Origin of the sequence: Aurantiacibacter sediminis (assembly GCF_016019885.1) — a bacterium.
GTDB classification, from domain to species: domain Bacteria; phylum Pseudomonadota; class Alphaproteobacteria; order Sphingomonadales; family Sphingomonadaceae; genus Alteraurantiacibacter; species Alteraurantiacibacter sediminis.
Genome location: NZ_JAEANY010000002.1, coordinates 505522 through 731453 on the forward strand (window position 1 = coordinate 505522; position 225932 = coordinate 731453).

Sequence of the window (225932 nt, forward strand, 5' to 3'; positions counted from 1 at the left end):
AGGTCGATTTGATCTTGGCCTCGTTTTCCGCCCTTTCGCGCGCAGCCTGCAATTCGTCTTCGAGATCTTTCGACCGCTGGATATCGATATTGATCCCAACATAACCGACGAGCGTGCCGGCATCGTCATATTCGGGTGCGCCAAGACCTTTGACCCAGATCGGCGTTCCATCGGGCCGCAACCAGCGCCATTCATCCTCGAAATGCTCATGCTCCGCGACGCTTTTCATGAGATTGGCGAATACACGGTCCCGGTCGTCAGGATGGAGCGCTTCCGACCAGCCAGTCCCTTCCCAATTCTCTTTTCCGAAAATGCCCGTCGCCTGTTCCCAATTGTGATTGACGAACAGGCAATTACCGGCAGGATCTGTGCGCCAGATGCCGGCAGGTGCGACTTGGGTAAGGGTGTTGAAGCTCAGCGCGTCCTGCTCATCCTCGCTCTGCTCAGTCCGCAGGCGGCGGTGTGACCAGGCGAGGATTGCAACAGCTGCAATTGCCAAACAGGCCAGAATATATCCGAACATCGGTCCATCCATCAGATCAGTCATGGACGCGACGTATAGGCAGGCTTCATCAGTATTGGCCGAGCAGGTCCCTCCGCCTTCGCGCCTAGTCGCGCGCTAGGAAAGCTTTAACGCAATTATCTCCCCGGCCCGTGCGATGCGGCATTGGCCGCGCTCAACAAAGCGCGGACGCTGGCGGTCGCCACGTCATCGTCCATGCCGACACCCCAGCCGCTGGTGCCGTCGGGCAGGGCCCACTCGATATAGGCCGCAGCGCGGGAATCGACGCCGGTCTGCAAGGCATGCTCCGAATAGTCGGTGACTTCGAAATCGAGATCGAAGCTTTCGCGCAATGTGGCGAGGATGGAGGAGATCAAGCCCTTGCCGCGACCCGAAACTCGCTGTGCCTCGCCATCGACTTCGACTGTGCCTGTGAAAATACGCGTGCCATCGCTGGCGCGGCTTTCATCATAATCGACGAGGGCGAAGCGGCGCTTATCGACTTGCAGGTAATAGGTCCGGCGGAAGCAATCCCATATATCGGCAACATTGAGCTCGCGGCCCATTTCGTCCGCCATATCTTGTACGTGACGGCTGAAATCAGCCTGCATACGCTTTGGCAACTTGAGGCCCTGATCCTGTTGCAGCACCCATGCAAAGCCGCCTTTGCCGCTTTGCGAATTGACGCGGATCACCGCTTCGTAATTGCGGCCGAGATCGGCAGGATCGATAGGCAAATACGGCACCCGCCAATGCGTGTCGTTCTGCGTTTCGTGCGCTTCGAAGCCCTTCTTGATCGCATCCTGATGGCTGCCGGAGAATGCCGTGAACACGAGATCGCCGCCATAGGGATGGCGTTCATGCACCGGCAGCTCGTTGCAATATTCGACCGTCTCGATGACCTTGTCGATATCGGAGAAATCGAGGCCGGGATCGACGCCCTGCGTGTACATGTTAAGCGCGACCGTCACCAGGCAACAATTGCCCGTCCGCTCTCCATTACCGAACAGACAGCCTTCGACCCGGTCCGCGCCAGCCATTATGCCCAGCTCTGCCGCGGCAACGCCGGTTCCGCGATCGTTGTGGGTGTGCAGGCTGATCACCGCAGCCTCGCGACGCGGCAGATTGCGGCAAAAATATTCGATCTGGTCGGCGTAGGTATTGGGGGTCGCCGCTTCTACAGTAGCGGGCAGGTTGAGGATGATCGGCCGGTCCTTGCTCGGCCCCACGACATCCATCACCGCCTCGCATACCTCCAGACTGAAATCCAATTCGGCCGTGGAGAAAGTTTCCGGCGAATATTCGAATTGCCATTCCGTGCCGGGGCGCTTGGCGGCTTCATCGACCAACATCTGCGCGCCTTTGACGGCGATGGCTTTCACTTCGTCCCGGCTCATCTTGAACACAATTTCGCGCCACGCGGGGCTGACGGCATTGTAGAGATGCACGATGGCCGAATGCGCACCTTCCAAGCTTTCAAAGCTGCGCTTGATTAGGTCTTCACGCGATTGGGTGAGAACCTGCACCACGACATCGTCCGGCACTTTGCCCGACTGCACGAGCCAGCTGATGAAATCGAATTCGGTTTGCCCCGCTGCTGGAAAGCCGACCTCGATCTCCTTAACGCCCACTTCCACCAGCAGGTCGAAGAAGCGCGTCTTCTTCGCCCGGTCCATCGGATCGATAATCGACTGATTCCCATCGCGAAGATCGGTGCTGAGCCAGCGCGGCGGGGCAGAGATGGTACGGCTCGGCCATTGCCGGTCGGGCAAATCGACCTGCGGGAACGGGCGGTATTTCGTGCTGGGATCACGCAGCATGGACATAGAACTGGCTTTCTTCGACTTGGGGAGGGTGTTTGCAGCCCTTAGGCGGGGGCCCGGCGACAGCGCGCAGGGCAGGGGACACGCCTAAGGGCGTGTAAGTCGAAGCAGGGATAGAAGCAGGTTCTTCCGCATAGCCGTATTGCTATCGCCAATCGCGAAAGGGGTAAACCACGAATTTAGTTGCATTTGGAACCATGATCGGGGCTGCGACCCATGGGCGGCAGCCCCCGATCGGGTCCGGGTCAGTCCTTCTCGAAGGCGACAGTAATATCGAGCTCAACTTCATCGCCGATAGCAGGAAGCGCATATTCCATGCCGAAGTCGGAGCGATTGATGCTCGTCGTACCGTGGAAGCCGACAGTTTCCGCCTCGCTCATGGGGTTGGAACCCATGCCGGAAAGTTCAGCTTCGATCATGACCTGATTGGTCTGGCCGTTCAGCGTCAGATCGCCGACGATATGCGCAGTGGTCGCACCGGTCTGGTGGACTGCGGTGGAGACGAAGCGCGCGTCATGGGCATCGGGGCCGAAGAAATCGGGCTCAGCGCCATCTTCGCCCGGGCGCAGCATATGTTCGCGCAGGCCATCGCTCACCACGGCAAGCGAGTTGATCGGGATGCGCACATCGACAGAAGAATTGGCGAGGTTTTCGGTGTCCAATTCCAGCGTCCCCTCTGCATCGCCGAACAGGCCGAAATAGTCGTTGAAGCCGAAATGGCTGACGCGCCATTCAACCAGCGTGTGCGCCGGATCGGTAGAATAGCTTCCCGAGGTGATGGAGCTCGTATCCATCGCTTCTTCTTGCGCATTGTGGTCATCAGCCAGCGCGGCGCTTGCTGAAAAGGCGGCGACAGTACCGGCGGCGGTGAGGGCAAGCAGGGATTTACGCATGGGTCAGGCTCCTTGAATTGGTGATTTCACCGACATGGGCTCACCTGCTTCAATGTCCAAGTAGCAATCCTTGTTCCGCCTAAGGCGAGGCTTCGCGCTGGCTTAGCAGTCATAGTATTGGATCATATCGCGCGCTTGCAGGCCGGAGATCGTGTAATTCGGCTCAGGCGGCGGCGCGCTGCACGGATCGTAGGCCGGGTCCTGCGTCAGGCATTTAGCACCACAAATCTGCTCTGCAATCCCGGTGCGGGCATCGATCCGCCAGAAGCGGCCACCCGGCGTGGAGAGATAACCGTCGAGCGGATAATCCACCGCAGTATTGATATCAGTCTCAGATGGGACTTCGCTGTCATAGCGCGGATTGAAAGAGCCATGCGTGTGGTAAATGGCACGCGGCAGCAGCGAACGGGCATCGAAATAGGCGGCGGAACAGCTGTGCTCATCGCCGACCCGGACGGTGCGGGATACAAGCTCTCCCGCCGCGTTCTCCGCTATCAGCCCGCACAGTTCGGTGCGATCGTCGAAGGACCGTTGCTGCAACTCGCTGAGCTGCTGCCTTGCGAATTCGGTCACCTCTGCGGTTGGAACAGTCGCCTCATAAACCTCATTCAACAGCGTCTCATTCGACCGATTGAGAACTACGCCTGCCCAAAGAGCAGCGCAGACTGCGAGAATGATAATGGTGGTGCGGCCTTCGTTCATGCATTCGGCACCATAGCGCCGCACCATTTAAAGATCAGTTCTTTTCCTTGTCCACCAGCTTGTTGGCGGTGATCCAGGGCATCATCGCCCGCAACTTCGCGCCGGTTTCCTCAATCGGATGCTCTTCCTGACGCTTGCGTGCGGCTTTCATTTCCGGATTGCCGATGGCGTTATCGAGCATGAAGCGCTGCACGAACTTGCCGCGCTGGATATCTTCCAGCACGCGCTTCATTTCGGCCTTGGTTTCATCGGTGATGACGCGGGGGCCGGTGTGATAATCCCCATATTCAGCCGTGTTGCTGATCGAATAGCGCATGTTGGCGATGCCGCCTTCATATAGCAGGTCGACGATCAGCTTGGTTTCATGGAGGCACTCGAAATAGGCCATTTCGGGCGCATAGCCGGCTTCCACCAGCGTCTCGAAACCAGCCATGATGAGGTGGCTGATCCCGCCGCACAGGACGGCCTGTTCTCCGAACAAATCGGTCTCGCATTCTTCCCTGAAATTCGTTTCCAATATGCCTGCGCGGCCGCCGCCCACGCCGCTGGCATAGGCGAGGGCGAGGTCATGTGCATTACCGGTGGTGTCCTGATGGATGGCAATCAGGCAAGGCACGCCGCCTCCGCCCTGATAGAGAGCGCGCACCGTATGGCCGGGCCCTTTTGGCGCGATCATGATGACGTCGATATCGTCGGTCGGCTCGATTAGGCCGAAATGAATGTTGAGCCCATGCGCAAACGCAATCGCAGCTCCGGACTTCATCTTACCTTTGAGGTCCTCCGCCCAGATTTTCGCCTGCGTCTCATCGGGAGCGAGGATCATCAGGATATCGGCGACTTCGGCAGCCTGCTTATTGGAGATGACTTCGAAGCCAGCAGCCTCAGCCTTCTTTGCAGTTGCCGAGCCTTCACGCAGCGCGATGCGAACGTCCTTGACCCCGCTGTCACGCAGATTCTGGGCATGGGCGTGTCCCTGCGAGCCATAACCGAGGACGACGATCGTCTTGTCGGTGATGAGGTTCAGGTCGCAGTCGGCGTCGTAATAGGCTTTCATGGATTTCCCTGTCTGATCTTCGGGTCAGGTCGTGATGGTGGAGGTGGTGACGTAATAGGCGAGGGTCGCCAGCACGCCGATAAGGGTGATGAGCGGCCATCCCATGTGCTGGCCCCTGGTCATGACAGCGTCGGCTACGCCTGCAACGAGGTGCGCGATGCCGATGCCGAGAATGAGCCATGGCGCATCGATATCACCATAGGCGGCAAGGACCAGCACAGCTGCAACACAGAACCACAGCACCGTCGTCCAGTGCCACGCAAAACGAGTGACGTTGCGCGCCAGCGGGCTTTCCATCAGTGGCATTCCGCTCGCCAAGATCGGGCCGATCAGGCGGTGCTCGCCCAGGACCGAGTGGATCAGCGCCGTAATCGCGCACAGGGCAGCCGCCATCAGCAGCATGAATGTAGGGTTGAGATATTCCATAATCGGCTCAGGCTCCTTCGGCGCCGCGCATCATACCGACGATGCCCGTGCGTCCGACTTCGACAAGCCCGATTTCGCGCATCAATGCAATGAAGCTGTCGATCTTGTCCGGAGGCCCGGTGAGCTCGAAGATGAAACTTTCGGTAGTCGTGTCGACAGGTCGGGCGCGGAACACATCGGCAAGGCGCAGAGCTTCAACCCGGTCATCGCCTTTGCCGCGGACCTTGATCAGGGCCAGTTCGCGCTCGACATGCGGGCCTTCTTCGGTGAGGTCAGTGACGCGGTGGACGGGAACCAGCCGTTCCAGCTGCGCCTGGATCTGGTCGATCACGGATGGCGGTCCGCCTGTCACGATGGTGATGCGGCTGATGGCGTGGTCTTCGGAAATATCGGCGACGGTCAGGCTGTCGATGTTATATCCGCGCGCAGTGAAGAGGCCGGTGATCTTGGCGAGGATACCCGGTTCATTATCCACGACCACGGTCAGCACGTGCCGTTCAGAAGCGCGATGTTCGATTTTCATGTCATTGGCCTACTGTAATACAGAAAGCCAAGCGCCCATAGAAAGTCTGCCGCGCCTACGGCAAGTCCTAGCAGGTTCATCGATCCATTCGCCCAGTAGGTCACTATGAAGGCGGTGGCTCCCAGTTTTCCGATCGCGAAGAGAGTGATGAGCGATCTTGGCGTGGTAGGACTGGTCGCTGTCACAAAATAGAGTGCGCCGAAAACGAGGATCATCCATCCGACTATCCGCGTCTCGAACAGTCGATCGGGTTCCTGAAGCGCAGTGAGTAGATAAAAGACTTGCGGTATAGCGAGCAACAAGAAGCCCACCGATCCATTGAAGATCGCTGCCGTAGAAAAAAACGCTCGCCTTCCGACCGACATCATTTTTGCTGTCATCACACCAGCGCCTTGGCTTCATCTGCCATGATGCCGTAGACCTCATCGCCATACATCAGCATTTCGGTGTGCGCCGCGCCGGACGGGATCATCGGATAGCAATTGGCTTCCTTTGCCACGTGGCAATCGACCATCACCGGTCCGTCATGATCGAGCATCGCCTGGATACCGGCATCCAGTCCCGCTTCCTCGGTAATGCGAATACCTTTCCAGCCATAGCTTTCGGCGAGCTTCACGAAATCGGGCAGGCTGTCCGAATAGCTGTTCGAATACCGGCTCTCATAGGTCAGCTCCTGCCACTGGCGGACCATGCCCATATATTCATTGTTGAGGATGAAGACCTTCACCGGCAGGCGGAACTGGCTGGCGGTGCCGAGTTCCTGGATGTTCATCTGGATGCTGGCTTCACCGGCAATATCGATCACCAGGCTGTCCGGATTGCCCAGCTGCGCACCGATCGCGGCAGGCAGGCCATAGCCCATCGTGCCAAGCCCGCCGCTGGTGAGCCATTTATTCGGCCCCATGAAACCAAAATACTGCGCCGCCCACATCTGGTGCTGGCCGACTTCGGTAGTAATGACAGGGTCGCGGTCTTTCGTCAGAACGAATAGGCGTTCCACCGCCAGTTGCGGCATGATGGCATCCTTGCGCTCCGGATAGGCGAGGCTGTCGCGCGCCTTCCAGCCGGTAATCCGCGCTTTCCATTCGCCGAGGTCACGCGGTTTGCGGTCCCCCCAGCATGAAACCATCTGTTCGAGCACGGTTGCACAATCGCCGACAATCCCAAGCTCCACCGGCACGATCTTGTTGATGCTTGAGCGATCGATATCCACGTGGATCTTCTTGCTGCCGGGCGAAAATGCATCGAGCCGGCCGGTCACCCGGTCATCGAAGCGCGCGCCGACGCACACCATCACATCGCACTGGTTCATCGCCATATTTGCTTCGAATGTGCCATGCATGCCGAGCATGCCGAGCCAATCGGGATGGTCGGCAGGAAACGCGCCAAGGCCCATGAGCGTCGAGGTGAGGGGAGCGCCCGTCACTTGCTGGAGCTGGCGAAGGAATTCGCTGGCCTTCGGACCGGAGTTTATCACCCCGCCGCCAGTGTAGAGCACCGGACGCTTGGCATTGGCGATCATCTCGATCGCTTCGGCAATCTCGTCCGCTGCAGCCACCGTGCGCGGCTGGTAGCGCTTCTTGCGCTCTGCCGAGCCTTCAGCCTGCATGGCGGTGGCGATCTGCACGTTCTTCGGAATGTCCACAACCACTGGGCCTGGTCTGCCGGTCGTCGCAATTTCGAAGGCTTCTTCGATAGTTGCGGCGAGGTCTTCAGGGTCTTTTACAAGGTAATTGTGCTTGGAGCAGTGGCGCGTCAGGCCAACTGTGTCGGCTTCCTGAAAAGCGTCCGTGCCGATCAGATTGGTCGGCACCTGCCCGGTGATGACCACCATCGGGATGGAATCGAGAAAGGCATCGGCGATGCCGGTAATCGCATTGGTCGCGCCGGGGCCAGACGTCACAAGGACAACGCCGGGTTTGCCGGTCGAACGCGCGTAGCCTTCCGCCGCGTGGGCAGCGCCCGCTTCATGCCGGACAAGAATGTGGCGGATGCGCGTGTCGGAGAACAGTTCGTCATAGATCGGCAGCACTGCGCCGCCGGGATAACCGAACACGAATTCGACCCCCTGCCGCACCAGGCATTCCACCAATATCGCAGCGCCGCTGCGTTCCTGTGACACGTTACGCTCCTGTCGTTTCGCGGACTTTGGTCCCGTCGGTTGAGAGACAGTGGCCCGACAAGATCTCTCTTGCCGGGCCACCATTCGTTTCTCCACTGTGTGCACCGCAATATGGATGCAAAATTATCCTGTCAACCGTAGTTATTAGAACAATATTTCAAACGCCGCCTCGAGAGAGACATTTTTAGGTACGACGCGTTGCCATTTTTCCGGAGGCTGATGCCGCAGCCAGGTGTATTGTCGCTTGGCGTAATTACGGGTGGATTGCGCTCCGAGAGAAATGGCGTCTTCGCGCGGATAGTCGCCGCGCAGCCAGCCCGCGATCTCGGGAACGCCGATGGCGCGCATGACGGGAAGATCCGGCAACAGGTCTCGCTCAAGCAGCGCCTCCACCTCTTCGACCGCGCCTCCATCCATCATGCGCGCAAACCGCGCATCACAGCGGGCGTAGAGCTCCTCGCGATCGGGGAGCAGGATCAGCGGGGCGAGGGTGACTGTGTCCCCGATCCCGCCGGTTTTGTTCTGCTGCCAGTATGCCAGAGGCTTGCCTGTCGATCGCACCACTTCGAGCGCACGCGTGATCCGCTGGCTGTCGGCTGGCGCCAGCTTCTCGGCCCGTTCGGGGTCTTCAGCCTGCAAGGCGGCATAGGCGCTGGCGGTTTCCATCTGCCGCACCTCGTCGCGCACCTCCTCGCTGATGGACGGGATGGGAGCAATTCCTTCCAACAAGGTGCGGATATACAGGCCCGTGCCACCGACGAAGATGGGAACTGCGGACCGCGCATGCGCTTCCGTGATCTCAAGCTTGGCAGCATTCGCCCAATCGGCGGCCGAACAGGCCTGCGCCCCGTCCCAAGTGCCGAACAGGCGATGCGGAACGCCGCGCATCTCTTCCGCGCTGGGGCGGGCAGAAAGGACTCGCAAATCGGCATAAACCTGCGCGCTATCGGCATTGATGATGACGGCGCTTTGGCCACACCCTTCCAGAGCCAGAGCCAATTGGACCGCAAGATCGCTCTTGCCGCTGGCGGTTGGCCCTGCAATGAGCGCCAGCTTACCGTGCATCAGGAGAATTCCACTTGCTCATCACCCGGCTGATAGCAGACCCCGCCACACTGGAAACCCGGCTCGACGCAATGACCGCGCAGCTGGCGAGCACTTCGGCGCCTGTCGCTCATGCGGCGATGCTCGATTTCTGCGGGGACGTGTTGCAGATCGAGTCCCCGGGAGATGACATGGCGGCCTTTCGTGAGGCGCTTCTTGCGCATTTCCCGCATAGCGATGCGATCATTGCCCGCGAACCGATCCGCGTGCCGCATCTTTTCGTGTCCGACATGGATTCAACCATGATCGGGCAGGAATGCATCGACGAGCTGGCAGACTATGCCGGGCTGAAAGAGAAAATCGCCGAGATTACAGAGCGCGCGATGCAGGGCGAGCTCGACTTTGAAAGCGCGCTGCGCGAGCGGGTAGGGCTGCTTGAGGGACTTGAGGAAAGCGCGATCACCCGCTGCCTTCAGGAGCGCATTTCACCGAATGAAGGCGCACGCGTGCTTGTCGAAACCCTCAAGACACGCGGATGCCGCACGGTGCTGGTAACCGGCGGCTTCCATCATTTCGCCGATGTGGTTGCCGAGCAGCTCGGTTTCGAGCGCGTTGTAGGTAATCGCCTCGAAGTGGCTGACAGCAAGCTGACTGGCGGGCTGGTCGGCGGCATCACTGACAGTTCGACCAAGAAATCGGTGCTGGAGGAAGAACTCGGCATTCTCGGCGACAATGCGGTGAGCATGGCGGCGGGCGACGGTGCGAACGATATTCCGATGCTGGAAGCCTCGACCTACGGTATCGCCTATCGCGCCAAGCCGAAGGCGCGCTCGGCAGCCAATGGCTGGGTTGATCGCGGCGATCTGACCAGCCTGCTGAAGCTGCTGGAAATTCCTGAGAAGGATTGGGTGGCTTAGAGCCAGCTCGCAATCTGGCTGAGCGGCTTCTTGCGGATCGCATGATCGGGCACGGTCGCATTCTCACCCGGCAGGCCGGCAACAATGATCATCAGCGGCTTTTCATTCTTCGGCCTCCCACACAAATCGCGCAGAAAGCCCATTGGTGAAGGCGTATGCGTGAGTGTCGCGAGACCCGCCGCATGCAAAGCTGTAATAAGCATCCCGCAGGCGATGCCGACGCTTTCATTCACATAATAATTCTGCGTTTCGCCATCTTCTTCAATCCCGCCCGTACGTTGGGCAAAGCAGGCAATCAGCCAAGGCGCGGTCTCGAGATAGGGCTTGCTCGCATCGGTGCCGATTGGCGCGAGGGCATTCAGCCATTCTTCCGACGCTTTCGGCTTGTCGCCATCCTCGCCATAAAATTTGCGCTCTTCAGCTTCGGCCGCCTCGCGGATCGCGCGCTTCTTCTCTGGCGACGAAATGACCGCGAAATGCCAAGGCTGGTGGTTGGCGCCATTGGGGGCCGTCCCCGCCGCCAGAATGGCGTTCTCAATCACTTCGCGCGGCACCGGCGTATCGGCAAAATCACGGCAGGAATGGCGTGTTCTCAGATGCTCGTATGTCTGCTCGGCCCGAGCGATGCGCTCCGCATCGGACAGTTCCGGCAATGTGGGGAACGGATGGTGCTTCTCGCTCACCCCTCCATCCAGTCCTTGAAGAAGCTGTGATGGGCGGTGCGCATGTCTTCGACTGATTTGCCGAAAAGCGTTTCGCCGCCTGTCGTACCGATCCGGGTAAAGCCGACCGCGGCCGTCTCGTCATTCTCCGTGCCTTTCGCGAGTGCTTCGTTGAGCGCCTGCGTGTCCGGGACGGTGATGACGTAGCGGCCCTGGTCTTCGCCGAACCACCACTGCGCGTCGGTGTACTCGGAATGGCCTTTCTGCATCTCCGCGCCGATCCCGCCGGACATCGCCATTTCGGCGAGAGCCACGGCAAGTCCGCCATCGGAAATGTCATGCACGGCGCTGACAAGCCCGTCCGCGATGAGCTCGAGAACGATGCGGCCAGCGGCCTTTTCGTAGGTCAGATCGACCGGAGGAGCGCGGCCTTCGTCGCGGCCATGGACCACGTCCAGCCACAGCGACTTTCCGAGATGCGAGCGTTCGGGATCGGCGGTCGCCCAGGCTTCGGGATGGATCAGATAGATCGCTTCGCCCTCTGCCTTGAACGGCATGGTCATCATCTGATCGTAATCGTCGATGATGCCAACGCCGCCGATGGCGGGCGTTGGTAGGATCGCACTCCCGCCGCCGGTCGCCTTGCTTTCATTGTAAAGCGAGACATTGCCCGACACGATTGGGAAATCGAGGTACTTGCAAGCCTTGCCCATGCCTTCGAGAGCGTGGACGAATTGCGCCATGATTTCGGGCCGCTGCGGGTTGGCGAAGTTGAGGCAGTTCGTCACGGCGAGAGGGCGAGAACCCACGGCGCAGAGATTGCGATAGGCCTCGGCAATCGCCTGTTTGCCCCCTTCGTAGGGGTTTGCATGGACATAGCGCGGGGTGCAATCGGTGCTGATGGCGAGCGCCTTCTTCGTACCGTGAACGCGCACAACGCCCGCATCGCCGCCGGTTTGCAGCGTATCGGCGCCGACCTGGCTGTCATATTGCTGGCTGATCCAGCTGCGCGAGGCGAGATTGGGGCTGGCCAGCAGCTTGATGAGATCGCCACCGACATCAGTCGTGTCCGGGCGATCGGTCATAGGCTTGATACCTGCCCATGCGATGTAATCGTCCATCGAGAGGTAGGGGCGGTCGTACTCGGGCGCATCTGCCGCCAGTGGCCCAAGCGGGATGTCGCAAACGACTTCGCCGCCGAATTCGAGCACCATGTGCCGTGTATCGGTGACTTCGCCGATGACTGCGAAATCCAATTCCCACTTCTCGAAGATGGCCTGCGCCATGGCTTCCTTGCCGGGCTTCAGCACCATGAGCATGCGCTCCTGGCTTTCGCTCAGCATCATTTCGTAGGGCGTCATGCCCTCTTCGCGGCAGGGGACCTTGTCCATGTCGAGACGGATGCCCGCCTTGCCATTCGTCGCCATTTCGACGCTGGAGCTGGTGAGGCCCGCCGCACCCATATCCTGAATCGCGACTATGGCATCGGTCGCCATCAGTTCGAGGCAGGCTTCGATCAGCAGCTTCTCGGTGAAGGGGTCGCCCACCTGCACTGTCGGACGTTTCGCATCGGCATCTTCTTCGAAATCGGCAGAGGCCATGGTCGCCCCGTGAATACCGTCACGCCCCGTCTTGGAGCCGACATAGACGATCGGATTGCCGACGCCGGTGGCCGCCGAATAGAAGATCTTGTCAGCATCCGCGACGCCCACCGTCATCGCATTGACGAGGATGTTTCCATCATAGGCCGGGTGGAAATTCGTCTCGCCCGCGACAGTCGGTACGCCCACACAGTTGCCGTAGCCGCCGATGCCTGCAACCACGCCTTTGACAAGGTGCTGCATTTTCGGGTGGTCGGGGCGCCCGAACCGTAAAGCGTTGGCATTCGCCACCGGGCGCGCGCCCATGGTGAAGACGTCGCGCAATATGCCGCCAACGCCCGTCGCTGCGCCCTGGTAGGGCTCGATATAGGAAGGGTGGTTGTGGCTCTCCATCTTGAAGATGGCAGCCTGTCCGTCACCGATATCGATCACGCCGGCATTCTCGCCTGGGCCGCAGATGACCCACGGCGCTTCGGTAGGAAGCTTCTTCAGGTGCAGGCGGCTGGACTTGTAGGAGCAATGCTCCGACCACATGACCGAGAAGATGCCGAGCTCGACAAGATTGGGCTCGCGACCAAGCGCGTTCAGGACGCGGTCGTATTCTTCTTCGGATAGCCCGTGCTGGGCGACGACTTCGGGAGTGATTTCTGACATGGCTCGCGCATTTAGCGGCGCGCTTCGCGAACCGCCAGCCCCCTTGAGTTTGAAATTCCCACCTCCGTTCGTCCTGAGCCTGTCGAAGGGCGCTCTCCATGGCGTCAGCTCTTTTCTCCCTTCGACAGGCTCAGGACGAACGGCTGTCAGCCAGCAACACGCAATGTCACCCAGCAGGCTGTGGCGCTCGCCACACCGGTAGCAAAAGTGCCCCAGGCAATATCGGCAATCGAGATATGCGTGGCCCACACTTTCATCACCGCCTGATTGGTAAGATCGAAAGTCGCATAGCAAAGGCCGCCAACCAGCGCGCCATTCAGCAGGGCGAGCCAGACATTGCCGCTTTCAAGACCGGGGCGCACGCCGAAATAAACCATGCCTGCGATGTAGATGCCATAAAAGGCGAGGGCTGGGCCCATGCGGAAACTGTCGGCGAGGATTTCTCCGATAACGGGACGGTACAGATTCGGTCCCGCCCACCGCAACCAGAAGGAGTCGAGCACTCCGAAAGCCACAGCAGCGGCGACATAAGCAATAATCCACTTCAACATGGGCACTCTCCTTATGCGCCAGCTTGACCCTTGGGCCTGTCAGCGTCAATGGTCGCGCGCATGGCAGAAAACGCCCCCGATATCGCAAATATGAGCTTCGAAGACGCGCTGCGCGCGCTGGAAGATGTTGTCCGCAAGCTGGAAAGCGGCGAGGCGAAGCTGGACGAAAGCATAGACCTCTATGAACGCGGTGAGAAATTGCGCCAGCATTGCCAGGCGCGGCTCGATGCAGCGCAGGAGCGGATCGAGAAGATCGTTGCCGGACCGGACGGCACCGCCAAGGGCACGCAGCCCTTCGATGCGGGCTGATCAGGCATGGGTTTGAAACTCGCCGGGGATTCGATCCTTTCACAAGGGCTTCAGCGCATCCAGCGCGAGATCGACGATGCCTTCGACAGCCTGCTGCCAGTGCCCGAAGACAATTCCGCGCGGCTGGTCGAGGCCATGCGCTATGCAGCGATCGGCGGCGGGAAACGGGTGCGCCCGATGCTCGTCGCAACCGTCGCCGAGATGTATGGCGCGAGCCGCGCGTCAGCGGTGTATGCCGGATGCGCGCTTGAGGCGATCCACGTCTATTCGCTGATCCATGACGATCTGCCTTGTATGGACGATGACGATCTGCGCCACGGCAAGGCGACGCTGCACAAGGAATTCGATGAAGCGACTGCCGTGTTGGCGGGTGACTCGCTGCACGACCTCGCTTTCGAGATCCTCGGCGGACGCAAGGTGAGTGAAGATCCTTTCGTACGGGCCGAACTCGTCCACGCGCTTGCTTCGGCCAGCGGCCATAAGGGCATGGCGGGCGGTCAGATGATGGACATCGTCGCCGAGACCGAAGGCAAGGACTTCGACCTTCACACCATCACTCGCCTTCAACAGCTCAAAACCGGCGCGCTGCTCGGCGCTGCTGTCGAAATGGGCGCAATCATCGGCAAAGTGCCCGAAGAAGGTCGCGGTCATCTGCGCGCTTACGCCCGGGACATCGGCCTCGCTTTCCAGATCGCCGACGATCTGCTCGATGAGGAAGGCGACGAAGAGAAGGCCGGCAAGGCGCTGCGCAAGGATGCCGACATGGGCAAGGCGACGTTCGTCAGCCTGATGGGCGTCGAAGATGCCCGCGCACAGGCGCATGCACTGGCTCAGCAGGCCATCGGCCACTTGGCACAGCACGGCAAGGAAGCTGACCTGCTGCGGGCGCTGGCGACCTTTATCGTGGAGCGGGATCGGTGAATAGTTGGGTTGCAGTGGCCTGTTTTTCTGTCCTTGCAGGATGCAGTGCGCAATCTTCGGAGGGACTAGTTTCAAGCGAGGCTAAAATCGAATTGATCGAACTGGCGCGGACGACGGCCCATATGCCAGAGTGTGAGGTGTCTCGCATTACCGATGCTCTGCAAACGAGATTGTCAGAAGCTGACGATGGTATGGCGCCTGATCTAGCCGTCCGGTTTGATGTCGACCAGCGGTGTGCTGATGCTTGGTATGACAACGCAGACTCAGCAGGATGGCTACGGCTGGATCATGGCGGATTTGAATCGGTCGACGGTTCAATGGTTACGATAGGTTACCGAACTAGCGAACCGGCGGGAATGGGTGTCGCTTGGTGGGAAAGGGGTCATGTCGATGGGCTGCCAGTTTGGACGCCACCCTCTGTAGAGGTCGATCATGACTGACCGCATTGGCATCTACCCCGGCACCTTTGACCCAGTAACCCTCGGCCATGCAGATATCATTCGGCGGGGCGCGAAGCTCGTCGACAAGCTGATCGTCGGTGTCACCACCAATCCCAGCAAGACCGCCATGTTCACTACGGACGAGCGGATGGACATGATGCGCGCGGAGATAGACCGGCTCGGGCTCGACAATGTCGAGATCCAGGGTTTTGACGCTCTGCTGATGAAATTCGCCGAGCATGTGGGCGCAAGCGTGATCGTGCGCGGCCTGCGCGCTGTGGCTGATTTCGAATATGAATATCAAATGGCGGGAATGAACCAGCAGCTCGATGATTCTATTGAGACGGTGTTCCTCATGGCCGACATCTCGCTGCAGCCGATCGCCAGCCGGTTGGTGAAGGAAATTGCGCTCTACGGCGGCGACATCGCGCCTTTCGTTGCGCCGCAGGTGAAGGAACTGGTGGACGCGCGGGTCGCCAAAATCGGTCGCAAGGGCGATCTTTAGCCGGGCTTCTCTCCACCGCCGCGCCGAACATGTTCATTGAACTGTCAGTCTCGCCGCTCTAAACCGCCGCCATATCCAATTTTGCTATCCGGACGGGATCTATGTTTCGCACATTCGCGCTGACGGCTGCTGCCGCACTTGTTTTCACTTCATCGCCGGCAATGGCGCAGGAAGAATTGCAACCGGCAAACCAGGCTGCCGAAGCTGCGAATGAGCAAGCGATGCAAATGCCGTTGCAGGTCAATTTCGATATGAACCAAGATCGGCAAAACATCCTGTTTCTCGATCTTTCGACCGGAGAGCGCGTGGGCATTCGCCTCGTCCCGCAATGGGCGCCCAACCATGTCGAGCGGATCAAGACGCTGGCGCGCCAGGGCTTTTACAATGGCGTGCCGTTTCACCGCGTGATCGATGGTTTGATGGCGCAGACCGGGCGCGGCGAGACCTCGCTTCCCAATCTGGAAGAGGAATTCAACTTCCTTCCGCACATTCGCGGCACCGTTTCCATGGCGCGCCTGCCGAACGATAATGACAGCGCGAACAGCCAGTTCTTTATCGTGTTCTACCCCCATTTCGCGTGGGATCGGCAGTACACCAATTTCGGCCGCGTCATCCACAACATGCCCGCAGTCGATGCCATCCAGCGCGGCGAGCCGCCTGCGAACCCGACGCGCATTCTCCAGGCCTCGATCGCAGCGGACAACATCCCGCAGATGATGCCGGGCGCGGACGCTGCGGAAGAGGATGAGGGCGAAATCACGCTCGACATGCTCAACGGCGAATTCTGATTTTCTGAGCAGCAGCGCAAATGCGCGTTGATCTCTTCGATTTTGAGCTGCCGCAGGAGCTGATCGCTCTGCGGCCCGTGCAGCCGCGTGATTCTGCGCGAATGCTGGTGGCCAAAGGTGATGCGCCGTTCGACGATCACACGGTGCGCGACCTGCCGCAGCTGCTCGAACCCGGCGACGTTCTGGTGTTCAACGATACGCGCGTTATTCCCGCCCAGCTTGAGGGGCGCAGGGGTGACGCCAGGATCGGGGCGACGCTGCACAAACGGATCGATCTGCGGCGCTGGCAGGCCTTCATCCGCAATGCGAAACGCGTTCGCGAAGGCGATCAGCTTGTTTTCGGAGGCGGTGTCACGGCGATTGCCGAAGAGCGGCACTCGGATGGCTCCATCACGCTTGCGTTCGAAGGCGAGGAGCCGGTCGAGGTGTTGCTCGACCGGGCAGGCACTATGCCACTGCCGCCCTACATCGCCGGAAAACGCCCGACGGATGAGCGCGATTATTCCGATTACCAGACCATGTTTGCCGTGGAGGACGGTGCTGTAGCTGCGCCCACGGCCGCTCTGCACTTTACACCGGAATTGATTGCGGCGCTCGATGAGCGGGGCATCCAGCGCGAAACCATCACGCTGCATGTCGGAGCGGGCACTTTCCTGCCGGTAAAAGCGGATGATACGGACGATCACCAGATGCACAGCGAATGGGGCCGCATCACTGCTGATGTCGCAGAGCGGCTGAACGCGGCGCGTGCTGCGGGCGGACGGATTATCGCGGTCGGGACGACGAGCCTGCGCACGCTGGAAAGTGCGGCTTGGGAAGACGGCACGATCCAGCCCTTCGAAGCCGACACCAATATCTTCATTACGCCCGGCTACAATTTCCGCGCGGTTGATGGCCTCATGACCAATTTTCACCTGCCCAAATCGACCCTGATGATGCTGGTGAGCGCGTTGATGGGGCGTGACCGCATGATGGCCGCCTACGCCCATGCCATTGCCGCAAAATACCGCTTCTACAGCTACGGCGATTCGAGCCTTCTCATCCCCTAAATTGCCCACCCCGCTGTGACTAAGCCTCGCCTGCGGCTCGGCAAGTCTCGCTCCCCTCCCGCTTGCGGCAGGGGTTTGAGGGTGGGCCCTTGCCATTTGAGTTGCAGAACGCCACCTCATGGCGATGTCTGACGTCATTCTCGATATTCGCGGTCTCGACAAGACCTATGCGGGCGGCGTCAAGGCGCTCACGAACGTCGATTTGCAAATCCGCAAGGGAGAGATTTTCGCGCTCCTCGGGCCCAATGGTGCGGGCAAGACGACGCTGATCGGTTCTGTCTGCGGCATGGTGCGGCCGACGGGAGGCTCGATCGAGGTCTTCGGAAAGGATCTCTCCAAGAGCTGGAAAGCCATTCGCCAGCGTGTGGGCCTGGTTCCGCAGGAACTCAGCTTCGACATGTTCGACAAGGTGATCCGGCAGGTCCGCTATTCGCGCGGCATGTTCGGCTTCCCGCCTGATGAGGCGCGCGTCGAGGAGGTGCTGAAGAGCCTCAGCCTGTGGGATAAGCGCGATGTATCGATCCGCGAACTGTCAGGCGGAATGAAGCGCCGCGTGATGATCGCCAAGGCGCTGGCGCATGAGCCCGAACTGCTTTTTCTTGATGAACCGACCGCCGGTGTCGATGTGGAGCTTCGCCGCGATATGTGGCGGCAGATCGACGCGCTGCGCGAACGCGGGGTCACCATCATCCTCACCACTCATTACATCGAAGAAGCCGAGGAAATGGCCGACCGGGTCGGTGTAATCAACAAGGGCCAGATCCTTCTGGTCGACGACAAGGATTCGATCATGGCGCGGCTTGGTCGGACGGAGGCGCATTTCACCCTCGAAAAGCCGCTGGCAGAGGTACCCGCAACACTCACGAAGTATCCGCTGCATCTTGAAGGCGAGGGCACCTGCCTGGTCTATCGAGGCGGTGACGGAACAGGGAAAGGCAAGCGCGAAATCGCCGATCTGGCGCAGCAACTCGTCCGCGAAGGCCTCACCTATACCGGCCTCGAAACCCGCGACAGCACGCTGGAGGATATTTTCGTCGACCTGGTCGAAGACAACCAGGCGAAGGAGACTGTGCAATGACGCTTAATCTGCGCGGGGCCTACGCCATCTGGAAGAACGAAGTGATGCGGATGTTCCGTACGGCCTTCGGATCGATCCTCTCGCCTGTCATCACCACGTCGCTTTATCTTGTCGTTTTCGGCGCGGCGATCGGCAGCCGCATGGAGCTTCCGGGCGGGGTTGAGTACGGCAGCTTCATCGTTCCCGGTCTGCTGATGCTGACGCTGCTGACCGAAAGCACCAGCAATGCGAGCTTCGGCATCTATATGCCCAAATTCACCGGCGCGATTTACGAGTTGCTCTCGGCTCCCGTGGGCGTGGTCGAGACTTTGGTTGGGTTCGTCGGAGCGGCAGCAGCGAAATCGCTGATTCTCGCAGCGGTGATCTTGGGTACGGCGGCGCTGATTATCGATTATGAGATCGCGCATCCGGTGCTGGCATTCTTCTATATCCTGCTCGTCGCGGCGACATTTTCGCTGCTGGGCTTCATCATCGGGCTGTGGGCGAATAGCTTCGAAAAGCTGCAGATCGTGCCGCTGCTGATCCTGATGCCACTCACATTCCTTGGCGGGACATTCTATTCGATCGACATTTTGCCGGAGCCGTGGCGCTCCGTTTCGCTCATCAATCCGGTGGTCTATCTGGTGAACGGCCTGCGCTGGACGTTCCTCGGCCAGTCGGACTTCCCGATTGCGGTTTCACTCGGCGCAACTGTCGCGTTTTTGCTGATCTGCGTCGGTATCATTGCCTGGATCTTCAAAACCGGATGGCGCCTTCGCGAATGACGCTTGTCGGACTGAAACATCGTTTCATCGACCTGTAAGTTTCATTCAGAATCGAGCAAGCATCGCGGGAGCAATGCGCGGTCAGTCCGATATTTCCGGACTGCACAATTTGCAGGGAAACAGAACATGAAAAAGACCGTATTTGCTCTTGCCGCTTCAGCAGCGGCGCTCGCCATTCCCGCCGCCGCTCACGCGCAGCAGGCAGAGCCCTTCATCGGCGTTTCGGGTGGCTATCACGACCTGAGCGTTGAAGGCGAAGTGGAAGATGAATTCCCGGGCGTCGAAATCAATGACGGCAGCGCAATCGTCGGCGGCTTCGCTGGCGTCGATTTCCTCGCTGGCGGCAATTTCTTCATCGGCGCAGAAGCCAATTTCCACATCGGCACCGACGCTGTCGATTCCGAATATGGCGCATCGGCCCGTATCGGTATCCGTGATGCAGGCGGCGCGAAATATTACCTTCGCGGTGGCTACCAGGAAGTGAACCTCGACTTCGCCAACATCATCGAGATTCCCGGCGTTGAAGTGACCGACGATGATTTTGTCGGCATCGACGATACCGCTGGCGACTACCTGGTTGGTGCGGGTGCGGAATTCCCGCTTGGTGAGACCACTTTCCTGCGCGTCAATGTCGACACTATTGGTTTCGACTCCGCGCGTGCAACCGCTGGTTTTGGCCTGCGCTTCTAATCGTTTGAGCTAAACAGTTTAAGGGCCGGTCTCGCTATTCGCGGGGCCGGCCTTTCGCTTTTGGGGCTGGCGAAGCGGGAGACGAGACGCTAGCGAGCGGCTCATGACGAAACAGCCTCTCTATGCGCTTGCACTGCTTGTTTTGGCCTCTCCTGCGGCGGCGCAAGATGACCAACTGCCAGACGCTGCGCGCGCGATGATAGATGCCGCGATCGCCAATGGCGATGCCGATGATGTGCAAGCTGTAATGAATGCAGCGCGCGCGGCCTTTCCAGAAGAAAGGGCGCAGATCGACGCGATCTGGACGGATTATCAGGAGCAGCAGGCCGCTCTCGCAGCTGAAACCGCAGCCGCTGAGGAGGCCGAGATTCGGCAAGCAGGCCTGCTCGATAACTGGAGCGGGCAGGGCCAGATCGGCGGCTTTCAGTCGACCGGCAATAGTGATGAATTCGGTGTCACCGCCGCGCTCCAGCTCGAGCGCGAAGGCATCGATTGGGAGCACCGCCTGCGCGCGGCTGCCGACTATCGCCGTGCCGAAGGTGTGACCTCGCGCGAACAATTCCAGATCCTGTATGAACCCCGCTACCAGATTAATGAGCGCCTTTTCGCTTTCGGCCTTGCGCAGTTCGAGCGGGACAGTCGGCAGGGTTTCTCCGCGCGCTATTCGGCGTCAGGCGGCCTCGGCTACCGGGTGATCGATAGCGATGCGGTCGAATTTTCCGTCAAGGCAGGCCCTGCCTACCGCGTGACAGAATTTGTCGACGGGACATCCACCAGCCGCCTCGCTGGCTTGGTTGGTCTCGATTTCGACTGGCAAGTGAGCGACTCCATCAAATTCACGCAGGATGCCAATTCCACCGTTGAAACGGGCGGCGAAGCGCTGTTGATCGTCGATGGCTCCAACACCAGCCTCTCCGCCGTCACTGGTATCGAGGCAGGCATCAGCGATAGCCTGACAGCGCGGGTTTCGTGGACCATCGAATATGACAGCAATCCGCCCGCTGGCGCGGTGAGCACCGACACGCTGACCAGGTTCACGCTGATCTATGGCTTCTGACAAGCCCCGTTTCCGCTTCACGGTTTCAGCGACCGACGGCAAGGCACGCGCGGGCCAGATCGAGATGCGGCGCGGCACGATCCGCACGCCTGCTTTCATGCCTGTCGGCACAGCCGCGACGGTCAAAGCGATGAAGGTTGAGGATGTGCGCGCGAGCGGCGCGGATATCATTCTCGGCAATACATACCACCTGATGCTGCGACCCGGTGCGGAGCGGATCGCACGGCTCGGGGGCCTCCACGAATTCATGCGCTGGAATCGCCCGATCCTGACCGATAGCGGCGGCTATCAGGTGATGAGCCTTTCGGACTTGCGCAAACTTACCGAAAAGGGCGTCGAATTTCGAAGCCATATCGATGGCTCGAAGCATATGCTGACGCCTGAGCGCAGCATGGAAATCCAACGCTTGCTCGGCAGTGACATCGTGATGGCCTTTGACGAATGCCCGCGCGCTGATCGTCCCATGAAAGAAATCGCCGAGAGCATGGAGCTTTCCATGCGCTGGGCAAAGCGCAGCCGTGACGGGTTCGCCAGCGGGCAGGAGCATGCATCTCGTTCCGCCCTGTTCGGCATTCAGCAGGGCGCGCTCAATCAAGAGCTGCGCGGCCAGTCGGCAGCGGCGCTGCGCGAGATCGGCTTCGATGGCTATGCGATTGGCGGCTTGGCGGTTGGGGAAGGGCAGGAGGCGATGTTTGGCGTGCTCGATTATGCGCCTGACATGCTGCCAGAGGATGCGCCGCGCTATCTAATGGGTGTCGGCAAGCCCGATGACCTGGTCGGCGCGGTGGAGCGTGGTGTCGATATGTTCGATTGCGTCCTGCCAACGCGTTCCGGGCGAAACGGGCAGGGCTTTACCTGGAGCGGTCCCGTCAATCTGCGCAATGCGAGGCATAAAGAAGACACCGGACCGCTCGACGAAAAGTGCCATTGCCCGACCTGCACGAATTATTCACGCGCATACCTACATCACTTGCACAAGTCCGGTGAAATCCTTGGCGCAATGCTGCTGACAGAGCACAATATTTCCTTTTACCAGCATTTGATGCAGACGATGCGCGATGCCATTAGCGCGGGAAATTTCGCTGATTTCGCCAAGGGTTTCCGCCTTAACTACCTTGCAAACAAGGCTTAGTTCGCTACGATTCCCTTCAAGAGGGGAATTCTATGACACTGAAAGCCTTGGGGGCTGCCGCCTCCATTTTAGCGCTAGCGCACACTCCGCCTGCGATTGCACAGACGAGTGAAGCAGAGGATCTGGCCGCCCGTTTCGGTGCGCGGCCGACAGTGCTCGATATCAGCCTGTCGCCATCCGGCGCGCAGATTGCCTACATCACATCCGATAACGGCACGGCAGAGCTGCTTTATACAATCGACCTGAACGGAACGGCGGAGCCGCGCCTGCTGAGCACGTTGAATGAGCCTGACGCAGAGCTGACCGAATGCAATTGGGCAAATGAGCAGTGGCTCGTTTGCGAAATCATCGGTTTTGCGCGCGTCGATGGCAGCACGCCGATCTACTATTCGCGCATGCTTTCCATTCCTGCTGTCGAAGGCGAAGACCCGCAGCTTTTGACCTCTCGCCGCTCGTCAAGATCTTACGGCATCATGCAAGATGGCGGCTCGGTCGTCTCGCTCGATGTGGAGGGTGAGGAAAACCGCATCCTGATGACACGCCAATTCCTTGAAGAGGATACGCGCGGTACGCGTCTGGCGAATACAGATCCAGGACTTGGCGTGGAAATGGTGGATGTTAGCCGCAACCGTCGGCGCACAGTGGAAAGCCCGGACGAATTCGCCTCTGCCTATATCGCCGACGACAATGGGGAAATCCGCCTGAAAATCCGCAGGTTGCGGAACAATGTCGGCCGGCTGACTGGAGAGACCGAATATTACTATCGCGAAGCTGGCTCGAATCGCTGGAACGCGTTTGAGGGCGACCTGTCAGGCTTCCGCCCCATCGCGGTCGACGCGGCCAGCAATTCGGCCTTCGGTTTCCAAAGCCGAAATGGCTTCGACGCGCTTTACCGCGTGCCACTCGATGGCAGCGCAACGCCGGAGCTTGTCCTGGCGCGGGACGATGTCGATGTCGACGGCCTGATCCGGATCGGTCGCCAGCAGCGCGTGGTCGGTGTGACCTATGCGACCGAAAAGCGGCAGGTGGAGTATTTCGATCCCGATCTGGAGAGGCTGGCTGGCCAGTTGCAGGACGCGTTGCCAGGCAACCCGCTCATCGGGATCGCCGATGCCTCTGCCGATGAGAATACGCTGCTCGTGGTCGCTTCCAGCGATGTCGATCCGGGCATGACATATCTGCTTGAGCTCGACTCAATGTCGATGTCTCCCGTGTTGCCGTTTCGCGATCATGTCTCCGAATTGCCGATGGCGCCCATGCGCGCGATCACTTTTCCCGCTGCAGACGGCACGGAGATTCCCGGTTATCTGACTATGCCAACCGGTGCAGAAGGTCCGATCGGCGCTGTTGTAATGCCGCATGGCGGCCCGGGAGCCCGCGATGAGTGGGGTTTCGACTGGATGGTCCAGTTCCTCGCTGCGCGTGGCTATGCGGTTCTGCAGCCCAACTTTCGCGGCTCAGCCGGATATGGTGAAGACTGGTTTGGTCGCAATGGCTTCCAGGCATGGGAAACGGCCGTCGGTGACGTGAACGATGCGGGTCGCTGGCTGGTGAGCGAAGGTATCGCCGATCCCGAACGCCTCGGCGTGGTGGGCTGGTCCTATGGCGGCTACGCAGCGCTGCAATCGCAGGTGCTGAACCCTGATCTGTATCAGGCTGTGGTCGGCATCGCGCCGGTAACCGATCTCGACTTGCTGGTCGAGCAGGCGCGCGCCTACACCAATTTCCAGGTCGTTCGCCGCTTCGTGGGTGATGGCCCCCATGTCGATGAAGGCAGCCCGGCTGAGAATGCCGAAAGCTTCCAGTCCCCGGTCCTTCTTTTTCACGGCACGGATGACATCAATGTCGATCACGAACAGTCGCGGCGGATGGAAAACCGGCTGCAAAATGCCGGTGCCGATGTGACCTATGTCGAGTTCGATGGTTACGATCATTATCTTGATCACGGGGAAGTGCGCCGGGACATGTTGCTGGCGATTGACAGCTTCCTTGCAGAGCATCTAGGCGACTAGTCCCAATCGAAACCGATAAGGCTTTTCTCCTTGCCCCTTGCTCCGGAAAAATGCGCCACGATGACGGACGTGCGCGAAGGTGTCGACGCGCTTGATCGCGAGCTTGTTTCGCTGCTGGCCACGCGCTTTGGCTATATGCGCGCAGCTGCACGCATCAAGCCGAGCCGCGACACGGTTCGTGATGAGGATCGCAAGGCGTCGGTCATCGCTGCGGCGGTGGAAGAGGCGCGCAAGGCGGGCATTCCCGAACAGGTGATAGCGGATATCTGGGAAACTCTCGTCGAAGGCTCGATCGCCTATGAATTCGACGAGTGGGATCGGACGCGCGACTAAGCCTGCTCAAGCAGTCAGCGGTTTCTCCCGCTTCTCCAAAATCGTCCCACGATAGGCAACGAAACGACCTTTCGCATCGAGAAAACCTGCGCCGATACGCTCGGCATAGGCCTGCGCCTGACTGAGGCGGTCGTACCACTTGCCTTGGCGCTTTTCGGTGACGAAGCGATATTGGGTCATAGCGATACGTAAATACCTAAAAAGCCGGGAAAGTTCCCGAATTTGCGACAGGCCGAAACGAAAAAGGGCGGCCCCGAAGGACCGCCCCTTTTTGTCGCTCGGTTGGCTCCGACTAGCGCGAGTAGAACTCGACCACGAGGTTCGGTTCCATCTGCACCGGGTAGGGCACTTCGTCGAGCGACGGGACGCGGCTGAATGTAACCTTGTCGTTGCCGTCCACGACTACATAGTCAGGAATTTCACGCTCGGGCAGGCTCTGCGCTTCGATGACCAGTGCCATTTCCTTGGCCTTGTCACCCAGCGAGATCACGTCGCCCACGTCGCAGCGACGCGAGGCGATGTTGCACTTCACACCGTTCACCTTGATGTGGCCGTGCGAAACGAGCTGGCGCGCGGCGAAGATCGTCGGCGCATACTTGGCGCGGTATACGATCATGTCGAGACGACGCTCGAGCAGGCCGATCAGGTTCATGCCTGTGTCGCCCTTCATGCGGCTCGCATCCTTGTAGGTTGCCTTGAACTGCTTTTCAGTTACGTCGCCGTAATAGCCCTTCAGCTTCTGCTTGGCGCGCAGCTGCAGGCCGAAGTCGGACATCTTGCCCTTGCGGCGCTGACCGTGCTGGCCAGGACCGTAGGAACGCTTGTTGACCGGGGAATTCGGGCGACCCCAGATGTTTTCACCCATCCGGCGGTCAAGTTTGTGCTTCGCACGTGTACGCTTCGACATAAGTCGATTCCTTTCAATTCACTGGATCGTCCACATGACGACCATTCAACCCGGCATCGCACCATCATGGCGAAATCCATGATGCGGCCACCGCTTCACCGGGGTGCGGGGCCAATTTCAGCGAAGGCGCGCATTTAGCTACGCGAGGCGTAAAGTCAAGGGTTCTTGGGCCTCAATCGACCTTGCGTGGCGGCTTTTCGAGAGCTGACAGCACGCCGCGCAAGGTGCGCACTTCGAGATGGTTCCAGCCCGGCTTGGTTATGACTCCGCGCAGCGTGCGCCTTGTGGCTTCGGCGCGATCCTTCGGAAAAAAGTAGCCTTTTGGCTTCAGCATTGTTTCCAGATGGGTGATGAGCCCCTCCAGCTCTTCCTGCGGGGCTGGGGGAAGCAATTCTTCTTCGGTGGGAATGTGGAGATCAGCGGTCTTGGACAGTTCGTAAGCGACAAGGATCACCGCCTGCGCGAGGTTGAGCGAGCCAAACTCCGGGTTGATCGGCGCGGTGACGATCGTGCGGGCGAGGGCGACATCATCGGTTTCCAGGCCAGACCGCTCCGGCCCGAACAGGAAGGCGCTCTTGCCCTCCTGCTGCCCCACTTCGCGTGCGGCCCTTTCCGGTGTGAGAACAGGCTTGGTCACACCGCGCTTTCGCACCGTGGTCGCGTAGACATGCGCGCAATCCGCCACCGCCTCTGCCGTGGTATCGAAAACCCTGGCATTCTCAAGCACGATATCGGCACCCGATGCAGAGGGGCCTGCGGACGGATTGGGCCACCCATCGCGCGGTGCGACAAGGCGCATTTCGGCAAAACCGAAGTTCAGCATAGCCCGCGCCGCCTTGCCGATATTCTCGCCCAGCTGCGGGCGGACGAGCACGATGACCGGAGTGTTACTCAGCCCCGACATCGCGAACCGTGCTGGCAAATTCCTGGAAATCCTTTGCCTCGCTGAAATCGCGATAGACGCTGGCGAAGCGGATATAGGCGACGCTGTCGAGCTGGCGCAGGCCGTCCATTACCATTTCGCCGATGCGGCTTGCGGGGATTTCACTTTCGCCGGCGGTCTCCACTTGGCGCTGGATGCCGGACACGAGCTGGTCGATCCGTTCCTGTTCGATATCGCGCTTGCGGCAGGCGAGGGCGACTGACTGCTCGATCTTGGAACGATCGAACGGCTCGCGGCGGGGCTCACCGCCTTTCTCGCCCGATTTGACGACGGTCACGTCGCGTAGCTGGACGCGCTCGAACGTCGTGAAGCGCGCGCCGCAGCCTTCGCACTGGCGACGGCGGCGGATCGCCGTGTTGTCTTCTGTAGGGCGCGAGTCTTTGACCTGACTGTCTTCATGCGCGCAGAATGGGCATCGCATCGGGCGTTACGGTCTCACGCGCTTGTAGAGCATGAAGCCTGCACCAGCAGCGAGGCCAATTGGCCACGCGCCGAGCAGTAGCCCGCCTGCTACAGCTCCGACGCCTGCGCCGATCAGCACTGGCTTTGTCGAAGGATGCTGCATCCCTTCGCGGCCCATTGCTTTCGCCTCTTCGACAGCATCCTTCAGGATATAGCGGTCGATATCGTCATCTGACTTTCGCGGATCATTCGCCATGATTACATTCCTGGATAAACGGGGAAGCCTGCGCACAGCTCGCCGACTTCGCGGCGAATGCGCTCTTCCACCTCAGCATCGCCATCATCGCCATTGCGACTCAGGCCTTCTACAACCTGCACGATCATAGCACCGATCTTGCGAAATTCTTCAGGCCCGAATCCGCGCGTGGTGCCCGCGGGCGTGCCGAGGCGAATGCCTGACGTCACGAAGGGGCTGCGCGTGTCAAACGGAATGCCGTTCTTGTTGCAGGTGAGGTAGGCGCGATCGAGGCCTTTCTCCGCCGCCTTGCCGGTGACATCCATCGGGGTAAGATCGACGAGCATGGAGTGATTGTCGGTTCCGCCCGATACGATGCGCAGGCCGTTGTCCTCGATGCTCGCAGCAAGTGCGCGGGCATTCTCGACCACGGCATGCGCGTAATCCTTGAAATCGGGGCGAAGCGCTTCGCGGAATGCAACAGCCTTGGCCGCGACGATATGCATCAGCGGGCCGCCCTGCATGCCGGGGAAAACCGCCATGTTGATCGGCTTGGTATACTTCTCGTCATTCCACAGGATAATGCCTGAACGTGGGCCGCGCAGGCTCTTATGCGTGGTGGAAGTCACCACATCGGCATGCGGGAAAGGCGAGGGATGCGCGCCGCCTGCGACAAGGCCGGAAATGTGGCTCATATCGACCATCAGGTACGCACCGACTTCATCGGCAACCTTGCGGAACGCTTCCCAGTCCCAGATGCGCGAATAGGCGGTGCCGCCCGCGATGATCAGCTTGGGCTTGTGCTCCTTCGCGATCGCCATGACTTCGTCCATGTCGATCTCTTCGCTGTCCTTGCGAACACCGTAGGCGACGGGATTGAACCACTTGCCCGACATGTTGACGGGAGAGCCGTGCGTCAGGTGACCGCCCGAATTTAGGTCCAGACCCATGAAAGTATCGCCCGGCTGCAGCAGAGCGAGGAACACGGCCTGGTTCATCTGGCTGCCCGAATTCGGCTGCACATTGGCGAAATTGCAATCGAACAATTCGCATGCCCGCTCAATCGCAAGGTTTTCAACCACATCGGCATAGTCGCAGCCGCCGTAGTATCGCTTGCCCGGATAGCCTTCGGCATATTTGTTGGTGAAGACGCTGCCTGCCGCTTCGAGCACGGCTTTCGAGGCGATATTCTCGCTCGCAATCAGCTCGATCTTGTCGCGCTGGCGCGCGAGTTCCTTGTCGATCGCCGCAGCGATATCGGGATCGGCAGCCGCCAGATCGTCATTCCAGAAGCGATCCATATTGGGCGCGGTGATTTCCTGGGTAGCCATGATGTCAGCCTTTATGAATTGGCGAGCTTGTCCACGCGGCGCTGATGGCGGCCGCCGGCGAACTCGGTTTCGAGAAATGCGGTGACGCAGGCTTTCGCCATTTCAACACCCGTCAGGCGCGCGCCCATGGCGATGCAATTCGCATCATTGTGCTCGCGCGAAAGGGCTGCCGAAAGCGGCTCTGACACGAGCGCACAGCGCACTGCCGGATTGCGATTGACCGCCATGGAAATGCCGATCCCGCTGCCGCAGAGCGCGATACCGCGTTCTGCCGTGCCGTCCGCGACGACGTCCGCCAGCTTGAAGCCGCAATCCGGATAGTCGACGCTTTCGCCCGGATCCGTTCCAAGATCGGCCACTTCGTGACCCTGTTCGATAAGCCAGTCGCGCAATTCGGCTTTCAGCTCGGTTGCGGCATGGTCTGAGGCGATGGCGATACGCATGCGAAGGGCATAGGGAAGGCAAGCGATTCTCTCCACCCTTTTGGCGTTGATTTTGCACCGCCAAAGGTCGGTGGTGCATCGATCGCCGCCGCGAAAGCGCGTTTATCGGTGGCGTCAGGCTTCCCGCCACTCGCCCGGAGCAAGGCCGTCGAGCGAGTGTTCGCCAATGCTCCAGCGCACAAGCCTTAGGGTCGGGTGACCGACAGCTGCGGTCATCCGGCGCACCTGCCGGTTTTTGCCTTCGCGGATTGTGAGGCGCAGCCAGCTATCGGCCACATTCTTGCGGAACCGCACCGGAGGGTCGCGCGGCCAAAGCTGCGGGTCGGCGATGCGCTCGGCGCGGGCAGGGCGGGTGCGGCCCTCTTTTAGCTCCACGCCATCGCAAAGCTTGCGGATCGCGACGTTGTCGGGCTCGCCCTCCACCTGCACGAGGTAGGTCTTCTCCAGCTTGAACTTCGGATCGGCAATCCGCGCCTGCAACCGCCCGTCATCCGTGAGAAGCAGCAGCCCCTCGCTATCGCGGTCGAGCCTGCCTGCGGGGTAGACACCCGGCACATCGATAAAGTCGGAGAGTGTCGCACGCGCGGTCGGGCTGCCACGGTCGGTGAACTGCGACAGCACGTTCATCGGTTTGTTGAAAAGGATCAGGCGGGACATGGCATTTTGGCCCGCACTCCCTAATCCGTCTCGCTAGCTGCAACCAAGCCCTGGATCAGATCCGGCATGCGTTCCAGCATAAGGGCCATAGTCTCATTAATGTAGGCCTGATTGGCTGTCGCGAACGCGGGATCGGAGATTACATCGTTCGTCTTCAGCATGAAACTGGCACCGCTATCGGTCTGCACGAATGCGAGGATGTCGCGCAATTCCTCCTCGCTGAAAATACTTGCATAAGATACGGCCCATGCCTGCATTAGCGAGGGAATATGGCGGCGAAGGATTTCGCGCTGTTCGCTTGTAACAGAATCCTGCCACTCGCGTATCACTGCGCGAGCCCCGGCGGGTGCATCCCCGACCTGTTGCATAACTGAAGCCATGACCTGCTGCTCCATTTGTTCGCTGACAGCCATGAACATCGGCTCGCGGACATCCTCAGGATAGGCGGTGCCGAGGATCTGATGCGCGAGCTGCATCTCTATCGTTTCGCTGGCGGCAGAGGGAGCTTCTTGCGACTGCGCAGCCGAAGGCAGGGCCACGGCGAACGCCGCGGCGGCGAGAGCGGAAACGATTTTCATGGTGATCCCCTTGGAAATCAACTGCCGATGTCTATTGATCCAGGAAAGACCGCATCTTCCGTGACCGGCTCGGATGCTTGAGCTTGCGCAGTGCCTTCGCTTCGATCTGGCGGATACGTTCGCGCGTCACCGAGAACTGCTGTCCGACTTCTTCTAGCGTGTGATCGGTGTTCATGCCGATGCCGAAGCGCATGCGCAGCACGCGCTCTTCACGCGGGGTGAGCGATGCGAGGACGCGGGTGACGGTTTCCTTGAGGTTTGCCTGAATCGCCGCATCCACGGGGATAATGGCGTTCTTGTCCTCGATGAAATCGCCGAGGTGTGAATCTTCCTCGTCGCCGATCGGCGTTTCGAGCGAAATCGGCTCCTTGGCGATTTTCATCACCTTGCGCACTTTTTCGAGCGGCATGGACAGGCGTTCTGCCATTTCTTCCGGCGTTGGTTCGCGGCCCTGCTCGTGCAGGAACTGGCGGCTCGTTCGTACTAGCTTGTTGATCGTCTCGATCATGTGGACCGGGATACGGATCGTGCGCGCCTGGTCGGCAATCGAGCGGGTGATCGCCTGCCGGATCCACCACGTGGCATAAGTGCTGAATTTGTAGCCGCGGCGGTATTCGAACTTATCGACCGCCTTCATCAGGCCGATATTGCCTTCCTGGATCAAGTCGAGGAATTGCAGGCCGCGATTGGTGTATTTCTTGGCGATCGAGATCACGAGGCGCAGGTTCGCCTCGACCATTTCCTTCTTGGCAATACGTGCCTCACGCTCGCCCTTTTGCACCATGTTCACGATGCGGCGGAATTCGGTGAGGCTCATGCCGGTCTGGCTGGCGATATCGGCGATCTCGGCACGAATGCGCTCGACTGCGTCGGCCTCTTTCTCGGCGAAAGCGGCCCACTTTTTGTCCTTCTTCGCCTTTTCCTTCATCCAGCCTTCGTCAAGCTCATTGCCGACATAGGACTGCAGGAAGTCGATGCGCTTCACCTTGTGGCGTTCTGCGAGGCGCAGCATCTGGCCACCGAGCGCGGTAAGGCGGCGGTTGAAGGCGTAAAGATTGTCGACGAGATATTCGATCTTGGTCGCATGGAACTGCACGCTTTCGACTTCGGCGGTCAGCTCTTCGCGCAGGCTTTCATACTTGTTTTCCTTGGCCTTCGGGAAAGCTTCTCCAGCGCCGAGCACGTCGACGCGTTCGGCCTGCAGCTTTTCGAACTTCTTGAACAGGCTGGTGATGCGGGCAAAGCGTTCGATGGCGTCCGGCTTCAGCGCCGCTTCCATCTGAGCGAGGGACATGGTGTTGTCCTCGTCCTCGTCATCATCCTTCTTGGACGAGCCTTCGCCGTCCTCATCATCACCATCTTCATCTTCGCTGTCATCATCGTCATCGTCGCGGATGGTGGGACCGGCGGTTTCTTCCGAAATCTCGCCATCGTCGTCGTCTTCGGCGCCTTCCTCCATCTTGTCGACGGGAGGCTCCTTGGACAGCATGGCATCGAGATCGAGGATCTCGCGCAGCTGCATTTCTTCATTGTTGAGCGCTTCGGACCACATGATGATGGCGTGGAAGGTGATCGGGCTTTCGCACAGACCCATGATCATGGTGTCACGGCCAGCCTCGATACGCTTGGCAATGGCGATTTCGCCTTCGCGGCTGAGAAGTTCCACTTGTCCCATTTCGCGCAGATACATGCGCACAGGATCATCGGTGCGGCCTTCGCTCGCAGTCGATTTCTTCTTTTCAGGGACGTTCTTCTTGGCGGCGGCATCGGTTGATTCCGAACCGGTCGGAGCGATCTCCTCCGGACCATCGTCATCATCCTCGGCATCTTCCGCGCTTTCGACGATCTGCACACCCATATCGGACAGGGCCGTCTGGATGTCCTCGATCTGGTCGGCGCTCATCTGGTCGCTGGGTAGCGCTTCATTCAGCTCATCATAGGTGATGTAGCCCTTGCGCTTTGCCTTCGCGATCATCTTCTTGAGCGAAGACTCGTTCAAATCGATCAGCGGAGCGTCTTCGGTCTGCTTTTTCTTTTTCGCGGTGGAAGCCATATTCAGATCGTCAATCCGTTTCCTGTTCGCCTGCGGTGGAAACACTTTCACCCGGCGATAAATTTGCCTCTGCCTGCGCGGCAGCACGTTTCCTTGCCATGTGCCCCAGACGCGTTTCGATTTCCAGCTTTCGTTTGCGAAGCCGTTGCTGCTCCGCAAATGCCCCTTCGGGGTCTGTGTCGAACCGTTTGGTGGCTGCAGCAATAGCCGCATCGATTGCCGGTTTCTCAACCAGCAGCGAAACGGCTTCAGCCAGTTCCTCCCTCGCGACGCCTGGATCGGAACCTTCGCTGAGGAAGGAGAAACGGGCTTTATCCGGCGGCGGCGGCAGGACCTTTGAAGGTGATATGGGCAATTCGCGCCCAGCTTCAAGCGCTTGTGCGTTATCGAGAAGGAAATCCACAGTTTCGGCCAGACGCTTATCGCTCTTGCTGAGACTTAAAAGAGCGTCGGCGTGGCGATGGATCTCGCGCGGGTAGCGCAGGAAACCGTGCAGAACCGCTTGCGTCAGCTGGTCGCGAAAGGCGCCGCCGGCCGCGCGGCGCAACTGTCCGACAACTTCGGGAGATGCGCGCTCTATCTGCGGTCTGCCAAAGGCTGCGCCGCGCTGGAAGCCGCCGCGCTTGAACTCCTTGGGCGGGAAAGCGAAAGCGCCGTAGCGATCAAGCAGCTCTCGGCGATAGAGCGATTTGATGTCGGGATGCTCGATCGTATCAACGTGATCCATCAAACGCGCTTTGAGCCCCGCCTTGTCCTCCGGCGAATTGAGCGGCTGTGCGTCTTTCTCATGCTCCCAGATCAGATCGAGCAGCGATTTCGTATTGCCGAGCAATTGCTCCATCGCCTCTGCGCCCTGCTGCTTGATCAGATCGTCGGGATCGAGTCCGGCGGGCAATTGCACGATCTGCAGGGAGTAGCCGGGGCGAAGCAGGGGCAGGGTGCGGCTTGCAGCGCGCATCGCGGCACGTTTGCCCGCAGCATCGCCATCGAAGCACAGCACTGGCTTATCCGCCATGCGCCAGAGCAATTCGACCTGATGCTCGGTGAGGGCGGTGCCCATGGGCGCGACGGCATCTTCGAAGCCTGCCTGCGCGAGAGCAACCACGTCCATATAGCCCTCGACCGCAATCACGCGTTCGCTTTTGCGGCTAGCAGGCCCTGCACGGTGAAGATTGTAGAGATTGCGTCCCTTGTCGAAGAGCGGCGTGTCCGGGCTGTTTAGGTATTTCGCGACACCATCGCGGTCTTCGAGGATGCGTCCGCCAAAGGCGATGACGCGCGCGCGGGCATCCTGAATGGGGAGCATCACCCGGCCACGAAAGCGGGAATAGGGGATCTTGTCCTCGACCTCGATCAGCAGGCCCGCCTCGACCAGCATTGTCTCGTCAAACTGGCTGAGTGCTTTTTTGAGCGAGGTCTTGTCATCGGGTGCATAGCCGAAGCCGAAGTGCTCGATCATGCGCTGGGACAGGCCGCGCCGCTCCAGATATTGCCGCGCGCCAACACCTTCGTCGGATGCCAGCCGCGCGACAAACCAGTTCTGCGCTGCCTCCATGACGTCATGAAGGCTCGCCCGCTTCTCCGCGCGTTCGGCGGCGCGGGGATCGGGGGCGGGGACATCCATCCCCGCCTCTGCCGCTAGCTCCTTCACCGCATCTATGAATTGCAGGCCGCGCTGCTCGATCATCCAGTCGATGGCGCTGCCATGTGCCTGGCAGCCGAAGCAGTGGTAGAAGCCCTTTTGGTCGTTCACGTAAAAGCTGGGCGTCGCCTCATTGTGGAATGGGCAACACGCTTTCCACTCACGCCCCGCGCGCTGCAATTTAACATCGCGCTGGATGAGCGTGGAGAGGGTAATCCTGCTCTTGAGTTCATCCAGCCATTGCGGGGAAAGCGCCATGGCCCATCCTTGGGCGCATGGCGCGATTCCTTCAACCCACGGCGCAGGCGTTTGTCACGGTTTCATCCGCTGCCGGATAGGGGCCGGGGCCCTGTGCGGCGGTGTAATTGGCGAAGACTTCATACGCCTCGGACGGGCCGGCCGGGGGCAGGGTGCTTTGCCAGAAGAAGGTGATTGGCTCTGCCTGTTCCCACTGATCGCCGCCATCGCCTTCCTCTACGGTCCAGGCGATGCCGCCTTCATGACAGGAGACGACGATCGTGCCGATTTCGCCAAGAGCGGCCTGCGCCTCGGCAATGGAGTAACCCGCCACGCCGGTGAAGCCGTGGCTGGGCATGGTCATGCGGAAGGCTTCCATTGTCTCGACATCGCTGCTGTCATTGCCATCGCCGCTGCCTGTGGTGGGATCATTGTCCTCGCCCGGATAGACGATGTGGACATAGGTGAAAATCGTGCCTTCGGGCGCGGTGGCCGGATCGCACGGGTCCATGCCGAGCGGGCAGGCGACGTAGGAGGTGATATCTGCAAAGGCGGCCTCTGCATTCACCATGCGCGATTTCACTTCGGGGCCTTGGGGACCGACGATCTTCGCGCCAAGCTCCAGATCGGCGAAGTCCGTCACATCGCGCGACTGGGCGGCGACTTCCACATCCTCGTCTTCTGCGGCGAGTTCGGTCGTCTCATCGAGTTCAGGCTCATCACCGCAGGCGGCGAGGGCGAGTGTCAGGGCAGAGACGGCGGCAGGCAGAGCAAAACGGCGTTTCATTTGCATTTCCTCATGATCATCGCGCCTTTCGGGCGCTGGTATTGATCACGAAAACCCGCGGCTATGATCGCCGGTTCCCCTTAACCATCACTTTGATGGTTAATCCGCCAGTAGCTTTTCGGAAGCGCGAGCTTAGCTAAGCGATTCCTTCACCCAGCCGCTGGCTCGGCCCATGTCGAGCTCGGTGCCGTGGCGCTTTTTCAACTCGCCCATCACGCGGCCCATGTCCTTCATGCCCTCGGCGCCCAGCTCGGCCTTGATCTCTTCGATCTTGGCCTTGGTTTCCGCCTCGCTCATCTGCTGGGGCAGGAATTCCTCGATCACGGCGAGTTCCTGCTTTTCCTGCGCGGCGAGTTCGGTGCGGCCGCCGTCTTCATACATCTGGATGCTTTCGCGGCGCTGCTTGGCCATTTTCTGCAGCACGTCGATCACCATCGCATCGTCATCCGGCACATCCTTGCCGCGCATTTCGATATCGCGATCTTTGATCTTGGCCGAGATGAGGCGCAGCGCGGCGGTGCGTTCCTTGTCCTTGGCCTTCATGGCGGTGACGGTTTCGGTCTTGATCGTGTCGCGCAGCATCGTTTCGTTTCCCAATGCGAATCTGTGGATGTTTCGCGCTCCATGTAGGCTGCCTGCCAAATAAGCCAAGTGTTGCGCTTGACGGGAGGGGCACGGGCGCTTAGCCGCTGGGACTTAGCACACATTGCCGGTCCAACTGATTCACGGGAGCCACCATGGCCTTTCTCGCCTCTTCGCCTGCGCCTAAGGGAGCAACGGGTGTTCTGGTCCTTGCTGACGGCACGATTGTCTGGGGCAGGGGCTTCGGCGCGACCGGCTCTGCCGTGGGTGAAGTCTGCTTCAACACCGCGATGACGGGCTATCAGGAAGTGATGACCGATCCTTCCTATGCCGCGCAGATCGTGACCTTCACTTTCCCGCATATCGGCAATGTCGGTACGAATGACGAAGATATCGAAAGCGTCGTCGAAAGCGCGGTCGGCTGCATCGTGCGCGAGGATGTGACGGTGCAGAGCAATTTCCGCTCCGAAGCCGAATTCGTCGAATGGATGGCGAAGCTGAGCAAGATTGGCCTCGCAGGAGTCGATACCCGCGCGCTCACCCGCCGCATCCGCAATACAGGCGCGCCCAATGCGGTGATCGCGCATGATCCGAATGGCAATTTCGATCTCGACGCTTTGCTCCAGCGCGCGCAGGAATGGCCGGGTCTGGAAGGCATGGACCTTTCCGTGCGCGTTAGCCGCGAGAAGCAGGAGAATTGGGAAGGCGGTTACTGGACGCTGGGCAAGGGCTATGGCCGCGCCCCGCGTAAGGAGAAACCGCATGTTGTCGCGATCGACTATGGCTCGAAAGACAACATCTTCCGAAACCTTGTGAAGGCGGGCGCGCGGGTGACCGTTGTCCCGGCGAAAACCTCTCTCGAAGACATCATGGGGCTCGATCCCGATGGTGTGTTCCTCTCCAACGGCCCCGGCGATCCGGCGGCGACTGGGGAATATGCCGTTCCGGTGATCAAGGCGCTGCTGGACAAGGATGTGCCGCTGTTCGGCATCTGTCTTGGCCACCAGATGCTCGCGCTGGCGGTTGGCGCGAAGACCGCCAAGATGCACCAGGGCCACCGCGGCGCGAACCATCCGGTCCAGCGTGTGGGCGAGGGCTGGGGCGACAGCACCGGCCTCGTCGAGATTACCAGCATGAACCACGGCTTTGCAGTGGATGCGGATACCTTGCCCGAGGGCGTGGAGCAGACGCATGTGTCGCTGTTCGATGGCTCGAATTGCGGGATTTCGATTAGCGGCAAGAAGGCTTTCGGCGTGCAGTATCATCCCGAAGCGAGCCCCGGCCCCCATGACAGCTTCTACTTGTTCGAGAAGTTTGTGGGGATGTTGAGGTGATGTCCCTCTCAAGCTTTTTGCAAAATTCGTCACGCCGGACGACCTTTCTTTCAGAAGGGATAAAGCTTTGCGCGATAATTACGGTGGTCTGCGCGGCGCCTCTGCCATTTGTTGAGCTTTGGATCGCTATTTGGCTGCTGGTAATCTTGTCAGCGGTCGCATTGGGCACCTTTGGTGTATGGGCGTACAATGCTGTAAAAAACCAGCACCTGTTTCCTTCGGAAGAGCATCGCGAACAGATGGCTGCGGTGAGCTTGCTCGGTCGCAATCGCGATGATCAGCCCCCGTTACTTACTCCAGTCGAACTAACCGACTTGGGACAAAACCCGGAATCACCGACATCGTCGCAGGAGAGCGATGATGCATAAATACAATTATCTTCTGAATTATAATCCCAACCCAACTGCCTTTACGTTAAGCCAATTGCACGTTTTCATCACTCAGAATCGCAACATTTTCGAGTGGTACGTGCCATCGGCTGGGACATATCTATTCAAAAGTCCTCTCTCACTTGCAGCCTTAAATGACCAGTTTCATCAATTCTTCTCGAAAGATCCATATATGCTGACCTGGCTTGCGCCGGGACACACAGCTGGAAGTCTACCTCCTGCGATTTGGGATTGGTTGAATGGGACTGGAAACCCTTTGCTTCCGGATAGCTAATGCGCAAACTCACCAACACCTCGGTCTTCACTCTCACCTCAGCACTCGCCCTTACGGCGTGCAGCGAGAGCAGCCCGTCGCCCGAGCCCACAAGCTCGTCGACTGCCTCCTCCGAGGAATCCACCTTCTTCGCGGAAGAACCGGTGAATGTGGTTGAGGAATGCCTGCAGGGCTTCTCCGAAGGGCGAGAGGTCTGGGGAGACAACCCTGTTCGCTCCGAATTCTCCTACGATCTCGGCGGGCTGTCCGATGAACAGGTCGATGCGGTAATTGCCGATCTGCGCCAGCGGGACGGCAGCACCCAGTTGATTTTCAACGAGGGCAGCAGCGCGCCCGCCGCATCCGAAGAATTCCTTGCTTCCGAGCAGCGCTGGGACGCGGAATTCTTCCAGGCTGGTGCCATTCGCATCCTCCGCATGCGCAGCGCGGAAGCCCTGCCATTCGATGATGCCCTGCGTGCCGGCTGCGAGGGTGCTCCCGAAGGCGCGACCATCCGCCAGGTCACTTTCAGCCAGAGCGCAATCGAACAAACCGACGACGAAGACGACAACTCCACCGAGGGTGAGACCGAAGAATAATGCCCAAACGTACAGACATCTCCTCGATCCTCGTCATCGGCGCTGGCCCGATCATCATCGGCCAGGCGTGCGAGTTCGATTATTCGGGCACGCAGGCGATCAAGGCGCTGAAAGAAGACGGGTATCGCGTGATCCTCGTCAATTCCAACCCCGCCACGATCATGACTGATCCGGACATGGCCGATGCGACCTATATCGAGCCGATCACGCCCGAAATCGTCGCCAAGATCATCGCCAAGGAACGTCCCGATGCGCTGTTGCCCACCATGGGCGGGCAGACGGCGCTCAATTGCGCGCTGAAGCTGGAAGAGCATGGCGTGCTGGAGAAATACGGCGTCGAGATGATCGGGGCCAAGGCCGATGCCATCGACAAGGCCGAAAACCGCCAGCGTTTCCGCGCCGCGATGGATAAGATCGGCCTGGAGAGTGCGCGTAGCGGCGTGGCGCACACCATGGACGAGGCTTACGAGATTCTCGAGCGCACCGGTCTCCCTTCGATCATCCGCCCCAGCTTCACCATGGGCGGCACCGGCGGCGGCATCGCCTACAACAAGGGCGAGTTCGAGCGTATCGTGCGCAGCGGGCTTGACGCCAGCCCCACCACCGAGGTGCTGATCGAAGAAAGCCTGCTCGGCTGGAAGGAGTATGAGATGGAGGTCGTCCGCGACAAGGCGGACAATGCAATCATCATCTGCTCGATCGAGAATGTCGATCCGATGGGCGTCCACACGGGCGATTCCATCACCGTCGCGCCGGCGCTGACGCTGACCGACAAGGAATACCAGATCATGCGTACCGCCAGCATCAACGTGCTGCGGGAAATCGGTGTGGAAACAGGGGGTTCGAACGTACAGTTCGCAGTCAATCCGAAGGATGGCCGCCTGATCGTGATCGAGATGAACCCGCGCGTGTCGCGTTCATCCGCTCTCGCATCCAAGGCTACCGGCTTCCCCATCGCGCGCGTCGCGGCGAAGCTGGCTGTTGGCTATACACTGGACGAAATTACTAACGAGATTACCGGCGCAACGCCTGCCAGTTTCGAGCCGACGATCGACTATGTCGTCACCAAGATCCCGCGTTTTGCGTTCGAGAAGTTCAAGGGCACCGACAATCTCCTCACCACCGCGATGAAATCGGTGGGCGAGGTGATGGCGATTGGCCGCAACTTCAAAGAGAGCATGCAAAAGGCTCTGCGTGGCCTCGAAACCGATCTCGATGGCTTCAACCGCGTTCCCCGCCTCGAAGGCGTGAGCCGCGAAGTCGTAACCGCTGCGCTCTCGCAGCCGACGCCCGACCGCATTCTCAATATCGGCCAGGCCTTCCGCGAAGGCTTCACCGTCGATGAAGTTCACGCGATTACCCATTATGACAAGTGGTTCCTGCGCCATATTGAAGAGATCATCTACGAAGAGGCGATGATCGGGCAGAACGGCCTGCCGAACACGGCGGACGAGCTGCGGCGCCTGAAAGCCATGGGTTTCTCCGACAAGCGCCTTGCGACCCTTGCGGTGCGCTCCGTCGGCGTTGCTGGCGGCATGGGTGAGACGCAGGCGAAACGCTCCGGCCTGCTCCATGATGCTCTGCGCGCGATGGCCGGTGCCACGAGCGAGGACGAAGTGCGCAAGCTGCGCCAGAAGCTCGGCGTCTTGCCGGTCTACAAGCGCATCGACAGCTGCGCGGCGGAGTTCGAAGCGATCACGCCTTACATGTACTCGACCTATGAAGCTCCCAGCTTCGGCGAACCGGAGAACGAGGCCGATCCCTCCGACCGGGAAAAGATCGTCATTCTTGGCGGCGGTCCGAACCGGATCGGGCAGGGCATCGAGTTCGATTATTGCTGCGTCCACGCCTGCTTCGCGCTGGCGGATGCTGGCTTTGAAACGATCATGGTCAACTGCAATCCGGAAACGGTTTCAACCGACTATGACACCTCGGACCGCCTCTATTTCGAGCCGCTAACCGCAGAAGATGTGCTCGAAATCCTGCGGGTCGAGCATTCCAAAGGCACGCTCAAAGGCGTGATCGTGCAGTTCGGTGGCCAGACGCCGCTCAAGCTGGCGGGTGCGTTGGAGGAAGCGGGCATCCCTATCCTCGGCACCAGCCCCGATGCGATCGACCTCGCCGAAGATCGCGAGCGGTTTGCCAAGCTCGTCAACAAGCTGAAACTGAAGCAGCCCGAAAACGGCATCGCCTATAGCCGGGATGAGGCAGCAGCACGGGCCGATTATATCGGTTACCCCGTGCTCCTGCGTCCATCCTACGTCCTCGGTGGGCGGGCGATGGAGATCGTCGACAGCGAGGCGCAGCTCGACAATTACATCGCCACGGCGGTGGAGGTGTCGGGAGACAGTCCTGTGCTCGTCGACCAGTATCTTCGCGACGCCATCGAATGCGATGTCGACGTGCTATGCGATGGTGAGCAAGTCGTCGTCGCTGGCGTCATGCAGCATATCGAAGAAGCGGGTGTCCACTCAGGCGACAGCGCCTGCTCGCTGCCGCCCTACAGTCTGCCCGATGATATCGTTGCCGAACTTGAACGGCAGGCCGAGGCGCTCGCTATTGCGCTGAAAGTGCGCGGCCTGATGAACGTGCAGTTCGCGGTGAAAGATGGCGAGGTCTACCTGATCGAGGTGAACCCGCGCGCCAGCCGCACCGTGCCTTTCGTCGCCAAGGCCACCGGTTCGCAAATCGCCAAGATCGCCGCGCGTGTCATGGCGGGGGAGAAGCTGGAAGACCTGCCCAAGATCAAGCGCGAGCTTGACTATGTGGCAGTGAAGGAAGCCGTTTTTCCGTTCAATCGCTTTCCCGGATCGGACCCGGTGCTGACACCGGAAATGAAATCGACCGGCGAAGTGATGGGCATCGATAAGGATTTCGCGACCGCCTACACAAAGGCTCAGATCGCCGAAGGATCGAATTTGCCGGAAAGCGGCACGCTGTTCGTCTCGGTCAAGAACAGCGACAAGGCGCATATCGTGGAGCCTGTCAGGCAGTTGATCGACAAGGGCTTCCGCGTCGTCGCCACCGGGGGCACGCAGAGCTATCTTGTCGAGCAGGGACTGTCGGTCGAACGCGTTAACAAAGTGGCCGAAGGGCGCCCGCATATCGTCGACAAGATTTCCGACGGTGAAATCGCGCTTGTCTTCAACACCACGGAGGGTTGGCAGAGCCACAAGGACAGCCAATCCATCCGCGCGTCGGCCCTGGAAATGAAGGTTCCTTACTACACCACGGCGGCGGCTTCGGCTGCGGCGGCGAATGCGATCGTGTCGGTAAACGCGGCTGATCTTGCAGTTCGCAGCCTGCAGGACTATTATGGCGCCGAATAGAGATAGATTTTCCCATCATAACCGGCTGCATCCAACCGCCTGACGGGCGGGGCAGGGTCGTTTTGACGGGTGACACAGACAAGACAGGATTTTGAGATGCAAAAAGTGCCGATGCTGGCCGAAGGCTATGAAAAGCTGACCGCTGATCTGAAGGCATTGCGGGCAGAGCGCCCCAAGATCGTCGACGCGATCGAGGAAGCGCGTGCGCATGGCGACCTTTCGGAAAATGCCGAATACCACGCCGCAAAGGAGCGCCAGGGCCAAGTCGAAGCGCAGATTGCCGATCTCGAAGACAAGACCAGCCGGGCGCAGATCATCGATCCGAAGACGCTTTCGGGCGACCGTGTCGTGTTCGGCGCGACCGTTACGGTGCTCGATGAGGACGACAAGCCGCTGAAGTACCAGATCGTCGGCCAAGCGGAGAGCGACGCCAAACAGGGTCGTATCTCCTACGAAAGCCCGCTGGCGCGCGCACTGATCGGCAAAAGCCTTGGCGACGAGGTCGAAGTGACCGTGCCGAGCGGTGACAAGTTTTACCTGATCGAGAAGATCGAGTTTATCTGAGAGAGTAGTGAGTGGGCAGTAGGCAGTAGGGGGTGAGCGGAGAAATCCGATCTTACCGTGACCTACTGGTCTGGCAGCCGGGGGATGGATCTCGCTACGGCTGCCTACGAACTCTCGAAAACGTGGCCTCGTGAAGAGGCCTACTGGCTGACATCGCAGGTCTGCAGAGCGGCGTCTTCAGCTCCAGCCAATATAGCCGAAGGTTACGGGCGACAGTCGCCTGCAAGCTATTCGCATCTCCTGAAGATTGCGCGGGGCTCTCTTAAAGAGCTAAAGACTCATCTGCTTTTGGCAGAGCGCGTTGGCGTATCGGGCCCCGGCACCACCGATGATATTTTGGAAATGGCGGACGAAATCGGACGTATGCTCGGGGGTCTGATCCGATCAGATCAGTTGACGCAAAACGCTAGCCAGTAATCCTACTGCCTACTGCCTACTGCCTACTGCCTACTGCTTAAAGCCTTACGTGAGATCCGGCTCAAACAGCTTGTGCAGGTGCACGATTACATACTTCATCTCGGCATCGTCGACGGTGCGCTGCGCCCAACCGCGCCATGCGGTTTCGGCTTCATCGTAGCTTCCGAAAAAGCCGACGACATGGATATCTTTCAAATCCTGGAATTCGGCGCCGCGCGGATCGGTGACGCGGCCACCCATGACCATGTGGAGGAGCTGGTTTTCGTGATTTTCCGACATCGTCGATATTCCTGCTGTTGAAATGAATTGCGCGCCCTATCGGCAATGCCGACAGGACGCGCAAGAGTGTTTAGCTGATTTGCTGAGAGATCAGCGGCGGCCAAGCGCGCGTGCCATCGCTTTGCCGGTTTCGCGGCGAGCGATGCGCGCAGCATCCGTCGCATCGCCAGCTTTGTGCGATGCCCTGCGACCGACCGAGCGAGCAGTGTCGCCGGCGCTATCGATAGCGTCTTCCGCGCGCCGCTTACCTTCGCGGCCGAGCAGTTGCGCGTCTTCCATCAGCTGGTTGGCGAAGCCGCTGGCAAGCTCTGCGCCCATGGTCGCTAGCCCAACTGCTTTTGCGCCGCCACGTGCTGCCGCGCGGCGTGGGCCGCGGAACATGCTCGCAATCAAGACGCCTACAGCAACTCCGCCAGCAGCGGCTGCGATCGGGTGCTTCTTGACGAAGCTGGTAAAGGCATCAGCCGCATCGGTTGCGCTTTCAGTTGCCTTTTCAGTCAAGCTCTGGCCGTGGCGCTCTTCTTCGCGTGCATGTGCAGCGGCGATGCGGGCTTTGATCTCTTCTCTTTTCGTTTCGGTTTTCGTATCGCTCATACCGTTTCTCCAATATCCAGTTTTTCTGCAAAGGCGGATGCATGCTCATCCAATGCATCTGCCAGTTCTTCCCCCCGCGTTTTTGAGCTGCCCGGTGCGAGTTCTTCCAGATTGAGCTTTTTGAATAGTTCTCCGAAAAATTCAGACAGAGGCTCGCGGAAAATCCATGCGATCAGTAGGACAATACCAAGGCCAGCCACGCTGCCGACGCGGCCCGGATTGTCTTTTACGAAATCCCGACTTTCATCGAGCGCGCCCTCGGCACCTTCCTTCATGCGATCGGCAAAGCGGGAGGCGAGGCCTTTTTGCTCAACGTCACCTTTGATGTACTCAACATCTCGTTTGACGAGATGCTTGGCGAGGTCGCGCAAGGCGAGATCTTCCTCAAGCTGTCGCTTAAGATCAGCCATTAATCTTCTCCTCGCTGGGCGAGCTCATGGCCGTCGATGCTTCGCCCCAAGCATTGCCAGCCTTGCGAGCGAGCAAATATGCGACAAGCAGCCAAGCCAGCACGACGATGGCCGTGGCGCCCCACGCAGTCACGAGAGGTGTCAGCGCAATTATCAGCCCGACGGTCAGACCGATGGTGGCGAGCACCGCAAAAAACGCTGCGACAATTCCGAAGGCAATGGTCTTTTTGACCCGATTGCCAACGAAACTCGCACGCGTTTTCTGATATGATAATTCCGCATCCACATAGGTGCGGGCGTCGTCTATAAGTGCCTCGACATCATCGAATAGAGAGCCGCGTGCCGCAGCTACATCATCAGATGCGGCTGCGGGCGACGTTTCGTCCCCAGTGAGTTCCGACGCGAGCTTTGTGTCCTGCGCCGGGGGCGGGACTGTCAGGTCCTCGTCCCGTACTTGCACCGCGAATTAACGGAACAGGCGGGCGAAGAAGAAGCCGACGACTGCGGCGAGGCCGACAGCTGCGACGGGGCTCTTGCGGATCGACGCGCGGGTCTCATCGGCAAGCTCGTCCAAGCTCTTCTCGTCGAGCTTCTGTGCGTTTTCCTGCAACGCGCGCGAGGTGTTACGGGCGTAATCACCATATTTCGCGCCGAGCTTCTCATCGATTGCGCCGGCATTTTCGTCGATTACGCGCGACAGACCCGACAGGCCTTCGCTAACCTTGTGCTTGCCCTCGACGGCCAGCTCACCGGCCTTGGTCTTCGCATCGGTCGCCCAGTCTTCACCACGCACGCGTGCCTGCTCACGATATTCGCCAGCGCGCAGCTTGGCTTCATCGGTAAGTGCCTTACCGCCAGCCTTCGCTTCTTCGATGGCGGCGTTGAAGCGCGTCTTGGCCTCTGATGTTTTTACCGACTCATTACTTGCCGGTGCGCCGGCGATCTCGGTGGCGTTTTCGGTTGCGGCAACAGTTGCCTTCTTCGGCTGTGTTTTCGGTTTCGTGGTTTTCTTGGCTGGCATAATTTTCCCTTTCCATTGCTGAAGGGGCGTCCCTCATGGTGTGTTATGGGTGTAAATCACCCGCGTTCAAGAGACCAACGCATGTTGCAGTGCAAGGTTCCGAGATATAGGAGGCGGCGAAACACATTTTCAGGAGCCAATTGCATGACTGCCATTATCGACATTCACGGGCGCGAAATCCTCGATTCACGCGGTAATCCGACGGTCGAAGTCGATATCCTCCTGGAAGATGGCAGCATGGGCCGCGCGGCTGTTCCCTCGGGTGCATCGACCGGCGCGCATGAGGCTGTGGAACTGCGCGATGGCGATAAGGATCGTTACCTCGGCAAGGGTGTGACCAAGGCGGTTGCGTCGGTGAATGGCCCGCTGGCGGATCTGCTGCTCGGTCTCGACGTGGAAGACCAGCGCGATATCGATATGGCGATGCTCGCGCTCGACGGCACGGCTAACAAGGGCAAGCTTGGCGCGAACGCCATCCTCGGCGTCAGCATGGCGGCGGCGAAAGCTGCGGCGGCTGCGCGCGGGATGCCGCTCTGGGCCTATATCGGCGGCGTTTCGGCGCATGTCCTGCCGGTTCCGATGATGAACATCGTCAATGGCGGTGAGCATGCGGACAATCCCATTGACGTGCAGGAATTCATGGTGATGCCAGTTGGCGCATCTTCGCTGGCAGAGGCAGTGCGCTGGGGCAGCGAGATCTTCCACACGCTGAAGAAGGGGCTCTCCGAAAAGGGCCTCGCCACTTCCGTAGGCGATGAAGGCGGCTTTGCGCCGAACCTCGCAGGCACGCGCGATGCGCTCGACTTCATCATGGCCTCGGTTGAAAAGGCCGGTTTCAAGCCGGGCGACGATGTAGTGCTCGCGCTGGATTGCGCAGCGACCGAATTTTTCCGCGATGGGAAATATGAAATCTCTGGCGAAGGTCTCTCACTCTCGCCGACCGAAATGGCCGAATACCTTGCCAAGCTGTGCGACGATTACCCGATCCTCTCGATCGAGGACGGCATGGGTGAAGATGACTTCGAAGGCTGGAAAGCCATCACCGACATGGTCGGCGACAAGGTACAACTGGTGGGCGATGATCTCTTCGTCACCAATCCCGATCGCCTGCGCATGGGCATCGACAAGGGCCTTGCCAATTCGCTGCTGGTGAAGGTCAACCAAATCGGCACTCTGACGGAAACGCTGGAGGCGGTCGATATCGCTCACCGTGCTGGTTACACCAGCGTAATGAGCCACCGTTCGGGCGAGACCGAGGATGCGACGATTGCGGACCTCGCGGTTGCAACGAATTGCGGCCAGATCAAAACCGGTTCGCTCGCGCGGTCGGACCGGCTGGCGAAATACAATCAGCTGATCCGGATCGAGGAAGAGCTGGGCGATAGCGCGCATTACGCGGGCCGCGCTTGCTTTGGCAGACTGGCCGGCGTCTGATCGGGGGCTTCAGGGTCTCAACCGGACCCTTGCTGTCCCCTTCAGGGCCGTTGCCGTCCCTCCAAGTCCTTGGCGAATTCCAAGAGCGTCGCACTTCGGTGTGACGCGATGTGCTAGGATCAATCAAACTGATCGCGCAGCTCGAGCAGCCGGACAGCGGCCATGGCCGCTTCACCGCCCTTGTTTTTCTGCGCGGGATCGGCGCGGACAATTGCCTGCTCTTCATTCTCGGTGGTGAGAATGCCATTGCCGATCGCGATGCCGTCCATCGTCAGCGCCATGATCGCGCGCGCGCTTTCCCCGGCGACGATTTCGAAGTGGTAGGTTTCCCCGCGGATGACCACACCAATGGCGACGAAGCCGTCATAGCGCCCGCTTTCCGCGGCCATGGCGATGGCTCCCGGCACTTCGAGCGCCCCGGGCACCGTGATGAGTTCGGCGGAATGGCCTGCCGCTTCGAGAGCACCTTTCGCGCCTTCGATCAGCATGTCATTGAGGTGACTGTAAAAACGCGCTTCGACGATGAGAAAATGGGCCATGGGTGATTACTCCGGAATGGGGTGGTGGCCGACAATGTTGAGGCCATAGCCCTCGATCGCGACGACATTGGGTTGGGAATTGGTGAGCAGGATCATGTCGTGTACGCCAAGGTCGGCAAGGATCTGCGAGCCGATGCCGACATTGCGCAGCTCGTCTTCCGAGGTCCAATTGGTGCTTGAACCCACGCGGCCGGTGAGGATCACGATCACGCCAGATCCATGTTCGCCGACCGCCTGCATGGCGCGTTGCAAAGTGCGTTTCCGTGGTCCGGGCTCACCCAGCACGTCGTCGAAAACCGAGATCGGATGGACGCGGGCGAGGGTAGGCTCGTCCGGCGCTACGTGGCCTTTCTGGAGAACATAGGCCTCATTATTGGATACGGTGTTGCGATAGGTAATCATTCGCCACTGCCCGCCATAGTCGCTTTCGAACGCGCGTTCATCGCCGCGCTCGACAAGGTGATCATTACGCATGCGATAGGCGATCAAATCGCGGATGGTCCCGATCTTGAGGCCATGTTTGCGGGCGAATGTGATCAGGTCGTCAAGACGCGCCATCGAGCCGTCTTCATTCATGATCTCGCAGATTACGCCGGAAGGATTGAGGCCAGCGAGGCGCGAGATATCGACCGCCGCTTCGGTATGGCCTGCGCGCACGAGCACGCCGCCATCGCGCGCGGTGAGCGGGAAAACATGACCCGGCGTCACGATATCGTCAGGCCCCTTGGTGCTGTCGATCGCGACTGAAACTGTGCGTGCGCGGTCCGCGGCGGAAATGCCGGTTGTTACGCCTTCCTTCGCCTCGATCGAAATGGTGAAAGCCGTCTGCATGCTCTCGCGATTATTCCGGCTCATCGGCTCAAGGCCGAGCGCATCGACACGAGCACGGTCGAGCGACAGGCAGATCAATCCGCGACCATGCGTCGCCATAAAGTTGATCGCGGCCGGGGTGGCCATTTGCGCAGGGATAATCAGGTCGCCTTCATTCTCGCGATCTTCATCGTCGACAAGGATGTACATGCGGCCATTGCGCGCTTCGTCGATGATTTCTTCGATCCCGACGAGCACGGGAGTGTCATCATTTTCTTCGAGAAACCGGTCTAGCTTGCCGAGAGTGTCGCTTGTAGGGTTCCACCCAACTTCGGCGCAATCGCGCAGAGTATTGGCGTGAAGTCCAGCAGCCCGGGCAAGGCCCGCGCGGGTCATTTTGCCACCGGCAATAATCTGGCGGACTTTTTCGATTGTTTGGTCGCTCATGCGGCGCCCCTATCACATTAAAATGTGATTGCAAGCACCGCGCATCACATTTGGCTTTGGAATTGATCCTTGCGCCAAGCGAAAACCCCCGCCACTAAGCGGGCATGGATGCTATAGAAAAGAGCGAAATGGCGTTGACCGATTCATTTCGCGAGGCGATGCGGCATGTCGCGGCCACAGTATACGCGGTCACCACGATCCATGACGGCCAACCCTATGGCATTCTCGCAACAGCGGTCAGTTCGCTCAGTTTTGCGCCGCCATCGCTGCTCGCCTGCATCAATCGCGGCGCTTCTCTGCATGAGCCGATCACCCACGCGCAGCGCTTTTGCGTCAATGTGCTGGGACTTTCCAATCGCGATGTGGCGGAGCATTTCATGATCCCCGAAGCAGACCGATTTTCGGTAGGCGATTGGCAGGAGCAGCATGGCGTCCCGGTGCTCACAAGCGCGCAATCGAGCCTGATTTGCACGGTCGCGGATCGTCATGTTTTCGGGACTCACACGATCTTCGTCGGAGAATTGATTGCGGCGAGCCACCGCGAGGATGCGACGCCGCTGACTTATTTCGATCGCCATTACATCGATATCAGCGAAGCGCCGGAAAAGGCTCGCAAGATCTAGGCAGGATCAATCCCGGCTGAAGTTGCGATCGCGCAGGGCAAGCAAATGTCCCGGCCAGCTCGGTCCGCGGCGATTGGGCAGGTACATGACGATCTCCCGCTCGATCAGATCCGCCCTCGCGCCTGCAGAGGGGTAAATCCAGCTGCCCATGATACCGCCGCTCAATCGGCCTCCTATGCCGGTGCGCCAAAGAACAGGGGAGATTGCAGGATCATAGCCGGCATTTGACAGGAGATGGACCGAAAGCCTGTCTGCTTCCACCTCTGCCTCCCGATTGGCCTGCTGGTTGCGGCCAAATTCTCCCAGCGCGCCGACGGAAATTCCGGCTTCTTCTTTTCTTCGCCGATGTTCGAGGACCGTGTGCGCGAGCTCGTGTGCGAAGACCGCCGCCATTTCGTCATCGCTCATTTGCAGAGCTAGGTCGTAACGGACCTGGATGACCCGCCCATCGCTGCGTGCCCGGGGCCCATCGCCCAATCGGATTTCCACCAAGCTCCGGCATCCGGCTACCGGCTGCACAATCATATCTTCGCTCGCCCCGCCACGGACGATGCGAAGGTTGAGCGGGGACGAGGGATCTTGGCGGGCCAGTAAATCGAAGCCGGCCTCGCGCAAATTGCCTATCTCAGGCGGAGGCAAATCCGCGATGCGAGTGCCGTTAATCGTCATGATAGCATCGTTCGTTTGGAGGCCAGCCTCTGCCGCGGGAGAATTCGGCAAAATGCCGGCAATCGCCAGCGGCCCATTCGCGAAGCGGGTGCCAACCTCAGCGCCATCGGAATATTGATCCGCGCTGTGCAGGATCATCCCCGTAATTGGCATTTGCGCCCGGCAAAGCCGCGCATTTGCCGTCATGATGCGGTCCGCAATCCTGGCGAGGCGCAAATCCTGTGCTTGCAGCATCTCCCAATCGGACTGTTCTTGGGCCTGAAGCGATGCGGGCGCTGCGACCGCAAGCAAAGCCGTTATGGCGAAAGCGAAGAGATACCGGGTCATCGTTTCGACATGCACCAGAGAGTCGGCGCAGTCGAGCCTCTGCTTTTCGCGATGAACTACGCAAAGATACCGGCGATTAAACGGAAGACCCTTCACGCCTTCCTGCCACTTCCCCTCAATGAAGGACACCCTCATGACGGGCACCGACATTCAGGCAGATTTCGACCCCTTAAGCGGTAAAATCATCAAGACGATCCGAATAGCGATGCAAATTGGCCTATTGCTGGCTGTGCTCGGCACGATCCTCGAAGCATTCGTCGCGCCGCAGCAGCGTTTCCTTTTGATGGGAATGACACTTGCCTGCCTGACCGTCAGCATCGTGAGCGGCATATTGCTGGCTCGCTTTCGCAAGGCTGAGACGCGGGAAAAGTCGCGCATGCTTCAGCAGCAGCTTGAGGCACAAGAGCAGATCGAGGAGCTCTTCGGCCTTACCGACACGCTGCAAAGCGCAGACGGCAATGAGGATGCCGCGCAAGTGTTGGCCGCGAGCGGTCGACGCCTCCTGCCCGGATGCGGCGGCGCACTCTATGTGTTCAACAATTCGCGCGACCGGCTCGATCTGGTTAACGAGTGGGATATGCCGGACGGTTACAGTCCGGTCGCATCGCTCACACCGTCAAATTGCTGGGCGCTCAAGCGCGGCAAGGACCATCTGAACGAAGTGCACGAGGATTGCCTGCAATGCTCCCACTATGTCGGTGAAGTCGCGAGCATCGAAGTGCCGATGATCGCGCGCGGCAAAGTCTACGGCCTCCTGATCCTGGCCGATCGCGGCGGGGATGGTGCGAATGTCGATAGGGCGCGGCGCGTCGCTCGCGCTCTGGCGGACTCGACCTCACTGGCGCTGTCGAACATTTCCTTGCGCGAGCAATTGCGCACGCAGACTCTGCGCGATCCCATGACCGGGCTCTACAATCGTCGTTATATGGAGGACGCACTTGAGCGCTTTATCGCGACGGCGCGGAGGAAGGATCAGTCGACGGCCGCTCTGATGATCGACCTCGATAATTTCAAGAAATTGAACGACGAGCACGGCCACGCAAAAGGCGATGCAGTGCTGAAGGAAGTCGCAGCACAGCTGGTTGCAGCCGTACGCCCTTCCGACATTGTCTGCCGGTATGGGGGTGAGGAATTGCTGGTCCTCCTGCCGGATTGCAATTTGCAAGAAGCTGCCGAACGGGCTGAACAAATGCGCAGCCGTGTAGCGTCGCTTTCGCAAACGATGGACTGCCCGGTCTCCGCATCTTTCGGTGTGTCCGCCATGCCCGAGTGCTCGCACTCAGCTTCCGAATTGCTGTCGAGCGCGGACGCTGCGCTTTACGTTGCCAAGGATGCTGGAAAAGACCAGGTGCGGATTGCGCCGAAGGCGGTGACGACAGAACGCACGCCGAAGCTGGTGGCATCATCTTGATATCGCGTGGGAGGGGATGGTGGACGCACTAGGGCTCGAACCTAGGACCCGCTGATTAAGAGTCAGCTGCTCTACCAACTGAGCTATGCGTCCATTCCTGCCTGGTTTCTCAAGCGAATGATCTCAGCGAGTGACAACAGGTCGAATCGCTGGGAGGCGCTCATATAGCTAGTTTTTCCCGGCTGAAAAGAGGTAGTTTGAACGCAGCGGCCTTTCAGGTCTTGATAGACCGCCGGTTCCAACGCTCGACCATCATCAAACCGCCGACGCAGAGCATGTTCGTCATCATGGATGAGCCGCCATGGCTCATGAAGGGCAGTGGGATGCCCACGACAGGTGCAAGGCCCATCACCATCATCAAGTTTACGGCCACGTAGAAGAAGATCGTCGCTGTCAGACCTCCCGCGAGCAGACGAGAGAAGCGATCCTGCGCGTCGCGTGCGACGATCAAGCCCCAACGCAGGATAATGCCGAATATGACGAGCACGAACAGGCCGCCGATCAGGCCCCACTCTTCTGCCATTGTCGCAAAGACGAAATCGGTATGCGGCTCGGGCAAGTAGTCCAGCTGGCTTTGGGATCCTTCGCCAAACCCTTTGCCGGAAATGCCGCCCGAACCGATGGCGATTTGCGATTGGATAATGTGGTAGCCGCTGCCTTGCGGATCGCTCGCCGGATCGAGGAAAGTCAGCACGCGCTGCTGCTGATAGGGTTTGAGGCCGAAAGTATAGGCGAGTGGGATCGCGAAGATAGCCGCCACACCGCCGCCGATGAACCATTTCTGCGGAATACCAGCAAGAAACATCACTACCACGCCGCCAAAGGCGATGGCGAGCGAGGTACCTAGATCGGGCTGGAGCAGAACAAGCGCCATCGGCAGTGCGATGAGTCCCAAAGGAACGGCAATCGCGCGCCACGTTCCGATCATCGCCGCAGGGAGTGAATGGTAATAGGCAGCAAGCAAGAGCACGATGCCTGGTTTCATCACTTCGGATGGCTGCAATCGCATGAAGCCAAGCTCGAGCCAGCGCTGACTGCCGCCGCCAAGCTGACCCATCGCTTCCACCGCGACGAGGAGGACGAGGACGGCGATGTAGGCCGGGATCGCGACATAGCTCGCCCATTCACGCGGGAAGTAGGAAATCGTCAAGGCCACTACGAGAAACACGCCGAAACGGATCAGGTGCGATGACGCATACGGATCCATCGATCCTCCGGCCGCGGAATGCAGCACCGCCGCGCCGAATGCGACAAGCATGATGAGAGGTATCACGACCCGCCAGGGGAATTCGGCGAGCGGCGTTGGAAGGGTGACCGAGCCCCTCACGTTATTGTCTCATCCGAACGTGGATTGGCTTCTTCACGCGGCACGAAAGCATCCGTCGCCGGCGCTTCCGGCTCTGCTGCTGCGGCGCGCGCTTCTGCATCGACTTGCCGCGCAAGAGTGACCGGCGGCGGGGCAGGGGGCAAATCTACGCCTTGGGAGGCAGCATATTGCGCATATTGCCGATCGAGCCGTTCCTGCGCCGTGCCGCCCCATTGCTCTTCCAGCGCGTGCAGCGCCTCGAGCCCCTGATTGGGATCAAACATGAAAGTCATTACATCCCGCGCGACAGGATAGGCCGCGCCTGAGCCTCCGCCATGCTCGATGACGACCGCGCCCGCATAGCGAGGATTATCGAAGGGTGCGAAGAAGATAAAAAGGCCGTGATCCCGGAAACGCCATGGACCAGAACGACCGTCCGAGAAATTGAGGCCAACCACCTGAGCGGTTCCCGTCTTTCCCGCCATAAGCACTTCTTCCATCGGCAGTCGCGCGCGTCCTGCGGTGCCTGGCCCGTTCACAACATCGCTCATCGCCTGACGGATGTAAGCCTTGTACTCGGCGCTTACCCCCATGTCCTCAAATTGCGGCACGGTGGAATTGAGAGCCAGGCGCGGCGTCACTTTTTCCGAAGTCGCAAGACGCGCAGCCATGACCGCAAGTTGCAGTGGAGAAGCGAGCATGTAACCTTGGCCAATGGTGGCGTTTACGGTGTCGAATGCCTGCCATTCACGGCCGTATTTCTCCATCTTCCATTCGGGATTTGGCACGGTGCCGTAGAATTGGTTGGCAACCGGCAGCTCGAATTGCTGCTGCATGCCGTAATCCATGCAGGCATTGGCGATGGGCCACATGCCGGTGCGCTGCGCCATCGCATAGAAATAAACGTCGCAGCTTTGATAGATAGCCTTGGCAAGATCTGTGCTGCCATGACCGCTGCGGTTCCAGCATCGGAAAACGCGATTGCCGACGCGCAGCCCGCCGCCGCAGAAGACGGTCTCATCGGGATCGATACCTTCGCCGAGCAGTGCCATGCCCACGGTCGGCTTCACCGTCGAGCCCGGCGGATAGAGCCCCTGAAGAACCTTGTTGCGCAAAGGAACGCGATCGTTTTCCCTGAGCATCGAATATTCCAGCCTGCCGATACCGTCAGAGAAACTGTTCGGATCGAAGCTCGGCATACTCGCCATGCAGAGCAGGTCGCCGGTCAGGCAATCCATGACGACTACCGAACCGGATTCCAGCCCGAGCCGCCGTGCAGCGTAATCCTGCAGAGGCCCATCGATGGTCAGGCGAACAGGATCACCCTGAACATCATCGCGTGTTTCCAGATCGCGTACGATCCGACCCGAAGCTGTCACTTCTACCCGGCGAGCGCCGGGCACTCCGCGCAAATCCATCTCAAATTGCTGCTCAACTCCATCCTTTCCGATCTTGAAGCCAGGCGTCATGAGAAGCGGCTGCGGCTCTTCCTCATATTCCTCACGGCTTGGAGCACCCACATAGCCGAGGAGGTGACCCACGGCTGGACCGGTCGGGTAATAACGCGAATATCCGCGCTGGGGTACCACGCCGGGAAGCTCTGGTAGGCGCACGCTGACAGCGGCGAAATCTTCGAAGCCGAGATTGTTGGCGACCGGGACGGCTGCAAAGCCCCGGCTCTCTTCAAGCCTGAAGCGAAGATCTTCGCGTTCCGCTGGAGTGAAGTTCAGCAATTCGCTGAGCAGGTTTACCGTCTGATCGGGGTCGTTGACCCGCTCCGGAATGATATCGACGCGGAAATCGGCCCGGTTGGACGCGAGTGGCGAGCCGTTACGATCGAGGATCCAGCCTCGGCGCGGGGGAATGAGTGAGAGGTTTACGCGGTTGCTCTCCGCTTCCATCTCGTATTTCTCATTCTCGGCTACGGCGATATAGCCCATGCGCGCTGCGAGCAGGCAGCCAATACCGCCTTGTATGGCTCCGATGAGAAAACTCCGGCGGGCGAAACGTTCCTTGAGAGTATTGGAAGTGATCTTGCGGTCCATCAGCTCACCCAATGCGCCGCACGCGCGTCAGACGGACGCGGTCAAGAAGAGACACGATTTGCGCAACCACGGGGAACAGCATGATGGTGATCAATATCTGTGGCAAGATGAGGGAAAGCTGAATCCAGTTCAGCGACACGCCCGAGAAAATGGCGGAGAAAAAAAGATAAAGCGTGCTGAAGACTGCGGCCACGCCCCAGTCCTGCCAGAAACCGCGCCATGGAAAGCGGACTTCGATCAGGTCGAGTGCAATCATGGTGAGGGAGAATAGCAGGATCCCCGATCCCAGCGGCTGGCCGGAATAGAGGTCATGAAAAAATCCCAGCGGCAGGCCCGCCCACATGGGCAGCAGACCCGGTCTCAAAACGCGCCAGGCCAGCAGGAAGAGATAACCGAGCGGCGGAACCATCGGCGCAGAGGCAATAATGGGCAGAAGCGGCGTCAGTGATGCAAGCAATATCGTCAGCCAAGGCAATCCATATGCAAGGACCGGGGAATGCGCCCGGTTGATTTTGCTGCCGAACTGATCGCGCCGCGCGTTCGGATTAAGCCGCTCCATTATTCTTCTTCGCTCTGCATGCTGGTAAACGGAGCATCGGCAGCCACGATGGCTTCAGGTTCGAAGATTGGTTCGACGATAACGAAATCGGTGGCGGCCGGGTTGCTGAGCAATTGGCCGATTGCGCCATCATCGGTGATTTCAGACACCATCGCGACGGCCACGCCGGGACGGAACAGCCCGCCAGCGCCGGAGGTGACGAAAATGTCGCCTTCCTCTAGCGGATTAATACCAAGATTGATCAGGCGAATGCGCAGCGAACCGTCTGCGCGCCCTTCCGCGAAAGCAACCACATCGTCGGTTGCGCGCCTGACGGGTACGATGCTTTCGACGTCGGTCAGCAAAAGGACCCGCGATGTGGAATTGCCCGCTTCAAGGATGCGACCGACAAGACCCATGGGAGAGCTGACCGGCATTCCGACCTGCACACCGTCGTCCTGACCGGCGCCCAAATATCCGAATCTGCGCGTACTGGTGGAGCTCGATCCGATCAGCCTTCCGGTGGCGACCGGGGTGATCTCGCCCTCGGCCAGATCGAGCAGGGCTTTCAGCCGAGCGTTCTCTTGCTCGAGTGCGCGCATTTCGGCGAGCCGGACGCGGGCAATTTCATTCTCGCGCTGTAGTTCTGCATTGCGTGATCCAGCGTCGTAATAGCCTGCGATTGCTTCGAAAAAGCTGCGTGATCCGACGCGCCCCGTCGCACCGGCTTCCCCCACCGGCGAGGCGGCATCGGTGGCCATGGAGCGAAGGCCATAAAAGGCTTCGGGCCGCCACAGAGAAATGATCAACAACAGCGCGCCGATCAGCGCCCCGGCGCTTGCAAAAACATAGCCAGCGAAGCGGCCAAGCTGCGCCTTCTTGTTAGAGCCAGATGTCTGCGCCGACGGCGGTGCCATCGCGGCCCGCTCCCCTTGTTGAATTGCTTTTTAAGCGGTCATGAGGACGCCGCGATAGATCGGGTCCTCCATTGCCCGGCCTGTGCCCAGGGCCACGCATGTCAACGGATCTTCCGCAATGCTGACCGGCAGTCCGGTTTCTTCCTTGATATGATCGTCCAGACCCCGGATCAGCGCGCCGCCGCCAGTGAGAACGATGCCCTGATCGACGATGTCAGCAGCAAGTTCAGGCGCCGTGTTTTCAAGGGCAATGCGAACACCTTCAACGATAGCGCCAATAGGTTCGGACAATGCCTCCGCCACGTGCGCCTGGTTGATATTGATCTCCTTGGGTACGCCATTCACGAGGTCGCGTCCCTTGATCACGATGGTTTCACCTACGCCGTCATCCGGCACGGTGGCAACGCCGTAATCCTTCTTGATCCGCTCCGCCGTGGCATCACCGATCAGGAGGTTGTGGTGTCGACGGACATAAGAGACGATCGCCTCGTCCATCTTGTCACCGCCGGTACGAACCGACGTGGTGTATGCGAGGCCGCGCAGCGACAGGACGGCGACTTCGGTCGTACCACCGCCAATGTCGACGACCATGGAGCCGACGGGCTCGGTAACGGGCATATCCGCACCGATTGCCGCAGCCATCGGCTCGAGAATCAGGAACACTTCGGATGCGCCGGCATTGCTGGCCGCGTCACGAATGGCGCGCTTTTCCACTGAGGTGGAGCCCGAGGGAACGCAGATCACGATCTCCGGGTAGCGGAGCAACGTTTTGCGGCCATGCACCTTACGGATGAAGTGCTTGATCATCTCTTCTGCGATTTCGATGTCGGCGATAACGCCATCGCGCAGTGGGCGGATCGCCTGGATGTTGTCCGGTGTCTTACCCATCATCAACTTCGCATCGTCGCCAACAGCTTTCACGCGCTGCACACCGGCAGTCGTCTCGATGGCGACCACGGAAGGTTCGTTCAGCACGATGCCGCGATCCTGTACGTAAACCAGCGTGTTGGCCGTACCGAGGTCGATGGCCATGTTCTGCGAACCGAATTTGAAGAGATTGGAAAAAAAGGAACTCATCGAAAAACCCGTAATAAAGAATTGCCGCAGTGGCTCGGCGACTCAGTCCGAACTCTGTTGGAAATGCGGAAAGTCACGCCCCTTAACCCGCAACCGTCAGAAAGGCCAAAAAATTTGTCGAAAAGGTCGTAGTTTTGCCCCGGTTCGCCTCGAAATTGCGCGCACTGACCTGTAGGGTGCGCCGATGCCGCAAATCCGCCGCCTTCCAGAGACGCTCGTCAACCGCATTGCTGCGGGTGAGGTTGTCGAGCGCCCGGCCTCCGCGTTAAAGGAGCTTGTGGAGAATGCGATCGATGCTGGCACGACGCGCATTAGCGTGTCGATTGTCGAAGGCGGGCTCGGTTCAATTCAGGTCACGGACGATGGTTGCGGCATGTCGCCTGAGCAGATGTCACTGGCCTTGGAAAGACACGCGACGTCCAAATTGCCTGATGAGGCGATTGAGCAAGTGGCGACACTCGGCTTTCGAGGCGAGGCGCTCCCTTCGATCGGAAGCGTCGCGAAGCTGACTATCGAGAGCAGGCCGGCTGATAGCTCTGATGGATGGCGCAGGGTGGTCGATCATGGAGCACTGGTGGAGGAGGGGCCAGCGGCCTTGCCTCCCGGCACGCGGGTGAGGGTTGAGGATCTGTTCAGAAAGATCCCCGCGAGGCGCAAATTCCTGCGCACACCGCGTAGCGAATATGCTGCCTGCCATGATATCGTGCGCCGCCTCGCTATGGCGCGCCCCGATATTGCCTTTACCTTCGAACATGGCGAGAGGCGTATTTTTGCCGTGCAGGAAGGGCAGGAGGCACCTGAACGCGTCGCGCAGATTGTCGCACGCGAGTTAGCGGACAATGGCGTTGTTATAGATCTGGAGCGGCCGAGCGGTGAAGGCACGATGCGGCTCAGCGGCATCGCAGGGCTGCCGACCTACAATCGCGGGGTCGCCGATCATCAGTATCTCTTCGTGAATGGCCGCCCGGTGAAGGACCGCCTTCTCATCGGCGCGGTGCGCGGCGCCTATGCAGAGATGCTGGCGCGTGATCGGCATGCGGTGCTCGCGCTGTTCCTCGACGTTCCGTTTCCCGATGTCGATGTGAATGTGCACCCCGCCAAAACCGAAGTCCGTTTCCGCGATGCTGCTGCGGTGCGCGGTTTCATCGTCAGTGGCTTGCGAAATGCGCTTTCCACCGGTGACCGGCGAAGCGCGCAGGCTCCGGACTCCGGGGCAATGGGACGGTGGCAGGCGGAACCGCTTGGCGCAGAGCCTTCTCCGGCCTTGGCCTCTATCTTTTCGGGACGCGATTGGTCTTCCCCATCGTCTCAACGATTGTCGGAAACGCGCAGCGAGTGGGCCGGAGATACGCAAACGCTCGCCGCGCCGCAGGGGAGGGCAGAAGAGGCTGAAGCGCTTTCAGCAGATGCAGAACGCTTTCCACTGGGCATTGCGCGCGGTCAGGTCGCCAACACCTACATTATCGCCGAGTCAGCGGATGGGCTGGTGCTTGTCGATCAACACGCAGCGCATGAACGCATCGTGCTCGAGCGCTTACGCGCTGCCGGTGCCGGCGAGAAGGTCGCAGCCAGCCAGGCGATGCTGATCCCCGAAGTGGTCGAACTGGAAGAGGCCGATTGCGACCGGCTTGAGGAACATATCGATCACTTCACCAAGCTCGGCCTTGTTATCGAGCGGTTCGGTCCAAATGCCATGCTCGTGCGCGCCATTCCCGGCGTTCTCAAGAAAGCGGATCCGGAAGCGCTGTTGCGCGATCTAGCCGACGATATCGCCAAGCACGGGTCATCGCTGCTGCTTACGGAGAAGATCGAGCATGTGCTGGCAACGATGGCTTGCCATGGTTCTGTTAGGGCTGGGCGAGTGCTCAATGTAGCCGAGATGAATGCTCTGCTGCGCGAGATGGAGACCACCCCGCGGTCGGGGCAGTGCAATCACGGTCGGCCTACGTGGGTCAAGTTGTCGATGGAAGATGTCGAGAAACTGTTCGGGAGGCATTAATGCGGGGATTGTGTGGGGCAGTGCTGGCGGGTTTGCTTCTCGGTTGCGGCAACGCTCCGTCGGAAGACCAACGGGCGGCAGAAGATGCGGCCATCGCCGACCGGGTGCGTGAGGCGAACGAAACTGGTCCGCCGATCGAAGAGGTCGTGCCGGAGACTATCAGCTATCCGGACATGGAAACGAACGATCTGCTGGGCCAAGGCTGTGCCTATGCACCCGGAACCAGCATGGGTGTACGAGTGATTGCCCGCGAGACCGATGCCTATTTGAAAATCGACGGCGAAATGGTCCGCTTTGCAGCCGATCCCGGCTCGCGCGAACTGCCCTCGAACACGCGCTCGCTTTACAACGGTCGGACGCACTCTTTGCGATTGGCTGTCGGAGAAGTGGCGCAGGAAGGCGAAATCGAAGACACCACGTTCGAAGGCACAATGTGGCTGTACGACCGGTGGGACCGTGTGGTCTACACCGGTACTGGTACAGCCAATTGCGGCGTTTGATCCTCGCTGCGATCAGGTCCTGAATTCGGGCACGCGGCCATCGTCACCCAGTTCCGGGATGATACGATAGCGAGCGAGAACGAGGCTGAAGATACCGAAGAGCAGCAGGCCGACGGCAACCAGCGTGAAGACGATGCCTTCACCAGCCAGCGATGCGACAGCATCACCGAGGGTCTTAATTTGCTCCGCGCCGCCGGACATGAAGCCAGCTTGGATCAACGACCAGGCGATCACGCCATATACTACGCCGCGGGCAGAATAGCCTGCGCCGCCGAGCAAACGCGTTGCATCGGGCGCATTCGCCGAAATACGATTCATGAATTCGCCGCTAAGCCCCTTCTTGATCTGGAAAATTGCGGCAATGCCGAAAGCGATACCGAGAAGGCCGATGACGGTGCCACCAAATTCCACGGAAAGCACGCCGGACGCAGCTTCCTGAGCGCCGCCGCCCGATCCACCTGAACCGCCACCTCCGCCGCTGCTGCTGGCGAATTGATAGGCCGACCAGGCGAGCGCGAGGTGCCCGATGGCACTTCCCGCATGGCCAAGGCGCTTGCCCCATCCTTTTGCGTCAGTGCCGTTGTTTTCGATGTCGAAAAATGTCGATGAGAAGCGGAACAGGGCATAGGCGATAAGGCCAACCACCATCAGCCACAGAATTGCAGTGCCCGCAGGGAAGTCCTTCACGGCTTGGAAAACGCCATTGGTGCCTTCGGCGATCTTGCTCGCACTCGTAAGCGCGACGATGCCGAGCGTTGCATAGAGAATAGCGCGGCTGAAATAGCCGACGCGTACCAACCAATTGAATTTCTCAGATTTGTCGACCATTATATCGTCCCTGTTGCTTGATGAACGACTAACGACCTTCCTGCGATTTGGTGCCGAGATTATCGCAAACGTTTGACGTAGAGCTGCTTGTCGTCCCGCCGCTCCATTTTGAAATTGTCGCTGGCGGCGCGCATCATGTCGGACAGGCGCTTGAAGCCGTGGTTGCGAACATCGAAGCTGGATCGATTGCCTGCGATCTGGCCGACTTCATGCAGCCGCGCAAAACCTTCGTCATCCCGGCTAGCGGCTTTCCAGGCGTCACCCAGCAAATCGATCAGGTCCTGATCGATAACGTCATCCGACTGCGATTTGTCATCACGCGAATTGGTGCGGATCAATTGATCGACATCGATGTAGCGCGTGCAGGCCGACTTGAATGCATCGGGTGCTTTGTTCCCACCGAAGCCGTAGACGATCAAGCCGTCTTGCCGGAGCCGTGTGACGAGCGGGGTAAAATCGCTGTCCGAAGACATGATGCCGAACCCGTCCACCTTGCCGGTGTTCAGGAGATCGATCGCATCGATAGCCATTGCGATATCGGTGGCGTTCTTGCCTTTGGTCAGGTCGAACTGCTGCATCGGCTGGATTCCGAAGCGGTGCGTAATTTTGTTCCAATTCGACAGCGCCGGTTTCGCCCAATTGCCATAGGCGCGGCGCACATTGACCTGGCCCAATTCCGCAAGGACGGTGAGGACGGGGTCGATACCTGCATGGCTGGCATTGTCTGCATCGATGAGCAGTGCGATATTTTTGAGATTGGCTTCTGGCATGGGCGGTTAAATGGCGCGGAGCAGTTTGCGACGCAACCCCGCTACGCGCTCACTCAACGGCTTCGAACTTCCCGGTATCTTCATCGCGCAGATAGAGCACGCCTTCGGTAATGGAGAAATGCGTTCCGCGAAGTTTTAGATCGCCGCGCTCAACCGCTTCCCGCACAAAGGGAAAGCTCAGCAAATTCTCGATGCTGACACCCACTGCGGCAAATTCCATTTCGCGCTCTGCGACGCGGCTTTCGGTTCCATGCGCATCGGCAACAGGTTCGCGCGCATCATCCAACAAGTGGACCCAATTCGCCACAAAACCGCCTTCGCCCGGAGCATTGCCATGCAATTCCTGCGTCAGCGCCGCCTTGCAGCCGCCGCATCGCCCGTGACCCATGATCACGATCTGGCGAACTTTCAGAACCTGCACTGCATATTCTATCGCTGCCGACACACCGTGTTGACCGGGTGTGGTCTCGAAGGGCGGGACAAGGGCGGCAACATTTCGGACGACGAAAATTTCGCCCGGATCGACATCGAAAATCTGCGCCGGATCGACCCGGCTATCCGAACAGCCGATGATCATCAGCTTCGGATGCTGACCTTCGGACACCAGCTGGTCATAGCGAGCGCGCTGCTTAGGGTAGCCTTCGGTGCGGAACCGGCGATAGCCGTGCAGTAATTCGTGGAATTCAGGCATTAAAAGCGCTCGCCACGGATGACCTGGATGTCCCACATGGTGAGCAGCAATCTGCGCTGAGTGAGCACTGGCGCCAAGGCTTCTGCCAGAGCCATGGCTTTGTCCTCTGGCGCGATTGTCAGAATAAGGACTTTATCCGTGCCCATCACCCGTTCTTCGCGCCAGCGGCCATCACGACCTTTGCCGGACGTAACCGGAGTGATCGTCCAGCCGGTGATGCCTGCATCGTCAATCGCCTTGGTTACGCGATTGGCCTGCGCCTGATCTGCGAGGATCTCGATACGTTTGCGGATTACGGTCTCGATCATGGGATCGCTGCTCCTCCACCGGTCAGCATCGCTGCAAGCGCACCGATCAATGCGATGTTGACAAGGACGTTGAAAGGAAACGTGATCGACAAAGACATCGTGAGATAAATGCCCGGATCGGCTTCTGGCAGTGCGAGCCGCATGGCAGCGGGGACGGCAATATAGCTGGCGCTGGCGCACAAAACGCCAAGCGCTGCGGAAGAGCCTGTATCGAGACCTATGCCGACCCCCAGAACCGTTCCGACTGCGCCGTTGAAAAGCGGCAGGGCCAATGCGATTGCGACCAGGCGCCACGTCAGGCTGCGCGAGTCCATCACCCGCCGAGCCGCGATCAGGCCCATGTCGAGGAGGAAGATGCAGAGCACGCCTTTGAACATCGCACCGAAAAACGGCTCGACATCGGCAAAGCCGGAGGGCCCTGCGATCCAGCCTATGGCAAACGCACCTAGAAGGAGTACGACAGACGCATTGAAAAGGACCTCGTGGAGCAGTTCTTTCGTGCTCTGGCCGCTATCCGATCCGCCGCCGCGGGCGAGGACGAGGCCAGCAAGGATGGCGGGGCTTTCCATCGTCGCCATGACGGCGACCATATAACCTTCCGGCGGATTGCCCTGCAGCTCGAAGATCTCAACCGCGGTGACAAAAGTCACCACGCTGATCGACCCGTAATGCGCCGCGACCGCGCCTGCATTGATCCGGTCGAGTTTGCCGAAGCCTTTGAGTAGCCAGTAAGCATAGAGCGGCATGACGAAGCCTGCGCCGATGCCGGCGGCAAGGGCGGCGAGTACGGTCCCGTCCAAGCCCGATTCCGCGACTTCGATACCGCCCTTAAGGCCGATCGCCGCCATCAGGTATAGCGACATGCCCTTGGCGATGGCTTCCGGGATGGCGAGGTCCGAGCGGGCGAATGCCGCGAGCAAGCCCAATACGAAAAAGAGCACTACCGGGGAGGTGAGCGCCTGTATGCCGACTGCGTCCATGACAGACCGCTTATGCCAGCATACGAATGAGGGCAAGCGTCCCCATTGCGGTTATCCTGAGGGTTCCCTAAGTGGGCAGCGAAATGACCGATCTCAGCAATCCTCCGCAGCCCGAGGGCGAACGTCCGGCCCGCCAGCGCAAGCCCGACTGGATCCGCGTGAAAGCCCCCGTTTCGAAGGGCTATCACGAAACGCGCAAGCTGATGCGTGATCTCAATCTCAACACGGTGTGCGAAGAGGCGGCTTGCCCCAATATCGGTGAATGCTGGACGAAGAAGCATGCCACGGTGATGATCCTTGGCGATGTTTGCACGCGCGCCTGCGCCTTCTGTAACGTGAAGACCGGCATGCCGCGCATCGTCGATCCGATGGAGCCGGAGAATGTTGCGGTGGCGGCGGGCAAGATGGGGCTGGAGCACATCGTTATCACCAGCGTGGATCGTGACGATCTGCCCGATGGCGGTGCATCTCAATTTGTTAAGGTCATCAAGGCGCTTCGCCGCGAGACTCCGAGCACTACGATCGAGATTCTCACACCCGATTTTCGCGGAAAAATGCGTCCTGCGGTCGAAGCGATCTGTGAAGCCGGACCCGACGTCTACAATCATAATCTCGAGACCGTGCCGCGCCTGTACCCGACAATTCGTCCGGGTGCGCGTTACTACGCTTCACTGCGCCTACTGGAAGAAGTGAAGAGCCACGATCCGATGATCTTCACCAAGTCTGGCATCATGCTTGGCCTCGGTGAACAGCGGCTTGAAGTACATCAGGTGATGGATGACATGCGAAGTGCTGACGTCGATTTTATGACCATGGGGCAGTATCTCCAGCCGACGCCAAAGCATGCGAATGTCGAGGAATTTGTGACGCCGAAAGCCTTTGACGCCTATGGCGCCATTGCCCGCGCGAAGGGTTTCCTGCAGGTCGCATCAACTCCGCTCACGCGCTCCAGTTATCATGCAGGCGATGATTTCGCGCAAATGAAGGCGGCGCGCGAGGCGAAGCTGGCAAAGGCGAAGGCGAAAGCCTGATGCCGAAGATCCGTGAAACGAAGCGACTGCCCTACACGGCCGAACAGATGTTCGACCTGGTGGCCGACGTCGATAAATATCCCGAATTCCTGCCATGGGTCGTCGCGACGCGGGTGCGCAAGGATAGCGATACCGAGATGACTGCGCACATGCTCGTCGGTTTTAAGGCGCTTCGCGAGAAGTTCACATCGAAAGTGGTGAAAGATCGCCCGAACACGATCAACGTTCACTATATCGATGGTCCACTGCGCGACCTCGACAACAATTGGACATTTCGTGATGTGGGCGAGGGCGCGTGCGAGATCGATTTCTGCGTCGACTTTGCGTTCAAGAACATCATGTTCGAGACGCTTGCCGGACAATATATCGACCGTGCATTCCGCAAAATGGTCGCGGCTTTTGAAACCCGCGCGCAGGATCTCTACGGAAGCAACAGCTCCAACGCGCAAAGCGTCGCCTGACGCCGAACGCCGGCTCGGTTTTCGCCTTCGAACAATCGTTCATCGGCGGTAGGCTCGGCTTCACCGCGGATGGCGCGGGCGAATACGACTGTGCCGACAGGCTTGCGCTCGCTTCCGCCGCCTGGACCGGCGATTCCGCTGATGGCGACGGCAACATCGGCATCGCTCCGCTCAAGCGCCCCCTGTGCCATGGCAAAAGCCGTCGCGACAGATACAGCGCCAAAGGCTTCTAAAATGTCGAGCGGCACGCCCAAATCCGACTGCTTGGCTTCGTTGGAGTAGGTGACGTAGCTGCGATCGAGCACAGCTGAGCTCCCTGCAATTTCTGTGATTGCGCTGGCGACGAGCCCGCCCGTGCAGCTTTCCGCCATCACGATTTTGCGACCGGCCGCAGCGTTCTCTTCGACCACGCGCTTGGCGAGCTGGTAAATGTCGTCGGGAAAAAGAGTGTCGGTCATGACGTTTCCTTCGCTGCCAAAGTGGCGCTCGCTTGCGCAGCGATGCCTTCACCGCGGCCGGTAAAACCTAATTTTTCTGTGGTGGTGGCTTTCACGCTGACCTGATCTACGCCCACTTCAAGGAGCTCCGCGAGCTTTGCTCTCATGGCTTCGCGGTGCGGGCCGATCTTCGGTGCTTCGCAGATGAGGGTCAAATCGACATTGCCAATGCGCCAGCCTTTCTCGGCGGCGACTTTGACAGCATGCTCGACAAAGCGCGATGAAGGCGCGCCTTTCCATTGCGGATCGCTGGGCGGGAAATGGTCGCCAATATCGCCCTGTGCGCAAGCTCCAAGGATTGCATCGACTACGGCATGCAAACCCACATCGGCATCGCTATGCCCGGCAAGGCCTTTGTCGTGCTCCAGCTTGATCCCGCACAGCCACAGCTCTTCGCCATCGGCGAGGCGGTGCACATCGAAGCCATTGCCAACGCAAATTGCGGGGAAGGGGGGCTGCTGCTCCATGAAATCCTCGGCGAAAGTCAGTTTCTTCAGGCGTTCATCACCGTCGACCAGCGCAACATCGTGCCCCGCGGCTTCCAACACCTGCGCGTCGTCCCCGGCATTGGTTCCACCCTGCCAGGCTCGGTGCGCTGCGAGAATGGTATCATAGCGGAAGGCCTGAGGCGTTTGGACCCGGCGTAATTCATCACGTTTGGCGTCGCCCGCCATCAAGCCATTCTCGGCGCGGATCATGCTGTCGACGACCGGCAGTACCGGAATTGCGCCTGGCGATTTGTCCAGAGCCCCAAGCAGCCGCATGATCACGTCCTGAGGTAAATCCGGACGCGCGGCATCATGAATCAGGACCTTTGCCGGCTGGTGCTGTTCCATAGCTTCAAGCGCAAGCCGCACGCTGTCCTGCCGCGTGGGGCCGCCTGTGATGAACACAACGCCCGAAATGCCAGACAGTGCTTGGCTTGCAATCTCGTCAGCACCCCCAGGGATTGCGACAACGATCGGCGACGCCCCAGCCTCAGCCAGCGCGCTCGCGGAGTGGCGCAGAACCGGTTGCCCCTTCCACTGCGAAAATTGCTTCGGCACGGGTTGCCCTGCGCGCAGGCCTTTGCCTGCTGCCACGATGATGGCGCCGAAGCTGGTCGCGTTGTCCGAATTGCTATGCATTGCGCCAAGCCCGCTACCTGCTTGAGCCGCGCCTCGCAATCCACTATGCGCCTGCCTAAATATTAGGCACCATCATGAGCGACACGTCGAATCCCAACCCGCCGGCAGTCACGCCGATCGAAATCGGTCCGATCAGGATCGATTGCCCGGTCGTACTCGCGCCGATGACGGGGGTGACCGATATGCCGTTCCGCCAGCTGGTGCGGCGCTATGGCTCTGGGCTCAATGTGACCGAGATGATCGCCAGTGAAGCTGCCATCCGCGAAACCCGCCAGTCGATCCAGAAAGCGCGCTGGCATGAAAGCGAAGATCCGGTCTCGATGCAGCTTGTCGGCTGCGATCCCGAAAGCATGGCCGATGCCGCCAGGCTAAGCGAGGATCAAGGCGCGGCCATTATCGACATTAACTTCGGCTGCCCGGTGCGTAAGGTCGTCGGGCAAATGGCGGGCAGCGCGCTGATGCGTGAAGTCCCGCTGGCGACCAAACTGATGGAAGCGACAGTCAAGGCCGTTGATGTGCCGGTGACGGTCAAGATGCGGATGGGTTGGGACCATGCGAGCCTCAACGCGCCCGAACTCGCCCATATCGCTGAAGACCTCGGTGTGAAGCTCGTCACAGTGCACGGACGGACGCGAAACCAGATGTATAAAGGCAGCGCCGACTGGTCTTTCATCAAATCGGTAAAGGATGCGGTCGATATTCCCGTCATCGTGAACGGAGACATCTGCTCGATCCCTGATGCCGCCAAAGCACTCGAGCAATCGGGCGCGGATGGGCTGATGATCGGGCGCGGTGCCTATGGCAAGCCGTGGCTGCTCGGGCAGGTGATGCACTGGTGGCAGACTGGCGAAGTTCTTGAAAGCCCCAGCTTCTCCGAGCAGTACGAGACGCTGATTGAACACTATAATGGAATGTTGGAGCATTACGGTGAGGACGTGGGCGTAAAGATCGCTCGCAAGCACCTTGGCTGGTATACCAAGGGCCTGCATGGCAGCGCCGACTTCCGCAACAAGGTCAATTTCATCGACGATGCGGATCAGGTTCTCGGCGAGCTTGAGCGCTTTTATGAGCCTTTCATCCGGCGCCGCGCCGCGTGAGCAAGGAGGCCTCCGCCGCTGCAACCCCGCCGCCCGGACCAAGCGACCAGATCGCTGGCCTAAGTTTCGCTTTACTGCTCGTTACACCCGAATTGCGCATTGCTGAGGTCAATCCTGCTGGCGAAGTGCTTCTCGGTGCGAGTGCCGCGCGGCTTTCCGGGAGGGAATTGCTCGACGTCCTCGGCCTGACGCAGAGCGATCTTGCAGAGAGGCTGAAAGATCCTGAGGCGCAGCTGGTTGCGCGCGGCCTTGACGTCACCATCAACGAACGCCCCTGGCGCACCAATCTGACCGTTTCCACCATGGCCTCCCATCCAGGCTGGCGCATGATAACCCTTTCAGATGCGAGCCAGGGTGAGCGTTTCGAAGAGCAGGAAAGGCGCCCGGTCCTTCGCGGTCCTGCGGTGTTGGCACACGAGATCAAGAACCCGCTAGCGGCCATCCGCGGCGCGGCGCAATTGCTGGAAAAGCAAGCGAGCGATAAGCAGGCACCGCTTACACGGCTTGTGGTTCAGGAGGTCGATCGCATTGCCCAGCTCATCGATCGGATGCAGCGGCTCGGGCGGGAGCAAAGCGAACCTGTTGCACCGGTCAATCTGCATGAGGCGATCCGCAAGGCGATCTCAACGGTGAAAATGACGGCGGATGACGCAGTGGCGTGGAAAGAGGAATTCGATCCGTCCCTGCCGCCTGTCCTCGCCAACGACGGTGCGTTGGTGCAGGTTCTGGTCAATCTGATCGCCAATGCGCGGGACGCCGCATCGCAAAATGTCGCGCCGCAAATTCGCATCCGCACCCGTTTTGCAGGCGGAGTGGTGACGAATGTCATCCGTCTCGGGCGGTCCATCAAATTGCCGATCGAAATTCGCGTGAGCGACAATGGCTCGGGCGTAGACCCTGCTTTGCGCGATCACATTTTCGAACCTTTCGTTTCCAGCAAAGCGCACGGGCAGGGCTTGGGGCTGGCCCTGGTGCAGAAACTCGTGCGCGACATGAATGGCAGGGTCAGTCATGAACGCGATGACGCCGCCGGATGGACGCATTTTCGTATTCAACTGCCGGTTGCAAAGCCAAACGGAGAAAAGACATGACGCGGCGCGCGCTGCTGATCGAAGACGATACCGCGATTGCGACGGTCATTCGCGCAGGGCTGGAAGCGGAAGGCTTCGCGGTGGAAGCGCAGGATAGCGTGGCGGGGAGGGATTCTTCGCTGGCAGCAGGGCAGTTCGACGTCATGCTCACTGACGTCATGCTGAGCGATGGCGACGGGATCGAAACGCTTGGAGAGGTGCGCAAAAGCTATCCTGACCTTCCGATTATCATCCTGTCTGCCCAGAACACGCTCGACACGGCCGTGCGCGCGACGGATCGGGGCGCGTTTGAGTACTTCCCGAAACCCTTCGACCTCAATGAAGTCGTCCGCGCAGCGCGACAGGCAGCCGACTCCGTCGGTAAGAGCTCTGCCGAGGTGGAAGATCCCGGCGATGGCCTTCCGCTCATCGGGCGCAGCGCTGCTATGCAGGATGTCTACCGACTCATTACGCGCGTGCTGCATAATGATTTGTCGGTCTTGGTGCTTGGAGAGTCCGGGACGGGGAAAGAGCTTGTCGCAGAGGCGATCCACGAGCTTGGCAGCCGCAAGACAGGACCCTTCATTGCGGTCAATGCGGCGGCGATCCCGCGCGAATTGATCGAAAGCGAGCTCTTCGGGCATGAGAAAGGCGCCTTCACCGGCGCCACCACGCGCAATATCGGCAAATTCGAGCAAGCCAATGGCGGCACGCTTTTCCTCGACGAAATCGGCGACATGCCTGCCGAGGCACAGACGCGGCTGCTGCGCGCACTGCAGGCCGGGAGGATCAGGCGCGTTGGCGGCAGCCAGGAGATTTCGGTCGACGTTCGCGTGATCGCCGCGACCAATCGCGATCTTGCGCCGATGATTGCCGAAGGTTCTTTCCGTGAAGACCTGTATTATCGGCTCAATGTGGTGCCCATCCAGCTGCCGCCGCTTCGTGACCGCGCGGGTGATGTAGAGCCGCTAGCCAAACACTTCCTTAAACTGGCCACGACGGAGGGGTTGCCTGCGCGAACTCTGTCGGATGATGCCGTGCGGGTCCTTGCAGATCAGCCGTGGCGGGGAAATGTCCGTGAACTGCGTAACCTAGTCTATCGCGCCGCTTTGTTATCTCGCGACGATGTGATTGATGCTGAGACCGTGGCTGGCCTGCTCGATACCAGCCTCCAGGTTGCCGATGCGGACGAGGTGGGCGATATTGAAATGCAGATCGCAAATTGGCTCGGTGCTCAGAACTTCGCAGATGGCTCGCTCTATCAGCAGGCCGCCGAGAAGCTTGAAAGACCTGTCTTCCAGCATGCCTTGAAAACCACCGGCGGAAATCAGCTCAAAGCAGCGCAAATGCTCGGCATTAATCGCAACACTTTGCGCAAGCGATTGCAGGAACTGCAGATCGATCCGGAGCAATTTAGCCGCAGCTGAGGACATTTCGGGAGAAAGCCCTTGCAAAACTGCAACAGCGCTGTTGTAAGCTTGCAACGTGGCCAGCACGACTGCTCCTGTCGCGGTAGGTTCCGCCCAAAAGAGATCGCGCTGGTGGCGGCGCGTCCAACTTGCCGCGCGGCGGATGAACTTGTTTCTGTGGCTTGAGATCGTTTGCGCGATGACACTCGTGACGATGGCGGCAACCGCTTACCTTATCATCGCCGGACTTTCGAACCGCAACGATCTGATGCCGTCAGAACAAGCTGCTGCACTTTTGCTCGGCACGCTCATTCCCGCCCTCGGAATTGTCGTGCTCTGGGGGCGGCGCATCGCGATCAACAGGGCAGGGGGGACTACCGCGAGATTACATGTCAATCTCGTCTTTTTCTTCTCTTTAATCGCCGCAATTCCCACGCTTTTTGTCGCGATGTTTGCCTCGATCCTGTTTCAATCCGGCGTCGATTTTTGGTTTACTGGCTCATCACGCAGCATGATGGAAGATGCGAGCGAGTTGGCGGAAAGCTATTACGATAACAATCAACGATCCGTTGGCATGAACGGGGTTGCGATGTCGAGCGACATTCGGTCAGTGCTAGAGAGACTGCCGCTGACAAGCACAGAATTTGCGGATCAAATTTGGGGTCAAACATATCAACGGGAACTGAGCGAGGCGGCAATTTATCGACGGTCCTCGGCTGGAGACGCCCGCCTCCTGGTTCTCGTCGATCCCCAGGATGATCGGGAGCGACCACGCGTCAGTGTGGAAGACATGGAGGCTGTTGACAGTGGGGCGCTGTTCGTCGCTCGGGCAACAGCGCAGCGGGTCGAAGCGGTTGTATTGTTGGACCGTGCTTCCGACGCTTATCTTTATGTTTCGCGGGACTCGCAGCCTGAGGCCGCCAGCCTCTATCTGCAGGCGGAAAATGCGGTCGATTCTTACGCTGATCTCACATCTCGCGCGCGCGTGCTCCAGCTTCAATTCAATATTGCACTATTCCTTGTCAGCCTCGCGCTCGTTGGTCTCGCCGTTTGGGCGGCTCTGCGGTTTGCGGACAGGCAGGTGAAGCCGCTTGCCGAGCTTGCGGATGCTGCGGGTGAGATCGGCAGTGGCAATTACGCCATGCGCGTCTCGGGGCGGATCGGGAAGCAGGATGAAATCGGTCTTCTAGGCCGCGCGTTCAATCGCATGTCGTCGCAGATAGAGCGCCAGACCGATGAGTTGCTTGGGGCCAATCACCAGCTGGCCGAGCGCCGTGCCTTTATCGAGGCCGTGCTGGAATCGATCACAGCGGGCATTCTTTCTGTCGATCCCGACGGGCGAATCCAGCTCATGAACAGCTCTGCCCGCCAGTTGCTATTCGAAGACAGCGCCGAAAAGGCGGTAGGCCGCGACCTGGGCGAAGTTGTTCCTGAATTTGCGCGCCTCGTCAGCGAAGGCTCCATGAGTGAAATCGTGCAGTTCAGAAGAGGAACGGAGCTGCTCACCCTCGCTGTGCAGCTTTCACCGGCCACAGAAGGCATGGTGATCACCTTTGAGGATATCACTCGCCAATTGCTCGATCAGCGACAGGCGGCATGGTCCGATGTGGCGCGGCGAATTGCGCATGAAATCAAAAATCCTCTCACACCGATCCAGCTCGCCACGGAGCGCTTGAAGCGGCGCTATGGCAAGCAGATCGAAAAAGACGGCGCGTTGTTCGACGAGCTGACGGGCACGATCATCCGTCAGGTCGGTGATCTTCGGAAAATGGTCGACGAATTTTCGAGCTTCGCGCGTTTACCAAAGCCCGTTTTCCGGCAAGAGGACGCTGTTGATCTCGTCCGGCAAGCTTTGTTTCTGCAGGAAGTGGCGCACCCGGAAATCACTTATACCTTCTTCGCCGATGAAGGGATTCGCGCGATCGAATGCGATCGTCACCAATTCGGCCAAGCGATGACAAACGTCCTCAAAAATGCGGCAGAAGCCATTGAAGGAAAAGCGAAAGATGCTGAGGTCGATTGGCGCGGTCGTATCGATTTGAGTGTCACGATGCCCGATGACTTCATGCTGATAGAAGTTCGCGACAACGGCGTTGGCCTCCCGCAGGGCGGGGTCAATGTGATCGAGCCTTATGTGACAACGCGGGAGAAGGGCACGGGCCTCGGCCTCGCGATTGTGAAGAAGATTGTCGAAGAACATGGCGGCGAAATCAGCTTTGCGCCGGCAGGCGAGGGCGGGGGTACAGTCGTGCAACTACGCTTCGCCGTCCATCCGGCAGACCATATCGAAAGCGCAGATGCAGCAGATGATTGAAGTGGGAGAGTTTTGAATGGCACTCGATATCCTCGTAGTCGATGACGAGCGGGATATTCGCGACCTTGTGGCCGGCGTCTTGAGTGACGAAGGCTATGAGTGCCGCACGGCAGGCGATAGCGAGAGCGCGATTGCCATGGTCGATGAACGGCGACCCAGCTTGGTGCTGCTCGACGTGTGGCTGCACGGATCCCCGCGAGACGGGCTGGAAGTGCTCGACGATATCAAGACGCGTGAGCCCGGTCTGCCGGTCATCATTTTTTCCGGCCATGGTAATGTCGACACCGCAGTGTCGGCGGTGAGCCGCGGGGCGATGGACTTCATCGAGAAACCTTTTGAGGCAGAAAAGCTTCTCCACCTCGTGGCGCGCGCGACCGAAACCGAGCGCTTGCGGCGGGAAAATGAACGCCTTCGCGAAGGCATGACGTCACCCGATGAATTCACCGGCAACTCATCCGTCATCAACCAGGTGCGCGCTACGCTGAAGCGCGTAGCCAATACCGGCAGCCGGGTGTTGGTGAGCGGACCTGCTGGGGCGGGCAAGGAAGTCGCCGCGCGGCTGCTCCATGCCTGGAGCCCGCGTGCTGACAAGGCCTTTGTTTCGGTCAATTCGGCGCGCATTACACCCGATCGCTTTGAGCACGAATTGTTCGGCGAAGAGGCGGACGGCAAGCTTATCCGGCCCGGCCTGCTGGAATTGGCTGATGGCGGCACCCTATATCTCGACGAAGTGGCGGACATGCCGGAAAGCACACAAGCGCGCATCCTGCGCGTTCTGACAGACCAGAGCTTTGTTCGCGTGGGGGGCAATCGACAGGTTGGCGTGGACGTCCGCGTAGTATCTTCCACCGCCAAAGACCTTCTGACGGAAATCGAGGAAAAGCGCTTCCGTGAAGACCTGTTTTATCGCTTAAACGTCGTTCCGATCGAAATACCGCCTCTATCCGAACGGCGCGACGACATCCCGGCGCTCGCAGAGCATTTTTTCACCCGTTACGCCCGCGAGCAAGGACTGACTCCGCCCACTATCGCGCCGGAGGCGATGGCATCGCTGCAAGCTTATGATTGGCCTGGAAACGTCCGCCAGTTCCGCAATGTCATCGAGCGAACTGTGATCCTGGCTCCGCGAGAAGAATTCGCGACGATCACTCCTGACATGATGCCGGAAGAAATCACTGGCGGCTCTTCCGACAGCGGCAGCGGCATGACAAACCTTATGGGTGTGCCGCTGCGTGAAGCGCGCGAAAGCTTCGAGCGGGAATATCTGCGCATTCAAATCCGCCGCTTTTCGGGCAATATCTCGAAGACAGCCGGTTTCATCGGCATGGAGCGATCGGCGCTGCACAGAAAGCTGAAATTGCTTGGGATGAACGATCGCAACAACGGCGACTGATTGACCGTTCAAACAGATCTTGCGCAAGCGACGATCTGAACCCACATATCTGTCTCGAGATTTACGCATTTTTGTGCGATCTATTGCACTTGTGTGACAAGCGGCGTCGCAGATTGCGATGCCAGAATGCGATTCGGCGAAGATCGGATCGCCAAAAAGAATGGAGTCAGATCAATGGCCAAAGGCACGCTTACTCCCCGGCCTCGTCGGGAACCCGAGAGCGAAAAAGCAACATCTGCGCCTGCGAAGGCGGGAAATCTGCAGGACCTGTTTCTGAACCATTTGCGGCGTGAAAAAATGCCTGTCACCATGTTCCTGGTGAAGGGTGTCAAGCTGCAGGGCATCGTGACGTGGTTCGATAATTTCTCGATCCTGTTGCGACGTGATGGGCAGTCGCAGCTTGTCTACAAGCATGCCATTTCCACGATCATGCCGAGCAATCCGGTCGATGCGGACAGTTTCGACACGGGCTTCGACGGAAACCGCAAGCAGCGCCTCCTGCAGGACATTTTCCTCAGCCGCGTCCGCGATGCCGCCGTGCAGGTTACCATGTTCCTTGTGAACGGCGTCATGCTGCAGGGCCGCATCGCCGCATACGATCTTTTCTGCATGTTGTTGGAACGTGAAGGCTACGTCCAGCTTGCCTATAAACATGCTGTGTCGACCATCCAGCCCGCCACGCAGGTGGATTTGACCGAGGACGGGTTTGGCGATGACGATGACGACGATAGCGAAGACTGAGGCGAAGTAGCCTGATTGTAGATGATGACATCGAAGGCGAGGTAACGCGCGGGGCGCGTGCCCTTGTCGTGTGCCCGCAAATTCGCGGCCAGCGCAGCGATGAGGACCCGGAGGCGCGTCTTGAAGAGGCCACTGGCCTCGCGCTTGCGATCGGGATTGTCGTGGCAGAGGCCTATATCCTCAATGTTCGCGATATCCGGCCCAATACCCTTTTCGGTGAGGGGCAGGTGCAGCGGATTGCCACCGATTGCACGCTGCATGATGCGGAGCTGGTCATCATTGACGGCGCACTATCGCCGATCCAGCAGCGCAATCTTGAGGAAAAGATCGGCCGTAAGGTTATCGATCGGACTGGGCTGATCCTTGAGATTTTCGGCGAGCGTGCTGCGACGGCCGAGGGCCGTTTGCAGGTTGAACTGGCGCATCTCGACTATCAGGCGAGCCGCCTTGTGCGCAGCTGGACCCACCTTGAGCGGCAACGCGGTGGCTTCGGATTCCTGGGTGGTCCGGGTGAAACGCAGATCGAGGCTGACCGCCGCATGATCCGCGATCGCATGGCGAAACTGCGCCGAGAGCTGGAGCAGGTCCGCAAAACCCGCGAATTGCATCGCAAGCGTAGGGGCAGGGCACCTTGGCCCGTGATCGCCTTGGTCGGCTATACAAATGCCGGAAAATCCACGCTTTTCAATCGCCTGACCGGTGCTGACGTCATGGCGGAAGATTTGCTCTTTGCTACCCTTGATCCTACTATGCGGGCGATCGGCCTGCCAGGCGTCGAAAAGGCGATCCTGTCAGACACGGTGGGATTTATTTCCGATCTCCCGACCCAACTGGTGGCAGCGTTCCGGGCAACGCTGGAAGAAGTGACCGCAGCGGACATCGTTCTGCACGTGCGCGATATCGCCAATCCTGACAGCGCGCAGCAGAAGCGACAGGTGCTTTCCGTCCTTCATGATCTCGGCGTGGTGGACGAGGCAGGGGAGGGCGTGGACGCCCCGCTTGTGGAAGTCTGGAACAAGTGGGACTTGCTTGACGAGGATGCGAAGTCAGAGCTTGGCGGCCTTGCGCAAAACGATGATGCGATCATTCCGATTTCTGCGATGACCGGCAAGGGTTTAAAAGAGCTGCAGCAGCGCCTCGGCGCAGTCCTCACAGAAGGCGCGCGCGTCTATAGTTTCACTCTTCCAGCACATGATGGCGCGCGGATCGCCTGGCTGCACGCACATGGCGAAGTGCTGAGTGAAGAGGAGGTTGAGGAGGGTGCTCCTTCACCGGCAAGATTGGTCAAAGTGCGGCTGACCGAAAAAGAACATGGCCGCTTCGAAGCGCTTGCTTCCTAGCCAATTGAGAGCTTGGCGCGCTGCCAATAGGCCTCCTGCTCGTCGAGCGACAAAGCGGCAAAGTCCACTTCATCCTGCTGTGCCAGGCGCTCCATTTCGCGAAAACGGCTTTCGAATTTGGAATTGGCGGCTTTCAGGGCTTGCTCGGCATCGACGCCGTATCTGCGTACGATATTAACTGCGACAAACAGCACGTCGCCTGCCTCAATCAGCTTTTCACTTTCGTCAGCGGAGTGCAATTCATCCAGTTCTTCCAGTAGTTTGGCCCGCGGACCTTCCAGCTCGTCCCATTCGAAACCGACGCGCGCGGCACGTTTCTGCAGCTTCTCGGAACGGAGCAGGGCAGGATATGCGTTGGCGACGCCGTCCATGGCGCTAGTAGCACCTTCCTTGGCCCGCTCGGCTTCTTTCAAATCCTCCCAGCGTTTTCCGTCCATCTGCCCGCCTTCATCGCCGAAGATGTGCGGATGACGAGCTTCCATTTTGTCTGAGATTGCCTTTGCGACGTCTTCGAAGGCGAATTGGCCATCTTCTTCGGCCATGCGGGAGTGAAAGACGACCTGAAGCAGCAAATCGCCCAATTCGCTGCGAAGCTCAACCATGTCGTTGCGTTCGATGGCATCGGCGACTTCATAGGCTTCCTCGATGGTATATGGCACGATTGTCTCAAAGGTTTGCGCAACGTCCCATTCGCAACCATGCTCCGGATCACGTAGCCGCGCCATAATGGAAAGCAGTCGGTTGAGTTGTTCAGACATAAGAGGGGATCGCCATTTTCGGTCAGCCACACGCGAAAGCCGGATTGATAATATCTATTATGTTAATTTACGGACATGCTGGTCTTGGCTCTAATCTCAGCTCTGAAGCGATGTCGCGTATCCCTGGCAGCGCCCTTCATGTGAGCAAACTGAAGAATATCGCCACGCCCACAAAAATCGCCGCCCATGTAAGCGCCATGCGGATGGTCTTTCCAGTGTCCACCCGGTAAGATCGATATGCGAACAGGATCAGCACCAGCCAGCCGAGCATCGCAATCAGCGAAACCCATTGCACTCCGTCAGCTGATCCCATCGGGCGGACTCCATCAAGCTTTCAAATGCATTCCATCATAGCCGACAAGCACGCCAGCGGGAATTTCTTCGCTCAGCGTCGCATAATCCATGCTCTTGTCGAGATGCGACAGCACAGTTTTGCGCGCCTTTGTGCGTTTGGCAAAGTCCAGCGCGCGCGAAAGATTGGCATGCGTCGGATGCGGTTGGCGGCGCAGACAGTCGGTCACGAGAATGTCGACATTGGCGAAAAAGGCGATCATCGTATCGGTCAATTCGCTAAAGTCTGTCGCATAACCGATTGATTTTCCGTCCGCTTCAAATCGATAGCCCGTACTTTTGATCGGCCCGTGCGGCATTTCCAAGCTCTCGACGCCGAAGCCTGCAAACATACGCAGATTTTCCAGCGAGCTGAGCTCCACGATGTTGGGATAGCCGTGTTCACCTTTAAAGACGTAGCTGAAACGCGGCTTCAATCGGCTGATTGTGGCGCTTGATGCGAAACCCGGCAGTCCGCTGGATCTGCCGAAGCGAAATGGCCGCAAATCATCGATGCCGTGGCAATGATCGGCATGGTCATGTGTCCAGAAGACCGCATCAAGCCGGTCAATCTCGTTCGCCAGCATCTGTTGGCGCAAATCGGGCGACGTATCGACGAGCAGCCGGTTACCAGCATCGCTTTCTACCAGGATCGATACACGTGTACGGCGATTTTTCGGATCGCGCGGGTCGCATGCACCCCAGTCATTGCCGATACGCGGTACGCCGGTCGATGTGCCGCAGCCTAGGACTATCAGCTTCACGCAGGCACCCCGCCACGCGCCTTGCTGAACAGTTCGAAGAAGTTCGCCGTCGTATTCACGCCGAGCTCCTCAAGGCTTTCGCCACGCAGGTCCGCGACGAATTCGGCTGTGTTGCGAACGAAAGCCGGTTCGCCTGTCTTGCCGCGATGCGGGACTGGAGCAAGGAACGGACTATCGGTTTCGACCAGAAGGCGATCACCGGGAATTTCTTTTGCAAATTCCTGCAGTTCTTTCGCATTCTTGAAAGTGACAATTCCCGAAAGCGAGATCGAGAGTCCCATCTCCAGAACGCGGCGCCCGAATTCAGGGGAGGCGGTGAAACAGTGGATCAGAGCAGGGAAGGCCCCCTTCCCCATTTCATCCTCGAGAATGTCACCGGTATCCTGATCTGCATCGCGCGTATGAATTACCAGCGGCAGGCCGGTTTCTCGCGCGACGCCGATATGCATGCGGAACAGATCCTGCTGAACCTGCCGATCCGACTTGTCGTAATAGTAATCAAGGCCTGTTTCACCGATCCCGATTACCCGATCGTGCTTGGTCGCCTTGAGGAGTATGTCACGGCCCAAGTCGGCATGTTGATCGGCCTCGTGCGGATGGATACCGACGGTCGACCACACGTCATCTTCGCGCTCGGCGACAGCGATCACATCGCCCCACTCGCTTTCACGCGTCGAGATATTGAGGAAGCCCTGCACACCGAGCGCGCGGGCATTGGCCAGAACTTCAGCCTGACGTTCCTTCAGTCCTTCGTAGACGAGGTGGCAATGGCTATCGATGAGCATTAGCCGCCCTGCCCCTCGTCGCTCTCAGGCAGTTCGAGCCGCGGGAAAAGGCCCTGTGGCTTCTCAAGGCGGAACTCGCTCTGCGACAAGGCGCGATACCAGACGGTGTCGATCGTTTCGGTCTCGGCGCTCATCGCGCTGCGAAGTTTCGCCATCGATCCCGGCATTACCGGCACGACCGCCTGAGCCAGCTGCGCAATGCAAAGGTATAGCGTCGCCAAGACAGTCTGCATCCGATCCGGATCGGTTTTCTTCAACGCCCACGGAGCCTGCACATCGATATAGGCATTGCAGGCAAAAACCGCATTCATCCACGCCTCAAGCCCTTGCGAGAATGCCAGAGCTTCGAAAGCCGTGGACAGATCCGTTTTGCAGGCTTTTTCAATTTGATCGAGCAGCTGTGTGTCGTCTGCCTGCCGATTTTCAAGTGGAGGCAAGGCCCCATCGCAATTCTTGAATATCAAGGAAAGTGTGCGCTGAGCCAGATTACCAAAACTGTTCGCAAGTTCGGAATTAGCCCTGTTTACAATCGCTTCATGTGAATAGCTGCCATCCTGTCCAAAGCTGAATTCGCGCAACAGGAAATACCGCAGCACATCGACGCCGTAGCGATCTGCCAGCTCTGCCGGGTCCGTCACATTACCGAGGCTCTTGCTTTCCTTCTGCCCCTTGTTGAGCAGGAAACCGTGCGCAAAGACCTGTTTCGGAAGCGGAATGTCGGCGCTCATCAGGAAGGCGGGCCAGTAAACAGTGTGGAACCGCGTAATGTCCTTGCCGATCAGATGCAGGTCTGCCGGCCAAAATTTGGCCATGTCCTCGGTGTCTTCGGGGAAGCCGAGGCCGGTCAAATAATTGGTGAGCGCATCGACCCACACATACATGACGTGGTCTTCCGCGCCCGGCACCTTAACGCCCCAGTCGAAGCTCGTTCGGCTGACGGAGAGATCGCGCAAGCCACCCTCTACGAAGCGCATCACTTCATTGCGGCGGCTATCCGGGCGGATGAAGTCCGGTTGCTCATTATAGAGCGCCAGAAGCTTGTCCTGATAATTGGAAAGGCGGAAGAACCAGCTTTCCTCCACTGTCCACTCAACGGGCGTGCCCTGGGGCGAGAGTTTCTCATCGCCCTCCCCGCCGATCAGCTCGCTCTCGTCGTAATAGGCTTCATCGCGGATCGAATACCAACCTTCGTATCGGTCCAGATAGAGATCGCCTTTGGCTTCCATCCGCTTCCAGATTTCGCGGCTCGCGGCGTGGTGGACATCCTCGCTGGTGCGGATGAAGCGGTCGTAGGAAATATCGAGTTTCGCGAACAAATCGCGGAAATGGCCGGACATTTCATCCGCCAGCTCGCGCGGTGTTATGCCGAGATCGCGCGCCTTTTGCGCCATTTTCAGGCCGTGCTCGTCCGTCCCGGTCTGGAAGCGCACATCGCGGCCCATCTGGCGGTGAAACCGTGCAAGAACGTCGGCAGCGATCGTCTCATAGGCATGGCCGATATGCGGCTTGCCATTGGGGTAATGAATCGCGGTGGTAAGATAGAAGGGATCAGCCATTTGCGCGTTTCCCTAGGCTGCACTCCGGGCCGCTGCAAGGTTGCTTAGCAACGTCCCGATTTCCATGATTAGCAAGCCAGCATCGAAATTGGCGGTCGGCGCTTGCGCGGCGAGGCGGACCAACTCGGCATGGCTCTCAACCAGCGCGGGGATCTGATCGCGCCCAACGCCCGACATATGACCGGCCACCACGGCGCGCGCCAATTCAATGGCGGCTAGCTGCTTCTCCCGCTTCGGCCGCGCACCCATTGCTGCGGCCAGTTGTCCGCGCAGGGAAAAATCGGGGTCCCCGCGCTCAGCGATCTGCTGCATCAGAGTGTGAATTTTGCCGAGATCAAGTTCGACGAAATCAATCGCTGCTCCGGGTGATCCTGACGCAGCGGCGATGGCCGCATCGCGCATTTCATTGCTGGCCTGCGGGGCTTCCCTCGCAAGGACGGCGCGCATGTCGTCATCCGAAATACGCGGGAAGGAAAGCACACGGCAGCGTGAGCGGATCGTCGGCAGCAGGCGGCCAATGCGATGAGCGATCAGCAGGAAAAACGTGCCCTGTGGCGGCTCTTCCAAGCTTTTGAGCAAGGCGTTTGCCGTCGGCGTTTCCATATCGTCCGCCGGATCAATGATGACTACGCGCCGCGTGCCGAGCGTTGGCCGGGTAGTTAGCCGCTGTTGTAGCTTACGGATTTGCTCGATCTTGATGTTTCGCGCCAGTTCATAGGGCTTGCCATCGGCACGCTTCTTGGCCTCCGCATCATTCTTTGGCGGATGCGAGGTGTAGAAAATATCGGGGTGATCGCCTTGTGGCTGCGCGATGCCATCTTCGGCCACGAGCTCCCTGGCAGCAGCAAGCGCGAATGCGGATTTGCCGACACCCTTGCGACCGGACAGAATCCAGGCGTGATGCATCCGCTCACCGGATGATGCGCTACGCCAGCTCGCCCATGCATCCTCATGCCCGATATAGGTCATCCGCCTTCGCCAAGCAGCGGCGCCATCGCGCGCATGATACGTGCGTGGACCTCTTCCGGAGAGCCGGCAGCATCGATCAGCACAAATCGCTCCGGATCCATTGCGGCGAGATCGCGAAAGCGCTGCGCCACGCGGGCGTGATAGTCCGCTGAACGGCTGCCGATCCGGTCAGCATTATCGCCATCGCGCTCAGCCAGCCTCTGAGCCACATCTTCACTTTCCGCCTGCAGCAGGAACGTGATGTCGGGCATCAGCGCATAGGAGCCGATCGTGTGTAGCGAAAGAATGGCGTCGTCGGAAAGGTCATCACCGCCCGCCTGGTAAGCGCGCGAGGAGTCGATGAACCGATCGCACACCACCCACTGCCCTTCATTCAGCGCGGGGCCGATGGCATTTGCGACATGATCCGAACGGGCGGCAGCAAACAGCAAGGCTTCAGCCGCGACATCCCAATCGAACTGTTTGTCCAAAAGGAGCTTGCGGATTGCTTCAGCACCCGGTGTTCCACCTGGCTCGCGCGTTTCCAGCACGCCGAGGCCGCGCATTTCCAATGCGTCCGACAGCATTTGCGCTTGCGTCGATTTGCCGACGCCCTCTCCACCTTCGAGGCTTATGAATTTGCCGCGCATCAGTTCATCCAGCTTGAAAAAGCATTGGCAATTCGTTCGAACATATTGGCTTCCTGCACATCGGCGGCAGCAATCAGCGGCGCTTCCAAGACATTTTCCCCGTCAATTGTCAGTCTCAGGCGCGCGACAGTGTCGCCAGCAGCGATCGGCGCCACCAAAGGCCCTCGATACACCGTTTCCAGTTTCCAGCTATCCACGTCGATATCTTTTGGAAGAGCCACGGCAAGGTCTCGCTCCAGGCGCAGATTGACGCGCGCTGCGGAGCCATCCTGCACTTCCGCCGAGCCCACAATCGCGCCGGCATCAATCAAGGTGGTATGTTCGAAATTATCGAAGCCCCATTCAAGAAGCGCGCGCGAAGCTACATCTCGCTCTCGCCCGGATGGCGCGCCTGCCAGCACCATGAGCAGGCGCCTGTCATCCCGCTCGGCCGAGCCAAGGAATGTGAAGCCTGCTTCGTTTGTGTAGCCGGTTTTCATGCCGTCCGCGCCATCGACGCGGCCCGTCACCGGATCGTGATTGGACTGAGCAATATCGCGCCAGCGCATGCCGCGATGGCCGAAAAAACGGCGATATAGACCCGGATAATCGCGCGTGATCGCAGCGCCAAGCAGTGCGAGGTCGCTCGCCGTGGTGTAGGTTTGCCCGCCGTCCGGAAAGCCGTTTGTCGAGCCAAAATGCGTGTCGCGCATCCCCAGCGCTTCAGCATTGGCATTCATTAGATCGATCCAGCTTTCCAGCGATCCTGTCGCGGCATTGGCCAATGCGACGCTCGCATCATTGCCCGAGACCGTGGTGATACCGAGAAGAAGCTGAGCGACCGTGGGCCGTTCACCTGCGCGAAGGAACATGTTCGAGCCTTCGGCATACCATTCCTCCTCCAGCGAGGCGGGATAGAGATATTGCATGTCGAGCCGAAGCTCGTCTTCATCGATAAGTTTGAACGCGGTATAGGCGGTCATCACCTTGGTGACGGATGCCGGGACGAAACGGCGATCCGCCTCGCGCGAAAACAGCGTCTGACCGGTCGACAAATCGACCAGCAGACCCACGGGTATGTCTTCCGGCACGGGTGCGGGCGCTGGCATCGCGGGAGATGCAGGCAGCACAAATGCGCCGAGCCCCACTACAACTGCCGTAAATCTTTTCAGGTCCAATCTGCCACTCCGTGCGGCGATTGGCACCTTTGCCTAGCCGCTGGTCAGGATTCGTGCATCGCTATAACCCGCACGCCGGACATTGGCGAGGGAAGCCTCAGCTTCTCCACGGGTGGCGAACGGGCCAGTGCGCACGCGCCAAAAGCGGCCGGATTGCATTACGTAGCCACCCAACGCTTCAGCGGCGCGATTAGCACGTTCCTCGGTGGAGAATGCGGCGGCTTGCACTGTGAAGCGGCCTTCTGCGGCCTCTGGGGCCGGAGCTGGGCTCTGGGCTACTTCTGCCGTTTCGCTTCCAGTGGTTGGCAAGGCCGCTGCTGCGCTTTCGGAGCCCCCTAGCGGGAGTGACGGCGCATCGGTCACATCCGGCATTTCCTCATCCAAATCAGCGACGGCGACAACCATCTCTGTATCCGCTGGTGCTCCCTGCGGCGCATCAGCGCTTAAGGATGCCACGCCCGTTTCCGGCAGGCGTCGCTGCAGGACTGCGAGCAAAGATGCGGGTGTATCCATCCGCAACGGAGCGGCCTCGCCCGCGCGCAAAGCGAAGCGCTCTGCCTCGGGCGGATTGACGCGGCGCACTCGCACCGGAGTTTGGGCCGCCGCGCCAAGCTGCTCCAATGCAGCCGAAGACAGCGCCACTAGGTCGTTAGAATCCATCGGCCCGCGCCGTTCGAGCCTCACGAGGATCGTCCTCCCGCTTTCGAGAGATGTCACTTCGACATAGCTCGGCAAAGGCAGTGTGTGATGACTGCCCGTAATCCCGCTCGCACCGTGATCGACGGCGAGATAGCCGACGAGATCATAGTTCAGCGTATCGACCGGAACATGCTCAGCCCCATTCACCACATAGGGTGCACCGACGGTGACCGGATAGTCCGCTGAAGGACCGTTTTGCTGGCTGACCGGAGTCCGGGCACTGCTCATCGGAGCTACGGGCTCCTCAGTTCCTGTCGTACAGGCTGCAAGGCCCACAGCCAGAGCAGAGCTCGCTATCCCCTTGAGAAGGAAATTAAAACGGCAATCATCGGCGAATCTCATCTGCAAGCAACCCCACGCTCATCGCGTAATAATTCGAGCAGTTATATTCGAGGATAACCCTATAATTCTGAGTTAAGAGGTAGCCGGGCTCTGCCGGACCGTCCGGTTCGAACAGCGAAGCCATGACGTCATCACCGATGGGCGCACGCGGCTCCACGCCCATTTCGCGCCATTCGCGAACGGTCATCCAGCGGCTGTGGCGACCATGTACACGCGGGCAGACGGGGGCGGCAGAGTTGTTTTCGATGGCCGAGCGATCAACGCTGTTCGGCACGAATGCGCGCACTGCCCAAGGCTGACCGGTGCGCCAGCCAGCATCGCGGAAGTAGTTGGCGATCGAATGCATGGAGTCGGCGTCCGACGTCCACACGTCGCGGTCTCCGTCACCGTCGCCATCGACGGCGAGGCGCAGATATACGCTAGGGAGGAACTGGCCGTTGCCGAATGCGCCAGCCCAACTACCTTCCAATTGCGAGCGCGGAACGCCCATATCGACCATCTTGAGCACGTCGATCAGCTCACGCTCGAACAAGGTACGGCGGCGTCCGTCCCAGGCAAGCGTGGCGAGCGAGCGCGGCAAATCGAAGCCGCCCATCACAGCTCCGTATGCGGTCTCGTGACCCCAAATAGCGACGATGATTTCGGCAGGGACGCCGTATTCGCGCTCAATCTCGGCGCGCAAGGGGGCAATCCGGGTCAAGGCGCGCCTGCCGCCATTGATACGCGATGCAGTATTGTGGCGGCTAAGATAGCTGCTCATCCAGGCAAAGCCGGTGGCGGGATTGACGTTGCCGCCGGATCCGGCCTGTTCGCGGTCAAGCTCCAGCACGCGGTTGTTCGGTGTGAGGCCTGCAAACACACGGTCGATCGTCGCCTGACTGACACCCTCGGCCCGGGCTCGCTCGCCAACCTCGTCAAGGTAGCTGTTGAAGGACTGCTCCTGAGCTTGCAGCGGCGTGGCAAGCAGCAGGCTGGCGGAGAGGGCGATGCCGATGCGGCGAAGAGGCTTTGTGATCATGCGGTCACTCTATGCCAGCTTTCATCGGCTTGGGAATGCCCTGTTTTTATTCCTGCGCCCAAAGGACTCGCATTTGCGATGGATTGGTGTGGTGACAAGCGCGCCCAAACGCGCTAGCTCGCCTCCCGCTCGGTCGGATGGGTGGCAGAGCGGTTGAATGCACCGGTCTTGAAAACCGGCAAGGGTGCAAGCCCTTCGTGGGTTCGAATCCCACCCCATCCGCCAGCAAGATCCCCAACGGCGGAGTAGCAATGACACAGCAGATCATCCTGATCGGTCTTCACCCCGATGTCGTGGATTGGGACAAATGGCCCGATCTTTCGCCTGAGAAGCTTATGGAGGGCACTGAGAAGACCCGCACGGCTCTTGAGGAAGCGGGTTACGGGGTGACCATCGGGCTTATCAAGACCCGCGATGAAGGCGCTGCCGAAGCGGCGACGCTCCTTTCACAGAAACCCTACGCGCTCGCCCTGATCGGCGCGGGCGTGCGCAAGGATGACGATCAGTTCCTGCTGTTCGAGAAGCTGATCAACCTGATCCGCGAACACGCCCCGCAAGCGAAGGTCGCCTTCAATTCCTCCCCGTCCGATACTGTCGATGCGGTAGAGCGCTGGCTTTAGATGTGTAGCGCCCTGCCGTAGGCGCCGAGCACCGCTTCATGCATCGACTCGCTGATCGTCGGATGCGGGAAGACGGTATTCATCAGTTCCGCCTCGGTGGTCTCCAGCGTCATGCCGATCGTGTAGCCCTGGATCATCTCGGTCACTTCCGCGCCGACCATGTGCGCGCCGAGCAACTCGCCGGTCTTCGCGTCGAACACCGTCTTGGTGAAGCCCTCTGCCTCACCCAGAGCGATGGCCTTGCCGTTGCCGATGAAGGGGAACACGCCGACTTTTACCTCATGCCCGGCTTCCTTGGCTTTCGCCTCGGTCATGCCGACGCTCGCGATCTGCGGGTGGCAGTAGGTGCAGCCCGGGATGGCCGAGCGGTTGAGCGGGTGCGGATGCACGTCCTTATTGCCCAGCTCTTGCGCAATGGCCTCGGCACAGGTGACGCCTTCGTGGCTCGCCTTGTGCGCCAGCCACGGGCCGGGCGTGCAATCGCCGATGGCCCACAGGCCCTTGGATTTGGTGCGACCGTAGGGATCGATCTGGATGAAGCCGCGATCCATCTCTGCCAGCTTGTCGATGCCGATGCTCTCGGTGTTGGGCATGATGCCGATGGCGGTGATGCAGTGGGTGTATTCGCCCGTATGGACCTTGCCGTCCTTGTCCTTGATCTTGGCGGTCACGCCCTTGCCCGTCACCTTCAGGTCCTCGACACCCGCGCCGGTCATGATCGTCATGCCCTGCTTGGTGAGGCTCTTGTTGAGGAAGGCGGAGACCTCGTGGTCCTCTACCGGCACGATCCGGTCGAGCATCTCGACCACGGTCACATCCGCGCCCATGTCGTTGTAGAAGCTGGCGAACTCGATACCAATCGCGCCCGATCCGATGACGAGCAGCTTCTTCGGCATTTCGGGCGGCACCATGGCGTGGCGATAGGTCCACACCTTCTTCCCGTCTGCCGGAGCGAACGGCAGGTCGCGTGCCCGCGCGCCGGTGGCGACGATCACGTGCTTGGCCGAGAGATTCTCCTCGCCTTTCTCGCCTTTCACCGTCAGACTGGTCGCGCCGGTCAGCGTGCCATCACCCATGTGGACGGTGATCTTGTTCTTCTTCATCAGGTGGGCGATGCCGCTGGATAGCTGTTTGGCAACCCCGCGGCTGCGCTTCACGACGGCTTCGAGGTCTGCTTCGATTGCGCCAGCGATCTTGAGGCCATAGTCCTTGGCATGCTGCGCATAGTGCAGGATCTCTGCCGAGCGAAGCAGGGCCTTTGTCGGGATACACCCCCAGTTGAGGCAGATACCGCCCAGATTCTCGCGCTCAACGATGGCGGTTTTGAGCCCCAGCTGCGCGCAGCGGATTGCCGCGACATAGCCACCAGGGCCCGATCCGAGAACGACGACGTCGTATGAGTTGTCAGCCATTTGCTGTCCTGCTTTCAGTGGTTTCGTTCAAAGGGTGTGACAGGTGTGACAGTGTCCAAAGGGAGAATTTCTTCGGAGCGGATTTCACGCCTAAAAATGGTGTTTCAGTGGAGGCAAAACAGCTGCTCACGGTGAGCAATTTGCCTGCCAGTTTGGTTGTAGGAAAGAGCGCTGAAGTCATGCCGCACCCACAGGGCGGGGCTTGCCCGCATCGTCTATCGCAACGAAGGTGAACTTGGCAGAGGTGACCAGCTCTTCCTCTTCCGAATGCCGCTCGCGGCGGTAGGCGTCGGTGGCGATGACCATGCTGCTGGTGCCGACCTTGGTGATTTCGGCATAGACCGAGACTTCGTCGCCCACTTTCACCGGCTTGTGGAACGTGACGCCATCCATGGCGATGGTGACCGCCCTGCCCTTCGCGCGGCGAGCAGCGACAAGCCCCGCGCCCGAGTCCATCAGGCTCATCAGCCAGCCGCCGAAGATGTCGCCATAGGCATTGGCGTCGGCAGGCATCGCGGTGACACGCATGGCAGGGTTGCGATTAGTCATCACAGACCGAAGAGGTAGCCAAAACCGATGAAAAGCACTCCGACGAATGCCAAAGCAAGCAAGCCGAGCCAGAGGACGACAGTTCGCAACACACGTATGACGCGCATTCAATCAGCCCCTTCATGAGCATTTCAGTGGCTCGATACGAGAAAGATACCAAAGCCCATTAGCAAACCGACGAATAAGAAGTTGCCGAGAATTCCGCCGCGCTTCGAACCATGCTCCATCTTCTTGAAGAGGGAGCCCACAACGAGAATAGGTATTAGGGCACCCGCCACAATTATGCAGAGGATACCTACTATGAGCAGCAGGATGTCCATTCGAGCTCGTCATCCTTGCTTTACGCCACCAGCCCCAGCGGTGCTTCGATCATTTCCTTGAACGCCTTCATCAGCTGCGCACCGTCTGCACCGTCAATGGCGCGGTGGTCGAAGCTGCCGGTGGCACTCATCACGCTGGCGATCTGCAAGCTGTCATCGACCACGTAGGGGCGCTTGTCGCCTGCGCCGATGGCCATGATCATGCCCTGCGGCGGGTTGATGACGGCTTCGAACTGCTTGATGCCGAACATGCCCATGTTGGAGAGGCTGGCGGTGCCGCCCTGGTACTCTTCGGGAGCGAGCTTGCCGTCCTTCGCGCGGGTGGCGAGGTCTTTCATTTCGGTCGAAATCTTGCTCACTGCCTTGCTGCCTGCATCGGTGACGATTGGGGTGATGAGGCCGTTGGGAATGCTCACGGCCACCGACACATCGGCGCGGCTGAACTTGAGCATGGTGTCGCCAGCGAACTGGACGTTGCAAGCGGGAACGGCTTCCAATGACTTGCCAAGCGCCTTGATCATCAGATCGTTGACCGAGAGCTTCACGCCCTGCGATTCGAGCGCGGCGTTCAGCTCGCTGCGCAGCTTGAGCAGCGCATCGAGGCGGATATCGACCGTGAGGTAGATATGCGGCACCTGCTGCTTGGACTCGGTCAGGCGGCGCGCGATTGTCTTGCGCATGCCGGAAAGCTTCTCGACCTCGTGCGGAATGCCGAAGTCCTGCGCTTCTGCCGGAGCAGCGGCGGGCGTTGGCGTAGAGGCTGGAGCGCTTGCGGCAGGAGCCGGAGCGGCTGCGCCCGGTTTCGCATCCTCGACATCGGCTTTTACGATGCGGCCATTGGGTCCACTGCCCTTGATCGCGGAAAGGTCGAGACCCTTCTGCTCGGCGATGCGCTTGGCGAGCGGCGATGCGATAATGCGGTCGCCTGATGTTTTCGGGGCAGTCCCACCTTCCGACTGTCCTGAGCTTGTCGAAGGACTGCTTTTTTCTTCGGACGCTGCGCTGGAAGAAGAAGACAGTGCTTCGACAGGCTCAGCACTCTCGGATTTTTGAGGTTCGGGTGAGGCCCCATCGCCGGCCGGTTCCACATCGCTCACGTCTTCGCCATCCTCGGCGAGCGTCGCGATGATCGTGCCGACCTTCACGCCTTCTGTGCCTTCTTCCACCTGGATATGGGCGATCACGCCCTCATCCACGGCTTCGAATTCCATCGTTGCCTTGTCCGTCTCGATCTCGGCCATGATGTCGCCGGAGGAGACGCTGTCCCCCACTTTCACCAGCCATTTTGCGAGAGTCCCTTCTTCCATGGTTGGCGAAAGGGCGGGCATCTTGATGGCAATCGGCATGTGCGGAGAACGCTCCCTGACAAATTAGGTTTCTTGCTCTTTTCGTGCTGCCGTTCATTGGCCAATTTGGCCGCGCGGGGCAAGGTTCACTTGCACATGCCGCGATTTCCCGGAATATCCAACGCCTGGATGAGGGAAATACGAATGCGCGTTTATCTGACGATCATCGACGAGACAGAAGAAGCGCGGGTGGCGCTGCGTTTTGCGGCGCGCCGTGCGGCCAAGACCGGGGGCATGGTCCACCTGCTCGCACTCGTCCAACCGCAGGCGTTCAACGCCTTTGGCGGCGTGCAGGCGACGATCGAGGAAGAGGCGCGCGACCGGGCCGAAGCGCTCGCCAGCAGCGCGGCGGGAGAGTTGGCCTACGAAAGCGGGAAGATGCCACAGATTGCGGTGCGCGTCGGCGATGCGCAAAAGGTGATCGCCGAATATCTCGGCGATCACCCGGAGGTTGCAGCCCTGGTGCTCAGTTCAGCGGCAGAGGGGACTCCCGGCCCGCTGGTTACGCATTTCACGCAAAAAGCCGGGAGCCTGCCCTGCCCCCTGTTCATCATCCCCGGAGGCTTGTCCGAAGAAGAGATCGATAGGCTCTCTTAAGTTGCGAACCCGCATCCGCGGGATCGTCCTCGCTAGACGCGCAGGCACGCTGCGCCCGCTGCGGGCGGCCAGTTGGCCTTGCGGTTCGCCAAGCGAACCGTACTGGCGCCATGGTTAGGTTCGCGTACCGCGCGTCGGGTAATCATTCTTCAGCACGAAATCGAGCGCACTCAGCAGATCGTCGAGCGGCGGGCGTGTGAATGGCGCGTTCTGGGTCTGCGCGAAATAAACGGACATGTCAGGCTTGAGCAGGAACAGTCCGGGCTCAGAGAAGACTTGCGGCTCTTCGCTGTCCGGCCGCTTTTCGGAAATGTATAGGCCCCATTCGCGCGCCTGGTCTTCGCTGAGATTGTAGACGAGCGGCAAGTCGTGCGTTTCCCACTCCTTGTCTACCACCATCGCGCGCTCTTCATCGTCCATGCAGATGGCAAAGACATTCACGCCGCGATCGACGAAGTCCTGCAATTTGCCGGCCAATTCCTCGAGGTAACTTTTGCAAATCGGGCAATGCTTGCCGCGATAGAACACCAGCATGGTGAAATTATCGGGCTTTTGCTTCGACAGGTGAAACTGTGCGCCGATCGTCAGTGGCAGTTCGAGGTCAGGCGTTTTCTGGCCAGGTTTGATCATGAAATTCTCCTTTCATAATCAATGGCCGGCCAGCATTCGCGTTCCCTATTTCCGCTTGCGTCCCTGATGTCGGACATTGCCCGGCCGACCGCGCTTGCCGATCTGATGCTTGCCTTGTCTGTCGCGGCGCGGTTTTGTGTCCGGACGCTTGCCGCGCGGTTGCACTTTCTGGCCACCGCCGTCGCCATCGGGAAGCTCGAATTTCAGCGCGCCCGTCAGCGGATTGGCCTCGCCCAGCCGAAGCTCCAGCGTGTCACCCATGGTGTAGGTGGTGCCGCTGTCCGTCCCGATCAGCGCCTGCGCGCCTTCGTCATGGCGGAAATATTCGCGGCCCAGCGTGCTGATGGGCACCAGCCCGTCCCCACCAAGGCCCACAATCGTGGCGAAGAAGCCGAAGCTGGTCACGCCGGTGATGCGGGTGTTAAAGACCTCTCCCACTCGCGCGGAAAGCCATGCGGCGACATAGCGGTCGATGGTGTCGCGTTCCGCTTCCATCGCGCGGCGCTCTGTAATGCTGATCGCATCGGTGATTTTGCCGAGATCGCTGCGATCCCGGTCTGACAAGCCGCTGCTATCAGGTATCTTGCCCTTGGGCGCAGGCTGCTCCAGCCCGAAGCCGTCCACCAGCGCGCGGTGGACGAGAAGGTCCGCATAGCGGCGAATTGGTGAGGTGAAATGCGCGTAGGAGCCGAGCGCGAGGCCGAAGTGGCCTGCATTGGCTGGACCATAATAGGCCTGGGTCTGGCTGCGCAGCACCGCCTCCATCACCAGCGCCTTTTCGCCCGCATCGGTGACGTCTTTCATCATCCGGTTGAAAAGGCCGGGCGTAATGACCTGGCCGAGCGCCAATTTCTTGCCGATGCTGTCGAAATATTCGCGCAGCGCGATGAGCTTTTCGCGCGTCGGAGGCTCGTGGACGCGGTAGACGACCGGCTGCGTCTTGCTTTCCAGTGCCTTTGCCGCAGCGACATTGGCCGCGATCATGAAGTCTTCGACCACGCGGTGGGCATCGAGCCGTTCGCGCACCGCGATTTGCTCTATCTTGCCCTGATCGTTCAGCACGACGCGGCGTTCGGGCAGGTCGAGATCAAGCGGATCACGGTCCGCCCGCGCTTTTGCGAGCAGCTTCCATGCGTCCCACAGATTGCGCAGGTATTCCGGCGCATCGCCGCCATCGATCGCTTCTTGCGCTTTCTCGTAAGGGATATTGTGATGGATGCGCACGATGGCGCGGGTGAAGCGCCAATCGGTCACCTGCCCCTTGGCATTGATCTTGAGATGGCAGGCCATTGCCGCGCGATCTTCATTCTGCCTGAGAGAGCAGACATCGGCAGACAAGACCTCAGGCAGCATCGGCACCACGCGATCGGGGAAGTAAACCGAATTGCCGCGCTTTCTCGCCTCGCGGTCTAGCTTGCCACCGGGGCGCACGTAGTAGGAGACATCGGCGATAGCGACGAGCGCGTTGAAACCGCCCTTTCCGTCACTCTCGGCCCAGATCGCATCGTCATGGTCGCGCGCATCCTTGGGATCGATCGCGACGATGGGGAGATCGCGCAGGTCCTCGCGATGGTCGTCGCTCAGCGGGATTTTCGCAGCCTGCGCAGCCTCGTCCAGCACTTCTTGCGGGAAAGTATGCGGGATGCCGTATTTGTGAATCGCGATCAGGCTGTAGCTTTTCGGAGCGAGCGGATCGCCGAGCACTTCGATCACCTTGACCGAGGAATTGCGGCCGCGCCCGGCGGGTTCGGCGAGTACGAGCTGGCCTTCCTCCGCCTGCCCGCGATCGCTGACCTTGGCGGAGGTGCGGATTTTCTTGTCGACCGGGGCCAGCCACGCCTGCCCGCTCATGTCGATCTCGATCACCCCCAGCATCGAGCCTTCCTGCGAAGGCAGCTTCTTCATGGGGTGTGCGATATGGCCTTTGCCCGCCTCTTCGGTGCGCGCGAGAATGCGGTCACCCACGCGGAGGGCGGCCTGTTTCTTCTTCTCAATGACGCGAAGGCGCGGCGGCGGCGTCGCATCGTCCGGCTGCCAGCTCTCTGGGATGGCGGCGGGCTCACCCTCGTCGATTTCGACGATCCGTAGCACGGTGACCTTGGGCAGGCCTCCCATGCGGTGATAGGCGCTTTTCCTGCCGTCGATCAGGCCTTCTTCGGCCATGTCTTTCAGCAGCGCCTTGAGTGCGATCTTTTCCTGACCTTTCAGGCGGAAATGCTTGGCGATTTCGCGCTTGCCAGCGGGTCCATCGGCGGTCTTGATAAATTCAAGGACCTGGTCCTTGCTCGGAAGTCCCTGGAACTTCCTGTTGTTCTTATTTTTGTTCATGGCCCGCTATATGGGGGCTCAGTCCTCGCTGTCACCCTCCAGCGGATAGAAAGCGCCGCCGGGTACCGCGCTGGAGACCGGGCTGCAGACAGGCCCGAAGCTGCAAGAGGCAACACCGAATATCCAGTCATCGCCGCGCAGGGGTGCGGTATAGGTCAATTCGCGCCCTGCCATCGGGGTCGGATCGTCGCCGACCGGTGTCTCGAACGAGAGGATTGCCGCCTCGTCCCACCGCCAGTCACTCTCATCCGTGCGTCTTTTGACGACTAAATAGGTAGTGGCCCCTTCGACGCCCTGCCACTCGACGAGAGTGTCGGTGCGCACGGCGGCATCGGCGGTAACCTGCGGCGGCATCGGCGCGCTCGCAAGCCGATCCAGTGCGCGAACATTCAAAACGCTGCTGCGGGTGAGGTAATCGAAGTCGAGCTCATCCACCGTATCGCCATAGGTGATGCCGTCCTCGACGCGCAGGTCCTGATGCTGGTGCTCATAATCCTCTACAGCCACGGTCACGCGGACTGCCGGATAGCCGCGATCGAGGAAGGGGATCTGGTCCCCGCCGCGGCCCATGCGATCCGTGCGCCAAATCTGGCGGACCTGCATGCCATCGGGGAAATCTTCGGCTACGGAGTTCAACCAACGGGAGAGATTGCGGCCGGGCGAATCGTTTTCGCCACCGAAGCGGCGTTGGGCCGCTCGCAGTTGCGGCGTGGAATCGGCGCGCAAGCCTTCCGAAAATACGCGCACGTGTTCCGCGTCACAGAAACCGTCCGATCCGCAGCTATTGCCGATCATGTCATTATTGAGCACCGCCTTCACGGTCATGCCCTGTTCGGCGACCGAGTCAGCGAGGATGCCTGCGCCGTAGAGGCCCTGCTCTTCGCCCGTCAGCAAAGCATAGATGATTGTGGAGGGATACTCGCGCTGGGATAGGATGCGCGCGGCCTCCAGCACCATAACGCTGCCCGAGCCATCGTCATTGGCGCCGGGTGCATCGTCAGTCGCGTTCATCGCATCGGTGACGCGGCTGTCGTAATGGGCCTGTACGATGATGACTTCATCGGGCCGCTCCGTTCCGCGCTGGATTGCGACGGCATTGCGGATGAGGGTCGGCTCAGGAATGCGACGTCCGTCGGCCTCCACCACGCGCCCAACCGGCATTACGTCGAGACAGCCTCCGCATTCGGCACCAATCCGTCCGAATTCAGCCAGCGCCCAATCGACCGCAGCACCAATGCCGCGCTCCGGATCAGTCTGCGAAGAGAGCGTATGACGCGTGCCAAAGCCGACGATCGTATCCATGTCCGCCCGCAGCCGCTCTTCCGAAACTTCTAGCCCCGGATCGTCTGCCGCCTGCGCCCCATCACGATCATCATCGTGATCATGGTTGTGCGCGTTTAGCGGAGTTGCAGCAAAGAGGGCGAGCGGAGCGGCAGCGAGGGCCGCAGTCAGAATTGATCTACGCATGTGGCCAAGTCTGCGCGCAATCGCAGCGACTTGCAAGCCGCCCTTTGCCTGTATTCGGGCGTCTAAACCGCAGGCGGCTCGCCATAATTGTTTGCGCCGTGCTCGGTTTTCATCACGCCGAACACGATGATCACGATCAGCCCGATATAAGGGATCCAAGTGAGCGGTGCGGCCATCATCTCTGCCTGCAGAGCCTGCATTTCATCCATGCGCGAAGGATCGGCGGAAATGACCATCAGCTCTTTTGCGCGGTCCACCATGGTGATCTCGCCATAGACGCCCGCCAATTGCGTGACGACCGGGATGGCCGCCCAATAGCCAGAATTCCCGCTGTCATGAAGGCGGCGAACGAAGGAAGCGAGAAGCAAAAGCACGACGGCAATTTCGGCGGCGACGCCGACCCAGATTGCTGTGTCCATAGCACCAGCCATGCTCGCCATCATCTCGGCCTGCATCGTCGCCTGATCGGCGCCGGATTGCGCCGCGTCCATCGCTGTGCCGACGCCAGCGGTGATTAGCGGAATGCTCGCCAGCAGGCCCACCACGAACTGCGCGATGACGATGAAGAGCACATACCACCAGAAAGTGGAACGCGCATCGCGCCCGCTGAAATTGGTCAAATTCGCGAGATTGTATTTAATGGCCTGAATCATGATGATCTCCCCGTCTTGGGCGACGATTATCAATAGGCTCTGGCGACGTAAATCCGCTCTTTCGCAGGTTCCCCGGTAAAAATGCATGTGCCGCTGACGGGCTCTGCATCAATGGCCACATTGCGGAAGGTGAGCTTGTGCGCCTTCAGCTGCTCGACGACCTTTTCGAGGCTTTCGCCGGTCGGCTTGGACCATTCCACTTCAACCCAGCCGGGATAGCGAGAGCCGCGGAAATGCTCCGCCAACGCGTCCATTTCGGTGATGCCGCGCGTGATATTCGCATCGCGTCGATCTTTGGCCGACGCGAAGAGCGAGCTCTGGATGTCCTCCAGCATTGCCGGGATTTGTTCCGCTGCCTCTTTGCGGCTTGGCGTGTGGAAAGCAGGCTTGCCGTTTTCGCTGTTCCACAAGCTATCGCGGCGCAGCAGGCTGACAACGCCATTGTCCATATCGCGGCCGCCGACTTCGATGATGATCGGAGCGCCCTTGCGTACATAATCCCAGCGCTTTGCGGCTGCCTTGCCCGGGCGAGTGTCGAGCAGGACGCGAATCGGCTCGCCCAGCGTCCATTTCTCAGCCAGTGCAGCGCGCAATTGCTCGCAATAATCGATCAGTGCTGCATCCTCAGGCTTGTCGCGGAGCATGGGCAGGATCACGACCTGATGCGGAGCAAGCTTGGGCGGAACGCGCAGGCCATCATCATCGCCATGCGTCATGATCAGCCCGCCGACCATGCGCGTGGACATGCCCCAGCTCACGGTGTGGCACAGCTGTTGGCCGCCTTCTGCGTCCTGATATCGAATATCCGAAGCATCGGCGAAGCTGGTGCCAAGGTAATGGCTGGTGCCGGCCTGCAACGCCTTGCCGTCCTGCATCATCGCTTCGATTGACCAGGTTTCCGTGGCGCCAGGGAAACGTTCGTTCTCCGGCTTTTCGCCTGCGATCACTGGCATGGCCACGTCTTCTTCGGCGAAGGCGCGATACATTTCGAGCGCGCGCATGGCTTCTTCCCGCGCTTCATCGGCGTTGGCGTGCGCGGTGTGGCCTTCCTGCCAAAGGAATTCGCTGGTGCGCAGAAACATGCGCGTGCGCATCTCCCACCGCACGACATTGGCCCACTGGTTGAGCTTCAGCGGCAGATCGCGCCAGCTTTGCACCCAGCGGCTCATCGCATCGCCAATGATCGTTTCCGAAGTCGGCCGCACGACAAGCGGCTCTTCCAGCTTGGCTTCGGGATCGGGGACGAGACCACCCTCTCGATCGGCAATCAGCCGGTGATGTGTGACGACCGCCATTTCCTTGGCGAAGCCTTCGACATGGTCTGCCTCACGCTCGAAATTCTTGAGCGGAATGAAAATCGGGAAATAGGCGTTCTGTATGCCAGCCGCCTTGATCCGATCATCGAGCAGGCGCTGCATGCGTTCCCAGATACCGTAACCCCACGGCTTGATCACCATACAACCGCGCACGCCTGATTCCTCAGCCATGTCAGCGGCGGAGATAACTTCCTGATACCACTGCGCAAAATCGTCTTGGCGTTTGATGTTGAGGGCGTGGCGGATATTGGACATGAAGCGGACTGCCTCGTTCAGTAATTGCGAAACGTAAGTCGATTTGGACCCATTGCGGGCCTGTGTCGAGTATCGGATATAGGACGGTAAGCGAAAGAGGCTTTATTCGCCGAGCTTGTCCAGCTTGCGTTGCATTTCAGCCATTTGCGAGCGGAGCGCGTCGATTTCCTCGCGGCCCTTCGGCTCTGTGCTTGGCTTTGCTGCCGCCGGAGCATCGCTGCCAGCGACCTGTGCGCCGGGCATGAATGCTTTCGTTGCCGCCTCAAACATCGCCATGTTGGTTTCAGCCATCTTGGCAAAGGCATTGCCGCCCATGCTGCTTTTGAAAGCTTCCTGTAGCGATGCCTGATTGGTCTGGAAATTGGCCATGGCCGCTTCGAGATAGGACGGCATCATCGCCTGCATGGAATTACCATACATTCCAATCAATTGACGAAGGAAGCTCACAGGCAGCATATGCTCGCCATTGGCCTCTTCTTCCATAATGATCTGGGTCAGGATCGAATGGGTGATGTCATTGCCCGATTTCGCATCGAGCACCTGAAAATCCACGCCATCGCGCACCATTTCGGCAAGGTCATCGAGCGTGATGTAACTCGATGAACTGGTATTGTAGAGCCGCCTATTGGCGTACTTCTTGATGATAACGCTGGCGTTATCGGACTTGTCCTTTTCAGGCATGAAAGGCCCACTCCTGCGAATTGTGCGACCAGGCCTCTTAGCACCCGCAACATGTATTTTGCAATTGCGGCATGAACTTAGCCGTCGGTCCGATCGAAACGACCTCCCAGAACCGTCAGCAACTCATATTGCGAGAGGCCGCTACGGGCAGAAAGTTCAGGCAAATCAAATGGAATGGAGAGAAAATCGCGTTCCGATACGTCGCTATTCGTTACGTCCACGATGATCATGTCCATGGACACCTTGCCAAGGATCGGCAGCGTATCATCGCCGTGATGCAGCACGCCGTCGCGCCCCAGTGCGCGCAGGAAACCGTCGGCGTAGCCAAGGGAAACGGTGGCGGCGCGCATGGGCCGCTCTGCCGTCCATGTTGCATTATAGCCAACGCTGTCTCCCGGCGAGAGATCGCGGATCTGGATGATCGCCGCTTCCGGATAGGCGACCTGGGCGATCTTTCCGCGCATCGCCTTCACCGGCGCGCCGCCATAGAGCGCGATTCCCGGCCGGGTCAGGTCGAAATGATAGTCCGGCCCAAGCATTAGCCCTGCGCTGTTCGACAGGCTCAGGCCGCGCGCGCCAACGCTTTGAGCGCATTCGCGAAAACGCGCCAGTTGGGCGACATTGTTCGGGCTGGCCTCATCCGCGCAGGCAAGATGCGACATTGCGATTTCTATGTCGAGCGCCTGAATGGCGGGGTCCGATACATCTGCGGCAGTGATGCCCAATCGGTTCATGCCGGTATCGATCATCAAATGACAGGCCCCGCCGCCCGATTGGCTCCACAAAGCCGCCTGACGCACAGAATTGATGACGGGCAGAACGCTTGTCTCCCGCGCGAAATGCGCCTCTGCCGGTGTCCTGACACCATGCAAGACGCTCAGCTGTGAACCCTCGGCATGTTCGAGCGCGGCCGGCACTTCGCCCCAATGGGCGAGAAAGAAGTCCCGCGCCCCGGCCTCCAGCAGCGCAGGTATCGCCACGTCGACGCCCAGCCCGTATGCATTTGCTTTTATGGCCGCACCCGTGGCGGTCTCGGATGCTGAAACGCTATCCAGATAACGCCAATTATCGGCGAGCGCTTGCCGGTCGATGCGCAGGCGTAGGCTTGCAGGAGGAAGTTCGCCTGGAATCAATGACTGTCCTCAAATTCGGTTGGCGGACCACCCTTCAGCCCCCACCATGCAACGACGACGCCGAAGGCAACCACCGCCCAGGTGTACCAGAGCCCGGCGTATACATCGCCTGAGCGCGCGACGATGATTCCGGCGATCAGCGGCAGGAAGCCGCCGAGGTAGCCCGCGCCAATGTGATAGGGGATCGACATGGAGCTATAGCGGATTTTCGCGGGGAACATTTCGGTCAGCAGCGCGGCCACGGAGCCGTAGGTCAAAGCCGAAAGCACGCCCAAGACCAACAGCAATCCGATGATGCCGAGAATGTTTGCCACAGGCGGCGTCTGGTATTCGAAATCGAAGCCACGCTGGCCGAGTTCTGCGATTATCCCATCGCGCCGCGCATTGCCGCTATCCAGCCACTCAGGGGTGATCGCTACGGGAGCGCCCGATACCGCAAGGCCAAGTTCACCGCCCTCCTCTACCGAATAACTCACCCCGCTTGCGGTAAGCGTCTCAAGAATCTTGCCGCAATCGCTTTGCTCGCGATCGAACAGATCGGCGAAAGGATCGGTCGTGCATTGGGAGCCGGTTACCACTACGGGATTGTCCTCTGACGCTTGTGCCAGCCCCGGGTTTGCAAGGGAGCCCATTGCCCAGAAAATCGGGAATAGGAGCGCCAGCGCGGCGAGCGCGCCGATGATGATCGGTTTTTTGCGCCCCACCCTGTCCGACCATTTCCCAACCACGATATAGAATGCCATCGAAAGGCCGCCCGCGATAAGCAGGATCCATTCGACCAGCCCGGGATCGAGCCGCATCGGACCACGCAGGAAGGACAGGCTGGAGAAGAAGGCGGTGTACCAGATCGTCGTCAGCACGCCTGTCACGCCGAATAGCGCGATGAAAATGCGCCGCTTGTTGCCCGGATATGTGAAACTTTCGACGAAAGGATTGCCTGCCGTCTCGCCAGCTTCTTTCATCGCGCGAAAGACTGGGCTTTCCGACAGCATCAATCGCATCCACAGCGATATGCCGAGCAGCAATATCGAGAGGAGGAACGGGATGCGCCAGCCCCACTCGACGAAATCCTCTTCGGAAATGATGGCGCGGCAGGCGAGCACGACAATGATCGAAAGAACGAAGCCGCCGACAACACTCGCCTGGATAAAACTGGTGTAAAAGCCGCGTTTTTCGGGCGGGGCATGCTCGGCGACGTAAATCGCTGCGCCGCCATATTCGCCGCCCAAGGCGAGGCCCTGCAACACGCGAAGGCAGATGACGATGATCGGGGCTGCGACCCCGATGGTCGCGACTGTCGGGATCAGGCCGACCCCTGCGGTCGCCACCCCCATCAACGTCACGGTGACAAGAAACGTATATTTGCGCCCCAGCTTGTCACCGAGATAACCGAACAGGATCGCGCCGATGGGACGAAACGCGAAGCCGACTGCGAATGTCGACCACACCAGCAGCAGGCCCAGCGTATCATTATCGACGTCGTAGAACGCGTCTTTCAAGATGTAGGCAAGCGTGCCGTAAATGAAGAAATCATACCATTCGAACACGGTGCCGGCCGAACTGGCGGCGATAACAAGGCGAATTTCCTTCGGGCTCGGCTCATGTTGTTGAATTGCGGCTGCGTCGGCCATGCGGACCCCCAAAACTATTTTCGCGCTGGATTAGCTTGAAGCCGTGGCGCTGGAAAGGGCGGCGATTGCGGCCTTCCACGGCAAGAGTATGGCATCATGCCGGGCGGGATAGTCGCGGGCTGGTTCGATAAGTTCCAAGCCCGGCCAGTCCGGCATGCCAGCGCCTTCTTTAAGCCACGCTTGCAGACCCTCGTGTGACTGCGCGATGCCATTCAGATCGTGGCCCTTGGCATGGTCGGCAAACAATGATGCGGCCGCTTGGCCCACGGCGCAAGCGCGCACCTTCACGCCCAATGCCGAAATCGCGCCTTCATGGTCCGTCTCAGCGTCTAGAGAAATGACGGAGCCACAGGTTGTCGAGCGCGCCTCGCCATGCAGAGGAGCGTCGGCAAGAGGCGGATAATCGGCGAGTTTAACAGCCGCGGCCAGCATGGCTGGCGTATAGAGCTTGTCCGCGCTCACTCTGCCTCTTCTTCCTCGCCCAGCAATCGCGCGCGCCGTTCGGCTACGATCTGCACCATAGCGCGAGAACTCGAATCGACGAGCTGGTAAGTGCGTGCCTCGGAAATCCACAGCGGCCTGCCCTGCGCGCCCCAATAGCTGTCGAAGCCAAGCACGAAGAGCGAGAAGCCGATCACGACAATCACGACACCCTTCACCGCGCCGAATCCGAAGCCCAGCACGCGATCAATGGGGCCAAGCACCGAGTTGCGAGATTGCCTGCCCGCGACGCGCGCGATCAGCTTCATCGCAGCATAGGGTATCAGTAGGAGGAGGGCGAAAGCAAAGATGCTCGCGGTGACAGGCGAGCCCATAAAATCGAGAATCGCGGCAGTCAGATCGGTGTGAAGATAGCGGATAGCAAACACCGCCAGAAACCATGCCGCGAGTGAAAGCACTTCCTGCACGAACCCGCGCATGAAGCCGCCGATCGCGCCCACCCCCACGATGAGCAACACGATAATGTCGAAACCCGTCATAGTGCCGCCGATTTAGGCCGATGCCATGACCCGGTCAACGAGTGAGCTGACGCCGCCAACATTCGTGTAATTCAGCGTTTTGACGTCATGGCCTCCATCCAGCGGACCGCAGGCGTGGGTGAAGCCGAGCTTCGCGGCCTCACGTAGCCGGAGCGAGGAATGAGCGACAGGGCGGATTTCGCCTGATAGCGCCATTTCGCCGAGCCAGATGGTGGTGGCAGGTAGTGGCTTATCGGCCAACGCAGAAACCAATGCTGCGGCAACCGCGAGATCGGCAGCGGGATCATTCAGGCGATACCCGCCAGCTACGTTCAGATAGACCTCAGCCGTAGAAAAACTCAGCCCGCAGCGTGATTCCAACACGGCGAGCAGCATTGCGAGCCGCCCATTATCCCACCCGACCACTGCGCGGCGCGGCGTTGCCCCCGATTGCAGCCGGACAATCAGCGCCTGTATCTCCACTAATACCGGGCGCGTACCTTCAATCGCCGGAAAGACGGCGCTGCCTGCAATCGGTTCTTCACGGCCCGACAGGAATAGCGAGGACGGGTTGGACACTTCGGCCAGCCCCTGCCCCTCCATCGAGAATACGCCGATTTCATCGACTGCACCGAAGCGGTTCTTGAGGCTGCGCAGGATGCGGTACTGGTGACTACGCTCGCCTTCGAAACTCATCACCGTATCGACCATATGCTCCAGCACACGCGGCCCGGCGATATTGCCGTCTTTCGTGACGTGGCCAACCAGAACGAGACAGGTGCCTGTTTCCTTGGCGTAGCGGATCAGCTCGAAAGCGCTCGCCCGGACCTGGCTAACCGTGCCGGGAGCACCTTCGATCATGTCCGAGTGCATGGTCTGGATCGAGTCGACCACTAGCAGATCGGGCGTGCCGTTTTTGCCGAGCGTCGTCAGGATATCGCGAACGGAAGTGGCGGCTGCCAGCTTCAGTGGTGCATCGGCCAGCCCAAGCCTCTTCGCACGCATGCGGACCTGACCGGTCGCCTCTTCGCCGCTGACATAGACGACATCGCCGCCGGTCTTGGCAATCGCCGCCGCGGCCTGCAGCAGAAGCGTCGATTTCCCGATCCCCGGCTCACCGCCCATCAGGATGGCGCACCCGGGTACTAGTCCACCGCCCAGCGCTCGGTCGAACTCGGCAAGCCCGGTCGTGCGGCGATCAAGAGGTTTGGTCGGCGCATCGAGGCTTTCGAAATGGATCGCGCGCCCGCCGCTCGACAAATCATGCTTGGCCGCGAACTTCGTTTCCGGCGCATCTTCAACCAGCGTATTCCACTCATTGCAATCGCTGCACTGGCCCTGCCAGCGCGATGCAATGCTGCCGCATTCGGTGCAGACGAAACGTTTTCTAGGCTTTGCCATGAATGCGGTGTAAGCAGAACAGAAGTGGAACGCAAGAGGAGTGGCGCGGTGGCGGAAAGCTTTGCCGAGCCTCTTTGAAACGGCGACTGCTTCTGCCACAACGCCTCCGATGCGGCAGAAGGAACTCAGGATCGCGCTGGTGTGCTATGGCGGGGTTAGCCTCGCTGTTTACATGCACGGCGTCACCAAAGAGATCTGGAAGCTCGCCCGCGCCAGCCGCGCGCATCATGCCAATGGAAATGGCACGGTCGACGGCGTCGAAGGTGTCTATCAGCGCCTGCTTGAACGGATCGAGGCCGATCAAAGCCTGCGACTCCGCATGCTGCCTGACATTATCAGCGGTGCGAGTGCCGGCGGGATCAATGCCGTGTTCCTGGCTCAGGCAATCTATTCGGGGCGCAGTCTGGAGCCATTGACTGAGCTGTGGCTCGAGAATGCCGATGTCGAAAAACTGGTCGCCGAAGAGGCGCGGCCATGGTCCAATATCGGGGCGAAGCCGTTTATGCGCCCGCTCGTATGGTACCTCACCAATCGGCCTGGCAATGCGGTGAACGAGAGCGTCGCGAAGGAGACGCGATCCGAAGTGCGGCGCAAACTCTCCTCGCTGGTGCGCGGGCGCTGGTTCGAGCCGCCATTTTCAGGTCCCGGCTTCACCAAGCTTTTGCATGACGCGTTGGAGGCGATGAACGCTCTGCCCGCGGAAGAGCCGCTCCTGCCCCCTTATCACCCGCTCGATCTGCTGGTCACCGCCACGGACTATCGCGGTCGCCGCGAATTGCTGCGCCTCAACAGCCCTCCGCTGGTCGAGGAAAGCGAGCATCGCATGCCAATCAGCTTTCGCGTGCATGCGCCCGATGCAGGCGGTGAGGATTTGGCGCAGCTTTTTGAGCTGACCTTTGCCGCACGTGCGACGGCAAGCTTTCCCGGCGCGTTTCCTCCGCTGGAAGTCAGCGAAATTGACCATCTCGCAGGCGACGACTGGACCAATCGCGACGCCTTCCTCGCGCGCATCATGCCTACTCATGTAGAACAGGGCACGACGCATCATGCGGCGCTGATCGACGGCTCTGTGCTGGTGAACGCGCCTTTTGCCGGGGCAATGGCGGGACTCGACAAGCGCCCTGCGCAAAGGGAAGTCGATCGGCGTTTTGTTTATATCGACCCAACCCCGCGACGGAAGCTCGCTAAACGGGATGAGACCGTCCGTCCCATCGGTTTTTTCTCAGCTATCGTCGGCTCGCTCAGCACAATACCTCGCGAGCAGCCCATCAGGGACAATCTGGAAGTGTTGGAAGCGCAATCGCGTGAAGCGCTTCGCTTGCAGAAGATGGTCGCAGCGCTGCGCCCCGAGGTGGAAGCGGTCGTTGAGAAGCTGTTCGGAAGAACGCTTTTCTTCGACAAGCCCACGCTGAAACGCCTCGCAAATTGGCGCGCGAAGGCGCAACAGGCGGCGGCGGAGCGGGCCGATTACGCCTTCCACTCCTACGCGCAGGCGAAGCTTTCCGGTATTATCGATCGCATTGCGGATCTGGTGCACGATATCGCGCCCCAGCCTGACCATCCGGACGCCCATGATATTGCGATCCGCCTGCGGCATGCGATCGAAGAGCGGGGCCTGGCCACCATGAACGGCGCGGGAAAAGGCGCGAGCTCGGAAGCCATCGCCTTCTTGCGCGATCATGACCTGGCTTTCCGCGTGCGTCGTCTGCGGCTGCTGGCAAGGCGTTTGTCTCGCGAGTGGGACGCCGATCCCGATATTCCCGACCCTGATCTCGAAAACGCGCGCGAGGAAGTCTACCGCGCTCTCGCGCTTTATTACGAACGGGAAGACCCGGACAGCCTTGGCGCGGACTTTGTCGAGATTGCCGACAGGGCGATGAGCGATCCCGACCAGGTCCTCGATGAGTTGGCGCGCCGGCGATCATTGCGCGAAGTCGATATTCAGGCGGAGCAGATTCTGGCCGATGCCTTGGAGGCCATGCCCAAGGATTTGCGGCGCAAGGCTCTCCTCACCTACCTTGGTTTTCCCTTCTACGACGTCGCGACCCTGCCTCTGCTGCGCAATGAGGGGCTCAATGAATTCGATCCGGTCAAAGTCGATCGCATCAGTCCGGACGATGCAACAAGCCTGCGCGACGGCGGTGCCGAGGCGACTTTGCGTGGGACGGAGTTTTTCAATTTCGGCGCGTTTTTCAGCCGCTTTTATCGTGAGAACGATTACCTGTGGGGACGCTTGCACGGAGCCGAACGGATGATCGATCTGGTGTGCTCGACCGTGCCCGGCGGCTTCGACACGACCAAGTGTCTCGCCTTCAAACGCGATACGTTTCTGGCGATATGCGATGAGGAGGAAGAGCGCGGGCTATGTCGTCGCCACTTGGTCGATGGCCTGCGTAGGGAGATACTGGCTAAGCTGAGCTGAGCCGACACATTTGTCGCTCTGACAACTTAACCCCCAAACGCCTCTTTGATCTTCTCAAAGAATCCACGGCTTTGCGGGCATTCTTCGCCCGTTTCGGTCTCGCGGAATTCGCAGAGCAGTTCTTTCTGACGGCTCGAAAGTTTGGTAGGCGTTTCGACCTGCACTTCCACGACGAGATCACCGCGGCCCCTGCCCTGAAGCACCGGCATGCCTGCACCGCGTTTGCGCAATTGCTTGCCCGACTGGATGCCTGACGGGATATCGATCGAGTGGGTCTCGCCATCGAGACCGGGAATATCGATCGTATCGCCCAGCGCAGCGCTGGTGAAGCTGATCGGAACCCGGGTGAAAAGCGCGGTCCCTTCGCGCTCGAAAACCGGGTGCGGTTTCACATGCACAAATATGTAGAGATCACCTGAGGGCGCACCGCGTGGGCCTGCTTCGCCCTTGCCGGAAAGGCGGATGCGCGTGCCGTTGTCGACGCCCGGTGGGATATCGACATCCAGCGTCTGTAGCTTGTCGACAGCGCCTTCACCCCGGCAATCGCCGCAAGGGCTCTCAAGCACTTCGCCCGCGCCGCCGCAATTGGGGCATGGGCGCTCGATAACGAAAAAGCCCTGCTTGGCGCGGACTTTTCCGGCGCCATGGCAAAGCTCGCAGCGACGGCGCGCCGTGCCCGGCTCCGCGCCGGAGCCCGAGCATGTGTCGCAGGTGCTGGAGACTTCGACTTCGATCTGCGTGTTCTTGCCGTCGAACGCCTCTTCAAGGCTAACCTGCATATCGTATCGCAGATCCGCACCGCGGCGCGGGCGCGCACGCCCGCCGGGGCCGCCTGCAGCGCCGCCAAAAGCGCTGCCGAAAATCGTTTCAAAAATGTCGCCAAGATCGTTGAAATCCTGGCCGCCCATTCCGCCGCCGCCCGGTCCGCCATTCTGGAAGGCGGCGTGCCCATAGCGATCATAGGCCGCGCGCTTCTGATCATCCTTCAGGATGTCATAGGCTGCGCTAATGGCCTTGAAATGCGCTTCGGCCTCGGCATCGCCCGGATTGCGATCCGGGTGATACTTCATGGCGAGCTTGCGATAGGCGGATTTGATCGTTGCGCCATCGGCACCGCGATCAACGCCCAGCAGTTCGTAAAAATCGATTTCAGCGGCTGACATGGTCCCGTCCCCAAAGCATTCCGCCACCGCTGCGGGTTGCAACGGTGGCGGTCAGCTTTTCCATCGTCCGATTAGGACTTGTTCTCGTCATCCACTTCGGTGAACTCGGCTTCGACAACGTCCTCGTCCTCTGCGGGCTTGGACGTGTCGTCACCGGATGCAGCGGCATCTGCGGCAGCATCAGCACCTTCAGCCTGAGTCTTCTCGTAGATAGCCTGACCCATCTTCATGGCGGCATCCGTGAGTTTCTGGCTCTTTTCCTTCATCGCCTCGACATCGTCGCCTTCCAGCGCAGTCTTGGCTTCGGCAACAGCCGTTTCGACATCGCTCTTAATCGCGGCGTCGACTTTGTCTCCATTCTCTTCGAGCTGCTTTTCGGTCGCATGGACTAGGCTATCGAGATTGTTACGGACTTCGGCGCTTTCGCGGCGCTTTTTGTCTTCATCGGCAAACTTCTCGGCATCCTGCACCATCTGGTCGATATCAGCATCGCTGAGACCGCCCGAGGCCTGAATGCGGATCTGTTGTTCCTTGCCCGTGCCCTTGTCCTTGGCGGACACGTTCACGATGCCGTTGGCGTCGATATCGAAGGTCACTTCGATCTGCGGGACACCGCGCGGAGCAGCCGGAATGCCGACGAGGTCGAACTGGCCGAGCAGCTTGTTGTCCGCCGCCATTTCACGCTCGCCCTGGAAAACGCGGATCGTCACGGCATTCTGATTGTCTTCAGCCGTGGAGTAAACCTGCGTTTTCTTGGTCGGGATCGTGGTGTTGCGATCGATCATGCGGGTAAAAACACCGCCCAGCGTCTCGATGCCCAGCGAAAGCGGGGTCACGTCGAGCAGCAGCACGTCCTTTACATCGCCCTGCAGAACGCCGGCCTGGATGGCAGCACCCATGGCTACGACTTCGTCCGGGTTCACGCCGGTGTGCGGCTTGGAACCGAAGAATTCTTCCACGACTTCGCGGACCTTAGGCATGCGCGTCATACCGCCGACCAAGATCACTTCGTCGATCTGATCCTTGGAGACGCCAGCGTCTTCGATGGCCTTCTTGCACGGCTCAAGCGTGCGCTTCACGAGGTCGCCCACCAGCTGCTCGAGCTTCGAGCGGGTGATGGTTTCGACGAGGTGCAGCGGTGTGGAGGTGCCATCTTCCATGCGGGCCGTGATGAACGGAAGGTTCACTTCGGTCTGCTGACTACTGGAAAGCTCGATCTTGGCCTTCTCGGCGGCTTCCTTCAGGCGCTGCAGCGCGAGCTTGTCCTTGCGCAGATCCATGTTCTCGGCATTTTTGAACTGATCGGCGAGGTATTCGACAATCACATTGTCAAAGTCTTCGCCGCCGAGGAAAGTGTCGCCATTGGTCGACTTCACTTCGAACACGCCATCGCCGATTTCGAGGATGGAGACGTCGAAAGTACCGCCGCCAAGGTCGTAAACGGCGATCGTCTTGCCGTCTTCCTTGTCCATGCCATAGGCAAGTGCGGCAGCAGTCGGCTCGTTGATGATACGCTCGACTTCCAGACCTGCGATCTGGCCGGCATCCTTGGTTGCCTGACGCTGCGCATCGTTGAAGTATGCCGGGACGGTAATGACGGCCTTGGAAACGGTTTCGCCAAGATAGCTCTCAGCGGTTTCTTTCATCTTTTGCAGGATGAAAGCCGAAATCTGGCTGGGCGAATATTCCTCGCCGCCCGCCTTGACCCATGCATCGCCATTCTTGCCCTTGACGATGTCATAGGGGACGATGTCCATATCCTTCTTGGTGGTAGGATCGTCGAAACGGCGGCCGATCAGGCGCTTGATTGCGAACAGCGTATTGTCCGGATTGGTGACGGCCTGGCGCTTTGCAGGCTGGCCGATCAGGCGCTCACCATCCTTGGTGAATGCAACGATAGACGGCGTGGTGCGCGCACCTTCCGAATTCTCGATAACCTTTGGCTTGCCGCCTTCCATCACGGAAACGCAGCTATTGGTCGTACCGAGGTCGATACCGATAATCTTACTCATAATTCCCCATCTCTTTCATATTGGACGCTGCGCGCTCGGCCTCCCGCCAGTCCGGCAAAGCCACTCGGCAGCTCAAAAAAGCTGTGTAACGACGGCGGATATAGGTGCGCTTTTGCTTGGCACAAGGGACGTGAGGGCCTAGAAATTCGGCAAAGTCCAGGAGAGGATCATGATGAACCACGAACGTATATTGCCCGCCCTCACCGCCTCGCTCGCCGTGCTGAGCCTGGCGGCTTGTGGCGGCGAAACGGAAGAACCTGCAGCTGAAATTGCGGACAGTGATTGCCCTCCGGGTGTGTCGGTTGCCGAAGGCTGGCTTGCCATGCCTGCGGTGGCTGGAAATCCGGCTGCGGCTTATTTCACGATCAGTAATGAAACCGAAGACGCAGTTACTATCCGCACCGCAGAAATGATCGGCTCGGAAAGCGCCATGCTGCACGAAACGGCGGAATGGAGCATGGAAGAAGACATGCAGGAGCTCTTCACCCAGCGTGTTGAGGCAGGGGAAAGCCTCGAATTCGAACCGGGCGGCAAGCATGTGATGATCATGGGCATGTCTGAAGGGCTGGAAGCTGGCGGCGAGAGCGAAGTCACTCTGACTTTCGTGGGCGGCGACAAGTGCAGTTTTCCTGTCACGCTTTATCCCGCGGGCACTGATCCGCGTGAGGAAGAGGAAGAGGCTTGAGCAATTCGGGGGCGCAGGCCTGCCCTGTTGGCGGCGAGCGCCCCCTCACTGCGGGTGAGATTGATCTTGCCCGAAGCATGTTCGGAACGGCGGTCGATTATTCGACAGTCATGATGCGCCGCCGCAAATGGTCGTTCTTCCAGCCCAAGCGTGTAACGATGGCGCCGCGCGGCCATATCCATTTCCATCCCATGGGCGATGTGTATTGCGATGATTTCGCTAGCGCTCCGCTTCATCGACAAGCGCTCTTTATCCATGAGATGACGCATGTCTGGCAGACGCAGACCCGCGGCGACTGGTATCTCGTCACCCGCCGCATGCCGTGGGCGCGATATGATTATGCGCTGAAGCCGGGTTGGAAATTGGAGCAATACGGCATCGAACAGCAAGCGCGCATCGTCGAACACGCCTTTCTGTTACGCCGCGGTGCCAAATTAAGGGGCGTGGCAGGCAAGAGCGCCTATGATGTACTGGTGAATTTTCCCGGCGCGCGTGCGCCGTAACTGATTTTAAACGCGCTCTCGGAAGAAATATCGCTTCGAGACCAATTGCCTGACTGCACAAAAAAGGAGGGGCGGCTTACCTCCGCCCCTCCTCTCGTCTGTCTGGTTGATCGTTGAGGATCAGAAGCGGAAGCTGAGGCCCGCGCTGATCACCCACGGATCGAGATCGTGATCGGTTGCAAACAGATCGGTTCCATTGGCGGAGAATGTCGCCGTGGTGCCGATGAAATAGCGCTTCGCATCTACCGACAGACCGATACCGCTATCGCCGATATCGAAAACGGCACCTGCTTGCAGGGCAACACCCAGTTCATTGCTGAGATCGACATCGGTAATGCCGAGCGGCGTCACGCCCGCGCCGGCATCATCGTTGAAAATGATAAAGTAGCTCGGACCGGCACCGATATACGGCGTGAAGCCTTCGGCGAGGTCAAAGTGATATTTCGCCGTTACGGTTGCCGGAATGATCTGGGCATCGGAAACGAGTTCCAGCCCGGCAAGGCCGCCTACTCCATCGACATCATGCTGGGTTACCCCAGCGATGGTTTCGATCGAGATATTGTTGGTGACGAAATACTCGATCGCGAGCGTTGGCGTAATGTTATCGTTGGCGTCGCTCTGACTGTTTGCGGGCAGGCCGAAATCATCGAATTCGACTTCGTCGATCGCGCCATCGGGCAGCACAGCTGTCGCGAAAGCCTTGATCTGGATGTCACCGGCACGGTCTGCGCTCTGGGCGAGAGCCGGTGCAGAAACGGCCATCGTAGAGATGGCCAGAACGGATGCATAAAACTTTTTCACTTCGGAACTCCATAGAAACACGCGTTAGTTGCGTGAGAACTGGACTTCCCTTCCGAGCGGTCATTTGGGAGACATTATATCGCAGACAAGGGTGTCACTGAAAAAAATTTTCAGGTTCTGAGAACTGCGGCGCTGGAGAAGGTGCAGCGGTCATGTTGCAACCCTTGGCCTGATGCGTATGGTGGCGGCCACGGGCGCATGGGAATTTTTTCAAATTGGGGGATATGATGAAATTTGCTTTGAAATCCGCACTTGGCATTTCCACGCTTACAGCGCTCGCGTTTCCGTTGGGCGCAACTGCCGTGCAAGCGCAGGATGTAAGCGCTGATCCGACTTACGAGACAGTTCGCCTGAATGGTGGTTTCACGCCTGACCCATATACCATCCCAATCATGTCGGGTGGCCAGACCAATGCCCGCGATCTTGGCGGCGAGTGCCGCGGCTATATCGCTACGCGTCCGGACGCGCGCCTTTATTTCACACCCGGATCACTGCCGCTGTATATATCGGCGACCTCTGACGCCGATACGACACTGGTCATCAATGGGCCTGACGGACGCTGGTATTGCGATGACGATTCCGGAGACGGTTTGAACCCGGCATGGGGTTTCGAAAACCCGCAAAGCGGTCAGTACGACATCTGGGTAGGCACATATGGTGCGGCTGAAAATCATTCGGCCGAAATCCAAATTTCCGAACTTGGCGCAGGCAGCGGTAGCGGCGCTACCATGCGCCCACTCACGCCACCTCAGCCTGACGGGTCCAGCGCGATTTACGAAACCGTGCGGCTATCGGCGGGCTTTGCTCCCGATCCCTACATCGTACGCCTCTCGTCGGGCGGTAATCGCGACGCCTCTCAAGTTGCATCCGGGTGCAGAGGCTACATCGCGTCATCACCTGACGTGAACCTCGACTACACCTCGGGCACTTTCCCGCTTTATCTTTCCGTTGATTCGATGGCTGACACGACGCTCGTCATCCGCGCGCCCAACGGCAGCTATTATTGCGATGACGACAGTGGCGAGGGCCTGAACCCGAGCGTTCGGTTCGAAACGCCGCTATCGGGTCGTTATCAGATCTGGGTCGGCACCTATGGTAGCACCGACACGCAGTCGGCAGAGCTGAATATTTCGGAACTTTACTCCGAATAGTCGCAAGTCTTAGCGCCGAGAAAAAGAGGGCGGCCTCCGCACGGAGGGCCGCCCTTTTTATATGGCGCGATAATGTAATCAGTCCGGCTTTTTCGCCACCCCGACCATGCTTGGCCGAAGGAGGCGATCACGGATCATATATCCGGCCTGCATTTCCTGCACGATGGTGCCGGGCTCGGCATCATTTGTGGGCACTTCCATCATCGCCTGGTGCTGGTTGGGATCGAGCGGCAGGCCCATGGCGGCGATGCGGCTGATGCCGTGATTGGCAAAGGCCTTGTCCAGCTCTCGCATGGTCGCTTCGATACCCGCTACCAGGCCTTTGAACTTGTCGTCTTCGCGCAGTTCCTTCGGCACGGCATCGATGGCGCGGCCAAGATTGTCGGCGACGCTCAGGATGTCGCGCGCGAAACCGGTTGCGGCATAGTTGCGCGCGTCGGCAATTTCCTTTTCGGACCGGCGGCGCATATTCTGCGCTTCAGCCTTTGCATAAAGCACGTCCTGATTGGCTGTTTCCAGATCGGCTTTCAGCGCCTCAAGCGCATTGGCGATGCTGCCCTCGCCCTCTTCTTCAGAACCGTCCTCATCATCCGACAAGAATTCTTCAGGAACGCCTTCGAGTTCCTTCTCGACCGCTTCATCGTGCTCTGCGCCGTTCTTGGGGTTATCGTTATCTGTCATTTTGCCTACTAACCAATTCTCTTGCCCAGCGATCGGGCGGTGAAATCCACGATGGGAACGACGCGCGCATAATTCAACCGCGTAGGCCCGATGACACCCAGCACGCCGACGACCTTGCCGTCGCGGTCGCGATAGGGCGAAGCGATCACGCTCGAGCCGGATAGTGCGAATAACCGGTTTTCAGAACCAATGAAGATGCGCGCAGATTGTGCCTCACGCGCGGATTCCAGCAATTCGGCGATGGATTGCTTGTTTTCCAAATCGTCAAGCAACTGGCGCACGCGGTCAAGATCGCCCAGCGCGCTTTCATCGAGCAAATTCGCTTGGCCGCGCACGATAAGGACGGGACGCTTCGCTGTGTCTTCGCTCCAGACTGCAATCCCCGCTTCGACAAGGCTGGCCGACGCTTCATCCAGCGCGCTTTTGCCCGAACTGATTTCGTGTTGCATGGCCGCCACGGACTCCGCGAGAGTGCGCCCGGCAAGGTGAGCAGAAATGTAATTGCTTGCCTCTTCCAGACTACCTACTGACGCCGCCGAGCCGATATCGAGCACCCGGTTTTCGACTTGGCCGTCTTCGCCCACCAGCACCGCCAAGGCGCGGCGTTCATCCAGCGAAACCAATCGCATCTGGGCCAGGCGCGGCTCGCGCTTCGGCACCATGACCATGCCTGCCGCCCCGGAGATATCCGAGAGGATAGAGCTGGTTTTTTCGAGCGCTTCCTCAATAGGCCCCGGCTGCGCCAATTGTTGCTCGATGGCTGCGCGCTCTTCCGCGCTGGGCTCGGCGACCTGCATAATGCCATCGACGAACATGCGCAGGCCATGCGTCGTCGGCATGCGGCCGGCGCTGGTGTGCGGCGCGGCGAGGAGGCCAAGCTGCTCAAGCTCGCTCAACACCGAGCGTATTGAAGCTGGCGAGAGATTGATCCCATCATGCTGCGCCAACGCTTTCGAGCCGACCGGCTGCCCACTCGTCAGATAATCTTCCACCACGAGGCGGAAAATATCGCGGGCACGGTCCGTAATTTCTGAGATTGGCGGGGAAGTCATGACACGGCTCTATCTAGTCGCTAGGGCTCGCTTCGCAAACTTTTGGAGATTCTCATGCGACCTTCCGGCCGCGCGCCTGATGAAATGCGCGCCATTACGATTGAAACCGGTTTCACCAAGCACGCCGAGGGTAGCTGCCTGATCAGCTTTGGCGATACGCGTGTCCTGTGCACGGCCAGTGTCGAAAAGAGCGTCCCGCCGTGGATGCGCAATAAGGGTACGGGCTGGGTGACCGGCGAGTACTCCATGCTTCCCCGCGCCACCCACACGCGTGGCTCGCGCGAAGCCGCACGCGGCAAGCAGAGCGGCCGCACGCAGGAAATCCAGCGCCTGATTGGCCGCAGCCTTCGTGCAGTGGTCGATCTGGAAAAGCTCGGTGAGCGCCAGATCACGCTTGATTGCGATGTAATACAGGCCGATGGCGGCACACGTACGGCTTCGATTTCCGGCGCATGGGTCGCCCTTCGCCTCGCAGTGAACAAATTGCTGGCCGAGGGTGCGATCAAGGAGGACCCGATTACCGCCAAGATCGCCGCAATTTCCTGCGGCATTTATCAGGGCACGCCGGTCTCCGATCTCGACTATGCCGAGGATTCCAATGCCGATGCTGATGCCAATTTCGTGCTGATCGAAGGCGGCCAGATTGCTGAAGTGCAAGCGACGGCAGAGGGTGCGACCTACGATGAGGAAGGTCTGCTGCGCCTGCTTCGTCTCGCCCAGATGGGCTGCGACGAAATCTTCAAGGCACAGGATGAGGCAGTGAAATGAGCCGTAAGCTGGGAGGCGGAAAACTGGTGATTGCCACGCATAATGCGGGCAAGCTGAAGGAGATTTCCGCCCTCCTCGCGCCTTTTGGGCTGGAATGCATTTCCGCCGGATCGCTTGGCCTGCCTGAGCCACCTGAGACCGGTAAGACTTTCGTCGCCAATGCTTTGATCAAGGCGCGGGCAGCCGCAGAGGCTGCGGGACTTCCGGCGCTGGCCGATGACAGCGGTCTTTCGGTCGAAGCGCTGGATGGCAGGCCGGGCGTTTATACCGCCGATTGGGCCGAGCGGCAATGGTTCGAAGGCGAGCCGGGCCGTGACTGGTATATGGCGATGGGTAAGGTCGAGGGGCTGCTTCAGGCCAAGGGACCTGATACGCCGCGCGATGCGTGGTTTTCCTGCGTGCTTGCACTCGCTTGGCCCGATGGCGAGCAAGCCATTTATGAGGGCCGCGTCGATGGCGATCTGACATGGCCCCCCCGCGGGACGCTCGGCTTCGGCTATGATCCGGTTTTCGTGCCGAAAGACCACGAGCAGACGTTTGCCGAGCTGGAGCCCGCGCAAAAGCACGCCATGAGCCACCGCGCCGATGCCTTTGCGAAGCTGGTCGCGGACCAGTTCGGCGGCTAGTATTGCTGCCTGATGGCGCGCGCACTCTACATTCACTGGCCGTTTTGTGTCTCGAAGTGTCCCTATTGCGATTTCAATTCGCATGTCCGGGAGCAGGTCGATCACACCGTCTGGCGCGATGCGCTGCTGGCGGACATGCGGCATGAAGCCGCGCTTGCTGGCCGTGAGAAGCTGCGATCGATTTTTTTCGGCGGAGGCACACCGTCGTTGATGCCCCCTGCCCTCGTCGATACCCTGCTATCAGAAGCTGAAAAGCTATGGGGGTTTGAGCACGATGTCGAGATTACGCTGGAGGCTAATCCGTCTTCAGTCGAAGCGGCGAATTTTGCCGACATCGCTGCTGCAGGCGTCAATCGTGTGTCGCTTGGCATGCAGTCCTTGCGTGACGAGTCGCTGCAGTTTCTGGGGCGAATGCACAGTGCGGATGAGGGGCTGAAAGCACTCCAGACCGCACAAAACGCATTCGATCGCGTCAGCTTCGACCTGATTTATGCCCTGCCCGGCCACGATGAGCTCACTTGGGATCGAGAATTGCGGGAAGCGCTTGAATTGGGAACCGGGCACCTTTCGGTTTACCAACTGACAATCGAACCCAATACGCGTTTCGCGACCATGGTACGGCGTGGTGAATTCACTCCGCTGGATGATGACGAGGCTGCCGACCTGTTTACCCTGACAGGCGAAGTCCTCAGCGATGCAGGCCTTCCGGCTTATGAGATCAGCAATCACGCGCGGCCGGGTGAGGAAAGCCAGCACAACCTCACCTATTGGCGCTATCAGGACTACATCGGCATCGGACCCGGCGCGCATGGGCGGCGATGCGGTTTTGCCACGACGCGGCACCGCAAGCCCGAGAATTATCTGTCCGCCATGTCGCGCAATGGCAGCGGGCTGCAGCAGGAGCGCGCGCTTGGCGTTAGAGAGCAGGCTTCCGAGGCCTTGCTCATGGGTCTGCGACTTGGAGAAGGAGTGAACCTGTCCGAGCTTTCGGCTCGCTTCGGTCTAGGCGTGGACGCTCTGGTCAATCAGGATGAGATCACAAGGTATCAGAAACTGGAATATCTCAAGCGCGATGGTGAGCGGATCAGGGTGACGATGGACGGAATGATCGTTCTCGATGCGTTGCTCGCGCAAATTGTTGCGGACGATTTGGTAGCGGCATGAGCGACGCGCCCGACCTTATCGAGGTGTGGCGCACCCATCTGGCTGTAGCGCAGCGCAAATCTCCGCATACGGTCCGCGCCTATGCCAGCGCAGCGGCGCGCCTAACCCGACGCTTGCAACTCACCGACTGGAACGGTGTCGCCACGCTCACCACGCGCGATTTACGCGGTCAATTGGCGAGTAGGAGAGCCGATGGCCTCGGCAATGTTTCTGCCGCTCGCGAATTATCGGCGCTCAAGAGCTTCGTCGCCTATGCACGTGAGCAAGTGGGCGCCGATCCCGGCACTGCCCCCCGCGTTCGCGGTCCCCGCATCAAAAAGGGCTTGCCACGTCCGGTCACTCCCGATGAAGCGAGCGCAATGGTTGAGGTCGTTGCCGATATGGCGGCGGAGGGCTGGACGGGTCTTCGCGATGCTGCGGTGCTATTGCTCATGTATGGCGCCGGATTGCGGATTGCGGAGGCGCTTTCGCTTCGAGGTGGCGATTTTCCGCTTGGCGAGACGCTAGTCGTTACCGGCAAGGGCAACAAGCAGCGCGTCGTTCCCCTGCTCCCCATCGTGCGCGACGCGGTGGAGAAATATGCGCGCGAATGCCCCTTCGATCTAGTCGAAGACGGTCCGCTGTTCCGCGGCGTCAAAGGTGGTGCGCTCAGCCAGGGCATGGTGCAGAAGGCGATGGCAAGGGCTCGCAAGGGGCTTGGCCTTCCAGACACTGCCACGCCCCACGCCCTGCGCCATAGCTTCGCAACGCATCTCCTGGGATCGGGAGCCGATCTCAGGAGCCTGCAGGAATTGCTCGGCCATGCGAGCCTTGGCTCAACGCAAATCTATACCAAGGTCGATGCGGCCAAGATGCTCGAAGCCTATCGCTCAGCCCATCCGCGCGAGAGCGATTAGCCATTTTCTCGCTCTGCCCGCGGTACCCATGTCATCACGCGCCAAATGTACCCGATCACCGTCAGCACAATCAGGCCGATAATGACCCAGCCGAGCACGTCCTGAGATTCTTCCAATTGCCTGCTGATCCACGCGCCGCCACCGATCAGCGCGGCATTCCAAATTAGCGACCCGGCAAAGGTAAAGCTGAGGAATTTCCAGATCGGCATGTGCACCAGCCCGGCAGGCAGCGAGATAATCGTGCGCAGGAACGGGCTGAAGCGCAGGGCAAAGACGACCCAGTGGCCGCGCCGCGCGAAGAAATCCTGTCCCTTTTCGATATCTCGCCATTCGACGGTGAGCCAACGCCCCCACTTGTCGACCAACGGCTCCAGCCGCTCGTACCCGTATTTGTCGCCGAGCCAGTACCAGAAGTAATTGCCGACAACCGTGCCCGTCGTGCCGATAATCAGCAGCGGCCAGAAATGCATATCGCCGCGATCGACAAGGATCCCGCCAATGCCCATGATGACTTCGCTGGGCACGGGCGGAATGACGTTTTCCAACACCATCAGCAGGAATATGCCGAAATAGCCGCTCCGCGCGATCAGATCGATGATGAACTCGTGCATGGCTGACCAACGCGCTGCCGCGCGGATGGTTCACTCACATCGCGGCGTGCCGTGCTTCCAGCGCGTCCCAAATCATCCCGGCGGTGTCGGTATTGTTGAATTTGTCGATGGCGACGATGCCGGTGGGAGAGGTCACGTTGATCTCGGTCAACCATTCGCCACCGATTACGTCTATGCCGACGAAAGTCAGTCCGCGGCGTTTCAGGTCGGGTCCCATTGCATCGCAAATTTCCCATTCGCGCGGAGTAAGTTCGGTCGCTTCGGCTGAGCCGCCTTGTGCAAGGTTCGAGCGGAATTCGCCCTCGCCCGGCTTGCGATTGATCGCGCCCGCCACCACGCCATCAACCAGCACGATACGCTTGTCGCCTTTGGACACGCCGGGAAGGAAAGGCTGGACCATATGCGGCTCCGGCCAGGTCTGGTTGAACACTTCGAATAGCGCGGACATGTTAGTGCCATCAGAATCGATCTTGAAAATCGCCTTGCCGCCATTGCCGTGCAGCGGCTTCACCACCACCGCGCCGTGTTTCTTCTGGAAGTCGCGCACATCGTCGAGCATGCGAGTAATTAACGTCGGCGGCATGAACTGCGCGTAATCGAGCACATACATTTTCTCAGGCGCATTGATCACTTCGCGCGGATCATTGCTGACGAGCGTCTTGCCCTTCAACCGATCCAGCAGCAGCGCGGCGCTGATGTAGCCGAGGTGAAACGGCGGATCCTGCCGCATCAGGATTACATCAATATCTTCGGCCAGATCGAGCTTGGTGCGCTCGCCGGCGTCGAAGTGGTTTCCCTCAACCCGCTGGACGGTGACCGGCCGCGCCCAGGCGCAGACCTTGCCATCCTCCCAGCTCAGTGTCTTGACGTCATATTCCCAAAGCGAATGGCCGCGCGCCTGCGCTGCGAGCATCAGCGCGAAGCTGGAATCCCCGGCGATATTGATGCTTTCGAGCGGGTCCATCTGGACGGCGACGCGTAATGACATGCGGGTTCCTCAGGGTTGCCAGGCATTCACGATGTGGCGCGGCATGGAGCCGGGTGCAAGCAGGATTACATCCACCCTGATGTCTTCGCCTTCCGTCGCGTAATTGTGTGCCACGGCTTCCACTGCGGCGGCAACGCGCGAAAGGCGGTATTCGTCGATTGCATGGTCAAGGTCGGCTTTCTTCGAGCGCCATTTGACTTCGATAAAGGCCACTATTCCGGCGCGTTTGGCGATGAGGTCGATCTCGCCCGCAGGAGTGCGCACGCGCTTGCCCATAATGCGCCAACCTTTGAGTTGTAGCCACGCTGCCGCCCTGCCCTCGCCTTGCCTGCCGCGCTTCTCTGCCAGCTGGCGTTTCACTGGCCCTTCAACTCCATCGCCCGGGCGTAAAGCGCCTTGCGATCCTGCCCCGTGGCCTTGGCGACTTGCGCCACGGCTTTCGAAGCCTTTTCGGTCTGGAGCAAATCGCGAAGCATTGCGTCGACATCCACCGCGTCCATGCTCTGCTCAATGGGAGGACCAATCAATAGGACGATTTCGCCCTTGGGTGGGTGATCCGTGTAATACTGCGCCAGTTCGGCGGCGCTGCCGGTGCGGCATTCCTCGTAAAGCTTGGTCAATTCGCGCGCGACCGCGACTTCACGATTGGGAAAGAGGCTCGCAATCGCGGAAAGACTTTTTACGAGGCGTGGTGCGGTCTCGAAGAAAATCAGCGTCGTCCGGACGGCGCCAAGCTCTTCCAGAAGCTCTCGGCGTGCCTTTTCCTTGGGCGGCAAGAAGCCTGCAAACATGAAGCGATCATTGGGAAGTCCCGATAGCGCCAGGGCAGTCAACGGAGCATTCGCGCCGGGCAGCACCGTAATCGGCACGCGAGCCTCTTTCGCGTCGTTCACCAGCCGATAGCCCGGATCGGAGACGAGCGGCATACCCGCATCGCTCACCAGCGCCACAGCGCGGTCCCGCATCGACGCGACCAGTCTTGCGCGATCATTCGGGGCGGAGTGATCGTCATAGCGCCAAAGCGGCTTGGAGATGCCCAGATGGCGGATCAGTTTCTGCGTTACCCGCGTATCTTCACAGGCGATCCCGTCACACCTCGCCAGCGTCTCGCTTGCGCGCACAGTGATATCGCCGAGATTGCCAATCGGGGTGGCAACGATATAGAGGCCGGGTGAAAGAGGGTCGGTGGCTTCGGTCACGCGTGCATCCTTGGACCAGGTTCAATGGAGACAGCAAGCATGTTCGGTAAATTCAAGCGTCTGCTTACGATAGGAATGGGCGCGATCGCGCTTTCGGCGTGCGCGGTTATTCCGGATGGCGACCGCGGTGTCATCGATCGTGCGCCCCCTGTTGCGGACTCAGCGCCTGCTGCTGCGCCCAGTGCCGATGTGCTGCCGCAGGATCTGGAACGGCATCGTGTTGCCCTCCTCGTGCCGCTGAGCGGAACGAACGCACAGGTCGGCCAGTCGATCGCCAATGCGACCACCATGGCCCTGCTCGACACGGGTGCCGAGAATTTGCGCATCACCACTTACGATACGGGCAGTGACGCCGGCGAAGCGGCGCGGCGCGCGATTGCCGACGGCAACCGTCTGATCCTCGGCCCGCTGGTGCGCAACAACGTCGGCAACGTTTTGCAGCCTGCGCGAGACGCCGATGTGCCGCTGATCACCTTCTCAAATGATGCGACCGTCGCCCGCAACGATGTGTTTGTAATGGGCCACGTGCCCGAGCAATCGATTGAGCGGACTATCAATTTCGCTATCGATCAGGGTGCGCGCAATTTCGCCGCGCTTGCTCCGCGAGGCGATTATGGCAATCGCACGCTTGCTGCGCTTGAGAGGATCGTGGGCGAACGGGGCGGCAATGTAGTTGCGATCGAGCGCTATGATCGGTCAAATACCTCCATCCTCAGCGCGGCTGACCGGCTGTCGACCGCTGGCGGTTTCGACACCATACTGATCGCCGACAGCGCGCGCATGTCCGCCATGGCTGCTCCGCGCCTGAAAGAAGCGGGCGACGATCTGCCCTCGCTCGTAGGGACCGAGCTGTGGAGCGATGAAGCCGGCTTGACCCGCGTGCCCGAACTGCGCGGAGCATGGTTCTCCGCCGTTTCCAATGACCGGTACGAACGTTTCGCCGAAAGCTATGAAAGCCGTTTCGGTGACGAGCCCTTCCGCATTGCATCGCTCGGCTACGATGCAGTCCTACTCACTTTGCGCCTGACCCGCGACTGGCGGCCGGGGCGTGACCTGCCTGACGGTTTGCTGACCGATAGCGAAGGATTCCTTGGCCTCGATGGTCCGATCCGCTTCATGAGCAATGGCGTGGGCGAACGCGCTTTCGAGGTGCGGCAGGTCGGCAACGGTGTGTTCACCGTGGTCGATGCTGCGCCATCGGGGTTCTAAACCAGCACTAGCGCCGGATAAGTCGATTATCACCGCTTGAAGCGGAGGAATCCGTGCGCCTATAGCTGACAGTATGAGCGACGATCTTTTTGACGGACCGGCCCCTTCTGGTGGCGACTACGATTCATCCTCGATTGAGGTGCTGGAAGGGCTTGAGCCTGTCCGCCGCCGCCCCGGCATGTATATCGGCGGGACGGATGATCGCGCGCTCCATCACCTGGCTGCCGAGGTGCTCGACAATGCGATGGATGAAGCGGTCGCGGGCCACGCCAATCGCATCGAGATGTATCTGGAAGAAGGCAACCGCCTGACCATCACCGACAATGGTCGCGGCATCCCGATTGACGAGCACCCGAAGTTTCCCGGCAAGTCGACGCTCGAAGTGATCCTGACGACGCTGCATTCCGGCGGCAAGTTCTCGGGCAAGGCCTACGCGACCTCGGGCGGTCTGCACGGTGTGGGTGTCAGCGTGGTGAACGCGCTTTCCAGCCTCACGCGCGTGGAAGTGGCGCGGAACAAGGAAGTCTACGCGCAGGAATTCTCCAAAGGACAGCCGCAGGGGAAAATCACCAAAGTCGGAGATACGCCCAATCGCCGCGGCACCAGCGTTACCTTTATTCCCGACACCGAAATTTTCGGCGATCGGGCCTTCAAGCCTGCGCGGCTGTTCAAGCTCGCTCGTTCCAAAGCATATCTGTTCGCAGGCGTGGAAATTCGCTGGAAGTGCGCGGCGTCGCTCGCGAGCGAAGACGTGCCAGCCGAGGCGACTTTTCAGTTCCCTGGCGGCCTTGCCGATCACCTCAAAGAACAGGTCGGCAACCGCGAATGCGTCACCGCAGAATTTTTCAGCGGCAATCAGGATTTCCCCGAAAGCGACGGCACTTCGCAAGGCCGTGTCGAATGGGCGATCGCATGGCCGCTCTGGTCCGATGGATCGACGAGCTGGTATTGCAACACTGTGCCTACCCCCGATGGCGGTACGCATGAAGCAGGCCTCCGAGCAGCGCTCACCAAAGGCCTGCGCGCTTTCGGCGAACTGACCGGCGTGAAGAAGGCGAGCAGCCTGACTGCAGATGATGTGATGACCGGCGCGGAGATCATGCTCAGCGTTTTCATCCGCGATCCGCAATTCCAGAGCCAGACGAAGGATCGCCTGACGTCTCCCGAAGCAGCGCGGCTTGTAGAGAACGCCGTGCGCGATCACTTCGACCAGTACCTCACCGACAATATGGAGCGCGGCAAGGCGCTGCTCGGTTCGGTCATGGAGCGCATGGAAGAGCGGCTCAAGCGCAAGCAAGAGCGCGAGATCAAGCGCAAGACCGCGACCAATTCGAAGAAGCTGCGCCTTCCCGGCAAGCTGACGGATTGTTCGGGCGATGGTGAAGGCGAGACCGAGCTGTTCATCGTAGAAGGCGATTCCGCGGGCGGCTCTGCCAAACAGGCGCGCAATCGCAAGACGCAGGCGATCCTGCCGATCCGCGGCAAGATCCTCAACGTTGCCAGCGCAAGTGCGGACAAGATCCGCGCCAACAGCGAAATCGCCGATCTGGCGCTCGCTTTGGGATGCGGAATGCGCAAGGATTGCGATCCGGAAAACCTGCGCTACGACCGCATCGTCATCATGACCGATGCCGACGTCGACGGCGCGCATATCGCCACCCTGCTGATGACGTTCTTCTTCCAGGAAATGCCGGAGTTGGTGCGTCGCGGCCACCTATACCTCGCCCAGCCCCCGCTTTACCGCCTCACAGCTGGCAAGGAGAGCCTTTACGCCCGCGATGACGAACACCGCGCAGAGATTGAGGCGAATGAATTTAAAGGCAAAAAGGTTGAAGTCGGCCGGTTCAAGGGCCTCGGTGAAATGAACCCCGGCCAACTTCGCGAAACGACGATGGACCCGGCCACCCGCAGCCTGATCCGCATCACCCTGCCCGATCAGCACGAGCAACGCTTTGCGGTAAAAGAACTGGTCGACCAGTTAATGGGCCGCAACCCCGAACACCGCTTCAATTTCATCCAAAACCGCGCCGGCGAAGTGGATCCCGAGATGATCGACGCGTGACGGCTGAACAGGGCCGGAGGTCAGGACAAACCCGCTTTACCGCCGTTCGCGCCCGGCTCGAAGCGTTCGAGCCCTCGGCCGGGCCGACGAGCTGGTTTTACGAATTCTTTCTGTTTGGCTTCAAGCAAGCGTGGGCGTGCCTGTTCGGCGGTTTGATGCTCGCGCTGCTGATGGCGACGCACCTGTTCTATCCTGACGATGCCGCGCTGCATCGGTATGATTTTCTTACTCTCGCGGCGCTCGCCATCCAGATCGCGATGCTCGTGTTCCGGCTCGAGACTTGGGACGAGGCCAAGGTCATTCTTGCCTTTCACGTGGTCGGTACGGTGATGGAGATCTTCAAGACCGCTGTCGGATCGTGGGTCTATCCCGAAGAGGCGTTTTTGCGGATCGGCGGCGTGCCCCTTTTCTCCGGCTTCATGTATGCCGCTGTCGGCAGCTATATCGCGCGGGTCTGGCGGATTTTTGATTTCCGCTACACGCACTATCCCAGCAAATGGCTGAGCTGGCTGACCGCCATCGCGATCTATCTGAACTTCTTCGCACATCATTACCTGCCGGATGTGCGCTATTTCCTTTTCGGCGCGATTACCCTGCTGTTCTGGCGAACGCGTGTCTATTTCACGCCGTGGAGAACGCCCCGCTGGATGCCGCTCCTCATCGGTTGGCTGCTGGTCGCGCTCTTCATCTGGTTCGCGGAAAATATCGCGACTTTCGCGAATGCCTGGGCCTATCCCGATCAGGAAGAAGGGTGGCAGATGGTATCGCTCGCCAAGCTCGGCTCTTGGTATCTCTTGATGTACATTTCCTTCGTGCTGGTGGCCGTAGTCGCTCGCCCGCAAGAACCCGATTCATAAACGAAGCGTTTACCAAGAAAGACTATCCCTCTCTGCGTCGAGACGTGGAAGGGATCGAAAATGGCATCAAGGCCAATAGATGACGCTGCCGAAAATCAGGTTTCCGCAAATGCGACTCTCGCCCAATTGTCCGATCCCAAACGTGCAATCGCCTCGCCCTGGGCAGATGCCCTGCTTTTGTGGGGAGCGCCCCTCGCGGTACTCGCGCTTTTGGCAGTTTGGCTCAAAGGCACTGAGTTCGCACTCGGCGCCAGTTCGAGCGAAGTTACTGTTTACGCATTCTTTTTCGCGACGCTGATCACTTATGGCCATCTCGTGGCGGTGGTGCCGCGGGCCTATCTCAACCAGGATGTGTTCTCGGCCAACCGCTTTCGGCTGACAGTGGTTCCAGTGGTTTTGTTAACCGCCCTCGCGATTTCGCCGACCGTGTTTATCATCGCCGGGGTCGTAGCGTTTTTCTGGGATGTTCATCACAGCGCAATGCAGACCTTCGGCATTGCACGAATTTACGATTTCAAGGCCGGCAATGGTTCGAACTATCTTCGGCGGACCGACCTGCTGCTGAATTGGCTGCTCTATGTCGGTCCGATTTTTGTCGGCGCATCATTCCTAATTCACGCGAACCAATTCTCCGGCCTGTCGGAAACTCCGCTCGCCGTGCTGGCGACAGCGCCGGGATATCTGGAGACAGGACATGGCCCGCTTCGCAATATCGCGCTGTCGACTTGGGCCATCGGCATTGTCTGGGCAACGGTGAATTACAGCCGCGCCAAAGATGCTGGCTATAGCATTCCTCCGCAGAAAGTCGGCCTCATCGCGAGCACCGGAGTGGTGACCTTTCTTGCATGGGGCTTCCTTCCGCCGCTCATCGCTTTTGCGACGATCAATATTCACCATGCCGTGCAGTATTACGTCATCGTTTGGGTGCAGGAAGGAAAGCGGATTACCGCTTTCACGCGCCTTTCTACCCGTGCGGCATTTGCAGTGTTCCTGCTGTTTACGGCTTTTGTCGCCCTCGGTTATAATTTTGCCGGCAAGATAGATTCGCGCCTCGCGCTCGTGCCTTTCCTCGCCTGCTCGCTGCTACATTTCTGGTATGACGGCTTCGTCTGGTCGGTGCGCAAAAAGTCGGTCTGAGGCGACATAGCGATATCATGCACCGACATTGACCGCGAAGAGACTTGTCCGCACAATTGCTGCGCAAACTGTCTGACCGCGGAGAAATCGATGCCACGCCTAATACTTGCAGCAGCTGCCGCTCTCGCTCTCATTCCCTCGGCTACGAGCGCACAGGAAGAGGCGACGCTAGGAAACCCTGCAGCCACTGCTGTTGAGACCCGCGCGCAAGACCTCGTCCCGGCTATGCGCGCGGACATCGCATATGAGGAGGTTTTCGCTGACGTCTTCCGCAACTCCATTTCCGAAGACCAATTCCTTGCCATCCGAACCCAGCTGGAAAGCCAGTTCGGGCAATTGGTGGGCCTCGAATCGGTCACACCGGTTTCGGAAACCAATGCTGAGCTGGTTTTCCGATTTGAGGACGCGCTGGCGAATGGGTTGGTGTCGGTCCAGGCTGAAGCTCCTCACCTGGTTACCGGCTTTCGGCTGACAGATTTCCAGCCGCTTGATGACAGTCCGGAAGGATTGCTCGCGGACCTAGAGGCGCTGCCCGGTGAGGCAAGCCTACTCATCACACGGCTAGGCGCGGAGACACCGCTGCTGGCGTATAATGCGAATAGCCAATTGGCCTTAGGCTCGACTTTCAAGCTCTACGTTCTTTCAGCTCTCACGCAGGCAATCGCGGCGGGGAATCTTGCTTGGGACGATGTCATCGAGCTCGACCAGAGCAGCTATCCCAGCGGGCAGATGCAGGATTGGCCGAGCGGCTCTCCCGTCACTCTGCATACGCTCGCCGTTCTGATGATCTCGATCAGCGACAACACGGCGACCGATCAACTGATTGAGGTCCTAGGCCGCGAAGCCATCGAGGCAGAAGTCGCTGCGTCAGGCCATGACCGCCCTGAACTCAATTCGCCCTTCATGACGACGCGCGAATTGTTCGTGCTGAAATCGGGCGGGGACGAGGAACTTGCTGCCTATCGCGCGATGAACGTCGACGAGCGACGCGACGCGTTGAACGCCCTCACCAACGTGGACCGCGACACAAATGACATCATGGCCGCTTTCTCGGGCGGACCAAATGCCATCGATATAGAATGGTTCGCTTCCAGCAACGATATCGCCGCTCTGTTCGAGCGTATTCGCGATGCCGGAGAGGAAACCGCTTTGGGGGTGATGGCCGTCAATCCCTCGCTTAGCTCTAATACGCAGGATGATTGGCGGTATGCCGGATTCAAGGGCGGATCCGAGCCAGGTGTGCTCAATTTCAGCTGGCTTTTGCAGGATCAGGCTGGCGAGTGGTGGACGATTACCATGGGCTGGAATAATCCCGATGCTGAAGTCGACATGCAGCAATTCGAACTGCTCTCGGCGCGGGCTGTCGCGCTCGCTGCGGACTTTTAGGGTTTGGTCGCGCCGAGATAAAGCCAATCGCCTTTGCCGATTGCCTGACCCAGCACTGCTACAGGAGCAAACAGAGCGGCGTATGCCAGCATCTTCGGGCTTTGTTTCCAACTGTCCAGCGTGCCGAAATTATAGCTGAGATCGATGGAGGTATGCCGCGCGCCTTCGACGGTGAAGCCAGCCTTCTCCACCATTGCGGCCAGGGTTTTTTGCGAAAACTGGAATAGGTGATGCGGGGGTTCGGGATGCGGCCAATAATCGAGCTTCTTCGCCAGGGGATAGGAGGCGCGCGGGAAAAGCCCGTCAATATCCGGCGTGGAAAGCAGCAACAGACCTCCGGGCTTTAACAGCCGATGCAGCGCTTTCAGCTCGCCCAGCGGATCGGGTAAATGCTCGATCACATCGAACAGCGTGATGATGTCGAAACTGGCATCGGCGAAACCTGCATCGCGCCAATCGCCCTGATGCACTGGCAGACTGAAATGCTTGCGAGCAAATGCGGCAGTCTCAGGTGAAAGCTCCGCGCCCATGCAGACCATCCCGAAAGAGCGCGCTTCGCCCAGGAAGATGCCCGAAGAACAGCCTATATCCAGCAGCAGAAGGCCCGAAGGATCGGGCCGGAAGTGCCGCAACATCTGCATGTGCTGATGCGCCGTTTTGCGCTGGCGTTGATACTCGTCAGAGCCGGAATCGAGAAGCTGATCGTGATAGCTGGACTTGGCGGTGTAGATCGCCTTGATCCCCTCCGCATCGGGCGGATTAGCGATATAGGCGAGCCCGCAATTCGTGCAGCGAACGAGCCGGAAGTCTTTTTTTGTGAACAGATGCTCGCACGTGGTGAAGCCGCACATATTGCACGCGACATCGGCACTTGTTGCCGTCGTAAGGATGGGCTCGGGTTCCATTGCCAATCGATTAGCAGCATTTGGGCAATAACGGGTTAACCGCTGCGGTGAGGCGCCAGCTTTCGTTTCCGCCCGATTTTTGGTAAGTCGTGGGTAAGAGGAGAGACGATATGAAAGCCAGTGTTTCGATAGCTGCCGTTCTTGTGTCTGCGCCGTTTCTGATTGCGAATCAGGATGTTCCGGAGCTTTCTTCTGAGTCCGATCCCGAAGATGTGGTCATATTTGTCGATCCGCCGCTCGATCTTTTCGGCGTACAGAATTGCCGCGACACCATCCGCCATGCACGTGCGGAAAGGGATCTGCCATTGCTGGAACGTGACACGGTTGAGCCGAATGAAGCGATACTGTTTTTGGCAGTCCATCACGATGTCGATGGCTGCGATGTCTTGCTTACCAGAGATGGCGAGATACGCCCGCTGCCGCAAATCGACGAGTCCGGCCCGCTTCTTCATCCCGCTCAATAGAGCAACAGCTCGGCGATTTCCTCTCGCCATTGCGCTTCATCACGCGCTGCCATTTCGCCGAGATCTGCGGGGTTTGCCGCGCTGTCCTCTACCCATTCGCGAAGTCCCGGTCCGCCATTGATAACATCGATGGCGAGGACATTGTCGGTGTATTCGTATTTGAAATCCGTGCCGCGCCAGATCGGATAATCGGGATAAAGTGAGCGGATCGCCTTGAAGGCGAGCGCCTGCAAGCGCCAGGGACGAAACGCGTCGTGGTCGTAATGCGCTCCCTCGGCATGGATCATCAAAGCATTGCACAACTCGCCTTGGTGTTTGTGGAACGTCGGTTCGAAGAAGCATTCGCGCAGGGCGCAACCGGCCAGCCAGTCTGGCGCCATCCTTTGCATTTCAGTAAGCACAGCTTTAGCATCGATATCCGGAGCGCCGAAAAGCACTTCCAACGGTCGGGTGGTGCCTCGCCCTTCGCTTAGCGTTGCGCCTTCGAGCATCACCGTTCCAGCATAGGCGCGCGCCATGTTCACGTTGGCGGCATTTGGGCTGGGATTGATCCAGATGCGGCTATTCGGCCAGCCATGCCCCGGCCCCTCAGGGAGCCAGTGGTGCATGGTGACGACTTTGTAGTCCACGTCGAGGCCAAAGTGGCGGATGAACCAGAGGCCCATCTCGCCCAGCGTCAGGCCGTGGCGCATCGGCATGGGCGCGGCGCCAACAAAGCTTTCGTGGCCGGGTAACAGCAGCGTGCCCTCCACCGGCCTGCCCGCGGGATTGGGCCGGTCGAGCACCCACACGCTTTTGCCTTGTTTCGCCGCTTCTTCGAGCAGGTAGAGCAGCGTGGTGACGAAGGTGTAGATGCGGCAGCCAAGATCCTGCAGGTCGAACAGGAAAACATCCGCGCTCGACATCATATGCTCGGTCGGCCGACGCACCTCGCCGTAGAGGCTAAAAACGGGGATGCCGTAGTGTGGATCGGTCTCATCCGCCGTCTCGACCATGTTATCCTGCTTGTCGCCTTTCAGCCCGTGCTGCGGGCCGAAAGCACTCGTCACATTGATTCCCGCCGCAATCAGCGCGTCGAGACTGTGGGTCAGGTCGGCCGTGACCGATGCGGGGTGCGCGACAAGCGCGACGCGCTTGCCCTTTAGCGGTTCTTGCAGCTCTGGCTCGGCGAGGAGCCGGTCAATTCCGAATTTCATGCAGCGCGGGTTCGCGCAAGACAGGCCGCAAAGCAAGCAGGATCGTGAAAATCGGGCTCAGCCTTGGGGTGGTTGAGCGCCCAGTAGCTTTTTACGCCGCCCTCTTCTTCGAGCACTGCCGCAAGGCCTATCGCGCAAGGAGCCTCGGGCATTTGAGAGCGTGGAAGCGAGGCGTCGAAGATCGCGATCGATTGGCCCGTGCGCATCGTGCAATCTGGCTCTCGCGCGAATTCGCGCTGGCTCATGCCGTCGCGATAATCGGCAAAATCATAGGCTGCCCAGCGTTCCGATGGCGAGAGATTGAACTCCGAATAGCCCGGCGTTCCGTCCTTCGGCATCATGAAAAGCTCAAAACAAGTGGTCTGCCAGAGGTTGTCCGCCCGGCCCTTCCCGGCAAAAGACGGAACGACCAATTTGTCCGGCCCGTCGATACGCCAGCGCACTCGCATCCACGCGTCGGTCAGAGACAATACCCGCGCCTCGACGCGGCGAATGGCAAGTGGTGGGTGAGCGGCATGATAAGCCAGTTCATGCGTTTGCAAGCAGAGTTCCCCGTGCTACGCGCCCCCGGTCCAACAATATAAAGCGCCACATCCCCCGAAATGACGACTTACGATTCCGATCTGCTGCAATTGCTCAATGAGCGCGGACATGTCCATCAGGTGACTGACTCTGCGGGATTAGATGCCCTCGCCGCGCGACAAACCGTGACGGGATACGTGGGTTTCGACCCTACGGCCCCTTCCCTGCACATCGGCAATCTTGCCTCGATCATGCTGCTGCGCCGGGTCCAGCAAGCCGGGCATCGCCCGATCGTGATTATGGGCGGTGGTACGGCCAAGGTCGGTGATCCCAGCGGCAAGGACGAAACGCGCCAGATGCTGACCGAGGACGTGCTGTCGGCCAACATCGCATCGATCAAGAGCAGCTTTGAAAAGATGCTGCGCTTCGATGATAGCGAGACCGGCGCGCTTCTGATCAATAATGACGATTGGCTGAGCGAGCTGGGGTATATCGAGCTACTGCGCGATGTCGGATCGCATTTCACCATCAATCGCATGCTCACATTCGACTCGGTCAAGCTGCGGCTCGATCGCGAACAGCCACTGACTTTTCTCGAATTCAACTACATGATCATGCAGGCGTATGACTTCATGAAGCTTTCGCGCGATTATGGTTGCCAGCTGCAGCTCGGCGGAAGTGACCAGTGGGGCAATATAGTCAACGGCATCGAACTGACGCGCCGCATGGATGGCAAGGAAGTGTTCGGTGTCACGGCGCCGCTGATTACCCGTGCGGACGGGCAAAAGATGGGCAAGTCGGTATCCGGTGCAATCTGGCTCAACGAAGATCAGCTGCCCGCCTATGATTTCTGGCAGTACTGGCGGAATACGGACGACCGCGACGTCGGCCGCTTCCTGAAGCTGTTTACCGATTTGCCGCTCGACGAAATCGCGCGACTGAAAGCGCTCGAGGGCAATGAGATCAACACCGCAAAAGCCATATTGGCAGATGAGGTGACCAAGCTTGTACGCGGTGAAGAGGCGGCCAAATCGGCTCGCGCCACGGCGGAGCAAACTTTTGCCGGCGGCGGCATGGGCGAAGACCTGCCTACGCTCGACATTCCTGCCGAGGGCATGCGCGTAGGTGCAGTATTGACCGCGCTCGGCTTCACTGCATCGAACGGCGAAGCCAAGCGCAAGATCGCCGAAGGTGCTGTAAAGATTGACGGAGAGACCGTCTCCGATCCCGGCTTCCTCATCGAAATAGCCGATGGCGACGAAGCGCGTCTCAGCCTGGGCAAGAAAAAGCACGCTGCACTTCGCAAAACCTGATTTTACAAAAAATCCACCATTTGCTGGCAGATGGTCCTTCTAACGTAATAAACAGGAAGGGCTGCAGCTTATGGCTGGTGGTGCACAATTGTCAGTCACCGATATGCGGCGCGCATCGCGGCATCCGGTAGACTACTCGGTTATCGCCGAACATCTGCTCCACGGTGACGTGAAGTTGCACGTTTCCAATATCTCTGCCCACGGCTTCATGATCGATGAGATCGTGAATATCGCGCGCGGAGATCGCCTGATTATCCGCCTACCCGCTGTTGGCCGGATTGAAGCCTATTGCATCTGGATCACCGATGACCGTGCGGGCTTCCAGTTCGAGCGGATTATCCGCCTCGATGATTTCCAATCGATGATTTCAGAAATGCAGCCAAATCCCGCCCTGCGTCGGCGCGGATAAGCTTTACTCACCTAAATCCAAGCTAGCTTGGCAAGCGCCGCATGCGCTGCCATGGCGCTGTGTGTGAGCGAACCCACCCACCCATTTCACATCGCCAATTTCCGCGCCTATGTGATTTCGCGTTTCGCGAAGATGCTGGCGCAGTATGCGATGCTGCTGATTATCGGGTGGCAAACATATAATCTCGCGCGCGATGGCGGGATGAGCGTGGGCGAGGCCTCGGGTCAGCTCGCGCTGGTCGGGCTCCTGCAATTCCTTCCGCTTTTCATCCTGACCCCATTCACCGGGCTTGCGGCAGACCTGTTCGACAGGCGCAATCTCGCGCGGTTGACTCTCCTCGGCCAGATCGCCTGTGCTGGCGTACTTGCCGCCGCGACGTGGCAGGACGCAATGTCGCTCCCGCTGCTTTTCGGGGTCGCGATCGTGCTCGGCGTCGTGCGCGCCTTTGCTGGCCCTGCTTATTCAGCACTCGCGCCTAATCTCGTCCCGCCAAAGCTGTTGCCTCAAGCGATCGCGCTGTCTTCCATTGCCTGGCAAACTGGCAGCATCGTCGGGCCTGCGATGGGTGGGTATCTGTACGTCGTGGCTCCTGCCCTGCCCTATGTGGTTGCGGCGGCGTTGTTTGGGGTCGCCCTCATCGGGATCACCGCGATCAAAGACCTGCCACCGCGCAAGCCTCGTTCAAAAGAGGCGCCCATCAAGCAGATCCGCGACGGGCTCATTTATGTGCGCGACAACAAGATGGTGCTGAGCACGATTACGCTGGATCTCTTCGCCGTTTTCCTCGCCGGAGCAACCGCGCTTTTCCCCGTCTTTGCCCGCGACATTCTGCAAGTCGGCGCGACAGGCCTCAGCCAGCTGGCGATGGCACCCGCGGTCGGCGCAGCGGCCACTGCTTTGCTCTTCAGCTTCCGGCCATTGAAGAGCAATGTCGGCCCGATGATGCTGATCGCCGTCGCCGTTTTCGGCCTGGCGACCATCGGCTTTGCGTTTTCCCGATCCATGGTGCTGAGCTTAGCCCTGCTGTTCGTCGTCGGCGCGGCGGACATGTTCAGCGTGTATATCCGGCAGTCACTGATCCAGCTCCACACGCCTGATGAGAAGCGCGGACGCGTATCGTCGGTCTCTCAGCTGACTATCAGCGCGAGCAATGAATTCGGCGACTTCTTCTCAGGCAGTCTCGCGTTTCTGATTGGACCAGTCGCGGCAGTTGCACTTGGCGGTGTGGGCGCAGTCATCACCGTCGGCCTCTGGACCGTTTTGTTCCCGGTTTTGCGGACGACACGGACCTTCGAGCCGCCTGAAGAGTTGCAAGAGCACGAACACACCCAATCTCTTATCCAAGAGAAAAAAGACACCAAGCCCGGCACAGAAGGGACCTGACCCATGAAGTTCGACAGCATTTTGCATTCCATCGGCAACACGCCGCATATTCGCCTTTCGCGCCTGTTTCCTGATCACGAAGTCTGGATCAAAAGTGAGCGCGCCAATCCCGGCGGATCGATCAAGGATCGGATTGCGCTGGCGATGGTGGAAGACGCTGAAAATTCGGGCGCGCTGAAGCCTGGTGGGACCATTGTGGAGCCTACCAGCGGCAATACCGGCATCGGTCTGGCGATGGTCGCTGCGGTCAAAGGCTACAAGCTCATCCTCGTCATGCCCGAAAGCATGAGCCTTGAGCGTCGCCGCCTGATGCTGGCTTATGGTGCTGAATTCGACCTTACGCCCAAGGAAAAGGGCATGAAAGGCGCGATTGAACGCGCACAGGAATTGGTCCAGCAAACCGAGAACGCGTGGATGCCGCAGCAATTCGAAAATGACTCCAACCCGGCCATCCACGCCCGTACGACCGCACAGGAAATCATCAATGACTTCAAGGACACGCCGATCGACGTGATGATTACGGGCGTTGGCACCGGCGGCCATCTGACAGGCTGCGCGGAGGAGATGAAGAAAGTCTGGCCGAATTGCCGCGCTTATGGCGTTGAGCCTGAACTCTCCCCGGTGATTTCCGGCGGCCAACCCGGGCCCCACCCGATCCAAGGCATCGGTGCTGGCTTTATTCCGGGGAATCTCCACACCCAGTCGATCGATGGGGCAATCGCTGTCGATGCCGAAGAGGCAAAGGAAATGGGCAGGCGCTGCGCGGCGGAAGAAGGCATGCTCATCGGCATCAGCTCCGGCGCAACGCTGGCGGCTATCGCCAAGAAGCTACCTGAGCTGGATGCAGGCACCCGCGTGCTCGGCTTCAACTACGATACGGGTGAGCGTTATCTTTCGGTGCCGGACTTCCTGCCGACCGAATAGGACTCACTCCGCCAAGGGTTTCAGCGTGTCGCCATCGAGCTCGCGGTAGAAGCAGCTGCGCGCTCCGGTGTGACATGTTGGGCCAGCGGGGACCACTTTCAGCACCACCGCGTCCTGATCGCAATCGATCAAAACCTGCTCGACTTTCAGGACGTTGCCCGATGTCTCGCCCTTCTTCCAAAGCTTGTCGCGGCTGCGCGAATGGAAATGCGCCTCTCCACTTTCTCGCGTGGCTGCGAGCGCTTCTTCATCCATGAATGCGACCATCAGCACTTCGCCGCTCCGCGAATCCTGCACGACTGCGCTTATCAGACCCGACTGATCGAACTTGGGCATCAACCGCGTGCCGTGCTCGCGCTCATGATTGTGGCTAGAAATGTTAGTGGCCTTTCGCATCTGCAAAACCGGTTGCAATCAATATACCGGTTTGTTGCACGATAATCACAATTGTGTGCCGAAATCTATCGCGCTGTGAGTTCGTGGTTTGCTTTTGAACCTTTCAATGAAATGAACGCGTCATCCGGCCGGACGAGCCGGCTTTCATTCCGGTCAAGGGATGGGAGGTTTCGGAACCGCGCAAGCGGGTCGAATCATGAGGGTTTGGAGCTGCCGCACTCACTGGGGGGTGGTGCGAGGTTCCAGCGATATCGTCACGCGAACGCCCGGGATTAACCTCCCGGGCGTTTTGCTTTTGCGCAGCCTTAACGGTCACAGCGCTTCATCCAGCACGCGGGAGAAACAGGCGATCTTGACGCGCTTTGCCCCCGCTCGCCTCAAAACTGATACACACGCATTCGTGGTTTCTCCGCTGGTGAGTACGTCGTCTACGAGCAGCACATTCGCGCCTTTGAGCAGGTCCGTCCGCTTCGGATGCGGCGATATCGCCCCCTGCAAAGCACGCGCGCGCTCCCTTTTGCCCAAGCCGCCTAGGCTGGGTGTGGGTTTCGTGCGCACCAGACCGTCGACCACCAGTTCGACGTTCTCGGCTTTTGCTAATTCGCGGGCCAGCAGAGCAGACTGATTGAAACCGCGGCTCCACAATCGTAACCGGTGAAGCGGAACCGGGACCGCAAGCCACTCGCCTTCGAGCCCTGCCAACCGTGCCCGAATCATCCCGGCGAGCATTGGCGCGAGAGCGATTTTGCGACCGTGCTTGAAGCTCAACACCAGCTTCCGCGAGGTATCGTTGTAGATCGTGCCCGTAGCGATGCCGTCATGCTTTGGCGGGTCTTGCATGCAAGCGGCACAGGTCATTCCCTCATGCGTGTCGTCACCAAGAGGGCGCTGGCAGGATGTGCAGCTTGGCTCTCTCGGAAGAGCGAGGGTTTCCCAGCAGGACAGACAGAGGCCGCTCTGCTCGCCCAGCCCATCTCCGCAAAGCGGGCAGCGCGGTGGATAAACCAGGTCCACCAATGGCGCGAAAGCTTCGGAGATCGTTCGGGAAAGCGACATTGGGACTATGCTGCATGGGAGCGCGACTGTAGGCAAGCGGCATGTCGACCGTGCCGCCACAGATCTTCAGCAAGCCCCGCAAATTCGCGCGCACCAAGCGCGCAGACATCATGCTGAAGCGCTGCGAGAGTGCGCTGTTCCTGCTTGAACACATGGCGGAGGACGTTCACGAACGGCTCGGGTTCGTCCGCTTTGAAGGGACTGAGGTGCTTCTTGAAGGCTTTGGCAGCCATCTGCTGGAAGAAGCGAGCTGGGAGCGTTCGATGAGCTTTGCGCGCACCGGATGGCAGGACTTCGACAAGCCAGTCGACCAGATGTCAGGGTCTTTCGATCTGGTCGCCAGCATCAACAGTCTCGACACCGTCAATGACCTGCCCGGCGCTCTGATCCAGATGCGTGAGCTTCTGAAGCCCGGCGGCATGGCGGTCGCCTGCTTCATCGGCGGGATGAGCTTGCCGAAGCTGCGCCGCGCCATGCTGGCAGCTGAGCCGGACAAGCCTGCAGCGCGCATGCATCCGCTGATCGATCCGCGTTCGTGCCCGCAGCTGCTCTCGCGCGCCGGTTGGGCCGATCCGGTGGTCGACAGCTACCAGCTCACCGTTCGATATTCCGCCATGCGCACGCTGGTGCAGGACCTGCGCGGTATGGCGATGACCGGTGTCCTCGCTTCAAACCCGCCTCCCTTAAGCCGAGCCGGTGCTAAGCGCGCAGCAGAGGCCTTTGCCGCCATGGCGGATGACGATGGCAAGGTGAGCGAGACGTTTGAGATCGTCACGCTAACCGGGCGAAGGTCAATGGCTGCGTTTTAGCGCCGCCTGCGCCGCTGCCAGCCTCGCGATGGGCACGCGGTAGGGCGAGGCGCTGACGTAATCGAGCCCGACTTCCTCGCAGAAGCCGATGCTTTCGGGATCGCCGCCGTGTTCGCCGCAAATGCCGAGCTTGATGTCGCCGCGCGTTGAGAGGCCGCGCTCGACCGCGAGTTCTACCAGCTGCCCCACGCCGTCCACATCAAGGCTGACGAAGGGATCGCGGCTGTAGATGCCCTTGTCGACATACTCGCCGAGGAACCGCGATGCGTCATCGCGGCTCACACCCAGCGCGGTCTGCGTCAGATCGTTGGTGCCGAAGCTGAAGAAGCGCGCTTCCTCGGCAATCTCGCCCGCCATCAAAGCGGCACGCGGCAGTTCGATCATGGTTCCGACGAGGTAATCGAGCGTTGTGCCCTTTTCGGCGAACACCTCCTCAGCCACCCGGTCCACCAGAGCGCGCAGGATCGCCAGCTCGCGCTTGGTCGCAACAAGCGGGATCATCACTTCTGGCACGACGGGCTCCCCGCCCTCGCCCGTGACTTCGCACGCGGCCTCGAAGATGGCGCGCGCCTGCATCTCGTAGATCTCGGGGAAGGTGATGCCGAGGCGGCAGCCGCGATGGCCGAGCATCGGGTTGAATTCGTGCAGCTCGCTCGCGCGGCGCTTGAGGTGATCGACCCCCACGCCAAGATCGTCGGACAGCGCTTCGAACTCTTCATCGCGCGTCGGCATGAACTCATGCAGCGGCGGATCGAGCAGGCGGATCGTGCATGGCAAGCCGGCCATGGTGCGGAAGATCTCGGCAAAGTCGCCGCGCTGTTCGGGCAACAGCCGTTCAAGGGCGGCGCGGCGTCCGGCTTCGTCATCGGCCAGGATCATGGCGCGCACGGCGCTGATCCGGCCAGCATCGAAGAACATGTGTTCGGTGCGGCACAGGCCAATGCCTTCCGCACCAAAGCCGCGTGCAGTCCTGCAGTCGGCAGGCGTTTCGGCGTTCGTGCGCACATTCATGCGGCGGTGCTTGTCCGCCCATTCCATCAGCACGCCGAAGTCGCCGGCCAGTTCGGGCTCGATCGTGGGCACTTCGCCCGCCATCACTTCGCCAGACGCACCGTCCAAGGTGATGACATCGCCCTCGGTCAGCTCGCGGTCGCCAATGCGCAGGGTGCGCTCAGCCAAGTTGATCGAAACGCCCGAGGCACCGGAGACGCAGGGCCGGCCCATGCCGCGAGCCACCACGGCCGCGTGTGACGTCATGCCGCCGCGCGCGGTCAGGATGCCCTTCGCCGCATGCATGCCGTGAATGTCTTCCGGGCTGGTTTCGACGCGAACGAGAACCACCGCCTCTTCGCGCTTCGCCCATTCCTCGGCCGTATCCGCGTCGAGCACGATCTTGCCCGAAGCCGCGCCGGGAGACGCCGGAAGTCCGCGCGTCAGCACATCGCGCCGCGCATCGGGATCGAGTGTCGGGTGCAGCAGCTGGTCGAGCGCCATCGGGTCGACGCGCAGGATCGCAGTCTCTTCGTCAATCAGGCCCTCGCCCACCATGTCCACAGCCATCTTCAAAGCGGCCTTGGCAGTGCGCTTGCCCGAACGGGTCTGCAGCATCCACAGCTTGCCCTGCTGCACGGTGAACTCGATGTCCTGCATGTCCTTGTAATGGCTTTCAAGCAGGTCGAACACGCGGGCGAGTTCGCCAAAGGCATCGGGCATGGCCTCTTCCATGCTCGGCTTTTCGGCGCCGGCGTTTTCACGCGCGGCCTTGGTCAGGTATTGCGGCGTGCGGATGCCGGCGACCACGTCCTCGCCCTGCGCATTCACCAGCCACTCGCCGTAATAGGCGCGCTCACCGGTGGAGGGATCGCGGGTGAAGGCGACGCCGGTTGCGCTGCTATCGCCCATATTGCCGAACACCATGGCCTGAACATTGACGGCAGTGCCCCATTCGGCGGGAATGGAGTTGAGGCGGCGGTAGACCTTCGCCCGGTCGCTGTCCCAGCTGTCAAACACAGCCGCGATGGCGCCCCAGAGCTGCTCGTTCACATCCTGCGGGAACGGCTTGCCCAGCTCGCGCTCGACAATGTCCTTGAACTCGGTGACGAGCCCTTCCCAATCGTCTGCCTCCAGCTCCGTATCGCTGAAGTAGCCGCGATCTTCCTTGGCGATCTCCAGCGCTTCCTCAAACAGGCCGTGATCGAGGCCGAGCACAACGTCCGAGTACATCTGGATGAAGCGGCGATAGCTGTCCCAGGCGAAACGCTTGTCCCCACTGGTCGCGGCGAGGCCCTGCACCGTCTCATCGTTGAGGCCCAGGTTGAGGACGGTGTCCATCATGCCCGGCATGGAAACCCGCGCGCCCGAGCGGACCGAAACGAGCAGCGGGTCACCTGCATCGCCGAAGCGCTTGCCGACCGTTTGTTCGACATGGGTCAGTGCCTCGGCCACATCGCTGCGGAGCGTGTCGCTGAAGTCCTCGCCTTCATTGAGGTAGCGCACCGATTCCTCGGTGGTGATGGTGAAACCGGGAGGGACCGGCAGGCCGATGCTCGCCATCTCGGCAAGGTTCGCGCCCTTGCCCCCGGTTACGGTCTTGTCCTTCTGCCTCTCGTCTTCGTGAGGTGCGTTGCCGCCGAATGTGTAGACCGTTTGCATTGATGACCTGTCCCTTTGGTGGAACACAGATCAGGTTTGTAAGCATGCGCCCGATCTGCTTCAAATTATTGTTGTCACAGCATTATATGGCGAGAACCCATAGGAAATGCGTGGACTTTGCGAATTAGCTCTCGATCTTCGAGAAGTCGGCGACATTGTGCACTGCAGCACGGAAACGCGCAAGCAGCCCGAGGCGAGACTTTCGTTTGACCTCGTCCTCATCATTCACCGTCACCTCCTCGAAAAACGCATCGATGGGCGCGCGCAAGGAGGCAAGAGCAGACATGGCCGCGGCAAAGTCTTCCTCGGCGATGGCCATCTCGGCCTGCGGTTCCGCCGTCTTGAGCGCGTCGATCAACGCCTTTTCGGCAGGCTCGGGCATGTAGGAAAGAGCGGAGACTTGCGCGGCATAGACCCCGCGCATCTCGGGGTCGTCGACATTCTCGAGCGGGTCTTCATCGCCGGTAAGCGCAAGATCGTCATTCCGGCGAAGGCCGGAATCCATACCCGCATCAGCGCTCCCATCAGACTGGACCCCGGCCTGCGCCGGGGTGACGGGGTAATTTTCCTTCCTGAGGATATTCGCAGCGCGCTTGTACCCGGCGAGTAGGTTTGTGCCGTTGTCGGTTTCGACGAAGGCCTGGAGCGCATGCACACGGGCGAGCAGGCGAACGAGATCGTCCTCCTCGCCGAGCGCGAATACGGCGTCGATCAGGTCGTGGCGGACGCCCGCTTCGCGTTGCTGGACTTTGAGGCGGTCGGCGAAGAAGTCTAGGCTGGTCGATGCGAAATCATTAAATAGAACTAGCTCTGTTCTATGAACCCGGTTCAGACTGTCGAGCCAAAGATAGCCATCGGATTCACTGTGGACGTCGAGATCGATGAGCCACAACTTCTTGCAGGCAGGAGGTGGTGACAACGGATCGCCTTCCCAGACAGGGGAGTGATTGAGGTACTTCGTGCGCGAGCCATCGTCGGATAAAAAGTCTTCCCAACCGAAAACGAACGCTGAGTATCGATCTTCCGATGCCCAGCTGGCGATCAAATCTAAATAATAGGATTGGATCAATCCGCCCAACCTAATCCGAAGGTTGTTCTCTTGGATTAGCGCTAGTGTTCCCAGGGACGCTCTGCGTAGAGCAAACGGGTCTTTCGATCCGGTGGGTCTTTCACCAATCGCGAAAAATCCGAACAGCGTATCCAGCTTATCTGCCAGCGACACCGCAACCGTCACCGGAGCAGTCGGCACATCATCGCCCTGCCCCACGGGCTTGTAGTGATCGCGGATCGCGTCGGCGACTTCGTCCGGCAGGCCCTCGGCGCGGGCGTAATAGCCGCCCATCAGGCCTTGCAACTCGGGGAATTCGCCGACCATTTCGGTGACGAGATCGGCCTTGGCGAGACGCGCGGCCTGTTCCGCGAGATCGGCCAAACTCCCCTCCCGCTCGCGGGAGGGGTTGGGGGTGGGCATGGGCGCATCAGCGCCCACCCCGCTGCGGCTAGGCTCCTGCGTCGCCAAGTCTCGCTCCCCTCCCGCAGGCGGGAAGGGCTGGTCAGCGACAATCCCCTCTTCAACCAGCCAGCGCGCTAGCTTCGCCACACGCTCAACCTTATCGGCAACCGTGCCGAGCTTTTCGTGGAAGGTAATCCGCTTCAGACCCTCGGCGTGCTCCTCCAGCGTCTTCTTCCGATCCACATCCCAGAAGAACCGCGCATCGCTCAGCCGGGCAGCGAGCACCTTGCGGTTGCCATCGACCACCACTGCCGGGTCGGCGGCTTCGATATTGGCGGTGCAGATGAAGGCGTTGGCGAGTTTGCCGTCCTTGCTCTCGCACACAAAATATTTCTGGTTCACGCGCGCGGTGAGCTGGATTGTTTCGGGAGGTACTTCGAGGAAATCATCCTCGAACCGGCCGAGCAGCGGCACGGGCCATTCGGTGAGGCCGGCGTTTTCGATGACGAGACCTTCATCCTCGACCAGCGTCAGGCCTGCTTCGGAAGCGACCTGCTGCGCACCGTCGCGGATCAGCGTCGCACGCTCTTCGTGATCGACGATCACGTGTGCGGCGCGCAGTTTCATCGCGTAATCGTCGGCATTGCCAATGGTGATATCGCCTGAATGATGGAAGCGATGGCCCAGCGTCACCGCGCCGCTCGTCACACCATGCACTTCGCATTCAACCACTTCGTCACCCAGCAGCGCGACGATGCCAGACAGCGGGCGCACCCAGCGCAGGCTTTCTGTGGTTCGTGAAGCCTCGCCCCAGCGCATCGACTTGGGCCAGGAAAAATCGCGGATGATCGCGGGGATCGCGGCGGCGAGCAGCTCGCCCATCCTTTTGCCCGGGACATTCTTCACCGCAAAATAGGTCTCGCGGCCCTTTACGTCGCGCACGTCGAGATCGTCGCGCGTCACGCCGTTCTTGCGGCAGAAGCCGTCCACTGCCTGATCGGGTGCGCCGACGGGCGGGCCCTTGGCCTCTTCGCTGACGGCTTCGGTCGCTTCCGGCAGGTCGCGCGCAATCAGAGCGAGGCGGCGCGGAGTGGACCAAACGGTAAGATCACCCACGGACACGCCAGCGGCATCCATCTCACGGCGGAAGAGCTTTTCCAGTTCGCTGCGGGCACCGGCCTGCATGCGAGCGGGGATTTCTTCGGAGCGGAGTTCGAGGAGGAAATTAGACATGCGCCACTCCTCTCGTCATCCCAGCGAAAGCTGGGATCTGGTCGTGGCTTGGCGCTAGCGCGGTAGAGATCCCAGCTTTCGCTGGGATGACGGATTGGGTGGTAATCATAGCGACCACTCCGGGAATTTCTGTTGCCATTTCGGGGTCATCAGCTCGGCATATTTCTCGCAGGAGCCGCGGGCGAGGTCACGGACGCGGGCCATGTAGCTGGCGCGTTCCTGCACGCTGATGACGCCGCGCGCCTGCAGCAGGTTGAACAAATGGCTCGCTTCTACCGCCTGCTCGTAAGCGGCGATGGGCACATCGTTGTCGAGCGCGTTGCGGCACTCGGCCTCGGCCTTGTTGAACAGGTCGAACAGAGCATCGGTCTCGGCGACTTCGAAGTTCCACTTCGACATCTGCTTTTCGTTTTCGAGGAAGACTTCGCCGTAGGAGACGCCCTGCCCGTTGAAGTCCAAGTCAAACACATTGTCGACGCCCTGGATATACATGGCGAGGCGCTCCAGCCCGTAGGTAAGCTCGCCTGCGACAGGTTTGCAGTCGAAGCCGCCCATCTGCTGGAAATAGGTGAACTGGGTGACTTCCATCCCGTCGCACCAGACTTCCCAGCCGAGGCCCCACGCGCCAAGCGTCGGGCTTTCCCAATCGTCCTCTACAAAACGGATGTCGTGCTTGAGCGGATCGATACCGATCACTTCGAGGCTTCTGAGATACAGCTCCTGAATGTCCGGCGGGCTCGGCTTCAGGATGACCTGATACTGGTAATAATGCTGCAGTCGGTTGGGGTTCTCGCCATAGCGGCCATCGGTCGGGCGGCGGCAGGGCTGTACGAATGCGGCGTTCCACGGCTCCGGCCCCAACGCGCGCAGCGTAGTCGCGGTGTGGAATGTGCCAGCGCCCATGCGCATGTCATAGGGCTGCAGGATGAGGCAGCCATTGGCGCTCCAGAAATCATGAAGCGCAAGGATCATATCCTGGAAAGATTTTTGCGGATTTCGAGCCGTGTTTTGGGTCATTTCGCAGGCGCAATGGCTCAACCCTCGCGCGGGGTCAATGCCGCCCGTGCTGTCGGCCATCGGAACTGCTTGACACTGCGAGCTTTTGGCCTCTCAAATAGGCCGCATGACCGGCAAAATCCTTCGCACCGCCTTCCTCGCTCCCCTCGCCTTCCTCGCCGCCCAGCCGGTGTCCGCGCAAGTCGGCGCGAGCGACCTGGCGGAGGACTATCGCTTCAATCAGGATTATGCGCCCGATCCGGCGATCTGGGCGATCCGCGATGAAGACACGACGATCTACATGCTCGGCACCATCCACGCCCTGCCCCGCGGTTTTCGCTGGCGCAGCCCGCTGATCAACCAGATCATCGAAGAGTCGGATGTGCTGGTGCTGGAAGACAGCGAATACGCGCCAAATCCCGACGCGCTCAATGTCGATGTGAAAATCACCGGGCGCACCGATCGCCGCAGGCCGACTTCGGCCCAACTGACGCCAGAGGCGCGGCCGCATTGGCGTGATCTGATCGGCCGCACGGTACTGCCATTCGAAGTGATGGATTCGATGCCCGTCATGCTGGCGCTGCTGACGCTGGGCTCGACCGGCGACACAGACGAGCGGGGCGTTTCCTATACCGAGTTCGGCGTGGAGCCGGCGCTGGAGCGCGAATTCCTCTCCCGCCAGCGCCCGATCGAGACGATCGAGGATTCAGGCGAAGTCATGTATAGCCTGCTGCGCCTGGACAATGCGGAGGTCATGGCCGATCTCTCGCGCATGCTGGTCGAGTGGTCTGGCAAGGAAACAGGCTATTTCTACTCCGCAGACTGGGAAGAGCGCGTTGGCGACGAATATTGGGCGGCAGAGCACGCCTGGGCGCGCGGGGAGGTCGCGGAAGAGTTCAGCATCGGCATCGGAAACGGGCTGATAGGCCAATCGATCGATGCGATGCTGCTCGACAGGCGCAATACGGAATGGGCGCAGTGGCTGCAGGAACGGCTTGAAGAGCCGGGCACCACGCTTGTCGCTGTCGGCGCCGGCCATTTCGAAGGCGATGTGTCGGTGCTGGTGAAGCTGGCCGAACGCGGCATCGACTATGAACGCGTGAATTGATGCGCGCTTTCGCGTCCTGCCTTTCATTCGCAGCGCTGGCTCTCGCGTTTCCTGCCGCTTCCCAAGAGAGCGCGGACATTCCTCCGACATCGCCGCCACGTTGGGAGGTGAGCCATGAAGGCACGACGATCTACATTTTCGGTACGGTAGCTTTGTTACCGCAAGGGATGGATTGGCAGACGCCGCTCGTGTCCGAAGCATTCCGAAAAGCAGACGAATTGGTCCTGGAACTGCGCACTCCAAGCCCTGTTGAAGCCGCGCTTGCCGCGCAGGAACACACCGAATTGGCATCCGGCCAGACGCTTACCGCAATATTGCCGGAGGATGTGCGTAGCGATTTCGAAATGTGGGTGCGGGAACGCAGTTACGTTCTATCGGATTTCGAGCAATTCCAACCCTGGTTCGCGTCACTACTGGTGAGCGGGCTGTCCAGCCAAGACAGCGAATTGCGCTTTGAAAACCAACCGGATGCCGTCTTCACCGAGTTGGCGGAAGAACGCGAATTGCCGATTACCTCTCTCGAGACCATCGGAGAGCAATATGCCGTTTTTTCTGGCCTCAGCATGGAAGAGCAAGTTGCGGAACTGCGCACCGCCCTCGCCCTTCGGGACGACACAGCCGAGCTTACCTTCGCCATGGTTGAGGCATGGAGCGTGGGCGATATGGATCGGTTGGATGCAATCATGCGGAGCCGTCCCTACTCACCGGTCCTGTGGGACCGTCTGATGACATCGCGAAGCGCGCGCTGGGGCGAGTGGGTGCTGTCGCGACTCGATTCGCCCGGAACGGTCTTCATGGTGGTTACCGCAGGTCATTTGGCGGGAACCGATTCGCTGGTTTCCAGCCTCGAAACAGCTGACGCGCCGATCAGCCAAATCCAGTAAAGCTCTGAAAAGTCGCGATTCTCGCGGCCAATAGTCGTGTCTCCATTTCTTTTTGTCAGGTCATGTTGACATAGGAAAAATCGTACGACATAAAGTAATGGCAACCTGACATACAGGAAGGTTGACGAGACAAATCGCTAAGACAACAGGACACAGACAATGCGCAAAACCCTCATTGCATTCGCCACCGCCGCCACCCTGATTGCAGTCCCCGCTGCAGCCCAGACTAGCGACGACACCGTTACAATTACGGTCGAAACCTCCGATCTCGACCTGACCACCGTAGCTGGCCAGGATCGCCTCGAAAGCCGCATCGACACTTCGATCGAGCGTGCATGCCGCAGCGGTGGCCGCGATCTCGCATCGCGACGCGCTGAAGCAGCCTGCCGCAATACTTTCCACAATGCCTTCGCACCGCAGGTCGAGCTGGCCATCGCTGAAGCCGGCTCCGAAAACTACGTCGCGCTGGAATTTGCCATTAAGGTCTGACGACCCTCCGCAGCGGGATGGCACCACCCCCAAAAGGCTTCCCCCCCGGCCTTACGGTGCCGTCCCCCGCGGACCCATCCTCAAACACGTTAGACGGGACTGTGACATGACTTTCGAAATCACCAAGCGCCATATCCCTAGAACCATTGCCGCTATCGCCCTGCTGTTCTTCGCCGGATATGGTGTGGGCAATATCGGCGCGAAGCTGGTCAATCACTTGTCCGCCGAAGCCGCTCCGCAAACGATCATCGTGCAATAATCGTCAAATACTCGGGACTTGATAATCATGGCTGCCACTTCGCCAAAACCGAAAAAGAACCGCGCTTCGCTTAACCTGAATATGGGTATCGTGGGCTTCGCATCGCTGATCGGTCTTACCGCAGCGAGCGCGCTGGACGCGCACGAAGGCATCCCGGTGGTGCTTGTATTGATCCTCGTCGCATCGCTTGCGACCATGTTTTTCACCCGCAAGAGCGACGAATATACGGAGCAACTCTGGATTTCAGGCGCAAATGCGGCCTTCATCATGCTGGTTCTCTGGATATTTATTGCGCCGGCCGTGGCCGGTTTCGTCGAGGGCTACAGCGCCGCTCATGAAGGCCGCGAAGCCGATGCCGAACCGCAATTCGACATGCTGTACGCGGCCGGAAGCACCTTCTCGCTTTATGCTTTCTTCATCACCTTTCATATCAAGCGCCTGACGGGAGCCTTTTGACATGCTGGTTGACCCCAAACGATCATTCGGCCCGTTCCTCGGCCTGGACCTCATGTTCATCGTGCTTGCGCTGCTTACGGTCGCGATGCTTTTCGATACGAGCGCAGCTAGTGCGGAAAGTGCGGCTTCCGCCAGCAGGCCACTGTTCGCCGGTCTCCTATCGATTGCGGGTGTCATGATACTAAGCATCGCGGCGGTCTGGTTGAGCAAAATCGACCAGCGGATGAACGACGAATTCACCTACAAAGCCGTCGCGCTTGGTGCGGTTGTCGCAGTGACCGTGACGTTGCTTTTCTACCTCGTTTTTGAACTGCTTCCCATGGTAGAATGGGGCATGGGCAGTCTCCACACTGATCGCCTAATCGCGGTCCTGCTCGGGAGTTGGGCGATGGGTTACGCCATCTTCCGGATCCGGGGGACTGCCGCATGAAGAACAAGCTGAAAGTTCTGCGCGCAATGCGCGACTGGAGCCAGGCTGAGCTGGCGAGCCGGCTCGACGTGTCGCGCCAGGCTGTCAATGCGATCGAGACGGGCAAGCATGACCCTTCGCTACCGCTCGCTTTCCGTATTGCCCGGCTTTTCGAAATGCCGATCGAAGAGATCTTCGATGACGCAGAAAGCTAGATTTTTTCACTGAATTATTGAACAATCCAACCACCCCCAAGGAGACGATAATATGTTCCGTAAAATTCTCGCATCAGCTTCGGCTATCGCCCTGTCGATCGGCGCGCTGCCTGCAGCCGCCCATGCACAGGACGCAAGCAATCCCACTCCCGCCATGTGGACGGTGAGCGATGAGGACACCACGATCTACCTTTTCGGCACGGTTCACATCCTGCCTGAAGGCACCGAATTCATGAATCCGACGATCACCGCGGCGCTGGAAAGCTCCGACCAGTTTGTCTCGGAAATCGATACCAGCCTGATCCCTGAATTCGATCCGGCCTCGGGCAATCCCCCTCCGCCGGAGATCATGGAAATCGCGCAGATGCAGGCACAAATGGCGCAGCTGACCACTGGCGGCACGCTTCGTGACCTGTTGAATGACGAGCAGCGCGCCTTCTACGAAGAAACGATGACAGAGCTTGGCTTGCCAGTGGCAGCATTCGATGCCTTCGAGCCGTGGTTTGCTGCGATGAACATTGCGCAGATCGCATTCATGCAGGCCGGACTTGATCCAGCCAATGGCGTGGAGCGTCGTCTCGATCACCTGATCGAAGGCAAGGACCGCGCCGCTTTCGAAACTGTCGAGCAGCAGATGACCTTCTTCGACACTCTGCCTCTGCAGTCGCAAATCGCCTTCCTCGTCTCGGACAGCAATGACGTCGACGATATGGAAGAGATGTTTGGCGAAATGGTGGGCGAATGGATCGAAGGCGATCCGGTGGGTTTAGCGAGCATGATTAACGAACCGATGAGCGAGGACGCGCATCTGTATTACAACCTGCTCACCCAGCGTAATTACGCCTGGGCAGACTGGATCGACACGCGTCTCGACCAGCCCGGCACCGTCTTCATCGCGGTGGGCGCAGGCCATCTCGCCGGTGAATACAGCGTTCAGGACTTCCTTGAACAGCGCGGGATTACAGCGGAACGCGTCCAATACTGATCCGCTGTCTTTCCGTTATGCTGGGGGCGCTGTGGCTTGCAAGCTGCGGCGCCCCATCGCCGTTTCAAGCCGATTCCGAGCCGCAGCGGGAGTGGCCGGAGCCCTCCCCTGCGCTGTGGGAAGCGACCTCTCCCGACGGCGCGAAGGGCTGGCTGTTCGGAACGGTTCATGCGCTGCCTGATGGCGTGGAATGGAATTCGGGAGCGCTCAATGAGGCGATCGAAAGCGCCGACCTTCTGATGGTCGAAATCGCCGATCTCGATGCGTCCACGCAAGCCGCGATTGAGTTCGAAAGCCGCGCCTACTCGGACGGATTGGAACCGCTTCCGCGTCGCGTCGGGCCTGAATATAGTCAGGCGATAGCCAAGCTGATCGATGACGCGGATATGGAAGAAAGCGACTTCGCGCGAACCGAAACATGGGCCGCGGCGCTCATGCTTGGCAATGCGATGCGATGCACGCAATCTGGCAATGGCGTCGACCGCGCGCTAATTGCGCAATTCGAGCGTGTGCAGGCGATGGAAGGCTTCGCCATGCAGTTCGACATATTCGATAATCTTCCAGAAGAAGCGCAGGGCCAATTGCTCCTCACCGCTGCACAATCGGGCGACTGCGAACGGGCATTCGATCGCACCGAATTGTGGTTGACGGGTGATACAGTTGCGCTGATGCAGGAGCTGGAGAGCAGCTTCGGCGGAAACACGGACCTGCGCCTGGATTTGCTGGAGCGGCGCAATGAATGGTTTGCTGCAAGGCTCGCGCGGTATCAGGAGCTAAATCCCGATGAGGCCGTGCTGCTTGCGGTGGGTGCCGGTCATATGCCGGGCCCCGACGGGGTGGTCGCCCTGCTAGAAGCAGAGGGCTACACCGTGACCCGCATCCAATAGCCGCATCCAGTAGTTGCATTTCGCCCTATTGCTGCTAAACGCGCGCCTCCCCTGCCATGGTCATCCCTGGAGGCGTGGTTGAAGGGGTATTACATATGCATATCGAAAGGCACGTATTATGAGCGACGCTCTTAAACTGTCGGCCGAGCTGCGCGAACGGGCTGGCAAGGGAGCCTCCCGTGCACTGCGTCGCGAAGGCCGCGTCCCCGCTGTGATTTACGGCGGCAAGGAAGAACCCACCACGATCCACGTGGAAGAAAAGGCACTGGTCCAGCTGCTGGGCACCGGCCACTTCATGAACTCCCTCGTGATGATCGATGTCGACGGCGGCACTCACCGCACGATTCCGAAGGACGTGGCGCTGCACCCCGTGAACGACCGTCCGGAACATGTCGACTTCCTCCGCCTTGCCAAGGACGCGAAGATCGTCGTCAACATCCCAGTCGTCTTCGTCAACGAAGAAGAAAGCCCCGGCCTCAAAAAGGGCGGCGTGCTCAACGTTGTGCGTCACGAGCTGGAACTGGCCTGCGAAGCAGACAAGATCCCCGGCGAAATCGAAATCGACGTCACCGGCCTCGAAGTTGGCGACTCGATCCACATCAGCGCAGTCTCGCTGCCTGCCGGAGCTGAGAACAATATCGAGCGTGACTTCACCATCGCAACGGTCGTCGCACCGTCCGCTCTCAAGCGTTCGGAAGGCGAAGACGGCGAAGGCGAAGACCAGACCGGCGAGGACATGGAGCCGGGCGAAACCGCCGCGACCGAGCAGGGTCCGGATGCGGATGCCGCTCAGGAACAGGAAGACAAGAGCGAGTAATCGTTCTTCCCAATTTCCAGAAACAAGCAGCGCCGGCCCCGCAAGGGGCCGGCGTTTGCTTTTGCGGGCACCACCGCTAGAGGAACGCCATGCAGCTTTGGGTTGGCCTAGGAAATCCCGGACCGAAATACGCCATGCACCGGCACAATGTCGGCTTCATGGCGTGTGACGTCATGGCGGACATGCACGGTTTCGGCCCGGTGCAGAAGAAGTTTCAGGGCTGGATGCAGGAAGGGCGGATCGGCGGCGAGCGGATTATGCTATTAAAGCCGGCCACCTTCATGAATGAAAGCGGTCGCAGCGTTGGCGAGGCGATGCGGTTCTTCAAACTGGAACTGGATGCGATCACCGTCTTCCATGACGAACTCGATATCGCGCCGTTCAAAGTGAAGGTGAAAGTCGGCGGTGGGCACGCGGGGCACAACGGCCTTCGCTCCATCGACCAGCATTGCGGCGCAGATTTCCGCCGCGTTCGCCTCGGCATCGGCCATCCCGGGCACAAGGACCGTGTGCATGGCTATGTGCTGGGCAATTACGCCAAGGCGGAAATGGACGGTCTAACCGATATGCTGGCAGCAGTGAGCGCAGAGGCGGACTGGCTCGCGAAAGGCGATAATGCCCGTTTCATGAGCGATGTTGCGCTCAGGATGCAGGATTGACGTCAGCCGCGCCGCGCCCGCTCGGCGATGTCGCGGTCGATTTCGGACGCATCGGGGCCGCGCAGGATCGGTGTAATCACCGAGGCAGCCTGCGAATGCTCGCCCAGTTCCAACAGGATCCGCGCGTAAACCCGTGCATAGGCAGCGTTATTTGGAAAACGTCGGTTGAGCGGAGCCATCAGCGCGCGCGCCTGTTCGTATTGACCTAAAGCGAGCAGCGATTGGGCGTAGAGGCCACGCGCATTATCATGGCTTTGAACTGCGGTCTCATATTGCTGCAGCAGATCGCGCGCGGCGGTCCAATTGCCTTCGAACGCCAACAGACTGGCGTCGAGATAGATGAATTCTATATCTTCGGGATAGGCCTGCCTGCCACGCTCGATAAGCGGTTCGAACACATCCACGCGGCCAAGTTTGTCGAGCTCTTGAATGGCGCCTAGCATTGCCGGCCGATCATTCGGCGTTCGCTCCAAAATGGCGAGATAGGCTCGGGAGGCGAGGTCTGGCCGCCCATCGAGCTGCGCCAAACGCGCGGACACGAAAAGCGTTTCGATGGCGTCGGGTGCCAATTGCTGCGCCTGACCCACTGCAAAGCGCGCCGCATCCGCATCGCCACGATTTAGGTGGAAGCTGGCAGCAGCTGTGAAGAGTTTACGTTTGTCACCCTCCGCTTCGCGGCCGGCAATGAAATGCGCGGTCGCCTCGTCATCATCGCCTTCCATCGCTGCGGCAAGTGCGCGCAAACGCCAGCTTTCAGCGCTTGCGAGCCCATCCAGCAAGGCGAAAGCCTCCTCGGCTTCCCCACCCTGCAACATCGCTTCTGCCCGGATTAGTGTCAGGTGTTCACCTTCGGCGCCCGCCTCTTCCAAACGGTCCAGCGTAAGTAAAGCGTCCCCGCCCTGCCCCATGGCCAGTTGGATCTGTGCCAGCAAGGTAAGTGCGTCCACATCGCGCGCATTGTCTTGCAGAGCGCCAAGCACATGCTCTTGCGCGGCGAAATAGTCCTGCTCCGCCAGTGCGTCCCGCGCCTCCTCCAACGGTGTGTCTAGCAGGAGGGAACAGGCCGCCAACGGCAAGCTTAAAATACCCGCAAAGGCGTGCGAAAATCTCATCGCCTCGTACTTAGCCGAAAACCCCAAAGAAACGGTGAAACGTCGTAATATTTGACACATCACCATTCTGGGCCGCCGCGTTAACCATAGCGACGGCGGAATTCCGGGAATGGCACGCCCTTTGCTTAGATGCGCGTGAACTATAGTTTTTGAGGACGTGTAATCATGATGAAGCTTGCCAAGGGTCTTGCCGCAATGGCTGCTTTGGCGGTGGCAACACCCGCTTATGCGGAACCCATCAGCCTGAGCTCAGGCGATATCGGCGACAGCTTCACGATCGATTTCGATGGCTTTTCCGGTGACAGCTCAAATACGATTGACGGCCTCACTGCGACGCTGATCCTCACGCTCGATAGCGTGACCGGCGATACATATAATTTCTCTTACGAAGTGCAGAACACGACGAGTTCCGGCCTAACGTCGAACATTTCGAGCTTCGCCTTCAATGTCGATCCCGACATTATTGGTGCGACGGTGGACGGCGCCTACCAGTTCGCTTTCGTCACCGACGGACGCGGCAGTGACCCGCGCCTGCCGAACCAGATCGGCGCAGTGGATGTGTGCTTCAAAGCTCAGAACAGCGGCTCCTGCTCCAATGGTGGCGGCGTTTCCGAAGGGACGACCGGCACGGGAACACTTTCCCTGCTGTTCGATCCCGATGCAGCCAGCATTACGCTCGACGATTTTTTCGTGCGCTATCAAGGCATCACGGGCGCTGGGCATGTGACTTCGGCCACAGGCGGCCAGACATCGAGCAGCGGAACGCCCGTCCCCGCACCGGGAATGCTCGGCCTGTTGGCCATCGCGCTGTTCTCGCTCGGCTTTATGCGTCGTCGCCGCGAAGTCGAGCCGTTGCAGCCTGCCCAGCCAGCTTTCGCCTGACAAACACTCACATGTAAGAAAGGGCGCTGCATAAGGATGCGGCGCCCTTTCTTACATCAGTCAGCCGCCCCTCGCCTCCGACAGATGTCGATTGATCGTCGGATTGTCGGGATCGAGCCTCGCAGCGCGCTCGAGCAATTGCAGGCCGCGAGACCTGTCCTCGCCGCTCTCCACGAGCAGCCAGCCCAAAGTGTCCATGATCGAAGGATGATCAGGTGCAAGCTCATGCGCCATTTCGCTGAGCCTGATCGCCTCATCCGTTTCGCCCGTGCGCCCACGTGCAAATGCAAGATTGTTGAGGACTAGCGCGTTCCTGTCACCCGTCCAGCGGCGCAATTCCTCATAGGCATCGATGGCTGAGCGCCAATTCTCGCGTCGCAAGGCGCTGTCACCCTGCGCCAGCAAGGTGCCGAGTCGCTCTGTCGGCGGAGCAGCGGCCAGTGCGTCGCCGATATCTGCCGAGCGCCCTGTGGCCCGTGCTGCCGTGGCAAAAATCGCCAAGTCCTGCGCTGTGCCCAAAGCGCTGGTGGCGAGTGGGCGAATTGTCGAAAAAGCTGCATCCGCCTCATCCGATTCCAGCTGGGCGCGTGCCAACAGGCGGCGAGCTTCCGCATTCCCGGGAGCGGACCGGAGCAGCGACATGAGCCTTGGCATTGCTTGTTCAGGCAAATCCAGTTCGAGCAGAGCGCGCGCATAGAGCAATTGCTGCTGAGGCTGATCGCGACCCTCAAAACGCTGGAGGATGCTGCGAACGTCCTCCCACGCGCCGTCCTCGGCAGCAAGGCGCGCCTGCAGGTAGATCACATCAGGATCCCCGGGCAGGCGATTGGCCATATCGGCAATCAGAGGCCTCGCCTTATCGAGCCGCCCGAGATCTCCCAGCACGCCGATACGGCCGAGGATCGCGAGGCGGTTCTCGGGCCATTCCTCTGATGCGGCGCTGAAGAATTGCAGAGCTCGGTTCAAATCGCCCCTAGCCATGGCGATGCGCGCATTGGCAAGTAGAGGATCGAGACCGTCCTCAGCCGCTTCAAGCGCCTGCGTCGCAAGTCGCTGGGCCGCCTCCGCATCACCTGCCTGCAACATGAAGATAGCGTAATCGGCGAGCAGTCGCGATCGATCTCCGGGCGCAGTGAGGCCTGCTTCGAAAGCGGATTGCGCCTCCCGCCCTTCCCCCAGGCCGATATGCGACAGGGCAATAATCCGCGCACCTTCAGCCGAACCGAGCGCCTCTGCTGTGCGTATTGCTGCGTCGAAATCGCCGCGCAGCAATTGTGCCTCTGCCAGCATCCGATCGTAATCACCCGGACGTGCGTTCAACTCATCGAGGCGTTGCAGTGAGGAATATGCGCCCTCCCCATCGCCCGCCTGCAGCTGTGTGCGGGCCAGCAATTCCAGCGCGGCGATATTGTTCGCGTCATCCTGCAGCACGCTGGCGAGATCGAGGCGCGCTTCATTGAAGCGGTTTTCGGCATAGGCCTCTTCGGCGCGGTCGAGCCGCTTTTCCGGCGAAAGGCCGCATGCCGCAAGCGACAGGGCGAGCATGGCGGTAAGAGTTGATCGTCCGGCAATTTTCATGCCTCAGCCCATAGGCAGATTGGGTTGAGAAGCGGTTTATCGACATTGCATGCTGCGAGCGCTGGAATTGTCCGCCCTGCCCCGCTAAGGCGCGCGGCAGTATCTGGACACGTTTTGAAGGTTTATATTCATGGGATTTCGCTGCGGCATCGTTGGCCTGCCCAATGTCGGCAAATCGACCCTGTTTAACGCATTGACGGAAACACAGGTGGCGGAGGCTGCCAACTATCCGTTCTGCACGATTGACCCCAATGTCGGGCAGGTGTCTGTTCCGGACGAGCGGCTCGAAAAAATCGCAGCTATCGCCAAAAGCGCGAAGGTGATCCCGACGCAGCTGAGCTTTGTGGACATTGCTGGCCTCGTCAAAGGCGCGAGTGCGGGCGAAGGCTTGGGCAACCAGTTCCTTGGTAATATCCGCGAAGTGGACGCCATCGTCCACGTGCTGCGCTGCTTTGAAGATGATGACATCCAGCATGTCGCGAACAAAGTCGATCCGATCGCCGATGCCGAAGTGGTCGAAACCGAGCTGATGCTCGCGGATCTCGAAAGCCTCGAAAAACGCGTCGACAATGCCGCGAAGCGCGCGACGGCAGGCGACAAAGAAGCCAAAATTACGGCAAGCGTGCTTGGCCAGGCGCTGGAGCTGCTGCGCGATGGCAAGCCTGCGCGCCTCGTTGAGCCCAATGATGATGAGGAAGCGCGCGTTTTCCGCCAGTCACAGCTTCTGACGGCAAAGCCTGTGCTCTATGTCTGCAATGTCGCAGAGGAAGACGCTGCCGAGGGCAATGAGCTTTCTGCTCGCGTATTCGAAAAAGCGGCTGCCGAAGGCGCACAGGCTGTTGTGGTATCGGCCGCTATCGAAGCCGAATTGGTGCAAATGGAGCCCGAAGATCGCGGTGAGTTCCTTGCAGATCTCGGCCTTGAGGAAAGCGGCCTCGCCCGCGTTATCCGGGCAGGTTATCAGCTGCTTGGCCTCAAAACCTTCTTCACTGCAGGCCCCAAGGAATCGCGCGCATGGACCTTCCCCGATGGCGCGAAGGCTCCGCAGGCGGCAGGAGAAATCCACACCGATTTCGAACGCGGCTTCATCCGTGCAGAAACCATCGGCTATGACGATTACATCGCCCTTGGCGGAGAGAACGGTGCGAAGGATGCGGGTAAATTGCGACAGGAGGGCAAGGAATACGTCGTGCAGGATGGCGACGTCATGCTCTTCAAGTTCAACGTTTAATCGCGATCGCCACTCTTGCGCCGCCGCAGCCAGCGACGGATCGGAACGAAAAACAGCGCGAGCGCGATGCCCAGGCCGACAAGCAGCGGCTTTGCCAATTTGGCGAGCATGGCGAGGAGGCCGAACTGCTTGGCCACGGCGAGGCCCGCTCCGCTCGCGACGAGCCCTGCCAGGCCATAGCCCGCAGCCTCGTCTGACCCGGCTTCGTAATCTTCATAACGCGCGCCGGGATCGAAACGCGCTCCGTCGGTGATTTCGCTCGCCGCACGCCGGATGGCAGGAAGCTTGTCCATGTCGGCTACGAAATTGATGCTCAGCACGCCCTCGCGGCCCAGCAGCCGGACATCGTATGACAGCGAGTTGTTCTCGGTATCGGAGAAGTCGAATTCGCGCGCCCATATCAGCGCGTGGCGGACCGAATCGTAAGTCGGCTGCTGCGCCCAGCCGACAATCTCCAGTTCCGGATAGCCTAGGCCGCTGCGCTCGAGGTTTTCGGCGCGCGCATTGGCCTGCATTTCTTCGAGGATAATATCGTAATCGGCGCTGCGGGCATCGTCGTTCGATATCCAGCCTGTCTCGGCATAAGTGACGATACCGCCCCAGCCGTCCTCACGCGGGTCGAGGCCTGCCGGCAGGATGACGCCGAGCACGCCCTCGGCCTGCTCGGGCCTGTTATCCCAATGTTCTACGATGATGGTGCGCGCGTCTTCGGGTCCGTAAAAATCGTATCGGTCGCCGAGTTCGAGCGAGACCCGCGCTGCCGGAATTTGGATCGTGCCATTCTCAGGCGGAAGAGAACGTGAAAGAGCTTCCTGCGCGGCCAGCGGGGTAGAGCAGAGGATCGCAAGTCCAAGAGTGATGGCAATGACCGATCTCATGCGCCGGGCCTATGCCACACAACACTTACCATCCTGTGCACGGCGCATGAAAAAGGGCGGGAAACCGTGTGGTCTCCCGCCCTTTTCGAATTTCCGGCAAAGCGCCGTTTACATGGTGCCAGCACCTGCATGCATGGCTTCAACATGCGCGGCCCAGAGCGCTGCGATAGGCTGACGCTCACCCGCGACTGCGGCAAAGCTGGTCAAAGCCTCATCATGCTTGCCCTGCATCGCCTGGTTGATGCCGATGCGCATATTGGCGACATTGGCGTCAAAGCCACGCTCAAGGCCCAGCTCATACATCTCTTCCGCCTGAGCATAGTCATCCAGCGAATACAGCACATCGCCGGCATTCATCGCATCGAGCGCGTCACCATTGCGGGCTTCCGAGATGATCGTGCCGATACCGTTACGGTCCACAGAGGCACGGTTCTGGGCGATGCCCTGAACTTCAGTGTAATAGCTGTCACCGGCGGTGAACTCACCTTCGGCCAGGCCAAGCTGGAGAATATCGAGCACTTCATTCGACATCAAGCGCGGGTCGATTTCCTCAATATAACGGACCATTGCCGAACGATCGACCAATGCCCCGCGTGCGGCCATCAGGCGATACAGATCGACAGCAGCATCATCGGACACAGGCAGGATCTGCTCCATGATGCGCAGACCATCGGTCCACGAACGCTCGCTCGGGTAATCATTGACGAGGCGCAGAACGATATCGAGCGCTTCGGTCACCATCGCTTCTTCGTAGACGTATTGCAGCGAATTGCGCAGCCATGCCTCCGGAACGGCGTTGCCTGCCGCATCGGCCTCTGCAATCGCCCCGGTCAGGAAGTTGTAGGATCCAAGGTCATCGCCCTGTTCCATATAGGTGCGCGCGATAAGGTTGACGATGTCCACGCCTTCCTCGGTATAGCCTGCAGCAAGTGCGGCATTAAGGAAGGCGCGCGAAGCTTCGTAATCGTCGACTTCAAGAGCGAAATTGCCCGCATACCAGTTCAACACGCCGAGCTGATCAGCGGGAACGAGGCCACCCTGCAGGCGAAGCTCGATGCCCTGGCGCTGCAGCGGACGGTCGGACAGCTCGCTGCCTACTGCCAGCATGTAGCGGCCGGCAAGATCACGGTCACGATTGTTCTCGATGGCAGCCGTCATGTTCGGAATGGCTGCGCGTGCAGCCTGGAAATCGGCAGTTTCACCCTGCACGAGCGGAACAGCTTCGGTGTACACTTCGGCGAAGCCGGACGACGGATCAGGCAGTTCCTGTTCCTGCGCAGCGGCGGTTGCCGGAGCGAGAGCGGTCATGCCAAAAGCTGCACCGCCTGACAGGGCCAGAGCGAGCGCATAGAGCGAGGATTTCCGACGAGTGGAGCGGAAAGCGCGAACCATTGATGTATTCTCCTGAAAACTTCTTGTGGTGACCTTTCGCCACCGCGTCTTTCATCGGGCGGCATATTCATACTACGCCCGAGATTGCAAATATGTCCTACAGGAATGGCGCTGAATGATGATTGAACGTGGTTGTAAACGAAGGTTTTGCTGCGATCCGCACCGATCAGCGAATACTTGCCGCTTTTGTGTGGAAAAGCGAGCTTTCTCCCCGCTTCTCACTGCCCGTTTATTGGCGTTCTTCCCCCCGATCCCCTAGTTTCCATGCTAACTGAAATAGCGATGGATCGACATCTCCGTGAGTGATGAGACCGACAATCTGAACCCCGCCCCGGCCCCCGAAGAATACGATCGCATCGACATCGTCGATGAGATGAAGACTAGCTATCTCGATTACGCGATGAGCGTGATCGTCAGCCGCGCCCTGCCAGATGTTCGGGACGGGCTGAAGCCGGTCCACCGCCGCATTCTCTACGCCGCGCAGGTCGGCGGCTACACTGCGAGCCGTCCCTATCGCAAATCCGCCAAGATCGTTGGCGAGGTGATGGGTTCATACCACCCGCATGGCGATAGCGCGATTTACGATGCCCTCGCCCGCATGGTGCAGCCATGGTCTCTGCGCGTCCCGCTGATCGATGGTCAGGGCAATTTTGGCAGTATGGATCCCGATCCGCCTGCCGCCATGCGTTACACCGAAAGCCGGCTTGCGCGCGCCGCAGAGCCGCTGCTGAACGATCTCGATAAGGACACGGTCGATTTCGTCGACAATTACGATGGCAGTGAGAAAGAGCCGTCGGTCCTCCCGGCGCGCTTTCCTAACCTGCTGGTGAACGGTGCTGGCGGCATCGCGGTCGGCATGGCGACCAATATTCCGCCGCATAATCTTGGCGAAGTGATTGACGGCTGTTTCGCCTTTATGGACGATCCGGGCATCACGTCCGAGCAGCTCCACGAAATCATTCCCGGCCCCGATTTCCCGACAGCGCCGCTAATTCTCGGCAAATCTGGTGCACGCTCTGCCTATACGACGGGCCGCGGCAGCATTCTGATGCGCAGCCGGCATGAAATCGAAGTCGGCAAGGGTGACCGCGAAAGCATCGTGCTCACCTCCATTCCCTACCAAGTCGGCAAGGCTGGCCTGGTCGAGAAAATTGCCGATGCCGCCAAGGAAAAGCGGATCGAGGGCATTTCCGACATTCGCGACGAGAGCTCGCGTGCCGGTGTGCGCGTCGTCATCGATCTGAAGCGGGATGCGACGCCTGACGTGGTGCTCAACCAGCTGTGGCGGCATACGCCTGCGCAGAGCAGCTTCCCTGCAAACATGCTCGCCATTCGCGGTGGCCGCCCGGAAACGCTGGCACTTCGCGATTTCATCCAGGCTTTCATCAATTTCCGCGAGCAGGTCATCACCCGCCGCACCAAGTTCGAGCTGAACAAGGCGCGTGATCGTGCCCACGTGTTGCTCGGCCTGGTGGTCGCGGTGTCGAACCTGGATGAAGTCGTCGCGATGATCCGTGGCTCTTCCAATCCGCAGATCGCGCGCGAAAAGCTGCTCACCAAGGAATGGCCGATCGGCGACATCGCGCAGTATATCGCGCTGGTTGAAGCGATCGAGCCGACCAGCGATGAAAGCGGCGGCACCTATCGTCTGTCAGAGCGGCAGGTGAAGGCTATCCTCGATCTGCGCCTGCACCGCCTGACCGCGCTTGGCCGCGATGAAATTGGCGATGAATTAAAGGAACTTGCCGACCAGATCGAATATTATCTCTCCCTGCTTGCCGACCGGGCGAAGCTATACGGCGTGATGCGTGAGGAATTGCAGGAAGTGCGCGATCAGTTCGCCACACCGCGCATGTCCGAAATCGCGCCTGCCTGGGACGGCATCGAAGATGAAGACCTGATCGAGCGTGAGGAAATGGTCGTGACCGTCACCCATGGCGGCTACATCAAGCGTACTCCGCTCGCGACGTTTCGCGCGCAGGCGCGTGGCGGCAAGGGGCGCAGCGGCATGGCGACGAAGGATGAGGATGCCGTCGTCGAAATGTTCGTTACTTCGACCCATAACCCTGTGTTGTTCTTCACCAATACGGGCCGGGTCTATCGCCTCAAAGTCTGGAAGCTGCCCGAAGGCGGGCCGCAGACCAAGGGCCGTCCGATGGTCAATCTGCTGCCGCTGGGCGATGATGAGCGCATCACCAATGTCCTCTCGCTGCCCGAGGATGAGGCCGATTGGGAAGCCCTCAACATCATCTTTGCGACCGAGCAGGGCATGGTTCGCCGCAACTCCATGGATGCCTTTACCAATGTGCCGTCCAACGGCAAATATGCGATGGGCTTTGTCGAAGACAGCAATGACCGCCTGATCGGTGTGGAATTGCTCAGCGAAGACCAGGAAGTGTTCCTCGCCTCCGACGCTGGCAAGGCCATCCGCTTCTCCGCCACCGATGCGCGCGAAACCAAGAGCCGCACCGGCATAGGTGTGCGCGGCATGACGTTGAAAGATGGGGCGAAAGTGGTCTCGCTCGCCATTCTCGACAGGCTCGATGCCGATATGGAGACGCGCGAGGCTTATCTGCGCGCTGCCGCGTGGAAGAATAACGAGAATGAGCCGACGCTCGACGGCGATGTTCTTGCAGAAATGGCCGAGCGTGAGGAGTTCATCTTGACGCTTACCGCCAATGGCTATGGCAAGATTTCGTCAGCCTATGAGTACCGCACCATCGGGCGCGGCGGCCAAGGCCTGACGAATATCGGCACGCCGAGCGACGAGGATCGCAACGGGCCGGTGGTCGCCAGCTTTACCGTCAAACATGGCTCGCAGCTGATGCTGGTGACGGACCGTGCCAAGCTGATCCGCCTGCCAATCGACTTCCGCCATCTGGTCGAAGGCGGCTTTGAGGAACATAAGGGCTTCTCCATCTACGGCCGCAGCTCCTCCGGTGTCCGCATTTTCAATGTGGCCAAGGGTGAAACGATCGTCGGCGCAGCTTTGATCGACGAGGACGAGAGCCCCGAGAACGAAGCCGAGGAAGCGGTCGTCGAGGAAATGCTCGAACGGCGCGGTGGCGGTGATGAAACCACGCCGGATACGACGATGGACCGGGATGACAATATCGGAGACGAGCAAGAGGACTGATGTCCGCCGGGCGCGACGAAGTTCAGAGTTTTCGCACGAAGACTAGTGCCTTCCCGTCGAAGGAAAAGTGCATCAGAATTTTGTGACCGTCCGGTAGCACGGTCCCTTCGGGGGCGACGAAGTGCGCGCCCATGCCCGGAATGCGGCGGATCTCACCGTTCTTGAGCGGCGAGCCGTCCAGGAGGTCGGCGATATTCAGAAAGGCGGTTTTCGACAGCAATCCCCTAGTCCGTTCCGCCCTGCACCAGCTGCAATTCCGGATCGCGCTTTCTAAGCGTCGTGATGACGCCGATGGTGATGAGGAACACGCCGAGGTAGTAGATCGGCCAGACGAGATATTGCGGAATGGGGCTGCCCGATAGCGGTCCCATTTCTGCGAATATCAGCCAGTCGGAGAAGATGAACAGCATCGCGCCCGCTGCCACGCGCAACCTTGGAAAATCGCTCGCCCATGCGCCCGCCGCCATCGCGCCGAGTGGCAAGGCATAGATCGCTACAAGCGGTTTAAGGTCCGGATCGTAGGGCAGGAAATAGCCGACAAGCGGCGTTCCCAGCAGCAGCGCGAGGAAAATTAGGCTATCGCGCCCTTCAAGCGCCTCCCGCTTGTGTCGGAGAAACACCAGCAGCGCGATGATGTGAAAGCCGATAAAGGCGACTGCGCCCGCAATCCGGTCAAGCTCGATGGCCATATCCCCCAGGCTCGCAAATACGAGCGCCGCTGCTATCATACGCGCGTCCTGGCTGCCGTGCCGCATGAATGCATACAAGGCCAGGAAAGCGACCGCGCTTCCCTTGATCGGAATGAGATACAGTCCCGGCAAATCCGTCGCTTGCAGGTAAAAAAACACCAGTGCAGCGACCACGCTGAGAACGAGATAAGGCCGTTTCTGGGAAAGCGCGCGATGGGGCATGGAGACGGCCTAGCCTTGAGGTCGTGATTGCACCAGCGCGGAAAGATAATTATCTGCGCCCGCATGGACGATCAGGCATGACACATCAGGTACACATTATCGGCGGCGGTCTCGCCGGCAGCGAAGCCGCATGGCAATTGGCCCAGCGCGGCGTGAAAGTGCGCCTGTCGGAGATGCGCGGAAGTGGGCAAGGCCACACCGATGCCCACCAGACCGATGGGCTGGCAGAGCTTGTATGCTCGAATTCCTTCCGCAGCGACGATGATACAAAGAATGCCGTCGGCCTGCTGCATCACGAAATGCGGCGCCTCGATAGCCTTGTCATGGCTGCGGGCGAAAAAGCGCGCGTTCCTGCCGGCAGCGCCATGGCCGTCGATCGCGATGTGTTCAGCGATGAAGTCGAAAAAGCTCTCGGCAACCATCCGAACATCGAAGTGGTCCGCGAATTGGTAGATGAGCTGCCGAGCGAAGGCATGACGATTGTCGCAACCGGGCCGCTCACCGCAGCGTCACTCGCGCAAAGCATCGTAAAGGCAACTGGCGAAGATCGTCTTGCCTTTTTTGATGCCATCGCGCCCATCGTTTATCGCGAGAGCATCGATATGGACGTGTGCTGGATCCAGTCGCGCTGGAACAAGCGGACCGAAGCTTCGAACGAAGATGGCGATTATATCAACTGCCCCATGACGAAAGAGCAGTATCTCGCATTCCATCAGGGCCTGCTCGACGCTGAAAAGGGTGAGTTCAAGGATTGGGAAGCCGATACGCCCTATTTCGATGGGTGCATGCCGATCGAAGTGATGGCCGAGCGCGGTGTGGAAACGCTGCGCTATGGCCCGATGAAAGGTGTCGGTCTCGACAATCCGCATGATCGCACGGAAGAGCATCCGCAGGGCCGCTGGCCCTACGCCGTTGTGCAGCTGCGACAGGACAACAAGCTCGGCACGCTATGGAACATGGTCGGCTTCCAGACCAAGATGAAATATGGCGCGCAGGTCAAGCTGTTCCGCACTATTCCCGGTCTCGAAAATGCCGAATTCGCGCGGCTCGGCGGAATGCACCGCAATACCTTCATCAACTCTCCGATCCTGCTCGACTGCCAATTGCGCCTGAAAAGCGCGCCGCATATCCGCTTTGCCGGACAGATCAGCGGATGCGAAGGCTATGTCGAAAGTTCTGCAGTGGGTTTGCTCGCCGGATTAATGGCGGCGTGCGAGCTGCGCGGTGAGGTCTGGAACGGCCCTCCGGCAACATCGGCCATGGGCGCCCTGCTAAGTCATATCACCGGCGATGCGGAGGCCAGCTCCTACCAGCCGATGAATGTCAATTTCGGCCTTTTCCCGACGCTTGAGAAAGTGCCGAAAAAGCAGCGCAAGGAAGCCTATACCGAGCGCGGCAAAGCCGATTTCGGCGAATGGCTTGCGGGTCTCGAAAGCGTGCCTGCCTAGCAGTTGCAACCTGGGCGTGAGCTTCGCCGCGGTGCGGGTGCGCTCGTAGCGAACTCGGCCTGCGTCAGCTCGTTATCGCCATCGCCATCCATCTCTTCGAAGCGAGAAGAAGTGGCGACGGCCCATTCCTCGAATGTCAGCAGATTGTTGCCATCGGTATCGAGCCGCCGGAATGCGCTTGTCCGGGTGGAGAGCATTTCGTTTCGCGTGATCTTGAGGTCGCGGTTGCGATCATAGCGGAAGAAGCGGCGCTGTTCGCGCGTCAACTCGCTCGCTTCCGGCGGTGCGGGACCTTCGAGATCGGCGACATCTGCAGTCGGCAGTCCCTCAGGCTCCTCGCTCACCTCCTCCGCATCGGGATCAGGTGGCGGGGCGGCTTGCTCAACCTGCGCCCTGCCCTGCATCCAGAAAAGGCCAAGAGTTGCGAGCAGCAATGCACCGAAAGCGCCAAGCAGGACGCGGTTCATAGGCCATTCTCCTTAGTGCCGCGCATCCTACGCTAACGCCCTGTAATGCCAACCCTCATGGCGAGCGCCATGGCACTTGGCCCTGTTAAAAGGCTGTCATTCGACTGGTCGACGGCGCGCAGGGCGAGTGCTCGCATGACCATCAGGGTGCGTATCGCGCTGGGCGGCTTGCCAAGCTTAAAGGCCCGCTCTTTCGTGAGCAAAGCTTCGACTGCGGTGCGCTCATCCCCCTTGTCCATGTGCATGGAAAGATCAGCGAGCGCGAATTGGCGCGCGGGAAACAGAACGGACATTTCGTCGATCTGTGCAGCTTGGGAGTGCGCCAGTGACAGCCATCCCTGAGCGCGGCCATGCGCGAAGGTGTCTATACTCTCAGCGTCCAAGTTTTCCGATAGCAACAATTCCCAGCCATCCACCACCTTTCCCAAACGGGTAAGATCCCCCGGAAATTCGCGAAGCAAACCAAGCAAGGGCTCGCCCTCGGGCCATTGGGTTGGCGTCTCGGCAAAGCGATCGCGCCACCAGGCCAGTTTCATCTGGGCGATGATCGTTTCGCCCTTTTGCCGAAGAATCCCTGATAGCCGTTCATCCAGGGCGAGCAGCGCAAGGGTCCCGCTCCGCACCTTTTTCGGCGCATAACTGAGGGCGAGGCGTTGAGGCAGCGGAAGGGTATCGATCAGCGCGTCATGCATGGCCGTGCGCCTGCCGACCGACGTGGCATGCGTCAAGCCGGACGAAGGCCGATGGGGCCGCTTGGTAGTAAGGAATTTACCTGATTTCTTACCGAGTCGTTGACGCGGCCCTTCTATTACCTCGATTTATGGGAATAAGTTTTTTCAAAGATGTGACGGCCGCGGCGGTTCGCCGCCCAGTTTCGCCGACAATCGGACAGCCGCCTCCTGCGGACAGCCCACGATCCGGCAGTTACCGGCTCGTTAACTCTGCATCTTTACGTCCGATAAACCACACCTTCGCTACAGCACACCACAGCCACAATAATATTCGCAAAAAGCAGGCCTCTCTATGATCACCAAGATCCGTCGCAGTATTGCCCGAATGGCCGGTTGTTCTTCCGGGAATGCCACTCTCCTCGTCGCGCTCGGCATGCCGGTCTTGATCGGCGGCGCCGGCCTCGGCGTGGATATGACGCAGTGGTATATGTGGAAGCGCGAGCTGCAATTTGCGGTAGACCAGTCGGCGGTCGCCGGTGCCTGGGCCATGGCTGATGAAGACACGCAAGGTACTTACTCCGCCCGCGCGCTTCAGGAATTCAACGCCAACCTTTCGGTCACCGATGATTTCAACGAAGCGCCCTCAATCCAGCTTGCTGATTATGCCGGTGGCACCCTGAACTCGGTCGCTGTTTCGGCGACGGCGAACAAGACATTGCCCTTCTCCAGCTTCCTGACGGGCGGCTCGACCACGATCTACGCTTACGCGCAAGCAAGTTTCGAAGAAGGGGCGACTTTCACCAGCTGCCTGGTGGCGCTGCACGAAGAGAATAGCGGTGCAATCACTATCGGCGGTAACTCCGTTCTCACGGCGAGCTGCGGCCTTGCTGCACTTTCCACCAGTGACGAATCGATTACCGTCAACGGCAATCCGGAAGTGGATGCGGGCTGGATCCTGTCAGCGGGCGGCGTCGATGATTGGCTGAAGGAAAATACCGACGATATCATTATGGAGAACATGGAAGGCCTCTATGATCCTTTCGAGGAGCTAGAGCCGCCTACCCCGGAAGAATCCGCTATCGAGCGGACATATAGCTGCGAGGCGGAACCGACCACGACGACCGCTGATGTTTCCGTTCGTACGGTAACCACTTACGATTATTACCAGGGATCCAATTCGCGCAATGCGACCGGCTGGTCGAACTCGCAGGGCAAGGAAGACTCCGATGTCAGGAGCGATACTGTCAACCAGTCGGTTCCGTCAGGAACTCAGGCTGGCACGGTCGAATCTTCCAGCGAGGAATGGACTTCGCTCGGTGGCAGCGGCAGAAATCGCAAGTGGGAAAAGAAGACCACCACGGTCTACACGACCTACACGAATGTCGAAGTCGAGGGCGGCGAAGAAGCCGGAAGCGTTCGCCCCGGAACCTACACCGACCTGCAGATCGCCTGTAACACCGCATTCGCGCCCGGCGTTTACAACCTTGTCGGCGGCGAATTGCGCATCAATGGCCAGCACGAGGTGACCGGCTCTGCCGTGATGTTCGTCTTGTATAACGGCGCGCGCATCCACATAAATGGCGGCGCAGATGTCAATCTGACGGCCATGCAGGCATCCGACCTGATGGCCGTGGGTGTCTCGGCAGAAGACGCCAATGAACTCGCCGGCATGCTGGTCTTCGAAGATCGAAGCTCCACGCCGCGGCAAGATCACATCATGAATGGGAATGCGAACACCGTATTGAACGGCGCACTTTACCTTTCGAACAGCACGGTGCGATTTGCAGGGACGATCGGCGTAACCAGCCAGTGCCTGATGATTGCTGCGGCGAACATCACGATTACCGGCACGACCAATATGTCGACATTCTGTCCGGCGGAATCATCTGAAGATACCACGGTGGTCTCCACTGCTGCGAAAGTGCGGTTGGTCGCATGATGCGCGCCCTCGCCCGTATCGCGCGAATCAGGCGCAATGATGACGGCTCGATGGCAATCGAGACCGCTTTCGTCGCGCCGATACTGCTCGTGCTTGCCCTTGGCGGTTTCGAAGTCAGCTCGATGGTAGCGCGGCAGACCGAATTGCAGAGCGCGGCGGCCGAAGCTGCCGCTGTTGTTCGTGCAACCATTCCCGATACTGCAGAGAAGCGCACGACGGTTCGCAACATCCTCGCAACCTCTACTGGGCTGGAAAATGATCAGGTCACCGTTTCGGAAATCTACCGCTGCGGCACCGCCGAAGATTACGTGACGACTGCCGATAGCTGCGGCGCGGACGTCGAATACACATTCATTAAAGTCGATATCAGCGACACCTATACCCCCATCTGGACGACGTTTGGTGTCACTGCGGGTTTCGACTTCAATGTCAGTCGTACTGTGCAGATCGGATAATCACCATGCGTAGTTTCATCAATCGCCTTCGCCGGGATACGGTGGGTGCTGCCGCCATCGAATTCGCTCTGCTCGGCCCTGCCTTCCTCGTGATGATGCTCGGCGTGTTGCAAGTCGGTTTGGGACTGCAAAGCTATAATGCGATGCGGAACCTTTCGGCCGATGTTTCGCGCTATGCCATGGTGCAATATCAGACCGGCAACACCGTTTCTGCATCGCAGATCCGGACATGGGGCCGCAACCACGCGCAGGGCGCACCTTACATGATGGATCCCGATCGCTTGGGAATGACAATCGAGCAAGCTGCTACACAGCGCGTTGACGGTGCTACGGAAATGACCATCACGGTCACTTACCGGATTACCAGCGTGCTTGAATTCATCGATATCGACGGGCCGACAATCGATTTTGAGCGCCCTATTTTTCTGCTCGATAATACTGCTTGATTTTTGCGGCCGTTCCATAGGGAGCCGCTATTCTTCGAAAAACCATGAATATTTTAACCATCTCTATTGATGGTTGGCTGAGATCCATTGCGTAATGGGTGCAGCATGACGAAGAAATTCATCTGCTTAGGCGACAAATCACATGCCGGTGTCATCACGCGCCTCAGCCGTGATGTTTCGGGCAATGTCATGGCGATCTTTGCTGCATCGCTGTTCCCATTGATCGGCCTTGTTGGCGGCGGGATCGACATGGGCCGCGGTTATCTGGCTCAGAGCCGCCTCCAGCAGGCTTGCGATGCCGCGACGCTGGCAGCGCGCAAACGCTTGGGAGCCGGTGCTGCGGTAAGCGGTGAAGTACCAACAGATGTCGCGGCCGCCGGTCAGCGCTTCTTCAACCTGAATTTCCAAGACGGCGCCTATGGGACTGAGGACCGCACTTTCGTCATGACGCTGGAAGACGATTACGCCATCAGCGGCGTCGCCACTGTCAAAGTGCCGACCACCCTCATGAGCGTATTTGGTTTCGATGAAGTCGACGTGACCGTCGATTGCACGTCGAATCTCAATTTCAGCGATCTCGATGTCATGATGGTGATCGATACGACGGGATCGATGCGCCTGACCAATCCGGGTGACAGTGAAAATCGGATCGACAGCGTACGCCAGGTGATCCAAGATTTTCATACGCTGATTGAGGCGGCGAAATCACCCCAGGCAGAGGTGCGATATGGCTTCGTACCTTATTCGACCAATGTGAATGTGGGGCATCTTCTCGCGGATGATTGGGTCGCGGAGACCTGGTCTTACCAATCGCGCGAGCGTGGTGAGCAGGAGCGCACCGTCTACACCCATTACATCGATCACACGAATTGGACATATGTTTCGGGCGAGCGCAGCGAGACGACCGAAGTCCGCCGATACCGTGCTACACACTATCCCGGCACCCCGGCCGCTGCGGACACCGGCGATGAGGAGAATGTCGGCACGGATGGCTATTATCGCTGCGAAGGCGGTCAGCCCGAAAGCACATTGCAAACGACTGACGAGATGCTCGATGAACGGTTCGAAACCGTCACCAATCCGGACGGAGAGCGGCGCATTCAGACTTGGCGCAGATGGCACAATGGGACGCGGTATAGCACTCGTCGGCAGGGCCAGACCTGCATCGTCGAAACCAGCACGGACACCAACTTTGTCCAGACTTATGAAAAAATCCGCGAACCCCGTTGGCGCACACGCCGCCCGTGGATTTATGACCAGTACAGCTTCGACATGTCGAACTGGCGCAATCGTACAGCAGGCTGTGTCGAAGAACGCGCGACCTACGAAATCCTCGATTATGACAATGTGGATTTCAATCAGGCTCTCGATCTCAATATCGATATGATCCCGACGCCAGGCGACACGGATACGCAATGGCGCCCGATGAACCCTGATGCGATCTATGTCAGGTCCATCGGTAACAATGGCAATGGCAGCATCACGCCCGAGCGAAGGACGACGACGAGCGATTACGCCGATACGGGCGACTGGTGGTTCTCTGCCTGCCCTACCCCAGCCCGCGGTCTTGCCGAAATGTCAGGGGATGAGCTGCGCAACTATTTGCGAACATTGGATCCGGCCGGAGCGACGTATCACGATATCGGAATGATCTGGGGCGGGCGGTTGCTTTCGCCGACCGGGCTGTTCGCAGCGGCCAATGCCGATCGGGACGGGGTGGAACGCTCACGCCACATGATTTGGCTGACCGACGGAGCCACCGAGTCCTATGACATCGCCTATGGCGCATATGGCGTGGATGGGCTTGATCGTCGTCGCTGGAATCCGGAAACTTCCGTCCTGTCTTTGGATGAAACTGTAGAGGCGCGCTTCTCGACCGCCTGTCAGCAGGTGAAGAACCGCAATATCATCGTATGGGTCGTTGCTTTCGGCACAGAGCTCAATCCGATCATGGAGCAATGCGGTGGTCCGGGCCGGGTTTTTCAGGCCAGCAATGCCGAAGAATTGAACGACGCGTTCGAAGCCATCGCCCGCTCGATGAGCGAGCTGAGAGTGTCCAGCTGATGTGTACTTTCGCTAAACGGATCGCTCATGACGAGGGCGGCGCAACGATTGTGGAATTCGCACTGATTGCGCCTGCCTTCGTTCTTACCATCATGGCGCTGTTCGAATTTTCCTACAATTATTACGCCGAAACGATGATCGAGGGCGCCGTGCAGAAAGCTGCGCGCGATTCCACCATCGAAGCCTTTGCCAACAATCCGGCAGCGCTTGATACAAAGGTCCGCGGGGCTGTCCAGAACATCGTTCCCTCAGCCACCGTGACTATGACCCGCTCGGGCTATCGGAACTATTCGGATATGAACCGGGCGGAGGAATGGACCGACACGAATGGCGATGGCGTGTGCGCCGACAATGAACCGTTCGAGGATATCAACGGCAATGGCGTTTGGGATTCCACCCGCGCATTGGACAGCGCGAGCGGCGCGCGCGATGCGGTGTTGTATCAGGTGGATGCTACCTATGACCGCGCCTTCCCGATGCCGGAATTGCTGGGCTGGGAACAGACTGTCACGGTAACGGCGCGCACCGTCCTGCGAAACCAGCCCTTCAATGCGACGGAGCACATTGTTACCGTGGGGAATTGCGCATGATAATCCGCATGGTGTCACGGCTCCGCAACCTCGCGCGCAATCAATCCGGCGTTGCGATGACAGAATTTGCGCTTACTCTTCCCTTCCTGCTCGGTGCGGGGTTGATGGGGTTGGAAACCGCCAATCGGGCGCTCGTGCAAATGCAGATTTCGCAGCTTGCGGTGCAGATTGCCGACAATGCCTCTCGCATCGGCGACACCAGCGTGCTGGAAGATCGAAAAATCTATGAAGATGACATCAATGACCTGTTCTACGGCGCACACCTGCAGAGCGGTGCGGGCCTCGATCTGTTCGGAAATGGCCGCGTCATCTTAAGCAGCCTGCAGGTCGTCGACGGCACGGAAAACCAGCAATATATTCATTGGCAGCGCTGCATGGGCACCAAGAATCACGCCAGCACCTATGGCGAAGAAGGCGATGGCCTCTCCACGACAATCGCCGGCATGGGACCTGCCGGTGAAGAGGTCATCGCCTTCGAAGATGATGCTGTCATGTTTGTGGAAGTGGCCTACGATTATCAGCCAATCGTCGGCGAACCATTCAGCTTCGGCAGCCACGAAATTAACGCCATCGCCAGCTTTACCGTACGCGATGATCGCGATTTGAACGGCATTTACCAGCGCGATCCGAGCGCGCCCGATACCATTGCCGAGTGCGACGAATTTACCGGATCAGGCTACGCCATCCCCTAATAGCGTGGGAAAGCGCGTAGGCACTCTCCCTGCCCTTTTTCGCCTAGTCGACGTAGCAGACCTTCTTCACCGCCTCGACAACGCGCGCCGTATCGATCAGCGCGAGCTTCTCGAGATTAGCGGCGTAAGGCAGTGGCACATCCTCATTGCAGACACGAGTGACAGGTGCATCGAGATGATCGAAGCCCTCTTCCATGCAGATCGCAACGATTTCCGAAGCGATCGAGCACGTTGGCCAGCCCTCTTCGGCGATCACGACGCGGTTGGTCTTGGCGAGTGACGTAAGGACGGCTTCCTTGTCGAGCGGACGCAGCGTACGAAGATCGATCACTTCAGCATCGATACCCTCGCCCGCCAATTCTTCCGCCGCTTCAAGCGCGATACCCACCGCGATAGAATAGGACACGATCGTCACGTCGGAGCCTTCGCGCATAATGCGCGCTTTCCCGATGGGCAGAACATGGTCATCCAATTGCGCGACTTCGAAACTCTGGCCGTAGACGAGCTCGTTCTCGAGGAACACGACCGGGTCTTCGCTGCGGATCGCGGCTTTCATCAGTCCCTTGGCATCTTGCGCATCATAGGGCGCGAGCACGATCAGGCCGGGGACGCTGGCGTACCACGGGCCATAGTTCTGGCTGTGCTGTGCGCCCACGCGGCTCGCCGCTCCGTTGGGGCCGCGGAACACGACCGGACAGCGCATCTGGCCGCCGGACATATAATTGGTCTTGGCGGCTGAGTTGATGATGTGATCGATCGCCTGCATGGCGAAGTTGAACGTCATGAACTCGACGATCGGGCGAAGACCGCCCATGGCTGCACCGGCACCGATACCGGCAAAACCGTATTCGGTAATAGGCGTATCGATCACGCGCTTGGGGCCGAATTCGTCAAGCAGGCCCTGGGTCACCTTATAGGCTCCCTGGTATTCGGCGACTTCTTCGCCCATCACGAACACCCGGTCATCCAGGCGCATTTCCTCAGCCATGCCATCACGCAAGGCTTCGCGCACGGTCAGCTTGACCATGTTGGTGCCTTCGGGAATGTCCGGATCCTCAGCGCGCGGCTTGGCATCTGGCTTCTTAGTGATTTCCGCTTCTGACGGATCGCGGCCAACGTCCTTGCCCTCGCCTGGAATCGGGTCTTCGCTGGCATCATCGGCAGGCGCGTCGATATCGGATGCGTCTTCACCCTCGGCTGCGAGGATGGCGATGACGGTGCCGACTTTCACCTCTTCCGTGCCCTCTTCGACAAGAATCTTGCCGACTGTGCCTTCATCGATGCTTTCGAATTCCATCGTGGCCTTGTCGGTCTCGATTTCGGCAAGCACGTCTCCGGCAGAGACGGTGTCACCTTCCTTGACCAGCCATTTGGCGAGCGTGCCTTCTTCCATGGTGGGGGAAAGCGCGGGCATTTTGAGTTCGATGGACATGCTCAATACTCCTCCACCAGAACGTCTGTGTAGAGTTCGCTCGGCTCCGGCTCGGGTGAGCTTTCGGCAAAATCTGCAGCCTCGGACACAATCGAGCGGATCGATTTGTCGGTCGCTTTCAGATCGTCTTCGGAGACTTTCAGCTTCATCAGATCGACTTTTGCGCGCTCGATTGGATCATTCTTTTCGCGCTGGTCCTGAACCTCTTCACGCGTGCGGTATTTCGCCGGGTCGGACATGGAGTGACCGCGATAGCGATAGGTCTCGCATTCCATCAGCACCGGGCCATTGCCTTCGCGCACATGTTTGAAAGCGATTTCGGCGGCCTGGCGCACCTCGAGAACGTCCATGCCGTTTACATGCATGCCCGGGATACGGAAAGCCGCTCCACGGCGATAGAATTCGGTTTCAGCCGAGCTGCGGCGTACGGCGGTGCCCATCGCGTACTGATTGTTCTCGACCACGAACACGATCGGCAGCTTCCACAGCGCCGCCATATTCATCGTCTCGTAAACCTGGCCCTGGTTGGCTGCGCCGTCGCCGAAATAGGCAAGGCAGAGCCCCCCATCTTCATTGTACTGGTGCGCAAGTGCGAGCCCGCCGCCGAGCGCAACCTGCGCGCCGACAATGCCGTGGCCGCCGTAGAATTTGTGCTCGGTGCTGAACATATGCATCGAGCCGCCCTTGCCTTTCGAAATGCCGGCAGCGCGGCCCGTCAGCTCGGCCATGATCACTTTCGGATCGATGCCGTAGGCGAGCATGTGGCCGTGATCGCGATAGCCGGTGATCACGCTGTCCGTGTCATTGTCGAGCGCCGACTGCAGGCCGATCGCGACGGCTTCCTGACCGATATATAGGTGACAAAAACCGCCGATCAGGCCGAGGCCGTAAAGCTGGCCGGCCTTTTCTTCGAAACGGCGGATGAGCAGCATCTGCTCGTAAAAATGGAGGAGTTGATCCTTGTCAGCCTTGAAGCGCTTGCTCTTCTCAAGCTCATCCTGAAGCGTGCTGAGCGAGAAATTGTCGTCAACCGCTGCGGGCGTGTTGGTCTTCTTCGCCGGGGCCTTCTTCTTCCCGGAGGTGGAGGCTTTTGCCAAGGCATTTCCCCTTTTGGATGCTCGTCTTGCGCGAGCCATAAGCGTTCATTTTATATGAAGGCCTATAGGGGGCAAAGTGTTCCGCTGGCAATGTCGCGCATACGAATTTCGCCAAAGCGGTTATATTGGTTTTCGGCGGAAACCGATTGCGCGCGGTGCCTTAGTTGTCGTCACCCAGTTCGACGACGACATCGTCTTTATGTGCAACGCCCAGATCTCGCCGCACGAGCTCGTCAGCATAGTCTTCGTCGACATTGTCCGGGTCTAGCAGGTCAACGCGATTGCGGAGGACCTCGCGCTCCTTTTCCAGTGCCGTGATCCGCTCCTGATGGGCTTCCAGCTGTGCGCTCTGCTCACCCCAGGCGAGAAAGCCGGCCGGACCGATCAAGGCAAGGAGGCCAATCAACACAAGTACCAGCAGGGCAACGGCATTGATCACCTTTTCGCGTACAACCGCTTTTCGATTCACCAATCCGTTCATGGTCTCGCTTGAATCACACCTGCCCCCGCGTTTCAAGCTGTTTGCGGACGTATGCACGGCCCGGGGGACGGATAGCTGCTTGCGAGAATCGGACAAAAAGGTTACAAGTGAAACTATGACTGACCTCTTTGAAAACCCGATCGGCCTTGATGGCTTTGAATTTGTCGAATTCTGCGCGCCCGAAAAAGGCGTCATCGAACCTGTGTTCGAAACAATGGGCTTCACGCATGTGGCCGACCACCGCTCGAAGGACGTGCAGCTTTGGCGTCAGGGCCAGATCAATTTGATCCTCAATTACGAGCCGCGCAGTGCCGCCTGGTACTTCGCCCGCGAGCATGGGCCGTCGGCCTGCGGCATGGGCTTTCGCGTCAAGGATGCGGCGAAGGCCTATGACGAGCTGATCGAACGCGGCGCAGAGCCGGTCGATATGGTCACCGGCCCGATGGAACTTTACATCCCCGCCATCCGTGGCATCGGCGGCGCGATCGTGTACCTGATTGACCGCTACGCCGATGAAGACGGTGAAGGCCTTTCGATTTACGACATCGATTTCGAATATCGCGAAGGCGTCGAAAAATGGCCAGAAGGCGCCGGCTTCAACGTGATCGATCACCTGACGCACAACGTCTACACCGGCCGCATGAAATATTGGGCGGACTATTACGAGACGCTCTTCAACTTCCGCGAAATCCGTTTCTTCGACATCAAGGGCGAATATACCGGTCTCACCTCGAAGGCGCTGACCGCCCCCGATGGCAAGATCCGCATCCCGCTCAACGAAGAGGGTGAAGGCGGCAAAGGCCAGATCGAGGAATTCCTGCGCGACTTCAACGGCGAAGGCATCCAGCACATCGCGCTGATCTGCGACGATCTTGTCGCCGCATGGGACCGGCTGAAGGATCTTGGCGTGCCGTTCATGACGGCCCCGCCGGAAACCTATTACGAAATGCTCGACGAGCGCCTTCCGGGCCATGGTGAGCCGGTCGATGAGCTGAAGATGCGCGGCATTTTGCTCGACGGCACGACCGAAGGCGGCTCCCCTCGCCTGCTGCTGCAGATTTTCGCCGAGGCGCAGGTTGGTCCTGTGTTCTTCGAATTCATCCAGCGCAAGGGCGATGACGGTTTCGGCGAAGGCAACTTCAAGGCGCTGTTCGAAAGCATCGAACGCGACCAGGTGAAGCGCGGTGTCCTGAGCGTTGAAGACGCGAAGACGGTCGAGACCGAGCCGGCTGAGTAAAATTCAAGCACGCTGCTGAGTACAGAAAAGGGCGGGCCTCGCGGCTCGCCCTTTTTGGTGCGCCCGACAGGATTGTCTCGCCGCTACGCGCCTCGTCGTCTCCGCTTCGCTTCGACTGCGAACTAGGTTCAATCTGAAAGGGCAAACCAAAGGGCGACACCCCTTGCGGGATGCCGCCCTTTGGTGCGCCCGACAGGATTCGAACCTGTGGCCCCCAGATTAGGAATCTGGTGCTCTATCCGACTGAGCTACGGGCGCCTGTGCGCTCCCATAGCAAAGACGCGGCATCTGGCAATCAGTTGAGATCGTCTGGCGGAGCGACGGGAAATGGCAGCGGCGCGACAGGCACGCCCTCGTCCAGCAATTCCTTCGCTTCTTCCGCGCTTGCTTCACCATGGATCGGAGCATGATCCCGCTCACCATAATGCATGGCGCGGGACTCCTCTGCGAAATTTTTGCCGACCCATTTGCTGTTTTTGAGCGCTTTGTTCTGCGCCTCAGCCAGTTTCTCTAACGCGGCGGAAACCTCGGGCGGCATCGGTGCGTTGGAAACCGGACGCGGCGTTTCATCCTGCACGGCAGGCGCCGGGTCAGTTTTAGGCGCGCTTGCCGCTTCCTGATTGCCTTTCTTACCGACAGATGGAGCCATCGGTGCCTTGGCGACCTTCCCCGATCCGCACAGCGGGCAGGCCAGCAGGTCCTCATCAATTTGCGCGGCATAGTCATCGGACGAGCTGAACCAGCCCTCGAAACGGTGGCCGTGCTCACAGGAAAGGTCGAATACAATCATTGCGGGGCGGATTTAGGGATATCGCGCTTATTATCTAGGCTTGGAAGCTGGCGGCGCACTTCTTCGACGCGCGAAAGATCGATATCGCAGAAACCGAGGCCGGTTTCTTCACCGCCCATATCGAGCAGGACGTCTCCCCACGGATCGACCACAAGCGAATGCCCATAGGTCTCGCGCCCATCCTCATGCTTGCCGACCTGGCCTGTAGCGATGACGAAAGCGGAGGCTTCGATGGCGCGCGCCCGCTGGAGGATGTGCCAATGCACTTTACCGGTGGGCTTGGTAAAGGCCGCAGGTGTTGCGATGACATCGCACTTGCGGCGACCAAGTTCTTCAAACAGCGCAGGAAAGCGCAAGTCGTAGCATATGGTGAGCCCCAGATGGCCGACGGGCGTATCGGTTACAGACACCGCCTGTTCGCCCGGGCAATAGGCCTTGCTTTCGTGCCAGCTCTCGCCATCGTCCAGCTCCATGTCGAACATGTGGATCTTGTCGTAGCGAGCGGCGACTTTACCGTGCGCATCAAATAGCAGCGTCCTGTTTGCCCATTTGCCAGTGTCTTCGCGCGCGACAGGCAGGCCGAGCGCAATACAGATGCTGTTCTCCGCTGCAGCCTCACTAACACGGCTGACCACTGGGCTTTCATCCTCGCTGACGATATGTTGCGAGGCGCGGGAACGCTTTTGGTCCAGCAAAGCAGCCATCTCGGGCGTAAAAAGTATCTCCGCGCCCTGCGCTCCCGCCTGGCGCGCGGCATCAACGATGACGGCGGTATTCGCATCGGGATTGACGCCCGACTGCATCTGCAGAAGTGCAATTTTTGCCATCAGAGACCCAACATCGCGTCCAGCTTGCCTTCGCGCTCCAGCGCGGCGAGATCGTCCGACCCGCCAACCGCCTTATCGTCGATGAAAATCTGCGGCACCGTCATCGCATCGGGCTTTCGCTGCATCATCTCGGTGCGCTTTTCGCCGCCCATGGTGATATCATATTCAGTGTAATCGACACCCTTCTGATCCAGCAGCCGTTTCGCCCGCGTGCAGAACCCGCACCATGCCTTCGTGTAAATCTCGACCTTCGCTTCGCTCACGCTGTGCTCGCTTTCATATCGGCTCGAAGTTCTTGAAACTGCCTTCAGCCACCATATTTACAATGCGCGGATGCCGCTGACGGGTCCGCATTTAATGTCAAATTGCTCAAAAGAGGATTTGTTGCAAATGAACCGTTTTGATCTCACACCCTATCGCCGTTCCACTGTCGGTTTCGACCGTCTTTTCGACCTGCTCGAAAACAATGCGCGGAATACGGGCGATAATTACCCCCCTTTTAACATCGAACGTCGCAATGAAGACGCGTATCGCATTACGATTGCGGTGGCCGGCTTTACCTCCGCTGATCTCGATATCACTGCCCAGCAGAACCTGCTGACCGTGCAGGGGCGCAAGCGCGATGAAGCCAGCGATGGCGAAATGCTGCATGTCGGCATTGCCAACCGCGGTTTCGAACGCCGCTTCGAGCTCGCCGATTACGTCCGCGTTGAGAATGCCGATCTGAAGGACGGCCTGCTCGTCGTGGATTTGGTCCGCGAAGTGCCCGAAGCGATGAAGCCCAAGAAGATCGCAATCGGCGGTAACGAGCTGAAAGTCGTCGATGGCGACAAGAAGAGTGACGGCGCAGCAGACGCTGCCTGATTTCGCACGACGGACGTGAAACTAAGATGATTGGGGGCGGGCCCGCTAAAGCCCGCCCCCTCGACGTTTGCACGCCGACAAGCTTCAAAAATTGACTGTCCGGGTCGCAAAAGACAGTCAATTTCATCAGCAAGATCGCCGCATCGGCGCGCGCGTAGCAGCAGGCCCATGCGCAGAAATCGCAATCGCGAGGGCTGGATTGAGTCATGAGGACATGACGTCAAACCGCGTGAAGCACGCCGATGACATCGGATTTTGCCCCCAGGAAGCATCCCCAGCTCCCGGACTCCTCGGTTACGCATTCATGGTTTGCTTGTGCAAGCGTTTTCTATGAAAACTCTTTTGCCAGCATTAACCACCGTCATACCAAGCGCGACTGCGCCAGCGCCGCTGCGATGAAGCCGGAAAAGAGCGGATGGGGCTCGAATGGCCGGCTTTTATATTCCGGGTGGAATTGCACGCCGACAAACCACGGGTGGTCCGGACGTTCAACGATTTCGGGCAGAAGGCCGTCGGGCGACATACCAGAAAATACCAGTCCGCCCTTCTCCAGCCTGTCGATATAGGCAGAGTTCACTTCGTAGCGGTGGCGATGGCGTTCCGAAATCTCGGTCGCGCCGTCATAGATCTGCGAAACGTGGCTATTCCCTGTCAGCTTGGCATCGTAGGCGCCAAGGCGCATCGTGCCGCCAAGATCGGTTTCCTCGGATCGTTTCTGCAAGCCCTCTTCGCTCATCCACTCGGTGATAATGCCGACGACCGGCTCATCAGTCTCTCCGAACTCCGTCGATGACGCCGTTGAAATATCAGCAGTATTTCGCGCACCTTCGATGCACGCCATCTGCATGCCGAGACAGATGCCGAGAAACGGGACATTACGTTCGCGGGCGAAGCGAACGCTGGCAATTTTGCCCTCACTGCCGCGATCACCAAAGCCTCCCGGCACGAGGATGCCGTGAAGGGGTTCGAGCTGAGCGGCGATATCGGCATCATCGCCTTCAAACACTTCAGCATCGATCCAGCGGATATTGACCTTGGTGCGATTGGCCATGCCGCCGTGAACAAGCGCCTCGTTCAAGGACTTATACGCGTCCGGCAGTCCTACATACTTGCCGACCACGCCGATCGTGACTTCGCCCTCCGGGTTCTCGTAGCGGTCGACAACATCAACCCAGCGCGCCATGTCGGGCGGGTTGCTTGTGCCGAGCATGCCGAAATGGCGCAGAACTTCAGTGTCGAGGCCTTCCTCGTGATACTGCTGCGGGACGGCATAAATGCTAGTCGCATCGAGGGCCGGAATGACCGATTCTTTGCGCACGTTGCAGAAATTGGCGATTTTCTGGCGTTCACCGTCAGGGATCGGATGCTCCGCGCGGCATAGCAGAACATCGGGCTTGATGCCCAGAGCCGCCAATTCGCGGACCGAGTGCTGCGTCGGCTTGGTCTTCAGCTCACCTGCTGCCGCGATGTAGGGCACAAGCGTTACATGGACGGAGACTGTCTGGTCAGGCTCCAGCTCATTCCGCAATTGGCGGATCGCCTCCATAAACGGCAAGCTTTCGATATCGCCAACAGTGCCGCCGATTTCACACAGGATGAAATCATGATCGCCCTGATCGGCGAGTGCAAAATCCTTGATCGCATCGGTAACGTGCGGGATCACCTGCACCGTCGCGCCGAGATAATCGCCGCGGCGTTCCTTGGCGATGATGTCGCGATAGACACGGCCAGAGGTGATATTGTCGTTCTGGTGCGCAGAAACGCCTGTGAAGCGTTCATAATGGCCGAGATCCAGATCGGTCTCGGCCCCGTCATCCGTCACATAGACTTCGCCGTGCTGATAAGGACTCATCGTGCCCGGATCGACATTGAGATAGGGATCGAATTTCCGGATGCGGACCTTGTATCCACGCGCCTGCAAAAGGGCTGCCAGCGAAGCTGCCATGAGACCTTTGCCAAGCGAGGAGACCACGCCGCCGGTGATAAAAATGTACCGCGCCATGGGAGGCAAGCCTTAAGCTGAGCCACGGATTCGGTGCAAGCGAATTGCGCCGCTTTTTTGCGTGTATCGGGGGATTAGTGCGATCGCGCGAGCACGCGCTTCGAACGACGAATGATTATTCGGAAACGTCAGCCAGCGGATCGTCTGCGGTTGCCGGTTCTTCACTTTCGGCAGGAGAACTGCTCGGCAGATCCTGAGCAGAGGTCGAGCGATCGAGCGAATCGTCGAAATCGCGCTGGCCTGTTGCATCGACAGCGACAGCGGCAAGAACGATCGACAATGCGACGAACAGGATCGCAAACCATTTGGTCGCGCGGCTCAGCACATCGGCCGCACCGCGCGCAGACATCAGGCCGCCCGGGCTTCCGCCGCCGCCAATGCCAAGACCACCACCCTCAGAACGCTGCATAAGCACGAGGATCACGAGTCCAGCGGCCACAAAGGCCTGCACAACGGTGAGGAAAACGAAAAGGGTCATATCAGTCAGTCAATCTGTTCAACACGGCATTCTGCCGAATGGCGCATTTAGGCTGCGTTCGCCCAGCGCACAAGAGTGGACGGGCGCACGATCACTCGGCATCATCCCCAGCGGCGGCGATGATGATGCCGAGGAAGCTCTCTGCTGTCAGGCTTGCTCCGCCAACAAGGGCCCCGCCCACATCGTCCGCCGAAAGAAGTTCAACCGCATTTTCAGGCTTCACCGAGCCGCCATACAGGATGCGAATTTCCTGCCCTGCTTCGCCGTAGACTTCCACCAGTTGCGCGCGAATATTGCGATGCATGATCGCAATGTCTTCAGGAGTCGGAGTGCGCCCGGTGCCGATAGCCCACACAGGTTCATAAGCCACTGTCACATTGGCAGCAGCTGCCTCGCCTTCGGGAAGCGATGCTTTCAACTGCTCACCGACAGTTGCTTCTGCCTTGCCGGCATCGCGATCTTCTTCAGTTTCACCGACACACACGATTGCGCCCATACCGGCTTCGATCGCGGCTTCCGCCTTTTGCTTGACGAGCACGTTCGTCTCGCCGTGATCGGCGCGGCGTTCGCTATGGCCGACAATGGTAAAACCAGCGCCTGCATCTTTCAGCATTGCAGCGGAGATATCACCGGTATGTGCACCGCCATCGGCAGGATGACAATCCTGTGCACCGATTCCGATCAGATTGGCTTCCTTGCGACAAGCATGGATCAGCGTCGAAGGCGGCGCGAGCGCCACTTCCACCTTGATCAAACGCTCTGCTGCACGGTCAATCGCGCGCGCTTCTGCAAGCATGGCGCGCGTGCCGTGCATCTTCCAATTGCCAACGATGTAAGGCCGATTACTCATCAATGTCCCGATAATTCAGTCGGTTCGCAAACGAGTGCAAAACCGTAATCCCATAAATTCGAAAAAGTCCGCTATCGCCCGCCTCGCTCGTTGTCAAAGGTGCATTCACCTTATGCGGGAAAGCGCATCGCGGCTGTTGCGGCGGGGTCGCAGCCGGGATAAAGCTCCCCGCTGATAAGTCGGGCCACTAGTGCCCTGCCCCATTTCCCGGCTCCGGCCACAGCAGAACTGATTACTATGCTCCAGCTCTTTCGCGGTTTTTTCAAATCCAAGATCGGGATCGTCGTCACCTTGGCTTTTCTGGGCCTGATCGCGGTCGCCTTTGCCAGCTCCGATGTGGCGAATACCGGCATGTTCGGCGGCGTTGCCGGTGGTGACCGAGTGGCAGTCGTCGGGGACCGCACGATTTCCACATCCGACCTGCAGCAGAACGTCAACAATGCGTTTCAACAGGCGCGCGCGCAGAACCCCACGCTTTCGCTGGAAGCATTTATAGCGCAGGGCGGCTTTGATGACGTGCTCAACCAGGTGATCAGCCGCAATGCGCTGGCGGAATTTGCCGAAGTGCTCGGCCTGCGTGCGGGCCAGCGGCTTGTCGATAGCGAAATTACCAACGAACCCGCCTTTCGCGGTGTCGATGGTGAGTTCGATCCCGAAGCCTTTCGCGCCGCGATTCGTGCCCAGAGCCTGACCGAATCGGCCGTGCGTGACGATTTGGCGCTCAGCCTGCTGGCCCGGCAGACGGTTGTGCCGCTTTCCTACCAAACGCGCATGCCGCGCAGCTTTGCCCGCACCTATGCGCAGCTGCTCAATGAAACGCGCGTCGGCGATGCCTTGCGCTTGCCCGCTTCCGCTTTCGCGCCCGAAGGCGATCCGACAGATGCGCAGCTTCAGGCTTTTTATGAAGAGAATGAGGCGCGGTATATCCGCCCGGAACGGCGCATCATTCGCTACGCGGCCTTCGATGCGTCCGCACTCGGCGCACTCCCTCCGGTGACTCAGGCGCAAATTGCCGCGCGCTATCAGGCTGACGCGGTGCTTTACCAAGCCAGCGAGGAGCGCAGCTTTACCCAGCTCGTCGTGCCGACACAGGCTGCTGCACAGGCCGTGATCGATGAGGTGGATGGCGGTGTCTCCCTGCAAGCTTCGGCCCAATCCAAGGGCCTCTCCACCACGACAGTTTCCGAAGTCGAGCAGTCCGATTTCGCTACGACCACTTCTGCAGCGGTGGCTGAGGCCGCTTTCGATGCCGATGAAGGCGATCTGGTCGGCCCGGTGCGCGGCACTTTGGGTTGGTATGTGCTGCGGGTAACCGATGTGAATGTCATCGCTGCGCGCACGCTCGCCGATGCCAGCGATGAAATTCGCGAACAGCTCGAAGCCGAACGCCGCAGGGAAGCGCTGAATGAATTGACCGAGCGATTCGAAGATGAATTCGCGCGCGGTAAATCGCTGGAGGAAGCCGCCGAAGAACTCGATATTGAAATCCAGTCTACGCCGCAGCTTCTGGCCAACGGTCAGGTATACGGCGAACCCGGTCAGCCGCCCGAAGAACTGGCCCGCGTTGTCAGCTTCGCGTTCGATCTGGGCGAGAACGAACCGCAGATCGCAGCGATCGTGCCCGACACCGCCTATATGATTTTCGACGTTGGCGAGATTTTCAACAGTGCCGCCGCGCCGCTCTCCGAAATTCGCGATCAGCTTGCTCTGCAATGGCGACGCGATCGGGGAATGGCTGCTGCGTCGGAGGCAGCAGCGCGCATCGTGGAACGCGTCGAGGGTGGCATGTCGCTTGCCAATGCCATTGCCGCGGAAGATGTCGATCTGCCAAGCCCCGAGACGTTGACGCTGAATCGGCAGGAGCTTGCCCAGTCCGGCCAGGTCAATCGCGCGACGATCCTGTTCTTCTCCATGGCCGAAGGCACGGCGAAACGAGTCGCAGTGGAAGAGACGGGCAGTTGGTATGTGGTGCAATTGAATGAAATCCAGGCACCGGACTTGAGCGAAACCGAAGAGGGGCTCGCGCAGATCGAGAACACCGTGACGCAGCTCTCAGGGCAGCTCGGTGAAGAATACGTCGCGCAATTCGTCGCCGGTGCGGAGGCATCGCTTGAGATCGAACGTAATGATGACGGCATTGATGCGGTGCGCAATCAGCTGACCGGCGCGACACGCTAAAGCCAAGGGAGGCCGCGCTGGCCGAGGGTCTCAACAACGTCGACGCCGCCCGCGAAGCGCTCGCCAGCGGGCTCAATACGCTCGTCTGGCGAAAGGTCGTCGCCGACACAGAGACCCCGATTGGCGGCGCGCTGAAGCTGATCGAAGAGGGGCGCGGAGACTTCCTGCTGGAATCGGTAGAAGGCGGCGAGATCCGCGGTCGCTATTCGCTGCTCGGGCTCGATCCCGATCTGATGTTTCGCGCGACGGGCGACGCTGCTGAGATCAATCGCAATTGGCGGCATGACCGCGACGCGTTTGCGCCTGTAAGCAAGGACGCGATGACTGCGCTGCGTTCGCTCGTGCAAGCATGCCGGATCGATATGCCCGAGGGACTGCCTCCGGCCCTCGCCTGCCTTGTCGGCTATTTCGGCTATGAAACGATTGGCCTAGTCGAGAAATTGCCGAGGGCGCCGCAGAGCGAGCTGGCTCTGCCCGACATGCTCTTCGCTCGGCCAGCGCTGGTTCTTGTGTTCGACAGGCTGACGGACGCGCTTTTTGTGATCGCGCCGCTGTGGGCAGACGAGAGCGATGCAGACGGCAAGATCGAGCGGGCGGAAGAGCGGATCAACGAAGCCTTGCGTAGGCTGGGCGAAAAAGTGCCTTCCGCGCCGCGTCTTGCCGATTTGCCCGATTGCACGCTGATCCCGGTGATGGACGAAGCGGATTACGCAGACATGGTGCTGCGCGCGAAAGAGTACATCTCTGCTGGCGATATATTTCAGGTCGTGCTGGCCCAGCGCTTTACCTGCCCCTTCCCACTTCCGCCTATCGCGCTTTATCGTGCGCTGCGCAGAGTGAACCCGTCACCCTTCCTCTATTTTCTCGACATGCCGGGCTTTGCCGTCGTCGGCTCCAGTCCGGAGATCCTGGTGCGCGTCCGGGACGGCGAAGTGACGATCCGCCCCATCGCTGGGACGCGTCCGCGCGGCACAAATGAGAGTGAGGACAAGGCCAAGGAGAAAAGCCTGCTCGCCGATCCGAAGGAATGCGCCGAGCATTTGATGCTGCTCGACCTCGGGCGGAATGATGTTGGCCGCGTGGCCGAGGCAGGCAGCGTTACCGTGACCGACAGCTTCACAATTGAACGCTACAGCCATGTGATGCACATCGTCAGCAATGTTGTGGGTGAGCTGGCGGGCGATAAGGACGCGCTCGATGCACTGTTCGCAGGTTTTCCCGCGGGCACGGTCAGCGGCGCGCCGAAAATCCGCGCATGCGAGATTATTGCCGAGCTGGAGCCGGAAACGCGAGGCGCCTACGCGGGTGGTGTCGGCTATTTCGCGCCCGATGGCAGTGTCGATAGCTGCATCGTCCTGCGCACTGCCGTTGTCAAAGATGGCACGATGCATGTGCAGGCCGGTGCCGGCATCGTTGCAGACAGCGATCCCGCTTCCGAAGCTGCCGAATGCCGCCACAAGGCTGGGGCGTTGATCGCAGCAGCGCGGGAAGCGATGGCCGTCGCTGGCGAAGCCGAGTTTGGCCAGTGAGGCTTCTCAGCCCTGCCCTCATAGCGCTCGCCTTAGCACTTGGCGGCTGCGACGTTCGGTTTGAGCAAGAGGCAGAAGAAGCGCTGGTCTCGATCTGCGAACCGGTGATTTTCGAAGACACGCCTTTGGTCCAGTGTACCGCCGATCCAACGCAGCATTCTATCGCTACCGATCTCGTTCCAGAAGGCGAGGAGACGCCTTATCGTTCGCTGCGCGAACTCTCTTTCGCAGAGCGGCCGGACGGCGCGCCGCCAATCGTCTTCGCGGCGAATGGCGGCATGTTTGATGAGGAAGGCTTTCCCATCGGCTACTATGTCGAGGACGGGCAGCGGCTAACCGTGCTCAATCAACGCGATGGACCGGGCAATTTCCATATGAAACCCAATGGCGTGTTTTTTGGCGATAGTCCCTCAGGCCCATGGCAAGTGCTTGATACGCAGCGCTTCGCAAGCCGCGGCCAGCGCCCGCATTTCGCCACGCAATCGGGCCCCATGCTGGTCGTGAATGGGGAATTGCACCCCGATATCCAGCCCAATGGCACCTCATTGCGCATTCGGAACGCAGTGGGCGTCGATGAGCTTGGCCGCGCACATTTCGTGATGAGCGAAGTGCCGGTGAGCTTCGGCAAGCTGGCACGCTATTACCGCGATGTCCTGAATGTCGACAACGCCCTCTATCTGGATGGTACTGTGTCGCAGATATGGGACGTCCCCAATGATCGATTGGAAACCGGACCGCCTATCGGCCCGTTGATTGTCGTTACCATGCAAGAAGAGAGTTCATGAGCGATTACCGCGAACTTTATCCGATCACAGAGCCTTTCGACAGCGGCATGCTGGATGTGGGCGAAGGCCATTCACTCTATTGGGAGCGCGTTGGCACGAAAGGCGCAAAGCCTGCGGTCATGCTTCACGGCGGCCCTGGTGGAGGCATCTCGCCTACTCACCGCGGCCAGTGGGATCCGGAACTTTACGACGTGCTGCTGTTCGACCAGCGCGGATGCGGCAAATCGCTTCCCTTCGCCGAAATCGAGAACAACGATACCTGGCGCATCGTCGAGGATATGGAGCGCCTTCGCGAGATGTGCGGCTTTGACAAATGGCAGGTGTTCGGCGGCAGCTGGGGCTCAACACTCGCCCTCGCCTATGCGCAAAAATATCCTGAGCGATGCAGCGAACTGGTCCTGCGCGGTGTCTTCCTCGGTCGGAAGAAAGAACAGGATTGGCTCTACAGTCGCGGCGCGAGCGAAGTCATGGCGGAACAGTGGGACAATTTCAGCGGTCTTATCCCCGAGGCCGAGCGCGGAAATCTGGTTCAAGCCTATTACGACCGTCTGACGAGCGACGATGAAGCAACCCGCCTCGCCGCCGCCAAGGAATGGTCACTGTGGGAAGGCAGCGTCGCGACATTGCTGCCGAACAAGGAGCTGCTCGATAGCTTTGCCGATCCCGCAAAGGCGGTTCCCTTCGCGCGGATTTGTGCGAAATTCTTCCTGAAGGAATTCTTCCTTGAAGAAGGGCGACTGCTGAAGAATGCCGACAGACTGAAAGACATTCCCGGCATCATCGTTCAGGGGCGCCACGATATCTGCACTCCTCCCGTTTCCGCATGGGAGTTGAAAAAAGCGTGGCCAGATGCCGATCTGCGGATCGTCCACGATGCAGGGCACAGCGCGTTTGAGCCGGGTATCATCGACGGCCTCGTTCGTGCGACAGATGGACTTGCTGGCAAACAGGCTTGATTGTGCAGGCACCAGAGGCAATGGCGGCGCAATGATCCTCGTCATCGACAATTACGACAGCTTCACCTTCAACCTCGTCCATTATCTGATGGAGCTGGGCGCGGAAGTCGTGGTCGAGCGTAATGATGCGATGACAGCGGCAGAAGCGGTGGCGGGCGACGCAAAAGGCGTTCTGATTTCGCCGGGGCCGTGCACGCCGAATGAAGCCGGCATTTCGCTCGATCTGGTCGCGGCCTGTGCTGACAAGGGGCTGCCGCTTCTCGGCGTATGCCTAGGCCACCAGGCAATCGGTCAGCATTTCGGCGGGCGCGTCGCGCGCGGCGGTTTGATGCACGGCAAGACTTCGCCGGTAGAGCACGATGGGACAGGCGTTTTTACCGATATCCCCTCGCCCTATATCGCCACGCGCTATCACTCGCTGATTGTGGAAGACATACCCGATTGCCTGCTGGTCAATGCGCGCAGCGAGACTCCCGGCCTCGATGGCAGTAGCGTGATGGGTTTTCGCCATGTGGACCTTCCCATTCACGGCGTGCAATTTCACCCGGAAAGCATCGCCACCGAGCATGGGCACAAGCTGCTCGCCAACTTCCTCAATATCTGCGGGATCGAAGCGAAGGTGCCTGTATGACCGTTCTTCCTCCCACTGACATCCCGCTGACCGAAGCCGATGCCGAGCGCGCCTTTGGCGATATGCTTGACGGAAAGCCGAGCGAAGAAGAAATCGCCGAATTCCTGAGCGGACTTTCCGATCGCGGTGAGCGCGCGGAGGAAATCGCTGGCGCTGCGCGCGCCATGCGAAAACGGCTCGTCCCGATCGAAGCGCCCGACAATGCGATAGACGTATGCGGAACGGGCGGCGATGGCCACCATACGCTCAACGTCTCGACCGCTGTTTCTCTCGTCGTCGCGGCCTGCGGCGTTCCTGTGGCAAAGCATGGCAACCGCGCGGCGAGCTCGAAATCGGGCGCAGCAGATACGCTCGAAGCTCTGGGCCTCGATATGGACGCAGCCGGGCGGACTGCGGAGAAGACGCTTGCCGAAATCGGCATCTGCTTCCTCTTTGCCAAAAACCATCATCCGGCGATGGGCCGCATTCAGCCGATCCGCCAGAAGCTTGGCAAGCGCACGATCTTCAACCTGATGGGGCCGCTGTCGAACCCGGCAAAGGTTCGGCGTCAGCTGATCGGTATCGCCCGGCCGGCCTATGTGCCGATCTATGCCGATGCGATGGCGCGCCTCGGCACCGAGCGCACCTTTATCGTCTCCGGCGACGAAGGACTGGACGAGCTGAGCCTCGATGAAGGCAACGAGCTTGCCGATGTGACCGGCCGCGAAGTCCGTATGCGCCGTGTGGATGCGAGCGATGCGGGCCTCAATCATGCACCTGTCGAAGCCATCAGGGGCGATGATGCGGTTCACAATGCCAAGGCGCTGCAGGCGCTCCTGCTGGGCGCGCCCGGCCCTTATCGCGACGCGGTCCTGTTCAACAGCGCAGGCGCACTGATGGTCGCGGGCGAAGTCGAAAGCTGGCAGGACGGCGTCGAAGAGGCTGCAGAGGCGATCGACAGGGGTCTCGCCAAGGCGCTGCTCGAGTGCTGGATCGACACGGCAAAATAATGAACAAGCTTGAGGAAATTTGCGCCGTAAAGCGTGAGGAAGTCGCCGCCCGCAAGACGGCGAAGACGCTGTCCGACTGCGATCGAATCGCGGAAGAAGCCACGCCGCCACGCGGGTTCAAACGCGCGCTTGAGGAAGCTTCCATCGAGGCTTTCGGTCTTATCGCAGAAATCAAGAAAGCCAGCCCTTCCAAAGGCCTCATCCGCGAAGATTTTCGGCCGCATCAACATGCGCTCGACTACACAAAAGGCGGCGCTGCCTGCCTCTCGGTGCTCACCGATGCGCCTTATTTTCAGGGCCACGAGTCCTTCATGACGGAAGCCCGCGCTTCCACTCACCTCCCGGTGCTGCGCAAGGATTTCATGATCGATCCTTGGCAAATCGCAGAAAGCCGTATGTTTGGCGCAGATGCTATTCTGATCATCGTGGCGGCGCTGGAAGACGCGCAGATGGCTGAAATCGAGGCCGCCGCTCTCGAGCGCGGGATGGATGTCCTGATCGAAGTGCACGACGAGGAGGAACTGGAGCGCGCAGCCACGCACCTCACTTCTCGCCTGATCGGCGTCAACAATCGCAATCTGAAGACGTTCACAACGGATCTTAGCACAACCGAACGCTTGGCGCCGCTCGCTCCGGAAGGCAGCCTGCTGGTGGGTGAAAGCGGCATCAACTCGCATGAAGACTGCCTGCGTCTTGCCGAAAGCGGTGTGCGCTGTTTCCTGGTCGGCGAAAGCCTCATGCGGCAGGAGGATGTCGAGGCGGCGACGCGCGAATTGCTGGGTCGCTAGGCTTCGCAATTCATCCTTCGCATTCCGGGCTGATCCTGCTTATGTTGGCTCGACGATCCACAATCATAGAGAGGATGCAACTATGGGTATTTTTAGCTCGATTAAGAACGCGATTTTCGGCGATGATGACGACAAGAAGGTGGAACATGAGGCGAAACCTGCGTCAAAGACCGTCGAGACGGCCCGACCGCGACCCGTCAGTACGATGGACCTTGAAGAAGCGCTGGACAACAAGCCCGGCTCGGACAAACTGAACTGGCGCACCTCGATCGTCGATCTTATGAAATTGGTCGGTATCGATCCGAGCTATGAGAACCGCAAGGAATTGGCTGCCGAGCTTGGCGACAACTATTATTCGGGCACAGCTGAAGAGAATATCTGGCTGCACCGCCAAGTCATGGCGAAAATCGCTGCAGAGGGCGGCAAAGTGCCGCGGTCACTGTTGGATTGATTGCATCCTGATGGCTGACATTGCGGGCGATCTGCGGTAGGTCGCCCTCCATGTCTGAATTGACCCATCTGGATGACAAAGGCTCAGCACGCATGGTCGATGTCGGCGCCAAGAGCGTGACCGGACGCACCGCGACAGCAGCCGGCTTCCTCCGCGCATCCGCCAGCACGATCGCTGCCATTCGCGATGGCAACACGCCCAAGGGCGATGTGCTCAGCACCGCGCGACTTGCTGGCATCATGGCGGCGAAGAAAACCGGCGATCTGATCCCGCTCTGCCACTCCTTACCGCTCGATAATGTGACGGTGGACTTTGCGTTTCAGCAGGAAGGCATTGCCGTCTCCGCGACAGCGCGCCTTTCCGCGAAAACTGGCGTGGAAATGGAAGCACTTACAGCCGCTTCTATCGCCCTCCTCACACTTTATGACATGGCGAAGGCGCTGGAAAAGGGCATGGTCATCGAGAATGTCCGGCTCATTGCGAAGACGGGTGGCAAAAGCGGTGACTGGTCTGCCGAGTGATTAAGCAGCCGCCACTGCTATACACGCAGGCGCAGCGTCAGCTTGTTTCGCTGGCAGAGCCGTTGGGTAGTGAAACAATCCCTGTAGAACACGCGGCGGGTCGTTGCCTCAATGGGAATCTTACAGCCAAGCGATCGAAGCCGACTGCCGACCTTTCGTCAATGGATGGCTACGCGCTGCGCGACGATGATTGCGATGGTCCATGGCGGGTTGTCGGTAAAAGCGCAGCAGGACATCCGTTCGAGCGACCGATTGCCAAAGGCGAAGCCGTCCGCATCTCGACCGGCGCGCTGATGCCGGATGGCGCAGGGGCGGTGTTGATACAGGAGAATGCTGTACGGGACGGAGAGAAACTTTCGCTTTGCGGCGAAGGCGAGCCGACACCGCGTTATATTCGTCGCAAAGGCTTTGATTTCCAACAAGGCGATCATTTGCTCGGCCGCAACACTTGGTTGAGCCCCGCGCATATCGCACTGGCGCTGTCGGGCGGGCATGCAAGTGTCATCGTGGGAAAGCGACCCTCGATTGCGATACTAGATTGCGGCGATGAGCTGGTCCGCTGTCCTGAAGATGCAAGCATCCACCAGTTACCTGCGAGCAATGGGCCAATGCTTGCAGCAATGGCGTCACCATTTTGTAAAGAGGTGACGCGAATTGGCCCGATAGCCGATCATTTGGACGATCTGGTTAAAGCATTCGACGGAGCCTCCGATTGCGATGTCATCGTGACATCTGGTGGAGCATCTGTAGGCGACCATGATCTCATTCGCCCTGCGCTCGAAAAGTGGGGGGCAAGCATCGACTTCTGGCGAGTTTCCATGAAACCGGGCAAGCCCATGCTGGTGGCGAGAAAAGGGGCGCAGATTATCCTCGGCCTGCCGGGTAATCCGGTGTCGAGCTATATAACGGCCTATCTCTTTATGCTCCCGCTACTTCGGGCATTGGCCGGTGATCGCCAGCCATGGCCGGTCGAACGAAGTCATCCGTTGTCACACGCCTTACCAGCAGCTGGAGAGCGCGCAGAATTTCTTCGCGCAGAAATTCTGGGCGACCGCGTCAGCGCGTTCGCCGAGCAGGATAGCAGCGCGCTTGTCAGCCTATCGCGAGCCAACGGCCTGATCATACGAGACGGCAATGCGCAACCGGCGCATGCGGGCGACATTGTTTCGGTGTTTCATCTCCAAAATGGCGGTATCGCTTGACTTAGTCGATTCTGTTTCATAATTGTTCTTTATTCGTTCCCGATGTGGAACATTTGAGTGAGGGACAAGCGCATGCTGACCGCGAAGCAACATGAATTGCTGTTATTCATCAATCGGCGTCTCGATGAGTCGGGCATTTCGCCCAGTTTCGAAGAAATGAAAGAAGCGCTCGATCTCAAGAGTAAATCGGGTGTGCACCGCCTGATTTCCGCTCTTGAAGAGCGCGGCTTCATCCGCCGATTGCCAAATCGCGCCCGGGCGCTCGAAGTCGTGAAAATGCCGGACAACGTTTCAAATGATGCAGTCGCCAAGGCCACCACGCCGCCGGCATCCGCACCCGCACCGGCAAATGACGTTATTGAAATACCGCTGCATGGCCGCATTGCTGCCGGTGTGCCGATCGAAGCGCTTGAAGACAGTCAGTCGCTTCCCGTACCTGCGGCCCTGCTCGGCTCGGGTGAGCATTACGCTCTGGAAGTATCGGGCGACTCCATGATCGAGGCGGGTATTTTCGATGGCGACTACGCCCTTGTGAAGAAGAGCGACACGGCGCGCGATGGAGACATTGTGGTTGCACTCGTCAATGGCGAGGAAGCGACGCTTAAATATCTTTTCCATGAAGGCAGCAGCATTCGGCTCGATCCGGCGAACGCATCTTACGATCCGCAGGTGTATGCTGACAGCCAGGTCGAAGTGCAAGGCAAATTGGCTGGCCTGCTGCGCCGCTACCACTGACGGACAGGTTACGGAAATACCAGAGACGCCGCGCAGTCGAAAAGGCAGCGCGGCGTTTCTTTTCTGCGGGTGGACGAGAGCGAACGACGCTCAATTATCCTCCCGGCGACCACGCCACCAGCCATGATCTCCCTCACTGTTGGCTACGGAACGATAACTTTCGTCAGCAAGATTGATCGCAAGTCCTCCGGTGGCGCTCAACATTCGCCCATCGGCCTTCAACCAGCGCGGCTTGCAACTGCGCGGCAACCAGCGATCCGCAATCACGATATCCGAGCGTTCACAAGCAGCCGCGAGCGAACGCTCGGCGACTATGTCCCTGCTTCGGCTCATCAGGATATGCCAGTCGCGCCCTCCCCGATTGAGAGTGATCACGCAGAAATCGCGGCTGCAGTCAGCGCCTGGCCAGTCCGGTAAAGGTAGTGGCTCGCCCTCGACCCCGGCCAACTCGAGAAGGTTGTCACGCGTAAAGCTACTTCGCGTATCGCGAAGAACCAGCAGCCGGTTATCCTCCCCGGTGACACCGACATGGCGCCCATCGCCCGAGATCAACAGATCGGGAATGGGGGTGATCGCGAGGATGAGACAACCGATAGCGGCGGGCACGAAGCCAAACAGGCGCGCCCTCCCCCGCCAAAGCGCAAGCCACAGACCCCCGGCGACGAACAGCAGCACAGTTCCAAGCGTCATTTGTGGGATAAGTTTCACGGCTCCCGGCTGATCGGCAGTGAAATGCGCGATGCCGATCAAAAGATCGAGCGACTGCCCGACCAGCCACCAGAAGGGCGCGCCAGCTCCGATGATGTCGAAGATCAGCGCGATGGCGATCAGCGGCATGGAGATGAAGGTGACGAGCGGAATGGCTATCACGTTCGCGAGCGCTCCATAAACACCGGCTCGATGGAAATGGAAAAGCACCACGGGCATCAGTGCGATTTCGATTACAAAGCCAGTAATCAGCAACATGATTGTCCGCCGCGATAGCCAAGCGAGCCTACCTTCCTCTCTCGGCGCTAGGAAACGCTTCACCGGCTCGGCATTATGCAATGCAATGATCGCAATGACGGCCGAGAAGCTCATCTGGAAGCTCGGGCCGACCAGGCTTTCAGGCCAGACAAGCATCACTGCCATGGCCGCAACCGCTACCATCCTGAGCGATAATGGCTCCCTGCCCAATGCGAGCGCGATTAACACCAACAAAGCAGCAATGCAGCTCCGCACGGTCGGCACTTCGGCGCCCGTCAAAAGCGTGTAGCCCACACCCGCAAGCGCCGCGATCCCGGCTGCGACGACGGGCAACCGCACGCGCAAAGTGAGCCACGGCCACAGAGCAAGCAGCTTGGTCGAGATCAGATAGCCCGCTGCGATGACGGCACTCACATGCAGTCCGCTGATCGACAAAAGGTGCGTCAGCCCGGCATCTCTCATCGCATCCTCATCCGCCTCGGAAATGCCGCCACGATCTCCGCTGGCGAAGGCTGCCGCGATGCTTCCCGCTGATCCGCCCAATTCGCCGCGCACGTGGCTTGAGAGCACGCGTTGCAACCGTGCGATGGGTGCTTCTTCGCCTTTTGCTGGCTCGATGACAGTGATGTCGCCCTGCACGCTTCCGGTGGCCGCGAGGCCTTGGAACCACGCAGCGCGGGCGAAATTATAGCTGCCTGGCAACATTGGCGCTGTCGGCGGCATCAACCGCACTTGAGCGCGTATCAGCGCGCCCTCCGCCATCAACGCATCTGCATCTTTTAGAGGCACATTCACACGAATCTTGACCGGATCTCCATCATCCGGTGAACGAATGGCGAGGACAAGCCGTACTCGGTCCTGCGCAGGCTGCTCAATCCTTTCGAGGATGCGGCCCTCTACCTCCTCGAACATCGGTCGTTCGAATGTTTGCGCACCGACCATTTCAGAACGGGTCCAGATGAGGGCAATGCCGAACGCGAAGAGCAAACCAATGGCGAGCAAACCGCCGGTCATGTGCACGCGATCATCGCGTCCCCGCCACTTCGCCAATCCTGCGAGCGGCACCATGAGACCTGCGGCGATGGCTCCGATCCACCATGCGGATGTGGAAAGCGCAAACCATGCTCCGATCCCTGCGGCCATGGCGACAGCCATCCACGGGCCACGATCGAAGCCAGCGCGCGCAAGAAATGCCTCGGCGCCATCCGCCAAGCTGGACAAAGACGCGCGCTTTCGCCAAGGCGTCTGCTGCAACGCAACATCGCTCTCGTCGTCCCCCAGCGGAACCAGCGGTGGCTGCCGCGTTGCCATGGACGATACAGGACAGGAAACAGTAGCTTATGGCAAGCGCAACCGGATTAAATGCTGGCAATGATCGGCCCGTGGTCACGCGGTTTGCGCCCAGCCCCACCGGTTTCCTGCATATCGGCAATGCCCGCACAGGTCTGTTCAGCTGGCTCTATGCGCGCCATTTCGGCGGCAAAGCGCTCTTACGGATCGAAGACACAGACAAGAAGCGCAGCACGCAGGAAGCTATCGATGTGATTTTCGATGGTCTGAGCTGGCTCGGTCTCGAATTCGATGAGGAGGCGGTTTACCAGAGCTCCCGCGTCGAACGCCACGCCGAAGTCGCTCGCAAGATGCTTGAGGCTGGCAAGGCCTATAAGTGTTTTGCCACGCCCGAGGAACTGGCCGAGATGCGCGATCAGCAGCGCGCCAACAAGCAGCCGATGCGCTATGATGGCCGCTGGCGCGACCGCGATCCGTCCGAGGCACCTGAAGGTGCGCCTTACACCATCCGTGTCAAAACAGAGACGGACGGCGAGACCGTGATCGAGGATGCCGTGCAAGGCCGCGTCACGGTCAAGAACAGCGAGATCGATGATTTCATCCTGCTTCGCGCTGATGGCACGCCGACTTATATGCTCGCTGTCGTGGTCGATGACATGGACATGGGTTGCACCCACATCATCCGCGGCGATGATCACCTCAACAACGCCTTCCGCCAGATACAGGTCATCCGCGCGATGCAAGGCGTCGAAGATGGTTGGGAAGAGCCTACATATGCCCATGTGCCGCTGATCCACGGGAATGACGGCGCGAAGTTGTCGAAGCGACACGGCGCGCTGGGTGTGCGTGACTATCGTGAGATGGGCATTCTTCCCGAAGCACTGTTCAATTACCTGCTGCGTCTTGGCTGGGGCCACGGCGACCAGGAAGAATTTAGCATGGAAGAAGCGATTGCCCTTTTCGATATCGACGCGGTGAATAAGGGGCCGAGCCGCTTCGACATGAAGAAGCTGCTGAACATGAATGGCAATTACATCCGCCAGGCGGATGATGCGCGTCTGGCCAGGATTGCAGCAGAACGGATTGGCCCGGAAGCCGATGTCGAGTTGCTGACAGAAGCGATGCCGGTGCTCAAAACCCGAGCCCGTGACATGAATGAATTGGCGGCAGGAGCAGCTTTCTTGTTCACGGAGCGTCCGCTGGAAATGGACGAAAAGGCAGCTGGCCTGCTTGATGACGAAGCGCGTATGAGACTTTCGTCTATTTCAGGCCGGTTGCAGGCAGAAACGGACTGGACAATTGAGGCGCTGGAGGCCACTCTGAAGGCATATGCGGAGGAGCTGGGACTTGGTCTTGGCAAGCTCGCACAGCCGCTTCGCGCGGCGCTTACAGGGACGACAACCTCGCCCGGAATTTTCGATGTGCTGGTCCTTCTCGGACGGGAAGAAAGCCTCGCGCGGATTGATGCGCAGGCAGCGGCTTGAAACGGCTGCCCAGCTAGGACAATTTTGAAGGAGAAGCCCTTTGGCTGACAAGCAGGCGGAATTGACAGTAGGCGGTGAAACGCATGAGTTTCCCACTCTTGAGGGAAGCGTTGGCCCCGATGTCATCGATATTCGCAAGCTCTATGGAAATACCGGAAAGTTCACTTTCGATCCCGGCTATAAATCCACGGCAAGCTGCGAAAGCGCGCTGACCTTTATTGATGGTAATGAAGGTGTGCTGCTGCACCGCGGCTATCCCATCGGGCAGCTGGCAGAGCATTCCAGCTTTATGGAAGTCAGCTATCTTCTGCTCAACGGCGAATTGCCGAAGCAGGACGAGCTTGACGATTTCACCAATACCATCACCTATCATACGATGCTGCACGATCAGATGCGGCAGTTCTATCAGGGTTTCCGCCGCGATGCGCACCCGATGGCGATCATGTGCGGCGTAGTTGGCGCGCTGTCTGCCTTTTATCATGACAGCACTGACATTTCGGACCCTGAGCACCGCAAGATTTCGAGCCATCGCCTGATCGCCAAGATGCCGACGATCGCTGCAAATGCTTACAAATATGCGGTCGGCCAGCCTTTCATGCAGCCGCAGAACTCGCTCAGCTATACGGGCAATTTCCTGCGCATGACTTTCGGCGTGCCGGCGGAAGAGTATGAGGTCATCCCGGCTGTCGAAAAGGCGATGGACCGGATTTTCATCCTCCACGCCGATCACGAACAGAACGCTTCGACTTCGACCGTGCGCCTCGCCGGTTCTTCGGGCGCGAACCCATTTGCCTGTATTTCCGCCGGCATCGCCTGCCTGTGGGGCCCGGCGCATGGCGGTGCGAATGAGGCTGCTCTCAACATGCTCCGCGAAATCGGCACGCCGGACAAAATCCCGCACTACATCGAGCGTGCGAAGGACAAGAATGACCCGTTCCGCCTGATGGGCTTCGGTCACCGCGTGTATAAAAATTACGACCCGCGCGCGATGGTGATGCAGAAGACGGTGCGCGAAGTCTTCGATGCGCTCGACGTGAAGGATCCGGTGTTCGAAACGGCGCTGCAGCTGGAAGAGATCGCGCTGAACGATCCCTATTTCCAGGAAAAGAAGCTGTTTCCGAATGTGGATTTCTACTCGGGCATCATCCTGTCGGCGATTGGTTTCCCGACGACGATGTTCACCGCACTGTTCGCCCTCGCCCGTACTGTGGGCTGGGTCGCACAGTGGAACGAGATGATTTCGGATCCTGGCCAGGTTATCGGCCGCCCGCGCCAGCTCTACACCGGGCCGACGCAGCGCGATTACGTGCCGGTCAGCGAACGCTAAGCCTTCGCATTTCGAATAAGAGAGCCTCCGCTTCGGCGGGGGCTTTTTTATGCCCTATCGGCATCCGGATCGGCAGGGATTTCCAAAATAAAACGCGCGCCCTGCCCCTTGGCGCTTTCTACAGTAAGATCGCCCTTCATCGCGCGGGCGAGACGGCGCGAGATATAGAGGCCGAGGCCTGATCCGCCATCGCCTTTGCGACCCAATCGCTCAAATTTAGCGAAGACCCTGGATTGCTGGTCGTCATCCAATCCCTCGCCTTGGTCCGCCACTACGGCCCGGGCGCGGCCGTTTTCCTCTTCAACGCGAACCCAGATCTGCCCGCCTTCTGGCGAGTACCGGATGGCATTGCCGATGAGATTGAGTAGAACCTGCAAAGTGCGCCGAAATTCGCCAACCGCAGGAACGCTCTCATCATCCTTGGGCGCATCTAGTTGGATGCCGCGCTCCTTGGCGCGAACACCCAGAATGCCGACAGCACGGCGCGCTACATCAGCGAGATCGATATTGTCTGGCGCAGGTGAGAATTCCTCATCCTCAACCATTTCCAGCGTCGTCAGATCATCGATCAGCGCGAGCAGATGCTCACCGGCAGAAGCAATATCGGAAGCGTAATTGCTGTATTCATCCGCGAGAGGCCCTGCGAGCTGGGTGCGTATGGTCTCCGCATTGGCGATTATTCGACTGACGGGCTGGCGGAGGACCGGCGCAATATCGCGGCCTATGCCTGCGCTGCGTTCCGGCTTTCGCGATTGCTTCGTAATCCGCTCTTCCAACGGACGATCAGGCACGAGGTAGAGCTCGAATCCCTCGCTGCCGGGCTCAGCCCTGCCATTCGGGACAAGCTGCGCGGCCCATTCACGCTTGCTATCGGGTACCGAAACCAGAGCGCCGTCCAAGAGACGCCAGTGCAATGGCTGTTCATGGCTGTAACCAGCGGGGCTCGCAAAATTCGTCCAGGGCTGGCCGACGCCAAGCATCATTTCTTCGCCCAGGGCATCGAGATCGGCAGCAGTCCAGTCAACCGTCAACAGCTTCTGCTCGACATCCAGGCGTGCAGTCAGTCCTGAAAGGTGTCGCACTAAAGCCAGATGCCCGCGGCGCTCTTCATCGGCAGCGGTGATGGGAATGTCTTCCGCCTCCCACGTGCTGATGGTGATGATCGTTCCAGCCTTGCCGGGAACCACTTCTGCCCATGCCGAAATCTGCTCGACCGAATCCTGCGCCCGGATTGCGCGCGACAGTCGCTTGCCCGTCTGGCGCGCCTTGCAGACGAGATCGAGCAAGGCAGGCGTTACAATTGCGCCCGGAATCTCGCCGCCTGCGCGCATGTGAAAGCTCGCCAAAGGCTCTTCGGCCTCTATCAGACGATTGTCGGCATCGGTGCGCGCCCGTGCGGAAATGATGCTGGCGGAGGACATCGCCTCAATGCGCGCCTTCGTCTTGCGCGTCGTTCAGCATGGCCACGGCACGATCTGGGCGGATGGTATCGAAACCGTCCGGCAGCGTTATCTCGGGATGCAAATAGAGGAATTGCTCTTCAACAGCGCTCTGGTTCAGGCCCGCAGCTCGTAGGGATAGCGCCAGTCTGGCGCATTGCGCCTCCCCCAAGGACATGATGACGGTATCGCGATTGATATCGGCAGCCATGCTCACTGCGGTGACGAAAATCGAGAGTCCGGCATTGTCGACCGCGAGCGCGCGATTTGCACGGTGCTGCATCCCGGAAACGAGACGGATGAACTTGGCGACGCGCCTTTGATCGGGATCATAGGCGTCGCACATGGCTTTTTCGGCTTTTGCCGCGTCCTCGCCGTCTGCGGCAGTATGTTCACGGAATATCTGCATCGCGCGCTCAAACAAATCATGCGGCAGCTCATGGAGCGGCAATGCCATGCGGCCCTGCTGCTGCATGAAGCGGGCCTGGGCAGCGAGGGCATGCATCGCGCCTGTTGCGACCTGATCCTCGGTTGACGATACCAGCTCCTGAAGAACGGGGGAAAGCACCGGATCGATGCCGCTTCGCCGACTAAGCCTGTCCGCCAAAGTGGCTTCGACAGTGATCGCATGCGCGTGCGAGAGGAAATCCGTCTCATCGAGCAAAGCCGAAGCGATCTCGTCCAGGCTCTGCTCGATAAATTCCGCGCGATTGCTGATGCCTCTCACATCGGCGAGGTTCGCGAGCATCTGTTGGGCGAGATGCAGCATCATGCCGCGGATGGTCGCAATAACCTGATCGCTGAACAGCGCTTGATCCACATTTGCGAGCAGATGGCGCAGGATCGGCGGCGCGGTGGCGATGATGACATCGCCATGCGCAAGCTCACGCTTCAATGTGATTTCAACCGAGCTGGCTGATTTGTCAGGTGCATTTTGCTCGCTCATAGATGCGGCCATATAGGGACAGCGTTAATTCCGCGTTATCTGCTGTCTTGCGCCACAGGCAGGAGCTTCGCCGCCAGAACAAGCGTCGCAATCAGCATGAATGCGACTTCGGGAGGCACAATAGCTGACAGGATCGCCAAAGCGCCTGCGATCAAAGCGCGATCCCTCAGGGAAGCGCTGATCGCAGGGGCCGCGCTTCTGTCAAGCAGCAGCAGTGTGGCAAACAATACGAAGGGCGGAAAAGCCGCACGATACCATAGGCTATCGATCACCAGCACTCCGCTGACGAGGATCGCCAAGTCGACCGCTTTGCGCAAGATCGGCCAGCGTCTAACCTCTCCGAAGGGTGCGACCGAAAGCCTTGTAATACCGAGAAGAAATTCAACAACGGGGACACTCGTCGCGGCCAGCGCGAATGAAAGCACGGGCAATTCGTAAACTGCCGCGGCGACGCTGCCGGTGAGCAAGAGCCCGAATAACGCAATTACCGCTGGCTTCGCCCAGCCTTTCTGCATCAACCAACCGCCCGCTCGAGCCGCAATGGCGGATCCAACCCAGCACGACGGGGCGGCCAGCGATCCTTTGCCAAGGTGGGCCTGCATCCAGCCTGCCTCGTGCCGCTTCGCAGCATCGGCATCCCGGATGATCTGCCATTTGCCGTCATCGAGAACGCTATCGTCCAAACGCGCTTCGGACAGGCAGTGTTGGAGGGCAATCCGCAGCAATGCCGCGTGCGGCGCGGCTTCTTCAGGCAGGCTGGTCAGCTGACCAAGCCACTTGCCCGGCACGGTCATCACACCGCCCCATGCGCGATCGAGATCGATGCGTTCGAAACCGGCAGCAGTGCCGGGGCCGGCGGAAAAGACGAGCATGCGATCACCCTCAGCCTGGATCAGCTCCAGGGCCTGGCGCGACTCGGGCAGCAGACCCGGCTGAAAAATCAGCAAGCTATCTGCATCCTTGATCGCTCCCGGCAGGGCATGCGCATTGGATATCACCTGATATCGCATACCAGCTTTCTCGGCGGCGTGGCGCAGCGCGATGGCATCTTCAGAAGCCCCGCCACCATGCGCGACCACCTGCGTGCAGCCGCATTGCCGCGCGAACAGCAATTGCCTTTGCGCGAGCGTCTTGCCCGCAACCGATGGCTGAGGCGCCTCGCCCGGATGTGGCAGGGAAATGAGCGCGGCGCGCAAGTTCGAATTCTCCAGTGGTGGAATCGCCTGCGCCAGAAACTAGGCAGTCTCGGGCACGCTGCCAACCGAGACAATCAGCTCTCTACCGAAAAATCCTGCGTGAACTGGCTTAGTTTACGAAGGATTGCCGGATCACCGGGCGCGCCATCGAGCGCTTCCTCGGCCAATGCGACCAATCGGGCGGCGTGAAAGCTGGCGCCCAAGCCCTTGATACGCTCCGCTGCCAAACGCCAATTGCCATCGCAACGCGAGCGGCGCAGTAAATCGATCTGGTTAGCCAGACTTTCGAGGAAGCTCTCACGCAACTCAAGGCGCAGCGACATATCGTCGCCCGCGACTGAGCTCAACGCCAATTCAAAATCGGGATGTGAATACGCCATTGCGTTGCCAATAGAGGACAACGCGTTAAGGCGGGGTTTCAACCGATTAAGGGTGTGTTAGGGATAGAACATGTCACGCCGCCGCACCCTTCTGCCTGTTGATAATGACGATGCATTCGCAACGGACGCCGAGACCGAGACGGAAACCGCGTCGGATACGGAATATGAAAGCGACTATGAGGGCGAGCCAGAACAGTTTCTGACTGAGCCTGGATACGAAGATGCGTATCGCCCCGCCCGCTTTGGCTGGGTTGTTCCGACGCTAGCCATTTTTGCAGTGCTGGGCTGGACCGGCTTTTTCGGATGGATTTACCGGGATGAGATCCTAGCGGGTGCTTCGCCGCAGCAATGGGCAGACTGGATCGTCGCATGGTGCGTGCCTGTCCTACTGATCGTCGGCATGTGGCTCCTCGCTATGCGCAATAGCGGACGGGAAGCAGCACGGTTTGGCGGCATCGCCCGACAGCTTTCCGATGAGTCCGCCTTGCTTGAGTCGCGCCTTGCCGTGGTCAACCGCGAGCTGAGCCTCGCCCGCGAATTCATCGCCTCGCAGACGCGCGATCTGGAATCGCTCGGCCGCGTCGCGACCGAACGTCTCTCGACCAATGCCGATCATCTCCAAACTCTGATCCACGATAATTCCACGCAGCTCGATAGTATCAAATCGGTTGGCGAGACTGCGGTCAGCAATATGGAGAAAGTGCGCGACCAGCTGCCTGTGCTCTCCAGCGCTGCGCGCGACATGTCCAACCAGATCGGCAATGCCGGCAATATTGCGCAAACGCAGGTCGAAACGCTTGTCGAGGCGTTCGATCGACTGAACCAGTTTGGCGAGACCGGCGAGCTTCATGTCCAGCGCGTCAACGACACTGTCACCAGCACGCTTGCCGCATTCGATCGCCAAGTGGCCTCGATCGGCGAAGTCACACAGGCGCGCTTCCGAAAACTGCGCGAAGTCAGCGATACGTTCCGCGCCGATCTTGTCGAATCCGAAGATGCTGCATTCGAGACGATCAAGCGCCGCGCCGAAGAGCTATCGCTCGCACTTACCACCCAGCTGAATGCGCAGCAGGAGCTGGAAGATGACGCGCTCAGCAATATGCGTGAGCGCATTGCCTCCGTGACAGCAGAAGGTGAAGCATTGCTTGCGAAGATGGGCGATGGGCGCGAACAGGCGGCGAGCGCGTGGAGTGAAGCCATCAGTGCGCTTGAAGGCCGAACGGCAGAGGCGTTCGCAGAGCTCACTCGTGTTGACGAAACCGCGATGGCGAATGCTCGCACGCGGCTTGCGCAGCTTGCCGCCGAAGCCGAGCGGTTCGATGAACGCAATGCGCAATCCATCAGCGCTTTCGATTCCGATATGGATCGGCGGCGCGCCCAGCTTGAAGAGCGAGAAGCGGCTGAAATTGCTGCTTTGGAGACGAAGCTGACAGAGCTTGATGCGCGCATCACAGAGCGCCAGGAAGAACACCTTGCGCACGTCGCCGGCCTTGCCGAACGCGGGGAAGCCTTGTCACAGCGGCTTGCGGAAATCGATACGCAGATCGGCGCGATCGCGTCTCAGGGTGACATAACTCGCGAGGAACTGAGCGAATCTGCCGCATTGCTCGGCGCACGGATTTCCGAGAGCCGAAGCATGCTCGATGACAGCGGCACGCTGATCTCAAGCCTGACCGATGACAGCGTTCGCCTTTTGGAGATCATCCGATCGAGTGCGGACCACACGCAGGGCGCGCTCGCCGAGGCTGTAGGGCAAGCGGAGGCTCGCTTGACCGGATTCGGCGAGGAAGCGGCTCGCCTACACACCCTTATCAGCGAGGCTGAAGAGCGTGGTGCCACGCTGGCAGGGCATATCGAGACGGCAAACACCGGCGGATCGGCAACGCTTGAGCAGCTGAGAGACATGGAAAGCCAAGTGGCCACTCTCGCAGCGGAAAGCGAGCGCTTGGCGGAGCGGACTGGGAGTGAACTGCGGGAAGCATTGGAACTGCTCGCCGCATCCTCCACCACGGCCCTCGAAGGCCTGCGTGACGATCAGAGCAGCGTGCTCGACGATATCGCCGCGAAGATTGCCAGCGAGAGCCGCGAACGGATTTCCGACGCGATCAAGGCCGATGCGGCATCGACGATTTCTGAACTGGAAGCAGCAGTCGTTCGCGCATCCGAGAATGGCCGCGATACGGCTGTCGGACTGCGGAACCAGCTTGCGAAGCTGAATGAACTCGTCACCAATCTTGAGCAGCGTGTTACCTATGCTCGTGATCGTGCGGAAGAGAAGGTCGATAGCGATTTTTCACGCCGCATGGCGCTCATTACGGAGGCGCTCAATTCGGCCGCAATCGATATTGCGAAGGCGTTCGACAATGAAGTGTCTGACACGCAATGGGCCAATTACCTGAAAGGTGATCGCGGCATTTTCACGCGTCGGGCGGTGCGCCTGCTGGACAAGCAGGACGCGCGTTCTGTCGCAGAGATTTATGGAGAGGACAGCGAATTTCGCGAGACGGTCAATCGCTTCATCCATGATTTCGAAGCTATGCTGCGCGAAGTGCTCGCCACGCGGGATGGTAATGCCATCGCAGTGACGCTGCTCTCCAGCGATACGGGCAAATTATATGTCGCGCTGGCGCAGGCGATTGACCGCTTGCGCAACTGATCATTCGTATCCGGGCGGCGTTCCGAAGATGTTGATATCGTCTACCGTCACCCAACCCTCAATAAAATTGGCGACGTAAAGCGCGCAAAGCACCGCTGACAGGATCGTCGCGCGCCAGGCAATGCGCCATGGGCGAAAATTGATGGGCGCGCTGTCAGCCTGCCCTGGCACTTTCTCCACGCCAGCCTCGTCGGCCGTCCTTACCCCGAATGGCAGCAGTACGAACGCGCTCATCACCCAAAACAGCAGGTAAATTGCGATAATCGATGTCAGCTGCATACCTAACGCCTATTCCGCATCGACCATGATAACGCGCGTCTGTGGTTTCTTGCCGGACCAGCGCTGCGCCGCCCGGCGAGCCGCCAGACGCGCCGCTTCCTTGATCGCATCGGGATTGTCCCTGCGGCCTTTGCGGAGTTTGACCAGCGCATCGACGACATCAGCCTGGGCCTCTTCCACGAAATCATTGTAATCCTCGTCCAGCGGCAGACCGATGCCTTCAACCATCACACCGCCCTGCCCGTCCAGCACGACGAGCAATATGCCGCTGTGTGCCAAACGACGACGCATCGTGATCGCATCGCCGTCCGACGGGATGATGAGGTCGCCATCGAGCACAAGTCGTCCGGTGCGCACTTCGGCGAGTTTTTCCGGCTTGCCGGGAGCGAGACGAATGATGTCACCATTCTTCTGGAAGACGTTGTGCGGAATTCCGTTCGCTGCGCCGAGCCGTGCCTGTTCCTGCATGTGGCGCACCTCTCCATGGACTGGCACGAGGATCTCCGGCCGTATCCAGCCATACAGCGCTTCCAGTTCGGGTCGCCCCGGATGTCCGGAGACGTGGATTTCGCTCTGCCTGTCGGTGACCATCACGATACCGCGCTCTGCGAGGAGGTTCTGGACCCGCCCAATCGACATTTCATTGCCGGGAATGACGCGGCTCGAGAACAGGATCACATCTCCGCGATCGAGAGCCAGTGGATGGTTATCTTCAGCAATCCGGCTAAGTGCAGCGCGCGGCTCGCCCTGCCCGCCGGTTGCGATGATCATCAGATTACCGCGCGGCAAATCCATCGCCCGGTCGAAATCGACGGGTTCGGGGAAGTCCTGCAGATAACCATTGGCCTGCGCGACGCTGATCATGCGATCGAGCGAACGGCCGGCAACGCAGAGCTGGCGTCCCGTTTCCTTTGCCACTTCACCCAACGTCTGCAAACGCGCGACATTCGAGGCGAAGGTCGTGACCAGCACGCGCTTTCCGGCATGCTTCTGCACTTCTTCGAGAAGCCCGCGATAAACCGCGCCCTCGCTACCCGAAGGCACCGGATTGAACACATTGGTGCTGTCGCAAACCAGCGCGAGAACGCCCTCATCGCCTATTTCGGCGAGTTCATCTTCAGTGGTCGGCTCTCCGATGATCGGCTCTTCATCGAGCTTCCAGTCGCCTGTGTGAAAGATCCGGCCATAGGGCGACTCGATCAGTAGCGCGTTGCCTTCAGCAATCGAGTGCGCGAGCGGCAGGTAAGTGATGTTGAACGGTCCGATATCGAAGCTGCCGTGATCCTCATCGATGACATTCAGTTCGATGGCATTGCTGAGCCCTGCCTCTTCCAGCTTGCGCATGATAAGGTCGGCAGTGAAAGGCGTTGCATAAAGCGGCACGCCCAGCTCGTCGGCGAAATAGGGAATCGCCCCGATATGGTCCTCGTGCCCATGCGTCAGGACGATGCCGAGCAGATCCTTGCGGCGATCTTCGATAAATTCAGGGTCAGCAAACATGAGTTCGGTGCCCGGATACTCACTCGCGCCAAAGCTCATGCCGAGGTCTACCATCAGCCATTTGCCCTGACAGCCATAGAGATTGACGTTCATGCCAATCTCGCCCGAACCACCAAGTGCCAAAAACAGGAGTTCATCCTGCGGGGTAAAATCTTTTTTCATTAAGCTCCTGCGCGATCAGCCAGGATCTGGAGGCCGCGTATCGTCAAATCTGCATCTATGACGTCAAAAATATCCGTCTTCTCATCGAACAATATGGCGAGCCCGCCGGTCGCTACAACCTTTACCGGGCGACCGAATTCGGTCTTCATCCGATCGATCAGCCCTTCCATCATGGCGACATAGCCCCAGAAGACGCCAATCAGCATCTGATCCTCTGTATTACGCCCGATGACGCTGGTGGTTTCAGGCGCGCGGATGGCGATGCGCGGAAGCTTGGCCGTTTTGCCTACCAGCGCGTCGAGCGAGAGATTGATGCCCGGCGCGATGATGCCGCCCTTGTAGGCGCCGTTGTAATCGACCGCTTCAAACTTCGTAGCGGTACCAAAGTCCACCACGATCATGTCGCCGCCCACCAGCTGATGCGCGGCGATGCAATTGAGTGCGCGATCCGATCCCAGCGTGTGCGGTTGATCCACGTCGATTTCAAAATTCCACGCCGCTGCGCCCTGCCCTGCGAACAGAGGTTCAATACCGAAGTATTTTTGTGAGAGAACCGTCAGATTGTGATCGGCGTGCGGGACGACTGACGAGAAAATGATGCGTGTGATAGCGCTCCGCTCGATCCCCTCGACCGCCAGCAATTGTAGCAGCCATACTGCGTATTCATCGCCCGTGCGGCGACCGTCAGTGGCAATGCGCCAGCGCGCGCGTATCTCTGTGCCATCGAAAATGGCGAAGACGACATTGGTATTGCCGACATCGGCTGCGAGCAGCATTAGCGCATCTCCTCATCATCGTGCCAAAATAGCGAGACATCACCTGCATGGACCACACGCTCGTGGTCACCAATCGGTTCAATGCGCAGGGCACCGTCAGAAGTGATACCACGATAGAAGCCGCGCAGGACACTGCCGTCAGCATCTGTAACACGAACACGGTCGTTGTATTGATGACTGCGGATCGCCCATTCAAGGATCACATGGGAAAGCGGCTGTTCACGCCATTCGTCCAAACGGTTGGCAAAACTGTCCACCAATAGGTCCAGAACGCTTTGGGGTCCGTTAGCAAACTTGCCATTCTCATAAGAGATATTGGTCGTTTTGCGCTCGGGAATATCCGGGGCATAGCCAACATTGACCCCGATCCCCACAACAACACTTTCGCCGTGTCGCTCAAGCAGAATTCCTGCAACCTTTGCGCCGCGGATCAAGAGATCGTTTGGCCACTTCAGCATCATGGGAGTGCGATCGAACAGGCATCGCTTCACGCAGTCAAATACCGCAAGCCCGGCAACAAAAGAAAGTGTGGCGGCGCTTGGATCAGACGAACGCAGATTGACAACGGTGCTGCAATGAAGATTGCCCTCGGGGCTTTCCCAAAGACGCCCCAAGCGCCCTCGCCCACCCGTCTGCCGCTCTGCGCGCAACCAGAACCCCTCAGGCAAGCCTTCTCCAGCAGACAATCGTGCTAAAAGATCAGCATTGGTGCTGCCGGTTTCGGGAGTTATCTCGATCAACTCTCGCCCTGCCTCAGGCAGGCAGCATCAATGAGGCAGCTGCACCGTCCGCGAGTTCACCCAGCCACGGTGTAAGCAGGTAGCCAAGCGGAGAGACAATCGCCGCGCAGATGAACAGCAGTGCCCAGTGCGGCGTATCGCCTTCACCGGTTATCGTGCCTGCAGGCTCGTCAAAATACATGATCTTGACGACCTTGATGTAATAGAAGGCGCCAATCACCGAGGCTGCGATACCGATGGCGGCCAGCGCGAGCATGTCTGCCTGAACAACCGCCTCGAAGACCACAAACTTGCCCCAGAAACCGAACAGCGGCGGGATACCGGCGAGGCTGAACATCAGCATCGCCATCACCGCAGCAAGTGCAGGACGCGTGGTCGAAAGGCCAGCAAGGTCAGAGATCCCCTCAACCTGATTGCCTTCCGCATCGCGCATCAAGAGCACGGCGACGAAGCTGCCGACCGTCATCACGACATAGATCGCGAGATACACGAGCATCGCGCTGATCCCGGTGACGGTTGCAGCGGCAAGGCCGATCAGGATGAAACCGACATTGTTGATCGAGGAAAAGGCGAGCAGCCGCTTGATATTCGTCTGTCCGATAGCGCCGAGCGCACCGATGATGATCGACAGCAGCGCTGCGGCGATCACGACTTGGCGCCACGCATCGACCTGCGTGCCGAAGCCTTCCATCATCACGCGTGCGAGCAGCGCTACGGCAGCGACCTTTGGCGCGCTAGCGAAGAACATTGTCGTAGGCGTTGGAGCGCCCTCGTAAACGTCGGGCGTCCACATATGGAACGGCGCGGCGCTGATCTTGAAAGCGAGACCCGCCAGCATGAAGATAAGGCCGAACAGCATGCCGGTCGACAAATCGCCCTGAACAGCCTCGGCAATGCCCATGAAATTGGTCGTACCGGCAAAGCCGTAGACAAGGCTCATGCCGAACAGCAGGATGCCGGATGCGAGCGCGCCCAGAACGAAGTATTTGAGGCCCGCTTCGGCAGAACGCTCATCGTCCCGCAGGAAAGCGGCGAGCACGTAGGCGGCAAGCGAGTTCAGTTCGAGGCCGATATACAGCGTCAGCAAATTGGTCGCCGAGACCATGATGCTCATGCCGAGCGCGGCAAACACCACAAGAATCGGATATTCGGCACGCATTTCACCGATGCCGGTGAAGAAGCGCGGCGCCACGACGAGCACAGCACCGGCTGCAGCGAAAATCATCAGCTTGGCAAGGTTGGCGTAGGCATCTGCGCGGAAAAGATCACCGAACGCCATTGTATCGAGCCCGGTCGCTCCGGTGCACACGGCAGGTGCGGCCAGCGCAAAAGCTCCGCCGAGAGAGACGGCCGCGGCGATGCTGATCATGCGCGAAGCTTTGTCCCCGCCCCATGCCGCAACCAGCAGCAGAACCAGGCCGGAAATTGTCAGTACGAGTTCAGGCGCGATCAGCGCGAAGGAAGCTGCGTAATCCATCACTGCGCCTCCCCTTCCGCTGCGGCAACCTGTTGCAGGTTCGCATCGCTAGCCGGCTCCGCTTCAGCCAGGCGCTCGTCGAGCCAAGCAATATCTTCGCGCATCGGTGCAAGGAAGCTTTCCGGATAAACGCCCATCCACAGAACAGCGGCGGCGATGGGGCCGAGGAGAAGGTATTCGCGCATCGAAAGGTCCGGCATGGCAGCCGCATCGTCATTGACCTGCTGGCCAAAGCAAACGCGGCGATAGAGATAAAGCATGTAGGCGGCACCCAGGATGATGCCGGTGGTGCAGACGAAGGCAACCCAGCTGTTGATCTGGTAAATGCCAGCAAGTGCCAGGAATTCGCCCACGAAGTTGCTTGTGCCCGGCAGGCCGATGCTGGCCATGGTGAACAGCAGGAACAGCACGGCGTAAGCAGGCATATTGATGCTGAGCCCGCCGTAGCGCGCAATCTCCCGCGTATGCAGGCGATCGTAGATCACGCCAACGCAGAGGAAGAGCGCGCCCGATACAAGCCCGTGCCCGAGCATAATCATCATCGCGCCTTCGAGGCCCTGCACGTTGAAAGCGAACAGGCCGACAGTCACGATGCCCATGTGGGCGACCGAGCTGTAAGCGATCAGCTTCTTCATATCGTGCTGGACGAGCGCGATCAGGCTGGTGACCACCACCGCGACCATGCTGAGGCCCCAGATCAGCCATACGAACTGTGCGCTGGCATCGGGAAACATCGGCAGGCTGAAACGGATGAAACCGTAACCCCCGAGCTTCAGCAGCACACCGGCCAGAATGACGGAACCGGCGGTGGGCGCCTGAACGTGCGCATCCGGCAGCCAGGTGTGGACCGGCCACATCGGCATCTTCACGGCAAAACTGGCGAAGAATGCGAGCCAGAGCCATGTCTGCGCCTCAGCCGCGAAGTCATACTCCATCAGATACGGGATGTATGTCGTGCCCGAGGCATTCACCATCCAGAACATCGCGATCAGCATCAGGACCGAGCCGAGCAGTGTGTAGAGGAAGAATTTATAGCTGGCGTAGATGCGGTTATCGCCGCCCCAGATACCGATGATCAGATACATCGGGATCAAACCTGCTTCGAAGAAGATATAAAACAGGAAAAGGTCCTGCGCAGCGAATACGCCGATCATCAGCACTTCCATGAACAGGAATGCGGCCATGTATTCGCCGACGCGCTTGTTTATCGCGTCCCAACTCGCGCCGATACAGATCGGCATGAGGAATACGCTCAGCATGATCAGCATCAGGGCGATGCCATCGACGCCTAGCGCGTAGGCAAAGCCCGCAAAAAGCGCGTGATATTCCTGGAACTGCCACTGCTCGCCGCCAATCTCATAATTGGCCCAAAGCACGATACCGAGCGCCAGATTGACCATGGTCGTGGCAAGAGCGACCACACGTGCAGGCTTGGCATCGAGGAACAGGCAGACGATCGCTCCGATGAGCGGGACGAGCAGCATGACCGAGAGAATGGGGAAACCGCCCATCAGAACAGCACCCAGGTGACAGCGGCGACAAGGCCGATAAGCATGATCAGAGCGTAACTCGTCAGATAACCGGATTGAACTTTCTTGGCGAAGGCAGAGCCCTGCATCACCACCCACGCAGCCCCGTCAGGGCCGAAGCGGTTGATGGTGCCTTCGTCACCGCGCTTCCAGAAGAAGCGGCCAAGCCAGAAGGCCGGGACGACAAAGACGTAGTGATACAGCTCGTCGAACATCCACTTGCGATAAACAAAGGTGTGGATCGGACCGAGCTGTTTGACTGTTTCTTCGGGTACTGACGGTTTGCGAATATAGGCATACCAAGCAGCGACGAGTCCGATTATCATCATGACGGTCGCATCATATTTGACCCACAACGGCACTTCCTTGCGCTCAGCCATAAGAGTGGGCTCATAATATAGCGAACCGGCCCAGAAAGAAGCCTCGTCCAGAAATGCGTGGTAGAAAATCTGTCCCGCAAGGACCGCGCCCACACTCAGGATCGCGAGTGGCACCAGCATGGTCCACGGGCTCTCATGCGGATGATATCCCCCCGTACCCGGAGCGTGATCTGGCGACGGCACGGCGTGCGACACATCGTGACCGGAGTCTTCCTGGTGCGGCGGATTGTGCTCGTCCGGCTCGTCATGGCCCGCGTGAACTGCATGCTGGATATGCTCGCTTTCGATCCAGCGCGGCTTGCCCCAGAAGGTCAGGAACATCAGGCGCCAGCTATAGAAGCTGGTGAGCAGCGCAGCGATCGTGCCGAGCCAGAAGGCCATGTCCGAATAGGCACCGGCAGACGCATAGGCGACTTCAAGGATCGCGTCTTTCGACCAGAAGCCTGCAAAACCGGCCTTGAGGTGGTAGACACCCACGCCCGTAATAGCGAGCGTACCGGCCATCATCGCCCAGAAAGTGAACGGGATGTGCTTCCTGAGGCCACCGTAATAGCGCATATCCTGCTCGTGATGCATCGCGTGGATCACAGAGCCCGCACCAAGGAACAACAGTGCCTTGAAGAAGGCATGCGTAAAGAGATGGAACATCGCTGCGCCATACGCACCAACGCCAGCGGCGAAAAACATATAGCCGAGCTGTGAGCAGGTCGAATAGGCGATAACGCGCTTGATGTCCCACTGGGTGGTCCCGATGGTCGCGGCGAAAAAGCAGGTGGCAGCGCCGATCACCGTCACTACTGCCAGCGCTGCAGGTGCAGCTTCAAACATCGGAGACAAGCGGCAGACCATAAACACGCCTGCGGTCACCATGGTCGCGGCGTGGATCAGCGCCGACACAGGCGTCGGGCCTTCCATCGCGTCCGGCAGCCAGGTGTGCAGGCCCAACTGAGCCGATTTGCCCATCGCACCGATGAACAAGAGGATGCATAGGATTGTCATCGTATCGAGGCGCATGCCCATGAAGCCAATGGTGCTCGCGCCTTCCATGGCCGGAGCCATTTCGAGGATTTCGGGAATGCTCGTCGTCTGGAAGACAAGGAACGTTCCGAAAATGCCGAGCATGAAGCCGAGGTCACCGACACGGTTGACGACGAATGCCTTGATCGCTGCGGCATTGGCGCTGGGTTTCTTGAACCAAAAACCGATCAGCAGGTAACTTGCGAGACCCACGCCTTCCCAACCGAAGAACATCTGGACGAGGTTATCGGCCGTCACCAGCATCAGCATGGCAAAGGTGAAAAGCGAAAGATAGGCGAAGAAGCGCGGCTGATCCGGGTCTTCCTCCATATAGCCCCAGCTATACAGATGGACGAGCGCGGACACGGTGGTGATGACCACCAGCATGACTGCGGTCAGCGTGTCGACACGCAGTGCCCAGTCAAAGCTGAAAGCGCCGCTTTCGACCCACTTCAGCACCGGAACGACCGTTGCCGTCTCGCTACCCGTCAAGAAACCGATGAAGATCGGCCAGCTCAGCGCGCAGGCAAGAAATAGGCCGCCTGTGGTGATCGATTTGGCAACCGTATTGCCCAGATTGCGATTGCCGAGACCGGCAATGATCGCAGCCAGCAGCGGCGCGAAAACGATGATGAGGATGGAGGTATTCAAGGAACTTATCCCTTCATCCGGTTGACATCGTCCACCGCGATGGTGCCGCGGTTACGGAAATAGACGACAAGGATGGCAAGGCCGATGGCAGCTTCTGCAGCGGCCACAGTGAGCACGAACATGGCAAATACCTGTCCGGTCAAATCACCCAGAAAGGCGCTGAAGGCTACCAGATTAATGTTCACCGCAAGCAGGATCAACTCGATCGCCATCAGGATGACGATGATGTTCTTGCGATTGAGGAAGATGCCCAAGACGCCCATCACGAACAGGATGGAGCTGACCACCACGTAGTGTTCGATACCAATCACAGCTCGACCCCCTGCCCATACTCGGGTTTCACATTGACGGTTGCCTCATCCGGGCGACGAGCGTTCTGCTTGGCGATGTTCTGATGGCCACGCGTCGCACGGCGCTCGCGGTGGGTCAGCACAATGGCGCCGATCATCGCGACCAGCAGGATGATGCCAGCGGCCTCGAAAAGGAAGACGTACTTGCCGTAAAGCAGCGCGCCGATATTCTCGATATTGCTCGCGCCAGCTATCGGAGCGGCGTCACCCGTCGGCGTGCCCAGTTCCAGTCTGCCTGCGCGATAGGCCCCGATGCCCAGCACCAGCTCGGCAAGCAGGATGACCGCCACAGCTAGGCCCAGCGGCGCGTTTTTCATGAAACCGGCGCGCATTTCGGCAAAATCGATATTGAGCATCATCACGACGAAGAGGAACAGCACCGCGACTGCGCCGACATAGACGACGATCAGCAGCATCGCGAGGAACTCTGCCCCCACGAGCACCATCAGGCCCGCCGCGTTAAAGAAAGCGAGGATGAGCCAGAGCACCGAATGCACCGGGTTGCGCGACAAAATCGTCATTGCGCCGGACGCGATGACGAATGCGGCAAACATGTAAAAAGCAAAAACTGTCAAAAGAAGTCCCCGTCGACTCTTGAGGCGCGCTTAACGATACGGAGCGTCGGCTTCAAGGTTTGCGGCAATCGCGCGTTCCCACTTGTCCCCGTTCGCCAGCAATTTTGCCTTGTCGTAAAGCAATTCCTCGCGCGTTTCGGTCGCGTATTCGAAGTTCGGCCCCTCGACCACGGCATCCACCGGACAAGCTTCCTGGCAGAAGCCGCAATAGATGCACTTGGTCATGTCGATATCGTACCGCGTGGTACGGCGGCTGCCGTCTTCGCGCGGTTCGGATTCGATCGTGATCGCCTGCGCGGGGCATACAGCCTCGCACAGCTTGCAAGCGATGCAGCGTTCCTCGCCATTGGGATAGCGACGCAGCGCATGCTCCCCGCGGAACCGCGGCGAAATCGGGTTCTTCTCGTAGGGGTAGTTATTCGTCACCTTCGGCTTGAAGAAATACTTCAGCGTCAGCGCGTGCGCCTTCAGGAATTCCCAAAGCGTGAACGACTTTACGAATTGAGCGACGGCGGTCATGCCGCACCTCCATATCGGGTAAGCATCAGCCAGCCACTCGTCAGCGCGACGAAGAGGAGGCTCATCGGCAGGAAGACTTTCCAGCCAAGGCGCATCAGCTGGTCATAGCGATACCGCGGCACGGTCGCCCAGATCCAGCTGAACATGAAGAAAAAGAAGATCGTCTTCAGCAGGAACCAGATGAAGCCCGGCACGGCGTAAAGCGGAGCCCAGTCGATCGGCGGCAACCAGCCACCAAAGAACAACAGCGTGTTGAGGCTGCACATCAGCAAGATGTTGGCATATTCGCCGAGCCAGAAGAGCGCGAAGCTCATCGAGCTGTATTCGGTCTGGTAGCCGGCGACGAGTTCGGACTCCGCCTCGGTCAGGTCGAACGGCGCGCGCTGCGTTTCGGCGAGCGAGCTGATGAAGAACACCACCCACATCGGGAACAGCAGCAGGTTGAAATAATAGCCGTTCACGATGCCGAAGCCGTGACCGCGCTGGCCTTCGACGATCTCGGTCAGGTTGAACGAATTGGCGTAGAGTACGACGCAGACGAGGATGAAGCCAATCGAAACTTCATAAGAAATCATCTGTGCAGCCGCGCGCATGGCGGAGAAGAACGGGTATTTCGAGTTACTCGCCCAGCCCGCCATGGTGATGCCGTAAACGCCCAGCGAACTGATCGCGAGCACATAGAGCAAGCCGACATTGATATCGGCCAAGACCACACCCGCATCGAACGGGATCACCGCCCAGGCGAGCAATGCCACGGTAAAGGTGATGATCGGCGCGAGCAGGAAAATGCCCTTGTTGGCGGCCGAAGGAATGATGGTTTCCTGCAGGAACACCTTCAAACCGTCCGCGAAACTCTGCAGGATGCCGAAGGGGCCAACCACATTCGGGCCACGGCGCATCATGACAGCGCCCAGCACTTTGCGGTCCATATAGATAACCAGCGCCACGGCGAGCATCACCGGCAACGCGATCAGCAGAATCCCCGAAATGGTCGCGACAAACCATGCCCATTCGTAATTCATGCCGAGGGATTGGAAGAACTCGGTCATTCCGCAGCCTCCTTCAGCTCATCCCCGTGCAACAGTTCTGCCGAACATTCCTGCATCACCGTGCTGGCGCGGGCGATGGGGTTTGTGAGGTAGAAATCCGTGATTGGATAGGCGTCAATCGTGCCCGTAGCCTTCGCGGCCTTGGGAGCCGCAGGTAGCGCGCCGTAATCGGCGATTTCGCCTTCATTGGAAAGCGCTGGCACCTCTGCCGTCATCGCGGCGCGGAGCTCTGCGAAGCTGTCGAAGCCGACCGACACGCCGAGCGCATCGGCAAGCGCGCGCAGGATTGTCCAGTCTTCCCGCGCATCGCCCGGGGCGAAGATCGCCTTGTCGGACATCTGCACGCGGCCTTCGGTATTCACATATGTGCCGGGCTTCTCGGTGTAGGCGGCGGCAGGTAGGATAACATCCGCCGCATGCGCGCCCTTGTCGCCATGGTGGCCGAGATAGACTTTGAGCGAGCCGTCGAACAGGCTCCAGTCCACCTCGTCAGCACCCAGCGCGAGCACGACTTTCGGCTTGGCCTTGACGATATCGGCGATGCCGCCCTTTTGCGCGAAGCCCAGCATCAGCGCGCCCATGCGGGCAGCGGCGGTGTGGAGGGCGTTGAACTCTGCCTTCAGCTTGCTGGTAACGGCCAGAGCCGCTTCATGCGCACCGGCTGCGAAGCCTGCAGCGCCAAGGATGACTGCGGATTTCTCAGCGCCCTTGAAAGTATCGGTGACGCTCGCAGGCAGCTTGTTCAGCACGCCCAGATCATTGCCGAGGAATTCCGCCGGATAGGTCGTGTCCCACTCGGGACCGACCACGAATACCTTCGCGCCGCGCTTTGCCGCCTTGCGAATGCGGACGTTGACCAGAGGCGCTTCCCAGCGAATGTGGCTGCCGATGATCAGGATCGCACCAGCGTCCTCGATCCCGACAAAGCTGCTGTTGAAATTGACAGCCGCGAGGTTGGACACATCGTAATCCATGCCCGTCTGGCGGCTTTCGATCAGCTTGCTGCCTGCTGCCTCGAGTAGCGCCTTCGCGGCAAACATCGTTTCGCAATCGACCATGTCGCCAGCAATCGCAGCGATGCTCTTGCCCGGCTTGGCTTTGGCGATGGCTTTGAAGGCCTCGCCCCAACTTGCAGCCTGCAGCTTGCCCCGCTTGCGGATGAAGGGCTTATCTAGGCGGCGGCGCGTCAGGCCATCGACCTGGTAGCGCGCCTTGTCCGAGATCCACTCTTCATTGACCTCGTCATTGTCGCGCGGAAGTACGCGCAGCACTTCGCGGCCACGGCTGTCGATACGAATGTTCGCGCCAACCGCATCGGACACGTCGATACCGAGCGTCTTCTTCAGCTCCCATGGGCGGCTCTCGTAAGCATACGGGCCGCTAGTAAGCGCGCCGACCGGGCACAGGTCGATCACATTGGCGGAAAGCTCATGCTTGGCCGCCTGCTCCAGATAGGTCGTGATCTGCATGTCCTCGCCGCGATAGAGCGCGCCGATTTCGTCGACACCGGCGATCTCTTCGGAGAAGCGGACGCAACGGGTGCAATGGATGCAGCGGGTCATGATCGTCTTGATCAGCGGGCCCATATTCTTGGACGTCACCGCGCGCTTGTTCTCTTCATAGCGGGAGCCACCACGGCCATACATCATGGCCTGGTCCTGCAGGTCGCACTCGCCGCCCTGATCGCAAATCGGGCAATCGAGCGGGTGATTGATCAGCAGGAACTCCATTACGCCTTCGCGCGCGGTCTTCACCATTTCGCTATCGGTGCGGATTTCCTGGCCTTCGGTGGCCGGCAAAGCGCAGCTTGCCTGCGGCTTGGGCGGACCGGGCTTTACTTCGACAAGGCACATGCGGCAATTGCCGGCGATGCTTAGGCGTTCATGGTAACAGAAACGCGGAATTTCCTTGCCCGCAAGCTCACACGCCTGCAGCACGGTGGCGCCGTTTGGCACCTCAATTTCCTGACCGTCTACGGTAACTTTAGGCATTATTCGGCTGCCTCCTGAAGGGCGGCTTCACGCTCTTCGATGCGGCGTTCTAATTCGGGGCGGAAATGCTTGAGCAGGCCCTGGATCGGCCAAGCGGCGGCATCGCCCAGTGCGCAAATCGTATGGCCTTCCACCTGCTTGGTGACTTGGTAGAGCATGTCGATCTCTGCCGGCGAGCTTTCACCATGGCGCAGGCGTTCCATCACGCGCCACATCCAGCCCGTGCCTTCGCGGCAGGGCGTGCATTGGCCGCAGCTTTCATGCTTGTAGAAATAGCTGATGCGGCTGATTGCGCGGACGATATCGGTCGACTTGTCCATCACGATGATCGCCGCCGTGCCGAGCCCCGAGCCGAGTTCCTTCAGCCCGTCGAAATCCATCGGCGCATCCATGATCTCTGCTGCCGGAACCAGCGGAACGGAGGAGCCTCCCGGGATCACAGCGAGGAGATTGTCCCAACCGCCACGGATGCCGCCAGCATGCTTATCTATGAGCTCGCGAAACGGGATGCTCATGCTTTCCTCGACCACGCATGGCTTTTCGACATGGCCGCTGATCTGGAAGAGCTTGGTGCCGTGATTGTTCTCGCGACCGAAACTGGCAAACCACGCGCCGCCACGGCGCAGGATCGTCGGCACGACCGCAATCGATTCCACATTGTTCACCGTCGTCGGGCAGCCATAGAGGCCTGCGCCTGCAGGGAATGGCGGCTTGAGGCGCGGTTGGCCTTTCTTACCTTCGAGGCTCTCGATCATCGCGGTTTCCTCACCGCAGATGTATGCGCCCGCACCGCGGTGCATGAAGACATCGAAATCGTAGCCGGAGCCGCTGGCATTCTTGCCGATCAGTCCGGCGTCATACGCCTCATCGATGGCCTTCTGCAGCGTTTCGGCTTCGCGGATATATTCGCCGCGGATGTAGATGTAGGCCGCCCTCGCCCGCATGGCGAAACCGGCGACCAGTGCGCCTTCGATCAGCTTGTGCGGATCGTGGCGGATGATCTCACGGTCCTTGCACGAACCGGGCTCGGATTCGTCGGCATTGATGACGAGGAAGCTTGGACGGCCATCCTTGCTTTCTTTTGGCATGAAGGACCACTTCATGCCGGTTGGGAAGCCAGCGCCACCACGACCGCGCAGGCCGGAGGACTTTATCTCTTCGATGATGGAATCCTGGCCCATCTCGATCAGCTTCTTGGTGTTATCCCAATCGCCACGTTCCTGCGCGGCTTTGAGACCCCAATCCTGGAAGCCGTAGACGTTGGTAAAGATGCGGTCCTTGTCAGCCAGCATTATGCCATGACTCCGAATACCCAGATTGCGACAGCCGCCAGGATGGCGACGAGCGCAACAGTTTTAACGATGCCTTTCAGCACCTTCCACGCGATCACGATCAGAATCAGCGCAATGACAATGGGCAGAAATTGCTCCATCACCAGTTGCTCCGATAATCGTGGTTCGCGTCGACCATTTCCTTCAGCGTCGTAGGGCCGCCCGAAGGCTCCGATGTGTGACGGCCCGGCTCCTGCGTGCCTTCCTTCGGCTGCTCACCTGCGGCGAGCGCGTCAAGGACCGCATGGAGGCGCTCTACGTTCAAGTCTTCATAATTGCCGTCATTGATCTGGACCATCGGCGCGGTGGCGCAATTGCCCATGCATTCGACTTCGGTCAGCGTCCAGAGGCCATCCTCCGACACTTCGCCGAATTTCATTCCGCGCGCTTTGCAGGCGGCGATGATCTCGTCCGATCCGCGCAGCATGCACGGCGTGGTGCCGCACACCTGGACGTGAAATTTACCCACCGGAACAAGGTTATACATCATGTAGAAGGTCGCAACTTCGAGCACGCGAATGACTGGCATGTCCAGATATTCGGCGATATATTCGATCACCGGAAGTGGCAGCCAGCCCTGCGTATCGGTCTCTTCACCCACTTGGCGCTGCGCAAGGTCCAGCAGCGGCATGACCGCAGACTTCTGGCGCCCTTCGGGATACTTCTTGATGTGCCAATCGGCCTTTTCACGGTTGGCGTCCGTGAAAGTCCAGCCACCCCAGCGCTCGCGCAGTTCGGGTGTATCAGGGGCGATGTGCCTACCCGCCATGGGCCAGCCTCCGTCGTTCAAAATAGCGGCCAACATAAAGGCCAATCACCGCAGCAGCTGCGGTCGAAAAGATTTCCTTGAGCGGTGCTTCACCGTGGAAGACCGCCAAATACGCCGCGACCGCCGATGCGAAGGCGGCGAATGCGGCGAGAAAGATGAAGAGTTCGCGGAGGATCATTGGCTATTCTCTTTGCTCTGCCAAATGAAGACCTTTTCGCCGTTGCGATAATCAATGATCGCCCAAACAAGCACAAAAGCAAACCCGACAATGATCAGCGAATTGAACAGAGCCGGCCCCATCCAATCAGAAAAACGCGCTCCGAGCATAAGTGCCATCACGGTTAGGAAAAGCTGATCGCGACTGCTCACCGATCACACTCCCCGAAAACCACGTCGATTGCGCCGAGGATGGCGGTTGCGTCGGGCAGCATGTGGCCCTTGGACATGAAATCCATCGCCTGCAGGTGCGAGAATGCGGTCGGGCGGATCTTGCAGCGGTAAGGCTTGTTGGTGCCATCTGCCACCAGGTACACGCCGAATTCGCCCTTGGGGCTTTCGGTCGCGACATAGACTTCGCCCGCAGGCACGTGGAAGCCTTCGGTGTAGAGTTTGAAGTGATGGATCAGCGCTTCCATCGACTGCTTCATCTCGCCGCGCTTGGGCGGTGAAACCTTCTTGTTGTCGCTCGCGATCGGGCCTTCGGGCATTTCTGCGAGGCACTGCTTGATGATGCGCGCGGACTGATAGACTTCTTCGCAGCGGACCATGAAGCGATCATAACAATCCGAATTCGTGCCGACCGGGATTTCGAAATCCATCCGGTCGTAGACATCGTAGGGCTGCGACTTGCGCAGGTCCCACGGAATGCCAGCGGCGCGGATCATCGGGCCGGAGAAGCCCCACTTCACCGCATCCTCTTTCGAGACGACGGCGATATCGACATTGCGCTGCTTGAAGATGCGATTGTCCTGCACCAGGCTCATCGCGTCCCCGAATAGCTCGGGCAAGCGGTTGTCGACCCAGTCGCCGATATCGGTGAGCAGCTTCAGCGGCACGTCCTGATGGACGCCGCCCGGGCGAAACCATGCAGCATGCATACGCGCGCCCGAAGCCCGCTCGAAAAAGTTCATGCAGTCTTCGCGCAGCTCGAACACCCAGAGGTTGGGCGTCATCGCGCCGACATCCATCACATGCGCACCGATATTGAGCATGTGGTTGCAGATGCGAGTCAGCTCGGTAAACAGCACGCGAAGGTACTGCGCCCGCTCCGGGACCTTAACATTCAGCAGCTTCTCGATGGCGAGGACGTAAGAATATTCCTGCGCCAGCGGGGAGCAGTAATCGAGCCGGTCGAAATACGGCAGCGCCTGCAGATAGGTTTTGTATTCGATCAGCTTTTCGGTGCCGCGGTGCAGCAGTCCGACATGTGGGTCGATCCGCTCGATGATTTCGCCATCAAGCTCCATGACCATGCGCAGCACGCCGTGCGCCGCAGGGTGCTGCGGACCGAAATTGATCGTGTAATTGGTGATCTCATATTCGCCCGTGGTGGGCGATGTTTCCTTGACGAGGCCGCTCACTTGTCGTCCTCCTTATCCGATTTCGTTTCAGGCACGGTGGCACCCTTGGTCTCTTCGACATCGCCCTTGCTGGCGGCACGATCGGGCGCGTCTTCGGTCGCTTCGGGAGCGCCCGCGGCCTTTTTGCCAGTGTCCTTTTCCGCCGGAGAGCCTGCGCTCACCTTTTTCGCAGCCTTGTCATCGGCCTTTGCGCCAGCGCCGGTATCTTTCGGGCTCTCGGTAACCTTGGGATCGTCAATCGGCGGCACGTCGGCCTTTTCGTCACCCGGCAGCACGTAATCTGCGCCTTCCCACGGCGAGGTGAAGTCGAAAGTCCGGAAATCCTGCGCCAGCTCGACCGGCTCATACACAACGCGCCCTTCCTCTTCGGAATAGCGCAGTTCGGTGTAGCCCGTCAGCGGGAAGTCCTTGCGGAAGGGATGCCCTTCGAAGCCATAGTCCGTCAGGATGCGGCGGAGGTCAGTATTTCCGTCAAACGTCACACCATACATGTCGAACACTTCACGCTCGAGCCAACCGGCGACCGGCCAAAGCGTGGTGACTGTTGGCACCGGCGTGTCCTCGTCCGTGCTGACCTTCACCATCACGCGATGGTTCTTGGTGAGACTGAGCAGCATGTAGACCACTTCAAACCGCTCCGCACGGCCCGGGTAGTCGACACCCGCAATCTCGACTAGCTGCTGGTAGGAATGCTCATCACGCAGAAGGCGAAGCGCATCTTCGATGCTGTCGCGCTCTACAATGATGCTGATCTCGCCATGCGCTTCGAGCGTGCTGACGACCATGCTGCCAAGCGCCGTGGAAAGCGTTTCCAGCACGCCGTCATTCGACGCAAATTTCGGGGCGGAGTGGAGAACTGTGGTCACTGATGTATCTCCATCGAGTCCAGAAATGCCATGCCCCGCTCTCGGATAGATGCCTTCAATGCTTCCGGCGCGTCAGGATTTGACATCGTAATCGCATAAGCCACGCGATCGGGAGCGATCTGGACAGCACGCATGCTGCCATTCGTGCCGCCTTCGTTCATGCTTGCTACCAGCGTGCGGCGCCCATCGACCATGCTTTCATCGACATTGCCGGTGCTGATATCGTCGGAAACATCTGCGACCAACGCGTCGAAATCAGACGTGAAGGGTTGGTAGGCCGCACCTTGCGGACCGGTCGATACAATCATTACGAACATCGCGTTTTCGTCTAGGCACAGCCAACCTTCGAGGAAGTCCGTGTCGTTGGTCGCATCCTCCGGCTGTTGGCACGGCATCACTACCGAAACAGAGCCGTCAGCTGTCATTGTAGGCGTCTCCGCCTGCGCCATTGCGGGAGCCGCGATGGTCAAAAGCGACGCAGCCATTGCTGTCCGAAGAATCTTTCTCATCGCTCGATCGTCCCGACGCGGCGGATTTTACGCTGCAGCTGCATCACGCCGTAGAGCAGTGCTTCGGCTGTCGGCGGGCAACCCGGAATGTAAATATCGACCGGCACGATGCGATCGCACCCGCGGACGACAGAATAGCTGTAGTGATAGTAGCCGCCTCCATTGGCGCAGCTGCCCATCGAAATCACATATTTCGGATCGGACATCTGGTCGTAAACGCGGCGGAGCGCCGGGGCCATTTTGTTGCACAGCGTTCCGGCGACGATCATCACATCGGACTGGCGCGGCGAAGCGCGCGGGGCGATTCCGAAGCGCTCCATATCGTAGCGCGGCATGTTAACGTGGATCATCTCCACCGCGCAGCAGGCGAGGCCGAAGGTCATCCACCACAGCGAGCCGGTACGCGCCCATTGGAACAGCTCCTCGGTCGAGGTGACGAGGAAGCCCTTGTCATTCACTTCGGTCTGAAGTGAATTGTAGAAATCCGTATCGGGCTGCTTGATTTCGCCGCCCTTGGCAGTCGGAGCGATGCTGTCCCGCATACGCTGGCCATCCAGCGCCGGGTTGACGGAGGTTTGCCCGGCAAATGCGGGATCGGTGTTCGGATCGGTGCTCATTCCCAGTCCAGAGCTCCCTTCTTCCATTCATATGCGAGGCCGATGGCGAGGATGCCAAGGAAAGTCATCATGGCGAGCCAGCCTGCCCAGCCCGTTTCACCCAGGCTCACTGCCCATGGAAACAGGAAAGCTGCTTCCAGGTCGAAGATGATGAAGCTGATGGCGACGAGGTAGAAGCGCACGTCGAACTGGCTGCGCGCATCCTCGAAAGCGGGGAAGCCGCATTCGTACTCCGTCAGCTTGGCAGCATCGGGATTGTGCGCCCCTGTCAGGCGCGATACGCCCATTGGCAGGAAAACGAAGAGGACGGACAAGCCGAAGGCTATTGCCAGAAACAGCAATATCGGCAGGTATTGAGATAGGTCGACCAAGATGGACTCGCGTTCGCTGTAGGTTCCGGGGCGCGTCTAGTCCGATAGGGCCTATGATGCAAGGCAGCAGAAAGGCCAATTTCCGCCTATTCGGGGGGAGTTTCCACGAGTTGCAGGCGACGGATCTGTGCGGGCCGCGAGGATGCGCCTTCATTGACCACGCCACCTTCTCCGTAAATGTCCCATTGGCCGGTGCCGATATAGTAAAACGAGTCTCCTGAAATCGATCCGCCCAGCGGTTCCGTCCAGTCAGGATTGGCGATCTCCAATGTGCGATTAGCGGCGATCACGCCTATGCCCTGTCCCAGTTCAAATGCCGTGACGCGTTGCGGATCGAGGCCGTTCTGCACCGCAATCAGTTCATTGCCACGCAGCCGGAGGCCATCCACCCCATCGAGCAACATCGGCTGCGCCGCACGCATGCGATAGGCAATACGGCTGCGGATCATCACTTGGGCGAGGCCGTAACGGTAGTCGCTGATGTAGAGCGCGGTGTTGTCAGGCCGCACAGCAATGCCCTGCGGTGATCGGAAAGTGCCCGGTGCGATGAATGTCTGCATTGCGATATCGCCCAGCGCAGCGGAATAGACCCCTCCCCCGACTGGGTCGCTGCCGTAGACCGTGCCGTCCGGCCCCACGGCGATGTCGGAGATGGAGACACCATCAGGAGCGGGCACCCGGCGGCGTTCTTCCAAGGTGATCCGATCGATCGCGATAATCCCGCGAAAAGCAGTTTCCGGATTGGGCGTTTGATCGACGACACCGGAGCCGATCCAGATAAGGCCGCGCGGTTCGTCCAGAGCGATGCCGGCAAGGCTTCCCGCGTCATCGATCACGACTTCGCGCCATGCCGCTCCATCGTCCTGCGAAAATAGTCCGCGACACACGATGCTGGTCACGAGTGTGCGCCCATTGCTCTCATCGCGCAAAACGGCTTCCGGCAATCGAATAGCTTCGGGAACTACACTTATCAGTTCACTGCTCTCACGAGGCAAATCGAGCGTCGCTTCGTGTGCGATCCGAAGGTCATCGCCGACACCCCCTGTATACTGCTCGCCTTTGCTGGCTAGATACGCACCCAATTGGACAACGGTCTGGTGTTCCAGCCAATAGTTGCGATCCATCAGCCAGTGCCAGTTCTGCAAGACATCATCGGGCCTGTCATCGCGATAGGCATTGCCAAGCAAGCGTAGCCTCACCGATGCGGAGTCCGGAAAATCCTCCGCAAGCTGGGCCAGCCCTTCTGCATCAGTGATTTGGGCGGTCGTGGCGTCAACGGATCGCCAAGGCTCCGGCGCTCCCATGCCTTCGACTGCTGCTGCTGCTTCCTGCTCAGGCGGAAGAACGCTCCCCGGCAGTTCGATGCGCGAGGCGCAGGCAGTCGTCGAAAAAGCGGCGGCGAGAAGTAGTGTCAAACGAAGCATTAGCGAAGCGATACCGCCTGCCCTGCCCCGCTGTCACCCCTCGCCGCCAGCTTATCCTACGGGTGCGCCCTATTTGCGGGCCATGAAGTGCAGCACTTTTCTCGCGCGCTCGCCATAGGGCGGCTTTAGGCCCCCAAGCCCTGCGACATCTAGTTTAGGCTGAGTGTAGACGCTGCGCGCATGGCTGAATTCCTTGAAACCTTCGATGCCGTGATAGCAGCCCATTCCGCTCGGCCCGATGCCACCAAAGGGCATGTCTTCGGCAGACACATGGAAGATCACGTCGTTGACCGTCACACCGCCAGAAATTGTATTACCGAGCACCTTGTCTCGCTCTGACGAATTGTCGCCGAAATAATATAGGCCAAGTGGACGGTCTCGATCATTCACGAAGTCGATCGCTTCGTCGATCTTTCCGTAGGTAATCACAGGCAGAACCGGACCGAAGATTTCCTGCTGCATCGCCTGCATGCCATCGGTGGGGTTGCGGATGATTGTCAGCGGCATTTTGCGCTGATTGCCCTTGGCAAAATCCTCGTCGGCCGGATTCACCTCGATCACTTGCGCCCCTTTATCGCGCGCATCGGCGACCATATTCCGAAGCCGCTCGAATTGCTCGTCATTGATAATATTCGCGTAATCCGGATTGTCGCGCAAGGTCGGATACTGGTCCATCACGCCGAGTTCCAGCGCGGCAATTACGCCGTCCTCCATCTCTTCCGGCACCAGCAGGTAATCGGGGGCGAGACAGATCTGGCCTGCATTCATCGTCTTGCCGGTGACGATGCGCGATCCGGCGCGCTCAAGATCGGCACTTCGGCCGATGATAGTGGGGCTCTTGCCGCCAAGTTCCAGCGTGACCGGAACGAGATTTTTCGCAGCAGCCTGCATGACCTTGCGACCGGTCTCGGTCGAACCGGTAAACACCAGATGGTCGAATGGAAGCGCTGAAAAGGCTTTGGCGACCTCGACGCCGCCAGTCGCGACATTCACCTCTTCCGGCGCAAAGTTATGAGCAACCAGCTCAGTGATAAGATTGCTGGTAACAGGCGTAAATTCGCTCGGCTTGATCATTGCGCGATTACCGGCGGCAAGCACCTGCGCCAGCGGACCGAAAGCGAGATTTACCGGGAAATTCCACGGGCTGATAATCCCGACCACGCCTTTGGGCTCGAATCGCACTTCGCCCTTGGCGCCCATCAGCCCAAGCGGGAATTGCAGGCTGCGGCGTGATGGCGCAGACCAGTCTTTCACGTTGGATTTGCAATATTTGGCGAAGTTGATGGCGCTCATCACATCGGTAAGCATGCTCTGCACTTCGCTGCGATTGCCGTAATCTTCATTCATGGCCTCACACAGCGCTTTGTCGTTTTCCGCGAGGAGTGCAATCAGCCGATCGAGCCGATCCTGACGGACAGAAAGCTGTTCCGGCCGCGCGGCATTGAAGGCCTTGCGCTGGCGATCCAGCATCTGGTTCAGCCATTGTGTGTCTTCCTGGTTTTTCGATTGCGTGTCTTGCGACATGAATTGCACCTGTTCGTATTGCTTAAGCGCCTAAATGAGGCATCCTTTTGTCTAACGCGCCTCGTTTGCATTCGTTGCACCGCAACACTAAATAGCTCCCGAAATCGAACAACCATTCGCGACCGAAAGGCTTACAAAAGATGCCCGCTTTCAACGAATCTGACCCCATCGTCATTCTCTCCTATGCCCGCACCCCGATGGGAGCGATGCAGGGCGCTCTGGCTGACGTAGCTGCGACCGATCTTGGCGCCACCGCGGTGAAGGCCGCAGTCGAGCGCGCAGGCGTTGCAGGCGATGATGTGGACCGGATTTACATGGGCTGCGTGCTTCCCGCCGGCCTTGGCCAGGCCCCTGCCCGGCAGGTGGCGATCCTTTCGGATCTGCCAAAAAGCGTGCAAGCGACGACGGTCAACAAGGTTTGCGGCAGCGGCATGCAGACGGTGATCATGGGTGCAGAGGCGCTCGCCAGCGGAACGGTCGACACGGTGATTGCCGGCGGCATGGAAAGCATGACCAACGCCCCGTATCTTCTCAAAAAGCATCGCTCGGGCGCGCGCATCGGCCATGACAAGGCCTATGACCACATGTTCCTCGACGGGCTGGAAGATGCCTATGAAGAAGGCCGCGCTATGGGCACTTTCGCGCAAGACATGGCTGACAAGTATCAGCTCACGCGCGAGGCGATGGACGAATATTCGATCGCTTCCCTCGACCGCGCCAACAAGGCCATCGATAGCGGCGCATTCGCCGATGAAGTCGTGCCGGTGACTTTCACAACGCGCCGCGGCGATGTGACGGTCGAGACGGACGAAGCGCCGAGCAAGGGCCGCCCGGACAAGATACCGCAGCTGCGTCCGGCTTTCGCCAAGGACGGCACGATCACTGCAGCAACGTCCTCCTCCATTTCTGATGGCGCGGCTGCGCTGGTCCTGACGCGCAAGAGCGTCGCCGATGAGAAGGGCCACACTCCGATCGCCACTATTGTAGGCATGACGGCCCATGCGCAGTTGCCCGAAGAATTCACCATCGCCCCTGTCGGCGCGATCCAGAAGCTGCTCGAACAGACCGGCTGGAGCGTCGATGATGTCGATCTGTGGGAAGTGAATGAGGCTTTTGCCTGCGTAGCCATGTTTGCCATGCAGGACATCGGCATCGATCATGACAAGATTAACGTCAATGGCGGCGGCACGGCACTCGGCCACCCCATCGGCGCGAGCGGTACGCGTATCATCGTGACCCTCGTCAATGCGCTGAAGCAACAGGGCAAGAAGCGCGGCATTGCCAGTCTCTGCATTGGCGGCGGTGAAGCTACTGCCGTCGCCGTCGAATTGGCCTAATCGATATCAATACCGGAGAGACTAAATGAAGAAACTTATCTTTGCAGCCGCCGCCCTTCCCCTCGCCCTCGCCGCATGCGCAGACGAAGGCGTGGATGAGCCGGTCGAAGCCGAAATCGCCGAACTGGAACCGGCCGGTGAAGCTATCGGCGCGACTTATGCGGGTACCTATACCAGCGAAGGCACTGATGGTGCGACACTGACGACGACGCTGACCGAAGATGGCATTTTCACCGATTATATCGATGGGGAAGTCGTCCGCACCGGCACCTGGTCGACAGTGGAGGACAATGTCTGCTTTACCGAGGAAGGCGCACTAGACGCCGATCCGCTCTGTTATGAGGTCACCGATCCGGACGCTGAGGGCAACGTCGAATGGACGAGCCCCGATGGCGAAACGGCCACAATGACGCGTTCGGAATAGACGCCACAAAAAGATTTCGGAAACAAGGGCGGCCTTCGGGTCGCCCTTTTTCGTTTAGGGCTCGCCCGCTCCCCACAGGTGGTCCATCGCGACCCATCCCTGATGACCCTCTACGTCGAGAAGGCACCAGTTCTCGCTGCACTCACCAAGTTCACCAATCACACCGGGCTCCAGGTTCCAACGCATCGCCGATTGGTCTGAAGCAGCCTCCCGCATGGGCACGGCCTCATCGCCCGTGACGATCGCCGTACGCTTTGTGCTGAGCAATCCGCTGAACATCCACCCACGCGTGCCGTCAGGCTCCTCGATATATCGCCAGCCTTGGTAGAGCCTGATGACTTTCACCGGCAAGCCGGGGCGTTCATATATCCATTCGATAGGATATACCTCGCTCGCACCGGCACGCATATTGGCCTCTTCCGCGCTGATGCTTGCCCAATAAGGCAGCTCAACGTCCTGTGCCGCTGCAGGTGCGGAAATTGCCATTAGGATGATGCACAGAAGGGATCGCATAGCACGTATGTAACGCGCACCATTGAGTCGCGGCAACCATTACCTCTCGCTCTTGCGGCTCTTTGATATTTGGTCATAACTGCGTGCTATTGAGGGTCTCCTGCCGAAGCGCAGATCACGAGGGGAAATCATGGTTCGCAAGATTGGATTGGCGGCGGCGCTGCTTGCCGTTCCGCATACTGCCATGGCGCAGGACGGGATGACCAATATCGCACAGAATGATTCAGGCGATACGGCATGGATCCTCGTGTCGAGCGCGCTCGTGCTGCTTATGACATTGCCCGGCCTTGCGCTGTTTTACGGCGGACTGGTGCGGGCGAAGAATTTCCTTTCGGTGGCATTGCAGGTTGCCGCCGTGGCCGGCCTCGCTTCGGTCATGTGGATCGTTATTGGCTATTCGCTCGCCTTCGGGCCCAGCGTAAATGCGGTGATCGGAGGCACCAGCAAATGGATGCTGAATGACCTGACGATCTTGCGCGAAGGCTTGCTGCTACCTGAAAGTACATTTGCGCTGTTCCAGATGACGTTCGCCGCAATCACTCCCGCTCTCATGGTGGGCGCCTGGGTAGACCGTGCGCGCTTTGGTTGGGTGCTGGCGTTCACAGCTCTCTGGAGCCTGTTGGTTTATGCCCCGGTGGCGCACTGGATCTGGGGCGGTGGCTGGCTGGGGCAGCTGGGAGTGATCGATTTTGCCGGCGGCCTCGTCGTGCATGCGACGGCAGGTGTTTCTGCGCTGGTCGTCGTGCTGCTGCTCGGCAAACGGCAGGGTTTCGGCTCCGCGCAATTGCTCCCTCATGCGCCGGGACTCACGATGCTCGGTGCCATGCTGCTATGGGTCGGCTGGTTCGGCTTCAACGGGGGAAGCGCGCTTACCGCGACCGACGACGCATCGACAGCGATCATCAACACGCACCTTGCCGCCGCTGTCGCAGCGCTGGTCTGGCTGGGGATTGAAAAGATAAAATTCGGAAAGCCTACGACAATTGGCTTTGCGACCGGCGCGATTGCCGGCCTTGCCACCATCACCCCTGCTGCGGGATACATTGCCCCCGGCGCGGCAATTCTGATGGGCGCAGCAGGGTCTTTCATCTGTTATCAGGCGATCCTGCTGGTCAAAAACCGGCTCGGGATCGACGACTCCCTCGATGTGTTTGCCGTCCATGGCGCGGGCGGAATGCTCGGAACGCTGCTGCTTGGCCTATTCATTTGGTCAGGGCTCGGCGGGACGGGATACAGCTTTGCGGGCGACATTCCTCTGGCGATGGGCGTGCAGGCGATCGGCATCCTGGCAGTGTGCGTCTTCAGCGCCTTCATGACGGCAGTGCTGGCCGTGGGTGTAAGCCTGTTCATCCCGATGCGGGTGAGCGAGGACGAGGAACTGCAAGGCCTTGATGCCAGCAGCCACGGCGAGCGCGCCTGGCATTTCGACTAGCGAGAAGCCGTGGCCAAAGCCGATCTGAGAATGCGCCCTGGCTGCAT

At 59.5% G+C, this 225932-nt stretch carries 230 protein-coding genes, 3 tRNA genes and 1 pseudogene (2 of these 234 only partly in view); 95 read left to right on the forward strand and 139 right to left on the reverse strand.

Annotated features, from left to right (window positions below; translation table 11 throughout):
* From I5L03_RS07965 to miaA, 10 genes are all read right to left on the reverse strand, one after another.
* On the reverse strand, nt 1-547 hold the start of the coding sequence (locus tag I5L03_RS07965; RefSeq protein ID WP_197921207.1) for a PAS domain-containing hybrid sensor histidine kinase/response regulator. It extends 1475 nt beyond the left edge of the window; 547 of the gene's 2022 nt are visible here — the first part of the coding sequence; the start codon lies at nt 545-547; the stop codon falls past the left edge of the window.
* Between the two features lie 92 nt (nt 548-639).
* Entirely contained in the window at nt 640-2328 is a 1689-nt protein-coding gene (gene leuA / locus I5L03_RS07970) for a 2-isopropylmalate synthase (protein WP_197921208.1), read from the reverse strand.
* 242 nt (nt 2329-2570) lie between these two features.
* The gene (locus I5L03_RS07975) at nt 2571-3218 is read right to left on the reverse strand and encodes a YceI family protein (protein WP_197921209.1); all 648 of its coding nucleotides are present in this window, start codon (nt 3216-3218) and stop codon (nt 2571-2573) included.
* 102 nt (nt 3219-3320) lie between these two features.
* Nucleotides 3321-3920, reverse strand: coding sequence for a DUF4329 domain-containing protein (locus I5L03_RS07980; protein ID WP_197921210.1), 600 nt, complete (start codon nt 3918-3920; stop codon nt 3321-3323).
* A 34-nt stretch (nt 3921-3954) separates the two neighbouring features.
* Complete coding sequence (gene ilvC, locus I5L03_RS07985) at nt 3955-4974, reverse strand: ketol-acid reductoisomerase (protein ID WP_197921211.1); 1020 nt, start codon at nt 4972-4974, stop codon at nt 3955-3957.
* A gap of 24 nt (nt 4975-4998) precedes the next feature.
* Nucleotides 4999-5400, reverse strand: a complete 402-nt coding sequence (locus tag I5L03_RS07990; RefSeq protein WP_197921212.1) for a hypothetical protein — start codon at nt 5398-5400, stop codon at nt 4999-5001.
* 7 nt (nt 5401-5407) lie between these two features.
* Entirely contained in the window at nt 5408-5923 is a 516-nt protein-coding gene (gene ilvN, locus I5L03_RS07995) for an acetolactate synthase small subunit (protein WP_197921213.1), read from the reverse strand.
* Nucleotides 5920-6306, reverse strand: a complete 387-nt coding sequence (locus I5L03_RS08000; RefSeq protein WP_197921214.1) for a hypothetical protein — start codon at nt 6304-6306, stop codon at nt 5920-5922. Before I5L03_RS08000 ends, ilvN begins: the two co-directional genes overlap by 4 nt.
* Entirely contained in the window at nt 6303-8045 is a 1743-nt protein-coding gene (ilvB, locus tag I5L03_RS08005; RefSeq protein WP_197921215.1) for a biosynthetic-type acetolactate synthase large subunit, read from the reverse strand. Before ilvB ends, I5L03_RS08000 begins: the two co-directional genes overlap by 4 nt.
* A 144-nt stretch (nt 8046-8189) precedes the next feature.
* The gene (miaA, locus tag I5L03_RS08010) at nt 8190-9110 is read right to left on the reverse strand and encodes a tRNA (adenosine(37)-N6)-dimethylallyltransferase MiaA (RefSeq protein WP_197921216.1); all 921 of its coding nucleotides are present in this window, start codon (nt 9108-9110) and stop codon (nt 8190-8192) included.
* A gap of 14 nt (nt 9111-9124) precedes the next feature.
* Here miaA and serB point away from each other — a divergent pair, with 14 nt between their 5' ends.
* Complete coding sequence (serB, locus tag I5L03_RS08015) at nt 9125-10006, forward strand: phosphoserine phosphatase SerB (protein ID WP_234035145.1); 882 nt, start codon at nt 9125-9127, stop codon at nt 10004-10006.
* Here serB and I5L03_RS08020 read toward each other — a convergent pair.
* From I5L03_RS08020 to I5L03_RS08030, 3 genes are all read right to left on the reverse strand, one after another.
* Nucleotides 10003-10689 carry a nitroreductase family protein gene (locus I5L03_RS08020; RefSeq protein WP_197921217.1) on the reverse strand — a complete coding sequence of 229 codons (687 nt, stop codon included), beginning with the start codon at nt 10687-10689 and terminating at the stop codon, nt 10003-10005. The genes serB and I5L03_RS08020 overlap by 4 nt on opposite strands.
* Nucleotides 10686-12923: a phosphoribosylformylglycinamidine synthase subunit PurL gene (gene purL / locus I5L03_RS08025; protein ID WP_197921218.1), complete on the reverse strand. Its 2238-nt coding sequence runs from the start codon at nt 12921-12923 to the stop codon at nt 10686-10688. The genes I5L03_RS08020 and purL overlap by 4 nt, the downstream gene beginning before the upstream one ends.
* Before the next feature lie 146 nt (nt 12924-13069).
* The gene (locus I5L03_RS08030; RefSeq protein WP_197921219.1) at nt 13070-13474 is read right to left on the reverse strand and encodes a DUF2177 family protein; all 405 of its coding nucleotides are present in this window, start codon (nt 13472-13474) and stop codon (nt 13070-13072) included.
* A gap of 60 nt (nt 13475-13534) precedes the next feature.
* On the opposite strand from I5L03_RS08030, the gene I5L03_RS08035 reads away from it, so the two are divergent.
* The 12 genes from I5L03_RS08035 to I5L03_RS08090 all read left to right on the forward strand — a co-directional run bounded on the left by I5L03_RS08035 (nt 13535) and on the right by I5L03_RS08090 (nt 24552).
* Nucleotides 13535-13783 carry an exodeoxyribonuclease VII small subunit gene (locus I5L03_RS08035; protein WP_234035146.1) on the forward strand — a complete coding sequence of 83 codons (249 nt, stop codon included), beginning with the start codon at nt 13535-13537 and terminating at the stop codon, nt 13781-13783.
* 6 nt (nt 13784-13789) lie between these two features.
* Nucleotides 13790-14704: a polyprenyl synthetase family protein gene (locus tag I5L03_RS08040; protein WP_197921221.1), complete on the forward strand. Its 915-nt coding sequence runs from the start codon at nt 13790-13792 to the stop codon at nt 14702-14704.
* A 432-nt stretch (nt 14705-15136) separates the two neighbouring features.
* Complete coding sequence (gene coaD, locus I5L03_RS08045) at nt 15137-15649, forward strand: pantetheine-phosphate adenylyltransferase (RefSeq protein WP_197921222.1); 513 nt, start codon at nt 15137-15139, stop codon at nt 15647-15649.
* A gap of 101 nt (nt 15650-15750) precedes the next feature.
* On the forward strand, nt 15751-16437 hold the full coding sequence (locus I5L03_RS08050; protein ID WP_197921223.1) for a peptidylprolyl isomerase: 687 nt from the start codon (nt 15751-15753) through the stop codon (nt 16435-16437).
* 20 nt (nt 16438-16457) lie between these two features.
* Entirely contained in the window at nt 16458-17486 is a 1029-nt protein-coding gene (gene queA, locus I5L03_RS08055; RefSeq protein ID WP_197921224.1) for a tRNA preQ1(34) S-adenosylmethionine ribosyltransferase-isomerase QueA, read from the forward strand.
* Between the two features lie 124 nt (nt 17487-17610).
* Nucleotides 17611-18564: an ABC transporter ATP-binding protein gene (locus I5L03_RS08060; protein ID WP_197921225.1), complete on the forward strand. Its 954-nt coding sequence runs from the start codon at nt 17611-17613 to the stop codon at nt 18562-18564.
* Nucleotides 18561-19328 (forward strand): ABC transporter permease, encoded by a 768-nt coding sequence (locus I5L03_RS08065; protein WP_197921226.1) that lies wholly within the window; start codon nt 18561-18563, stop codon nt 19326-19328. The genes I5L03_RS08060 and I5L03_RS08065 overlap by 4 nt, the downstream gene beginning before the upstream one ends.
* A 126-nt stretch (nt 19329-19454) precedes the next feature.
* Complete coding sequence (locus I5L03_RS08070) at nt 19455-20018, forward strand: outer membrane beta-barrel protein (protein ID WP_197921227.1); 564 nt, start codon at nt 19455-19457, stop codon at nt 20016-20018.
* Between the two features lie 103 nt (nt 20019-20121).
* Nucleotides 20122-21075 carry a DUF481 domain-containing protein gene (locus tag I5L03_RS08075; protein WP_197921228.1) on the forward strand — a complete coding sequence of 318 codons (954 nt, stop codon included), beginning with the start codon at nt 20122-20124 and terminating at the stop codon, nt 21073-21075.
* The gene (tgt, locus tag I5L03_RS08080) at nt 21065-22207 is read left to right on the forward strand and encodes a tRNA guanosine(34) transglycosylase Tgt (RefSeq protein ID WP_197921229.1); all 1143 of its coding nucleotides are present in this window, start codon (nt 21065-21067) and stop codon (nt 22205-22207) included. Before I5L03_RS08075 ends, tgt begins: the two co-directional genes overlap by 11 nt.
* A gap of 32 nt (nt 22208-22239) precedes the next feature.
* A complete protein-coding gene (locus I5L03_RS08085) occupies nt 22240-24219 on the forward strand; it encodes a S9 family peptidase (RefSeq protein ID WP_197921230.1) in 1980 nt (659 codons plus the stop codon).
* A 60-nt stretch (nt 24220-24279) separates the two neighbouring features.
* Nucleotides 24280-24552: a chorismate mutase gene (locus I5L03_RS08090; protein WP_197921231.1), complete on the forward strand. Its 273-nt coding sequence runs from the start codon at nt 24280-24282 to the stop codon at nt 24550-24552.
* Between the two features lie 6 nt (nt 24553-24558).
* Here the strand turns inward: I5L03_RS08090 and I5L03_RS08095 are convergent, their stop codons facing one another.
* The 13 genes from I5L03_RS08095 to I5L03_RS08155 form a co-directional block, all read right to left on the reverse strand.
* The gene (locus I5L03_RS08095; protein WP_197921232.1) at nt 24559-24732 is read right to left on the reverse strand and encodes a hypothetical protein; all 174 of its coding nucleotides are present in this window, start codon (nt 24730-24732) and stop codon (nt 24559-24561) included.
* Between the two features lie 112 nt (nt 24733-24844).
* Nucleotides 24845-25459 carry a 30S ribosomal protein S4 gene (gene rpsD, locus I5L03_RS08100; protein WP_197921233.1) on the reverse strand — a complete coding sequence of 205 codons (615 nt, stop codon included), beginning with the start codon at nt 25457-25459 and terminating at the stop codon, nt 24845-24847.
* 172 nt (nt 25460-25631) lie between these two features.
* Complete coding sequence (locus I5L03_RS08105) at nt 25632-26363, reverse strand: RNA methyltransferase (RefSeq protein ID WP_197921234.1); 732 nt, start codon at nt 26361-26363, stop codon at nt 25632-25634.
* Entirely contained in the window at nt 26347-26823 is a 477-nt protein-coding gene (nrdR, locus tag I5L03_RS08110; protein ID WP_197921235.1) for a transcriptional regulator NrdR, read from the reverse strand. Before nrdR ends, I5L03_RS08105 begins: the two co-directional genes overlap by 17 nt.
* Before the next feature lie 6 nt (nt 26824-26829).
* Nucleotides 26830-27060 carry a hypothetical protein gene (locus I5L03_RS08115; RefSeq protein ID WP_197921236.1) on the reverse strand — a complete coding sequence of 77 codons (231 nt, stop codon included), beginning with the start codon at nt 27058-27060 and terminating at the stop codon, nt 26830-26832.
* A gap of 2 nt (nt 27061-27062) precedes the next feature.
* Nucleotides 27063-28370, reverse strand: coding sequence for a serine hydroxymethyltransferase (gene glyA / locus I5L03_RS08120; protein ID WP_197921237.1), 1308 nt, complete (start codon nt 28368-28370; stop codon nt 27063-27065).
* Nucleotides 28371-28381: 11 nt separating this feature from the next.
* The gene (gene rpiB, locus I5L03_RS08125; RefSeq protein WP_197921238.1) at nt 28382-28813 is read right to left on the reverse strand and encodes a ribose 5-phosphate isomerase B; all 432 of its coding nucleotides are present in this window, start codon (nt 28811-28813) and stop codon (nt 28382-28384) included.
* 114 nt (nt 28814-28927) lie between these two features.
* Entirely contained in the window at nt 28928-29470 is a 543-nt protein-coding gene (locus I5L03_RS08130; protein ID WP_197921239.1) for a pseudouridine synthase, read from the reverse strand.
* A 20-nt stretch (nt 29471-29490) separates the two neighbouring features.
* Nucleotides 29491-30048, reverse strand: coding sequence for a DUF2059 domain-containing protein (locus I5L03_RS08135; protein ID WP_197921240.1), 558 nt, complete (start codon nt 30046-30048; stop codon nt 29491-29493).
* A gap of 31 nt (nt 30049-30079) precedes the next feature.
* The gene (gene rpoD, locus I5L03_RS08140; RefSeq protein WP_197921241.1) at nt 30080-32101 is read right to left on the reverse strand and encodes an RNA polymerase sigma factor RpoD; all 2022 of its coding nucleotides are present in this window, start codon (nt 32099-32101) and stop codon (nt 30080-30082) included.
* A gap of 10 nt (nt 32102-32111) precedes the next feature.
* Nucleotides 32112-34001, reverse strand: coding sequence for a DNA primase (gene dnaG / locus I5L03_RS08145; protein WP_197921242.1), 1890 nt, complete (start codon nt 33999-34001; stop codon nt 32112-32114).
* A gap of 31 nt (nt 34002-34032) precedes the next feature.
* Nucleotides 34033-34767, reverse strand: a complete 735-nt coding sequence (locus I5L03_RS08150) for a hypothetical protein (protein WP_197921243.1) — start codon at nt 34765-34767, stop codon at nt 34033-34035.
* Between the two features lie 132 nt (nt 34768-34899).
* Nucleotides 34900-35349 carry a GatB/YqeY domain-containing protein gene (locus I5L03_RS08155; protein ID WP_197921244.1) on the reverse strand — a complete coding sequence of 150 codons (450 nt, stop codon included), beginning with the start codon at nt 35347-35349 and terminating at the stop codon, nt 34900-34902.
* Between the two features lie 155 nt (nt 35350-35504).
* On the opposite strand from I5L03_RS08155, the gene carA reads away from it, so the two are divergent.
* The 6 genes from carA (at nt 35505) to I5L03_RS13625 (ending at nt 42234) form a co-directional block, all read left to right on the forward strand.
* Nucleotides 35505-36683, forward strand: a complete 1179-nt coding sequence (gene carA, locus I5L03_RS08160; protein WP_197921245.1) for a glutamine-hydrolyzing carbamoyl-phosphate synthase small subunit — start codon at nt 35505-35507, stop codon at nt 36681-36683.
* Entirely contained in the window at nt 36683-37051 is a 369-nt protein-coding gene (locus tag I5L03_RS08165) for a hypothetical protein (RefSeq protein WP_197921246.1), read from the forward strand. The genes carA and I5L03_RS08165 overlap by 1 nt, the downstream gene beginning before the upstream one ends.
* A 294-nt stretch (nt 37052-37345) precedes the next feature.
* Nucleotides 37346-37924, forward strand: a complete 579-nt coding sequence (locus tag I5L03_RS08170; RefSeq protein WP_197921247.1) for a hypothetical protein — start codon at nt 37346-37348, stop codon at nt 37922-37924.
* The gene (carB, locus tag I5L03_RS08175) at nt 37924-41253 is read left to right on the forward strand and encodes a carbamoyl-phosphate synthase large subunit (protein ID WP_197921248.1); all 3330 of its coding nucleotides are present in this window, start codon (nt 37924-37926) and stop codon (nt 41251-41253) included. The genes I5L03_RS08170 and carB overlap by 1 nt, the downstream gene beginning before the upstream one ends.
* 96 nt (nt 41254-41349) lie before the next feature.
* Complete coding sequence (gene greA / locus I5L03_RS08180) at nt 41350-41817, forward strand: transcription elongation factor GreA (protein ID WP_197921249.1); 468 nt, start codon at nt 41350-41352, stop codon at nt 41815-41817.
* 84 nt (nt 41818-41901) lie between these two features.
* A complete protein-coding gene (locus tag I5L03_RS13625) occupies nt 41902-42234 on the forward strand; it encodes a four helix bundle protein (protein ID WP_197921250.1) in 333 nt (110 codons plus the stop codon).
* A 45-nt stretch (nt 42235-42279) separates the two neighbouring features.
* Here the strand turns inward: I5L03_RS13625 and I5L03_RS08190 are convergent, their stop codons facing one another.
* The 5 genes from I5L03_RS08190 to I5L03_RS08210 all read right to left on the reverse strand — a co-directional run bounded on the left by I5L03_RS08190 (nt 42280) and on the right by I5L03_RS08210 (nt 44538).
* On the reverse strand, nt 42280-42513 hold the full coding sequence (locus tag I5L03_RS08190) for a DUF4170 domain-containing protein (protein ID WP_197921251.1): 234 nt from the start codon (nt 42511-42513) through the stop codon (nt 42280-42282).
* Nucleotides 42514-42603: 90 nt separating this feature from the next.
* Nucleotides 42604-43107, reverse strand: coding sequence for a hypothetical protein (locus I5L03_RS08195; RefSeq protein ID WP_197921252.1), 504 nt, complete (start codon nt 43105-43107; stop codon nt 42604-42606).
* A complete protein-coding gene (locus I5L03_RS08200) occupies nt 43104-43517 on the reverse strand; it encodes a hypothetical protein (RefSeq protein ID WP_197921253.1) in 414 nt (137 codons plus the stop codon). Before I5L03_RS08200 ends, I5L03_RS08195 begins: the two co-directional genes overlap by 4 nt.
* The gene (locus I5L03_RS08205) at nt 43510-43977 is read right to left on the reverse strand and encodes a phage holin family protein (RefSeq protein WP_197921254.1); all 468 of its coding nucleotides are present in this window, start codon (nt 43975-43977) and stop codon (nt 43510-43512) included. The genes I5L03_RS08200 and I5L03_RS08205 overlap by 8 nt, the downstream gene beginning before the upstream one ends.
* 6 nt (nt 43978-43983) lie before the next feature.
* A complete protein-coding gene (locus tag I5L03_RS08210) occupies nt 43984-44538 on the reverse strand; it encodes a hypothetical protein (RefSeq protein WP_199803227.1) in 555 nt (184 codons plus the stop codon).
* 144 nt (nt 44539-44682) lie between these two features.
* Here I5L03_RS08210 and eno point away from each other — a divergent pair, with 144 nt between their 5' ends.
* Complete coding sequence (eno, locus tag I5L03_RS08215; protein WP_197921255.1) at nt 44683-45972, forward strand: phosphopyruvate hydratase; 1290 nt, start codon at nt 44683-44685, stop codon at nt 45970-45972.
* Nucleotides 45973-46091: 119 nt separating this feature from the next.
* On the opposite strand, the gene ribH is transcribed toward eno, so the two are convergent.
* Both ribH and ribB read right to left on the reverse strand, forming a co-directional pair.
* Entirely contained in the window at nt 46092-46511 is a 420-nt protein-coding gene (ribH, locus tag I5L03_RS08220) for a 6,7-dimethyl-8-ribityllumazine synthase (RefSeq protein ID WP_197921256.1), read from the reverse strand.
* Between the two features lie 6 nt (nt 46512-46517).
* On the reverse strand, nt 46518-47768 hold the full coding sequence (gene ribB, locus I5L03_RS08225) for a 3,4-dihydroxy-2-butanone-4-phosphate synthase (RefSeq protein ID WP_197921257.1): 1251 nt from the start codon (nt 47766-47768) through the stop codon (nt 46518-46520).
* Between the two features lie 104 nt (nt 47769-47872).
* On the opposite strand from ribB, the gene I5L03_RS08230 reads away from it, so the two are divergent.
* The gene (locus I5L03_RS08230; RefSeq protein ID WP_197921258.1) at nt 47873-48391 is read left to right on the forward strand and encodes a flavin reductase family protein; all 519 of its coding nucleotides are present in this window, start codon (nt 47873-47875) and stop codon (nt 48389-48391) included.
* A gap of 6 nt (nt 48392-48397) precedes the next feature.
* On the opposite strand, the gene I5L03_RS08235 is transcribed toward I5L03_RS08230, so the two are convergent.
* Nucleotides 48398-49387, reverse strand: coding sequence for a M48 family metalloprotease (locus I5L03_RS08235; protein WP_197921259.1), 990 nt, complete (start codon nt 49385-49387; stop codon nt 48398-48400).
* A gap of 133 nt (nt 49388-49520) precedes the next feature.
* Here I5L03_RS08235 and I5L03_RS08240 point away from each other — a divergent pair, with 133 nt between their 5' ends.
* Nucleotides 49521-50798: a sensor domain-containing diguanylate cyclase gene (locus I5L03_RS08240; RefSeq protein ID WP_197921260.1), complete on the forward strand. Its 1278-nt coding sequence runs from the start codon at nt 49521-49523 to the stop codon at nt 50796-50798.
* Between the two features lie 17 nt (nt 50799-50815).
* Here I5L03_RS08240 and I5L03_RS08245 read toward each other — a convergent pair.
* The 6 genes from I5L03_RS08245 to I5L03_RS08270 all read right to left on the reverse strand — a co-directional run bounded on the left by I5L03_RS08245 (nt 50816) and on the right by I5L03_RS08270 (nt 56681).
* A tRNA-Lys gene (locus I5L03_RS08245) sits at nt 50816-50891 on the reverse strand.
* A 121-nt stretch (nt 50892-51012) separates the two neighbouring features.
* Entirely contained in the window at nt 51013-52125 is a 1113-nt protein-coding gene (gene rodA / locus I5L03_RS08250; protein WP_325100135.1) for a rod shape-determining protein RodA, read from the reverse strand.
* Nucleotides 52122-54149: a penicillin-binding protein 2 gene (mrdA, locus tag I5L03_RS08255; RefSeq protein ID WP_197921261.1), complete on the reverse strand. Its 2028-nt coding sequence runs from the start codon at nt 54147-54149 to the stop codon at nt 52122-52124. The genes rodA and mrdA overlap by 4 nt, the downstream gene beginning before the upstream one ends.
* A gap of 4 nt (nt 54150-54153) precedes the next feature.
* On the reverse strand, nt 54154-54708 hold the full coding sequence (locus I5L03_RS08260) for a rod shape-determining protein MreD (protein ID WP_197921262.1): 555 nt from the start codon (nt 54706-54708) through the stop codon (nt 54154-54156).
* On the reverse strand, nt 54708-55604 hold the full coding sequence (mreC, locus tag I5L03_RS08265; RefSeq protein ID WP_197921263.1) for a rod shape-determining protein MreC: 897 nt from the start codon (nt 55602-55604) through the stop codon (nt 54708-54710). Before mreC ends, I5L03_RS08260 begins: the two co-directional genes overlap by 1 nt.
* 30 nt (nt 55605-55634) lie before the next feature.
* Nucleotides 55635-56681, reverse strand: a complete 1047-nt coding sequence (locus I5L03_RS08270; protein ID WP_197921264.1) for a rod shape-determining protein — start codon at nt 56679-56681, stop codon at nt 55635-55637.
* 184 nt (nt 56682-56865) lie between these two features.
* On the opposite strand from I5L03_RS08270, the gene mutL reads away from it, so the two are divergent.
* Both mutL and I5L03_RS08280 read left to right on the forward strand, forming a co-directional pair.
* The gene (gene mutL / locus I5L03_RS08275) at nt 56866-58680 is read left to right on the forward strand and encodes a DNA mismatch repair endonuclease MutL (protein ID WP_197921265.1); all 1815 of its coding nucleotides are present in this window, start codon (nt 56866-56868) and stop codon (nt 58678-58680) included.
* 20 nt (nt 58681-58700) lie between these two features.
* Nucleotides 58701-59180, forward strand: coding sequence for a hypothetical protein (locus I5L03_RS08280; protein ID WP_197921266.1), 480 nt, complete (start codon nt 58701-58703; stop codon nt 59178-59180).
* 12 nt (nt 59181-59192) lie between these two features.
* Here the strand turns inward: I5L03_RS08280 and I5L03_RS08285 are convergent, their stop codons facing one another.
* The 5 genes from I5L03_RS08285 to I5L03_RS08305 are packed head-to-tail and all read right to left on the reverse strand — an operon-like array spanning nt 59193 to nt 62757.
* On the reverse strand, nt 59193-60008 hold the full coding sequence (locus I5L03_RS08285; protein ID WP_197921267.1) for a DUF1206 domain-containing protein: 816 nt from the start codon (nt 60006-60008) through the stop codon (nt 59193-59195).
* A 59-nt stretch (nt 60009-60067) separates the two neighbouring features.
* Nucleotides 60068-60778 (reverse strand): NYN domain-containing protein, encoded by a 711-nt coding sequence (locus tag I5L03_RS08290; RefSeq protein WP_197921268.1) that lies wholly within the window; start codon nt 60776-60778, stop codon nt 60068-60070.
* Nucleotides 60779-60827: 49 nt separating this feature from the next.
* Nucleotides 60828-61469 (reverse strand): carbonic anhydrase, encoded by a 642-nt coding sequence (locus I5L03_RS08295; RefSeq protein WP_197921269.1) that lies wholly within the window; start codon nt 61467-61469, stop codon nt 60828-60830.
* Complete coding sequence (locus tag I5L03_RS08300; protein ID WP_197921270.1) at nt 61469-61777, reverse strand: P-II family nitrogen regulator; 309 nt, start codon at nt 61775-61777, stop codon at nt 61469-61471. Before I5L03_RS08300 ends, I5L03_RS08295 begins: the two co-directional genes overlap by 1 nt.
* Nucleotides 61774-62757 carry a sodium-dependent bicarbonate transport family permease gene (locus I5L03_RS08305; RefSeq protein WP_197921271.1) on the reverse strand — a complete coding sequence of 328 codons (984 nt, stop codon included), beginning with the start codon at nt 62755-62757 and terminating at the stop codon, nt 61774-61776. Before I5L03_RS08305 ends, I5L03_RS08300 begins: the two co-directional genes overlap by 4 nt.
* Nucleotides 62758-62840: 83 nt before the next feature.
* On the opposite strand from I5L03_RS08305, the gene lipA reads away from it, so the two are divergent.
* A complete protein-coding gene (gene lipA, locus I5L03_RS08310) occupies nt 62841-63788 on the forward strand; it encodes a lipoyl synthase (RefSeq protein WP_197921272.1) in 948 nt (315 codons plus the stop codon).
* Nucleotides 63788-64249 (forward strand): type II toxin-antitoxin system RatA family toxin, encoded by a 462-nt coding sequence (locus I5L03_RS08315; RefSeq protein ID WP_197921273.1) that lies wholly within the window; start codon nt 63788-63790, stop codon nt 64247-64249. The genes lipA and I5L03_RS08315 overlap by 1 nt, the downstream gene beginning before the upstream one ends.
* On the opposite strand, the gene I5L03_RS08320 is transcribed toward I5L03_RS08315, so the two are convergent.
* Both I5L03_RS08320 and I5L03_RS08325 read right to left on the reverse strand, forming a co-directional pair.
* Nucleotides 64210-64707 (reverse strand): CinA family protein, encoded by a 498-nt coding sequence (locus I5L03_RS08320; RefSeq protein WP_197921274.1) that lies wholly within the window; start codon nt 64705-64707, stop codon nt 64210-64212. The two genes, I5L03_RS08315 and I5L03_RS08320, sit on opposite strands and share 40 nt — an antisense overlap.
* Complete coding sequence (locus I5L03_RS08325; RefSeq protein WP_197921275.1) at nt 64704-65873, reverse strand: bifunctional 2-C-methyl-D-erythritol 4-phosphate cytidylyltransferase/2-C-methyl-D-erythritol 2,4-cyclodiphosphate synthase; 1170 nt, start codon at nt 65871-65873, stop codon at nt 64704-64706. Before I5L03_RS08325 ends, I5L03_RS08320 begins: the two co-directional genes overlap by 4 nt.
* Nucleotides 65874-65947: 74 nt before the next feature.
* Between I5L03_RS08325 and dusB the strand changes: the two genes are divergently transcribed.
* From dusB to hflX, 7 genes are all read left to right on the forward strand, one after another.
* The gene (gene dusB, locus I5L03_RS08330; RefSeq protein WP_197921276.1) at nt 65948-66970 is read left to right on the forward strand and encodes a tRNA dihydrouridine synthase DusB; all 1023 of its coding nucleotides are present in this window, start codon (nt 65948-65950) and stop codon (nt 66968-66970) included.
* Nucleotides 66967-68061 carry a two-component system sensor histidine kinase NtrB gene (locus I5L03_RS08335; protein WP_197921277.1) on the forward strand — a complete coding sequence of 365 codons (1095 nt, stop codon included), beginning with the start codon at nt 66967-66969 and terminating at the stop codon, nt 68059-68061. Before dusB ends, I5L03_RS08335 begins: the two co-directional genes overlap by 4 nt.
* A complete protein-coding gene (locus tag I5L03_RS08340; protein WP_197921278.1) occupies nt 68058-69467 on the forward strand; it encodes a sigma-54-dependent transcriptional regulator in 1410 nt (469 codons plus the stop codon). The genes I5L03_RS08335 and I5L03_RS08340 overlap by 4 nt, the downstream gene beginning before the upstream one ends.
* Nucleotides 69468-69612: 145 nt before the next feature.
* On the forward strand, nt 69613-71763 hold the full coding sequence (locus I5L03_RS08345) for a sensor histidine kinase (RefSeq protein ID WP_197921279.1): 2151 nt from the start codon (nt 69613-69615) through the stop codon (nt 71761-71763).
* Between the two features lie 16 nt (nt 71764-71779).
* Entirely contained in the window at nt 71780-73156 is a 1377-nt protein-coding gene (gene ntrX / locus I5L03_RS08350; protein ID WP_197921280.1) for a nitrogen assimilation response regulator NtrX, read from the forward strand.
* Between the two features lie 174 nt (nt 73157-73330).
* A complete protein-coding gene (hfq, locus tag I5L03_RS08355) occupies nt 73331-73897 on the forward strand; it encodes an RNA chaperone Hfq (protein ID WP_197921281.1) in 567 nt (188 codons plus the stop codon).
* A 68-nt stretch (nt 73898-73965) separates the two neighbouring features.
* Entirely contained in the window at nt 73966-75237 is a 1272-nt protein-coding gene (hflX, locus tag I5L03_RS08360; RefSeq protein ID WP_325100136.1) for a GTPase HflX, read from the forward strand.
* Here hflX and mazG read toward each other — a convergent pair.
* The 10 genes from mazG to I5L03_RS08410 form a co-directional block, all read right to left on the reverse strand.
* Nucleotides 75234-75995, reverse strand: coding sequence for a nucleoside triphosphate pyrophosphohydrolase (mazG, locus tag I5L03_RS08365; RefSeq protein ID WP_197921282.1), 762 nt, complete (start codon nt 75993-75995; stop codon nt 75234-75236). The two genes, hflX and mazG, sit on opposite strands and share 4 nt — an antisense overlap.
* Nucleotides 75996-76131: 136 nt before the next feature.
* Nucleotides 76132-76308, reverse strand: a complete 177-nt coding sequence (locus I5L03_RS08370; protein WP_197921283.1) for a hypothetical protein — start codon at nt 76306-76308, stop codon at nt 76132-76134.
* A gap of 13 nt (nt 76309-76321) precedes the next feature.
* Nucleotides 76322-77089 (reverse strand): MBL fold metallo-hydrolase, encoded by a 768-nt coding sequence (locus I5L03_RS08375; protein ID WP_197921284.1) that lies wholly within the window; start codon nt 77087-77089, stop codon nt 76322-76324.
* Nucleotides 77086-77874 carry a TatD family hydrolase gene (locus I5L03_RS08380; protein WP_197921285.1) on the reverse strand — a complete coding sequence of 263 codons (789 nt, stop codon included), beginning with the start codon at nt 77872-77874 and terminating at the stop codon, nt 77086-77088. The genes I5L03_RS08375 and I5L03_RS08380 overlap by 4 nt, the downstream gene beginning before the upstream one ends.
* On the reverse strand, nt 77874-79430 hold the full coding sequence (gene metG, locus I5L03_RS08385) for a methionine--tRNA ligase (protein ID WP_197921286.1): 1557 nt from the start codon (nt 79428-79430) through the stop codon (nt 77874-77876). Before metG ends, I5L03_RS08380 begins: the two co-directional genes overlap by 1 nt.
* A gap of 12 nt (nt 79431-79442) precedes the next feature.
* The gene (locus I5L03_RS08390) at nt 79443-80399 is read right to left on the reverse strand and encodes a DNA polymerase III subunit delta' (RefSeq protein ID WP_197921287.1); all 957 of its coding nucleotides are present in this window, start codon (nt 80397-80399) and stop codon (nt 79443-79445) included.
* Nucleotides 80396-81031, reverse strand: coding sequence for a dTMP kinase (tmk, locus tag I5L03_RS08395; RefSeq protein WP_197921516.1), 636 nt, complete (start codon nt 81029-81031; stop codon nt 80396-80398). Before tmk ends, I5L03_RS08390 begins: the two co-directional genes overlap by 4 nt.
* A complete protein-coding gene (locus I5L03_RS08400; protein WP_197921288.1) occupies nt 81028-82185 on the reverse strand; it encodes a D-alanyl-D-alanine carboxypeptidase family protein in 1158 nt (385 codons plus the stop codon). Before I5L03_RS08400 ends, tmk begins: the two co-directional genes overlap by 4 nt.
* Before the next feature lie 33 nt (nt 82186-82218).
* On the reverse strand, nt 82219-83112 hold the full coding sequence (locus I5L03_RS08405) for an SPOR domain-containing protein (protein WP_234035148.1): 894 nt from the start codon (nt 83110-83112) through the stop codon (nt 82219-82221).
* Nucleotides 83113-83209: 97 nt separating this feature from the next.
* Nucleotides 83210-84244 (reverse strand): lytic murein transglycosylase, encoded by a 1035-nt coding sequence (locus tag I5L03_RS08410; protein ID WP_197921290.1) that lies wholly within the window; start codon nt 84242-84244, stop codon nt 83210-83212.
* 135 nt (nt 84245-84379) lie between these two features.
* Here I5L03_RS08410 and I5L03_RS08415 point away from each other — a divergent pair.
* Nucleotides 84380-84469: transfer RNA gene (locus tag I5L03_RS08415), tRNA-Ser, on the forward strand.
* A 26-nt stretch (nt 84470-84495) separates the two neighbouring features.
* A complete protein-coding gene (locus tag I5L03_RS08420; protein WP_197921291.1) occupies nt 84496-84864 on the forward strand; it encodes a hypothetical protein in 369 nt (122 codons plus the stop codon).
* Here I5L03_RS08420 and lpdA read toward each other — a convergent pair.
* The 4 genes from lpdA to I5L03_RS08440 form a co-directional block, all read right to left on the reverse strand.
* Nucleotides 84861-86276, reverse strand: a complete 1416-nt coding sequence (lpdA, locus tag I5L03_RS08425) for a dihydrolipoyl dehydrogenase (protein WP_197921292.1) — start codon at nt 86274-86276, stop codon at nt 84861-84863. The genes I5L03_RS08420 and lpdA overlap by 4 nt on opposite strands.
* 177 nt (nt 86277-86453) lie before the next feature.
* Complete coding sequence (locus tag I5L03_RS08430; protein ID WP_197921293.1) at nt 86454-86825, reverse strand: acyl-CoA thioesterase; 372 nt, start codon at nt 86823-86825, stop codon at nt 86454-86456.
* A gap of 131 nt (nt 86826-86956) precedes the next feature.
* Entirely contained in the window at nt 86957-87145 is a 189-nt protein-coding gene (locus tag I5L03_RS08435; RefSeq protein WP_197921294.1) for a hypothetical protein, read from the reverse strand.
* A 20-nt stretch (nt 87146-87165) separates the two neighbouring features.
* Nucleotides 87166-88491: a pyruvate dehydrogenase complex dihydrolipoamide acetyltransferase gene (locus tag I5L03_RS08440; RefSeq protein WP_197921295.1), complete on the reverse strand. Its 1326-nt coding sequence runs from the start codon at nt 88489-88491 to the stop codon at nt 87166-87168.
* Between the two features lie 144 nt (nt 88492-88635).
* Here I5L03_RS08440 and I5L03_RS08445 point away from each other — a divergent pair, with 144 nt between their 5' ends.
* On the forward strand, nt 88636-89088 hold the full coding sequence (locus I5L03_RS08445) for a universal stress protein (RefSeq protein ID WP_197921296.1): 453 nt from the start codon (nt 88636-88638) through the stop codon (nt 89086-89088).
* 114 nt (nt 89089-89202) lie between these two features.
* On the opposite strand, the gene I5L03_RS08450 is transcribed toward I5L03_RS08445, so the two are convergent.
* The 11 genes from I5L03_RS08450 to radA all read right to left on the reverse strand — a co-directional run bounded on the left by I5L03_RS08450 (nt 89203) and on the right by radA (nt 101542).
* Entirely contained in the window at nt 89203-89718 is a 516-nt protein-coding gene (locus tag I5L03_RS08450) for a peroxiredoxin-like family protein (RefSeq protein ID WP_197921297.1), read from the reverse strand.
* Between the two features lie 45 nt (nt 89719-89763).
* Nucleotides 89764-92046, reverse strand: a complete 2283-nt coding sequence (rnr, locus tag I5L03_RS08455; RefSeq protein ID WP_197921298.1) for a ribonuclease R — start codon at nt 92044-92046, stop codon at nt 89764-89766.
* 18 nt (nt 92047-92064) lie between these two features.
* Nucleotides 92065-93513, reverse strand: a complete 1449-nt coding sequence (locus I5L03_RS08460; protein ID WP_197921300.1) for a M28 family peptidase — start codon at nt 93511-93513, stop codon at nt 92065-92067.
* A 62-nt stretch (nt 93514-93575) separates the two neighbouring features.
* Nucleotides 93576-94166: a DUF805 domain-containing protein gene (locus I5L03_RS08465; protein WP_197921301.1), complete on the reverse strand. Its 591-nt coding sequence runs from the start codon at nt 94164-94166 to the stop codon at nt 93576-93578.
* A 29-nt stretch (nt 94167-94195) separates the two neighbouring features.
* Nucleotides 94196-95737, reverse strand: a complete 1542-nt coding sequence (gene proS / locus I5L03_RS08470) for a proline--tRNA ligase (protein ID WP_197921302.1) — start codon at nt 95735-95737, stop codon at nt 94196-94198.
* A 102-nt stretch (nt 95738-95839) separates the two neighbouring features.
* Nucleotides 95840-96418, reverse strand: a complete 579-nt coding sequence (gene phaR, locus I5L03_RS08475; RefSeq protein ID WP_197921303.1) for a polyhydroxyalkanoate synthesis repressor PhaR — start codon at nt 96416-96418, stop codon at nt 95840-95842.
* A 77-nt stretch (nt 96419-96495) separates the two neighbouring features.
* Complete coding sequence (gene alr, locus I5L03_RS08480) at nt 96496-97551, reverse strand: alanine racemase (protein ID WP_199803228.1); 1056 nt, start codon at nt 97549-97551, stop codon at nt 96496-96498.
* The gene (locus tag I5L03_RS08485) at nt 97548-99182 is read right to left on the reverse strand and encodes an MFS transporter (RefSeq protein WP_197921304.1); all 1635 of its coding nucleotides are present in this window, start codon (nt 99180-99182) and stop codon (nt 97548-97550) included. The genes alr and I5L03_RS08485 overlap by 4 nt, the downstream gene beginning before the upstream one ends.
* A gap of 30 nt (nt 99183-99212) precedes the next feature.
* Nucleotides 99213-99644, reverse strand: a complete 432-nt coding sequence (locus tag I5L03_RS08490) for an iron-sulfur cluster assembly scaffold protein (protein WP_325100138.1) — start codon at nt 99642-99644, stop codon at nt 99213-99215.
* Nucleotides 99641-100162 (reverse strand): CvpA family protein, encoded by a 522-nt coding sequence (locus I5L03_RS08495; RefSeq protein WP_197921305.1) that lies wholly within the window; start codon nt 100160-100162, stop codon nt 99641-99643. The genes I5L03_RS08490 and I5L03_RS08495 overlap by 4 nt, the downstream gene beginning before the upstream one ends.
* 12 nt (nt 100163-100174) lie before the next feature.
* Nucleotides 100175-101542: a DNA repair protein RadA gene (radA, locus tag I5L03_RS08500; RefSeq protein ID WP_197921306.1), complete on the reverse strand. Its 1368-nt coding sequence runs from the start codon at nt 101540-101542 to the stop codon at nt 100175-100177.
* A gap of 109 nt (nt 101543-101651) precedes the next feature.
* Here radA and I5L03_RS08505 point away from each other — a divergent pair, with 109 nt between their 5' ends.
* Complete coding sequence (locus tag I5L03_RS08505) at nt 101652-103964, forward strand: patatin-like protein (RefSeq protein WP_197921307.1); 2313 nt, start codon at nt 101652-101654, stop codon at nt 103962-103964.
* A 26-nt stretch (nt 103965-103990) separates the two neighbouring features.
* Here the strand turns inward: I5L03_RS08505 and dnaJ are convergent, their stop codons facing one another.
* On the reverse strand, nt 103991-105127 hold the full coding sequence (gene dnaJ, locus I5L03_RS08510) for a molecular chaperone DnaJ (RefSeq protein ID WP_197921308.1): 1137 nt from the start codon (nt 105125-105127) through the stop codon (nt 103991-103993).
* A 71-nt stretch (nt 105128-105198) separates the two neighbouring features.
* Complete coding sequence (gene dnaK / locus I5L03_RS08515) at nt 105199-107139, reverse strand: molecular chaperone DnaK (protein WP_197921309.1); 1941 nt, start codon at nt 107137-107139, stop codon at nt 105199-105201.
* Nucleotides 107140-107308: 169 nt separating this feature from the next.
* Here dnaK and I5L03_RS08520 point away from each other — a divergent pair, with 169 nt between their 5' ends.
* Both I5L03_RS08520 and I5L03_RS08525 read left to right on the forward strand, forming a co-directional pair.
* Complete coding sequence (locus I5L03_RS08520) at nt 107309-107824, forward strand: copper chaperone PCu(A)C (protein ID WP_197921310.1); 516 nt, start codon at nt 107309-107311, stop codon at nt 107822-107824.
* A 77-nt stretch (nt 107825-107901) separates the two neighbouring features.
* Nucleotides 107902-108327, forward strand: a complete 426-nt coding sequence (locus I5L03_RS08525) for a vgr related protein (RefSeq protein ID WP_197921519.1) — start codon at nt 107902-107904, stop codon at nt 108325-108327.
* A 120-nt stretch (nt 108328-108447) separates the two neighbouring features.
* Here the strand turns inward: I5L03_RS08525 and I5L03_RS08530 are convergent, their stop codons facing one another.
* A complete protein-coding gene (locus I5L03_RS08530) occupies nt 108448-109128 on the reverse strand; it encodes an OmpW/AlkL family protein (RefSeq protein ID WP_325100140.1) in 681 nt (226 codons plus the stop codon).
* A gap of 224 nt (nt 109129-109352) precedes the next feature.
* Between I5L03_RS08530 and I5L03_RS08535 the strand changes: the two genes are divergently transcribed.
* On the forward strand, nt 109353-110279 hold the full coding sequence (locus tag I5L03_RS08535; protein WP_197921311.1) for a hypothetical protein: 927 nt from the start codon (nt 109353-109355) through the stop codon (nt 110277-110279).
* 78 nt (nt 110280-110357) lie between these two features.
* On the opposite strand, the gene grpE is transcribed toward I5L03_RS08535, so the two are convergent.
* Together grpE and hrcA are read right to left on the reverse strand one after the other, a co-directional pair.
* Complete coding sequence (grpE, locus tag I5L03_RS08540; protein WP_197921312.1) at nt 110358-110960, reverse strand: nucleotide exchange factor GrpE; 603 nt, start codon at nt 110958-110960, stop codon at nt 110358-110360.
* A gap of 8 nt (nt 110961-110968) precedes the next feature.
* On the reverse strand, nt 110969-112012 hold the full coding sequence (gene hrcA / locus I5L03_RS08545) for a heat-inducible transcriptional repressor HrcA (protein ID WP_197921313.1): 1044 nt from the start codon (nt 112010-112012) through the stop codon (nt 110969-110971).
* Nucleotides 112013-112066: 54 nt separating this feature from the next.
* On the opposite strand from hrcA, the gene rph reads away from it, so the two are divergent.
* Genes rph through I5L03_RS08565 form a run of 4 tightly spaced genes read left to right on the forward strand, consistent with a single transcriptional unit; the run spans nt 112067 to nt 115466 of the window.
* A complete protein-coding gene (gene rph, locus I5L03_RS08550; protein ID WP_197921314.1) occupies nt 112067-112780 on the forward strand; it encodes a ribonuclease PH in 714 nt (237 codons plus the stop codon).
* Nucleotides 112777-113406 carry an RdgB/HAM1 family non-canonical purine NTP pyrophosphatase gene (gene rdgB / locus I5L03_RS08555; protein ID WP_197921315.1) on the forward strand — a complete coding sequence of 210 codons (630 nt, stop codon included), beginning with the start codon at nt 112777-112779 and terminating at the stop codon, nt 113404-113406. The genes rph and rdgB overlap by 4 nt, the downstream gene beginning before the upstream one ends.
* 12 nt (nt 113407-113418) lie before the next feature.
* Entirely contained in the window at nt 113419-114570 is a 1152-nt protein-coding gene (gene hemW, locus I5L03_RS08560; RefSeq protein WP_197921316.1) for a radical SAM family heme chaperone HemW, read from the forward strand.
* The gene (locus tag I5L03_RS08565; protein ID WP_197921317.1) at nt 114567-115466 is read left to right on the forward strand and encodes a tyrosine recombinase XerC; all 900 of its coding nucleotides are present in this window, start codon (nt 114567-114569) and stop codon (nt 115464-115466) included. The genes hemW and I5L03_RS08565 overlap by 4 nt, the downstream gene beginning before the upstream one ends.
* On the opposite strand, the gene I5L03_RS08570 is transcribed toward I5L03_RS08565, so the two are convergent.
* Genes I5L03_RS08570 through rsmI form a run of 4 tightly spaced genes read right to left on the reverse strand, consistent with a single transcriptional unit; the run spans nt 115463 to nt 118264 of the window.
* Nucleotides 115463-116077 carry a DedA family protein gene (locus I5L03_RS08570; RefSeq protein ID WP_197921318.1) on the reverse strand — a complete coding sequence of 205 codons (615 nt, stop codon included), beginning with the start codon at nt 116075-116077 and terminating at the stop codon, nt 115463-115465. The two genes, I5L03_RS08565 and I5L03_RS08570, sit on opposite strands and share 4 nt — an antisense overlap.
* A 34-nt stretch (nt 116078-116111) precedes the next feature.
* Nucleotides 116112-117065: a glutathione synthase gene (gene gshB, locus I5L03_RS08575; RefSeq protein WP_197921319.1), complete on the reverse strand. Its 954-nt coding sequence runs from the start codon at nt 117063-117065 to the stop codon at nt 116112-116114.
* 9 nt (nt 117066-117074) lie between these two features.
* Nucleotides 117075-117425, reverse strand: coding sequence for a YraN family protein (locus tag I5L03_RS08580; protein WP_197921320.1), 351 nt, complete (start codon nt 117423-117425; stop codon nt 117075-117077).
* Entirely contained in the window at nt 117422-118264 is an 843-nt protein-coding gene (gene rsmI / locus I5L03_RS08585) for a 16S rRNA (cytidine(1402)-2'-O)-methyltransferase (RefSeq protein WP_197921321.1), read from the reverse strand. The genes I5L03_RS08580 and rsmI overlap by 4 nt, the downstream gene beginning before the upstream one ends.
* A gap of 39 nt (nt 118265-118303) precedes the next feature.
* Here rsmI and I5L03_RS08590 point away from each other — a divergent pair, with 39 nt between their 5' ends.
* From I5L03_RS08590 to I5L03_RS08610, 5 genes are all read left to right on the forward strand, one after another.
* Complete coding sequence (locus I5L03_RS08590; protein ID WP_197921322.1) at nt 118304-119473, forward strand: penicillin-binding protein activator; 1170 nt, start codon at nt 118304-118306, stop codon at nt 119471-119473.
* Nucleotides 119474-119546: 73 nt separating this feature from the next.
* Nucleotides 119547-121535: a DNA topoisomerase IV subunit B gene (gene parE, locus I5L03_RS08595; protein ID WP_197921323.1), complete on the forward strand. Its 1989-nt coding sequence runs from the start codon at nt 119547-119549 to the stop codon at nt 121533-121535.
* Nucleotides 121532-122392, forward strand: coding sequence for a DUF817 domain-containing protein (locus I5L03_RS08600; RefSeq protein ID WP_197921324.1), 861 nt, complete (start codon nt 121532-121534; stop codon nt 122390-122392). Before parE ends, I5L03_RS08600 begins: the two co-directional genes overlap by 4 nt.
* Nucleotides 122393-122452: 60 nt before the next feature.
* Nucleotides 122453-123529, forward strand: a complete 1077-nt coding sequence (locus I5L03_RS08605) for a hypothetical protein (RefSeq protein WP_197921325.1) — start codon at nt 122453-122455, stop codon at nt 123527-123529.
* A 90-nt stretch (nt 123530-123619) separates the two neighbouring features.
* A complete protein-coding gene (locus tag I5L03_RS08610) occupies nt 123620-124915 on the forward strand; it encodes a serine hydrolase (RefSeq protein WP_197921326.1) in 1296 nt (431 codons plus the stop codon).
* On the opposite strand, the gene I5L03_RS08615 is transcribed toward I5L03_RS08610, so the two are convergent.
* Genes I5L03_RS08615 through I5L03_RS08630 form a run of 4 tightly spaced genes read right to left on the reverse strand, consistent with a single transcriptional unit; the run spans nt 124912 to nt 128022 of the window.
* Nucleotides 124912-125820, reverse strand: coding sequence for a class I SAM-dependent methyltransferase (locus I5L03_RS08615; protein ID WP_197921327.1), 909 nt, complete (start codon nt 125818-125820; stop codon nt 124912-124914). The two genes, I5L03_RS08610 and I5L03_RS08615, sit on opposite strands and share 4 nt — an antisense overlap.
* Before the next feature lie 35 nt (nt 125821-125855).
* On the reverse strand, nt 125856-126281 hold the full coding sequence (locus I5L03_RS08620; protein WP_234035149.1) for a hypothetical protein: 426 nt from the start codon (nt 126279-126281) through the stop codon (nt 125856-125858).
* Entirely contained in the window at nt 126278-127480 is a 1203-nt protein-coding gene (locus I5L03_RS08625; RefSeq protein WP_197921329.1) for an exo-beta-N-acetylmuramidase NamZ family protein, read from the reverse strand. Before I5L03_RS08625 ends, I5L03_RS08620 begins: the two co-directional genes overlap by 4 nt.
* Nucleotides 127477-128022 carry a DOMON-like domain-containing protein gene (locus tag I5L03_RS08630; RefSeq protein WP_197921330.1) on the reverse strand — a complete coding sequence of 182 codons (546 nt, stop codon included), beginning with the start codon at nt 128020-128022 and terminating at the stop codon, nt 127477-127479. Before I5L03_RS08630 ends, I5L03_RS08625 begins: the two co-directional genes overlap by 4 nt.
* A 60-nt stretch (nt 128023-128082) precedes the next feature.
* Between I5L03_RS08630 and tyrS the strand changes: the two genes are divergently transcribed.
* From tyrS to cysK, 4 genes are all read left to right on the forward strand, one after another.
* Nucleotides 128083-129315, forward strand: a complete 1233-nt coding sequence (tyrS, locus tag I5L03_RS08635) for a tyrosine--tRNA ligase (RefSeq protein ID WP_197921331.1) — start codon at nt 128083-128085, stop codon at nt 129313-129315.
* Between the two features lie 70 nt (nt 129316-129385).
* Nucleotides 129386-129724: a PilZ domain-containing protein gene (locus tag I5L03_RS08640; RefSeq protein WP_197921332.1), complete on the forward strand. Its 339-nt coding sequence runs from the start codon at nt 129386-129388 to the stop codon at nt 129722-129724.
* Between the two features lie 51 nt (nt 129725-129775).
* A complete protein-coding gene (locus I5L03_RS08645) occupies nt 129776-131107 on the forward strand; it encodes an MFS transporter (protein ID WP_234035150.1) in 1332 nt (443 codons plus the stop codon).
* A gap of 3 nt (nt 131108-131110) precedes the next feature.
* Complete coding sequence (gene cysK / locus I5L03_RS08650; protein WP_197921333.1) at nt 131111-132031, forward strand: cysteine synthase A; 921 nt, start codon at nt 131111-131113, stop codon at nt 132029-132031.
* 3 nt (nt 132032-132034) lie between these two features.
* On the opposite strand, the gene hisI is transcribed toward cysK, so the two are convergent.
* The 3 genes and pseudogenes from hisI to I5L03_RS13590 form a co-directional block, all read right to left on the reverse strand.
* A complete protein-coding gene (gene hisI, locus I5L03_RS08655; protein ID WP_197921334.1) occupies nt 132035-132427 on the reverse strand; it encodes a phosphoribosyl-AMP cyclohydrolase in 393 nt (130 codons plus the stop codon).
* 312 nt (nt 132428-132739) lie between these two features.
* Nucleotides 132740-133267 carry a ComF family protein gene (locus I5L03_RS08660; RefSeq protein WP_325100151.1) on the reverse strand — a complete coding sequence of 176 codons (528 nt, stop codon included), beginning with the start codon at nt 133265-133267 and terminating at the stop codon, nt 132740-132742.
* Nucleotides 133268-133276: 9 nt separating this feature from the next.
* Nucleotides 133277-133483, reverse strand: a pseudogene (locus I5L03_RS13590) (double zinc ribbon domain-containing protein); the annotation flags it as partial.
* A gap of 50 nt (nt 133484-133533) precedes the next feature.
* Between I5L03_RS13590 and I5L03_RS08665 the strand changes: the two are divergent.
* Entirely contained in the window at nt 133534-134292 is a 759-nt protein-coding gene (locus tag I5L03_RS08665; protein ID WP_197921336.1) for a methyltransferase domain-containing protein, read from the forward strand.
* Here the strand turns inward: I5L03_RS08665 and ppdK are convergent.
* The 3 genes from ppdK to I5L03_RS08680 form a co-directional block, all read right to left on the reverse strand.
* Nucleotides 134275-136944, reverse strand: coding sequence for a pyruvate, phosphate dikinase (gene ppdK, locus I5L03_RS08670; RefSeq protein WP_197921337.1), 2670 nt, complete (start codon nt 136942-136944; stop codon nt 134275-134277). The genes I5L03_RS08665 and ppdK overlap by 18 nt on opposite strands.
* Before the next feature lie 124 nt (nt 136945-137068).
* Nucleotides 137069-139630: a glycine--tRNA ligase subunit beta gene (gene glyS, locus I5L03_RS08675; protein WP_197921338.1), complete on the reverse strand. Its 2562-nt coding sequence runs from the start codon at nt 139628-139630 to the stop codon at nt 137069-137071.
* A 105-nt stretch (nt 139631-139735) separates the two neighbouring features.
* Nucleotides 139736-140602, reverse strand: coding sequence for a glycine--tRNA ligase subunit alpha (locus I5L03_RS08680; protein WP_234035151.1), 867 nt, complete (start codon nt 140600-140602; stop codon nt 139736-139738).
* A 151-nt stretch (nt 140603-140753) separates the two neighbouring features.
* On the opposite strand from I5L03_RS08680, the gene I5L03_RS08685 reads away from it, so the two are divergent.
* The 11 genes from I5L03_RS08685 (at nt 140754) to pth (ending at nt 147794) form a co-directional block, all read left to right on the forward strand.
* Nucleotides 140754-141734, forward strand: coding sequence for a TraB/GumN family protein (locus I5L03_RS08685; protein WP_197921340.1), 981 nt, complete (start codon nt 140754-140756; stop codon nt 141732-141734).
* Nucleotides 141735-141841: 107 nt separating this feature from the next.
* A complete protein-coding gene (locus I5L03_RS08690) occupies nt 141842-142618 on the forward strand; it encodes a TraB/GumN family protein (protein WP_197921341.1) in 777 nt (258 codons plus the stop codon).
* A gap of 159 nt (nt 142619-142777) precedes the next feature.
* Nucleotides 142778-143107, forward strand: a complete 330-nt coding sequence (locus tag I5L03_RS08695; protein ID WP_197921342.1) for a UrcA family protein — start codon at nt 142778-142780, stop codon at nt 143105-143107.
* Between the two features lie 106 nt (nt 143108-143213).
* The gene (locus I5L03_RS08700) at nt 143214-143366 is read left to right on the forward strand and encodes a hypothetical protein (RefSeq protein WP_197921343.1); all 153 of its coding nucleotides are present in this window, start codon (nt 143214-143216) and stop codon (nt 143364-143366) included.
* A gap of 27 nt (nt 143367-143393) precedes the next feature.
* The gene (locus tag I5L03_RS08705; RefSeq protein WP_197921344.1) at nt 143394-143822 is read left to right on the forward strand and encodes a hypothetical protein; all 429 of its coding nucleotides are present in this window, start codon (nt 143394-143396) and stop codon (nt 143820-143822) included.
* Between the two features lies 1 nt (nt 143823).
* Complete coding sequence (locus I5L03_RS08710; RefSeq protein WP_197921345.1) at nt 143824-144252, forward strand: hypothetical protein; 429 nt, start codon at nt 143824-143826, stop codon at nt 144250-144252.
* Nucleotides 144249-144446 carry a helix-turn-helix transcriptional regulator gene (locus I5L03_RS08715; protein ID WP_197921346.1) on the forward strand — a complete coding sequence of 66 codons (198 nt, stop codon included), beginning with the start codon at nt 144249-144251 and terminating at the stop codon, nt 144444-144446. The genes I5L03_RS08710 and I5L03_RS08715 overlap by 4 nt, the downstream gene beginning before the upstream one ends.
* Nucleotides 144447-144498: 52 nt before the next feature.
* The gene (locus tag I5L03_RS08720; RefSeq protein ID WP_197921347.1) at nt 144499-145431 is read left to right on the forward strand and encodes a TraB/GumN family protein; all 933 of its coding nucleotides are present in this window, start codon (nt 144499-144501) and stop codon (nt 145429-145431) included.
* A gap of 17 nt (nt 145432-145448) precedes the next feature.
* Nucleotides 145449-146318 (forward strand): TraB/GumN family protein, encoded by an 870-nt coding sequence (locus I5L03_RS08725; RefSeq protein ID WP_197921348.1) that lies wholly within the window; start codon nt 145449-145451, stop codon nt 146316-146318.
* A gap of 118 nt (nt 146319-146436) precedes the next feature.
* Nucleotides 146437-147135 (forward strand): 50S ribosomal protein L25/general stress protein Ctc, encoded by a 699-nt coding sequence (locus I5L03_RS08730; protein WP_197921349.1) that lies wholly within the window; start codon nt 146437-146439, stop codon nt 147133-147135.
* Between the two features lie 89 nt (nt 147136-147224).
* Complete coding sequence (pth, locus tag I5L03_RS08735; RefSeq protein ID WP_197921350.1) at nt 147225-147794, forward strand: aminoacyl-tRNA hydrolase; 570 nt, start codon at nt 147225-147227, stop codon at nt 147792-147794.
* Nucleotides 147795-147796: 2 nt separating this feature from the next.
* Here pth and I5L03_RS08740 read toward each other — a convergent pair whose 3' ends face one another.
* Nucleotides 147797-148864 carry a tetratricopeptide repeat protein gene (locus I5L03_RS08740; protein ID WP_197921351.1) on the reverse strand — a complete coding sequence of 356 codons (1068 nt, stop codon included), beginning with the start codon at nt 148862-148864 and terminating at the stop codon, nt 147797-147799.
* Between the two features lie 207 nt (nt 148865-149071).
* Here I5L03_RS08740 and I5L03_RS08745 point away from each other — a divergent pair, with 207 nt between their 5' ends.
* Entirely contained in the window at nt 149072-149788 is a 717-nt protein-coding gene (locus I5L03_RS08745) for a cistern family PEP-CTERM protein (protein ID WP_197921352.1), read from the forward strand.
* Between the two features lie 60 nt (nt 149789-149848).
* Here the strand turns inward: I5L03_RS08745 and I5L03_RS08750 are convergent, their stop codons facing one another.
* Complete coding sequence (locus tag I5L03_RS08750; protein WP_197921353.1) at nt 149849-151366, reverse strand: tetratricopeptide repeat protein; 1518 nt, start codon at nt 151364-151366, stop codon at nt 149849-149851.
* Between the two features lie 130 nt (nt 151367-151496).
* Here I5L03_RS08750 and ychF point away from each other — a divergent pair, with 130 nt between their 5' ends.
* On the forward strand, nt 151497-152597 hold the full coding sequence (gene ychF / locus I5L03_RS08755; protein ID WP_197921354.1) for a redox-regulated ATPase YchF: 1101 nt from the start codon (nt 151497-151499) through the stop codon (nt 152595-152597).
* Here the strand turns inward: ychF and I5L03_RS08760 are convergent.
* Nucleotides 152594-153475, reverse strand: coding sequence for a DUF2167 domain-containing protein (locus tag I5L03_RS08760; RefSeq protein ID WP_197921355.1), 882 nt, complete (start codon nt 153473-153475; stop codon nt 152594-152596). The genes ychF and I5L03_RS08760 overlap by 4 nt on opposite strands.
* A 108-nt stretch (nt 153476-153583) precedes the next feature.
* Entirely contained in the window at nt 153584-154867 is a 1284-nt protein-coding gene (locus tag I5L03_RS08765) for a hypothetical protein (protein ID WP_197921356.1), read from the reverse strand.
* A 298-nt stretch (nt 154868-155165) separates the two neighbouring features.
* Between I5L03_RS08765 and gyrA the strand changes: the two genes are divergently transcribed.
* Nucleotides 155166-158003 carry a DNA gyrase subunit A gene (gyrA, locus tag I5L03_RS08770; RefSeq protein ID WP_197921357.1) on the forward strand — a complete coding sequence of 946 codons (2838 nt, stop codon included), beginning with the start codon at nt 155166-155168 and terminating at the stop codon, nt 158001-158003.
* A 22-nt stretch (nt 158004-158025) separates the two neighbouring features.
* Here the strand turns inward: gyrA and I5L03_RS08775 are convergent, their stop codons facing one another.
* Nucleotides 158026-158223 (reverse strand): hypothetical protein, encoded by a 198-nt coding sequence (locus I5L03_RS08775; RefSeq protein ID WP_197921358.1) that lies wholly within the window; start codon nt 158221-158223, stop codon nt 158026-158028.
* Between the two features lie 4 nt (nt 158224-158227).
* Nucleotides 158228-158914, reverse strand: a complete 687-nt coding sequence (locus I5L03_RS08780; protein WP_197921359.1) for a lysoplasmalogenase — start codon at nt 158912-158914, stop codon at nt 158228-158230.
* Between the two features lie 77 nt (nt 158915-158991).
* On the opposite strand from I5L03_RS08780, the gene trmFO reads away from it, so the two are divergent.
* On the forward strand, nt 158992-160362 hold the full coding sequence (trmFO, locus tag I5L03_RS08785) for a methylenetetrahydrofolate--tRNA-(uracil(54)-C(5))-methyltransferase (FADH(2)-oxidizing) TrmFO (protein ID WP_197921360.1): 1371 nt from the start codon (nt 158992-158994) through the stop codon (nt 160360-160362).
* On the opposite strand, the gene I5L03_RS08790 is transcribed toward trmFO, so the two are convergent.
* Together I5L03_RS08790 and I5L03_RS08795 are read right to left on the reverse strand one after the other, a co-directional pair.
* The gene (locus tag I5L03_RS08790; protein ID WP_197921361.1) at nt 160359-160829 is read right to left on the reverse strand and encodes an EF-hand domain-containing protein; all 471 of its coding nucleotides are present in this window, start codon (nt 160827-160829) and stop codon (nt 160359-160361) included. The two genes, trmFO and I5L03_RS08790, sit on opposite strands and share 4 nt — an antisense overlap.
* Nucleotides 160830-160861: 32 nt before the next feature.
* Complete coding sequence (locus I5L03_RS08795; RefSeq protein ID WP_234035153.1) at nt 160862-161521, reverse strand: hypothetical protein; 660 nt, start codon at nt 161519-161521, stop codon at nt 160862-160864.
* Nucleotides 161522-161852: 331 nt separating this feature from the next.
* Here I5L03_RS08795 and I5L03_RS08800 point away from each other — a divergent pair, with 331 nt between their 5' ends.
* The 6 genes from I5L03_RS08800 to I5L03_RS08825 all read left to right on the forward strand — a co-directional run bounded on the left by I5L03_RS08800 (nt 161853) and on the right by I5L03_RS08825 (nt 167686).
* Complete coding sequence (locus tag I5L03_RS08800) at nt 161853-163439, forward strand: TadE/TadG family type IV pilus assembly protein (protein WP_197921363.1); 1587 nt, start codon at nt 161853-161855, stop codon at nt 163437-163439.
* A complete protein-coding gene (locus tag I5L03_RS08805; protein WP_197921364.1) occupies nt 163436-163894 on the forward strand; it encodes a TadE/TadG family type IV pilus assembly protein in 459 nt (152 codons plus the stop codon). Before I5L03_RS08800 ends, I5L03_RS08805 begins: the two co-directional genes overlap by 4 nt.
* Before the next feature lie 5 nt (nt 163895-163899).
* Nucleotides 163900-164340, forward strand: a complete 441-nt coding sequence (locus I5L03_RS08810) for a TadE family protein (RefSeq protein WP_197921365.1) — start codon at nt 163900-163902, stop codon at nt 164338-164340.
* Nucleotides 164341-164445: 105 nt separating this feature from the next.
* Nucleotides 164446-166404, forward strand: a complete 1959-nt coding sequence (locus I5L03_RS08815; RefSeq protein ID WP_197921366.1) for a TadE/TadG family type IV pilus assembly protein — start codon at nt 164446-164448, stop codon at nt 166402-166404.
* Nucleotides 166404-166994, forward strand: coding sequence for a TadE/TadG family type IV pilus assembly protein (locus I5L03_RS08820; protein ID WP_197921367.1), 591 nt, complete (start codon nt 166404-166406; stop codon nt 166992-166994). The genes I5L03_RS08815 and I5L03_RS08820 overlap by 1 nt, the downstream gene beginning before the upstream one ends.
* An 8-nt stretch (nt 166995-167002) precedes the next feature.
* Complete coding sequence (locus I5L03_RS08825) at nt 167003-167686, forward strand: TadE/TadG family type IV pilus assembly protein (protein WP_197921368.1); 684 nt, start codon at nt 167003-167005, stop codon at nt 167684-167686.
* A gap of 43 nt (nt 167687-167729) precedes the next feature.
* Here I5L03_RS08825 and I5L03_RS08830 read toward each other — a convergent pair whose 3' ends face one another.
* The 3 genes from I5L03_RS08830 to I5L03_RS08840 all read right to left on the reverse strand — a co-directional run bounded on the left by I5L03_RS08830 (nt 167730) and on the right by I5L03_RS08840 (nt 170696).
* Nucleotides 167730-169118 carry a pyruvate dehydrogenase complex E1 component subunit beta gene (locus I5L03_RS08830; RefSeq protein ID WP_197921369.1) on the reverse strand — a complete coding sequence of 463 codons (1389 nt, stop codon included), beginning with the start codon at nt 169116-169118 and terminating at the stop codon, nt 167730-167732.
* Nucleotides 169119-169120: 2 nt separating this feature from the next.
* Nucleotides 169121-170215, reverse strand: a complete 1095-nt coding sequence (gene pdhA / locus I5L03_RS08835; protein WP_234035154.1) for a pyruvate dehydrogenase (acetyl-transferring) E1 component subunit alpha — start codon at nt 170213-170215, stop codon at nt 169121-169123.
* Nucleotides 170216-170375: 160 nt separating this feature from the next.
* A complete protein-coding gene (locus I5L03_RS08840; RefSeq protein WP_197921371.1) occupies nt 170376-170696 on the reverse strand; it encodes an FtsB family cell division protein in 321 nt (106 codons plus the stop codon).
* A 115-nt stretch (nt 170697-170811) separates the two neighbouring features.
* Between I5L03_RS08840 and hppD the strand changes: the two genes are divergently transcribed.
* Nucleotides 170812-171933: a 4-hydroxyphenylpyruvate dioxygenase gene (hppD, locus tag I5L03_RS08845; RefSeq protein ID WP_197921372.1), complete on the forward strand. Its 1122-nt coding sequence runs from the start codon at nt 170812-170814 to the stop codon at nt 171931-171933.
* Nucleotides 171934-172114: 181 nt separating this feature from the next.
* Here hppD and I5L03_RS08850 read toward each other — a convergent pair.
* From I5L03_RS08850 to grxC, 4 genes are all read right to left on the reverse strand, one after another.
* Nucleotides 172115-172191 (reverse strand) — tRNA-Arg (locus tag I5L03_RS08850).
* A 37-nt stretch (nt 172192-172228) separates the two neighbouring features.
* Entirely contained in the window at nt 172229-172723 is a 495-nt protein-coding gene (locus tag I5L03_RS08855; protein ID WP_197921373.1) for a DUF1178 family protein, read from the reverse strand.
* Entirely contained in the window at nt 172720-173550 is an 831-nt protein-coding gene (locus I5L03_RS08860) for a carbon-nitrogen hydrolase family protein (RefSeq protein ID WP_197921374.1), read from the reverse strand. The genes I5L03_RS08855 and I5L03_RS08860 overlap by 4 nt, the downstream gene beginning before the upstream one ends.
* Nucleotides 173550-173813, reverse strand: a complete 264-nt coding sequence (gene grxC, locus I5L03_RS13450) for a glutaredoxin 3 (protein ID WP_197921375.1) — start codon at nt 173811-173813, stop codon at nt 173550-173552. Before grxC ends, I5L03_RS08860 begins: the two co-directional genes overlap by 1 nt.
* 127 nt (nt 173814-173940) lie before the next feature.
* Here grxC and I5L03_RS08870 point away from each other — a divergent pair, with 127 nt between their 5' ends.
* Nucleotides 173941-174414 (forward strand): Hsp20 family protein, encoded by a 474-nt coding sequence (locus tag I5L03_RS08870; protein ID WP_197921376.1) that lies wholly within the window; start codon nt 173941-173943, stop codon nt 174412-174414.
* A 361-nt stretch (nt 174415-174775) separates the two neighbouring features.
* On the opposite strand, the gene I5L03_RS08875 is transcribed toward I5L03_RS08870, so the two are convergent.
* The 3 genes from I5L03_RS08875 to tpiA form a co-directional block, all read right to left on the reverse strand.
* The gene (locus tag I5L03_RS08875) at nt 174776-176416 is read right to left on the reverse strand and encodes a CTP synthase (RefSeq protein WP_197921377.1); all 1641 of its coding nucleotides are present in this window, start codon (nt 176414-176416) and stop codon (nt 174776-174778) included.
* 115 nt (nt 176417-176531) lie between these two features.
* A complete protein-coding gene (gene secG, locus I5L03_RS08880) occupies nt 176532-176894 on the reverse strand; it encodes a preprotein translocase subunit SecG (RefSeq protein ID WP_197921378.1) in 363 nt (120 codons plus the stop codon).
* A gap of 91 nt (nt 176895-176985) precedes the next feature.
* Nucleotides 176986-177744 (reverse strand): triose-phosphate isomerase, encoded by a 759-nt coding sequence (gene tpiA / locus I5L03_RS08885; RefSeq protein ID WP_197921379.1) that lies wholly within the window; start codon nt 177742-177744, stop codon nt 176986-176988.
* A 237-nt stretch (nt 177745-177981) separates the two neighbouring features.
* Between tpiA and I5L03_RS08890 the strand changes: the two genes are divergently transcribed.
* The 11 genes from I5L03_RS08890 to lexA all read left to right on the forward strand — a co-directional run bounded on the left by I5L03_RS08890 (nt 177982) and on the right by lexA (nt 188509).
* Complete coding sequence (locus I5L03_RS08890; protein WP_197921380.1) at nt 177982-179922, forward strand: peptidylprolyl isomerase; 1941 nt, start codon at nt 177982-177984, stop codon at nt 179920-179922.
* 17 nt (nt 179923-179939) lie between these two features.
* Nucleotides 179940-181451, forward strand: a complete 1512-nt coding sequence (gene trpE / locus I5L03_RS08895) for an anthranilate synthase component I (protein WP_197921522.1) — start codon at nt 179940-179942, stop codon at nt 181449-181451.
* Nucleotides 181448-182236, forward strand: a complete 789-nt coding sequence (locus I5L03_RS13540; protein WP_325100144.1) for a phosphodiester glycosidase family protein — start codon at nt 181448-181450, stop codon at nt 182234-182236. Before trpE ends, I5L03_RS13540 begins: the two co-directional genes overlap by 4 nt.
* Nucleotides 182233-183192: a prolyl aminopeptidase gene (gene pip / locus I5L03_RS08905; RefSeq protein WP_197921382.1), complete on the forward strand. Its 960-nt coding sequence runs from the start codon at nt 182233-182235 to the stop codon at nt 183190-183192. Before I5L03_RS13540 ends, pip begins: the two co-directional genes overlap by 4 nt.
* 31 nt (nt 183193-183223) lie before the next feature.
* Nucleotides 183224-183823 (forward strand): anthranilate synthase component II, encoded by a 600-nt coding sequence (locus I5L03_RS08910; RefSeq protein WP_197921383.1) that lies wholly within the window; start codon nt 183224-183226, stop codon nt 183821-183823.
* Nucleotides 183820-184812 carry an anthranilate phosphoribosyltransferase gene (gene trpD / locus I5L03_RS08915; RefSeq protein WP_197921384.1) on the forward strand — a complete coding sequence of 331 codons (993 nt, stop codon included), beginning with the start codon at nt 183820-183822 and terminating at the stop codon, nt 184810-184812. The genes I5L03_RS08910 and trpD overlap by 4 nt, the downstream gene beginning before the upstream one ends.
* Entirely contained in the window at nt 184812-185600 is a 789-nt protein-coding gene (gene trpC / locus I5L03_RS08920; RefSeq protein WP_197921385.1) for an indole-3-glycerol phosphate synthase TrpC, read from the forward strand. The genes trpD and trpC overlap by 1 nt, the downstream gene beginning before the upstream one ends.
* 82 nt (nt 185601-185682) lie before the next feature.
* Nucleotides 185683-186051, forward strand: coding sequence for a DUF3597 domain-containing protein (locus tag I5L03_RS08925; protein ID WP_197921386.1), 369 nt, complete (start codon nt 185683-185685; stop codon nt 186049-186051).
* Between the two features lie 50 nt (nt 186052-186101).
* Nucleotides 186102-186572, forward strand: coding sequence for a cyclic pyranopterin monophosphate synthase MoaC (gene moaC / locus I5L03_RS08930; RefSeq protein WP_197921387.1), 471 nt, complete (start codon nt 186102-186104; stop codon nt 186570-186572).
* Complete coding sequence (locus tag I5L03_RS08935) at nt 186569-187774, forward strand: molybdopterin molybdotransferase MoeA (protein WP_197921388.1); 1206 nt, start codon at nt 186569-186571, stop codon at nt 187772-187774. The genes moaC and I5L03_RS08935 overlap by 4 nt, the downstream gene beginning before the upstream one ends.
* 72 nt (nt 187775-187846) lie before the next feature.
* A complete protein-coding gene (lexA, locus tag I5L03_RS08940; RefSeq protein WP_197921389.1) occupies nt 187847-188509 on the forward strand; it encodes a transcriptional repressor LexA in 663 nt (220 codons plus the stop codon).
* Nucleotides 188510-188599: 90 nt separating this feature from the next.
* Here the strand turns inward: lexA and I5L03_RS08945 are convergent, their stop codons facing one another.
* Nucleotides 188600-190786, reverse strand: coding sequence for a ComEC/Rec2 family competence protein (locus I5L03_RS08945; protein WP_197921390.1), 2187 nt, complete (start codon nt 190784-190786; stop codon nt 188600-188602).
* 29 nt (nt 190787-190815) lie between these two features.
* Here I5L03_RS08945 and gltX point away from each other — a divergent pair, with 29 nt between their 5' ends.
* On the forward strand, nt 190816-192249 hold the full coding sequence (gene gltX, locus I5L03_RS08950; RefSeq protein WP_197921391.1) for a glutamate--tRNA ligase: 1434 nt from the start codon (nt 190816-190818) through the stop codon (nt 192247-192249).
* 40 nt (nt 192250-192289) lie between these two features.
* On the forward strand, nt 192290-193576 hold the full coding sequence (locus I5L03_RS08955) for a citrate synthase (protein WP_197921392.1): 1287 nt from the start codon (nt 192290-192292) through the stop codon (nt 193574-193576).
* A 47-nt stretch (nt 193577-193623) separates the two neighbouring features.
* On the opposite strand, the gene I5L03_RS08960 is transcribed toward I5L03_RS08955, so the two are convergent.
* From I5L03_RS08960 to I5L03_RS08975, 4 genes are all read right to left on the reverse strand, one after another.
* The gene (locus I5L03_RS08960; protein WP_197921393.1) at nt 193624-194997 is read right to left on the reverse strand and encodes a sensor histidine kinase; all 1374 of its coding nucleotides are present in this window, start codon (nt 194995-194997) and stop codon (nt 193624-193626) included.
* Between the two features lie 4 nt (nt 194998-195001).
* Complete coding sequence (locus I5L03_RS08965; RefSeq protein ID WP_197921394.1) at nt 195002-195961, reverse strand: hypothetical protein; 960 nt, start codon at nt 195959-195961, stop codon at nt 195002-195004.
* Nucleotides 195962-195996: 35 nt separating this feature from the next.
* The gene (locus tag I5L03_RS08970; RefSeq protein WP_197921395.1) at nt 195997-197157 is read right to left on the reverse strand and encodes a hypothetical protein; all 1161 of its coding nucleotides are present in this window, start codon (nt 197155-197157) and stop codon (nt 195997-195999) included.
* A 74-nt stretch (nt 197158-197231) separates the two neighbouring features.
* The gene (locus I5L03_RS08975) at nt 197232-197537 is read right to left on the reverse strand and encodes an Hpt domain-containing protein (RefSeq protein ID WP_197921396.1); all 306 of its coding nucleotides are present in this window, start codon (nt 197535-197537) and stop codon (nt 197232-197234) included.
* 70 nt (nt 197538-197607) lie between these two features.
* On the opposite strand from I5L03_RS08975, the gene I5L03_RS08980 reads away from it, so the two are divergent.
* Nucleotides 197608-200193 carry a coiled-coil domain-containing protein gene (locus I5L03_RS08980; RefSeq protein ID WP_197921397.1) on the forward strand — a complete coding sequence of 862 codons (2586 nt, stop codon included), beginning with the start codon at nt 197608-197610 and terminating at the stop codon, nt 200191-200193.
* Here I5L03_RS08980 and I5L03_RS08985 read toward each other — a convergent pair whose 3' ends face one another.
* From I5L03_RS08985 to I5L03_RS09100, 24 genes are all read right to left on the reverse strand, one after another.
* Nucleotides 200194-200472 (reverse strand): DUF1467 family protein, encoded by a 279-nt coding sequence (locus tag I5L03_RS08985; protein ID WP_197921398.1) that lies wholly within the window; start codon nt 200470-200472, stop codon nt 200194-200196.
* A gap of 9 nt (nt 200473-200481) precedes the next feature.
* Nucleotides 200482-202134, reverse strand: coding sequence for a ribonuclease J (locus I5L03_RS08990; RefSeq protein ID WP_197921399.1), 1653 nt, complete (start codon nt 202132-202134; stop codon nt 200482-200484).
* Complete coding sequence (locus I5L03_RS08995) at nt 202134-202910, reverse strand: type III pantothenate kinase (RefSeq protein ID WP_197921400.1); 777 nt, start codon at nt 202908-202910, stop codon at nt 202134-202136. The genes I5L03_RS08990 and I5L03_RS08995 overlap by 1 nt, the downstream gene beginning before the upstream one ends.
* Complete coding sequence (locus tag I5L03_RS09000; protein WP_197921401.1) at nt 202910-203650, reverse strand: biotin--[acetyl-CoA-carboxylase] ligase; 741 nt, start codon at nt 203648-203650, stop codon at nt 202910-202912. Before I5L03_RS09000 ends, I5L03_RS08995 begins: the two co-directional genes overlap by 1 nt.
* A 13-nt stretch (nt 203651-203663) precedes the next feature.
* Nucleotides 203664-205127 carry an NADH-quinone oxidoreductase subunit NuoN gene (gene nuoN / locus I5L03_RS09005; RefSeq protein WP_197921402.1) on the reverse strand — a complete coding sequence of 488 codons (1464 nt, stop codon included), beginning with the start codon at nt 205125-205127 and terminating at the stop codon, nt 203664-203666.
* On the reverse strand, nt 205127-206638 hold the full coding sequence (locus I5L03_RS09010) for an NADH-quinone oxidoreductase subunit M (protein ID WP_197921403.1): 1512 nt from the start codon (nt 206636-206638) through the stop codon (nt 205127-205129). Before I5L03_RS09010 ends, nuoN begins: the two co-directional genes overlap by 1 nt.
* The gene (nuoL, locus tag I5L03_RS09015) at nt 206638-208704 is read right to left on the reverse strand and encodes an NADH-quinone oxidoreductase subunit L (RefSeq protein WP_197921404.1); all 2067 of its coding nucleotides are present in this window, start codon (nt 208702-208704) and stop codon (nt 206638-206640) included. Before nuoL ends, I5L03_RS09010 begins: the two co-directional genes overlap by 1 nt.
* A 5-nt stretch (nt 208705-208709) precedes the next feature.
* Nucleotides 208710-209015 carry an NADH-quinone oxidoreductase subunit NuoK gene (gene nuoK / locus I5L03_RS09020; RefSeq protein WP_197921405.1) on the reverse strand — a complete coding sequence of 102 codons (306 nt, stop codon included), beginning with the start codon at nt 209013-209015 and terminating at the stop codon, nt 208710-208712.
* Nucleotides 209012-209629, reverse strand: coding sequence for an NADH-quinone oxidoreductase subunit J (locus tag I5L03_RS09025; protein WP_267904214.1), 618 nt, complete (start codon nt 209627-209629; stop codon nt 209012-209014). The genes nuoK and I5L03_RS09025 overlap by 4 nt, the downstream gene beginning before the upstream one ends.
* 30 nt (nt 209630-209659) lie before the next feature.
* Nucleotides 209660-210148, reverse strand: a complete 489-nt coding sequence (nuoI, locus tag I5L03_RS09030; RefSeq protein ID WP_197921406.1) for an NADH-quinone oxidoreductase subunit NuoI — start codon at nt 210146-210148, stop codon at nt 209660-209662.
* Nucleotides 210145-211197: an NADH-quinone oxidoreductase subunit NuoH gene (gene nuoH, locus I5L03_RS09035; RefSeq protein ID WP_197921407.1), complete on the reverse strand. Its 1053-nt coding sequence runs from the start codon at nt 211195-211197 to the stop codon at nt 210145-210147. Before nuoH ends, nuoI begins: the two co-directional genes overlap by 4 nt.
* On the reverse strand, nt 211194-213188 hold the full coding sequence (gene nuoG / locus I5L03_RS09040) for an NADH-quinone oxidoreductase subunit NuoG (protein WP_197921408.1): 1995 nt from the start codon (nt 213186-213188) through the stop codon (nt 211194-211196). The genes nuoH and nuoG overlap by 4 nt, the downstream gene beginning before the upstream one ends.
* Nucleotides 213188-214480: an NADH-quinone oxidoreductase subunit NuoF gene (gene nuoF, locus I5L03_RS09045; RefSeq protein ID WP_197921409.1), complete on the reverse strand. Its 1293-nt coding sequence runs from the start codon at nt 214478-214480 to the stop codon at nt 213188-213190. The genes nuoG and nuoF overlap by 1 nt, the downstream gene beginning before the upstream one ends.
* Nucleotides 214480-214623: a hypothetical protein gene (locus tag I5L03_RS09050; protein ID WP_197921528.1), complete on the reverse strand. Its 144-nt coding sequence runs from the start codon at nt 214621-214623 to the stop codon at nt 214480-214482. Before I5L03_RS09050 ends, nuoF begins: the two co-directional genes overlap by 1 nt.
* Nucleotides 214620-215288, reverse strand: a complete 669-nt coding sequence (nuoE, locus tag I5L03_RS09055) for an NADH-quinone oxidoreductase subunit NuoE (protein WP_197921410.1) — start codon at nt 215286-215288, stop codon at nt 214620-214622. Before nuoE ends, I5L03_RS09050 begins: the two co-directional genes overlap by 4 nt.
* Complete coding sequence (locus I5L03_RS09060; RefSeq protein ID WP_197921411.1) at nt 215278-215466, reverse strand: hypothetical protein; 189 nt, start codon at nt 215464-215466, stop codon at nt 215278-215280. The genes nuoE and I5L03_RS09060 overlap by 11 nt, the downstream gene beginning before the upstream one ends.
* Nucleotides 215463-215657: a hypothetical protein gene (locus I5L03_RS09065; RefSeq protein WP_197921412.1), complete on the reverse strand. Its 195-nt coding sequence runs from the start codon at nt 215655-215657 to the stop codon at nt 215463-215465. Before I5L03_RS09065 ends, I5L03_RS09060 begins: the two co-directional genes overlap by 4 nt.
* Nucleotides 215654-216868, reverse strand: coding sequence for an NADH-quinone oxidoreductase subunit D (locus I5L03_RS09070; RefSeq protein ID WP_197921413.1), 1215 nt, complete (start codon nt 216866-216868; stop codon nt 215654-215656). The genes I5L03_RS09065 and I5L03_RS09070 overlap by 4 nt, the downstream gene beginning before the upstream one ends.
* Entirely contained in the window at nt 216865-217734 is an 870-nt protein-coding gene (locus I5L03_RS09075) for an NADH-quinone oxidoreductase subunit C (RefSeq protein ID WP_197921414.1), read from the reverse strand. Before I5L03_RS09075 ends, I5L03_RS09070 begins: the two co-directional genes overlap by 4 nt.
* The gene (locus I5L03_RS09080) at nt 217731-218219 is read right to left on the reverse strand and encodes a hypothetical protein (protein WP_197921415.1); all 489 of its coding nucleotides are present in this window, start codon (nt 218217-218219) and stop codon (nt 217731-217733) included. Before I5L03_RS09080 ends, I5L03_RS09075 begins: the two co-directional genes overlap by 4 nt.
* 20 nt (nt 218220-218239) lie before the next feature.
* Nucleotides 218240-218785, reverse strand: coding sequence for a NuoB/complex I 20 kDa subunit family protein (locus I5L03_RS09085; protein ID WP_197921524.1), 546 nt, complete (start codon nt 218783-218785; stop codon nt 218240-218242).
* Between the two features lie 71 nt (nt 218786-218856).
* Nucleotides 218857-219231, reverse strand: coding sequence for an NADH-quinone oxidoreductase subunit A (locus tag I5L03_RS09090; RefSeq protein WP_197921416.1), 375 nt, complete (start codon nt 219229-219231; stop codon nt 218857-218859).
* Between the two features lie 86 nt (nt 219232-219317).
* Nucleotides 219318-220655 carry an SMP-30/gluconolactonase/LRE family protein gene (locus I5L03_RS09095; protein WP_197921417.1) on the reverse strand — a complete coding sequence of 446 codons (1338 nt, stop codon included), beginning with the start codon at nt 220653-220655 and terminating at the stop codon, nt 219318-219320.
* A 69-nt stretch (nt 220656-220724) separates the two neighbouring features.
* Nucleotides 220725-222179, reverse strand: a complete 1455-nt coding sequence (locus I5L03_RS09100; RefSeq protein ID WP_197921418.1) for a coniferyl aldehyde dehydrogenase — start codon at nt 222177-222179, stop codon at nt 220725-220727.
* Nucleotides 222180-222319: 140 nt separating this feature from the next.
* Between I5L03_RS09100 and I5L03_RS09105 the strand changes: the two genes are divergently transcribed.
* Together I5L03_RS09105 and I5L03_RS09110 are read left to right on the forward strand one after the other, a co-directional pair.
* Complete coding sequence (locus I5L03_RS09105; RefSeq protein ID WP_197921419.1) at nt 222320-223516, forward strand: thiolase family protein; 1197 nt, start codon at nt 222320-222322, stop codon at nt 223514-223516.
* 25 nt (nt 223517-223541) lie between these two features.
* The gene (locus I5L03_RS09110) at nt 223542-223940 is read left to right on the forward strand and encodes a hypothetical protein (protein WP_197921420.1); all 399 of its coding nucleotides are present in this window, start codon (nt 223542-223544) and stop codon (nt 223938-223940) included.
* 54 nt (nt 223941-223994) lie between these two features.
* Here I5L03_RS09110 and I5L03_RS09115 read toward each other — a convergent pair whose 3' ends face one another.
* Nucleotides 223995-224426, reverse strand: coding sequence for an SH3 domain-containing protein (locus tag I5L03_RS09115; protein WP_234035156.1), 432 nt, complete (start codon nt 224424-224426; stop codon nt 223995-223997).
* Nucleotides 224427-224583: 157 nt separating this feature from the next.
* On the opposite strand from I5L03_RS09115, the gene I5L03_RS09120 reads away from it, so the two are divergent.
* Together I5L03_RS09120 and I5L03_RS09125 are read left to right on the forward strand one after the other, a co-directional pair.
* Entirely contained in the window at nt 224584-225885 is a 1302-nt protein-coding gene (locus tag I5L03_RS09120) for an ammonium transporter (protein ID WP_197921422.1), read from the forward strand.
* A 9-nt stretch (nt 225886-225894) separates the two neighbouring features.
* Nucleotides 225895-225932: the start of a DUF805 domain-containing protein gene (locus I5L03_RS09125; protein WP_197921423.1), read on the forward strand. 475 nt of this gene lie beyond the right edge of the window; 38 of the gene's 513 nt are visible here — the first part of the coding sequence; it begins with the start codon at nt 225895-225897; its stop codon lies beyond the right edge, outside the window.

Excerpts from the sequence above, each read along its gene's own strand:
- I5L03_RS08860 (WP_197921374.1), bottom strand. The coding sequence starts at position 173,550 with ATGGCAAAAATTGCACTTCTGCAGATGCAGTCGGGCGTCAATCCCGAT.
- rpiB (WP_197921238.1), bottom strand. The coding sequence starts at position 28,813 with ATGCGTATCGCCATCGCCTCAGACCATGCCGCAACCGAGCTGAAAGCC.
- I5L03_RS08495 (WP_197921305.1), bottom strand. The coding sequence starts at position 100,162 with ATGACGGGTTTCGACATTATCGTGTTGCTCATCGTGGGGGTGGGCGCG.
- I5L03_RS08605 (WP_197921325.1), top strand. The coding sequence starts at position 122,453 with ATGGCATCAAGGCCAATAGATGACGCTGCCGAAAATCAGGTTTCCGCA.
- lipA (WP_197921272.1), top strand. The coding sequence starts at position 62,841 with ATGACCGATCTCAGCAATCCTCCGCAGCCCGAGGGCGAACGTCCGGCC.
- I5L03_RS09080 (WP_197921415.1), bottom strand. The coding sequence starts at position 218,219 with ATGGCTGCGTCGCTTTTGACCATCGCGGCTCCCGCAATGGCGCAGGCG.
- I5L03_RS08520 (WP_197921310.1), top strand. The coding sequence starts at position 107,309 with ATGATGAACCACGAACGTATATTGCCCGCCCTCACCGCCTCGCTCGCC.
- I5L03_RS08200 (WP_197921253.1), bottom strand. The coding sequence starts at position 43,517 with ATGGCTGATCTTAAGCGACAGCTTGAGGAAGATCTCGCCTTGCGCGAC.
- I5L03_RS08705 (WP_197921344.1), top strand. The coding sequence starts at position 143,394 with ATGGCTGCCACTTCGCCAAAACCGAAAAAGAACCGCGCTTCGCTTAAC.
- I5L03_RS09110 (WP_197921420.1), top strand. The coding sequence starts at position 223,542 with ATGAAGAAACTTATCTTTGCAGCCGCCGCCCTTCCCCTCGCCCTCGCC.
- I5L03_RS08870 (WP_197921376.1), top strand. The coding sequence starts at position 173,941 with ATGAACCGTTTTGATCTCACACCCTATCGCCGTTCCACTGTCGGTTTC.
- I5L03_RS08440 (WP_197921295.1), bottom strand. The coding sequence starts at position 88,491 with ATGCCGATTGCCATCAAGATGCCCGCCCTTTCGCCAACCATGGAAGAA.
- I5L03_RS08825 (WP_197921368.1), top strand. The coding sequence starts at position 167,003 with ATGGTGTCACGGCTCCGCAACCTCGCGCGCAATCAATCCGGCGTTGCG.
- dusB (WP_197921276.1), top strand. The coding sequence starts at position 65,948 with ATGAGCGACACGTCGAATCCCAACCCGCCGGCAGTCACGCCGATCGAA.
- secG (WP_197921378.1), bottom strand. The coding sequence starts at position 176,894 with ATGACCCTTTTCGTTTTCCTCACCGTTGTGCAGGCCTTTGTGGCCGCT.
- I5L03_RS08590 (WP_197921322.1), top strand. The coding sequence starts at position 118,304 with ATGTTCGGTAAATTCAAGCGTCTGCTTACGATAGGAATGGGCGCGATC.
- nuoG (WP_197921408.1), bottom strand. The coding sequence starts at position 213,188 with ATGCCTAAAGTTACCGTAGACGGTCAGGAAATTGAGGTGCCAAACGGC.
- I5L03_RS09010 (WP_197921403.1), bottom strand. The coding sequence starts at position 206,638 with ATGGGCGGTTTCCCCATTCTCTCGGTCATGCTGCTCGTCCCGCTCATC.
- I5L03_RS08370 (WP_197921283.1), bottom strand. The coding sequence starts at position 76,308 with ATGGGATCAGCTGACGGAGTGCAATGGGTTTCGCTGATTGCGATGCTC.
- trpD (WP_197921384.1), top strand. The coding sequence starts at position 183,820 with ATGACCGTTCTTCCTCCCACTGACATCCCGCTGACCGAAGCCGATGCC.
- radA (WP_197921306.1), bottom strand. The coding sequence starts at position 101,542 with ATGGCAAAGCCTAGAAAACGTTTCGTCTGCACCGAATGCGGCAGCATT.
- I5L03_RS09120 (WP_197921422.1), top strand. The coding sequence starts at position 224,584 with ATGGTTCGCAAGATTGGATTGGCGGCGGCGCTGCTTGCCGTTCCGCAT.
- I5L03_RS08260 (WP_197921262.1), bottom strand. The coding sequence starts at position 54,708 with ATGGAGCGGCTTAATCCGAACGCGCGGCGCGATCAGTTCGGCAGCAAA.
- I5L03_RS08325 (WP_197921275.1), bottom strand. The coding sequence starts at position 65,873 with ATGCATAGCAATTCGGACAACGCGACCAGCTTCGGCGCCATCATCGTG.
- ribH (WP_197921256.1), bottom strand. The coding sequence starts at position 46,511 with ATGGCCCATTTTCTCATCGTCGAAGCGCGTTTTTACAGTCACCTCAAT.
- I5L03_RS08640 (WP_197921332.1), top strand. The coding sequence starts at position 129,386 with ATGGCTGGTGGTGCACAATTGTCAGTCACCGATATGCGGCGCGCATCG.
- rph (WP_197921314.1), top strand. The coding sequence starts at position 112,067 with ATGCGACCTTCCGGCCGCGCGCCTGATGAAATGCGCGCCATTACGATT.
- I5L03_RS09060 (WP_197921411.1), bottom strand. The coding sequence starts at position 215,466 with ATGATCCTCCGCGAACTCTTCATCTTTCTCGCCGCATTCGCCGCCTTC.
- I5L03_RS08720 (WP_197921347.1), top strand. The coding sequence starts at position 144,499 with ATGTTCCGTAAAATTCTCGCATCAGCTTCGGCTATCGCCCTGTCGATC.
- I5L03_RS08380 (WP_197921285.1), bottom strand. The coding sequence starts at position 77,874 with ATGCTCATCGATAGCCATTGCCACCTCGTCTACGAAGGACTGAAGGAA.
- I5L03_RS08795 (WP_234035153.1), bottom strand. The coding sequence starts at position 161,521 with ATGCATGACGCGCTGATCGATACCCTTCCGCTGCCTCAACGCCTCGCC.
- tpiA (WP_197921379.1), bottom strand. The coding sequence starts at position 177,744 with ATGAGTAATCGGCCTTACATCGTTGGCAATTGGAAGATGCACGGCACG.
- mutL (WP_197921265.1), top strand. The coding sequence starts at position 56,866 with ATGCCGCAAATCCGCCGCCTTCCAGAGACGCTCGTCAACCGCATTGCT.
- I5L03_RS08115 (WP_197921236.1), bottom strand. The coding sequence starts at position 27,060 with ATGGCGAATGATCCGCGAAAGTCAGATGACGATATCGACCGCTATATC.
- I5L03_RS08295 (WP_197921269.1), bottom strand. The coding sequence starts at position 61,469 with ATGCCTGAATTCCACGAATTACTGCACGGCTATCGCCGGTTCCGCACC.
- leuA (WP_197921208.1), bottom strand. The coding sequence starts at position 2,328 with ATGTCCATGCTGCGTGATCCCAGCACGAAATACCGCCCGTTCCCGCAG.
- mazG (WP_197921282.1), bottom strand. The coding sequence starts at position 75,995 with ATGTCTGAACAACTCAACCGACTGCTTTCCATTATGGCGCGGCTACGT.
- I5L03_RS08210 (WP_199803227.1), bottom strand. The coding sequence starts at position 44,538 with ATGCCAGCCAAGAAAACCACGAAACCGAAAACACAGCCGAAGAAGGCA.
- I5L03_RS08610 (WP_197921326.1), top strand. The coding sequence starts at position 123,620 with ATGCCACGCCTAATACTTGCAGCAGCTGCCGCTCTCGCTCTCATTCCC.
- I5L03_RS08815 (WP_197921366.1), top strand. The coding sequence starts at position 164,446 with ATGACGAAGAAATTCATCTGCTTAGGCGACAAATCACATGCCGGTGTC.
- I5L03_RS08685 (WP_197921340.1), top strand. The coding sequence starts at position 140,754 with ATGACCGGCAAAATCCTTCGCACCGCCTTCCTCGCTCCCCTCGCCTTC.
- I5L03_RS08340 (WP_197921278.1), top strand. The coding sequence starts at position 68,058 with ATGACGCGGCGCGCGCTGCTGATCGAAGACGATACCGCGATTGCGACG.
- I5L03_RS08890 (WP_197921380.1), top strand. The coding sequence starts at position 177,982 with ATGCTCCAGCTCTTTCGCGGTTTTTTCAAATCCAAGATCGGGATCGTC.
- I5L03_RS08035 (WP_234035146.1), top strand. The coding sequence starts at position 13,535 with ATGGCAGAAAACGCCCCCGATATCGCAAATATGAGCTTCGAAGACGCG.
- I5L03_RS08405 (WP_234035148.1), bottom strand. The coding sequence starts at position 83,112 with ATGAGCAGTGCCCGGACTCCGGTCAGCCAGCAAAACGGTCCTTCAGCG.
- moaC (WP_197921387.1), top strand. The coding sequence starts at position 186,102 with ATGTCTGAATTGACCCATCTGGATGACAAAGGCTCAGCACGCATGGTC.
- I5L03_RS09095 (WP_197921417.1), bottom strand. The coding sequence starts at position 220,655 with ATGCTTCGTTTGACACTACTTCTCGCCGCCGCTTTTTCGACGACTGCC.
- I5L03_RS08085 (WP_197921230.1), top strand. The coding sequence starts at position 22,240 with ATGACACTGAAAGCCTTGGGGGCTGCCGCCTCCATTTTAGCGCTAGCG.
- I5L03_RS08645 (WP_234035150.1), top strand. The coding sequence starts at position 129,776 with ATGGCGCTGTGTGTGAGCGAACCCACCCACCCATTTCACATCGCCAAT.
- I5L03_RS08570 (WP_197921318.1), bottom strand. The coding sequence starts at position 116,077 with ATGCACGAGTTCATCATCGATCTGATCGCGCGGAGCGGCTATTTCGGC.
- hrcA (WP_197921313.1), bottom strand. The coding sequence starts at position 112,012 with ATGACTTCCCCGCCAATCTCAGAAATTACGGACCGTGCCCGCGATATT.
- I5L03_RS08765 (WP_197921356.1), bottom strand. The coding sequence starts at position 154,867 with ATGGTTCGCGCTTTCCGCTCCACTCGTCGGAAATCCTCGCTCTATGCG.
- ntrX (WP_197921280.1), top strand. The coding sequence starts at position 71,780 with ATGGCACTCGATATCCTCGTAGTCGATGACGAGCGGGATATTCGCGAC.
- dnaJ (WP_197921308.1), bottom strand. The coding sequence starts at position 105,127 with ATGTCAGCCGCTGAAATCGATTTTTACGAACTGCTGGGCGTTGATCGC.
- ychF (WP_197921354.1), top strand. The coding sequence starts at position 151,497 with ATGGGATTTCGCTGCGGCATCGTTGGCCTGCCCAATGTCGGCAAATCG.
- carB (WP_197921248.1), top strand. The coding sequence starts at position 37,924 with ATGCCCAAACGTACAGACATCTCCTCGATCCTCGTCATCGGCGCTGGC.
- I5L03_RS08095 (WP_197921232.1), bottom strand. The coding sequence starts at position 24,732 with ATGACCCAATATCGCTTCGTCACCGAAAAGCGCCAAGGCAAGTGGTAC.
- I5L03_RS08075 (WP_197921228.1), top strand. The coding sequence starts at position 20,122 with ATGACGAAACAGCCTCTCTATGCGCTTGCACTGCTTGTTTTGGCCTCT.
- proS (WP_197921302.1), bottom strand. The coding sequence starts at position 95,737 with ATGTCCAATATCCGCCACGCCCTCAACATCAAACGCCAAGACGATTTT.
- greA (WP_197921249.1), top strand. The coding sequence starts at position 41,350 with ATGCAAAAAGTGCCGATGCTGGCCGAAGGCTATGAAAAGCTGACCGCT.
- I5L03_RS08960 (WP_197921393.1), bottom strand. The coding sequence starts at position 194,997 with ATGTCCTCCGCCAGCATCATTTCCGCACGGGCGCGCACCGATGCCGAC.
- I5L03_RS08130 (WP_197921239.1), bottom strand. The coding sequence starts at position 29,470 with ATGTCCCGCCTGATCCTTTTCAACAAACCGATGAACGTGCTGTCGCAG.
- I5L03_RS08315 (WP_197921273.1), top strand. The coding sequence starts at position 63,788 with ATGCCGAAGATCCGTGAAACGAAGCGACTGCCCTACACGGCCGAACAG.
- I5L03_RS08345 (WP_197921279.1), top strand. The coding sequence starts at position 69,613 with ATGAACTTGTTTCTGTGGCTTGAGATCGTTTGCGCGATGACACTCGTG.
- I5L03_RS08505 (WP_197921307.1), top strand. The coding sequence starts at position 101,652 with ATGCGGCAGAAGGAACTCAGGATCGCGCTGGTGTGCTATGGCGGGGTT.
- I5L03_RS08320 (WP_197921274.1), bottom strand. The coding sequence starts at position 64,707 with ATGACCGACACTCTTTTTCCCGACGACATTTACCAGCTCGCCAAGCGC.
- parE (WP_197921323.1), top strand. The coding sequence starts at position 119,547 with ATGAGCGACGATCTTTTTGACGGACCGGCCCCTTCTGGTGGCGACTAC.
- I5L03_RS08975 (WP_197921396.1), bottom strand. The coding sequence starts at position 197,537 with ATGGCGTATTCACATCCCGATTTTGAATTGGCGTTGAGCTCAGTCGCG.
- nuoH (WP_197921407.1), bottom strand. The coding sequence starts at position 211,197 with ATGACCGAGTTCTTCCAATCCCTCGGCATGAATTACGAATGGGCATGG.
- I5L03_RS07990 (WP_197921212.1), bottom strand. The coding sequence starts at position 5,400 with ATGGAATATCTCAACCCTACATTCATGCTGCTGATGGCGGCTGCCCTG.
- pip (WP_197921382.1), top strand. The coding sequence starts at position 182,233 with ATGAGCGATTACCGCGAACTTTATCCGATCACAGAGCCTTTCGACAGC.
- I5L03_RS08615 (WP_197921327.1), bottom strand. The coding sequence starts at position 125,820 with ATGGAACCCGAGCCCATCCTTACGACGGCAACAAGTGCCGATGTCGCG.
- pth (WP_197921350.1), top strand. The coding sequence starts at position 147,225 with ATGCAGCTTTGGGTTGGCCTAGGAAATCCCGGACCGAAATACGCCATG.
- metG (WP_197921286.1), bottom strand. The coding sequence starts at position 79,430 with ATGGCTGATCCCTTCTATCTTACCACCGCGATTCATTACCCCAATGGC.
- hfq (WP_197921281.1), top strand. The coding sequence starts at position 73,331 with ATGGCCAAAGGCACGCTTACTCCCCGGCCTCGTCGGGAACCCGAGAGC.
- I5L03_RS08535 (WP_197921311.1), top strand. The coding sequence starts at position 109,353 with ATGATGAAATTTGCTTTGAAATCCGCACTTGGCATTTCCACGCTTACA.
- nuoN (WP_197921402.1), bottom strand. The coding sequence starts at position 205,127 with ATGGATTACGCAGCTTCCTTCGCGCTGATCGCGCCTGAACTCGTACTG.
- I5L03_RS08445 (WP_197921296.1), top strand. The coding sequence starts at position 88,636 with ATGCGCGTTTATCTGACGATCATCGACGAGACAGAAGAAGCGCGGGTG.
- I5L03_RS08805 (WP_197921364.1), top strand. The coding sequence starts at position 163,436 with ATGATGCGCGCCCTCGCCCGTATCGCGCGAATCAGGCGCAATGATGAC.
- coaD (WP_197921222.1), top strand. The coding sequence starts at position 15,137 with ATGACTGACCGCATTGGCATCTACCCCGGCACCTTTGACCCAGTAACC.
- I5L03_RS08285 (WP_197921267.1), bottom strand. The coding sequence starts at position 60,008 with ATGGTCGACAAATCTGAGAAATTCAATTGGTTGGTACGCGTCGGCTAT.
- I5L03_RS08390 (WP_197921287.1), bottom strand. The coding sequence starts at position 80,399 with ATGACCTATATCGGGCATGAGGATGCATGGGCGAGCTGGCGTAGCGCA.
- tgt (WP_197921229.1), top strand. The coding sequence starts at position 21,065 with ATGGCTTCTGACAAGCCCCGTTTCCGCTTCACGGTTTCAGCGACCGAC.
- I5L03_RS09105 (WP_197921419.1), top strand. The coding sequence starts at position 222,320 with ATGCCCGCTTTCAACGAATCTGACCCCATCGTCATTCTCTCCTATGCC.
- I5L03_RS08875 (WP_197921377.1), bottom strand. The coding sequence starts at position 176,416 with ATGGCGCGGTACATTTTTATCACCGGCGGCGTGGTCTCCTCGCTTGGC.
- I5L03_RS08040 (WP_197921221.1), top strand. The coding sequence starts at position 13,790 with ATGGGTTTGAAACTCGCCGGGGATTCGATCCTTTCACAAGGGCTTCAG.
- I5L03_RS08090 (WP_197921231.1), top strand. The coding sequence starts at position 24,280 with ATGACGGACGTGCGCGAAGGTGTCGACGCGCTTGATCGCGAGCTTGTT.
- nuoE (WP_197921410.1), bottom strand. The coding sequence starts at position 215,288 with ATGGCGGGTAGGCACATCGCCCCTGATACACCCGAACTGCGCGAGCGC.
- I5L03_RS08465 (WP_197921301.1), bottom strand. The coding sequence starts at position 94,166 with ATGATTCAGGCCATTAAATACAATCTCGCGAATTTGACCAATTTCAGC.
- queA (WP_197921224.1), top strand. The coding sequence starts at position 16,458 with ATGCGCGTTGATCTCTTCGATTTTGAGCTGCCGCAGGAGCTGATCGCT.
- I5L03_RS08410 (WP_197921290.1), bottom strand. The coding sequence starts at position 84,244 with ATGATCACAAAGCCTCTTCGCCGCATCGGCATCGCCCTCTCCGCCAGC.
- I5L03_RS09100 (WP_197921418.1), bottom strand. The coding sequence starts at position 222,179 with ATGTCGCAAGACACGCAATCGAAAAACCAGGAAGACACACAATGGCTG.
- nrdR (WP_197921235.1), bottom strand. The coding sequence starts at position 26,823 with ATGCGATGCCCATTCTGCGCGCATGAAGACAGTCAGGTCAAAGACTCG.
- I5L03_RS08965 (WP_197921394.1), bottom strand. The coding sequence starts at position 195,961 with ATGAGCGAGCAAAATGCACCTGACAAATCAGCCAGCTCGGTTGAAATC.
- purL (WP_197921218.1), bottom strand. The coding sequence starts at position 12,923 with ATGTCAGAAATCACTCCCGAAGTCGTCGCCCAGCACGGGCTATCCGAA.
- I5L03_RS08710 (WP_197921345.1), top strand. The coding sequence starts at position 143,824 with ATGCTGGTTGACCCCAAACGATCATTCGGCCCGTTCCTCGGCCTGGAC.
- rpoD (WP_197921241.1), bottom strand. The coding sequence starts at position 32,101 with ATGGCTTCCACCGCGAAAAAGAAAAAGCAGACCGAAGACGCTCCGCTG.
- trmFO (WP_197921360.1), top strand. The coding sequence starts at position 158,992 with ATGACACATCAGGTACACATTATCGGCGGCGGTCTCGCCGGCAGCGAA.
- nuoI (WP_197921406.1), bottom strand. The coding sequence starts at position 210,148 with ATGACCGCCGTCGCTCAATTCGTAAAGTCGTTCACGCTTTGGGAATTC.
- I5L03_RS08700 (WP_197921343.1), top strand. The coding sequence starts at position 143,214 with ATGACTTTCGAAATCACCAAGCGCCATATCCCTAGAACCATTGCCGCT.
- lpdA (WP_197921292.1), bottom strand. The coding sequence starts at position 86,276 with ATGGCTGACAACTCATACGACGTCGTCGTTCTCGGATCGGGCCCTGGT.
- I5L03_RS08170 (WP_197921247.1), top strand. The coding sequence starts at position 37,346 with ATGCGCAAACTCACCAACACCTCGGTCTTCACTCTCACCTCAGCACTC.
- I5L03_RS08435 (WP_197921294.1), bottom strand. The coding sequence starts at position 87,145 with ATGGACATCCTGCTGCTCATAGTAGGTATCCTCTGCATAATTGTGGCG.
- I5L03_RS08450 (WP_197921297.1), bottom strand. The coding sequence starts at position 89,718 with ATGATCAAACCTGGCCAGAAAACGCCTGACCTCGAACTGCCACTGACG.
- hisI (WP_197921334.1), bottom strand. The coding sequence starts at position 132,427 with ATGCGAAAGGCCACTAACATTTCTAGCCACAATCATGAGCGCGAGCAC.
- grpE (WP_197921312.1), bottom strand. The coding sequence starts at position 110,960 with ATGACAGATAACGATAACCCCAAGAACGGCGCAGAGCACGATGAAGCG.
- I5L03_RS08660 (WP_325100151.1), bottom strand. The coding sequence starts at position 133,267 with ATGCAAGACCCGCCAAAGCATGACGGCATCGCTACGGGCACGATCTAC.
- I5L03_RS08625 (WP_197921329.1), bottom strand. The coding sequence starts at position 127,480 with ATGAAATTCGGAATTGACCGGCTCCTCGCCGAGCCAGAGCTGCAAGAA.
- ppdK (WP_197921337.1), bottom strand. The coding sequence starts at position 136,944 with ATGCAAACGGTCTACACATTCGGCGGCAACGCACCTCACGAAGACGAG.
- I5L03_RS08030 (WP_197921219.1), bottom strand. The coding sequence starts at position 13,474 with ATGTTGAAGTGGATTATTGCTTATGTCGCCGCTGCTGTGGCTTTCGGA.
- glyA (WP_197921237.1), bottom strand. The coding sequence starts at position 28,370 with ATGGCTACCCAGGAAATCACCGCGCCCAATATGGATCGCTTCTGGAAT.
- I5L03_RS08155 (WP_197921244.1), bottom strand. The coding sequence starts at position 35,349 with ATGCTGCGCGACACGATCAAGACCGAAACCGTCACCGCCATGAAGGCC.
- I5L03_RS08945 (WP_197921390.1), bottom strand. The coding sequence starts at position 190,786 with ATGGCAACGCGGCAGCCACCGCTGGTTCCGCTGGGGGACGACGAGAGC.
- gltX (WP_197921391.1), top strand. The coding sequence starts at position 190,816 with ATGGCAAGCGCAACCGGATTAAATGCTGGCAATGATCGGCCCGTGGTC.
- I5L03_RS08695 (WP_197921342.1), top strand. The coding sequence starts at position 142,778 with ATGCGCAAAACCCTCATTGCATTCGCCACCGCCGCCACCCTGATTGCA.
- eno (WP_197921255.1), top strand. The coding sequence starts at position 44,683 with ATGACTGCCATTATCGACATTCACGGGCGCGAAATCCTCGATTCACGC.
- trpC (WP_197921385.1), top strand. The coding sequence starts at position 184,812 with ATGAACAAGCTTGAGGAAATTTGCGCCGTAAAGCGTGAGGAAGTCGCC.
- I5L03_RS08995 (WP_197921400.1), bottom strand. The coding sequence starts at position 202,910 with ATGCTGCTCGCAGCCGATGTCGGCAATACCAATGTCGTCTTCGCCATT.
- carA (WP_197921245.1), top strand. The coding sequence starts at position 35,505 with ATGGCCTTTCTCGCCTCTTCGCCTGCGCCTAAGGGAGCAACGGGTGTT.
- I5L03_RS08730 (WP_197921349.1), top strand. The coding sequence starts at position 146,437 with ATGAGCGACGCTCTTAAACTGTCGGCCGAGCTGCGCGAACGGGCTGGC.
- lexA (WP_197921389.1), top strand. The coding sequence starts at position 187,847 with ATGCTGACCGCGAAGCAACATGAATTGCTGTTATTCATCAATCGGCGT.
- I5L03_RS08135 (WP_197921240.1), bottom strand. The coding sequence starts at position 30,048 with ATGAAAATCGTTTCCGCTCTCGCCGCCGCGGCGTTCGCCGTGGCCCTG.
- mreC (WP_197921263.1), bottom strand. The coding sequence starts at position 55,604 with ATGGCACCGCCGTCGGCGCAGACATCTGGCTCTAACAAGAAGGCGCAG.
- I5L03_RS08810 (WP_197921365.1), top strand. The coding sequence starts at position 163,900 with ATGCGTAGTTTCATCAATCGCCTTCGCCGGGATACGGTGGGTGCTGCC.
- I5L03_RS08195 (WP_197921252.1), bottom strand. The coding sequence starts at position 43,107 with ATGAGCGATACGAAAACCGAAACGAAAAGAGAAGAGATCAAAGCCCGC.
- I5L03_RS08830 (WP_197921369.1), bottom strand. The coding sequence starts at position 169,118 with ATGTCCATCGAACTCAAAATGCCCGCGCTTTCCCCCACCATGGAAGAA.
- I5L03_RS08150 (WP_197921243.1), bottom strand. The coding sequence starts at position 34,767 with ATGAAACGCCGTTTTGCTCTGCCTGCCGCCGTCTCTGCCCTGACACTC.
- I5L03_RS13625 (WP_197921250.1), top strand. The coding sequence starts at position 41,902 with ATGGATCTCGCTACGGCTGCCTACGAACTCTCGAAAACGTGGCCTCGT.
- I5L03_RS08725 (WP_197921348.1), top strand. The coding sequence starts at position 145,449 with ATGCTGGGGGCGCTGTGGCTTGCAAGCTGCGGCGCCCCATCGCCGTTT.
- hppD (WP_197921372.1), top strand. The coding sequence starts at position 170,812 with ATGACTGACCTCTTTGAAAACCCGATCGGCCTTGATGGCTTTGAATTT.
- I5L03_RS08985 (WP_197921398.1), bottom strand. The coding sequence starts at position 200,472 with ATGCAGCTGACATCGATTATCGCAATTTACCTGCTGTTTTGGGTGATG.
- I5L03_RS08680 (WP_234035151.1), bottom strand. The coding sequence starts at position 140,602 with ATGATCCTTGCGCTTCATGATTTCTGGAGCGCCAATGGCTGCCTCATC.
- I5L03_RS07975 (WP_197921209.1), bottom strand. The coding sequence starts at position 3,218 with ATGCGTAAATCCCTGCTTGCCCTCACCGCCGCCGGTACTGTCGCCGCC.
- I5L03_RS08980 (WP_197921397.1), top strand. The coding sequence starts at position 197,608 with ATGTCACGCCGCCGCACCCTTCTGCCTGTTGATAATGACGATGCATTC.
- I5L03_RS08300 (WP_197921270.1), bottom strand. The coding sequence starts at position 61,777 with ATGATCGAGACCGTAATCCGCAAACGTATCGAGATCCTCGCAGATCAG.
- cysK (WP_197921333.1), top strand. The coding sequence starts at position 131,111 with ATGAAGTTCGACAGCATTTTGCATTCCATCGGCAACACGCCGCATATT.
- I5L03_RS08525 (WP_197921519.1), top strand. The coding sequence starts at position 107,902 with ATGTTCGGAACGGCGGTCGATTATTCGACAGTCATGATGCGCCGCCGC.
- I5L03_RS09085 (WP_197921524.1), bottom strand. The coding sequence starts at position 218,785 with ATGCGGGACAGCATCGCTCCGACTGCCAAGGGCGGCGAAATCAAGCAG.
- mrdA (WP_197921261.1), bottom strand. The coding sequence starts at position 54,149 with ATGGACCGCAAGATCACTTCCAATACTCTCAAGGAACGTTTCGCCCGC.
- I5L03_RS08780 (WP_197921359.1), bottom strand. The coding sequence starts at position 158,914 with ATGCCCCATCGCGCGCTTTCCCAGAAACGGCCTTATCTCGTTCTCAGC.
- nuoF (WP_197921409.1), bottom strand. The coding sequence starts at position 214,480 with ATGCTGGCTGACAAGGACCGCATCTTTACCAACGTCTACGGCTTCCAG.
- I5L03_RS08460 (WP_197921300.1), bottom strand. The coding sequence starts at position 93,513 with ATGCGTAGATCAATTCTGACTGCGGCCCTCGCTGCCGCTCCGCTCGCC.
- I5L03_RS08820 (WP_197921367.1), top strand. The coding sequence starts at position 166,404 with ATGTGTACTTTCGCTAAACGGATCGCTCATGACGAGGGCGGCGCAACG.
- ilvN (WP_197921213.1), bottom strand. The coding sequence starts at position 5,923 with ATGAAAATCGAACATCGCGCTTCTGAACGGCACGTGCTGACCGTGGTC.
- ribB (WP_197921257.1), bottom strand. The coding sequence starts at position 47,768 with ATGAGCGACCAAACAATCGAAAAAGTCCGCCAGATTATTGCCGGTGGC.
- I5L03_RS08750 (WP_197921353.1), bottom strand. The coding sequence starts at position 151,366 with ATGAAAATTGCCGGACGATCAACTCTTACCGCCATGCTCGCCCTGTCG.
- ilvC (WP_197921211.1), bottom strand. The coding sequence starts at position 4,974 with ATGAAAGCCTATTACGACGCCGACTGCGACCTGAACCTCATCACCGAC.
- rpsD (WP_197921233.1), bottom strand. The coding sequence starts at position 25,459 with ATGTCGAAGCGTACACGTGCGAAGCACAAACTTGACCGCCGGATGGGT.
- I5L03_RS08235 (WP_197921259.1), bottom strand. The coding sequence starts at position 49,387 with ATGACCCGGTATCTCTTCGCTTTCGCCATAACGGCTTTGCTTGCGGTC.
- glyS (WP_197921338.1), bottom strand. The coding sequence starts at position 139,630 with ATGTCTAATTTCCTCCTCGAACTCCGCTCCGAAGAAATCCCCGCTCGC.
- tyrS (WP_197921331.1), top strand. The coding sequence starts at position 128,083 with ATGACGACTTACGATTCCGATCTGCTGCAATTGCTCAATGAGCGCGGA.
- I5L03_RS08760 (WP_197921355.1), bottom strand. The coding sequence starts at position 153,475 with ATGAGATCGGTCATTGCCATCACTCTTGGACTTGCGATCCTCTGCTCT.
- I5L03_RS08855 (WP_197921373.1), bottom strand. The coding sequence starts at position 172,723 with ATGATTGTATTCGACCTTTCCTGTGAGCACGGCCACCGTTTCGAGGGC.
- I5L03_RS08715 (WP_197921346.1), top strand. The coding sequence starts at position 144,249 with ATGAAGAACAAGCTGAAAGTTCTGCGCGCAATGCGCGACTGGAGCCAG.
- gshB (WP_197921319.1), bottom strand. The coding sequence starts at position 117,065 with ATGTCATTACGCGTCGCCGTCCAGATGGACCCGCTCGAAAGCATCAAT.
- I5L03_RS08290 (WP_197921268.1), bottom strand. The coding sequence starts at position 60,778 with ATGCCAGAAGCCAATCTCAAAAATATCGCACTGCTCATCGATGCAGAC.
- I5L03_RS08070 (WP_197921227.1), top strand. The coding sequence starts at position 19,455 with ATGAAAAAGACCGTATTTGCTCTTGCCGCTTCAGCAGCGGCGCTCGCC.
- miaA (WP_197921216.1), bottom strand. The coding sequence starts at position 9,110 with ATGCACGGTAAGCTGGCGCTCATTGCAGGGCCAACCGCCAGCGGCAAG.
- I5L03_RS08925 (WP_197921386.1), top strand. The coding sequence starts at position 185,683 with ATGGGTATTTTTAGCTCGATTAAGAACGCGATTTTCGGCGATGATGAC.
- I5L03_RS08065 (WP_197921226.1), top strand. The coding sequence starts at position 18,561 with ATGACGCTTAATCTGCGCGGGGCCTACGCCATCTGGAAGAACGAAGTG.
- I5L03_RS08990 (WP_197921399.1), bottom strand. The coding sequence starts at position 202,134 with ATGAAAAAAGATTTTACCCCGCAGGATGAACTCCTGTTTTTGGCACTT.
- I5L03_RS08840 (WP_197921371.1), bottom strand. The coding sequence starts at position 170,696 with ATGAACGGATTGGTGAATCGAAAAGCGGTTGTACGCGAAAAGGTGATC.
- I5L03_RS08305 (WP_197921271.1), bottom strand. The coding sequence starts at position 62,757 with ATGGACGCAGTCGGCATACAGGCGCTCACCTCCCCGGTAGTGCTCTTT.
- I5L03_RS08050 (WP_197921223.1), top strand. The coding sequence starts at position 15,751 with ATGTTTCGCACATTCGCGCTGACGGCTGCTGCCGCACTTGTTTTCACT.
- I5L03_RS08745 (WP_197921352.1), top strand. The coding sequence starts at position 149,072 with ATGATGAAGCTTGCCAAGGGTCTTGCCGCAATGGCTGCTTTGGCGGTG.
- I5L03_RS08430 (WP_197921293.1), bottom strand. The coding sequence starts at position 86,825 with ATGACTAATCGCAACCCTGCCATGCGTGTCACCGCGATGCCTGCCGAC.
- rdgB (WP_197921315.1), top strand. The coding sequence starts at position 112,777 with ATGAGCCGTAAGCTGGGAGGCGGAAAACTGGTGATTGCCACGCATAAT.
- phaR (WP_197921303.1), bottom strand. The coding sequence starts at position 96,418 with ATGCCTGAAAAGGACAAGTCCGATAACGCCAGCGTTATCATCAAGAAG.
- I5L03_RS08910 (WP_197921383.1), top strand. The coding sequence starts at position 183,224 with ATGATCCTCGTCATCGACAATTACGACAGCTTCACCTTCAACCTCGTC.
- dnaG (WP_197921242.1), bottom strand. The coding sequence starts at position 34,001 with ATGGCGCTTTCCCCGCAATGGCTGGATGAACTCAAGAGCAGGATTACC.
- I5L03_RS08060 (WP_197921225.1), top strand. The coding sequence starts at position 17,611 with ATGTCTGACGTCATTCTCGATATTCGCGGTCTCGACAAGACCTATGCG.
- I5L03_RS08800 (WP_197921363.1), top strand. The coding sequence starts at position 161,853 with ATGATCACCAAGATCCGTCGCAGTATTGCCCGAATGGCCGGTTGTTCT.
- I5L03_RS08240 (WP_197921260.1), top strand. The coding sequence starts at position 49,521 with ATGACGGGCACCGACATTCAGGCAGATTTCGACCCCTTAAGCGGTAAA.
- rnr (WP_197921298.1), bottom strand. The coding sequence starts at position 92,046 with ATGAACAAAAATAAGAACAACAGGAAGTTCCAGGGACTTCCGAGCAAG.
- I5L03_RS09115 (WP_234035156.1), bottom strand. The coding sequence starts at position 224,426 with ATGGCAATTTCCGCACCTGCAGCGGCACAGGACGTTGAGCTGCCTTAT.
- hemW (WP_197921316.1), top strand. The coding sequence starts at position 113,419 with ATGGCGCGCGCACTCTACATTCACTGGCCGTTTTGTGTCTCGAAGTGT.
- I5L03_RS08790 (WP_197921361.1), bottom strand. The coding sequence starts at position 160,829 with ATGAACCGCGTCCTGCTTGGCGCTTTCGGTGCATTGCTGCTCGCAACT.
- dnaK (WP_197921309.1), bottom strand. The coding sequence starts at position 107,139 with ATGAGTAAGATTATCGGTATCGACCTCGGTACGACCAATAGCTGCGTT.
- I5L03_RS08165 (WP_197921246.1), top strand. The coding sequence starts at position 36,683 with ATGTCCCTCTCAAGCTTTTTGCAAAATTCGTCACGCCGGACGACCTTT.
- I5L03_RS08485 (WP_197921304.1), bottom strand. The coding sequence starts at position 99,182 with ATGGCCGACGCAGCCGCAATTCAACAACATGAGCCGAGCCCGAAGGAA.
- I5L03_RS08230 (WP_197921258.1), top strand. The coding sequence starts at position 47,873 with ATGGATGCTATAGAAAAGAGCGAAATGGCGTTGACCGATTCATTTCGC.
- I5L03_RS08270 (WP_197921264.1), bottom strand. The coding sequence starts at position 56,681 with ATGAGTTCCTTTTTTTCCAATCTCTTCAAATTCGGTTCGCAGAACATG.
- I5L03_RS08420 (WP_197921291.1), top strand. The coding sequence starts at position 84,496 with ATGACACAGCAGATCATCCTGATCGGTCTTCACCCCGATGTCGTGGAT.
- I5L03_RS08565 (WP_197921317.1), top strand. The coding sequence starts at position 114,567 with ATGAGCGACGCGCCCGACCTTATCGAGGTGTGGCGCACCCATCTGGCT.
- I5L03_RS07980 (WP_197921210.1), bottom strand. The coding sequence starts at position 3,920 with ATGAACGAAGGCCGCACCACCATTATCATTCTCGCAGTCTGCGCTGCT.
- I5L03_RS08105 (WP_197921234.1), bottom strand. The coding sequence starts at position 26,363 with ATGTCGGGGCTGAGTAACACTCCGGTCATCGTGCTCGTCCGCCCGCAG.
- I5L03_RS08190 (WP_197921251.1), bottom strand. The coding sequence starts at position 42,513 with ATGTCGGAAAATCACGAAAACCAGCTCCTCCACATGGTCATGGGTGGC.